The sequence below is a fragment of the Paenibacillus nasutitermitis genome (genome assembly GCF_014641075.1).
GTDB lineage: Bacteria > Bacillota > Bacilli > Paenibacillales > Paenibacillaceae > Paenibacillus_Z > Paenibacillus_Z nasutitermitis.
This window is the reverse complement of record NZ_BMHP01000003.1, coordinates 519,043-749,728: the sequence shown is the minus strand read 5'-3', so window position 1 is coordinate 749,728 and position 230,686 is coordinate 519,043. Positions and strand designations below refer to the sequence as shown.

Genomic DNA, 230,686 nt, shown 5'->3' with positions numbered 1-230,686 from the left:
TGCAGCTGCCAGTGGAAGCAGTCCGTCTGTGGTGGCCTAACGGCTATGGGGATCAGCCGCTGTACCGGGTTGAGGTGAAGCTGCATCATCCGGATACCGATGGGCATATACACGTTGCGGATATTGCGGGTGCGACGGTGGGTTTTCGGTCGTTATCCTTTCATGCGAATCCGGGAGCGCCAGCCGACGCTCTGGCATATACGGTCGCGGTCAACGGGCAGGCGATTTACATGAAAGGCTGGAACTGGGTTCCCGCCGATCAGTTATATGGCAGGGATACAGGGGATAAGCTGCGCCGGCTTATCGCCCTGGCGAAACAAGCCAATGTCAATATACTTCGTGTCTGGGGAGGCGGGCTGATTGAAACGGAGCTGTTCTACAGCCTGTGCGATCAGGCGGGCATTCTGATTTGGCAGGAGATGATGCAATCCAGCTCCGGCTTCAATAACGAACCTTCGGCCGCACCGGCGTTCCTACACACTCTATACGACACGATGCGTCATGTGGTGCGCGAGCGGAGCAATCATCCGTCGCTGGCAATCTGGTGCGGAGGCAATGAATTAACCGAAGGCGGTCATCTGGACAGCCGGATGAAGCCGCTGACAGACCGGCATCCCAATATGCAGCTGCTGCGGAATCTGGTCTCCGATCTGGACGATACCCGCTATTTTCTTCCGACTTCCCCGTCGGGTCCGACCTTCTTCCTCGGAGAGGAAGATGCCGGAAAGGGGATCATGTACGATGTGCACGGACCTTGGAAATATTCGGGAGCGGAAGGGCACTACGCGCTCTATAATGCCAGCGATGCGCTGCTGCACAGCGAATATGGCGGAGATGGTTTCGCTTCTCCGGAGAGCCTGCGCCGCTTTCTACCGCCGGAACGGTTAAGTCCGGAGCAGTCCGGCTCCATCGAATGGCTGCAGCACGGGTATGAATACTGGAACATGGATGATCAGCTGCAGTCCCTGTTCGGCGGGCCGTTTGATACCCTTGCCCAGATGTCGGAAGCGGCTCAGTGGCTTCAGGCGGAGGGGATCCGCTATGCGGTCGAAGCGAACCGGCGCCGCGCACCGTATTGCAGCGGCAGCCTGCTGTGGCAGTTCAACGAGCCTTATCCCAATGTGTCCTGCACCAGCTCCGTCGACTATTATGGCGATCCGAAGCTTGCTTACAGTTGGGTGGCAAGGGCGAACCGCAACCGGCATATTTCTCTCCGCTATGAAGCTGCTGCGTATCTCCCGGGGGAGAACTTTACAAGCTCGGTGTTTCTGACGCGCGATGGAGTGGGGACAGACGGTCCCGCACGGGTTGAATGGACCGCCCTGGATGCATCGGGAAGCCGCTTGGCATCCGGGGATTTCATTGTGGAAGAAGCGGGGCAGGCGGAAGCGGTCCTGGCTGGAGAAGCGGTTTTCAAGGTGCCGGCGGCAGATGTGTTTGTTGTGCGGCTGGAAGCCAGAGACGCTGTGACCCGTCAGCTTGTGGCGGACAATGAGTATACATTTGCCGTCAAAACGGATGGGGAAGCACCGCCACTGCAGGCTTTCTGTTCGCTGGCGGCAACGGCTTTAAGCTGGGAGACCGCGGAGGAGAATGGCGGAACCCGGGTTACCGTGACCAACACGGGCGAAACAGCTGCGCTTTTTGTCAGAGTGCGGGGAGTGGAAGAGATTGAAGCAGAGGGAGGAGCAGAAGCGGGAGCGGGAGCAGAAACAGGGGCAGGAGTAGGGGCAGAAGTAGGAGCAGGAGCAGAAACAGGGGCAGAAACAGGGGCAGAATCAGAAACAGAAGGAGCTTCGGAATCGCCACCGGCAAGGCCGTTGAACGATGGTTTTGTGGTATTGCCCGGTGAAACGGTCTCGTGCCATGTGGCTGGCGTGCTGCCGGGAGAACGCAAATGGCTCGTGACTTGCCTGAATAGCTGAAACCTGCTGCTGATACTGACAGCATTATTTTTTTACAATATGGAGCAGATCATTGCACTTGTTGACATGATTGATCATAAAGAAGCGGACGGATGGGCGGAATCGCAGCGGTGGAGTCGCTGCAGTAAGGAATTTCCTTCTTAGAGGCGGCAGGGTGAGGACGAAGCACATGCAAGCGGTTTTTTCCTTGCTGGAGCGGTCGAATGGACGGATTCGCAGCGGCGGAGTCGCTGCAGTAAGGAATTTCCTTCTTAGAGGCGGCAAAGTGGAGGCGAAGCGTATGCAAGCAGGTTTTTCCTTGCTGGAGCGGCAGGATGGGCGGAGCAGAGCTCATGGAGGCGATACAGCAAGGAATTTTTTGGATAAGGGGAGTCAAGAGGAGGAAAAAACGTATTAACGGTTGTGGTAAGCATGATTAATTTGACTGGGGAACAGGTCGGGGGTGGTTGACGAACATGCTTCTATTTCAAGAAGGAAGAACCTTGCAAGCCAGTAGATGATGGCAAGCTGTTGATTCTTTGTTCACGTTCAATCCCAAGATTATCTAAGGAGGAATGATTATATGATGAGATCGAAACTTATTCCCGGTCTGCTTGCCGCAGTGATGCTGTTCTCCGTTCAGACCTACGCGCAGGCAGACCCTGCGGTGAACGATGTGGTCCGCACGACATTTCAGACGGGGGCTGGCGGGGAAGATGAGACATCGCATGTGCTGGCGGATTCCGTTATGGTCTATGTAAGCAACCCGGCATCGCTTGAATCGAAAATTGGCGCCTGGACAGGCAAAGGTTATCAGGTGGATGTAATGATGGCCGTGAACCGGGATATGAACGATTATGTGCCGGGAAATTTCGACGGCCAGAATCATGAGGACGAAATTCAGCTGGATAAAGACGGCAACCGTTTTACGCATCCGACCGCTGTTCATGTGCCTTATATGGTGCCTACGGAAAATTGGAACAAGTATGTTTACGAGCTGTCCCGCCGCAGTATCGAGGCGGGCGCCAAACGGATCGTCTTCGAGGAGCCCGATGTATTCCTCAAATCGGGGTATTCCGAAGCGTTCAAAAGAGAATGGCAGTCCTATTACGGGCAGCCGTGGGTCGCGCCGGATTCCTCCAGGGATGCGGAGTATAAGGCACAGAAGCTCAAGGTCTTTTTGAGCTACCGGACATTCAAGGAAGTGTCGGAAAAAATCAAAGCCCATTATCCCGGAACTGAGGTGCTGATTGCTTCCCATACGGGGATCAGCTATCTGATGTACGGAATCACGACGTCCAATTACGATTATTACAATATTCCGACGATTGACGGATATATCGGGCAGGTATGGAGCGATACCGCACTGGTGCCGGTCCCATACGCGGGAAAAAGCGAACGGCGGATATTTGAATCCGCTTACATCGATTATTCTTCGTTTGCCAACTTAAAGCTCGGCAATGACGGCAAACAGCTCTATGCACTGGCTGATCCCAAAGCGGACAGCAGCTCATATGGCTGGCAGGAATATGAAGATTTCTATAAAACAACGATCGCGGCGCAGCTGATGCAGCCGCAGTTCAAGCAATTTGAAGTGGTCCCGTGGGCGGAACGCGGCTTTGCCCAGGCGCCGGGGCCTTACAAAACGGTGCAAACAAACGTCTTTCGCGCGCTGCAGGATATGTACGACAAACCGGCAAGCGTTGAAGCAGGGACTTCGGGAATCGGCGTGCTGTATTCGGATACCATTTCACAAATGGCTTCGTCTGGCAGTGTAAACTCTTTCTATGGTCCGATGGTGCCGCTCGTGGCCAAGGGGCTTCCGATACAGGTCATTCCGGTGGAGAATTTAACGAAACCGGAAGCGTTGTCCACTACAAAGGTGTTGTTCGCCAGCTACGATGTCTGGAAAGCGGTTGACGGAAACGGCAGTCCGCAAACCGGCAATAAAGTGAATGAAGCGATCCGCGATTGGGTGAATGGGGGCGGTGTACTTGTTTATACCGGCGGATCGGGCGCCAGCGACAGCCTGTCCGAATGGTGGCAGGGTCAGAATCTGCCGTCGCCGAAGCAGGACCTGTGGAATAAGCTCGGATTGGCCGTTAACAATGAGCAAACCTCCACAGGGGTCGCGGACGTGGAGCTGCAGGCGGCGTCCGGAGGAGACGGAGCTTTTGGCGGACGCGAATCGGTTGTCATTCCCCGTAATTTCACCGTCACAACGGCTGACCTTGGAGCGGGGGCGGTTCCGTTATATACAGCGGGCGGGAAAGCTGCCGCGTACGAGCAGCCTGTCGGCAGCGGAAAAGTGATTGTACTGGGCGTGACGCCTGCGTATTTCGCTGCCAGTCAGACAGCTTCCCAGCTTGTCCGCGATATAGCCAAATATGCAGTGGAGCAGGCGGGGGAAACCTATACGGAAACGAATGTAATGAAGGCCGTACGTGGCCCTTATACGGCGATCCAAACGCTGGAGCAGCCGGCGCAGATTCAGCTGCAGGGCTCTTATATCAACCTGTTCGACGATCGGCTCCCGGTTGTCGGGGGCATGACGGAAATGCTGGCGGAATCCAGCATGCTGCTGCTTGATATCTCCGGCAAAGCGGCGGTAAAACCGGAAATCCTGTTCGCCAGCGGCAGCTTGACGGATGTTGAGGAAATGCCGGACAAAACGGAATTTACGTTATCCGGGACCCCGAATTCGCGGGCCAGCACGAGAATTGGCTCACCTGCCGGCGTGTATCCGCAGGCCGTGGAGGGGACCGATAAGAACGGCAGCCCGGTAACCGTATCCTGGGAATGGGAGAATGGCTCGAATACGCTGCTTATCAGGCATGACCACCGCAAGGACGGTGTGAAAATCAGCGTGCAATGGTCCGATGCGCCGGTCGGGGATGCGATTCCGGTCGATTTCACGGACAAAATCGTCAAAACGAACCAGGACAATCTGGATGCCGCATATGTGGTGAAAAATACCGGCGGCGCGATCGCGGATTTCCGGTTTATGGATCATGACGCAGAGCTGGTCTACGGGTTCGATTTGAACCAGTACGCGAACGCGCGTGTTTCACTTGATGTCGCAAACAATTATATCATCAGCGTCTCGCCAGATAATGTGAGCTGGACGGAGTTGTACAGAGCGCCGGTCGAACGGGGGCGGGCGATAAAGACCATCGATTTGTCCGCCTATGCCGCTGAAGGCAGCAGCGTTTACGTCAAGATGGAGAATGCCGATAAAACGACAGGCAACGGGCCGGTTATCTATGGCTTCGCTCTTAGTTATGAACAGCGCATTGCGCCGTTTACGGTACGTACCAATCGCTCTCTGGAGCTTGAGCCTGGTCAGACAAGGTCGCTTCAGCTTGCGATTACGAACCGCGATCCCGAGCCGCGGAATGTGGACATGACCTTATCGGAGAACGCAGAAACGCAGCTGCTGTCCTTCAGGACGGGAACAGAAGGGGAAAACACGTATCTGTTTGCGGACAGCGGATCGGAGCTGGCCGGCGACGGGAGCAGATACGCCGATTCGGATCATTATTTTGTCTATCGGCTGCCTGTTACGCAGGAGATGATCGAGCCGGTAGCGAAGTTAACGTTGGCGAACCGCTTCGAGGTCTCCTTCTCTACGGACGGGGAGAATTGGGTGGTTGCCGATGTCGAGAGCCAGCCGGTCGTGGGGCAAAGCAACCAGGCGGAACGCAGCTATCCGCTTAGCCCTTACGTCAGTGACAGCGGATCTGTATACGTGAAAATCGGAAACAGCCAAAAGGCGGGCGGCTGGGGCGGCATGCTGCAGAAGCTTGTACTGACCGCGCAGGGCGCCGGGCAATTATCAGCTGCATTCCCGGACAATAACATCGTGCTACTCCCGCACCAGACGCGTTTGATTCGTGTCGAGGTGACGGCAGATGCCGGTATTCAGACCGCGCAGCCTGCCCAGATGATCCGCTTCTCATCCGGTGAGGCGGCTACGGAATTTATGCTGCCAGTCAACATCAGCTTTACCAAGCCGGAATATCAGGCTGCATGGGCTGCCTCCCCGGTTACGGTCGACGGCCAGGCTGACGGGAATGAATGGAGCGATGCACAGACCATCGAGATTAGCGGATCTGCGCCTGACATTCTGCGTTTCGGCAAGATTTGGGGCGATTCCGGCAGCTTGAAAGCAAAGTACCGGATGAAATGGGATGCCCAGAATCTGTACGTGCTCGAGGAGCGGGAAGACAGTGCTTTCGCTTTCACCGAGACGGGAGCTACGATGTATGTGTCGACTGCCTCGATGCTTTTCCTGGATATCGATCACAACAAGAACGGGGCGACGTATGGCTCGGGGGATTATGCCGTATTCTTTACGCCGAGCGGTCCGGATTCCCAGCCACATGTCTTTATGCGACGGGGCGGCGACTCCGGCAAGGAGGAAGAAGCGCTGACCAGCGCTGTCATCGAATCATCCGTTGATCAGGCAGCGCATAAATATACTGTGGAAATGGCAATCCCTTGGAGCGCGCTGCAAACGGTCCCATTCGTACCCGCCAATGATACAAAGGTGGGAATGACGGTTGCCGCTACCCGGAATGCCGGACCCGGGATCTGGGGCCAGGTCATGTGGGTAGGAGACGGTGACGACCAGTCCAAATGGGCCGATATGAAGTTTATCGGCAAACCTGACGGCGGAGAAGGTGGCAATGGCGGCTCCGGCGGAGAAGAAGGAACTGGTGGCAATGGCGGTTCGGGCGGAGAAGAAGGAACCGGAGGCAATGGCGGCTCTGGCGGAGAAGAAGGAACCGGGGGCAATGGCGGTTCGGGCGGAGAAGAGGGAACCGGAGGCAATGGCGCTTCTGGCGGAGATGGAGGAACCGGAGCTCCTTCAGGGAACGGCAGTCCGGTCGGTTCAGCTGCAGGGACGGATGGATCATCTTCTGTGCTGAAGATAAGCCTTGATGAAATTCGGAGCATGCTGGGGCTAAGCAGTCTTGTTCTAACAATGAACGAATCCGGAGGCAGAGTGGAGCTGACGCTGCAGGCTGGCAGTGTGCTTGAGAATCAGGTGGTGCAGGTGAATGCCGGAAGCTTCTCCGCATCCTTCCCGGCAGCTCTGCTCCGGGCATTGACCTCTCAGCATGAATCGGCAGCAGAGGGTACGCTATCTCTCTTGCTCAACCGTATCAGCGATGAACAGGCAGCTGAGAAGATGAAGCAGGCGGCTGTTCCGGGACAGGTTAATCTAAAGCTCCAGTCTCCCCTGTTTGAAGTGGGAGCGGAGGTCTCAACCGGTGGCCGGACATCGTCAGCGGAACATTTTACCGAGCCGGTGAAGCTTGCGTTCGAGCGAATGGCAGCAGACAAGGTCGGACCGGTCTATCTGTACAGGATTTCGCCCGATGGCAAACTAACCTATATCCCGGCTGATATTGAAAATAACAAGTATACGGCTGAGATTACCGAACCGGGCATGTATGCGCTTCTTGAATATGACATCCGCTATGAAGATGTGCCTTCCGAATATTGGGCTTACGAGGTGCTGCGCGATCTGAGCGCCCGTCAGATTGTCGAAGGCACGCCAAGCGGCCGCTTCGAGCCGAAGGGGGATGTGACCCGGGCGGAATTTGCCGCCATGCTGGTACGTGCGTTCGATCTGGAGGCCGGAACGAATGCGGGATTTGCCGACGTGCCGGAAGACAGCTGGTATGCCGATCCGGTAGCAGCTGCGTTTAGGGCAGGTATCATTACGGGGATAACGACTGAGGAATTTGGTCCCAATCAAGTCATAACCCGCGAACAGATGGCTGTCATGCTGGTAAGGTCTTTGCTCCATCATGCGCCTGATGAAATGGCGGGAGAAGGGCATTCCGTCTTCAAGGATATGAGGAAGATCAGCGGCTGGGCGAGCGAAGCTGTGAACGAAGCGATTCGGCTGCAGCTTATCCAGGGAAGGGCCGATGGAAGCTTCGCGCCGCTCGATTCGGCTACCCGGGCCGAAAGCGCCCAATTGATCTACAACGGGCTAAACAGATTGAAAGGATGATGACTGCATGAATGAATCAGGTCTGAAAGCCTTAAAAAAGCAATACGATGAGGAAGGTTATGCCGTATTTGAAAATGTGCTGGATGCCGGGTTAATGGCGGAAGCCAAAGAGCATATCGAATGGTTGATGCGCAAATATCCGGGCGTCCGTCCCGAGCAGCTGGGCAATATGTACATTACGGACGATCCGTTCTGGGTGAGGCTGATCGGCGATGACCGTCTGCTCGATATTGCCGAGCAGTTTATCGGACCGGATATTGCGCTGTTCGCTTCGCATTATATCAGCAAGCCGCCTTTTGACGGCAAGCCGGTTCTGTGGCACCAGGACGGGAGCTACTGGCCGCTTGAGCCGATGAATGTGATTACGCTGTGGCTTGCAGTTGACGATTCGCTGCCGGAAAATGGCTGTATGCGCGTTATTCCCGGCACACAGACGATGAATCTGCATGAAATGAAGCGGTACACGGATGTGGACAGCGTACTGGAATCGGAAGTGGATCCCGCCCTAGTTGAAGAATCCAAAGCGGTGGATCTTGTGCTGAAGTCGGGAAGCGTCTCGGTGCATCATCCCAATATCATTCATGGGTCGGAAGCCAACCACTCCCCTTTGCGCCGCTGCGGCTTGACGATTCGCTACATTCCGACCAGCACGAGGATCAAGGCGGAAACCTGGCCGAGCGCTTTTCTGCTCCGGGGAGAAGCGGTTCCCGGCATTAATGAATATCTGCCGAAGCCGCGGTATATCGAGGGAGTTCATATGCCTTTCAAAGGTCAAGAGGATTGGGTCTAGTACGGCTCTCGTATAATCGGTAACCGTATTCATGATAGTTAACCTGGTCGCAAATCAACAAATCAAGCTGCTCGGCGTTCATTTTGCCGTCTGCGTTTTAAAGGTGATCTGATATGAATGAATTATGTATTCAGACTTGTTCAAATGAAGACCTGGACTTGCTTGCGGTTTTAAACAAGCAGCTTATTGAGGACGAACAGTATGACAATCAAATGAATATGGAGCAATTGAAAGAGAGAATGCAAGGTTTTATAAATACAGACTACAATGCGTATCTATTTAAGGAAAAGAACGAAATAAAAGGTTATGCTTTAATAAACCATGCAAGGGAGCCCTTATATCTCAGGCAGTTCTTTATTTGTAGAGATAGTCGAAGACAGGGATATGGAAAAACGGCTTTCACGAAGTTGATTGATTTATTAGGAACGCATCAAATCGATATTGAAGTGATGTCCTGGAATGAAAGAGGACATCAGTTCTGGAAGTCGCTGGGCTTTAATGAAAGAAGTGTGTATATGCGATTGGAAGACTAGAGGAGCTTCTCTCGAGTTGACTGCAATCGACCTTCAGCAGGCTGCAATCAACAGTGTTGATTGCAGCCTGTTTGGTATACCCTTACAGGTACATCGTGTAGCGCTGCATATACGACAGGAGGATGCAGATTTTGCAAAAGGTAGGAATGAACCGGCACATTGACGTATACTGGGAACATTAGTCTCGTTATCCGTCTATTAGACGGATGAAGCATAGAAGGGTGATAGTCATGAGTGTGATTCGGTTGGAGAATGTGACCAAGAAATACGAAGAGTCGATGATCCTGCGCGACATTTATTTTCGATTGAACAAGGATGAACGGATCGGCCTTATTGGACGGAACGGCGCCGGCAAGTCAACGGTGTTCAAGCTGATTCTGGGCCAAGAAGAGCCCACTTCCGGAAAAGTGGACATCGATCCCCAGGTTAAAATAGGGTACTTCTCGCAATTCTCGGAAATGCGCGGCAGCTTGTCCGTTCAGCAGGAACTGGAAATGTGCTTCGAGCAAGTTGCTCTTATTGAGCGTGAGCTGCGGGAAGTGGGGGAACAGCTGGGTCTGGTTGCCGATGACGGCGAGATGGATAGACTGCTCACAAGGCAGGCCGAGCTTTTCGAACAGATGGAGCATCTGGATGGCTGGAACGTTTCCGTCGAAATTGACACGGTGCTGACAAGGCTTGGATTCAATGAGCGGTCGCGCAATCAGCCGATTGATGAATTATCCGGAGGCTGGAGAAATCGCGCGGCGCTCGCCAAGATGTTAATTCAGCTCCCCGATGTCGTCCTGCTCGACGAACCGACGAACTATCTGGACCTGGAAGGCATAGCCTGGCTGGAGCAGTGGCTTTACCGGTTCAAGGGGGCCATGATTCTGGTGTCCCATGACAGGCAGTTTATAGACAAGGTGGTCACGCGGACGATCGAGATCGAGAACTATCATTTTCAGGAATATGAAGGGAATTACACCGATTACGTCCGCAAAAAGAAGATGCGCAAAAAAGAGCTGGACCGCCAATTCGAGTGGGAGGAAGAGCTTCTGCTCATGGAATCCGAAGCGATAGACAGCCGCGCAAGCAGAAAGACGCCGAAAGATAGTCTCTCCCGCAAGCTGGCTGATAATAAGAAGCGGATCGAGCCGCATCCCGTGAACGTTCTGATCACCGATATTTATGAGCGGCTGCGTTTTCCGGACAAGCTCTGTGAAGTGAAGAGCATCGGGCAGACTTATGAAGACCGGATTATCTTTCAGGACATCAGCTTTGATCTTCAGAAAGAAGACCGCCTGGTCATTGCGGGTCCTAACGGAAGCGGGAAGTCGACGCTCATTAAGGTGCTTACGGGGCAGGAGAGCCCCTTATCCGGCGAGGTGAGCTGGGAGAAGGGCGTCAGCTATGCGTATTTCAACCGGATGTGGGAGGAGCTTAATGCCAAGGATACCGTCAGCCACACGGTGAATACGTACGGATTGGGACTGGACGCGCCGCGAAAAAAGGTCAACAAATTTCTGTCGATGCTGCAATTCTCGGAGATGGATCTCAGCAAAACGATCGGCAGCCTGTCCGGTGGGCAGAAGGCCCGGGTCGCGCTCGCCAAATGCCTGCTTTCGGGCGCAGCCGTTATTATACTGGATGAGCCGACCAACCATCTGGATCTGACAAGCATTCAGGTCATGGAGCAGGCGCTGATCCATTTTCCCGGCGCGGTTGTGACGGTCAGCCATGACCGTTTCTTTATCGATAAGATCGGGACAAAAATGCTGACCTTCGACCCGGAGTCAGGTATCAGCCTGCAGAATTTGTAGGAATTCGGCATTGAGCTCGGGCCCCTTTAACGCTTATAATCGAGAGTATTACACAAAGAAAAGGTGTTAAGTTATGAGTATATTGAATGTAGAACGACTGAGCCACGGCTTTGGAGACCGCGCTATCTTCAATGACGTATCCTTCCGCTTGCTGAAGGGTGAGCATATTGGACTTATTGGCGCCAACGGCGAGGGCAAGTCAACTTTTATGAACATCATTACAGGCAAGCTTCAGCCGGATGACGGCAAGGTAGAATGGTCCAAGCGTATGCGTGTAGGCTATCTGGATCAACATGCGGTGTTGACCAAGGGGATGACGATCCGCGATGCGCTGAGAGGGGCCTTTCAATACCTGTTCGATATGGAGCAGGAGATGAACGATATGTATGGCCGGATGGGCGATGTGACGCCGGAGGAGCTGGAACAGCTGCTTGAGGATGTGGGCACCATTCAAGATACACTGACGAACCAGGATTTTTATCTGATCGACTCGAAGGTCGATGAAACCGCACGCGGTCTGGGGCTGACAGATATCGGGCTGGACAAGGATGTTGCCGACCTCAGCGGAGGACAACGGACCAAGGTGCTGCTGGCGAAGCTCCTGCTTGAGAAACCAGAAGTTCTGCTGCTGGATGAGCCGACCAACTATTTAGACGAGCAGCATATCGACTGGTTGAGGCGGTACCTGCAGGAATACGAGAATGCGTTCATTCTGATCTCGCATGATATTCCTTTCCTTAATAGCGTTATTAACTTGATTTACCATATGGAAAATCAGGAGCTCAATCGTTACGTTGGCGATTACGAGCATTTCCAGCAGGTACATGAAATGAAGAAGCAGCAGCTGGAATCGGCATTTAAGCGGCAGCAGCAGGAAATCGCAGATTTGAAGGATTTCGTTGCCCGCAACAAAGCAAGCGTAGCGACGCGGAACATGGCGATGTCCCGCCAGAAGAAGCTGGATAAGATGGAAGTCATCGAGATCGCCAAGGAGAAACCCAAGCCGCAATTTGCCTTCAAGGTGGGAAGAACGTCCGGCAAGCTTATTTTTGAGACCAAAGATCTTGTCATCGGCTACGACAGCCCGTTGTCCCGTCCGCTTGATTTGCGTATGGAGCGTGGGCAGAAGATTGCGCTTGTCGGCGCGAACGGTATCGGAAAGACAACGCTGCTGCGCAGTATCCTGGGGGAAATTCAAGCTATCTCGGGTTCGGTGCAGCGGGGCGAGCATCAACAGGTCGGCTATTTTGAACAGGAAATTAAGGACAGCAACTACAACACCTGTATTGAGGAAATCTGGAATGAGTTTCCGTCCCTTTCGCAATTTGAGGTCCGCGCTGCTCTGGCGAAATGCGGCCTTACGACCAAGCATATCGAGAGCAAGATTGCGGTACTCAGCGGGGGCGAGAAGGCCAAGGTTCGCCTGTGCAAGCTGATTAACAGGGAAACGAATCTGCTCGTGCTCGATGAGCCGACCAATCATTTGGACGTCGATGCCAAGGATGAGCTGAAGCGTGCGCTTCAGGCGTACAAAGGCAGCATTTTGCTTATTTCTCACGAACCGGAATTTTACCGCGATGTCGTAACGGAAACATGGAATTGTGAATCCTGGACGACGAAGGTATTCTAAGCATCACCTTCCAGAAGCCTGTCCGATCGAATGCGATTGGACAGGCTTTTTGTGAACTTTTTAGCTGTGGCTTCGAGTGTCAATTCGTTCAATTGCTCTATACATTGGAGTTGTTGGAATGATATAGTTAGTTTGTAATATTTGGAATTTTTACATAGACGAATACGTCAGGAGAAACTACTCGATGGGGTGATTAAATGAAGGTGGAAATCGTAGAGACCAAGAAGATAACGACATTTGTCGGTGTTCGGGCAACGGAATATTTTTCTGATCTGGGCAATGGCATCAATCGTGCATTCACTGAATTAGTTAACCGGAAAGATGAGATTCGTCATATTAAAAATCCCGATGCGACCTATGGTATTACGCCGCCAAATTATAAAGGAAACCCGGGGCAGGTCGACTTTTATTGCTGCTATGAAGTAGAACCGATCGCGAATGTGCCCCATGGGATGGTACATCTGCATGTCTTGCCGCGACTCTATTCGCTTACCTACTATGTAGGACCCATCAGCAAGACAGGAAACGCCTATGATTTTACATCGAAGTGGATGGGCGAGAATGGTTATACCTATGATGATGTGGAGTATTATTTCGAGAAGTATGATGGCAATACCATTAGAGATCACGATGATGATCAGAATGAAATCAAGATTTATTGTCCCGTAAAGAAGATAGCTGATTAGAAGAATAGATTAATTAAACGGTGTTGGCAAAACGTTTTTTTGGTGCTGTATAACCGGATATTTAATCCTGATGCAAAATTAAAAAGCGACAAAACCCCGCTCAGAAAGCGGGTTCTCATCTTTTTTATGCAAAGGTACGCTTACATCAGAATGTGGGAAAGATGCACGAGACCCATGGAGGGTATCCGCTTTTCATCAGGAATATTCTCGTAGAGAAGCTGCTCTTTACCCGCCTCATACATTCGCTTGCGCAGAGCGGCAATCCGGCCTTTATGGGGGTCGATAAAACGAAAGTCTACCTGCCGCAGACCGCACATTTCTGTCAAGCCACCAAAAGCTTCCGCCTTTAATCCCGTATGTATGTCTTTTAGGTCCAGAACCTCCAACCGCTGTGCGGTCCACAGGTTATTAATCTCCTTCAATGATTTCATGAAATCCAGCTCAAGCTGCCGGAGATCCTTCATGCTTGAGAAATCGCACAGCCGCTCGACTTTGGGCAGCGACAGGTGAAGATAAGCCAGTTTGTGCAGGGCTCCCAGCGCATCAATATTGGTCAGACCTCGGACGGTGGACAACCTCAGCATCCTTATATTGGAATCAGCGAGCACTTCCAGCGAACCTTTTAACGTGCAGCTGTCTAGTGCCAGATACTCCATCAGCGGCAGGTCTGCAACAAAATCCAGCTGGTCAATCGCACAATTCAGGACAAGTGTATCCAGCCTCATGCAGTCTGCAATCGGCTCCAAGGCTTCGAATTTACCACTGAGCGAAAGGTACCGTAACTGTTTATAATGTCGGATGAAATCAAGATTTTGCGGTTTTTGTGAGCGTATATTCAGAAAATCCATACGATTCAGCGCGCTTAACAGAGTCAGATCCTGCTGCTGCTGGAGATCCAGCTGCAAAGCGGCGACATGCTTTAAGCCTGCGAGTGACGTCAGGAATTTTTCCGTATAGCGGCCTTTATCCTCTCTATTGCTTATATGCAAAATCAGATCCGGCCGTTTGGAAAACACCCGTTCATCCAGCTTCAGCAGATCGTCCGTTTCATCGGTCCCGACCACAAAGCTAATGGCAGCCCGGTTCCGCAGCTGTTTGACAGCGCTATTCATTTTCTCCAAGTTCCAGGGAACCCCGCTCATTGAAGCAGCCCACGGTTCACTCATACATGGTCATCCTCCATTCTTCGAAATGTTATTCGTTCATTGTAAATGAAGAGGATCAGCTTGCAAAGTAAAAGAGTTGAATGTGAAGCTGATTGCCGGCAGCTTGCCGCAAGGGCAAGAACTTCTGTTGACCTTTGACTATTTTACTTGTTATTTGCAACGAGGTTTTTTAATTTAGTATCAAAATCTTCAAGATTGTATTTCCTTATCTGCTTGTTTTCAAGGACATCGACTTGGTTATCGTTAACTTTTAGCACTCCTTGTGCTCCCCAGGAATGTCCGGATTGGTTAAGAAAAATGACAACTTCATCGCCTTCCTGAGGAAATCCGCCGTCAGGCTCAACAATGCGGTCGGAGAGCTCGCCGCCTTCCTCCCAGTAGATTATGGTCTTCTTTTTTTCTTTATCTTTAATCGTATCCATTACTTCAATCGTAACCGGAGTTTCCACGCTTTCTAGGAATTTGCCTTCATTCTCTTTTGTTACATCAATTTCTGTGGAGACGGGGATTTTGACAATTTGAGTTTTGCCCCGTTTCTTGACAATTCCATGAGCAACGACATCTGCTCGACCCACGAGATCCTCCATTTCGACATACGGATAGGATGCCATGTTTGGAATGACCGGTTTTAAGATTTTGTCCGATTGGCCGAGAAAGGGGTAGTAAATTCCTGCGGCTATACATGCCGTTAGTACGGTACCTGTGACAATGAGTTTTTTAATCATAATTCCCCCCCCCTTTTTTTTACCAATATATGTTACGAGCTGCCATTTACAGTATAGAAATCGTTGACTACATCCGTATCGGTTATGGATAGTTGCGGGAGATTTGTGGCTGTGTCCGAAGTGTTGAGGTCGGGGACATTGTTCCAAGAAGTCATAGCGGCTTGAATCGGAGTTTTCCAGGTGTCATTGAAAGGCACGTTAAATTTGATGCTCGCGGTTTTTGATGCCCACTTGTACGGTAAACTTTTGGCGTACACCGAACTAATGTAAGACGAAGTTACCTCGACCGTCTATAGTATGGATGGCTACTTTCCCTATATTGTCGAAGGACTTAAACAGGCTTCAGCAGAAGGTTTCCATCACTAATGAAGCAAGAATACGAACATGTAGCCCCGCATCCTGAAAACTGGCCCAGTCTTATCGCCAAAGGCGCAGAGATGGCTAATAACGCAGATAAAGGGGATTTTCTAGAACAGACGCAGCTGCAACAAATGACTGCGCCCGTCCTGGTCGTCATTGGAGACAATGCTATTATTCGCCCAGAATACGCCAATGAGATGGCAGAATTGCTTGACACCAAACTAGTCGTGGTAGCTGGTGATCATGCTTCATATATTGCTAGCAATCCGCAGCCTTTGCTCGGTCATCTAAATCATTTTTTTGAGCTATCAACCCGTTAACAAGTAATGCCCCCGCCCATCCATCCACCCTTCCTGGTGCCACCTACATAGGAATTAGTATTTTCCTTTTAGATAGGTGATCTCTTTATCGTTTACAATGATAGTCCCCTTATCGTCCGTATCGCTCCTTTGGTGATCGGAAGTAACGGTTGCGCTGGGCGGGATGGAAGCAACGGTGTCCAATTTCTCCTTGTTCTTTATATCATAGAGATAATAAGAAACATCCTTCACCTTTAGACCGGCATGTTCCGCTTCTTGGAGCTCTACGGTATAGGATTTCATCACGGCGACATTGGCGTCCATCCATCCCGCAACTTCCAACGCCGCTCCCTCACGCCCGCTTCCAGCCTGAATGGATCCAATAGGGAGTCCATCGGGGTTATAGAAGTTGATTTGTTGAGGAGCTATTTTCAAATAATCGATATCGATTGCAAGAATCCGGTTCTGTTCGTCCTCTGCTTGATCCATCCAGGCAATCGTGCCCGCGGGATTCCATTTTATTTTCTCAGAAGGAATGTGTTGTCCCGATGGCAGCGGTACAGAATGAAGCGGGATGCCTTTATTATTATAAAAGGTCAATTGGCCGCTCTCGTCATCATGTACAAACCTCTCCAAGGTTGGCGAGAGGAACAGAGATGGCGCCCCGGTCGTTGAATGGGGGATAACGCGATATTTCAGAGGATGGATATCGTCCTTCCCTGTCTTCAGATCAAAGATCCATACATTCCCCAGGTAACTCTGCATGAATAATTTTTGCTCATCGGCTTTCCATTGGAGCTTGTAGATGTAATCGTAGTCGTCCGTAAGCGGCCAGAAGTCTTCCCGAAGCCGTTCGATTGTTCCCGTAACCACATTATAGGAGGACAAATGATATTGCCCTCCTTCTTCTGTCAGCTCCGATTCCAAAAATAATAGATGATCTTCATCCAACGGAATCAGCATATTATAACTGCGTATGAATGCATTGTTCCAGCGATTATTGGAATTGCTCAACTGATCGCTCCATTTCACTTGTACTTCGTCCGTAGAAGGATCATGGGCCACCAAAGCGTTAATTGCGTTGTGCTCGCCATAGAAGAAATGAATGGTGTGATACGAGACCCCCTTCAACTCAATGACAGGTCCGCCGCTTAATAGATAATTATTTTCCGATAGGCCAATCGGCTTGGCAACAAGATCTCCATTAGAGTCTCGCTCCGTTTTAAATTCCAAACCCTTATAGCGTTCAGTTTGAGCATTAAGGTCGAGTTGGGGTTGAGCATTGAGATCGACTAGGGGTTGATCCTTCTTCATATCTTTATTGGCCGAATCGGCGGCGCATCCAATGAGGGTCGCTGAAAGGACAGTTAAGAGGAGGAGGAGATGTATCTTCTTCATAATCGGCACCTTCCCTATTTTTCTAACTTTATTGACGCCTGATGGAGGATAAGGTTGCACAATGGCAAGAAGGAGATACCTCCATAATAGGAACGGCCCAGTTTATTCACAAAGTGTCTACATGGCCATATCTATTATTGAGAATAGGAGCGTGATACAATTATTGTAAATCGCCTTGTGAGAAGCGAAGTCAGGCAAGGACGAAGGCGTTAGAAGAAAGGTGAGATCAATGACCACGCAACAGTCGGAATCCAAGGAAGAATTTGTTCACTCCTTATTCGAGAAGATTGCTCCGAAATACGATTTCATGAATGATCTGATCAGCTTTCGCAGACATAAGGCATGGAGAAAGTACACGATGAACAAGATGAATGTGGAGCCGGGAAGTACGGCCATCGACCTATGCTGCGGCACATGTGATTGGACCATTGATCTGGCGCGGGATAGCGGGACGGGACATATGGTGGGGTTGGATTTCAGCCAGAATATGCTCGATCATGGCGCTACTAAAATACGCGAGCAAGGATTGGAAAAGCAAATCACACTAGTTCGAGGCAATGCCATGCAGCTGCCGTATGAAGACAATACCTTCGATTATGCCACAATAGGGCTTGCGCTGCGCAACGTGCCGGATTTGGTGACCGTTATCGAGGAAATGCAAAGGGTAGTAAAACCTGGCGGCATGGTTGTTTCATTAGAGTTGTCGAAGCCAACATGGCAGCCATTTAAAGGACTCTATTATTTTTATTTCCGACATATTTTACCGCTGGTCGGTAAATTCGCAGCCAACAGCCATGAGCAGTACAAATGGTTACCCGAATCATTGACTCACTTTCCTGATCACAAGCAGCTGGCCGGTATTTTCAGACAAACTGGGCTCACGGCTGTACAAGCACATCCGCTCGCGGGAGGCATTGCGGCACTTCACATCGGATTCAAGAAGCAGGTAAATCAATAGATTTATAAGCCCCAACGATGTCACTGGAAATACCATTTAAAAGTTACACCTTATCTGCAAAAATTACTCTTTAAACAAGCTCCCGTATCGTATTACTATATAAATGAAATCGCTTACAAACGATATAGGGAGTGATAATGATGAGAAGAAGAAAAAGGTTGATTGCCGTAGTTATTTCCTTATCGGCGATGTTATCAACCGGCCTGCCCGCTGGTGCAGCGGGAACAGGAAAATTTGAGATCGGAGGATATTGGCAACCGCCAATCCGCATACCGATTGATTATAACAATAATACAAATTGGGCTAATATCGCCGCAAACGGTATTGATTTCATCAACCAAATGCGATTAAATCCCGGAGATGTCGTGAACAAAGCCGATAACGAAACCGGCCTTGCATACAGCACGGCCAATAATGTGAAACTGCTCCTTACCGATTCCAGCATAAGCGATAAAATGACCTACACGGCAGCCGATTATACGGCCTTGCAAAATGCGTTGATCCCCTATCTTGGCGATACCCGCGTGAAGGGCTGAAAGCTGCTAACGGTAAATAATCAGGCAGAATCCGTCTAACGACAAAAAAAATGCAGCCGCTATCCACGAGGATACCGGCTGCATGTTGTTATTTGCGGGCAAACAATTTCTTATCGAAAAATAAGATGATAATGAACAAGATGATTGCTATAAGCAAGATGACTGCAGGAATAATAAAAGATAACAGTGTGGCGGTGTTCTCGGATTGGTAATACACGAGCATCCCCATCGGCATTAGTCCGCCACCGATCAGACTCGTCCATGCGTGTAATTTGGCAGTTCTAATCATTTGGATCTCTTTAAATACATAATAGAAAATACCGTATGCAAATAGAGTAAGCCAACCGACAACTAAAATATGAGCATGAGCAGGAACCATGGTGTACTCTTTTCTTCCTGCCATGTCTGATCCGATTAAAGCGCCAATCAATGAATAGATGGCTGCAACGCGGATCAACCACTTACTATATGGCAACATGATCTTTTCACCCCGGAACGAGTTTATTTTTATTATTTTATCCATCCAAAATGAACGGAGTATGAACGGAAGATTACAGTTCATTCGTTGTATCTGAATGAACAACGAGATGACGATAGTAAGGTACTCAAAATGGTACAGGATAATCGCATTGGGAGCACGAAGAACCATCGACGGACGAGGGTTCTTTCTGCTGTGCGGTGACAATGGTTCCTCCGTTGCAATCCAACTGCTCTATCGGCATACTTCGGAACCAATTTTGGAACATTATTGAAATTTATGTTGCAAAAGGGAGTGCGTTTATGCATAATATGATTTATAAATGTTCATTAATGAACAATTATGTTTATATGATGCTTGAATTTTATAAAGAGAGGGGGGTGTCTGAAACGAGATTGAATTGTTTTACGGAAATGTAAGCGTATTCAAGACCTGATCCGAAAATCATTTGGAGGTGTATGACCTTGATTATGCATCAGCAAGCCAGTCGCATATGGTTATTTAAAGCCGCACTAATATGCATTATTGCTACGCTGCTTGGTTCTACTTTCATAGTGAATAACAAAGTATACGCAAGTATACCGTCAACGGATGCGTTCGATCTTACTACTCCCGCTACTATGCTGATCCGCGAGAAGGCGATTCACAATGCGACCGTGCTGCAGTCGATCGGTTTCGACAATGTGAATCAGCATATCTATGTGGCGCAGTTGACTCAGGGCGGGCTGCAGCTGCCGGGTGAGCCTGCGGCCGTATCGGCGGCAGTGAGAAAGGCTAGCGGCGACTTAACCATTACAAAGCTTGATTTTGCCGGCAATAAGCTAAGCTACATGTATGTTAAAGGGGCAGGGCATGGCGTATCGATCGGCGTGGAACCGGGTATCGGACAGAATGGGCTGCCAGTCGCTTACCTGTGGACAGAGACGGACTCTTTTGATGAAGGCGGTGGTGGCAGAGGGACGAAGCTCGCCAGATTTCCGTTTACCGATGGGGCAGTTGTAACACCGAACACGCCATGGCTGGAGAAGCATGATATTATACCTGGCGCCTATAATACAACGGCTAGTATTGATATGGAATATGGGCATCTGCTTCTCCGTTACCGGTTGAATGGCGTCTACTACTTTGATGTATTTGATCTCGAGCAGGTGAAGCAGAACAACTATGTCTCGCTGTCGCATATCCCAGTTCCGGCAGTAGCTACCTCGTTCCAAGGCTATACGAAGCATGGCAGCTATGCATATATACTGGAAGGCACTAGCTACGGCAAAGAAGGGTCGGTTTATCCGGACGGCAACGTCTATATTACCTCAGTCGACTTGAATACGGGCGTGACCTTAGAGAGAAAACTCACCAGAGCAGGATACACGCTGCCATTCAGAGAGCCGGAGGGTATAGCCATTCAGATACCGGATATGAATCATCCGGAAGAAGCCAGGCTTGCCTTCGGTTTCGCATCTACCGTATCATCGACCGACACCACCAAGTTGATCAGTATTTATTACAAGGATGTATTCAGGTAAATACATGCAGATAGGCATGGATGATTGATATTGAGGGGGCATATGAAACAGATGAAACGATCAAAAACGGCATTGATTCTTACAATTATCACTATATTCACGCTTCTGTTGGGCGCTTGCTCGAACAACGCCCAGAACACTCCGCCGGCTACTACAGGGCAGAATACGCCTGCAACGAACGATCCGAAACCGGAGGCGCCTAAGGAAGAGGATACTACACCGGTTACGATTCAATACTGGCATTCCCATAATGAAGTGCAGATGGACATTCTGAAAAAGATGATTTCGGAGTTCCAGAAGGAAAATCCTCACATTACGGTTGAAGAGGTGTTCCAGGGAGGTTACCCGGATCTTCACAAGAAGCTCCAGGCTGCCGTTGCTGCGAATGAAGTGCCGGCTGTCACGAATGTAGAAGTGGCCTCACTGCCCAATTTTGCCGACAGCGGCGTGTTCACGGATCTGACCCCTTTCATCGAACGGGATGCCGTTGATATGGAGGACTTCTCTTCGGGAATGCTGCAAGCTTATTCATATAATGGCCGTCAATACGGATTTCCGTTGATCGTTGCGGTATCAGTCATGATCTACAATAAGACGCTGCTTGATAGCCTGGGGGTTACCCCTCCGCAAACATGGGACGAAATCGATGGCTTCATCGAGAAGGTTGCGGTCAAGGAAGGCAAAGAAACCAAACGCTATGCCTTCGCGGTTCCCGGCTGGGATGCATGGTATACCGATCCGTGGATGATCAACGGAGGCGGGACGGTACTGTCAGAGGACAAGAAATCAGTAGGTTTCGATCAGCCTGACGGCTTGAGATGGCTGGAGAACCTCCGCAAGTGGACGACTGACGGTACCGTGCAAATGGGTTATGGACCAGGGGCCTCCTCTAATATGCGTCAAATGTTCCTCGATGAGCAGATCGCAATGGTGCATCATTCCTCGGCAACGCTGAAGTCAGCATACATGGGGAATGCAAAATTCGAGTTAGGCGTATCCTTCTTGCCTGGAGACAAAAAGCGGATTTCCAACATTGGCGGCGCAGGCATTGTCATGATGGATAAAGCGCCGGACGCACAGAAGGAAGCGGCTTGGAAATTCATTAAGTTCATGACCGGCAAGGAGCACAATGTGGAATGGGCCAAGGAAACCGGTTATCTGCCTACTCGCAAGTCGGTAGTGGATACTGAAGAAGGCAAGGCTTATTTTGCAGAGCTGCCGCAATACAAGGTGGTATTCGATAATTTCGACAATGTTATCGGACGTCCTCAACATCCTGCCTATACGGAGATTAACGGCATCTACATGGAGGCGGTTGGCAAGATGATATTGGAGGGTGCGGATCCGTTCCCATTGTTGAAGAGCAAGATCAAGGAAATGAACGATATTCTTCAAGAATACTAGAATTTGATAGGGCTGCATGCGAGCGATGTAACAGCGCTCGCATGCCCATATCTGTCAGATAGGAGAGGGGAGCCGCAATGAAAGTGACGGATAATCAGCTGGAACGCAAGACACATGCGGCAACAAGAAGCGTAAGCAGGTTCTCACGGGTCCGGTTTATGGAGGGGTTCAAGGATTTCAGTTTCGCTCTTCCAGCATTAATCTGCCTTATGGTGTTTATTTATTACCCATTACTCAATTCCCTGTATTTGAGCTTCACAAATTGGAATATGACCAGACCTGTCAAAAAGTTTGTTGGCTTTGACAATTACTCGTATCTGCTGCAGAACGAGATGTTCTATAAAGTATTGCGCATTACGTTTACATATACCGTTCTGGACGTGGCGCTGACGCTGGCCATCGGATTGATGCTGGCATTGTTGTTCAATCATGCCTCGCGGGCCTTTAATTTCATGCGCAGTATTCTGTTCATGCCCCATTATATCTCAATGGTTATCGTTTCTATGGTATTCATGTGGATATTCAATGGAAGGTATGGGGTGCTCAATGAGTTCCTGGGCTTGTTCGGTACTGAGCCCGTGCAATGGCTGAACAGACCGGGCTCGGCGTTGTGGGCGCTCATTATTGTATCCGTATGGAAAGGCGTCGGTTTCGTAATGATTATCTTCATTGCCGGGCTGCGCAGCATTCCGGTGGATTATTATGAAGCCTCTAATCTGGACGGGGCCTCCAGGTGGAATCAGTTCTGGCATATTACTTTGCCGCTGCTCTCGCCGACCACGCTGTTTCTGTTGATCACGAATTTTATCTCATCTATGCAAGTATTCCAATCTGTGGATATATTGACGAATGGCGGACCATTGAACGCCACAAAAGCGATGGTTTACTGGATCTATGAGATGGCATTCCAGGAATTCAGAACAGGCCGGGCGTCAGCGCTGGTCATTATGTTCTTCATTATTATCATTCTGCTGACGCTGCTGCAGATGGTGTTATCCAAGAAGAAAGTCCATTACGAAGGGTAGGTTCGTCCAAGAATGAAAACTCCGGTGTTCACAGCGACCCGTTATATGACTGCCGCGATCATAACACTTCTGATGCTGTTCCCGATTTACTGGATGGTCATCACGGCATTCAAGACTGCCGAAGAGCTGACACTCGCTGTACCGACATTCTGGCCAAGGCAGTTCATGTGGGAGAATTTCGCCCATGTGTTCAAGACGATTCCGTTTGCCCAGTATTCCATGAACACGATCATTCAGACTGCGGGCATCGTTTTTTTGCAAATTAATGTAGGTCTGATGGCTGCGTACGCCTTCGCAAAGGGCAATTTCATCGGCAGAGACAAGTTGTTCCTGTTGATTCTTGCGGCACTGATCGTACCGGATCAGGTGACCTTTGTTCCAGTGTATGTCCTGTTGTCCAAGTTAGGGTGGATTAATACGTATTACGCCCTGATCATTCCGAATGCTGCTTCGGCATATGGCATCTTCCTGCTTCGGCAGATGTTCAAATCGATTAATAATGACGTGATTGAGGCGGCGAAGATGGATGGAGCCAACCGGATGCAGGTCTTGTATGGGCTTCTGACGCCGATGGCAATGCCGACTGTGACGACAGTCGTGCTGATCAGCTTCATCGGAAGCTGGAACTCGTACTTCTGGCCGCTTATTATGACCAACTCCGACAAGATGCGTGTGCTTACGCTGGGAATTGCCAAGATGCGGGATTCCATTGCGGGGAACGAAGCGATTATGTTCCATCAGCTGATGGCGGCAAGCGTCATTGTCATTATCCCGATCGTCATCGTGTTTGCATTCGCTCAGAAGCATATCATAGCGGCGATGTCCAATTCGACCTTCAAATAATACAGCCTCTCAAACCTGAATGAATGGAGAAATGCCAGAATGAGCGAGAGAATTTTAACGATTGCCCACCGCGGCGCGGCGGGTGAAGCGCCCGAGAATACGATGGCAGCCTTTCAGCTGGCGCTGGAACAAGGGTGTGACGCGATTGAACTGGACGTACACCTCTCAAGGGATGGCCAGTTGATCGTCTGTCATGACAGTACGATTGACCGGACAAGTGATGGGACCGGTGAGATCAGCAATCTGCTTGCGGAGGAGTTGAAGCGGGTAGATGCCGGCCGCTGGTTCGGCGAGCAGTATGCCGGAGAGCGGATTCCTTTATTGACGGAGGTATTCGATCTGGTACCGCCTGGGGTGATGGTTAATGTAGAGATCAAGGACACCAGCGGTCACCGGCTGGAGCCCGTGCTGCTGGAGCTGCTGAAACGGGAGGGACGGCTGGATAATGTCGTGGTCTCTTCGTTCGATCACGAGAGTCTGGCACTGCTCAAGCAGCTGGAGGAGCGGGTGAAAGTAGGCCTGCTCTATGATTGCCGGCCGGTTCGGCATGCCTTGATGGCGACAATCACAGGCTTCGATGTGTATTCGCTGCATCCGAAGTTCAAGCGTCTGGATCAGGAGAACATCAGGGAATGCATCGGGCAGGGGCTGCAGGTGTATCCGTATACCATTAACGATGAGCTCAGTATCAGGAGGGCGATCGACTATGGCGTGTCCGGCATTATTAGTGATTACCCCGCCAGGGTCAAGCGGCTTCTCGCACAATAGAGCCTCGATGGAATCAAACACCGTAAGGAGAGCATTGCAGGGCAATGCTCTCCTTACGGTGTGCAGTTAATTGGAGAGTCAAATGATAACTAATGAGCATAAAATAAATTGAAACAAGCAATATCACACTTAAAATTACGGTTCATCCCCACAATACGCGCTAATTAGTTCGAAATCATGCTCAAAAATTCAAAAAGTGTTGACTGTCGCGGAAAGCGGAAGTAGTATGTAATTAAGCATATATAAACATAAATGAACATTTCTGAAAAAGGATAGTCATCAAGAGTGGAGGTTATGAATTTGATTCAACATGTATCCAGCAAGAAAAGTGTAATGTCCCGTGCCTACCGGTTAGTTAAGCCTTATGAGGTCGTTGATACCGTAATTGAGCATGAACTTGCCGATTGGATGGTTGTTGTGGAGCCCCTGATGGGGAGCATCTGTCATGCGGACATGAGATACTACAGCGGGAACCGCAGACCGGAGGCGCTCCAGAAGAAGCTGCCCATGGCCCTGATTCATGAAGGGATTGGAACTGTGGTACAAACTGAAACGGCTCATCTGCCTGTCGGTCAACGGGTTGTAATCGTTCCTAATATTCCGGGCAGTCTAATTCAGGGCATAGAACCAGAGGAGTGCTGCCCGGCTTGCCGGAATAAAGAAGAGAATTATTGCTACCACGGCCAATTTCTCGGCAGTGGCGTAGATGGCATTGCCCAGAGCAGGCTCGTTATTCCGGCGGGATGCGCCATCCCTGTGCCCGATGAGGTGCCCAATGAGATTGCTGTACTTCTTGAGCTGTGCACGGTTTCCTATCAGGCACTGGCTCATGTAGCAGAACAATTGCAGCATTCGAAGATCGTCGTATTCGGGGACGGACCTGTCGGATACTTGGCGGCTGCCATCCTGCACCATGTGTTTCATGTCAGCAAGGACCGGCTGCTCGTATTCGGTGTCGTACCTGACAAACTTGCGCAATTTGACTTTGCAACCTGCGAGCTCGTTCAGGAATATGACTTTACCGAAGGGAACACACATGACATTGCATTGGATTGCACGGGAGGGCGCTTCTCCGAAAATGCCATTAACCAGGCGATCGATATCCTGCGGCCGGGCGGCCATCTTATTCTGATGGGTGTAACGGAGGAGAGGGTGCCTATAAATACCCGGGATGTATTGGAGAAGGGCATTACGATGAGAGGAAGCAGCCGTAGCTCGCGGTCGGACTTTTACCCAGTGCTGTCTGCGATGAAGGATCCTTCTTTCCAGCGGACACTGGGCAAGCTGCTGCCCGAGCAATCCACCAACATAGCTTCAGCGGAGGATTTTGATAAAGCGATGGAGAACGCAGTTTCACATCTTACATGGCAGAAAACGATCTTGCATTTTCACTGGTCATAACAGCATTCCAATCCCCGGATTCTACTCACCCCAGCATCTATGAAATTAAATGAATAAATTATACAATATAACAAGTGAATATGAACATCAGGGGAGGGTGTATATGCTGGCAGTGGAAAGAAAGATGCGGATCTTGCAATATGTAAGACAGCATAGACTTGCAACCGTGGCGGCACTGGCACTGGAATTCGGAGTTCATGAGGCAACGATCAGGCGTGATCTGATGGAGATTGAACAGGAGGGCCTGCTCAAGCGGACCCATGGAGGTGTCATCGCCGAGCATTGGACCCATGAGGAGCCTTCGTTCAGTGAACGCTCCACTGCACGGCTGGAACAGAAGATGCGGATCGGGATGAAGGCTGCCAGCCTCGTAGAGGATGGAGAGCATATCATTATCGATTCGGGAACGACTACGCTTCATATTGCCAAGAATCTGGTCAACCGTAAGAATATTACTGTGGTCACCAATGATATAAACGTTGCCGCGGAGCTGCACGATTCTTCGGGTATTAAGGTCATCCTCACCGGCGGTGAGCTGTATCCGTCGAGTTATATGCTCAACGGCATGTTTACCAATCATGTATTGAGCTCCCTGCATGTGGAGAAGGCATTTATCGGTATTCCTGCGATCCATTCCCACCATGGACTGATGCACCCGGAAGCGAGTCTTGTACCTGCCAAGCAAGGCATGATCAAAGCGGCCAGGGAGATTATTGTTGTGGCGGATGATAGCAAGATTAACAAGCTGTCCCTGCATGCCGTAGCTCCGAACAGCTCGATTCATACGCTGATCACTGGAGTCGAAGCGACGGAAGAGCAGGTCATGCCTTTTCAGGACAGCGGCATGACGGTATACCAGGTATAAATCTGGCTGCAGGAACAGTCTCCTACCCTCAGACAGTAAGGATGATTAGTGATGATTGAGCATGATATGAATAAATCTGCAGTACTGGTTGCCGGGCATAGGGGCTATGCATCCGCTTATCCGGAAAACACGTTGTTGTCCTTCCAGCAGGCAATGGAGAACGGCGTGGATATGCTGGAGTTTGATCTGCGTTTATCCGCAGATCAGGTGGTCATGGTCATCCATGATGAGACAGTAGACCGCACCACTAACGGTACGGGCAAGATTGCGGATTATACAGCTGCTGAACTGCAGCGCCTGGATGCGGGCAGCTGGTTCGGCACACCATTCAAGGGATTGCAGATTCCTACACTTTCTGAGCTATGCGAGCTGATCAAGCCATATCCGAACATCCTCTTAAATGTGGAGATAAAGCCTGCTCCGGATGCGAAGGAAGTGACAGACAAGGCGATCGACATGCTGACATCGTACGGCTACCTGGAACGCTGTGTGTTTACTAGCTTTGATGCGGCGATTGTTGCCTATATATTCGATCAAAAGGGGCTGCGGACACAGGGATTCCCGGCAGAGCTCATGCAGAACTTTGTACAAGGCGAGCATGGGACGTACTCTAAAATGTGGGCTGTCGGCATCAGTATGAAGCTGCTGAAGCCCGAACTCGTGAAAGAATTTCAGGATAGGGGCATTCATGCCTGGAGCTATTGCCCCGATGTGGAACAGCAAGTGCACGATTCACTCGACTGCGGTGTAACGCTTATGACCTGCAACAATCCGCTTCCCGCCATCGGATTATGCCGCCATCGTGCCCGGCTTGATGATCAGGAAGGGCTTAATATCTAATCAGAAGGTGAAGAAGAGTGGACTCTATTCTTATATGGATGGAATCTCATGCCTTGCAGCACTACGAAACGTATATTCGCATTCTTGTAAGCGCCTTACTGGGGTTCCTGATTGGCTGGGACCGTGAATCCAAGAGCAAGCCGGCCGGCTTGAAAACCTACATGTATGTATGTGTTGCGAGTACATTAATCACTTTGATTTCCATTTACAGCGTCGAGCAATACAGCGATGGCTCCCCGGGCAGGATGATGGACCCGATGCGGTTAGCGGCCCAGATTGTATCCGGACTCGGATTTCTGGGAGCAGGCGTTATTCTGAAGGACGGATTGCAGGTTAAAGGGCTGACTTCGGCAGCGATGATTCTGTTCGTTGGTGGAGTAGGTATAGGGATCGGGGCTGGCTTCTACAGCATGGTCATCTTCGCGGTGCTCATCTCTACCTTATTGGCCAGGTTTGGCAACTTCATGGAAAAACGCAAAATGGAACGAACCAAGCAAACGTACGAAAGCAAGGATGTTGCACTGTGATAGATTGGATCAGCTGCGAGAAAAAAACGATAGTGGCAGGTTATGAGCAAGTGACCTGTTATTATCGTTTTTTTTCTACGACTGAACAATCGAAAAACAACACATTCTCCGGAGCGGACGAAGTACTCATTCCAACTCCGGAGTCCTGAACACGAGAAGGCTGCTCTTCCCGCTTGAAGTTTATCCGTTCCTTGTTGACACCGGTTCGCTGCGAGCGTTCGGCCATCCGCTGATCCCCCAATGCGAGAGACTTCGGATTTTTCGCAAGGGCGGACAGCAACTGCAAGTTAGAGGCCGCCTAGAATTAGCGGCCTCTAATGAAATGGCTTAATTCAGCCAGAAGCTATAGCTTGCGCTGGATAACGTTCCGGTGTCGGACACGATGAAGTAAGCTTTACTTCCCGGCCCAACCGTTATTTGAATAGAATCTAAACTACCGATACCGTTATCCCACGGATTAAGGGTTGTGACAGAGCCGCCCGGATTGTGAATTTCTACCCAATAGTTATAATTAACGCCTGCAGGGGATTGAAGATTTGCCGTGGTCGTTACCGATAGAGCAGTGCTATTATTGTATACGAAAATATCAGCTTCACCGCCTTGCAGAAACGTTCCGTAGCCGGACCCGGGACTGACAGGAACTGCCGTACTAACCGTATCGCCAACTCCATATTGGGCATATGCAGAAGGCACTCCAAACAACATCGCACAGATGGACAGCGAAACTATGAACTTCTTCACAAATATACACCTCTCGCATTTAGATTGAAAACTGGCCAGTTCTCTACTATATATGACAGTTCTAAACAGGGAATCGTTGCATAATCGTATAAATTTTGTAAATATTACGCGATCGGCCTGGCATCCGATTGGATGAAACCACATGTTGGATACTGGTCCATGGTGTCGGTGATTCGTATAGCCATCCAAACAACGAATCATTCGTGAGAATGTTATTGATGCTTTGCGTGTATCGCGCATGATCCGTTGGTCCGCGCGTCCGCATTACGCGCAAACTATCGATCGTGTGTATTCAAAAGCATAGCTTTTATTCCGGGCGGTTATGCAATAACGATAGCTGGATGGTATAATAGTTGATCTGGAAGAACTGACTGACTTGTATAATTGTCCGTCAGCAAGCAGGCGGAAATGGGGAAAACTAGTGTTGAACGTATCGATGAAACAGCGGGGCCGCTGGTCATATTTGCTGGCAGGGATGATCGTAATGCTGGTGGTTCTGCTGACCGGCTGTGTAAATGGGAGTGGTGATTCTTCTACAGCCGTCAGGTCTCCAGCCCCGCTCACGAGCTTTAAGGATGTAGCGGATTATATCCGGGAGCATCATAAGCTTCCGGCAAATTTCATAACGAAAAAAGAAGCCGGGCAGCTTGGCTGGGTACCTGCCAAAGGGAATCTGAATGAGGTGGCGCCTGGTAAAAGTATTGGCGGTGACCGCTTTGGAAACAGAGAGGGACTGCTGCCCAAGGCGGCTAGCAGGGTATGGCAGGAAGCGGATATTAATTATGAGAAAGGGCCGCGCGGTGCGGACCGGATTCTCTATTCCAATGACGGATTGATTTATATGACGACCGATCATTACAAGTCGTTTACGGATATTACGAAGGAAGGCAGTGTTCCCGAATGAATAACATTGTGGAGCTGAAACAGTCGGAGGCCGATCAGTATAGGAACGTCCATGAATGGCTGAGGCAGGAGCTTGATCTGCCTGAATGGTACGGAGAAAATTTGGATGCATTATGGGATTGTGTTACCGGGCATCTGCCTAAGCCAATGACGATCAGATGGATCGCAGACTCCAGGCATGAAAGTAGCTATTCCGCCATAGTGGAAGTCTTTCGGGAGGCTGCCGATCAAGATGATGAAATAAGCTTCGAGTACGTGTCTAGTCCGTAACCACGCAATAGTAAGGCCTGAACCCGGTATTGTACCGGGCTCAGGCTTTTTTGTTCCATTCAGGTCAGGCAAACGAAAAAAAACGCTGGCGTCTTTAACGGGCGCCAGCGTTTTTGCTTATGACATTAGGATTGGATACTTCCGGATTTGCGTCGCTTGCGAATCACTAATGTAGTCAAGCCTGCAAGAATCAAGGCAACGCCCATCAGTTGAAACAGCAGCGGGCTGTTTTCGCCTGTCTTCGGCAGCTGCGCCGGCAATGGGCCATCTTCACCCGGAGAATCGCCTGATACGGTTCCTAACGGGATCTCATCAACGCCAATTTCAAAGAGGATTTCTTCTTCATTTCCGTCCTTATCGGTGACGATAATGGAGAAGGTGTCCCTGCCCTTGAAGTCTGGATTTGGCGTATACGTCCATTTGCCGTCTTTCGAAACGGTAAGCTTGCCGTTTTCCGGCAGCTTGCCTGGAGCAGCAGTTCCGCCTTCAGGTACATCTACTTTTCCGCCCACTGGTACACCCTCGGTTGTTTTATCAACAATAGTCGGAGTGCCAGGGCCCGGTGTCGGCGTAGGCGTCGGCGTTGGTTCCGGGTCTGGCTCAGGCTCCGGTGTCACCGTCGGATCCGGGTCCGGTCCAGGTCCAGGATTTGTCCCCGGTCCTGGATCAGGATTGGGGGCATTTTCTTTATTGTTGGTTACGGTCACGTTTTTCGAGTCTGACATGATTGTGACGGTAAGGTCACCGCCGGTCGCGATGTAGCCGGCTGGTGCTTGCTTCTCTACCAGTACGTAGTCGCCGTATGGCAGATTGCTGAAGGAAGCCTTGCCGCTTGCATCGGTTGTTGCAACACCCAGCGATTCGTTGCTGAGACTTGCAAACAATTCAAACTGCGCGCCTGCCAGTGGTTTCTGATCAGCAGCGTCAACCTTGGATACAACCAGAGAGCCTTTCGGTACAGCTATCGCTTCTCTTTGATTGCTGACGGTCACCGACTTCGTTACCGAGTCGACCGTCACAATAAGCTCGCCGCTGCCATTGATCTGGTAGCCGGACGGAGGCGTTAATTCCTTCAGTACATATGGATTGTAAGCCAGGTTGCTGAATGTCAGCTGACCATCTTCACCAATCGTCTTTTTACCGTAGGAAATGGACTTGTCCAGGCTCAGCAGTTCAAATTCGGCGCCCTGGAGTAGAGTAGAGTCGTTTGCATCCACTTTGATTACGGTTAACTCGCCAATGCCTCTTGCATTCTCCACCGTATAGCTGTTGCTTGCTTTGTCCACGATGACGGTAATCGGCGCTTGAAGCGGCAGATAATAGGTTGGCGCCTTCACTTCATGAAGCACATAGGTGCCATAAATCATATTCCCGAATGTGATCTGGCCGTTGCTGTCCGTGGTATGGATACCGTACGATGTGGTACCGTCTACACTCTTGAGCTCAAACTCAGCGCCTGCCAGCTTCACGGCGTTGTTGTCCTTGTCTACTTTATTAATGACAAGATCGCCTTCGCTCTTCTTATTCTTCACCATAACCAGCTTCACGTTCTCATCCAGCGTTACGGCAACCGGAGCGCTTGACAGATCATAGTCGGCTGGTGCAGAAATTTCGACCAGCACATAGTTGTCATAGATCAGGTTATTGAAAGCAGCCACACCGTTGATACCTGTAGTTTGTGTATCTATTAGCAGATTGCCTTGTGCAGTACGCAGCTCGAACACCGCGCCCTGCAGCTTCTCGTTCGGATTCACGCTGTCAACTTTCTCGACCGTAATGGAACCCATTCCACGTTTGTTCTCTATGGTTGTAGATACATTGCTCTGATCCAGCTCAACTGAAATCGGAGTGTTCGGCGAATTCAGTACATAATGCGCAGGAGCGTTAATTTCTCTGAGCTCATACTTGCCTTGCTCCAGATCGTCAATCGTAAGCTTGCCGTTGACAGTCGCATACGTCGTACCGATCTGGGTGCGCGTATTGTCGCTGTTCACTTTATCCAGCTCAAACACGGCGCCATCCAGAAGCTGGCTATGATCGTCTTTGTCCAGCTTGATGACCTCGATTGAGCCTTTAGCCCGGTCGTTCTCAATCGTTTGCTTCACTTCCGGCTGGTCGAGCTTAACAGCGACTGAAGCGGTTTTGATTTCATAATATTTAGGCGATTTCGTCTCGACGATGACATAATTGTCATACTCAAGCACCTTGGACACGGCTTTGCCGGCAGCGTCCGTTATAAGCGTATCGATAATGATTGATTGCGTTGTGTCGCTCGCTTTATAAATATTGAACTCGGCGCCTTCCAGGGTGATGGAAGAGTCGAGGGCATCCACTTTGGTGATTTCAATAACGCCGCTGCCGCGCGAATTCTTCACGGTCTCTGTGATGATAACATGATTGGCCTGCGTCAGCGGATCATCAATCGTCACCGCAATCGGGTTATTCGGTGTGTTCAGGCTGTAAAATTCAGGAGCCTTCGTCTCCAGCAGGCTGTATTGTCCATAAGGCAAGTTGGTGAAAAGAATTTCACCGTTAGAATCACTGGATAATGTAACAGCCTGGAAGCCCGGATTTGTGATCCCGGTGAGCTTAAACTCGGCACCCGGCAGGTTCATTGAGCCATCGGCATTTGTTTTCAGGACCTTAAGCGAGCCGACGCCTCTGGTATTGGTCACATTTTCTGTGGCTGTTGGATTGTTAATTGTGACGGTACGGTCGGACGCAATCACATAGTAAGCAGGCGCCTTGGTTTCCGTCAGCGTATAGGGTCCGTAAGGGATGTTCGTGAACACATGCTTATAGCCCGTTACGGTTGGCGTATACATGTTTCCTGCGCTGTCCTCGAGCTGGAACGTTGCGCCCGTAAGAGGCGCATTATTCGCGGCATCTACCTTGTATACCTCAAGCGAACCTTTGAGCCTTTCGTTGGTGATCGTTTCCGTATGTGTATAATTATTGGTTGTGCTGGTCAGCGTAACTTTCACAGGCGCGGATATCAGCTTATAGTAGGTGGGAGCAGTAACTTCTTGCAGGTAATATACTCCGTACTCCAATCCGCTGAATGTGTCCGTTCCATCCGCCCCGGTGTATAAGAACTTCTTAGGATTAAAAGATTGCAAGGCGGGATCCTTTAATTCAAAGACAGCTCCGCTAAGCGGGGTTCCGCTGACGGCATCTTTTTTGACCAGTTTAATGCTGCCGACGCCTTTATTATTTTTAATGACAACAGGCTGATACTTTTTGCCGCCTACTGTTATGTCGCTGGAAGACGGTGAGACGACGATTTCATATTCATCATTCGTTCCGCCGTTCAGGACATAATTGTTCGGTGCTTTAATTTCTTTCAAAATATACGTGCCGTAACGCAGTTTATCAATAAACAGCTCTCCGCTGGCATTCGTGGTGAACGTTTTATTGTTCGGCGCACTTTCGATGTACGTATTGGTACTCTTCTGAAGAAGCGTGAACTGGGCTCCCGGCAGCTTCAGAGTGGAGTTTGCTGCATCTTCCTTGGTGATTTTCAAATTATGCTGGATCGTCGATCCCGTTCCGATATCGCCGAACAGTTTGATTTCAATTTCTTCATTAATATTACTGCCGGCTGCGCTATTGCCATCCCACTTAAAATTAACGGCGTTGGAAATCTTCTCGCCATTTTTTACATCCGCAACCGAGTTATAGACGAGGATGTAGGGTCTGGTAATGGTTTCAAGAGCGTTTTTGAACGTCAAGGTAAACTGTTTAAGGCCACTTACGGTCTCAACTTTGATTTCATAGTCGTTGGCATTAACCAGCTGATCGACACCGCCAACCTTTTTGATGGCGATCTCTCCGGTTGTACTGTTAGTGACCTCGGCTTGATACAGGATAAAGCTGTCCTCTACCAAAATTTGACCAGGGCTTGGGTTGTCCGTTAGGACGGCCTTCTTAACGGTCGATTGGCCTCGATTAATGTTGACCTGCCACTTGACCAAATATAGATTGCCTTGTACTTGCTCGCCTTTTTTGGATACATACTCACCGGCGTTTGGAACCTTTACATTTGCGTTGACGCTTTTTTGAGGGAACCCGGTTGCCGTAAAGGTTGCCGTGTTGGCAATTTCAAGGTAGTCCTTGTTGCTGCTGTCAAATTCAACATTTTCCACATCCGTTACAACTTCAATTTCATAGGCCTTCGTAACGGTGGTGTTGAAGGTCACTGTGAGCTTCGTGTCTTTGCCGACTGCAGCGGTACCAGGAGTGAAGGTCGTATAAGGCGCTCCTCTGGTAACACTTCCATCTGCATTGACCGTCAGCTCATACACGTTAACGGATTGATATTTTTGCGGCGCCTTCAGTAGATCTTCAACAACCAGATTCGCCATCTGTTTGCGATTATAGTTAACGCCGATTTTCCAGGTGATGGTCTTGTCCTGTGCGTTGTATACACCTGATTTGTAGCCGTTGTTTATAGTTGGTTTATTGGGATCGAAATCGGCAACAATCGTCGTGTCAAGAAGGTCGCCGCCTGCTCTCCAATACAATCCGCCTTCATTATGGAAGGAGGGGCCGTTCGTATAATACTTGCTGTTATCAATATCATAATTCGTGGTATAGGTGACTTCGTATTTCGTTGCACCGTTTGGAAATTTGATGCTGAATCCTTTTGAATAGTCCGCCGGATCGTTAAAGGTCAGGGTGTAGCCACTAGGAGCGGCAGGATACAGGCTCTGCCCGTTTACTTTAATTGTTTCCGGCTTCACACTGAGCTGCTCACCCGTAAAGCTGTCAGTAAACTCAACGTCCGTCAGATTATAGCCGTTCTGGTTAATTTCTACTTTCCAGTCAACGGTTTTGTTGGCGTAATTTACATTTTCATCTGTTTTGGTAAAGAACCGCTGCGTCATCTGACGCCAGCTTGTCGCCGATTTATCTCCGGAGAACACGGCATTTTCGATATTTATATCATCCGTGTCCGTATCCGGGTAGATATTGGGATTTGCTTTGGTCTTATACCGAATTTTGTAGGCGGCATTCGTACCACCGTCAAAGCTGAGCACAAATCCGTTTTTGCCGCTGACAGAAGGCTTGGTCACAAATTGCGGTATTGCACTGTCTACCTGTCCTTGGTTAGGATTCAGTGTCAGTGTATAACCTCCGGCTACCGGAACCTCCCCGGAATCGTTATTCGGGTCAGGAATTTTTACAATTTCAATGGTTCCATCCAGCGAAAGGATATTAGGGAATAAATCAACGATACTGGCCGGGTTTAAGGCTTCTTCGCCATAGTTGAATTTAATTTCCCAGCTGATGATCTGGTTGGCTGCGTCATAGCCAGTCGATTGTTTTTGTAAAAACTCGCCTTTTTTGTAGTTGATTGCGGCATCGTCCTGCTTAACCGTATTACCGCCTGAAGTAAGAGCGGCTGTGTTTTTAAACTCCTTGCCGTCAATCCGGTCGACTTGGTTAATCGATGTTTTGACAACCAGGCGATAAGCCGAATTGATGTCACCAAGGGGAACAATAATTTTACCGTTGGCATCAGGCGCAATCGCCGGTTGAGGGTTTACGGGCGTTCCGCTGCCAGTAACCTGACCGTTCGACTGAACATCAAGCTGACGAAGCTCTGCCGAGGTGAAAGTCAGCCCTGGAGGCAGCTGATCGACAATGGCTGCATCCGTTACCGTGTCGAGGCTGGTATTGACATCAATCGTCCATTCGATTTCCGTCTGATTGATCGCTTTGTCGGCCTGTCCGGTCTTGATGATGGATTGCCCATTCTCTGGCTTCACATACAGGTTGATCGTGCCAAAGCCATCAATGTTGACGGGCACCGTTGTTTGGTTGCCGACGGAAGCATGGGAGATATTGCTCCAGAAGCCCAGCATCCCTTCGACAGGCTGTCCGACAATATTATTGTTGAATGTAATGGTTACGACTTTATTGGTTACCGAATATGTACCGACTGAATCCTGGCCAGCCGGTGCAATCAGATCTTTTGGAGTAGAGGTTGTATCCGGGTATTCAAAGCCAGCAGGCAATGGGAATTCGTAGGTATCCCCATTTCCGTATCCATGTCCCTCCGGAAGCTTGTATCCATACTCCAGCTTCAAGGTTTCCCCAATCTCGATTCTGATTTCGGGGTTCACGGTATAAACGGCCTCGGTTACTGATTTGTATACGTAGGCGACGACAGAGTCCTCAGGCTCGGTTTTAAAAAGCTTAACCTCATTGATAATACTTTCCTGGATGCTGCCTGCGGCGCTTGCCCGCTGTGTCACACCCGCAGTGTTTACGAACTGAAATACCAGCAAAAATGCGATAAACATTGCGGTAGCTCTTTTGACTGTGTCAAAAGCCCCGCCTTTTCCGGCCGGTCCCGATCCTAGCGCGCGCAAATAGCGCAACAGAGCCGAATCCGCCCTTTTGCTTGCTTGAAAAGTTCTCATTCTCTCAATCCTCTCCCAAATCCTAAGGGTTTAATAGTCCTATAATAGGCATATAATATCAGTCGATTCTATACATTTTCTGAACAAAACCGGGTATACGGGGATAATATTTTTATTGATTTAGGTCTAAAGAAGTTGGAAGCCCTTTCTTTATAGCTGATTATGTAAGGTATAAAGACGAGACGTGACATTTCCCCGTACATTCCCATAACAACAAAAATTTTATTTAACGTATGATTGAAAATGTAACAGTGATTACAATTTGAGCCCGTGTTTTGTTTTATAATAGAGATCAGAACTAAAAGTAGTGACTATCGCGTAGTTCTAGTTGCTTGCGATAATATAGAAAAGGGAGGCAACAAGATAATTGATATTTACTATGAAGGGTGCTTTTACCCAAGTCATCAAATATAGTCCCGTTAAGAAATAACCATGTGCCACTGATAGACGAGCTATTGCAATGAAAATATGAGGTAGATGTGAACAAGTTGTACAAACAGCTTAAGAGTAAGTATGTCAATATGTTAGCCGTAATACTTAGCTTTGCTATTATATTTAGCTCATTTGGCTTTCCATTAGTTCCGACAGCATCGGCGGCTGACCCGTTGCCTGCTCCGCAGAATGTAAAGATTACTGGTGTTACACATAAATCAGTAACGTTGGCATGGGATGCGGTAGAAGGAGTTGACAGTAATTCTGGATATCAGGTGTGGTATTCGAACGGAGGTTGGGCTGCTTGGACTGGTAGTCCTACAGTAACCGTTTCAGGTCTGAATCCCAACACGTCCTATTCTTTCTATGTAACAGCTATTACTGCAGCGAACGATAGAAGTGTTTTAGTAACGGCAAAAACGGATGAGATAGACCCCAATGCGTATCCCGAACCCCCATTAACTCCTCCGCATAATCTTGTAATTAGTGACATTACAAAATCAGAAGTGAAATTGAGCTGGACGGGCAGTCCTGGAGCAGCTGGTTATGATATGTATGTGAATAATAGTTGGAGTGCTGGGATTTGGAACGGATCAAATACTTATACTTACCCGGTTCCACAAACGGTTACTGGTTCCGTCTATTTTGAGGTTGCAGCACAGATCACGCCGTCGGATGTATCGGCTAGAAGTAATAGAGTCACGATTGAATGGGGGAAATTATCCAAACCCAAAGATCTAAAGATCGTGAGTTCAACAAGATCGTCCGTGGCACTAGGATGGGCTCCTACACCAGGTGCAACCGAATATGATATTTATAAAGGCGATTCGGTAATCGCTTCAACGTATTCTAATCGGTATGTTGAGAGAGCACTTACGGAAGGCGAGTCCTATGACTTCAAGGTAGTCGCTAAGAACAAGCTATGGGAATCTCCCGCAAGTGATGTTGTCACAGCTGTACCAGGAAGTAATTATAATATTGTTACTTACTATACCTCGTGGGCTAGAAATCCGAGTGAGAGAAACTATTCGTTAACGGATGTTGACACAGACATTGGTGCATCGAAACTTACACACATCAATTATGCTTTTGCAGACCTGTGCTGGAAGGAATCGGGATCTAGAGGTAGAGTGTGTGAGAATCCAGATATTCCTTTGCAAGATAGATACGTATTTGATGGGGAAATGGTACTCGGGGACCCAACAGAAGATGAAATTAATATTCGTGATCTTCAAGCGCTTAAAACTGCTAATCCAAATCTGAATCTAATGATTTCTGTTGGGGGAAGGAGTTGGTCGAAGAACTTCTCTAATATGGCGAATACGGAAGTAAATAGACGTTTATTTGCTAATTCAGCCGTTGAATTTCTGCGTAAGTATAGATTCGATGGTCTTGATATCGACTGGGAGTATCCTGTAGCGGGTGGGGATATCGATAATTCGAGAAGGCCAGAAGACAAACAGAATTACACATTGTTAATGAAGACTGTGCGTGAGGCCCTTGATGCAGCAGGTTCAAAGGATGGCAAGTATTATTTACTGACGATCGCTTCTTATCAGGGTCAATCCTTTGTAGACAATGCAGACTTGGCTAATTCTTCGCAGTACATCGATTTCATTAATATTATGACTTATGATTATAGCGGTAACTGGAATACATCTGGTTATCATAACACACCATTATTTTATGATCCGGCTAGTCCTTCGGCTAGTGCGAAGCATAACAACGTCAATAGTTCAGTTGCAGGACATTTGAATGGTGGCGTTCCTAATCATAAATTAGTATTGGGAGTACCCTTCTACGGTAACGGATGGACAGGCTGTGATACGAAGGGAGAATACGTCCCATGTGAAAAGTTTGCTGAATTCGGTACTTGGGAGAATGGGAAATTCGATATTTATGATTTAGAGAATAATTATCTTACAAACACGGATTATGTTCGTTATTGGAATGAATCAGCCAAAATACCTTACTTGTATAACCAACAAACGGGCACTTTTATTTCCTATGATGATACCGAGTCTATGATGTATAAAGCATCCCTAGTGAAGACACTTGATCTTGCAGGTATGATGAGCTGGGATATTACTGGGGATCGTAATGGAACATTGTCCACACAACTTGCAAATGATCTTCCTATTCATGGAGTTGTTAATGCTAATACTCTTGCAGCTCCTCAAAAGGTAACTTCTATTAGCACAACAGATACTACGTTGAGTGTAGGATGGGATGCTGTTACAGGGGCTACTGGTTATGATGTATTTGCCAATAAGGTATGGCAGGGCTATACCACAGCAACGGAGTTTGTTATAGCGAATCTTTCTCCTAATAGCGAGTATATGGTAGAGGTTATTGCTCTTGAGAAGGATGGAGCTCTCTTGAAGAGAGTATCTGCAATGAGTAAGCCGCTAAAAGAGATTACGAATGGGAATGTTCCAAGCATCGATCTTCAGCCTGTTGATCATTCTGTTGATGTAGGAGATAGCGTCACGTTGCACGTAGGGGCATCAACTAGTGACAGTGGAACGCTGAGCTATCAATGGTACAGCAGTGAAACGGGCAGTAGCTATACAGCGATCAGCGACGCAACTAGCGCATCGTATGAAGCGCCTACGACTACGGTTGGAACGACGTACTATTACGTCGTCGTAACCAATACAAATGGGAACAAGACGTCTCAGGCAACAAGCTTTGTAGCCATGGTAGAAGTGACCGCTCTCTACTCCGTCTCATTCAAAGACTGGGATAATACAACGCTGAAAACAGATCCAGTAAATCACGGCAGTGACGCAATAGCCCCAGCAGATCCAACCCGAGTGGGCTACACGTTCACAGGCTGGGATGCAGCATTCACGAATGTTACGGGCGACATGACGATCACGGCACAATATGTAGTGAATAAATATACCCTTAGCTTCGAAAGCAATGGAGGCAGCGAGGTAGATGATATCGAGGCAAACTATGACTCGGTACTAGTCGAACCAGCAGCACCAATAAAAACCGGACATCGCTTCGAGGGTTGGTATAAGGAAGCAGCATTAACGAATAAATGGAGCTTTGCAACCGACAAGATGCCAGAGGGTGGCACGAAACTGTATGCCAATTGGACTTCAGTATATAGTGTTGCCTATGACGGTAATGGCAGTACTGCTGGTAGTGTACCGATTGATAACACGGAGTACAAGACTAATGAAGTGGTTACAGTAATGGATAATATCAATTCATTAGCAAAGTCTGGTTACAGTTTCGCTGGCTGGAGCACGCAACCATCTGGTAATGGCACGAACTATGCTGCGTCAACCACTTTTGCAATAAGTACGGATGTTATTTTATATGCCAACTGGATTGCCATTCCATATAACCCTAGTACACCGAATACAACAGATACTGGCATGAATATACTGATTAATGGTGAGTTAGTTAGAATTGGAACAGTAATCACATCAAAGGTGAACAATAAGTTAGTGACTACCATTACATTGGATCAAAAAAAGTTAGAAGAGAGACTTAAGAATGCGGGTTCAGGAGCAGTAATTACGCTTCCAGCTTCAGTTAAATCCGATGCTTATATTTTTGAGCTTAGCATGCAAATGGTCAATCTTCTGCAAGATAGTCTAGCAACTATCGTTATTCAAACAGACAATGCCAGCTATTCGTTACCTGCAATGCAAATAAACATACAGCAAGTAGCGGCGCAATTTGGTGAAGATACTAACGTTCTTGACATAAGACTGCAAATTGAAGTCGCAGAGTCAACGGTAGAAGCATTGGAAACTGTGAAATATTTAGCATCTCAAGGGAATTACACCATCCTCGTTCCACCAATTAGTTTCACAGTAAGAGCGATTTACGGCGACAAATGGATTGAACGATCTAAGTTTAATATCTATGTAGAACGGTTGATTGCTCTACCTGATGGTACAGACCCGAATAAAGTAACGACAGGAGTAGTTGTGGAGCAAGACGGAACTGTTCGTCATGTGCCTACCAAAGTCATATTACGCAATGGGAAGTATTACGCGCTAATCAATAGCATGTCGAATAGCACATATTCCGTTATATGGCATCCGCTCGAATTTGTAGATGTTAGTCAACATTGGGCTAAAGCCGCAATAAAAGATATGGGATCGAGAATGGTTATTAGTGGTATTGGTAATAACATGTTCAATCCCGATCAAGACATTACTCGCGCGGAGTTCGCTGCAGTTATCGTTCGTGGTCTAGGGCTGCCATTGGAAAGCGGAGCAACTAGCTTCAAAGACCTGAAGGAATCTGATTGGTATAGCAGTGCAGTTCAAACTGCATACTCCAATGGGTTGATCAATGGATACAGTGATGGAACGTTCCGCCCTAAGGAGAAGATTACCAGGGAACAAGCTATGTTAATTATTGCTAATGCAATGAAGCTTACTGGCTTGAAAGCTAAACTTTCAGATGCCTTGACTGATACAATTCTTAATCCATTCAAGGACGCTTCTGATGTTTCAGAATGGGCAAAGAGCAGCGTTGCTGACAATATTCAGTCGGAGATCGTATCAGGAAAAAATGATGCTCGACTAGTACCGAAGTCTAATATTACGAGAGCAGAAGTTGCTGTTATGATTCAGAGATTATTGCAGAAATCAGATTTGATCTAATCGGTTAACAAGGGAATGAGTTTGGTGAAAACCGACTCATTCCCTTTTCAATACTCCCAGCTTTGGCGCTATAAGATATTGTCCGGCCCTGTTCAGTTTTAGATTGTTATGAGCTGTTTAGCGCAGCAGGTTCAATGGCTTGGCTCTATCGCTTTATCCCCGCGTAAGCATCGAGTTTCCTTAGGAACGCAGCCCTCTGCCGTTCGTGGGATAGAATTCGCGGGAAATCAAGTTCGACCTTGCGCTTCACTTTCGCTGTTCTCTTGTCATAATTATCAATGAGCCTGCATATGCCCCGGGGGAATCGAAGGAGCAGCTTCAACATGTCGTAGTCCTCTCGCTTCAGCTTGAAGATAGTCTGATAGCCATCCAAAAAGGATTGGGCGACGGAGAAGCTCCAGTTGTGGCACTGACAAAAGTTATATATAGCACGATTTAAATCATAAGCACGCAGATCCAGTCTCAACGTCTCAAAATCGATCAAACTGTTGCCTTTTCCCGTTCTGATCACATTGGTTGGTCCGAAGTCTCCGTGGCATAAAGTTGGCCTCGTTTTTCGACATATCAAACGGTAGCTGCCCACTCGTAACTCCCGCATAGAAGTTTGCGCCATATTCAATAGTTCGCTACCATGCTTTTGGAGCAAGCGATCAAGCGGACTCTTAAATCCGTTTCTTCTTGCCTTACGGATGTTGACGAGCAGCTTCCTCTGTTCAATGCGAAGTAAGCTGGGCCATGATCCCAGCATATTTTGCTTTCCGAGAGCTGGAATGCTAATCTGAGCACCCTTCTTATGAAACTTAGCAAGCAAAATGCCGTATTCTCTCATTTGCTTCTTCGAGGCCGATGAGGACCAGTGACCTTTCAGCCAGGGGGTAAGAATAAAAGTTGTTCTTTCTTGTTTTAACTTGGCAAACAAACGTTTGCCTGATCTTTCGCGAGGGTTGCGCCAGCCGAGCTGAATCGATCCCTTACTCTGCATCCGCTGCAGCGTCTTGTCAATCCAACGGAGCTGATGGGGAGGATTCGGCATTCTCTTTAAACAATAATTTGCTCCGCCCGCAGCCGTTATTCGATAAACCCCTTTATTTATAACCTTCGTTCGTTTCGCTCGAATGCCGAATTTCAGGGAAAGCTGTTCGATTTTTGGATTAGTGCGCACGGTTGATCCAGCCTCCTTTATTGGAGGTGTTACTACCCTGAAGTTGCCGGAATAGCTGTTTGTATCGGCTGGCAGCCTTCGGCCATTGATAACGGGACGCTAGCCGGCTGCCAGCGGCAACCCGCTTGTCAGTGAGCTGTTTGTTGCTCCACATTACTTTAATGGATGCGGCAATTGCTGTACTGTTCGCTTTGGGTATCGTTTGGGCTACGCTGCTGTTCACAAAATCGGCAAGTCCTCCAGCCCGGGTCGATACCAACGGAATTCCGCTGGCCAACGCCTCAAGCGCGACCAACCCGAATGATTCCTGGGAACTGGGCATCACCACTGCACCATAAGTAGCATACATTTTCTGTACCTGTCTTTGACTGCGAAACCCGAGCCAACGCACCTCGGACGATATGCCGAGCTTTCTGGCAAGAGCCTTCAGTTGGTATACATAACGCCTAGATCCTGTTCCGACCAAATCCAGCCAAACTTTATTTCCATCTCGTTTCAATTTTGAAATAGCGTTCAGAAGAGGTTCTATTCCTTTTAATGGAACGAGCCTGCCAACGTATAAAAGGTGTCGCCGTGAGGCGCGTTTCTTTGATTTGTGCAAGATTATGCCATGGTTGACGATAGCAGTTTTTCCGGCGAAGCGGGGATACAGCTTCTTCAGCTTGTCGAGTTCCGACCGGCTTGGGATGGTGATCTTACTTGTCCTCCTAAACAGCAAGGCCTGTTGATCAATCCTCATCTGTTTCTTCTTGCTTCCAGGGCCTTTTTCTCGAGCAACCAGAGAGTGACTAGTATAAATAACCGGAATCTGATGTTTCGATTTATAATGTTTCGATAAATTGGCGAATTGCAGGCTGTGTACGTGAATTCCGTTTGGTTTCGGGTAGCCTTGATGCTTAATCCATCGCTCTATGGCCGCGGGATTAAACTGCCGTGTCTTCATTGAGTAGTAGGGTGCTCTTGTGGGGAAGCGTACGATACACAGGCGCTCGCTTTTCGTAATACTGATTGAGGAATTACTGCTCTGGCTCAGGACGGTCGTATGAACGCCGCTACGCACATATGCCTTTGTCAAATTAGTAACTGCTGTCCCTAATCCCCCAATAATATAAGGCTCGTATTCATTCGTAAGAATCCACAGTCGTCGGGGTTGTCTCAAGATGATTCCTCCGTTATTAAATTAGGTCTTCTCCGTTTTATTTCTCCGTGTGATCATAACTGCCACCATAAAATAGAATATGTTGCGTAGAGATTCTTGCTTGGGTAGAAGACCAAAGGGGGAAATTACTGTAGCAGTACAGGAAGTCGCCTCACACATTTAACATTGTATTCTCCAACAGTGATTTCAGGTCAGAAGAGTTGTCCTTAAAAATTTCGCCCCATAGATGTTACGGGGAACTCAAGCTTTTTGAACCTTAAAAAGAGAAAAATTTCTTAATATCAAAAAGGACTTGTGTATCACGTAACGTGATAAAGTAATATTAATTTAAGAGGTGATAAAAAATGAATAATATGATAAAAATGCTTTCAGCAAACAAAGACTTTAGAATGGTTATTACGGATACACATCAAATTTCAGAAAAAGCATTAAGTGAATTTACAGGGACCTATAGGATACGCAAGTTTTTGGAGCAGATCATTACAAATTGTACGCTATTATCTGCCATAAATGATTTTAATGCAAAAATAAGTTTTTCTTTTCGTCTTTCTCAAGGAGTCTCTGTTTTTTGTCAAATTACAGATTCAAAATTTAGTATTGAATATAATAATAAACTCAATGAATTTGATGGGACTGTAACTGATTTATTTGATAATAAATCTGTCGTGTCAATAACAACAGGGAATTGGGAAACAGGATTACACACAGGGACAGTTGAGGCGTATATGGATAGTGTCGTTATGCTATTTTCTCATTTCACAGTACAGAGCGAACAACTTCCAAGTCAATTTATAATGGCAGGGGATAATTCTACAAGGGGGCTTTTGATGCAACCCTTACCATTTGCTAATGAAAAGTTAATTTCTAAAAGTGCTTATGAATTGGTGTATCTATCAAAGGAGTTAGAACAAATGAATTGGGATAATGTTGAAAATATCTATAGTCATCTGGCAAATGTAATATCAGAAAACAAGATAGAATAGAGTGTATACCTATGGAACAATATATAAAAATTAAAGAGCTTTCTGAATTGACCGGTGTAAGTGTACGGACATTACAATACTATGATGAAATAAACCTACTCACCCCAGCATATATCAATGAGTATGGTCATCGATTTTATAATTCCAATTCTTTTTCAAAAATTTTCGTGATCATTTCACTTAAAAATATGGGGATGAATTTAAATAACATTAATCAGTATATAAATAATAATGATTTTGATATTCGGCTTTTTATTAAAGAAGAAAAACGTAGGACTGAGACAGCAATTACAGATTTACAATTACGTTTAATACGATTGTCCAGTCTTGATGAGCAGGTAGACGAAAAACAGGATATAACTCCTTATATTCTTCCGTTTTTTTCACAAATAACAAATGATACTAAAATTTCGAAATTACAGATTGAAAACTTGGCACAGAAAAAAGATGCGGATTTTAACTTCAATTTAAAAGGATGGAATACGTTTATAAAAGACTTGAATTTTTGTTTAGAGCATAAATTGTCTTCAAAAGACAAGAGATCAATTAAATGTATAGAATATTGGAAGGAGAACATTATTGAGGCAAATCAAGTATCCGATGATACAATAAAATTTGCAGAAGAATTGTATCAAAAAAATCCCACAAATACTTTTGGAATTACAGAGGATAATTATAAATATTTAGTCGGATTAATTAATGAATAAGGGGGTTTAACCGCATTGACTCGAGTCAATGAATTTGATATATTCATATTTGAAGCAACCAGATGGTTTACATAAGGAGGTTAACATACATGGCCCGAAAGACGAAGCCACCAGATGAGAGGCGCGCTGAAATTATTCAGACAGCCAAGGAATTGTTTGAGGAGAAGGGTTATGAAGGAACACAAATTAGTGATATTACGAATAAAATGGGTGTAGCACATGGGCTTGTGTATCACTACGTGAAATCAAAATCAGAATTGCTCGATGCCGTAGTTGAAGAGTGGGCTAAAGAGATATTGGCAGATTTAATGGTACTGATGAAAGACAACGCAATCAGCGCAGCGGATCGATTAGAAAAAATGTTCCTATTTACAAGCAATATGCTAAAAAAAGATGCTTCTTTAATTACAACCATACATCAGCACGAGAATAAGGAGATTCACAAGCGAATTGGCAGCACAGGAATAAAAATGATTCTCCCTATATTCAAAGAATTAATTGGAATTGGAAATGCGGACGGTTCTTTCAACTGCTCGTATCCTGAGGAAACGGCGAAATTCTGTTTATTCGGCTGGCAGTCGGTTGATTCAAGCATGTCCGATGAAGAAAGAGTAGAGAAGCTAAAGTATTTTTATAAACGCATGTTAGGCATCGATTAACAGCTTCCTCGAAAGCTGTATTATTTTTATATTAAATTGACTGATGTCAGTCAATATAGGGGAGTGTATATTGTGAATCATTTTAAGAATAAAGTTGCCATTATAACTGGTGGAGGCGCTGGCATCGGAAGAGAGCTTTGTTGCCAATTATCTAAATTGGGAACGACCGTTGTTGTAGCAGACATTCGTGAAGATCACGCTAAAATGACTGCTGATCAGATTATGAATAGCGGTGGAACCGCAAACTATATGCGTGTTGATGTTGCTAGCGAAACCGATATTCAACAGCTAATTGATAATACCGTATTACAATATGGCAGGATTGACTATATGTTTAATAACGCCGGTATTGCGATTGGCGGTGATGTCAGAGATTTGACCCTGGCGCAGTGGAAAAAAGTTATGGATATCAACTTGAATGGTGTCCTTTATGGGTCGACGATAGCCTATCGGGTGATGGCCAAACAAGGATTTGGACATATCATCAATACAGCCTCTGCCACAGGATTAATGCCGCAGCCTGGCAACACGCCATATTGTGCAAGTAAACACGCAGTCGTCGGTCTTTCACAATCGTTGAGGTATGAGGGAGTTGATGTTGGGGTCAAGGTTAGTACGATCTGTCCCGGACATGTTCAAACCGACATTTATAAGAATATGACGGTTGCCAATGTAGCGAATGAAAAAATAGTGGAATCACTGCCCAAAGGGGCAATGAATCCAAGCAAGGCCGTTGATATTATATTAGAGGGCATTATCAAAAATAAAGCTGTCATTATTTTCCCGGCTTCCGTTCGGTGGGCATGGCGTATTTATCGTCTCTTCCCAAGATTGTTAGATCAAGCCTGGTTACAAAAAATTAGAAGTATTCGGAAGCTTAAAGATGGGTCTTGAAACCGTTCGCGATAATGGGCGCGCTTGAAGGCAAGCGTTCGAAACGAATGGACGGCTTTTACTTTCACGCTGGCGGCGTAAAGCTGATGAGGGGGGCATTAGAAACCGTTCCAGACAATCTTCTTATCTACCGGAATTCGTGAGGTTGGACGACTGGGTCCTGCCGCCTTGCCAATCGCGATTAGCATAATAGGGATATATCGGCCAGGGACGCTGAACGCTTCCATAAAGGTATCGACGTTGAATCCACCCATCGGGCATGAATCAAGCCCTTTTGCCTTCGCAGCGAGCATGAGCTGCATCGCGGCGAGCGATGCGTTCTTAATCGCTTCTTCACGCGCATAGGCAGGTATGTCTGAGTATGCTGCGTTAATCTGGCTGATCAAGCTTGACTTGATATCTTCCGTCATTAGCCCCGCTTCTACATCCGATTCAAAGACGTCCACGGCATTCAGATTGGCCTCAAGGTCGCCAAGTATAGCTACGACGACAGAGGCCTCGACGATTTGCTGTTGTCCGTAAGCGATAGGCAGCAGCTTCTCTTTAGCATATTGATCATGGATGGAGATATACTTCCAATGTTGAAGATTCCAGGCTGACGGCGCACAGCTCGCGATCTCAAGCAGCTCTTCGATCTCTTGTTTGCTCAGTTCGTGCGAAGAGTCATATTGCTTGACCGAGTGACGTTCTCGAGCGATGGTACAAAAATAGGTTGTTGATGACATTTATATTCAGCTCCTTGAACTATTTACTTCCGTTAATTTATTGCGGCTCTCCGATGTTTTTTTTCGGCCTAGTCTATTCGTACCGATAACCCCAGCTATAATCATAATCGAGCCAATCAGGTGATAGATTGTCACTTCTTCCCCCAGAAACACCGCCCCGGCTGTCATGGAGACGATGGTAGAGAGATTGGCAAATACGCTCATTTTAGATGCTTCCATTTTGGACAGGATGTAGTTGGCCATTAATGCCGTAAATAGTGAGGATACAACCCCCAGGAAGAGAATGGATACGATAAAGATGCCGCTGGTGAATGGAGAAAATAAGTGATGAAGTGTGCCTTTGGACGCATGGCTAGTAAACGTAGTGATCAGAAAAAAGATGAACCCGATGCCCATCATCAAATAAGTAATTTCCGCTGGTCTGAACTGCTTGGATAGCGAGCGGGCCAGAACGGTATATCCGGCAAAAGTGACACAGGTCAGCAATAACAACGAGATCCCTGTCAGGTTCGATAGATCGATGCTGCTGCCTTTCATGACGAAGATAAACACGACGCCGAGTACCGACAGAAAGATCGACAGCTTCTGTAAAATGGTAGTGACCTCTTTCAGAAACAGGGAGGCGAACATCAGGGTAACGACTGGGGTGAACGCATACAGAATGCCCCCTTCCGCCGAGCTGGCATGCTGAAGCCCAAACGCTTGAAGCAGGAAGAATGCAAGTGGGTACAGTGTTGCCATCAGCAGTACTTTGTAGATCGGCTTGCCGCGGTAGGAAAGCTTAACCCAGCCGAAAGCCACCGGAACGGACATGACCAGAAACGATATGGCAAAGCGAAAGGCCAGCGTGTCGAGTGGGTCGGCATAATCGAGTACGAGCTTGGCAAACAAAAATGACAATCCGATAATGACCGCGTTAAGCACGGCAATGAAATAGGGAAGCCTTATTTCCTTTTGACTCATGTTGCATCATCCTCTCCAACTAACGGCAGCGTGTTCGCGAACGTATTAAACCGTTAATTTGAAGATATGATAAAACGATAAGTGGAACAACGTCATTTTTCTCCAACTGTATCGATACAGTTGGTCTGGAGTGAATGGGAGGGCATACCTGTCTATGGCCTCGCTCGTACGGCAGCCTCGGGCGTTGGTTTGTTTCGCTGTGTCTTGGTAGCAATCCTTATTGATCGGATGATATAGTCAGAATAATGTCATGTGGAAAGGGGCTATACAACGTGTTGAGTCATGAGGCATACCGGCGAATGGAAGCAACGGATTGTGAAGAAGCCCTGCAAGCTGGTATGCCTCTAAAACTTAAGAAATGGAGAGTGAATGCATTGCGTGATACCTGTGTTCCAAGCGGAGTACGACTAAAAGACACCGGCTTCGGATATACGTTGTCCATAGTAGGCGGCAAATATAAAATGATTATTATGTATTGGCTATCAGAAAATAAAGTTATGCGGTTTAACGAACTAAAGCGATCTATCGGTTCAATCACCTTTAAAACACTCAGTATTATGTTGAAAGAGATGGAGGCGGATGGAATTATTATACGCGAGGAGTTTCCGCAAGTACCTCCAAAGGTGGAGTACTCCTTATCTGAACGTGGTTTAACCCTCATGCCGCTTCTGAGTATGATGTGCGAGTGGGGGGAGCAAAACATGGCGCCAAAGGGCTAGTACAGCAATAGGATTGCCATCTCCCGAAGAAGGAAATACTTCTTTATTTCCAGGTGTTAAACGCAGCTTACATATTATCGATAAAATGTAAATAATCCTGAGCGCTATTTATCAATTGGCTAACAGATTGTTCGCTTTCCGATCCCGGCACGTTTTCGCCTGCTTCGTCTTCCTTCCCGTAAACAGCAAAGAGCGAACGGAAATTTGCTTTACAGTATTGAAAGGTCGTCTCGAAAGAAACCAACATTTGCTCAAGTGTATATCGATATCTCCCTTGTTCGCTATAGTTTTCTTTTTTGATTCCTGCCGAAACGCCAAGTGCAACTTTGCGGTTCTTTAATGCGTGGCCTGTGGAGCCATATGCCCAACCATATGACAATACATCGTCAAGCCATTTTTTTAGGAGCGGTGGACAATTAAACCAATGAATAGGGAACTGAAAAACAAGGTTGCCATGTGATTCTACTAATCTTTGTTCTTGTTCTACGTCAATATTTCCATCGGGGTAAACCTTATGCAATTCATGAACCGTATACTTTTCCGGATATTTTTGCAATTCCTCTACCCACCGTTTGTTTATTACAGACGTTTCCAAGTTAGGGTGTGCCACGATAACAAGAGTTTTCATATGAATTTTCCTCCTTCTTGATTATTTTGAGTATAAAAAAAACAGTACAATAATGTAAGTACGCACTTTTATTACAGGTACTGTTGTAAAAGTAAGTGTCAATACACGTATAACTGTCCGGGCTTCTTTCTGACTCATGTCAATAAATTTGATATATTTATAGTTGAAGCAACCCGATGGTTTTACATAAGGAGGTTAACATCCAAGACCCGAAAGACGAAGCCACCAGAGGAGATGTTATGAAGGAACGCAAATTAGTGATATTACGAATAGAAGGGGCGGAGCGATTCATGTTGGAGTCGGTGGGCTACCCTGTTGCCGTATCTCCGACACCGGACTTCCGTGCGGAAGCTAAGCGGCAGGGTTGGCAGATTCTTTAGGAGAAATCAATCTAGATCTATCAACAATTATCGATATCGGGAACGATCGAAGGGTGGTTTGTATTCTGTTTAATGAGCCAATATTGTTAATCGATGATGAAGAAGGCATTTTGATTATGTTGGAAAGTCTCCTGCGAAAAGAAGGTTTTAATCGGATTTCTAAAGCTAATACGGCTCCAGAGGCGTTGAAAGCTGTTCAAACGGTTTCTTACTCGTTGATCGTACTGGACGTAATGCTTCCCGAAATAGACGGTTTTACCTTGTGCATGGAATTGCGAAAAATAACGCACGCGCCGATCATGTTTCTCACCGCACGTTCCGGGGATATCGACAAATTGCAGGGATTATCCATGGGCGGAGATGATTACGTGACTAAACCGTTTCAACCCTTAGAGGTCGTCGCTCGCATCAAAGCTCATCTGAGAAGAGGGACGATCTATTCTACTTCCCTTTTACCATCAGAGAAAATATTTGCTTATGACGTGTTTTCAATAAATAAAACAACAGGTCAACTGCTCATAAATAATGAGGAAATTCCTTGTCCTGCTAAGGAATTTGAGCTTCTTCACTATTTTTGCAATCATCCGAACCGGGTATTCACCGCTCAGCAACTATACGAACAAGTATGGGGATCCATGGTGCAAGGAGATGAAAAGACGGTTGTCATCCATATATCAAGACTAAGACGAAAGCTCGAACCGAATCCGTCCGATCCCAAGATCATCGTTACAATACGAGGAATCGGTTATAAATTCATACCGCCCTCCGGAGAGTCGAAACGATGAGTTTCATGATACGAATTGCGCTTAAGCTGCTGGTGGCTTTTATATTTATGCTTGCGGGCATTTATGCGCTGCTGGCTCTGTTTTCAGCGTTTATTGCTCCGAATCTCACTGAAGGCAGTGTCGAAACGTTTGTTCTGGTATCAGGTGGATTTCTGTTTATGCTGGTGCTGCTCTTTTTTGGCTGGTATATAGGCAGACCCTTCTATTATATGATCGTATGGGTCAGATATCTGGCGAAAGGAATCTATGAGGCTCCCGTACACTGGCCAACCATCCATTCGGAGAAGAAAACGGGTAAACTTAAAGGTCCGTACGCCCTTTATCAGGAATTGTTCGATCATTTAATGACATTAACAAAAACACTAAAGCAGAACGAACAGGATAAAAGAGATGCTGAACAAGTGAAGCACGAGTGGATTAGCGGAATTTCGCATGATCTCAAAACCCCGTTAACTTATATATCCGGTTATTCCTCCATGCTGATGAACGAAGGGTATCCGTGGAGCGAAGAGGAACGCAAGGAATTTTTGTCCATCATCCATCAGAAGGCAGACCATCTTAGGGAATTGGTCCAAGATCTGAACGAGACGGTACATGATCAAATTCCTATACAGCGAGAAGATGTGGATCTGAATGAACTGGTCCGCAGAATCGCTGCAGATGTCATCAGTGCGCCAGGGGCTGCCAATTACTTCTTGACCATAGATTCAAAGCTGGAGAGGTTTCGGTTGAAATGCGATTCGAAACTGCTGACACGAGCCCTGCGCAACTTGTTAGTCAATGCGATTGCTCATAATCCAGCGGGAACAGAAATCATAATCCGTATCACCCAAAATGAATCTCAAGTGGTGGAATTAAGCATAGAGGATAACGGAATCGGCTTTAGCTTCGACGAAACAACTCAAAAACATCTTGATCAGAATTCCCCTTCATCCGAGCGTTCCGGCCTGGGGCTATCGATCGCAAGGCAGTTTATCCAGGCTCTTGGCGGGGAACTAACAATTAGGAGTCAGAAGAACCAAGGGACATCCATCACCATACAACTACCTACAGAAACGATTTAAGCTATCGTTAGTTTGCCGTTTACCTCCTGTTTACTTGAGCTCGCTATAATGTTGTTAACAGGTCGATGAATGATCGGCCGGAGCATTATAGGGGCGGTCACGAGTGTGATTCGATAGTGTCGAACAAACCCGCTGCCTATAAAGCATGCGGGTATTTTTGTGCACGTATAACAAGTTGTGGTTGGTAGAAAACGATATCAATTATATCAAATATATAGAAGGAGTTGAAACTAGTGAAAAAAGACGTGAAGAATACAAATGTAGTGAAGAGTCACAGCTCATACCTATGGCTAAGGAAATGGCCATCATGGATTGCTTATGCGGCTGCAGCCTGGTCACTTCTATACGGAATAATGGCTGTTTATTGGACGCTGACAGGAGTAGGATATCCATTCGGAGAGGGTGATCCGCATCATTATAACTCGTTTCTGGGGAACCTCCAAGCGAAACCGGGTTCTTTATCCCTTGCTGTGTGGGGCTTTTTGGGTGCTGTCATAGGAGCAATGATTGCTCGGAAGTTTAATCGAAAATGGCTGCTATGGGGGCCACTTGTGTACGCATGGGCCAATTTTGTTTTCCTGCTTATTGTCATTCCGGATTCAAGAGCTATAACCGCTTTCGCATATATACCTATCGTTATTGTTGGCGCTCCATTTGGCTGGCCGCCTGTGAATTTCATAGAGACAGCACTACCATGGCCTGTACTCAATCAGTTCCTCTGTATGGTTGGAGGATTCCTATGGCTGGGCACGGCGATTTCTTATCTGCGTCTCATTCGTGGCTCGTGCCTAAGCTGCGGATGCTCCCATACAGAAACGTCAGACCACGGCTGGAAGTCGCGAAACACGGCGGCGAGATGGGGGAAGTGGGCTACTTATACTGCATTTATATTGCCGTTTGCCTATTCGATCATGCGATGGCTTTGGGCGCTGGGCATCCCTTTCGGTATCGATCAAGAGGCTTTACGATCTTTGCATGAGACGGGATTATGGTTGGCAGGAGCTGCATTGGCATCGATTGGGGCTTGCGGTGGATTACTAACCCTGGGGTTGATTAAGAGATGGGGTGAAATTTTCCCTCGTTGGATGATTGGATTGTCAGGCAAACCAGTTCCTCTAGCTTTAGCAATCGTTCCTGCATCGATTGTTGCGGTCTTTATCACCACATGCGGGCTGACGGTCATCCACATGCATGCAAAAAACGGTTTCGGATTGTTGTTGGATCCCATGGCCTGGTGGCCAATATGGGGTATTGCGCTGGGCACGGGGACGCTGGCTTATTATTACCGAAGACGCGGTAAGTGTACGAGTTGTGAAAAATCATAACGAATCATTGAATAGGGGGATAACAGGATGAAGAATAAAATCATATCAGGTTATGGTGCATTGTTGTGGTCTTTGCTATACGGGGTGCTAGGGTTATTCTGGCTAATGGGCGGGAAGGGGTTTCCTTTTGGAGCAGGAGATCCGCTAGGTACTGATGTATCTATGCTTGCTAACGTACAGGCAGAGGGTGGTGCACTTGTCATTGCCATCGCGGGCTTGATCGGAGTTATTAATGCATTGCTCATCATTGGAACTTGGGGTGGGGGGAATATTCCTCGAATCATCCCTCAATTCATTTCATGGAGTTTTGTTATTGTAATTGTATGTGTGGTTTGTGACTATAGGGTACTTGCACTTGTCGCTTATGTACTGCTCTTAAAATTTGAATTTTTGGATTGGCCTTCGATCAACCAGTTTCTTTGTCTGGGAGGAGGTATTCTTTGGGGAAGTACTGCCATCACTTATATGAAGAAAAGAAGGAAAGAAGATAGTGGACGTGCCGAGAAAGTTTCAAAATGGCTCGAGCCGGCAGCTATTGAAAGATGGGGAAAGTGGGCAACCTACACAGCCGTGTCCCTACCGCTCATTTACTCATTGACTCGCTGGGCATGGGCATTTAATATCCCTTTAGGAGTTAGCAAAGCGTTTCTGATCGAAGAGGCACAAGACACTCCAGGCATATGGTTATTCGGAGCGGCGCTTGGAACGACTGGGGCAGTGGGAGCCGTTTTAACTTTAGGTCTGATCAGCCGATGGGGTGAGATATTTCCTCGATGGTTCCCCTTCGTTTCCGGCAAGCGGGTCCCGCCTACGATGGCGATTATACCTGCGACGTTCATTTCCATTGTTGTCTTTATAACAGGTCTGATGTATAACCGTCTTTGGATAAAAGGGGCTTTTCCGGAAGGGAATATAGCTACCTATGCCCCTGAGCTTACATGGCCTATCTGGGGGTTGGCGCTTGGCTTGGCTACTTTAGCCTACCATCTAAGGCGGAAGGGAGAAGCAGATATTGCGGGAGGGTTAAGCGCAGGTTTTGAACGTTCGGTTTGACCTGGCCACAGGGACATGACTTTCCTAGGCTCAAACCACGCTGTTCCATCAGCCCCGTCATCCACGGCTTTCTTCTTCCAATCGTATGCAAAGAATGGATGAAATTTTTTCTTGCATTACTCAAGATAATGCGGTAATTGTTCGGGACATTTTGAATAAATGTACGATGGTTGAGCGATACCGGAGCAGTATGCGGATCTTGAATACATCATCATGTGGGCCACGTGCCCCGGGTGATGTATTTTTCTATTCTCTAAGTCAACAACGTCAATCATCGCTCATGAGCGGTGGGATGCTCCTCTTAAAATGGGTGCAAAATTTGCAGGGAGGGAGCCCGAGAGGCTCGTATAGCCGATAAGCATAGGACAACCTGCCTGCGGAAGGAAAGGGGTTCTGCTTTGTTTACGTTTCTTGAGGCGGTACGTGTTCACTCCATTGGCAGGTGAAAAAGTCGATGGAGCTCGCGAACTTGCTCTGCAAGCTCGGGAACAGGACCGTCGATTGGAGTATCGCGGATAACAGCTTGAATCGGAAGACTGCGAACACGCGATGCGGCAACTCCCATTTCATGCAGCCATTGCACCAGCTGTTCGGTGGAGCTGGCATAAACGATCCTGCCTAATCCAACCCAGCCGTGGGCGGCGGCACACATCGGGCAGTGTTCGCCCGATGTATATACAGTCGCCTTGCTTCGTTCCTCAGCTGTCATGTTCCCGGCTGCCCAGCGTGCCAAAGCAAACTCAGGGTGCTGGGTATGGTCGCCGCCGGCAACATGGTTGTGGTCTTCAGCAAGCCGTTCTCCATTGGCGGAGACCAGGACGGAACCGAAGGGCTCGTCCCCAACTTCCAAAGCTGCCCTTGCCAGTTCAATACAGCGACGCAAATGGTTAAGATCTGTATCGTTTATCAAGTTATTTTGCCCCCGCCCCTATGAGAATCGTTTCAATGGCCCTGTACCCGCTTTTCTGTGCATGCTGTAGTGGCGTGACCCCGTCACGGTCAGCAATATTTACATCTGCTCCATGATCGACAAGCAGCTGTACGATTTTCTGATGCCTCTCGCCGCCATCGCCCAAAATGACCGCTTCCAATAATGCCGTCCAGTGTAAATTGTTGATGTGATTGATATCGACATCGGAATTCGTGAGCAATTCCTGAACAACCTCGACATGACCGCGATCCGATGCCGGAATGAGTGCGGTGCCTCCAAAGCGGTTCGTCAGTTTTGTATCGGCGCCGGCTTCAATCGCAAGCCGAACAATGTCGAGATACCCGGACGCGCCGGCATATAGTAGCACATTATCCAAGCTGTTGTCGCGCAAGTTAATGTCCGCTCCTTTTTGGATCAATACCTTTACCGTTTCTGTATGCTGGTTCCTGCTTGCCGCCAAGACGGCCGTTCTGCCGTTTCCATCCGTTGCGTTGATGTCCGCTCCGCCTTGAAGCAGCTTGAGAACTTGATCCGTATCACCTTTCTCCGATGACGCAATCAATTGCTGGTTCATGATTTCCACCTTCTTTTGATTAAATTGGGATCCATTCGATACACTTTGGCACGCGGAAAGCCATACAACAAATACAATCACCAAGAGGCGATACATCGATAGGCCCCCTTTTTCTTTTGTTCCTTTAATATGCTACCATGAAAGCAATCACATGAAAATTATATATAAAGTAAAATATCCATATGTTTTTCATATAGATAAGGAGTGGTTTGGATGATGGATATTCGAAAACTGCGATATTTTATCGCGATTGTGGAAGAGAAGAGCATATCCGCAGCGGCGAGGCGACTGCATATCTCTCAACCGCCATTAAGTCAGCAATTGAAGGAAATGGAAAATGAACTTGGCGCTATCCTGGTGGAGAGAGACGGGAAGTCTTTGGAAGTAACGGATGCCGGGAAGACCTTATACAGGTACGCTTTGCAGATGGATCAATTAATGGAAGAAGCAAAAATGGAAGTACGGGAAGTCGAAAACGGAGCGAACGGCAGACTGGCGATAGGTGTGAATACATTTTCGGTTGCGCGTTTGCCCGAAATTCTTCATCGATTTCAAGAACAATATCCGAGGGTGACCTATAAGATTCAGCAAAACGAGTCCGCCCATCTTTGCCAACTAGTGCGGAGCCGGGAGATTGAACTGGCATTCGTTCGATTGCCGCTTGTTTTGGATGATTTTACGGTCCTTCATCTGTATACGGAACCGTTCTATTTCATTACATCCCGGAATCAGAAACGGTTCGGACAGGAAGTTTCGCTCACGGACATTGCCCGCGAACGGCTCTTATTGCCAAGCACACAGGGGTTGGGCGTGCATTATTTAATTTTGGAAGCATTCTCCAGGTTCCATCTGCATCCCCATATAGCCGGCGAATGTTCCGACATCCTGCTTTTGATGGATTTGGTTTCGACGGAGTTTTGTTCATCGATTGTGCCGGAAACACTGCTGAACCGGCATAATGGACATGCTATCCATGCTCACAAAATTTCCCCGGCAGTTGAGTTGTCATCCCCACTTGGATTAATATGGCTGAAAAATCACCGCTTATCCAAAACGGCGCAAAACTTTATTGCGTTATATGAAGAGAGAGAAAGGCATCTACAGCCTTATACCTACAGGAAAGAGGACTAAAGGCTGGAGACGGTTAAGAAGCTTTAGCCTTCAGTCCTCTTCTCAACCGCTTAACCGATACGACGCTGCTCACGAGCAGTACAAATGCGCCAAACAGGTAAGGCAAGCCAACATGGAATTCAAATAAAATACCTGCCAGCATCGGTCCGAAGATCGTCCCCAGACTTGTATAGGCATTATTCATCCCTGCCACAAATCCTTGATCCTCCCCGGCCGCTTTGGACAGCAGGGTGTTGATCACGGGACGCAAAATATTATTGAACGTAAAAAATAGCATCATGATCCCCATGACATAATAGTAATTGCCGGAAAATAACAAGAACACGAGCGATACCGCCGATAGCAATAACATGGAAGCGATAACGCGTTGTTCCCCGAACCGTTGTGTGATCCGGTCCGTCAACACAAGTTGATTCAAGGTGCCGATAAGCGAACACACGGTAAGCAAAATAGCAATTTGACGCGTCGTGAATCCGTATACCTGTACGACAAAAAGCGGGAAAATCGCTTCAAAATGCGTTAATCCGAAGGTCATTGCGAAAACAATGAGCAGCAGGATGAAATACCGGGATCGGACCGAAAGCGCAATTTGACGAAAAATATTGTCCCTCTTCTCCTTCAGTTCCCGTCGCATCTGGCGAATGTCCGCCGACAGCGATTCAGGCAGTCCCCACAGACTGCAGATCATCGCCAGCAATCCCACACAGGCAGATGCGAAGAATGGCATCTTGATGCCCCATTCCGCCAGCAATCCACCGATCCCCGGACCGATAATAAATCCCGAGGTCATCGACGCCCCTAACCATGACATCGCCTTGCTGCGCTTATCATCTGCTGTAATATCGGCAATATACGCGATAATGGGCGGGATCAAGGCGGCCGAGCCTATTCCGCCAATCAACCGCGACACAAATAATAAAGTTAGATCGCCTGCTAATGCCGCCAGCAAATTAGAGATGGCGAACAAGATCAGGCCAGTAATAATCATCGGTTTACGGCCGTAACGATCTGACAAATTGCCCGCAAGAGGCGAGAATAGAAACTGAGTCAAACCGAAGCTGGAGACCAAATATCCCGCAGCCTGACCGCTTGCGGAAAACTCCCTGAGAAGCTCCGGCACGATCGGAATGACAAGACCCATGCTTAGATTAGCAAGAAACATATTTATTAGCAGTAATGGAAAAGCTGATTTTGGCAGCATCTATGATCTTGATCTCCTCTATGGAACAACAATGAAACCAGGGAATTGAATACCAGTCTGATTTCTGACTTGTATAGATTATCATGGGGCAGTTCCTATGGAAAATATGAATAACATATACATGATGAATTATTTTTATATACGAATCAATTTCATATAGCGATTTTCCCTAATTATGAAAATTGATTCATACATGATTATTTCATAATTGCAAAGCCTGTTTGTTGTTCATGCCCATTGAGGAGGGTGGCGGTTAAGCCACCTGCAGGAATTCCGGGGAAGAGGATTAACTCTTTTTCTGCAAGAAGGGGAACAGCGACAGCAAGCCAAGAACTGCTAATAGGGCACCAACCCACAAAGGTGACGAGAGGCCGTATCCGGCGTCGATCGTAAGTGCGCCGATTGAGGAACCGACAACAACGCCGAGACTGATAACGGAGCCATGTACCGTTGTAACTAATGTTCCGGTGCCGGCAATCCGCGTGATCCGGGTGGACATAGCTGGATTCAGGGGAACCCCCACTAAACCGATTACGATGACGGCAATGAGAGCAACGGTCTGATTGTGAGCAAAGAGCCCAAATATGAATAACGCAGCGGTTAGAGTGACGAGTCCGATGATGTGAATAGGCATCGTGTAATGATCGGAAAATCTGCCGGTAATAATATTGCCGATAACGGTAGCCGCTCCATATATACCCAAGAGAAGCGGAACCACCCCCGTGGTGAAACCGGCCAATTCAACCAAGATGGGTGAGAAATAACTGAATGCAGCAAACGTAGCGCCTATAATTAACATGCTGGTTGCATACGCTGCCCAAAGGTTTCGATTCCCAAAAGCAGTCAGTTCGCTCCTTATACCGATGGATTCCGGTCTTGAAGATAGTGGAATAACCCAGAACGCAATTAATCCGGATGCAAGAACCAATAAATCAACTGCCCAAAAACTGGAACGCCAACCAAAATGCTGGTCGAACAACATGGCCAACGGCAGCCCTACCGCGGTGGCGACCATTAAACCCCCAAGGACGATTGAAGCAGCCCGGCCGCGTGAATGAGGACTGACAAGCTCAAAGGAGATAGCTAGCGAAACGCCGAAGCAGGCCGCTGAAGAAATGCCGGTAATGATTCTGGCAGCCATCATGACCTCGTAGCTTGCGGCTAATGCGCCAAGAGTTTGCCCTGCAAGGAAGATTACAGCCAGTAACAGCAAGGCTTGTTTGCGGGAAACCTTTAATAGTCCGACCGTTAACAGGGGACCTCCAATAATCATGCCTGCGGCATAAGCGGAAATAAGATAGCCGACGGCCGCGACAGATACCCCGAATTCCTCCGAAAGCGAAGACATCATCCCGGCCACCATGAACTCGGAAGTGGTCATCGAAAATATCATGAGACCCAGTACGTAAATAGCGAAGGGCATTACGACAACTCCTATTCTTGATTAAAATCATAAAATTGTAATGATCAGTACAAAATTGCTGAAAAAATATAACGCTGCAAGCAACGTTAAAAAAAGGAGGCCAATGTTCCTTCGACAATATGGGCAGCCATCTCACGGTTTTGTACAGCAGCATTCAGCACGCGGAGTCCATAGTAGCTGCTGAGAAACATGCTGGCCAGCTCTGATGTCTGATGCTGCTGTGAAATTTCTCCAGCATTCCGACCGATCTCTATCGCTTTTCTTATCGCTTGCTCCAACAGTTCCACATGCTGCTTGAATATACGCTCGACCGCCGGATCTCGCTGGGCTCGCTCCATAGCAGCGTTGATCAGAAGGCAGCCTCTACGCCCCTCATTCGAGAAATCCTCTTGAATTGCCCAATTCAGCAGTGCGCGCAGGCGGTCTTTAAGCAGCCCTTGTTTCTCTAAAATCTCAATTTGCGCTTGAATGCCCGCTTCATGATACCGCAGCAGGGCATGTTCATACAGCTCATGTTTGCTTCCAAAAGCATTATATAAGCTCCCTCTGCCAAGACCTGTTTGCTTGCACAGATCTTCCGTCGAGCATGCTTCATACCCGTTGGTCCAAAAAACTTCCATGGCGGCTTCTATGACCGTCTTATCTTTAAATTCACGTGGTCTGCCACTTTTGCTCATCGCCGGGCTCCTTTCTTTTTAGAATCCTTAATGAAACTAGATTATCTATTCTGTACTGATCTGTCAAGTATTCTGCGGCCGGCCCCCGGTCCGGCGGGTCATTGCCCAGAAGAACAACGCGATGGCGCTGACTGCAGCGCCGAGCAGGCATACGCCGGTCCATCCGGCTTGGGCGTAAACGGCGGTGGAAGTGATAGATCCGGCGGCGCTGCCAATGGAATAAAAAATCATATAGCCGGCCGTGAGCCGGCTGCGCGCCTCCGGACGAACGCTGTAGATCATGCTCTGGTTGGTGACATGTACGGCCTGTACCGCCAGATCGAGCAGGACAACTCCGACGATTAATGCAAGCAGCGAATGTACGGCATAACCGGTCGGCAGCCACGAGAGGAGCAGAAGGAAAAGCGCGATCCCGGTTGTTCGCTGCCCCAATCCCCGGTCAGCCAGCCGCCCCGCCCTTGCTGCGGCTAATGCCCCGGCTGCCCCGGCGAGGCCGAACGCCCCGATGGCCGTATGGGAAAGCGAAAGCGGCGGCGCGCTCAGAGGAAACACAAGCGAAGTCCAAAGAATGCTGAAGGCGGTAAATATAAAGAAGGCCAATGCGGCGCGAACGCGCAGCACAGGCACCTGCAGGAATAAGGCGAATACCGAACGAAGCAGCTGCAGATAGGAGAGCGGCGCTTTCCGAGCATCGTATCGCGGCAGTGTCCGGAACAACATGCAGGCCATTATCAGCGTCAATACAGAAGAGACATAATAAACCGAACGCCATCCCGCCAGATCCATCATGATTCCGGCAAAAGTTCGGGCCAGCAGAATTCCGATGACCACCCCGCTTGTCACCCATCCAACTACCTGACCGCGTTCCTCAGGCGAAGCCAATGAAGCGGCATACGCTACCAGCACTTGAGTCACCACCGCAAGCATCCCGACCATAGCCATCCCCGTCATAAATAAAGCTCCTGAAGGCGCGGCGGCGACAACGAGCAGTGCCGCCGCCGACAGCAGCAGCTGCACGACAATCAACCGGCGGCGATTCAACAGGTCGCCGAGCGGCACAAGCAGCAGAAGACCCAGCGCATAACAAATCTGTGTGATTGTAATTACCAGGCCGACGTATTCATGCCCAATGCCGAACTCATAGGCAAGAGCGTCCAACAGCGGCTGCGCATAATAAATATTGGCTACAGCAAGCCCGCAGGATACGGCAAACATCAAAGCCATGGAACGTTTCAGCGTAGGAGCCGAAACGGCTTTGTGCTTCATGGAGTCTTTTTCTGCCGGTTGTGGACCGGGTCCGCCGTTATTTCGGGGGATGCTGTTATCTGTGTTTTGCTGCGCATCATTCATTTCATTCCCAGCTCCTTAAACAAAATAATATTCCACTTTCCGTTACGTACCAATTGGTACGTAATTATTACATGTAAATATAACGATTCCATCTGACACTGTCAATCGGAATTTAACGATCATCAACTGAATGGCGATCAAATCGGTGATCATAATAGAAAATAATAATGAACGGATTTGACAAATGGAAGGATTTCTACTACCATCATAATATACTGATCGATACGAAATGAGGTGCATTGATGGCAAGGCCGAGGGAATTTGATGAGGATAAAGCGCTGGATGCCGCTCTGCAGCTTTTTTGGGAGAAGGGGTATGAGGCTGTTTCTTTAAGCGATCTTACTTCAGCCATGAATATTCAACGCCCAAGCATATATGCTGCATTCGGAAATAAACAGGGCCTGTTTGAAGCGGCGCTCCGCAAATATACCCAAACCCATTCTTTCAATGCCCGTGCAAAGCTGCAGCACCACGAATCGGCCAAAGAAGCGTTCCGCTCCTACTTTGAGGATCTGGTGGCAGGAGAATACGGGAATGGACCCAACAGGGGATGTTTTTGCCTCAACACGATGGTGGAGCTTGCCCCGCATGATAAAAAAATGGAAATTCTCACAAGGGAACATCAGATGTATCTGGCCGCTTTATTCCAGGAAACGATCGAAAGAGGGATCCGGACAGGGGAATTCGAGAGCGGCACGAATGCGCAGGCGTTGGCTCAGACTCTGGTGGTGGCGTTGATTGGGCTGACGGTCATGATGAAATCCCGCCCGGAGCGGGCATTTGCGGATAATGCCGTCCGGACTCTGCTGGCATTGCTTAAGTAAATATAAGCAGCAAACGCAACCATTTATGAATTGGAAGGTATAACCAATGTAGACATTTTTGGGGCGATTATGATCATTCCAAGACTTGATAGCAGGAGGGGGAGTTTGATGAAAATAAGAAAACTCACCGTTTTATTCATTGCGATTCTTTTTTCTGGAGGAACGATGCTTTACGCTGCATCCAATAGTTCGGTCATCAGCGTTTATATTAACAATGTCCTTCAGGATAAAGGAGGATTATCCTCCGATGGGGAAACCTACCTTTCTTTATCTCAACTATCTGACAATTTACATAGCCTGATCGCATGGGATGAATCGAAAAAAATGGTGAAAATCTACAAGCCAAATGTGAATATTGCTTTATTGGATAGTGAAAAAAAGATATTTGGCGCGGTCAAAAACGGGAGTCGTAATACGTTTACGGTATTTGTACAGATTGATAACCTGAAAACAGAAATCTCCGATTTGAAAATTACCATCTCCAATCCAGGAAATGAAACGGATACGATCCAAACCCAACATATTGAGGAACAAAAGGAGAAATTCTGGTTCAGGTCAAGCGAATTCACCTACACGTTTAACACGAAAGGCGATTATCCCATACTCGTTTATCTAAAGGATACGGTTTCAAAAGAATGGGCGCTTGTGGGTGAAATTCAATTGTCGGTTGTTTGAAGGCAATAATTGCTGCAGATGTGGTCAACAGGGATGAAATCAACTACAATAAGATAAAAGCCATGTTCATAGTGGTTTTCCTATACCCAAGGAGTGAAGACATTCTTATGACCTCATCAAGCAGCAAAACATCCGGCAATCCTATTTTCCCCGGCTGGTATGCCGATCCGGAAGCGCGCATATTTGAAGGAAACTACTGGATTTACCCGACCTATTCGGCTCCTTACGAGCAACAGGCTTTCTTCGATGCCTTCTACTCCAAGGATCTGGTAGAGTGGACGAAGGTTGAAAACATACTCAAGATGGCCGATATTTCCTGGGCTTGGCGGGCGATGTGGGCTCCGTCCCCGATCGAGCGCGGGGGCAAATATTATTATTATTTTGCAGCGAACGATATCCAGAGCGATGACGAGTTAGGCGGAATCGGTGTTGCCGTTGCCGACAAGCCGGAGGGACCGTTCCGCGATGCCATCGGCCGTCCGCTAATCGATAAATTCCACCATGGCGCCCAGCCGATAGACCCCCATGTCTATATTGACGATGACGGCAGCGCCTATTTGTATTATGGAGGCTGGGGCCACTGCAATGTGGTCAAGCTGAATGAGGATATGATCAGCCTGGACACATTCGAGGACGGAGAAGTGTACAAGGAAGTGACGCCGGAGCTGTTTGTGGAAGGACCCTGCATGATTAAACGAGGCGGCAGCTATTATTTCATGTGGGCGGAGGGCGGCTGGGGACAGCCCGATTATTCGGTCGCTTATGCGATCTCATCGTCCCCGATCGGACCGTTTGAGCGTGTCGGCAAGATTTTGCAGCAAAATCCTGATATTGCGACTAGCGCAGGCCATCACGGGATGATTCAAATTCCCGGGGAAGATGAATGGTATATCGTGTATCACCGGAGGCCGTTGACAGAAACCGACCGCAATCACCGCGCCGTGTGCATCGACCGGATGTTTTTCAATGAGGATGGCACCATCCAGCCGGTACAAATTACTTTTGAAGGCGTTCAGGCCCGGCCTATTCAGGAATAGGGCGATAAACATAGCATGGAGAACGAAGGGCAAGAAGTCGCCTCTACAGGGTGTCTTTTTGCTCTTTTTGTCGTTTAATAAATGTGATGATCGGCAGTAGAAACCGGGGCAGCCGTCAAGTACAAATTATTATTTGCAGCCAAGAAAACCATTTGCTCCTTTGCAACGTGTTTTGAGAGAGGAAGGGGGAGGAGGCTGGTGAAGATATCTTTGTTGTTTGCGCACAGGCGCGTTGCCGATGCCAAGCCGTCTGAACCTATGGACAGCGCCATTACTGCCGTATACGACCGTCACATCAATGTCGTCTATCGGGTATGTTTTTCGCTTATGGGCAACAGGCAGGATGCAGAGGATGCGGTCCAATCGGTTTTTGTCAAACTGATGGAAAGCGGCAAATTGTTCGTCGATACCGAACATGAGAAGGCATGGCTTATTGTGACTGCCCGAAATCATTGCCGTGATTTGCTCCGCAAATGGTGGAGGAAAAAAGTTGTCGATCTCGATGCTTGCTCGCTTGAACACGCAGACGCGGATACTGTCCTGAGCCGGGATATGGAGGACCATTTGCGCAAGCTTCCTCCGACCTACCGGTTGGTTTTGTATCTATATTATTACGAGGGTTATAAGGTAGCCGAGATCGCAAACATACTGAAGCTGAATATCAATACGGTGAAAACGCAGATGCGAAATGCCAGAAAGCGATTGAAATTGGAGCTGGGAGATGATGTCCATGAATAGAGAGGAATTAACGGCGATCTTCGAAAACATGACACCTGACAAGAACCAAAAGGAGCGGATGAGGGACAGCTTACGGCATCGCCAGCAGCCTGCCGAACATGCGAAACAACCATTAAGGCCTCTGCGCGTGCAATGGGCTGCCCTGGCGATCGGTATCCTGTTGGCTTTGGTTGTTTTTCTCAGTTACCCGTTTGGAGAAAAAATATCAGCGTACGCCATTGATGTGAAAATCGGCCAGGACGGGGCCGTATTCAGATTGGCGGATAATCAGAAAAGCTCTGAAGATTTCGGTACGGCCGTCAGCAACGTCAATGCAAGACCGGGTCTGGAATTTTTTATTGACGGAGAAAATATCGCAAAAATAGAAATCTCCACAAAAAATGAATACATTTACGCAGTGGACTGGACGAAGACGCAGGACGAGAAATTTTGGAACCCTAACATTTACCAGACATTCGATGAAGAACGTCAGGTTTCCGAGGCTGATTTCAATCTTCTTTACGATAAGCATATGGCGATGACGTTCGACGACGACTTTCATGACTACGGGAAGATATGGTATCGCTGGACCGCCTGGAATATGTATAATTGGGCAGCGGCGGATAACTATTCCCATTTTCTCGGCGCAGGGTCAAATCAGGGAAATCCGGATACACAGGAGAAATCAATACTTGCGGCAGGCGACGACGGGTCAGGAATCGGGCATATGCAATTGGAAGGCTATCCCGATCAGCTGAAGGAAGACAAGATTACAATCATCATCACCGACCGGCAAGGCAATCGCACGACGAAAGTCATTAATGTCAAAGTCAGCAACAACGAGCTGCGACAAACGGTAGTCACTGCAAGCCTGGCTAATTCGTAGTTTGTCTGAAATTAATAAGGCGGGAGAGCGATGTTGGCACAGAAGGCCGGAAACCCTCTTCTTTTGAAGGTTTCCGGCCTAATCGCATTCTTACAGATTAAGGGGCAGACGTTGTAGTGCCATTTCCAAATCGGCCTGCAGCTCCAAAGTGATGGGGCTCATCGGCAGACGAAGTTTGTCAGACTTGATGAGGCCCTGCCGAGCAAGCAGCCATTTTAGAGGCGAAGGATTGGATTCCCGAAATAACAGCTGAATGAAAGGAACCAGAAGGTTAAACGTATCTTTAGCTGCACGAATATCACCTTGACGGTGAAGGTTGATAACATCGATATACAGCTGTGTATTCACATTGGCTGACGCCAATATACCTCCCGTCTCTCCTTGACTCAACATCGCGTAAAAATAAGGGTCATCCCCGCATAGAACAGGCTTGGTACCGTAACGTGTCAACTCTGAAATCAGCTCCATACCGCCAGTGCTGTCCTTTAATCCGATGACTCCATTTAAATCCATGATCGTTCTGGCCGTCTTCGTGGTTAGTCGAACCCCGGTACGGGAAGGGATCTCATATACGATGATGGGGACTCCGACTTGAGAAACCCTCCGAAAGTGCTCAATGATTCCCTCCTGTGAGGGCTTATTATAATAAGGAATGACGACAAGCACTGCTTCTGCCCCCAATTGCCCTGCCCATTCTGTCCGTTTTATTGTCGAAGCCGTGTCATTCGTTCCTGTTCCTATAATAAGGGGGACGTTCCTATTGTTCTCCAGCATGATTTCTTTGGTCCACTGAACGAGCCGCTCTACCTCTTCCCAGGATACCGTCGGCGACTCCCCGGTAGTACCGTTGATGACCAGACCTTGAATGTCGTAGGTTAAAAGCTTGCTCAAATAGTTCCGATAAGATTCCGAATCCAGCTCATCGTTGGGTAGGAAGGGGGTTACAACCGGCAGGAAAAGACCTCTTAAATCTTGCTCCATTAACATAAAATAACCTCCCGTTATGGTTTGATGCATTTAATTTATCATAGCGGAAGCCATTACTGTTAGCTATAATAAGTGATGAGCATTATCAATATTATTAATGAGGTGGGCGAATGGATCTCGTATATCTTCAAACCTTCCGGGAGGTCGCCTTGCGCCAAAGTTTCACCCGGGCTGCCGAGGAACTCGGTTACGCGCAATCAAGTGTTACCATACAGATTCAGAAATTAGAGAAAGCATATGGCGTACAATTATTTGAAAGGTACAGCAAAGGTTTGAGGCTTACTTCCGCGGGAGAGGAATTATTAAAGATCACGGTTCAAATGCTGGATCTTTATCAATTGTCCAAGGAAAAGCTTGCTTTGCAAGGCGGGGGGACTCTTTCGATTGGGGCAATTGATTCGATAGCCTCTTATTATCTACCACCCCTTATCCAACAGATTCGCAGCAAATATACTGACCTTAACATTCGATTGCAGCCTGAACGCGAAGACCGCATTCTTGAGAAAGTCAGAGAAGGCGAATTGGATATTGGACTAATTCTTGAAAGTAAACCATCCGATCCGACTCTGCAATGGTTAACAATTAGGGAAGAGCCTTTAGTGTTGATTGCTAAACCGGATCATCCCTTATCTCAGCTTAATCATGCAGAGCTGGACCAATTAAATGATTATGAATGGATTATGGCAGAAGAAAGCTGCAATTATCGTATGATGCTGGAAAAGGTTCTGCGATCCCGAAGGATTCCTTATCGGGTCGGCTTGGAAATAGGAAACCCCGAAGCAATCAAAAGATGCGTAAGAGCTGGCACAGGAATCGCTCTTCTGCCGAAAATGGTGGCGGAGGAGGAGATACGAAGAGGAGAGCTGCTCGTTCTTCCGTTTGCGCATTCCGACCTTCGATTGGATTTGCAATTGGTTATGCACCCGAAGAAATGGATCTCCCGTTCGTTAAAGGAATTTATTGAAATTGTAAAATTGAGTGCAAAGTGCTGTTGAAGTCATGTTGATCTTCTTTATAGTTGTCCGTATATTTGTTGTACATTCTGACCCCGACAGCCTGATGTTCGGGTATAATAACACAGTGGCAGCCAGCAGCGCCTGTGGCATAATACCAATCCTGCTGGTAATACCAGCCCAGAATTCGTTTCTCCGGGATTTCATCGGCTCTTAATGATTCATACAGCTTAAAAACCTCTACGGGCAACAGCTGCGAGCCGTTTATACGGCCTTGTTGGACATGCAGGTAACCCCAGTATGCCAAGTCTCTGGTACTTGTATACAGATTGCGCTCATGCCCTTCGTCTGATTCGATCCGGACAGAAGCGTAGCCGTCGCCTGCCTGAAAGTCGCAAACCAGACTTTCTTTTGGAGCCGTGGCCCATTCCGTATGCGATAATCCCAACGGGTTGAGAACTTTACCGGTTATCAGTTGGGCAATGTTTTGTCCGGTAATCTGTTTAATTAGCTTGCAAACGAGTTCTTCGCGCTCGATTTTAGGATCGCCGAAATATTTGGCGCCTGTCTTTGTCGCTAAATCGCGAAGTGTGATACCGGCTAACTCCTCTTGCGGAAGATCATCCATATAGTTATGTAACGGCTTGTCCAAGTCCAAATTGCCTTCGATCACCGCAATTGCAGTCGCCAAGCCGATGTACGTTTTTCTAGTCGAGTAGATATTAAACAGAGAGTCTGCTGAAACGCTGCGCGCCCCCGATTTGAAATGGTGCGACCCGGCATACCATTCTGTCACGATTTTACCGTTCTGAATGACGATCAGTGAAGCGGCTGAAGAGCCTGCTTCTTGTTGCATGCGCTGTACATGGTCCAGTAAGGGTTGAAATTGTTTATCGTTCATTTCTTCAGGCAGTTTCATTTGCAGCCTCCAACGTTCAACAAAATTCTTCTCTCATCATTATTCGATAGTTATGCCGGATTTACCTTCCTATATTTACCTATTCTTTGATTTGATTGGTTCGGGAGTTGATGACAATGATCAAAATTGGTGTGGATGCTGGCGGTACGCTGATCAAAGCCGCGTATATGAAGGATGCTTCAATCGAATATAAAACGTTCTCCGTTTCCCAGTTGGCCCTTGCGGCGGAATGGATCAATCAATTTCCTCATGCGAGGATTTGTGTGACCGGCGGTAAAGCCATGCTGTTAAAAGCGTTAACGGATCCTGCCGCCCCGGAAATGGTGGAATTCGAAGCCACATATCAAGGTGCGCGTTATCTTCTGGACAAGGAGGGACTTGCAGAGGAATCACATATTTTGACCAATGTCGGCACGGGAACTTCCATTCATTACTTAGGCAACGGTAAGCAGCATCGGGTTGGCGGAACGGGAGTCGGGGGCGGAACGATCATGGGGCTGTCTCAATTGCTGACGGGACTGACAGATTTTGACGAGATCGTTCGGCTGGCAGCCCTGGGTGATCGGGACCGGATAGACTTGAAGGTAAGCCACATCTATGAAGGGCGTACACCGCCCATTTCAGGGGATTTGACGGCCAGCAATTTTGGCAGACTTTCCGCGTTGGCATCGTCGGATTCCATATCCAAAGAAGAACTGCTTGCTTCCGTGATCGGGCTGGTTGGGGAAACGGTGGCGACGGCTAGCGTTCTGGCAGCGGCACAGTTCAATCTTTCGTCGATCCTATTTATCGGTTCGTCCTTCAATCATAACGATCCCCTCAAAAGATCGGTGGAAGGCTATACCCGGCTGCGTGGGGCCGAGCCTCTTTTTATCGGCAAAGGCGAGTACTGTGGAGCGATTGGCGCTCTGCTGAATCTGTAGGCCATGAAGGAGATCGTAGGGCTCCCGGTTATTTTGGCATAGGCCTCCATGCAGCGATAGGGCGATTTCTCTACATTGTAATGATAAATCCCGTTTTCTTTCCTTTCACAAATCCGGCTTTCTCATAAAATTGATGGATTTCTTCTCTATGGGAGCCAGTCATCAGCATAAGCTTGTAGCAATTTTTCTTTCTGGCGATCTCTTTGGCTTCTTCCAGAGCCATACGGCCGAATCCGTTCTGTCTGTATTTCTCATGGGTAATGACATTTTCGATCAAACCATAGGGTCTTGCATGGCGGGTCAGGTTTTTCACAATAACGAGGACGCAGGAGGAGACAATGACCTCTTTATATTTCACGACAATGATATTCATATTCCGGTCATTCAGAATATCTTGCCAATGTTTGTATAATTCATCATTTCTGGCGAGCTCCGGATCGCCGGGCTGGAGAAATTTATAAAGCAGCAAAAGGTCTTCTAATTCATCTTCCCGAATTAATCTGCTTGTTGCGTTCAATATCACACACCTGCTTTCCGCGGCATCTCATTCCAACCAAACCTGATAGCAGTCTCATCTGCAACGTTGCATTATAGTGTTGGAATTTCTTCCATTATCGTACACGATTTACCTTTATGATGACAGGTGAAATATTACACTTGCGGCAAGTTTCACCAAGGACGTACACTACTAATAAATCGTCATTCCCCGGAAGGTGACAAAACGATGAATGAACAGCTGATTACGCATTTACCACGCTGGCTGGAAGCAAGCCGCGCCCACGCCCATGAGGGCAAGGTGGCCGCTTATATACCGGAGCTGGCCAAAGCGCCAGGCAATGCTTTGGGCATTTCCATCATGGGGAAGACCGGTGAAACGGTCGCAGCTGGCGACACTTCTCTGATGTTCACGATGCAGAGTATTTCCAAAATATTCACCTTAATGCTCGCGCTTGTGGATAATGGAGAGGACGGCGTATTCGCCAAGGTCGGCATGGAGCCCACGGGCGATGACTTTAATTCCATGCTGAAGCTGGAGCTTGTCGAGCCTGGCAAGCCGTTCAACCCGCTTATTAATGCGGGGGCCATTGCGGTTACTTCGCTTATTCATGGCTCATCTCCTGCGGAAAAATCGGGGCGTGTCCTCCGTTATTTCCAAGACATCGCAGGGGGAGCCCCGCTTGCCATTAATGAAGAGGTTTACCGCTCCGAATCGGCAACGGCTCACCGCAATCGGTCGCTCGCTTATTTTCTCAAGGACAATGAGGTGCTTGGCGAGGAAATCGATGTCGAGGATGTATTGAGCGTGTATTTTCAGCATTGCTCGATAGAGATCAATGTCGAGCAGCTTTCGCGAATGGCGCTTGTTCTTGCGTTCAACGGGACTGACCCGATCACAGGCCGGGAGCATATCCCGAGGCGGTACGTACAGATCGCCAAAACCTTCATGTTGATGTGCGGCATGTACAACGCATCGGGCGAATTCGCGATTCGCGCCGGAATACCAGCCAAGAGCGGCGTCTCAGGCGGTATCCTTGCCATGGTTCCCGGCATCTACGGTATCGGAGTTGTTGGCCCGGCTTTAGGCGCCAAAGGCAACAGCACAGCCGGGGTTCACCTGCTGGAAACGTTGTCCGGACAATTGGAGTGGAGCATGATGTAGCCTGGTGTCGGCGCCTTTATCCACGGAAAACGGACTGTTGATAAGGGCGCGGGGCATAAAGAACCGCAGCCGCGGAATGATCACGCGGCTGCGGTTCTTTCATTCCCCGGTCGCGGGGGACGTTATTTCACTACTTGCCGGCAGCGGGTTTAAGGCTTGGACGGCAATTTATTCGCTTGGCGTATCAGCGAGAAATACTGATCGGCCAGAACGGATTTATACTCAGGTCCCATGGAATCGGAGATCGCGGCGACATCTGTCGGCGTCATGCTCCAGGCGAGAAGTCCCAGGGATACGAATAGGGGCGATTTGCCGTCCCATTTCGCTTTGGCTTCAGCCAGAATCCGCTGTCCGTCCTGGATCGTGCTGATGCCCTGAATGGTCGATACCGGGAGATTGCCGTTTACGATTTCCACGCCATGGCGGTCCTCCCAGCTCAGAAACAGTCCATTTGGATGATAATTTTTCTGGTACGCTTCGGCTACGGATTTGCTGAGCGGCACATTCTCGCTGTCGACCCGGTTAAGTACATATGGAGTCGTCATGCCGCTTTTCTTCAAATAAGAATACGACTGCTTCAGGAAAGCCGGCAGAGTAGACTCGGGCCACGCCGCCGGGTAGAAATATCCCGCTCCAGATGGGCCGGAAATCAGCTGGTCGTTCTTCGTTGCCGTCTTGTTGTAATAGTCCAGGATGGCAGGTGCCCCGTCGATCAGCAGGGGGCTTGACGTCCAGTTGATCGGTACCTTGCCGCGGCCCGGATCATCCCATAAAATCCGCATGCGATGCTGATTATATTGGAAATTGTCACCTTCGCTGAACGTATAGGTGACATAGATTTTGTTCTCCAGCTTCGTGTCCGGCGTCTTTCCGTCAGGGGGCGAGGACTTCGACTTGGTTCCGGAGAATACGGTCAGATTGCTGAACCAGTCCGCGGCCAGCACATAAACGCTGTGGTTGGACGTAATTTCTACCGAGCTGAATTCGCCTTCGACATCATTGCTGAACCAGCCCAGATAAGGAGTTCCGGGGCTGACATCCGACAGTATTTTCTCGAACAAGGCCTTCTGCTCCGGAATATTGGAATCCAGCCAGAATACCATCGCCTTGTTGGCTACCGCATAATCGCGGAGATAGCCGTAAGGCTCTTTCTGCTGCGAGGATGGTGGCGCTTCGCTCCCGGCATAAACCTTGAATTGATTCCACATATCTACAGAAGCTGTCAATTGGCCGGTACGAGCGGGAACGGCGAATTTATAAACAAAGTAACGGCCATTATCGGCGAAACGATGCCCTTCATTGCCCGCAGACACTTGAGAGCTCTGGGCATCGTAGAGGAATGGCTCCTCTTCCGGTTTGCCGGGAATGAACTGGGCGATGACTTGATCATCGGCTTTTACGGTCACCTGATGCACAGCCGCCCCCCACCCATCCTGCGGATAAGCATCTTCGAAACGCAGATAAACAGCATCCTCGCCGGTAAAAGAAGAAAGATCCAAATCATAGGCTTTGCGGTTGCCGGCGTCGCGTTCCTGGGTCGTATCTTCGGCCACCACCTTGAACGATGCTGGAAGACCCGGCGGCAGCGGGACCGATGTATCCGGACTTAAACCAACCAGCATACGGTGGGTTGTCTGTTTCCACAAGTTCTCATATTGCCAGTTGTAGGCATCCAGGCGGTCCTTGAATTTGCCTTTCAGATCATCCAATACCTTCAGATTGTACGGGGCAGCAGTCAATTTCGAGGCGAGCCCGGGACTGGCGACAACCGCGTTTTTCAATCCGGCAAGCGTCGTGGCGACATTAATACTGTCCGGCACGTTGGGATCATATACGATAATGCCCTGGATTTCATTTTTAAATTTGAGCATGATATCCCAGTAATTATCACGTACTTTGTAAGGAACATCGAGGTCATTGAGCCAGGTGAACTTGCCTTCTTCCTTGTTCTCCAGCAGATAAATGCGGGGCTCCGCCCGGTTTACGATGCCCTGCAGGGTAGCCATCAGAATCTTGATGTCTCCAGGAGCGCCGTATACATCGGCAACCTCCAGCTGCTTCAGCTTCGCAAAAGATGGAAGCGCTTGCGAATTCGGCCAGTTAATTGAACCGGAACCGGCGGCGGGCGGCTTGGCCGACGATTCAGCAGATACGGCAAAAGACATGGTAAATACACAGGCCAAAGCAAGGCTTGCGCTGATTAGCTTTCGAAACATGAATGAAACACCTCGACTTTCTGGATTTTGGTAAATCGTGAAATGAAAGAGAGTCAACGTATGCCGCGAATGCGGATTGAAACGGTCTTAACGGGTCGTTATTCATCTCCTTTAATTTTCTGACATAATATATATTTAATATATTGTACTTATTTTTATCAAGTCATTCGACAAAACTTGTCATGAAAAAAGCCTGATTTCCGTTCAATTAGTTCAAATGAAGGAAGGGAAAAGACAATTTATGCCAAAAACCGCCCGATATAGACCTAGTTTTCCCGACTCCCGGCAGTTGCGTAATAACATTTTAGGATATATTATATATTACAAATATCTAGAGATTGGTGATTGCGATGAACACGACGGATCGAGTGCCGCTTTATCAGAAAGTCCAGGAGTATATCCGGGAGCTTATTGATTCAGAAGGGTTGAAAACAGGGGATCGTATTCCGACGGAAAAGGTGCTGATGGAACGATTCAATGTCAGCAAGATTACGGTAGTCAATGCTTTATCGGGCCTTGCGAACGAGAAGATTATCAACCGCGTGCCTGGAAGAGGCAGCTTTGTCAGCGACAGGGAGCTGCTGATCCAGCCGGAGGCTGTTGCCGCGCCAGATATTACAGTTACGGTGCCCAAGGAACCCGGGACGGGTCTGCGGACGCGTATCATTGGTCTGGTGATGCCTTCCATTGACGATTATTTTGCCACCCGTCTGATCGAGGGCATCCAGCATGCGCTTAGCGAGCAGAACTACCGGACGATGATACTCCTCTCCGACGGCCAGCTTGAAAAAGAGAAGGAAGCGATCAAGACGCTTAAGGAAATCGGCGTCGAAGGGATGCTGATTTTTCCCGTTGACGAGGAGCATTATAACGAGGAGATTATCGGCATGAAATTCAGCGGTTTTCCTTTTGTCCTGGTAGACCGCTACCTGCCAGGCGTAGAGACCAACTATATTGCCGCCGACGGCAGAATGGGGACCAGTCTGGCCGTGGATTATCTATGGGAACTGGGTCACCGGGAAATCGCCATCTGCTCGGATTCGCCGCTTGCGACCATTACGGTTCAGGAACGAATAGAGGGCTATATGAATGCGCTGAAAAACAAGGGAGCTCTCATTAATCCGGCCCATATGATTACCGATTTCCGCGTGGGAAACCTGAAGGACGCGGAAACGCACCCGCTGTTCCGGTATATCCGCAACAAGATGGCTACAGCCTATATTTCCCTCAATGGAATACTCGGCGTGCAGATCTATCAGATGGCCCAGCAAGCCGGGCTCAGCATACCGGGAGACCTGTCGATTGTAAGCTTCGATGATCCCACGGCGATCGTCGAGGAATTCAGCACATTTACGCATATCAAACAATTTGAGAACGACATGGGCTACCGTGCTGCGGATAAGCTGCTCGAAATCATTCGCGCCGGCGAGGGCCGCATCGGAAAATACAGCAAGACGTTAATAGAACCGGAGCTGGTTATCCGGCAAACGACAGGACCGCTGGTAACTTCACATCCGGCAAAGCGGTAACCTTATAGCTTATGGTCATGTGTAAAAAGCCCCTTCCCGGGACGCGGGAAGGGGCTTTTTTGTGCGGCTTGCCGGCTGTACGGGATCAGGCCAGATCATTATTCCGGAAAACAGCGCATTTTCGCCCGCAATTCTTATATTCTTGTAAGCGGTTGAATTCTAAAATAAAATTTATTTAAGTATATATTGAATATATACAATATTTATATTATATTAAAACGGAGAAGTTCATTCCGGTTATTTTAGGAAGCCGGCAGTTCCAATAAAGAAAGTCCATCAAGATTACGCCTAAGGAGGCTCAATATGCCGTACGAAACAATAAAACCCAAATCCTTGAAAGGCATGCTGGATCAGCTGCAGGCTCATATTTATGAACCCGTTTCCAATTTGCAGGTCAGCGCCTGGGTGACGCCGGAGCCTGTCGCATATGCGGAGCGCATGTCGGGAACCAAAGTAGAACTTGCGCATGGCGACCGTTGGGGAAACCTGTGGGATTGCGCGTGGTTTCATTTTACCGGTCAAGTGCCGGATCATGCCAAGGGGGCCAAGGTGGTCCTGCTCATCGATGTGAATGGAGAGCTGTGTCTGGTCGATGAGGAAGGCTCGCCGGTACAGGGGCTCACGAACATTAATTCGGAATTTGATTTCGAACTGGGTCTTCCAGGCAAACGGGTGGTACACATCAGTCCGGACGCTGCGGGCTCGGAAACCATAGATATTTGGGCTGATGCCGGCTGCAACGATTTGTTCGGCCGTTACCGCAGCGGCACTCTGAAAGAAGCGGTTGTTGCGATTTGCCGCGAAGAAGTCCGCAAGCTTTACTACGATGCGGAAGTGCTGCTTGAAATGGCGGAGCTGCTGCCCGCAGGGTCTGCCCGCAAGGAACGTATACTGCGCGTGCTGTATGATGTTTCACTGATTCTGACCGAGCTGACGGATGAGCGTATTGCCAAAGCGAGCGGCCTGCTCGGCGAGCAGCTTGCCAAGCGGGGCGGCGATCCCGTGATGACTGTGAGCGCGGTCGGTCATGCGCATATCGATCTGGCCTGGTTGTGGCCGATCCGCGAGACCATCCGCAAGGGAGCGAGAACGTTCTCCACGGCGCTGCGGATGATGGAGCAGTATCCGGATTATATTTTCGGAGCCAGCCAGCCTCAGCTGTACGATTGGATGAAACAGCATTATCCGAAGCTGTATTCGCAAATCAAGGAGCGGGTCAAGGAAGGACGCTGGGAGCCGCAGGGCGCGATGTGGGTGGAATCCGATACGAATGTGCCAAGCGGCGAGTCGCTTGTCCGGCAGATTCTGTACGGCAAACGCTATTTCATGGAAGAGTTCGGCCAGGAAATGAAAACGCTCTGGATGCCGGATGTGTTCGGCTATACCGCTGCGCTGCCGCAGATTCTGAAGAAATCAGGCGTAGATTCGATGATGACGCAGAAGCTGTCCTGGAGCGTATACAATCGTCATCCTCATCACACCTATATGTGGGAAGGCATCGACGGTTCCCGGGTATTGACGCATATGCCGCCGGAAGATACCTACAACAGCCCGGCAGCGCCGCGCTCCATTATCAAGGCCGAAGCTGAATACCTGGACAAAAACATTTCCGACAACTGCCTGATGCTGTTCGGCATCGGCGACGGCGGCGGCGGACCTGGTGAAGAGCATCTGGAGCGATTATCGCGGGAAAGCAATCTGCTGGGATTAAGTCCTGTCGTCCAGGAAAGTTCCGCGAAATTTTTCGAGAAGCTCAGCGAAGGTTCCGAGCGGTATCAAACCTGGAGTGGCGAGCTTTATCTGGAGAAGCATCAAGGTACGCTGACCAGCCAGGGCCGCAACAAATGGTATAACCGCAAGCTGGAGAAGGCGCTGCGCGAACTGGAATTTGCTACGGTATTGACGGAGCTCGGCGGCCATCATTCCGCTCCGTCGGCTGAGCTGGAGGAAATCTGGAAAGAAGTTCTGCTTTACCAGTTCCATGATATTCTTCCGGGTTCTTCAATCAAACGGGTGTATGATGAATCGCTCGAACGCTACGCGCTGCTGCTTGAGCGTGTGGAGAAGCTGATAGCCGACGCATACGGAGCGGTTACGGCAGGCATTTCCGGAACGGAAGCATCCGGAGCTTCGGCGATATTCAACTCGCTTCCGTGGGAGCGGGATGAGTGGGTGAAGCTGGATGGCAAATGGGCGCGCGTAACGGTGCCTGCAATGGGCTATGCGCTCACGGAAGCTGGCGGGGACGCTTATACAGCCGATGCGGGCAAGCTGCGTACCTCGGCCGAGGAATATCTGGTTGAGAATGATCTGATTGCAGTAAAAATCGGTGAAGACGGTACGATTGTTTCCATCTGGGACAAAGAGCATGGACGTGAAGTGGTTGCCGAAGGGCAGCGTGCAAATGACCTGCGCATCTATCACGATGATGGCGATGCCTGGGATTTTCGCCAGGATTACCGCCAAACCGGCGGGGCGCAGCCGCAGCTTGAAGAAACGAAGGCCTTTACCGATGGGCCGACTGCAGGGTTGATCCTGACCTATCGGTACGGACAATCCACGTTGACGCAGAAGCTGGTGCTCACTGACGGCAGCCGCCGGATTGATTTTGTCACCAAGGTGGACTGGAAGGAATCCGGACGGATGCTCCGCACGTCATTCCCTGTCGCGGTCCGCTCGGATAGCGTCAGCTGCGAGATTCAGTTCGGCTATTTGAAACGTCAGACGCACCGCAACACGATGTGGGATTATGCCAAAGACGAGATATGCGCCCATCACTGGGTCGATCTTTCCGAAGCGGATTACGGCGTGGCGCTGCTCAATGACAGCAAATACGGCTATAGCGCGGCAGGGAGCATTCTGGATTTGAATCTGCTTCGCAGCCCGTCCTCTCCCGACCCGGAAGCGGACCGTGCTGTGCATGAATTCACCTACTCGCTTTATCCGCACCAGGGCAATCATGTCCAGGCGGAGGTTTACAAACGCGGGTATGAATTGAATATTCCAATGCGGACGGCGGCGTTGCCGCAAGGGCCGAGCGGACAGCCGAAGCTTGCTGCCGGATCGTCGCTGCTCCAAGTGGATCATCCCAATGTGATGATCGAAACGGTCAAGCAGGCAGAGGATGGCAAAGGCATTATCGTACGCATGTACGAAACGGCAGGCACCAGGCTGAAGGCCGGATTGTCAGCCGGCTTTGCATTCACGGAAGCCTGGTCGACGGATTTAATGGAAGAGAAAAGCGAGCAGCTTCAACCCGAGGACGGCAAGCTCACCCTTTCTTTTGTCCCGTTTGAAATTAAGACGATCCGTCTGAACTAACGATAAGCGGGTTTCATAAACCGCCAGTAAACATCCCGTTTACGGATACGGGGGGGCGGATAGACAAGGGCGATGCAGCACGTGCATGACCCGTTGTCCGTCCCCTCCCATTCCAAGAAGGAGGCTGCAACGATGAAGGAATCCCTGCTGGGGAAACGAATTTGGCGCCATAAAATATTTTATCTATTCATGCTGCCTGGCATAGTCTGGTTTTTTCTTTTCTCCTACGTTCCGCTTTTCGGTATCCAGGTCGCATTCCGCGACTTTAAGTTCTCGGGAGGATTTACGGGCAGTCCTTGGGCAGGTCTGAAATATTTCCGTCAGTTCTTTGATTATTACCAATCTTTTGAGCTTATCCGCAACACGGTCGTGATCAGCTGCCTGAAGTTGTTTGTCGGGTTTTCCATGCCGATTATACTGGCCCTGCTTCTCAATGAAGTGCGCAACGTTAAATTTCGCAAAACTGTGCAAACGCTCTCTTATCTTCCGTACTTCGTTTCCTGGATCGTTGTTGTTACGCTGATGCAGCGGATTTTCTCCGTATACGGAGGGCCGCTCAACGATTTGATCGCCTCTTGGGGATTTGAACGCATTCAGTTTCTCTATAATACATCCTGGTTTTATCAAATGATTGTAGGCTCGGATATATGGAAAAACATTGGATGGAACTCCATCATCTATATAGCCGCCATTGCCGGGATTGACCAGCAACAGTATGAAGCAGCCAAGATAGACGGAGCGAACCGTTTCCGCCAGATCTGGCATGTCACTCTGCCAGGTATCCGAAACATCGCAGTTATTCTGTTCATTCTTGCTATAGGTAGTCTGATGAGCGCAGGTTTTGAGCAGCTGTTATTACTTAACGGACCTGCAACCGCTTCCGTGGGAAGCGTACTGGATGTCCATGTCATTAACGCTGGTCTACGGGAAGGCCGATTAAGTTATGCGGCGGCTGTCGGTCTGTTCCAGAGTTTAATAGCGCTTATCCTGATCCTGACGGTCAACCGGGTTGCCAAAAAGGTCAGCGATGTATCCCTGTTCTAAAGGAGTGATCCCATGTGAAGAAACGTCAAATTTCCGTATTTAATGTGCTGAATTATATCATCCTGTCGTTGTTTGGCCTGGCGATGATATATCCATTTATTTATATTCTGGTCTATTCGCTTAATGATGGCAAAGATTCCATGCTCGGGGCCTTGTACTTCTATCCGCGCAAGTTTACCTTGCATAATTACGCGGAGGTTTTTGACAACGCCCGTATCTGGAAAGCTTATCAAATTACGATTGCGCGAACACTGCTCGGAACGTTCCTGCATGTTACTCTTTCGACGCTAATGGCTTATGCCTTATCCAAGAAAACACTGCCGGGCCGGACCTTCTTTACCTTTTATATTTTCCTGCCGACGATCTTCAGCGCAGGATTTATCCCTTACTTCATCACCTTGCAGAAGCTGCATCTGGTCAACTCCTTCTGGGTGTATGTCATACCGTTTCTGTTCAACTTTATGCACATCATTATTATCCGCACATTTCTTCAGGGTATTCCCGAAGAGCTGGAGGAGTCGGCGTATATTGACGGCTATGGGGATTTTCGAATCTTCCTCAAAATCATATTGCCGCTATCCGGGCCGGTATTGGCCACGATCTCCCTGTTTATCGGGGTTCAGCACTGGAACGACTGGTTTTCCGGAACCTATTATGTGTCGGATAAGGATTTGATTCCGGTTCAGACGCTGCTGCAGCAAATGCTGAGCGAGGCGGAGGCACTCTCGTCCTCCATGCAGCGGGCGGCACAGCAGGGCGGCCAGACGACCAATGTAAACATGTCGGGCGCTACACCGGAGTCGATGCGGATGGCCCTTCTGGTTATTACCGTATTTCCGATTTTGTGCGTGTATCCGTTCCTCCAGCGTTATTTTGTCAAAGGCGTCATGATTGGTTCTGTCAAAGGCTAGGGTAAAGGTTTCCTTTCGGCGAAAATGCCGATATAACGGAACTTTATCATATATTAATTTCATCAAATCGGGAGGTTAGTTCAATGGAGAAAAAGGGAAAGAAGGGCGTTCGCGCCTTACTTGCGGTCACATTAATTGGGGGCTTGCTGGCTGGTTGCGGCAACAATGACAACAACGGCGGCAGTGGCGGTAACGATGGAGATTCAGGTTCGAATGGCGGTGGCTCCGGGGACAAACCGGTAACGCTTAAAATTCTCCACAACTGGAACGGATCGACTGGCGGTGATGTCGATATGACGCCGGTGGCGAAGCAAATTAAAGAGAAAACAGGCGTCACGGTAGAGTTTGAATACACGGTCGGCAGTGAGGTCGAGAAGGTCAATACGATCTTCGCGACACAGAACTTGCCGGATATCTATACAGGACCGGCATGGGGGAACGAGCTGGACGGCATCATTAAAGCGGCCAAAGAAGATCAGTTGGTCGACCTGACCGACAAGCTGGACAAATATCCGAATCTGGCGAAAGCGGTTGCCAAAGAAAATGTCCCGCCTGCTCTGTATGAGAAGGCAATCGATGCTTATGACGGCAAAAAGTTCCTGATGTATCAGAACCACCCGGCAACCGACGAGGATGCAATGGACTGGTTATACGGATTTTATGTGCGTAAGGATATTGCCGAAAAAATCGGCGTAGACCCGCAATCAGTAAAAACAAAAGACGATCTTTATAACTTCCTCAAAAAAATCAAGGACGCAAACCTGAACGAGAACGGCATGCCGGTCATTCCGCTGGGCGGATTCCATGGCGGCTGGGCTGTTAACATTGCCGATACGATGTTCTACGGAACAACGTATATCGACAAGGGAGACGGCACGCTTGAGCATAATATCTTCACCAAAGCTTATGAGGAATACACGCTGTTCTACCGCAAGCTGATTTCCGAAGGCCTGCTGGATTCCGAAGCCTTCACGCAAACGGATCCGATCGCCAATGAAAAAATCAAGCAAGGGCGCATTGCCGTTCTGGCCGCTCACTATCCGGCAATTCTCGATGCTTCCAAAGATTATGTAAAAGCGAACCCGGGTACAGACTATGTGCCGGTTGGGCCGTTTGAGCGTGCGGGAGCAGATGCCAGCCGTCCGGCTGATCTGGCTATCCAAGGCAATAACGTGACTGTTATTACCAAAGCCACCAAAAATGTGGATGCAGCGTTGAAACTCTTGGATTACCTGGCTTCCGACGAAGGCTTCCTGCTTGTGCGTTATGGCGTAAAAGGCGTTCACTGGGATGAAGTGGATGGCAAGCCGGTAGCCAAGCAAGAGTGGTTCGATAAATTTACTGCAGATACAACGGGCAAGATGAAGAAGAATGAAGGAATTGGCATCGGATTTGAAGCTCTGACGGGTATGGACCGCATCAATTCTGTTGGCGGCGGCGATATCTGGGCTGACCAGGATCGCCTGGCGGCTGTGGATAATGCACGTAAAATTCTTCGTCCTAATGGCATTAGTGTAATCTCGGCCTTCAATCCAGGAGATGTTATGACGAAATCGCCACAGTATGAAGGTCTGAAACCGGCGTTTGACCAAATCAGCGATGTTTGGAAAGAAGCGATCTTCGCCAAAACCGACGATGGCGCATTGAAGAGTATTAATGCTCTGCGGGAACAACTGAAAAAATCAGGCTATGATGATGCTATTAAATATGTAAACGAGAATCTGCAAGGCAAGGAAGTTGTGAAGGTGCAAATGCCTAACTAACACTACTCTCAAGCTGAAGAACTCGGCGCTTTGCTCGCGGAGCATGGGCGCCGGGTTCTTTGTTATTATCGGATCGTAAGGACTCGCCGCTGTTGGATGAAGCTATTATTTCTTTTCGAGAAGTCGATAGAGGAGGTTTTTGTATGAGCCGAAAAATGAAAGCAAGCCCCGAATGGACCGGATTTCAGGAATCCCGTCCGTACGGGACAAAATATGACTTGCGTACAGACTTTGTCATGGTTTATGGAATATCCGATGACCTGCCCGGAAGAATCGAAGGCTGGAAGAAGGCCGGTTACACCATTCATCTGATGACGGGCGTCTCATGGGGAGAGTACCAGGATTATCTGTACGGCAAGTATGACGGGCGCAATCACTGGGATGAAGCCCAGGCGGAGCGCGGCGGCACGCATCTGCTTCACGGCAAAGATGTGCCCTATATGGTGCCGACTATTTCATTCGCCGAATATTTGGCCAGCCATATCAAGAAAGCCATTGACTGCGGCGTGGAAGCGATTCATATGGAGGAGCCCGAATTCTGGGCGGCGGGCGGCTATTCCGAGGCCTTCAAGCGGGAGTGGCTCAATGCCTACGGGGAGGAATGGATTCCGCCGCATTCCTCGCCCGATGCCCAATATCGCGCATCGAAGCTGAAAGCTGCGATGTATTACCGGGCGCTGGACCGGATTTGCAGCCAGATGAAGGAATACTCGCTCGTCACCTATGGCCGGACGGTGCGTTTCTATGTGCCGACCCATAGCCTGATTAACTATACCCAGTGGCGTATTGTCAGTCCCGAAGCGCTGCTGGTGTCCATGCCGTCCTGTGACGGTTTTATCGCCCAGATCTGGACCGGAACCGCGCGGACGCCGAATGTGTACCAGGGTGTCCGCCGTGAGCGCACCTTTGAAACGGCTTATCTGGAATATGGCATTATGCAGGAGCTGACCCGTGGCACGGGCCGGGAAATGTGGTTCCTGCATGACCCTATTGAGGATAATCCCCGCTACAGCTGGAGCGATTACCGGAAGAACTATTTTTCAACCGTCGTCGCTTCCCTGCTGCATCCGGATGTCAGCCAATATGAAGTATGCCCTTGGCCGCGCCGGGTGTTCGAAGGCAGCTATCCGACCGAAGACGGCACGGGCAAGGAAACGATACCGGGCGATTATGCGACGGTCCTGCTGACTGTAATGAGCGTGCTGCGCGATATGCACAATCACGAAGAAGCCGAGGCGGGCGATGTGTATACTTCCGGAGTCGGATTATGTCTGGCAAATTCAGCGATGTATCAGCGTGGTGAAGTTCTTGCACCTGGCGAGGACGAAACGGCCGTCTTCAAATATGACGGCACGACAACAGCCGATCTGCTGTCGCCGTCCCAGCAGGAGCTGCTGGACTGGTCATCGTTCTATGGACTTGCACTGCCGCTTGTGAAGGACGGGATTCCGCTGCGTCCGGTACAGCTGGACAACATTCTCACATTCCCCGGCTACCTGGAGGATTACCGGGTGCTGCTGCTCAGCTATGAATTCATGAAGCCCGAGCATCCCGGCATTCATCAGGCGCTCGGGCAGTGGGTAAGGGAAGGCGGGGTGCTGATCTATGTCGGAGATGGCTCCGATCCTTTCCACGGTGTTCAGGAATGGTGGAACAACGCAGTGAGCCGAAAGCGGTATGACCGTCCGGAGGAGCATCTATTTGAATCCATGGGGCTTGGACGCAATCCGCAGGAAGGGGAATATCACGTTGGAGACGGTGCGGTTCTGGTTCAGCTGACCGATCCGGCTGCTCTGTCCCGTTCCGAGGCGGGCGCGAAGCAGGTCCAGTCGAATGTGCGCCGCGCCCTGGCGATCCGCGGGGAAGAAGGACAATACAAGGAAAGAGGGCATCTGCAAATCAGACGCGGCCCTTATCTGATTGCCCACGGACTCGATGAGACGCAAACGCCGCACAATGTCCGGTTTGAAGGCCGCTTCATCGACTTGTTTGAAGCGGAGCTGCCGGTGCTGCAGCAGGTTGAGCTGAAGCCGGGCGATGACCGTCTGCTTTATGATTTAAGCTGGACCGGGCAAAGCGAAGGCGATGCGGCTATTCTGATCAGCTCGTCGCGAATCAGAGAAGAGCGGCTGGAAGCCTCGCGGTTCTCCTTCTTCTCGGAATCGCCGTCCGATATGACCGTCAGTACGCGGATGCGGCTGGCCCAAGAGCCGAAGCAGGCCACAGCCGGAGGCCAGCCGGCCGAGTGGAGCTACGACGCGGACTCCGGCACTGTGCTGCTGCGCTATGCGGGCAGCCCGGAAGGCATCGAAGTGACAGTGGAATGGTAGCTCGATTGGATAAGTAAAACACAAGCCGTATGAACGCAATGTTCATACGGCTTGTGTTTTTATTGGCGATGGCCATTCGGCTATGACTGCCGAATAGCGGGCTGAGCTCGAAGCAGGAAAAACCGTGCAGCAGCGCCGAAATAGGCGGCTTGCGTGCTGTAGCAAGGAAAAACCTTGCTACAGCATCGCCCCCGGACCTGTTGGGCCGCCAGCGCGGCTCGAAGCAGGAGAAACCGTGCAGCAGCGCCGAAATGGGCGGCTTACGCGCTATAGCAAGGAAAAACCTTGCTATAGCGCCGCCCCCGGCCTGTTAGGACGCCGGCGCGGCTCGAAGCAGGAAAAACCGTGCAGCAGCGCCGAAATGGGCGGCTTACGCGCTATAGCAAGGAAAAACCTTGCTACAGCATCGCCCCCGGGCCTGTTGGGCCGCCGGCGCGGCTCGAAGCAGGAAAAACCGTGCTGCAGCACCGAAATGGGCGGCTTACTTGCTGTAGCAAGGAAAAACCTTGCTACAGCATCGCCCCCGGGCCTAGTGGGCCCTGGCGGGACCGAAAGAAGGGAGTCAGTGGGCAATGGGAGAGTTGGTGAAGGAGAGAAGTTAGGGGTAAGCAGTGAGATTTAATTAGTGGGAGAGTAAGTCATAATCGGTATAAATGGTGGAGAAAGGAGAGGGGGAGGAGGGGCTTAAATTTCTGGCCACTCCCAGGCTGGTTCATGAAATGACAAAAGCACCTGTACAAGCGAGCAGTGGCTCCTGTTCAGGTGCTGTTTCATAAATGGGTTTACGCCCCTTCCACCTCGTCCAGCGACGGCATGCCGTCCTGCGCGCCGAATTTAGTGACGGACAAGGAGGCGGCTTTTACAGCGAAATTCAGGCTTGCCTCGAGTTCGCGGCCGCTTGCGATTGCGAAGCCGAAGGCAGCGTTGAAGCAGTCGCCGGCGCCGGTGGTGTCAACAGGCTTGACCTTTCTCGCAGGCACATGAATGAGGCCGTCCTTATTGATGCAGGAGACTCCACTTTCGCCTCTCGTTACAATGAGGGTTTTGCCGTACCGCTCCTGCCAGTTGCCCATCTGCCGGATCAGCTCCTCCTCCGACTCGCAAGAGGTACCGCTGTAGTGGGCAAATTCCGTCTCATTGGGGGTGAAGATGTCCGCCAGTCCGATCAACTCCTCCGCCAGCGGAAGGGCTGGAGCTGGATTGAGCACGATGGTCACTCCGGCGGAAGCGGCGATCCGCATGGCGCGCTCCACCGCTGGAAGCGGAATTTCCAGCTGCACGAGCAGAATGTCCGCGCTGCGGATGGCATCGGCATGAGCCTCTACCATGTCGGAGTCACAAAGTTCATTCGCACCGGGGATAATGACGATGCAGTTATCCTCCTCGGTATGCAAAATCGTGGCAGTTCCGGTAGGCGTATCCTGTTTCATCGCGATTGCTGAGGTATTGACGCCAAACTGCTCCATGCGGCTTATGATTTGCGTGCCGAACATGTCGTCACCGACAGCTCCGATCATGATGACTTCGGCCCCAAGCCGGGCGCTGCCTACCGCCTGATTGGCACCTTTGCCGCCGGATATATAATGGATTTCCTTGCCGAGCAGGGTTTCCCCGATAACCGGCAAACGTTCCAGCGAAAGGACAAGATCCATATTCAAGCTGCCGACTACGGCCATTTTCGGTTTTTTCATTCCGTTTACCCCATTCCATGTTGGTTGCACCAGCTGCGCTTCATCGCTCCATGCGGCTGTCTTGCAATATCTACTAAACTATATCACGCTGGGCAGACTGTCGTATATCACGCTGCGGCTAACCTTATATCAAGAAATGGAGCGATTATCTCTTAACGAAAAGGTCTTGCTCCAGGTACCATTGCTCCCAATCCGTTTGATCGGCATAATAAATATTCACCAAATCCAGTGGCAGCGGATCTGCCGCCTGACCGAAGGCTTGGCCGCCCAGCACAAATTTCAGGTTAGGATATTCCTTGGTGGACGCTTCCATCCATGGAGCCAGCATTCCGATGTTCACAGGATCAGTAGCTGATATGGCGATAATCGATATATTTTTCATCCTGATAACGTCCGACAGTCCTTCAAAGGGCGTATCGGGACCCAGATAGATGACGTCAAATCCTTTTTTCTTCAAAAATAGGCTGAAGAGCATCAGTCCCATATGGTGATGCTCGCCACCCGGGCAGAAAGCGAGCACTTTCGGAAAATACGGATGGACTGGAAGAATCCTGAAAAATTGAAAAAACCTGTGCATGATGAGTTGGGATGTAAAATGCTCCTGAGCCACCGTCAGTTCACCGGCTTCCCACTCGGTTCCGATCCGTTGCAGGACCGGAATGAGGATCTGATGAAACACGTCCTCGAATTCGTACAAGGAAAAAGCCATATCAATAATCTCGTTGGCCCGCAGCGTATTATAGTCGATTAATGGCTGATACAGCTCATCGATTAGATTTTCATAGGTTTTGCCGCTTTGGGTATCCTTTTTTGTCTTAAAGGATGTTTTGCTCTCCTTTTGCTGAAGAAGGTGAACGGCTTCACTGATTTTTAGGCCATGTTTTTCCATCTGCAGCTTCAAAAACCGGAGCTTTTTGATGTCATTGTCCGAGAACATCCGATGCCCGCCTTCGCTGCGGTTAGGGCTGATAATATGGTAACGATTTTCCCAGGCACGTAACGTGACTGTAGGAATACCGAGCATCTCCGAGACTTTCTTAATGCTGTACATCACTTCTCACTCCTTGTCACAATTATACATAAACGATACAAAAACACTATGATTTCATTGAAAATATGAGAATAGGATCCTTTTTACTAGAAAATTCTTGCATATATTGTATAGTATTTGTATAATCTCGTTATAAACTTATACAAGAACTATACACGAGCGATGATAAAGGGAGCCTCTGCATGAGAGATGAGATGATAGGGTTATATCCGACTAGCCAAGTGCTGGACCAGAGAGAGGTTCTCACGGCGATGGAGCAGTCGCTGGCTATGATTGAATTTGATACCCGTGGACATGTATTATGGGCAAACGATAATTTTGCACGGTCGATGGGCTACCGCTCTGACGAGATGCCGGGCATGCTGCATCGGCAATTTTGCACGCAGGAATTTGCGGACCATTCAGACTACCGCAAGCTGTGGGAAGGTTTGCGCAGCGGCAAGGCTTTTCAGGATAAAATACTGAGAGTGACCAAGGAGGGGCGTGCAATCTGGCTTGAGGCGACATATATGCCCATCCGGAATGCGGAAGGACAAGTGTATGCCATTCTGAAAGTTGCAACGGATATTAATGCCCGCGAGCAAGCGACCTCTAAAATTACTGACGAATTGTCGGACATGTCCGAGGAGCTGTTGGACCGTGCCAACAAAGGCGTGGTGCGCAGTCATGAGATCGAATCAGCTATCGGAAAGGTAGTCGAGCGGGCTAATCAAAACATGGAGGTTCTCGGACTGCTCGATCATCAAACCAGCTTGATTCGCGGCATCGTCCGGACCATCCGCGACATCGCCTCGCAGACGAAGCTTCTGTCGCTGAACGCGGCAATCGAAGCTGCACATGCGGGCGATTACGGGCGCGGCTTTAATGTGGTTGCCGCCGAAGTGAAGAAACTGGCCGGGCAGGTCGAAGAAGCAACCAAAGAAGTGAATGGTTATGTCGAGGGGATCGTTGCCCAGGTGCAGGCGGTGGTTAAGGGGACGAAATATTCGCAAATCTTTGTAACGGAAAGCCAGCAGCGGATTCAGCAGGCGGCCGATGAATTTTTGAACATAGGGGAAGCCGCCCGGCAGTTGGATACGCAGGCCAAAGAACTGCGCTTGATGCTACAGCTTCATAATTCGCTATAACTGATCCGTACAAATGGTTATTCCAGGGTAATTCATACATGAGGAATCGAAGGCATCGTCCGGTTAAGCAAGCGTAGTATGGGTAACCCGGCAGCGGGAAAATTAAAAAAAGACCTTCCCGCGAAGGAAGGCTATCCTATTCATTCCAATCCTATACTAGCGCTGGGTCATTTTGTTCAAATCAAGGGCGAGTCCGTCCAGCTGCAGGAAGCTTTCCTTGATTTGCGTAATTCGGGTATCCTGGGTGGTCATGCTGGCCGACATTTCTTCAACCGAAGCCATATTCTCTTCTGTCGTGGTTGCGATGGTTGCAATTTCTTCGGCTATTTTCGTATACTGCCGATGCACATCATCAGCCAGAAGCTGTACATGAGCAGCCTGCTCCTCAACGTTCAAGGAATCGCCCGAAAGATGATGCATCACGTCTGTGACGTGTTTGGTCGTGTGGCGGCTTTCAACAATGCTCTGTTTTCCAAGCTTGATCTGTTCGGCAGCCTGGCCGGTTTTCACACGGATATTTTCCAGAATTTCTCCGATTTCCTCCGTGGATTGTCTGGAGCTTTCCGCCAGCTTCCGGATTTCATTGGAAACGACGGCAAAACCTTTCCCATGTTCACCGGCCCGCGCGGCTTCGATAGCGGCATTAAGGGCCAACAGGTTGGTTTGGGAGGAAATATGATTGATTGTCGCTACAATCTCGCTGATCCGGCTGTTTTGTTCGCCGAGCTCTTCCATCAACAAGACGGAGTTATCAATGTTTTCATGGGCATGCTCTATTTTTTGCTCAAGCCGCTGTGCCTCTTCGCTTCCGTTCTTCGTCAATTTGACGGAGTTTTCGGATACATGCCTCATCTTTGTTGACCGGGAAACCATGGAAGCAGCCGTATCTTCAATGGAGTGAACGGATTCGCTGATATCCGATATGCTGCTCGTCTGTGTCTCAATGCTGGCTGTTACAGCCGAGAAAGCAGCGGTAACTTCTTGCGAGATCAGGCTTGTCGATGTTACATTCTGTTTGAGATTGGCATTGAATGCATGGAGAACCTCCAGGGAGGAGGAGATCCGGTCCACGATCGCTTGCGCGCGGTTTCCTTCGGTAATCGCATTTTCTCTTTGAGCCCCGGCTTCCATCTGCAGGCGTTCGCTAAATTTGGAAGATGCCAGGAGCGGCGCCGCAACTAAGGCTAAGTAGAGCATAATCGTAATCGGATCATTGTCTCCGAACATTTCCGCCTTATATGGACTCATGAATAAGTATACGCTCAGGATAATGCCTAATAGAGTTGAAAAAGCGAGCGCCCGGAAGCTGCTGTACAACGTCATAATTCCCATATTAACAAATATAAGAAAATAGGTCGTAATAACCGGACCCGTAATGATTAATAGCAGCGTTAAAACCGTAATAATGAGTGGTATGAAGTACATGACATAGTCGGAAAGCCAACGCTTGTATGTCATAATAGTGGCCATTCCGCAGGTTATGGATCCTACAATAACCAGAACAATAATGGAGCTTGAGGGCGCACCGGTAAGAAAGTCGACTGCGATGCCCAGGATAAGCATTCCCCAAATGATGTTGACGAGCAGTTTATTCCTTCTGTGCAGGGTATCGGAGTGGGACAATAGGATCAACCTTTCGTTTTTTTTGTAGGTACAATTGGTTATAACAGTAACATGATTCGACATTATTCATCAAGATAAAACAGGAATAAACAACCAGCTGCCGCAGCCGATTGTTTATTCTCGAACAAGAAGTGCAGAGTCCGATAGTCTATCCATATAAATTCGCTCAAGCCATATGGTCATTTGGCTATTTAACGTAATGTCGTCGGAGCCAGCCACTCCAATGCCGGAAGGTTTCTCAACAGCCCGAACATGAGGGTCACTGTCAGCATGACAGCCATCATCCAACGGCTTGCCCAGCGCATTTGATTCTTGTTTGCCAGCGTGTAAGCGATATACAATGGCGGAATTAGAAATGCCAGGAGGTTATATCTGATAGCCTGATAGACATCCAAATTCAACAATGAAAGAGCAGTCCTCGTCATGCCGCATCCCGGACAATACAACCCTGTCAATTCATGAAATACACAGGGAACCGGAATGTTGGTCACCGGCAGCCATATCTTCAGGTAGAACAAACCTCCCATGCCAAGCAGGCAGCCCCTGACAAGCTTTGAATTCCTCATGGGATGAAGCTCGAACTTATACCATTTTATTGACATCGATTTGCACCATGGCATACACGACAATCCCCAGGCCAAAGCAATTGAGGACCAGATAAAGAACGGAATTATCGGATACCATCAGCCCGCGTTTCCATTGTGCTTCCGCAACATGTTTGCCTACCTGATAAGCCCAAATAAAACTCCAAATTCCGCAGGTGACCAGAGTCAGCAGGAATTGTTTCCCGCCTGTGAACGAGGGGTCTCCGCTCAGCTCGCCGACTTCATCGGTTAATACGATAAACCAGTAGATGGCATAGATACCGCAAGTAACTAACGATAAACGCCATCCCAACGCTTCTTTGGTTAATCATTATAAACCTCCTATCATAGATTTGTTTACAGGCCATAAAGATTAACGCCTAAAGAATTGAAAATAATTGCTCCGATTATTTTTAAAACATAAAACAGTTTCATTGGTTAAGCGGATCTCATGACAAAAATCGCCATGATATGGCAAAAAACAACAATTTGATTATATGAAATACAATCTATAAATACAAGATAAAAATGGAATTTTTTCTTGGCTTGATCTAAGAGAATGCGAGAATAAATATGGAAAACAAAGGGAAAGGATTTAAACGTGAATTTCAAACGTGAATTCTCACAAACGTGAATGTCTGACTTGACCGAATGGCATCTATTCTTTATACTGTGGGAAATTGAATATGAGGCGATAATCAAAGACATGGTTCAACGTAACGGACTGTCCAGAGAAGGAGTCAAGGCTGAGAGCTCCCCGGTGACCGGATGTGGAATTACCCCTTTGTAGCCGTATTATTGAACCCGGCTTATGCTTTTTGCAGCGGCCGAAAGTAAATCAGACCGCGTCATCCCCGTTAACGGATGCATCAATGAGGATCCTGCTTGTCCATCAAGCTGCGCATATCGCAGCCATGGGGGCAGATCGAATGAGGGTGGAACCACGAGCTTGAACGCACTCGTCCCTTTCCAGGGATAGAGGCGTTTTTTTGCGTTCGCATATAACAGAAAATTGATGAAAAGGAGGACGAAGGAAATGGCGAATCAGCAGATTCAAGTGATGATGCAGGACGGAAAAATAAGAGAGGTGGAGCAGGGAACCACGGCACTGCAGATTGCCCAGGCGATAAGCTCAAGCTTGCGCAAAAGCGCCGTATGTGCCCGGATTGACGGGCATTTGGTTGATCTGAATACGGCGATTAACGCCGACTGCTCGCTCGACATTATTACGCAGGCCAGCGAGGAAGGTCTGGCTGTATACCGTCATAGCACGGCCCATCTGATGGCCCAGGCCATCACCCGGCTGTATGGACGGGATACGGTGAAGCTGGGAATCGGCCCGGTCATCGAAGATGGCTTCTATTACGATATGGATCTGGCGGAGCCGCTTTCTGTCGATGATCTGGGCGCGATCGAGGCGGAGATGAAGCGTATTGCGCAGGAGGACCTGCCGATTACCCGCCGGGAAGTATCGCGGGCCGAAGCGCTGCGTATTTTCGGTGAGCTTGAGGATCCGTATAAGCTGGAGCTGATTCGCGATTTGCCGGAGGATGCCGTCATCTCGATCTATGACCAGGGCGAATTTTTCGATTTGTGCCGGGGCCCGCATCTGCCCTCCACCGGCCTGATCCGTGTCTTTAAGCTGCAGAGTGTGGCTGGAGCTTATTGGCGCGGCGACTCCAACCGTAAAGTGATGCAGCGGGTATACGGAACGGCTTTCCTGAAAAAAGCGGAGCTTGATGAGCATTTGCACCGGCTTGAGGAAGCGAAGAAACGCGATCACCGGAAGCTGGGCAAGGAGCTTGAGCTGTTCATGTTCTCCGAGGAAGCGCCGGGTATGCCGTTTTATTTGCCGAACGGGATGATTATCCGGAACGAGCTGGAGGAATTCTCGCGGGGGGTCCAGCGGATGGAAGGCTATGAAGAGGTGCGTACGCCGCTGATGATGAATCAGCGGCTGTGGGAGGAATCCGGCCACTGGGACCATTACCATGAGAATATGTATTTTACTGAGGTGGATCAAACCAGGTTCGCGCTCAAGCCGATGAACTGCCCCGGCCATATGCTGATTTACAAGAATGCGCTGCGCTCCTACAGGGAGCTTCCGATCCGGCTGTCTGAATTCGGACAGGTGCACAGGCACGAGTATTCGGGCGCGTTGAACGGCATGATGCGGGTACGGACGTTCTGCCAGGACGATGCACATCTGTTCGTGCGGCCCGATCAGATTGCCGGGGAAATAAGCGCGGTTCTTTCTCTGATTGACCGGTTCTATGCGGTATTCGGATTCGATTACAGGCTGGAGCTGTCCACAAGACCGGAGGACTCCATGGGATCGGCGGAACTGTGGGAGGAAGCGGAGACGGCGCTGCGCAATGTTCTCGAAGACCTTGGCATCCCCTATAGGCTCAATGAAGGGGACGGGGCATTCTATGGGCCGAAAATCGATTTTCACATTCTGGATGCGCTGAAACGAAGCTGGCAGTGCGCCACGATCCAACTGGATTTTCAGATGCCCGAGAAATTCGATCTGGAATACGTCGACGAGCATAACCAGAAGCTCCGTCCAGTTGTCATTCACCGGGCTATTTACGGCTCCATCGACCGGTTTATCGGTATTCTCACGGAGCATTACGCCGGGGCTTTTCCGCTCTGGCTGGCACCTGTACAGGTCAAGCTGCTTCCTGTTTCCGATCCGTTCTCCGATTATGCGATGGAACTCAAGCGGCTGCTGGAGAAGGCCGGCATCCGTGCGCAGGCCGATCTGCGAAGCGAGAAGCTGGGTTACAAGATCCGGGAAGCGCAGCTGGAGAAGGTGCCGTATATGCTGGTGCTTGGGGAACAGGAGAAACAGGCCGGTACGGTGGCGGTCCGCAGGCGCGGGGAAGGCGATATGGGGTCCATGAGTGCCGGGGAGTTAACGGAGCTGCTGCTGAAGGAGATTGCAAGCCGCAGGTAGCGTTTTCGGATAATGAGTTTGGTTTGATCTTGAAGAAGGGCCGGGTCATGCGGGGAGACGGTTTCCCGCGGGCCCGGTTTTCTTTTGCGAGGGTGCTCGGATTCGCTCGTAGCGCAATCTGCCTTCGTGATATAATGTCGGCAAGATATAGCTGGCGGAGAGGGGTTCCCTATGGGTTTAATTGAGCTTTACCGTTCACGAAACTACTTTAAACGAATTTTCTATACCACGATCCTGCTTATCGTGCCCCTGCTGCTGATCTTCTGCAGCGTACTGTATATTTTCTCGCGCAATACGGCGCTCGAGCTGCAGCAGCAGTCCAACAACAAAGTGCTCAGTCAGATCAATTACAACATCGACAATCTGAATGAAATGGTCACCAACCTGACCGTTTCCACCTTTAACGACCGCGACATTATTTCCTTATTAAATAGCCCCTCGCTGGATATGTTCCAGTTCTACAACAAGCTGGAGAAAATGGACCGGGTTCTGATATCCAACCCTTATCTCAGCTCGATTGCTATTTATAACAGCTCAAACAAGTGTTATTACTCAACTGCCTTTCGATCGCCGATATCGTGCGGGGTGAAGGAGTCCAACAACATCCTGAAAGCGTTTTTATCAGAAAACCGTACCTTCCCCAAGCTGACTCTGCTGCCTATGACGGAAGAGGATGGAGCGGGCAAAGGCTCGGTGCTGTCGCTGCTGATCTATAGCTCCGCGGGCGACTATACACCCAATCAGAGTGTGCTCATGCTGAATGTAAAGTCAAGCTGGATGTTCGATAACATCCGCATGATCAACGAGTTGACCGATGCGGGGTCCGGCTATGCTTTTATTGTAGACTCCCAAGGCAAGCCGTTCAGTCCCCGCGAACAGGCGGCTCCGGATGACAGTATTATGGAAGAGCTTGATGGAAGGCTGCACAATATCGAAGCTCCCTCGGGATCCTTTATTGCCAGAACCGAACAGGGCAAACAAATCGTCAATTATCTAACCTCCAAAGTGAACGGCTGGAAGATTGTCATTGTGCAGCCGTATGATGCGGTATTTGGAAAAATCAATGCCCTGGGCACATTTTCGCTTGCTGCCTTGCTGCTGTTTGTCGTGATTTCGCTGCTTGTCGCCGCAATCGCTTCTATGAAGCTGTATAAGCCTGTCGGGCGGCTGATGAATCAGTTGAATCTTCCCCCTACCCTGGACCGTGAGCGGATGAGCGGCAGCAGGGATGAGCTGGGTTATCTGTCCTACGTCTATGAGGATATGCAGACAACAATGAGCGTGCTGCGCCATGACAGCGAAGCGAACCGGGATGTTCGGCGGCATTATTTCCTGAAGCGCTGGTTGCTGGACAGCAGGGGGATTTCGGGGGACGAATATGAAGATTACTGCCGGGAACGCGGCCTGGATGCCGGCTCCACCTTTGTGCTCTGCCTGCTGAAGATTGACGACTACGTCAAATTCCGCGATTCCCGCAATGAGCTGGAGCAGAAGCTGGTCAAATTCGCCGCAACGAACATCATGAAAGAGATTGTCGCTTCCCATGATGCCGACCCGGAAGTGGAAATGGCAACTGACCATCTGGTGCTTCTGCTCCGTCTTCCGCAAGGAGAGGAGCAGCCCGCTCCCGGCCTGATAGACCGGTTAAAGCTGATTCAGGACACGGTAAGCGGCTATTATAAGCTGACGCTTACCGTAGTAGCGGGCCAGCCCTTCAACGATTACAGGCAGCTGACCGGACAATATGAGCGGCTTCAGTTTTATTCCCTGCACCGGATGATTCTGGGCAAACAGGCGATGATTACCCCGGACCTCTATGCAGTGGAGGCGGCCGAAGCCAATGAACCGATACCGCTCGATCTGGATCGGCGGCTCGCGGAGAGCATCCGAAGCAATGATCTGGCTGCCATGAAAGCCAGGCTGGACGATTGGATAGGCTGGGTTAAAGGGCTCCATATCGAGCATATTGATTTTGCCGTGCTGCAGATTGTTGTGGTCATCCATCAGACCATACGTGAGCTCAACATTCAGCATGTGCAGACGGTGATGAGCAAGCTGAAGCGGTACACCAACCAGATTCTGGAGCAGGAAACGCTGGAGGATATCAGGTCGCAGATCGAGCTTGTGCTGGAAGAGATGGTCAATGAGCGCAATGACGTCAAAACGGACAAGCAGAGTTTTCTGGTGGATGCTGTGAAAGAGATCATACAGCTGAATTATACCGACCCGAATTTGAGTCTGCAGGGTATTGCGGCCATTATGAAAATGTCCCCGGCTTATCTGGGCAGGCATTTCCGCAGCAGCGAGTCGCTGTCGGTGGCCGATTATATGAACCAGGTCAGACTTTCGGTAGCCATGCAGCTGCTGGAGCAGGGGGAGGACAGCGTACTCGAGATCATGCACAAAGTCGGCTACAGCAGTGAAAGCAACTTCTTCAAGCTGTTCAAGAAAAATATTGGCATGACCCCGGGCGAATACCGGTTGGCAAGGAAAGGGTAGCGGTGAAGCATTCATAAATACCGATGAAGGGGGTGAGCGAAGCTCGCCCCTGATTTTATTATTCTGCAGCACCGGACCAGTTGAAAGCACATGCGGACGACAGCCGTCATGCAACACCACACCGCACGCTGGGAGCTCTGCACGGTGCGAAAACAAAGTGAATTGCTGCTGGCTCGGAGCGGCAGCAAGGTTTTACCGGCTTAGAGCAGGAAAAGGATGGCGGAGCGAGCTGCAGTGAGGTATTTCCTGCTTAGAGATACCGAAGGCGGCAGTCTGAGCGGGACATCGAGCGGCAGCAAGGTAATTCCTGCTTAGGGCAGGAAAAAGATGACGGAATGAGCTGTAGTGAGGTATTTCCTGCTTAGAGCTACTGAAGGAGGTATAGGTGCCGCATGTCGTAAATATTCCAATCCGCATGTCGGGTTGCAGGCAGAATGTTCGACCTGGCGCGGTCCAAGCAACAGGCGCAGCCGAAGCTGCAGCCAGGTTCTCTCAGTTGTTTCTCCCCTAAAAAACACATTTTGACAGCCATGTACGAAATGAACAGTCCACCCTAAAAACCCGGAAAGTACGCAAAAAATAGCCCATGTATGAATTTAGCAGTATTCAACTGGGCAGGGATAGCCGCATAATCGGGGTAACACATCAGAGAGGGGTGAGGCCATGAATTCGACCAATCGGTTTCGCGCCGGATGGAGACGATGGAACAAAAACCGGCAGCTGTTCATTCTTACACTGCCCGCTATATTGTTCAAGCTCGTTTTTAATTACCTTCCGCTTATCGGATTGGTAATCGCTTTCAAAAATTATAATTACGCAAAAGGGCTTCTGGGCAGTGACTGGGTGGGCTGGGACAACTTCAAGTTTTTCTTCACATCCGACAATGCCTTCCGCATTACCCGCAATACAATTTTGTACAATGCGGCCTTTATCGTCCTGACCATTCTGATTGCCGTTACGCTGGCCGTGCTGATGAACGAAATCAACCGGCGCTGGCTGAAGCTTCATCAGACCGTACTTATTCTTCCTTATTTCCTGTCCTGGGTTGTAATCAGTTACGTTACGCTCGGGTTTTTCGACCAGTCCAGCGGTTATTTGAACGAACTGCTCGTCCGCTTCGGCTATGATCCGGTCAAATGGTATCAGGAGTCGAAGTACTGGCCTTTCATTCTGGTGCTGGTGAAGCTGTGGAAAATGGTAGGCTTCTCCACGTTGATCTATTACGCAGGCATTATCGGAATCGACACCAGCTATTATGAAGCGGCCCGGATTGACGGAGCGAACAAATGGCAGATTATTACGCGGATCACCGTTCCGCTGCTCGTTCCGCTGATTGTCATCCTCTTCATCGTGGATGTGGGCAATATTTTCCGCGCTGATTTCGGGCTGTTCTATTTCATTCCCAATGATACCAGCTTCCTGTATGGAACGACGGATGTTATCGATACGTATGTGTACCGTTCGCTGCGCGTCGTCGGGAACATCGGAATGTCCACCGCAATCGGTCTTTATCAATCCATCGTCGGTCTTGTGCTGGTACTGACGGCCAATGCAATCATCAAAAAAGTCAATTCGGACAATGCCTTATGGTAGAACGTCAGGAGGTGGGAATCCATGCAAAACACAGCCGGCGCTAAGTCCGCGCAGTTTATGATTAATCTGTTTTTTCTGCTGCTGTCGGCGGCAATCGTTATTCCGCTGCTGCTCGTCATTTCGATATCCATATCCGAAGAGAACTCGCTGATCACGGAAGGCTACCGGCTTATTCCCAGCCATATCAATTTCAGCGCGTACGAAATGATTCTGAAAAGTCCCGGCCAGCTCCTGCATGCGTATGGCGTAACGATTCTGGTCACCGTAGTCGGTTCCATCGCGGGCCTGCTGCTGACCTCTATGGTCGCTTATTCCATATCCCGTGCGGATTACAGCTACCGGCGCGCGACCACGCTGTATGTGTTTTTTACGATGCTGTTCAGCGGCGGCCTGGTACCGTTCTATATTCTCGTAACCCAGTATCTGGGCCTTAAGGATTCCATCTGGGCCTTGATTATCCCATATTTGATCAATCCCTTCTACGTACTTATTATGAAAGGCTTCATGGAGAAGCTCCCGGGGGAAATCTATGAATCGGCAAAAATGGACGGGGCCAGCGAATACCGCATTTTCTTCAAAATCGTTCTGCCCCTGTCCACCCCGGCGCTGGCTACGGTCGGCTTGTTCATCTCCTTTGCATATTGGAACGACTGGTGGCTGGGACTGCTGTTTATCGACGACCAGAAGCTGGTACCGCTGCAGCTGCTGCTTTACCGGATTATGAACACGATCGATTATTTGTCCAACAACCTGGACCGGGTCAACGTTCAAGTCGACATGACGCAATTTCCGAAGCTGTCCGCCCGGATGGCGATGGCCGTTCTGGCTGCCGGACCGATGATGTTTGTGTTCCCGTTCTTCCAGCGGTATTTTGTAAGCGGCCTTACCGTAGGTTCGGTCAAAGGTTAATTGGTTCTTCCGCTTCTGCCGCCCCATGGAGGCAGGACAGTTACACATAAAGCTTCATTTGCTCAGATCGTCATAAACAAAATCGGGAGGTTAAAAGAAATGAGAAAAGCAAAAAGCAAGGTATTGGTGGTTATGCTTGGCTTGATGGTCCTGATCCTGGCAGCCTGCGGCTCAAACACCAACAACGGCAATGGCGGGAAAAACAGCACGAACACCCCGGACTCGGGAGCCGCAAACGGCGCCGGGGACAAAGGGGCCGACACATCCAAAGAAGTTGCGCTCACCTGGTATTTCCCGGTCTCCGCTGTTCCGGCCAATATGGATAAGGTAGCGGCGGAAGCGAACAAAATCATCAAAGAAAAAATCAACGCGACTGTCAAATTTATTCCTGTGGCATTCGGCGATTACACCCAGAAGATGAATACCGTTGTCGCCTCCGGCGAGAAAACGGATTTGATCTGGACCTCCAACTGGAATTTCGATTATGTGCAAAATCAGGGGAAGGGCGCTTTCCTCGCGCTTAATGAGCTGATCGACAAGTATGCGCCGGACGTAAAGGCAAGCATGCCGGATTTTGTCTGGAAAGCAACGGAAATTGACGGTCAAATCTATGGCATTCCCAATTACCAGACGGTGACGAACAAGGAAGGTTTCCTGATTCAAAAACGCTACGTCGACAAGCTTGGCATTGACATCAGCACGCTGAAAAAGCCTTCCGATCTGACTCCTATCCTGGAAAAAATCCATGCGGACGACAAAAGCCTAACGCCAATGGGAATGGATAACAGAGGGAAATTCGGCAACATGTATCGTACCTACAATTTAGAGAATGTCATCTCGAATATAGCGGTGATCAATCTGGATGCTCCCGACAAAATCGTCAATCAATACGAGACGCCGCAATATGAGGAATATTTGGCCCTGATGCATGACTGGTTCGAAAAAGGCTATATCAATCAGGATGCGGCCACGCTCAAGAACGCCAACACGCTGAATTTGACCGGAAATGTTATTACTTCGTACCATAATGTATTGAAGCCGGGCGGCGAAGCGGAGTCGAAAGTTCAAATGGGCGGGCAGGATATGGTTTATGTTCCCGTAACCGATGTGTACTCCGGCACCAATACGATTATTACGACCATGCAGGCGGTCAGCCGGACCTCCGAGAATCCCGAGCGGGCCATGCAGCTGATTAATCTGGTCAACACAGACAAGGAATTATACAATTTACTGATTTATGGAATTGAAGGCACCCACTATACAAAAACCGATGATGGTAAGGTGAAGCTGATCCCGGACAGCGGTTATGCGCTTAGCGATTGGGTGCTGGGAAATGTGTTCAACGGTTATGTGCTGGACGGCAAGGACCCGGAAGTAGCCAAGCAGACAAAAGAAGAGAATGAATCCGCGAAACCTTCGCCGATTATGGGCTTCAAATTCAAGTCGGATGCGGTTATGTCGCAAATTGCCAATGTCACCTCAGTAGTTGATGAATATGCCCCTGGCTTGAATACCGGCGTTATCAGCGCAGCGGATAAGCTGGCCGAATTCCGCAGCAAGCTCAAGCAGGCAGGCATCGACGATATTATTGCAGAGGCGCAAAAACAGCTTGCGGAGTGGAAGGCTTCACAGTAAGGTTACGTAAAGGAGCGAATGACACCATGTCTTTATTGGGAGAACGGGCTGAAATGCCTGTGTTGCAGGCGGATGCGCTATGGGCGCCTCCGCAGTGGGCTCTGACGCAGCGTCTGCTGATTGATACGTTGAATCAGGCGGCGCCGGAATTCATTGCCCGTTATACACGGCCGGACGGAACCTTGATCTGGCGGGATAATTGGCCCGGCATGGACGGATCGGACGATCCTTATGAAGCGTTCATGTATTTGTCCCTGCTTTATACAATCGGCGGCAGCGAGGAGGTGAAGCGTCTTTCCCTATTCATGTGGGAGGCGCTCACCTGGCAGTGGACCCAGTATGGCCAGATTCATCGCGAATTTGATGCTTATTATGATTGGATGCATCACGGTGAAGGCTACTTGTTTTTCTACTTCCTGGGGATGAGCGATCCGCAGTCGCTGAAGAACAGGCAGCGTTCAGTCAGATTTGCCAATATGTACACCGGCGACGATCCCGAAGCGCCCAATTATGACAAGGAATTGCGGCTGATTCGTTCACCCATTACGGGCAGCCGCGGTCCCCGGTTCGATATGACCGAAGAAGACTGGATGACCCATCGCGGGGTGCTGGATGATTATCCGGCGCCCTTCGAGGATCTGGAAGGCGTCGATTATGCCAGCGGCAAATGCCGCTGGTCCGACGACGTGATTTACCGGCAGATCATCCAGCGCATGAACGAGCGCAAGGCCAAAGGCGATGTGCCCCTGAACCTCAATGCAACAGGGCTTGTTACGCATGCTTTCCTGTATACCGCAGATGAGGATTACCGCAGCTGGGTGCTGGGTTATTTGGAAGCCTGGAAAGAGCGGACGGATAATAACGGGGGGCTTACCCCCGACAATATCGGGCTTAGCGGGATCATCGGGGAATACAATGACGGCAAATGGTGGGGAGGTTATTACGGCTGGCGTTGGCCGCATGGCTTCATGACGATCATCGAGCCGATGATCAATGCGTCGATGAATGCGCTGCTGCTGACGGGCGACAACTCCCAGCTCGACCTTGCGAGGAGCCAATTGGATATGAACTGGAGCCTGGGCAAGGAAGATGAGGAGGGCAACTGGGTCACGCCGAACAAACATACGGATAATGGCTGGACGGATTATCGGGTTCCGAACGCCGTATACCCGGTCCATCTGTGGACGGCTTCCATGAGCGAAGAAGATCTGCAGCGCGTCCGGCGCATTGCTATTCCGGAGCATCTGAAGCAAATCGACATTCCCTCCGTTTCGGGAAGAAACCCGGTAACAAGAAAAGAAACGAAACATTTCAACGGCAATCTGATTCCGTGGTTTCTGTTCATGCAGGGGGAATTTCCGGATTATCCCCAGCGCGCCCTGGATGCCAATTACCGTCTTATTGCGCAGCAGCTGGGCAAAATGCGCTCCGCGGCAGGCGATCCGGCGGGATGGGACTGGGAAGATATCAACGGCATCCATACCTGGCAGGAGATGTGTCCGGTCTATATGGAATCGCTGGTGCAGCTGACCTTCGGCGCGCCTACGCATATTTCGCATGGCGGTCTTCAGCAGGCACGTCTGCGTTATTACGACGGCATCGGCAGAAGGCCGGGACTGCCGGAATCGGTCAGCGCTCTAATCGACCAGTTATCCGATGATTCGGTTACCGTGACGTTAATCAATACCAGTCTCTTCGAAGAGAAGGAAATCATTCTGCAGGGAGGAAGCTTCGGGGAGCATGATTTCCTGGAGGCTGACTTGTATGACGAAACGGGCAACAGGACGGATACCGTGAAGGTCTCCGGCAAATGGCTGCTGGTCCGGCTGGGCCGGGGAGCAGGCGTCAAATTAGCGCTTAAGATGAAGCGTTATGCGAACAGGCCTTCTTACGATACGCCATGGCAGCAGTCGGAAAGCGCGCATCTTCTGCGCGGCAGAATTCAATAGTCCGGTGATGAACGCCGAAGCGGGCGGAAAACGATCCGGGGAAGCGTTAGCTGTAAGCTTTCAACAAGAAAGCTGCTTCGGCAGGATTAAATCACCGGACTTCCAAAGGGAGGTAACTTGCATGCAGTATACGACGCTGGGACAAACCGGCATACGGGTATCCAAGCTTGGACTTGGCGGTGCTCCGCTGGGCGGCGATTTCGGCGCAACAACGGAGGAGGAGATCGAGCGCGTCATTCATACCGCGCTTGATTCCGGCATTAATTTCATCGATACGGCTCCGTTATACGGCAATGGGCAAAGCGAGCTCCGTATCGGACGCGCCCTGAAGGGACGGCGTGCCGATACGGTGCTTGCGACCAAAGCGGTACGGAGGGACCAAGCCTATACGTACGAGAACACCATGAGCTGCTTCGAGGACAGCCTTCGCCGCCTGCAGACCGACTATATCGATCTTATTCAGCTTCATGAGCTGGAGCGGACGAACTTCGAGGAAGCGATGAACGGAACGGTCGCGGCTTTTCTGAAGCTGAAGGAAGAGGGCAAGGTACGGGCGATCGGCGTCAATGCGGGCAAGCCTGAAATTTTGCTTCCTTTCATTGCCAGCGGCAAAATCGATATGGTGCAGAATTACGGCCGTTATATGCTGATCGATTTCTCCGCCAGGGAGAAGCTGCACCCGTTCGCCAGAGAGCACGGGGTCGGCATCATTAACGGAAGCGTACTTGGCATGGGGATGCTTGCCGATTCACCAGCTCCTTTCCTGGCCAATCGTGAAATGCTGGAGGAAGCGGAACGGCGCAAGGCACAGCTGGATTTTCTCCGCAAGCCGGGTCCGAAGGGGCTGATCGAGCCGGCTATGCGCTTCAGCTTAACCTGTCCGGATATTGCGGTCACGTTGACCGGCACAAGCTCCGTACAGTCGCTGCTTAAAAATATCGGCTACTGCGACGGGCAAGGGCTAACGGAGGCGGAGCAGACGCTTCTGTTTGGCTTGTTTGATGGGCTTGCGCCCGTTTTCGGCTGAACCGCCACTGTATAGGGAGGGGAAAAGGACCATTATGGGGATCGATCAACTGACACTTCGCGAGCTCAAGACGGCGCTTGAAGAGGCCGAGAGGGAAGGATTTACCTTGTTTCCCGAATCCTTATCAGCCGACAACTGGAAGAAAAGTGCGGAAAATCCGCTGTTTGCGTCCCTTTGGCGGGAGGTCCGGGAGAAAGGCTCCGATTACGCTTCCCGTCCGATTGAGGTGCTGCCGTTCTCCGAATTTATCCTCTTCGGATCGACGGGAGACCGGCAGATCTTCGAGGCCAAAATATTCGAGCGGCGCAAGCGGCTATCCGTCCTTGCGCTGCTGCGGCTGACAGACGCCCCCGGCGAATGGGATGCGCCGCTTGCGGATTGCCTGTGGGCGATGTGCGAGGAATCGACATGGGTGTTCCCGGCCCATGTCGGACTGTACCGCAACGCCTACCCGGAAGATATCTGGGACCGGGAGACCGCCCCGCGCGAATCGGTGGACCTGTTCGCTGCGATTACAGGCTTCGCGCTTGCTGAACTCTCTGCTATGCTGGGCGATTCGCTGCATCCATGGATTCGGGAGCGGATCCGCAAGGAACTGGATGCCCGCATCTTCGGACCATTCTTCCGTGACCCGGCGCCCCAAAACTGGGAGATGAAGACCAACAATTGGCCTGCAGTTTGCGCGGCGGGCATCGGTGCGGCCGCCATCTATGAAGAGCGCGACAGCGAGCGGCTGTCAGGCATGCTGTGGCGGATTATTGAAGCCATGCGCAATCACCTTGCCGGCTTCGACGAGGAAGGGGCGACGGCCGAGGGCGTGGCTTATTGGCAGTTCGGTTTCGGATTCTACGTATATTTCTCGGAGCTGCTGAAGGAGCGCACGGGAGGACGGATCGATCTGCTGGAAGGCGACAAAATCGGCAAAATCGTCCGGTTTCCGAATGCTTGCCTGCTATCAGAGAGCAAAGTGGTTAACTTCTCCGACTCCGTGGAGCGGGTCGATTTTAATCTCGGTTTGTTTGCCCGGCTGCAGGCGCGGTTTGGCGATATTGCGGTGCCGCAGCAGAAGCCGGAGGTCAACCAGCTGTTCACGTATTGGGCGAACACAAGCCGGCTGATGATGTGGACGCTTCGGGAAGCGGCGGAGAAGTCCGAACCAGCGGCTTCCGGGATCGAGCGGGCCGCCTCTACAGCAGGCGGTAGTTCACCGGTTCATGAGGATTATTATTTTAAAGGCCATCAGTGGGCGATATCCAAAAGCCGGTACGGAGAGGCTTTCATTGCTTTTGCCGCCAAGGGAGGAAACAACGGGGAGCCTCATAACCATAATGATTTGGGGCATTTCCTGCTTCATATGAACGGGGATACGGTGCTGGCCGATCCGGGTGCGGGCTTTTATACGCGGCAGTACTTTCAGCCGGATTTCCGTTATGAGACGCTGACAGCGGGCTCGCATGGGCATTCCGTTCCGATTATCGGAGGCCGGAGGCAATCGGCGGGCAAAGAATATCAGGCCAAGGTCATCCATTATTCACGATCAGATGATGAGGTCGTTTTTGAATTGGATTTAGCCGGCGCCTACAACTGTCCAGGATTGAAGGAATTAACCCGCCGCTTTCGCTGGGAGCGTTACGAAGACGGCAAGCTGGAGCTGATTGTGACCGATTCGGCAGGGTTTGAAGGACAACCGCAATCGCTGGTCGAAGTGTTTATTTCAGCGGTTGAACCGGTTCAGACTGAAGCTGGCACGCTTAAGCTTGGGCCTGTGGACATGTTTTATGCCGCCGATGCATTCGAGCTTGAGATTGATCCGCAAATCGTCACAGGCATAAGCGGCGAAGGGCGTATGTTCTACCGCGTGCTGCTCTCCGCATCCAGTCCCGCTCTGCGGATGGAGAGCGAAGTGCGGTTTAAATGGCGGGTATGACGTAAAAAAGGAGGGAACGGCATGTATGCAGACAGTCATGTTCATATGTGGGAGCTGGCGCGGGGGGATTACACCTGGATTCCTCCAGGAGATCCCGTCATTGCCCGGGACTATGTACCGGCGGAGCTGCTGCCGGCTCTGGAACGGAATCACGTAACGGCGGTTATTCTTGTCCAGGCTGCGGCAACGGTTGCAGAAACGGACTATATGCTTTCTCTCGCCGGGCAGTATCCGTGGATCACAGGAGTGGTCGGAGGGATGAGCCTTCTGGCGGACGATTTCGATCAGGAATATGACCGGCTGCGGCAGAATCGCCGCTTCGCCGGTATCCGCATCAACGGCACCGATATTCCCGATGCCGGAAGCGAAGCCTGGAATCTGCTGCTCTCCAGGCTGTCCCGTCTGGAAGCGGACGGGCTGACGCTGGATGTTCTGGCGCATGCCGTGCATCTGGAATCCATCGCCCTGCTGCTGCCTGAGCTGCCGGATCTTACGGCCGTCATTAATCATCTGGGTATTCCAGGGGTCAAGGACGGTGCATGGGAGCCGTGGAATGCGGGGGTTTCCCTGCTGGCGGGGCTGCCGGGAGCCGCCTTCAAAATCTCCGGCATGCTGACCCAGGCAGGAGGATACCGTCCCGAGCTGCTTTATCGTTATGTTCATCGCCTGTGCGGGGCGGTCGGTCCGGAACGGGTACTGTTCGGCAGCGACTGGCCGGTCGCCCTGCTCGGAGGCACATATGACGAGGCGGTCGCGCTTTTTGAAGCTGTCCTGCCACCGGAATGGGGCGAGCGTGAGCGCGGCCTTGCCCGCTGCGGCAATGCCCTGCGCATCTATGGGGCGTAGGAGCCTTTTATAAAGGAAGGGGGAGCAGTGTTGAATCAGGAAGAGATGCAGCTGCAATGGGCTGAGGACAAGTGGCGGCAAATCATCGCCAAGGTCGATCTTACGAGCCGGAGAATCGGGGACTCGTTCCCCTATGCTTCGATTGATGGACAATATAATAATGAGCTGGCGGACTGGTGGACGAATGGTTTTTGGCCGGGGCTGTTATGGCTGATTTACCGGGAGACCGGGGATCAGCGGCTGGCAGGCCTGGCAGCTTCGGTCGAAAGCAAGATGGATGCTCCGCTTCAGGAGTATGAGCCTTTGCATCACGATGTCGGCTTTATGTGGAGCCTGACATCGGTGGCGCGGTACAAGCTTCTCGGCGAGCCCGATTCCAGGCGCCGGGCTTTAACAGCGGCGAGCCATCTGATGGGCCGCTATAACGCCAGGGGGAAATTTATCCGCGCCTGGAATCAGCCGGAGCGGACGGGCTGGGCGATCATCGACTGCCTGATGAATCTCGGATTATTGTATTGGGCGAGCGAAGAGACCGGTGATCCCCGCTACCGCCATGTAGCGATGGAGCATTCGGATATGGCGCTGCGGGAGCTGATCCGTCCGGACGGGTCTTCCTGTCATATCGCAAGCTTTGATCCGGAGACGGGGCAGCGGCTGGAAACGATTGCCGGTCAGGGATATGCGGCCGATTCGGCCTGGGCCCGCGGAGCTGCCTGGGCGCTGTACGGAATGGCCCTTGGCGCCCGGTATACGGGAGAGAGCCGGTATCTGGATTCCGCTAAGCGGACGGCAGAGATGTTTCTTTCCCATCTGCCGGAGGATGGACTGCCGCCTTATGATTTTCGCGCTCCCCTTGAGGAAGGAATGGGGATGGATTCAAGCTCCGCTGCCTGCGCGGCAAGCGGGATGCTGGAAATCGCTCTGCTCGTGCCTGCAGGCGAATCCGGGTTCTACCGGGATGCGGCCGCAGGCATGCTGAGCAAGCTGGACCAGCGCTGCGGGGCATGGGATGATGCTGGAGAAGAAGGTTTGCTGCGCTTTGCAACCGCCAATTATCCGAAGCGGGCGCATGTGAATGTGCCTTTGATCTATGGCGACTATTTCTTTGCGGAGGCGATCTGCAAGCTGAGAGGACATAGGGAGCTGTTCTGGTAAATCATTGGGAGGAATGCGGGGATGAGAAGACAATTAGCCTATTCTGTGCTGAGGCCCGGAGGATTTGCGCCCTTGCAGCGTATTCTGCAGGAGCAGGGACCTGCGCTGCGGGCATCGCTTGAGCGGGAGGGGGTGCAGACCTTCTCTGTGTTTGCCGCAGAAGCAGAGGTATGTCTCTACTATGAGACGGCTGGCGGTGATTATACATTCGAGTGGGGACCGGAAGCAGATGAGTGGCTGGAAGCCTGGCCGGGTAAAGACGCGGGACTCACGGCGGTTCCCATGATCGATATATTTCATGACGGGGTGCCGGAGGATCCGCAGTCCTGGCGCGGGGGACGTACGGTGGAGAAGCGCGTGGGATCGGTGGCGATGCTGAAGCCGGAGCAATTCGCTTCTTATGTGTTCTATCATTACCAGCTGCAGGAAGAGAAGCCGGAAGGTTTCAACAAAACCTATATCATCGGTTCCTTCGGTACGCTGCTGTTCTCTTATCAGGAGCTTCCTGCGGCAGTAAGCGGCACGCCAAGGAAAGGACTTCTCGATACAAGCAATACGCCGGATAACTGGCATTCAACGATGGAGCCTCATTTTGTACCCTGGGAAAATGCCGAATCCGGCCAGGAGCTGTGGCGTCCAATGGAGCTGATTTTCAGCTTCTGACCACGGTTCCTGACCGCGCAGCGTAAAGAAGTGGTATTATTGCGGCCGCTTTAAGCTAGCGTTTGCGCAGCTCAAAAAACTCGCAGCCTGTTCGGGAATGATAAGCAACATCGCTGACACTGGATTGAATCACGACGGTCTGCTCGTCGAAACGGACGATGACTCCTCCGGTATCGACAATATGGTCATCCTGAAAAACGCGGATGCGGAATTGGCGCTCCAGCGCCTCCTCGAAATCCCGGTCAGTCAGTAAACGGCGGTGCTGTGCCAACCTTCATCTTCCTTCCATTCAACCGATCCTTATAAGGATCGGTTCTTTATCATTTTATTTGCTGCCTTAAGAATAAGCGGCTGGTTGTCATCGGTGCAGGTATTCATCCCCTTGATCCCGGATTACGAGCGTGCGGTTCTCTTCCTTCACTTCAATAATAACCGGACGCTCGTCGGGATGGGAATTCGGCGTATGGATAGTAAGCAGCAGCCGGTCGCTGAAATCGCGGAACAGCATGCCATGGCCGCCATCCTTGGCAAATAACGGCTCGGCGTCCTGCGTCCAGGGCCCGGCGATGCTGCCGCTCTGCGAACGGGCAAGTCCCATCGCATATCCCTGGCTGCCCTGGCTCGACCAGAGCATGACGAGGCCGCCGTCTTCCAGTCGGTGCAAGAAAGGGCCGTCGGTCACATATTCACCCTTGGGGCTGCCGACCGACCAGGGCGCTTCCGATGCATGAAAAAGCAGCTGCGGTTCGCCAATGGTTCCATCCAGCTCCGCCGTCAAGCGGACCGCGTACATTTCGCCATCTGTCACCTGCAGCCATTCCCGGCAGAAAACCATCCAGGGACTGCCGGCGTCGTCGAGAAATAAAGTGCCGTCCAGGCATTCCCAATCCGCAGGTGTGACAGGCCCCTGTCCATGCGGACGGAAGGGGCCTTGCGGATGCTCCGCGATAAGAATCTGCGTTGCCCGCGAGATGCCTTCGGCCTTGAAGGAAGCCAGCATGTAATAATGATTGCCGTAATGATGCACTTCAGGGGCCCAATAATGGTGGTCTGACCAGAAATCGTCATCAGGCCGGAATGCAGGGGCCGGGCCGTCCCAATTCACAAGATCGCGGCTCCGGTAAACATTAAAGCCGCTGGGCTGTCCCGACCAGGCGGTTTTCCCGGTGGTCCCGTACAAATAATAGACGCCTTCGCCCTCTTCCTTCACAGGCAGAATGAACGGGTCCCGGATATGGATTTCCGACAGTGTCTTCATTCTATTGCCCTCCTTAACAAGCATGGAATAGGTGCTGTATGTATCGAAACCATCATATAGGCAATGAATAAAAAAGTCGAGTGGTTCCGGCCCATCATCATGGAATGGCGCTGATGAGGCAGCCAGGTCAAGGCTTGTATGCCGCAGGATTGTCAGCCATAATGGTTTTTAGGAGATTTGATGGGAGGAGTAGAATGTGAAAATAACGAGTCTGTCCGTTAAAGGCGTCAGCCCATGGAATGAAGATGCGCTGATCATCAATGAATCCGCCGGGGTATTCGGCGTTGTGGATGGAGCCACATCGCTTGTTCCTTATACCGGAGCGGGAGGAGAGACCGGGGGTTATCTGGCTGCGCAGCTGATTGCCCAAACCTGCGACGCCATGGCGCAAGATGCCGGCAGGCTTTCGCCGCTGGGCTTGCTTGAGGAAGGGAACCGGCTGCTGCGGGGACGAATGGTTGAAGCAGGCATACGTCCGCAGCAGAAGGAAGAGCTGTGGAGCGCCTGCGCCGTTCTGATCCATGTCGAAGAGCATGGCATCGCCTATGCCCATGCCGGAGATTGCATGCTGGCGGCTTATTATGAGGACGGCTCGATAAGGATCGTCACGCATGATCAGCTGGCACCTGTTGACGACAGGACCAAAGAGGTCTGGGCGCAAGGCGTGGCATCGGGATTAAACACAAGGGACGAGCTGTGGGCTTATGCCAAGCCGCAAATTATAGTGGGACGGGCACTCGCCAACTCGCCCGGAGGTTATGCTGTACTGAACGGCGAGCCGGATTTTGTGGAATATGCGGAATACGGGCGCATTAGCCGAACCGGTGTGGTATCGCTTCTATTGCTGTCCGATGGTTTGTACATCCCTACAAGGGCGGGCGAGTCCGATCGCGAGGGGGCGCTTGCGGTTGCCGTCCGGGTTAAGGAGATGGGCCTCCAGCCGTATATCGAATGGCTGATCGCTCTTGAGGAGTCCGATCCGGACTGTACGGCATTTCCCCGGGTTAAGAAATCGGACGATAAATCGGCCATTTATATTGATTTCGCTGAATAATCGCAGAGGGGGAAGGCCGTGCATGTTCGACTACTATGTGGGGATCGATTATTCGGGCAAAGCTTCGCCCAGGCAGAAGCATACCTCCATTCAGATATTCGAGGCGGACGAAAGAGGTGAACCCCGCCGCGCGCTAGGCAGCAGGAGCTGGTCGCGACAGGGATGTTATGCTTATCTGGCGGGCCTGCTCAGGGAGCAGCGGGAAGGCAGGCGGGGGACCATGATTGCGGGTATGGATCATGGCTTCTCTTTTCCTTTATCCTATTTCCGCGGGGAGCTTCCGCATAAGCCGGCGCTGTATTCATGGCTGGATTTTCTGCAGCATTTCGATCAGCATTGGGGTGAGGCACGGGAGAAACCGGTTTCGGCGATTTCTTCTCCCATGCTGCCGTACCCCAATCCAACCGAGCTGAGGCTGACGGAGAAATTTACCTCTTCCGCAAAGAGCGTGCTTCATTTGAATCCGACGCTGATTTCCGTGGCGTTCTCCACGCATGCGGGTCTTCCGTGGATCTATGATCTTCGCCGAGAGTTCAGCGATGTCGTGCATATATGGCCTTATGACGGGCTTTCGCCGCCCTCTCAAATGAGCGTGATTGCGGAGGTTTATCCATCGCTGCTGTACAACCGTTATTCATACCCCGGCGAGCTTGCCAAGCGGGACGAGCGGGATGCTTATGCCATATCCATGTGGCTCCAGGAGCAGGACAGAACGGGCGGGCTGCACCAGTATATGCGGCTGGCGACGCTCACGCCGCAGCAAATTTCGGAGGTTGTCCCGCTGGAAGGCTGGATCCTCGGCGTGCTGTAACAGCTGAAAGAGAGGAAAGAAACAAATGTGGGTACTATTGTTGCTGCTGGCTTTGGCCGGATTCGGAGGATTGTCCCTGCTCGTTCAAAGAGACAGCATAAGGGAGTTTGACCTCTCGATCATACATACCGTGCAGGGCTGGGAGAATGATTATTTCACCCGGATCGCCAAAACGCTGTCTTTCATTGGGTCATCCTCGGTGACGATTCCGCTAGCGCTGTCGATCGCCGTTGTGCTTGCAATCGTACTCAAGCACCGCAGGGAAATCATATTGTTCGTGGGTACCCTGCTGGGTTCGTGGCTGCTCAACGCAACTCTGAAGTCTCTGTATCAACGTGCGCGGCCGGATATTCACCGGATCGTGACGGAAGCGGGCTTCAGCTTTCCAAGCGGTCATTCCATGTCGGCGTTCAGCCTGTATGGGATTCTAACGTACCTGCTGTGGCGGCATCTGCCATCCAGAGGGTGGAGGATTGCTTTGATCCTATTCAGCCTGTGCATGGTTCTGGGCATCGGCCTTTCCCGGATCTATCTCGGGGTTCATTACCCATCCGACGTGATTGGCGGCTACTGGGTCAGCGCCTGCTGGGTCACCTTATGCATCCGGTTGTTTATGATCTGGCAGAAGCGGACCGCGGCCCGCAGAAATGGATCGTCGAGTGACGCATAAACCGCCATATTGTCTGCCAAGCCCAGAGCAGGGCCGGCTTCTCCGCCGGCTAGATGCGGCTTATGCTCAGCCGGATCTGCTCTCCCAACTCCCAGCGTTCGTATATCTCGAAAGTCCCTTCTGCGAAAAAAAGCGGCAGTCTGCGCCTGAACCAGGGCTGCATGGGATAGTCCGCGGCTTCGCTGACCGGTATCCACCGCAATTCCCCTTCCGGGGGATTGCGCAGCAGCTCGCCCTCGAAGGATGTTGCCACGTAATTAAAAACCATATACCGCAGCTGCTTCTCCATATCCACAAATTCATCCAGTCCCTTGTAAACAAGATTCCCTACCCGAAGGCCCGTCTCTTCCCAAACCTCGCGAATGGCACCTTCCGTCAGACTTTCGGGGAAGTCGACCTTGCCGCCGGGCCCGATCCACCCTGGGAATCCGCGTTTATCCGGCCTGTTGAGGAGCAGCACCTTGTCCCCGTCCTGCACCAGACACATCGTATATAAAACAATATTTACATTTATGGCGTTCTCACTCATCGCAAGCTGCTCCTGTCTGTTTGTCATTCATGAAACATTTATCAAAGGCAGTTTTATCTACTTTAATTCAGACATACAGCCTGTTTCAACATGTTTTTTTTCTCTTCATTGACCGATAACTCTACTGGCCCGGACGTTATCCACCAGAAAATGAAAATAACGAAGGCAACAAATGGATAGTCCATTTTGCCTTCGTTATTGAACAAACAGCTTTCTAAGTAAGGCCTAAGTCAGAGCAGCTCGGTCAGCTGCCAGCCAGCCAGTCCGCCAATTCTTCCGTCTGGCTGAGTATGGCTATCGGATCCCAGTACCATGAACGGTCGCTTCCCCATACATATACTCTATCCTTCTTGACCGCATCCAGTGAGCTCCAAATCGGATCAGCTTTCAGATCCTCAAGGGTATGCGAATCGGAAGTCAGGATCATGTAATCCCCCGCATATTTAGGCAATGCCTCAGCGGATATGGAGGCCCAGCCTGGATCATTCAGTTCATCCCTGACGGCAGCAGGCGGCTTGAAGCCTAATCCTCCGTAAATCGCTTGTCCGCCTTTGCCGTAGTTTGCTCCAACCGCGGAAATGTCTTTATTCATGACTTCCAGAATGGAAATCGTGCTATCGGCCGGCACGACCTTCAATACTTTTTGTTTGGCTGCGGCAATGCGGCGGTCATAATCAGCGAGCCAAAGCTCTGCCTCCCGTTCCTTTCCGAGCAGTTTGCCAAAATAGGTAAGTTCCTCGTGGACGGTCTTCAGTGATGCAAAAGGAATGATAACGGTCGGTGCGATTTTGGGCAGCTGTTCATTCATTTCAGCATAGGTGTCATCCATTATAATAAGATCAGGGTCCATCTCCAGGATTTTCTCCATGTTGCCGTTCCCTTCCCCGATATCCTCGACGCCCTTCAGAGCATCGCCGAAATAAGGATTCTTAATATGATGATTGGATGTTCCGACAGGGACAATGCCCAGCGCAATCAGACTTCCCAAGTATTCGCCTGCTACGATGCGCTTGGGATGCAGCGGAACTTCGATCTCACCGGCAACCGTTGAAATCGTTTTAGTTTGCGGTTGCTCAGTGGGAGGAGCCGCCGTCTTTGTTGACGGGTCATTCGTTTTTGTTGATGAGCCATTCGTTTTCGCTGTGCTTTCTCCCCCGCAAGCGCTCAACAATAGCATGAAAGTTAATACGAACACCGCCCCTACGGACGGTCTGAATCCTCTAGCCATGGGTAGTTCTCCCTCTCCATCATGTTGATAATGATTATCATTAACATTAGTATAGCGGAGTGATTTCCGGGAGACAATGGAGGATCTCATGCTGATGGAAGGATAATCTTCTAGCCTGCGTTTACTCGAGTGTTCCAATTTGTAGTTTGCCGGTGAAAGGCCTTTGTATTTTTTGAAAAGTCTTCCTAAGTAATAGGGATCCTGATAGCCAACGCCTGCAGCGATTTCTCTTAGAGCGGCATCGGTATCAAGCAGAAGCGCTGCTGCCTTGTCAATGCGTACTTTGATCAAATAATCAATGGGACTAAGACCCGTCCGGCTTTTGAAGTAAGAGGATAAATGCGGAATGCTGTAATTCAAGCTTTCGGATAATGACTCTAACGTAATGGCCTCCGCATACCGCTCATGAATAATGGAGATGATCTGGGCAGCTAGATCGCGCTTCTCTGGACGCACACCCTGCAACTGCATTTGTTTCAACAAATCATAAACAAATTGGTGGAGCAGCGCCCTCACGCGCAGCCGGCCCAGGGAGTCGGCAGATTGCCACTCCTTAAGCATGTCTGTCAGGCAGCGATATAGGGCAACCGGATTAGCAGGCACAAAGCTGTACTGGACGTGAAAGGGCTGGACCCGCTCCACCAGATCGGTTATTTTCTGTCGGGCAGGCAGCGGTATGCTGGCTTTATAATAAACGATATAATATTCAAATCCTTCCAGGCCGGCGCAAATATCCATTCGTGTACCTTTTCCGGCATGAAAGATCTTGAAGCTTCTGGCATTGTAGCCTGTGCCGTCCAGAAGGAGTTGCGCGCTTCCTTGAACAGACATCAGAAAAAAACTGGCAGGAGCGAGGTATGAAGCTATGGATTCATCCGCGTTCATCTTGATGCGGCGAATATCAAAAATTTTACAATGAGCATGATTCCATGACTCCAACTGATCATGCATGTCCATTCTGCTACAAACCTGCCTTCCCTATTTGGGCTTATTGGGGTCTACGTTATGATTATATCTTATAAATGAGATTTATTCTCAATAGATATGTTTTAAGATTTTCATCCAGGTTTCATATTGATTTCATAATTGCCTGCTACACTGTCATAAACAGTGAGGAGGCCGTGTGCATGAAGCCGTGGGTTAAATTTGAAGACATCATTACCCCGCATCTGAATCATTTGCGGACTTATTGTTTCTATTTAACGGGTTGCAAATGGGAAGCGGAGGATTTGCGCCAGGAAACGCTGCTTCGTGCCTTTAAGCATTACCGCAGCAAAGGAGAGTTCCGGTATCCCCGATCATTGCTGTATAAAATAGCCCGAAATGTCCATATCGACACGTATCGCCGGCGCCGGGGCATAATGGTGCCTTTGGATGAAGCGGGCGAGCAAGCATACAACGACCACAATTACGCCTCTGTACGGGGCATATTGGAATGGGTGGCGGAGCATCTATCGGAGCGTGAGGTAGAGATGCTGCTGCTTGCCGAAGTTTTTCGTTATTCGTATCAGGATATAGCAGACGAATTGGACTGTACCGTCCCAGCGGTAAAAATGGTTCTCTTCCGTTCCAAGCAGGTTCTGCGCAAGCGGGGAGCCCAGCACCGCCTTACCGGTGAACTGATTTCTCTGCAGCCGCAGCAGAAGCCTCCCATGCGTATGCCAAGACGAACCTTTGTCGTCGATCGATGGACCCGTGCGGTCCTGAAATATGAGAGCAGATAACTTCGTATGAATGATTAAATAGATTTAAATACCATTTAAGTAAATTTATATAGTATATATTGAGCCGAATCTATTACAGTCCGGAAACCGGCCAGGCGGGTTTTACGGGCTGTTTATGCTGGCTCTTCTTTCTCATTCCCGGTTTATATGTTATTTTGTTTGGATCATTTGTTCCTTTCGAGGGTGTCCTTTGCATACGGCGTCGGCCGAGTGGGACAAGGGTGCTGCCGCTTAGGATTTTGACTCATTTGGCCCAACCAATGTCCCAGATCCAGCTTGGAGTCCTATATCAGAAGAAAAAACCTTCCATAATCGCATGGAAGGTTTTCCTTTGCCTGCATATGCAAAACTTGTTTCGTGTTATTTTTGCCTCGCTAAGTTTTCAAGCGCTTGATATCTTGTCTAGGGGGAAAGCCAAACATTCGGGAGTATTCCCGACTGAATTGCGAGGGGCTTTCATAGCCTACTCGAAATGCCACATCAGTGGCATCTGAGGATTCGGTTAATAGCAGCCGCCGGGCTTCCTGGAGTCTCAGATGTTTTTGAAATTGAATCGGGCTCATGGCGGTTACTTCTTTAAAGTGCCGATGAAACGAAGAGACACTCATATTCGCGATTTCGGCAAGTTCCTCAATCCGGAAAGAACGATCATAATGATTCATGATTTGATCAATAACATCTTTAATTTGAAGGGTCGAACTTCCTTCCATTGCAATTTGCGCCAAAACAACTCCATTTTTGCCTTGAAGTACTTTGTAGATAATTTCCTTCGTAAATAATGGAGCAAGAACAGGAATATCCCTGGGACGATCCAACAAACGAGCTAACCTGGTAATTGCATCCAACAAAGACGTCTCCATTTGACTGACAAACATAGCCCTCTTTGGATTCTCTATCGGAGTAACTCGATGATCAGATTCATGTAAAACCTCTAAAATTTGACTCGTTGTAAATTCAAGTTTGAACCCCAAATAGGGAACATCCGGAGTGGCTTCAGTAACTTGGGCGATAACTGGCAAGTGAACGGATACAACAAGGTAATCGGACGGACCATATAGATAACGCTCCTGTGCAAGCCATACTTCCTTCGTCCCTTGGACCACCATACATAAGGAAGGCTTGTAAATTCCGTGCCTTGGCTCATATGCATTCGAGGCACGCATGAAGTACAAGGACGGAATACCAGTTGGGTGAACGCCATCCGTTACGGCATAGCGCTCAATGATTTTGGCGAGTTCATTCTGCTGGTTAATGATTATTTCAGACATTTGGCCTCCCCTATTTGGACCGTTCTATAGTTCGATTATAATCCATATTTATTTGCTGCATAAGTATTAGTGAGAGGATTAGGCAATGATTAGAGACGAATGAGTTAACGGTCTCTTATTCATCAGGTACATAATAAGGGAAGCGGGCTGCGACGTAAGTTAGGCAAGGATAAGATTCCACCGATACACAAATAGTTACAAACAGGAGGATTTTATATGCAAAAAGTTATTTTAAATAATGGCGTTGAGATGCCTATACTTGGTTTTGGCGTTTTTCAGATTGCAGATCATAATGAGTGTGAACAAAGCGTTTATGACGCTATTATGGCTGGTTATCGATTGATTGATACGGCTGCCTCTTATCTGAATGAAGAAGCAGTTGGCCGAGCGATTAAACGCAGTGGGGTGGCAAGAAAGGAATTATTCATCACGACGAAACTTTGGGTTCAGGATGCAGGTTACGACAGCACGATAAGAGCATTTGAAAAATCGCTGGAAAGATTGCAACTGGATTCGTTGGATTTGTATTTAATCCATCAGCCATTTGGCGATGTGTACGGTTCCTGGCGCGCTATGGAGGAATTGTATCGTAAAGGAAAGGTCCGTGCAATTGGCGTAAGCAACTTCCATACGGATCGTCTGATCGATTTAATCCTTCATAATGAAATCGTTCCCGCCATAAACCAGGTTGAAACGCATCCGTTCAACCAGCAAATCGAAAGCGCGGCATTCATGAAAGAGAACCATGTTCAGATTGAATCCTGGGCGCCTTTTGCTGAAGGGAAAAATAACTTGTTCCAGAATAAGGAATTGTTAGCCATAGCTGAAAAGCATAATAAATCCGTTGCCCAGGTGGTTTTACGTTGGCTGATCCAAAGAGATGTCGTTGTGATTCCAAAATCAGTTCGCAAAGAAAGAATTATTGAGAACTTTAACATCTTTGATTTTGAATTAAGCCAGGAGGATATGGAGTCGATTACTGCGCTAGATACGAAACAGAGCCTGTTCTTCTCCCATCGAGATCCCGAAATGGTGAAATGGATCGGCACACGCAAACTCGATATCTAACCATCTTTCGAAAAACAACCGAAAGTTTCTGATTATGTAGAACGATGAAATAAATGACAACTCACAATTGTTATTAAATATGGAGCAGATCGTTTAGACAATCTGCTCCTATTTCAATTGTAGTTGAATCCATGTATGTATGAAGCTACGATTATCGGCAGCGGACGAATCCTTGCTTTTCTCCAAGGGATGGCACCCAGACCGCATATGCGATTCTGCCAAGCAGCGGTTTATACTCTACATATAAAGCGGTTCTATCCGTTGTCATCGTCCCATCTCTGTACTTCGCATTCTACATGTCATAATGGACAGGGATCCTCTTCTTCTATTTTGTTCATGACCGTCTTAATCCGGTTTTATCTTTCTCAGTTTGATTGAAGACGGGACACGATCATTCAAGACAGCAGGTAAATCGCTGTTGGATCCTAACCAAAAGTCACCATAGCGCTCCATGGCAAGTACGTCCCCGCAACGGTAAAAGGAATGAGTTGGCCCCTCTTCTTTGGGGCTAATATAATATCCATGAAGCCACACATCTTCAATCGGCGTATCAAACAATATCTGTATATCTAATTTTCCTTCTACTAGATAAAGATGTTTGCAGCCAAAAACAACCTCCTGTAAACAAAAACTTTTCAGAAAATGATATAAAGAGTCATGTACAATGATAGGTCCCTCTGCACAGTCATCCCAAAGCAAACGCTCGTCGCAGTAGACAGGAGAATCGTTGTTGCCGGCCTCCACTTGGCAAGTCCAGTTGGCTTGATTTTCTTCAAGAAACGTAACCTTATCCTGATCCTTCTTTAGTTGTTCCGCCGAATAAAGACAATCCTGCTGTTGAAATATCTCGGGAGAGTTATCGAGGTGATCATCCGAACCATCTTTCCAGCGTCCTGCAAACGCATATAATTCATGCAACGCCTTTGGCAAATATACTGGAATCTCATCTGCCGGCATACCGCTCGAGCTGTCATATCTTCCGTACCAGTTGATTAGGAAATCCTTGAGATCGTCCAGTTGATCTGTATCTTTCAGCAGCATTGCAACTCCTCCTGTTTAACTTATAAGTGACTTCTTATCGCTTCTCAAACTCCACTCCGTATTTATTGAAGATGGTCTCGTATTTATTTTCAAATATAGCCCATCTCTGTTCGGTTCCGTACTTTTCCTGCAGAGCTTTCAAATAATGTTCAGCTTCTGCTACATCATTGGATTGTAACAGCAATTGAAAGCTTTCTTCCCCCAGATGTAAAAATGGACCTGCCGTGTAATAATCAACAATGGATCTGGCGCTGGTCATCGTGTCATAGAAATGAATAACTTCTTCTAGTCCACGTAGCAGCGCTGTTCTTAAATCCTCCATGTTCGTATCAGGAGTAATTGAAAATCGGTCTGGAACAGACGCGGCAATTTCCCCGATTCTTGCTCTGAAGTGACAATCCACTTCTGAGGGTGCCTTTAGGATTTCCCTCGATTGTATCTGTGCCAACTCCGCTGAATAAATACCGCAGTTCACATAAAACATGACATGGTCTGCTGAATTGCCGGAGGATTTTTGGAAATTGAACATGTAGATGAGGTTTTCTGCTTTCTTATTGAAATTCAAACTCTTCTTTGCAAAGCCATGCTTGGCAAAGAACGGCTTCACGTCCTGCTTAATCATATCGTTAAAGAGCTGCTGCAACATGATCCCTCCTGGAAAATTATTATAGTTTGAATAAGTAATTTGTTAAGACTATCGACATGATCAGTTGATATTTTATTGTGATATCGTTCGCCGTTAGAGAGCTTGACGTTAATTTGAAAGACCGAGTCCTCCTACTACTATTAATGCCACTTTCTTAGCAACCTCCTCTTTATTCATAGTGATGTTTCCAGAAGCCCATTGATAGGCACCTTCATGGATGATTTGTGCAAAAATAGCCACATACATATTCTTCTCAGTTTCTGTATAAATGTGGTCCAAGCTCTTGGACAAATAGGCTTTCAACTCATTTGTAATCTTTTCTTTTAATTGCGGTACAACTAAGCCTAGATAGCTGCTGCGACATTGGATGTTCGGTACTTGATAAAAATCGCAAACCGCTAGAACGAGTTGATTGATGCTGTCTTGATCGCACTTCACTACGCCGGCAGTGCGGTTTTCGATGGCAGTTGAGGCGGAGTCTCCCATAATATAGTCTAGCAGTTCGTATTTATCATTAAAGTGTGCATAGAAAGTAGCACGATTAACTTGTGCACTTGATGTGATATCCGCTATCGTTATTTTTTCAAAATCTTTATAGGCAACCAAATGAAGAAAAGAATTTATTAAGGACTGTTTTGTATGTGTCATGCGTATGTTCATTACTTTATTCGCCATAACTTCCTCCTTACCCAACACTTTATCGATCTTGTTGTTGTAGCAACATCCGTACAAGATTGTAGGTTGTTACGATAATTCGTTGGGTGTATATTTCTTTTAACGCAACACTTGTTTATTTAATATATCACTCCTGAGGAGGTTGTGAAAGAAAAATTGATTTTTGCATTTATGAATCGTCAAGGGTCTGTTATCAAATGTTTTATAACAAAACAGTGCAATTACTGAAGGGAGTTTAAGATAATGAAAACGATTGCAATAATTGGTGCTGGACCAGGTTTAGGATTGTCGCTCGCGAAGAAGTTTGGGAGTAATGGCTTCAAAGTAGCTGCTATTGCACGTAACCCTGAGAAATTGGCAAAAATCGAAAATGATCTCAAAAATTTAAACATTGAAGCGAAGTCGTATGTTACTGATGTCACGGATTTGTCTGCACTAAAGCAAGCCTTACAAGCGGCTAAACAAGACTTTGGTTCCATCGATGTGTTAGAATTCAGCCCTTATGCTGGCTGGGACAAATTCACTAACGTGTTAGAAACCACGCCTGATACTGTATTAGAACAAATAAACAGTTATTTGCTACCTGCCGTTCTCTCGGTCAATGAAGTATTACCAACTATGATCAATAACGGGTCAGGTGCAATTCTATTTACAACAGGTTTATCCGCAATGTTCCCATTACCTTTTGTCGGGAATGGAGGTATCGTGATGTCGGGTATTCGTAACTATGCTACAAATCTGCACCAGGAGTTGAAAGAGAAAGGCGTATTTGTCGGACATCTTTCGATCGGCACTATGATTCAAGCCGGAACAGCAGGCGATCCGGATGTCATCGCTGATACGTGGTATAACCTTTACGAGAAAAAGGACCGCTTTGAAGAGATATTCCCTCTAGGATTTGATCCGACTAAAATTCCTAATTAGTATTAAGGCGATAAAACAACTATTGAAATTATGGTTGTCTTATCGCTTGTCGCTGTTATTCGGTCATCAATAATCAATAACTTTCACACTATCCTGCCAGTCAGTTCAACTCTTTGGAGTGAAGATCGACGGATTATTAGTGGAAGCCTGTTTAAAAACATGAAAAACCAATCAAGCTTCAACCAAACGACGCATGGAACTTCATTTAATTCGTACTGTCTACCGCCTTTTTGTCGCCTCGTTGCGAAAAGGCGGTTTTTTTGGCGTTTTCCCTGGGAATCCATCATTTTTCGATAATATAAACAAAGTTTATTTATAAAATGACGAAAAATAGCGATTTAAATTATAATAATTGTTTATTTAACATAGATGACCGATTATGTAAAACTTCATTTCAGGGACGATAGGGCATCATCGGGGAGGAATAAGGAGGATCTGCCTGATGGGGGCGGCTCTGGCTGCGAGAGGCAAAAATAAGCAAATTTATCCCAGATTACTGGAAATGACCTCGTGGATGAAAGATGTTAGCCTTATATAAGTATTCTTAATAAATAGACGAAGGGTTGTGTAAGCTTTTGAAGAAAGGTTGGGCAATAGTCGTATTGCTGCCAATGTTATTGTTGGCCGCATGTGGTCAGAACAACAACACTCCGGATGCCGGAAACAACGGAAATGGGTCGGTACCGGCCAATAACAACGCTAATGCTTCAGGGGGGAACAGCGAAGCGACAGGTACGTTAGCGGATGCGCAAAAGAAAGGGTCTGTGACGATTGGATTTGCCAACGAGAACCCATATGCGTATAAAGATGCCGACGGGAAGCTGACCGGCGAGGCCGTTGAGATCGCCAGGGTCATTTTGGAACGACTGGGCATTAAAGAAATGAAAGGCGAGCTGACCGAGTTTACCTCGCTGATTGCGGGCCTTCAAGCCAAACGCTTCGATATGATTACAGCGGGCATGTTCATTAACCCGAAACGCTGCGAAGCCGTGCTGTTCGCCAATCCCGAATACAGTATCGGAGCAGCGATTGCGGTTAAACAGGGGAATCCGCTGAAGCTTACAAGTTACAAATCTATCGCCGATAACGCTAAAGCCAAGGTTGCCGTTATGGCAGGGGCAGTCGAGCTGGATTATTTGAAGGCATCGGGCATCCCTGATAATCAGATGATTATTGTGCCGGACCAGGATGCGGCAATCAGCGCATTGCAATCCGGACGCGTCGATGCCATGACCATGACCGGGCCTGCTTTGCAGTCCAGACTGGACAGTGCCAAAGACAGTAATCTGGAGCGGGTTATGGACTTTGAGCAGCCTCTTGTGGATGGTAAAGAGGTAACGGGTTATGGCGCTACCGCCTTCCGCCCGGACGATACCTCCTTCCAGGAGGCGTATAATGCAGAGCTTGAGAAGATGAAGGAATCCGGCGAGCTGCTGGAGATTCTTAAGCAATTCGGTTTCACCGAGCAGGAACTGCCTGGGGACATGACATCCAGTCAGCTGTGTGAGGGATAATCATGGACCCGACCTGGTCGGCGATGTTTCCGCTTCTCTACGAAGGCGCGAAGATTACGATTCAAGTAACGGTATTGGCGGGGATTGTCGCATTGATTGTTTCGGCGGCGGCGGGCCTTGGCCGGGTATCCGGTTATGCGCTGGTACGCGGGGTTTCCCGCGTCTATGTGGACTTTTTTCGGGCTTCTTCGCTTCTGGTACTGATGTTCTGGATCTACTTCGCGCTTCCGTTTGCGGGAATAGAGCTTAACAAAATGGTGACGGCGGTGCTTGCCATCGGCTTGAATTACGGGGCATACGGCTCGGAAATCGTGCGGAGCTCCATACTGGCTGTTCCTTCCGGCCAATATGAAGCTTCGGTCGCCCTTAATCTGACGCCGCTTCAGCGGATGTGGCGCATTATTATTCCCCAGGCGATTGCACGAATGCTGCCGCCTTTCGGAAATTTACTGATTGAGCTGCTGAAATCGACATCGCTGGTTTATTTTATTACGCTGAGCGATTTGACTTATGAAGCCATGATTTTGCGCAATAACTATCTATCATGGACGCCGCAGATATTTGTTCTGCTGCTGGTGATCTATTTTGCCTTTTCCGCCTGCATCACGATCACGATCCGGCTGCTGGAGCGCAAATTTGCGGCTTGGAGGTGAATGAGACATGTGGAAATGGGAGTATGTTTGGGATTTATTGCCCCAGCTACTAAGCGCACTGCGGGTAACGATGTATGCGACATTAAGCGGGTTTGTCGTGGCGGCGCTGCTGGGTCTCCTGCTTGCGATCGGACTTAGATCCAGATTCGCCGTATTGCGCTATACGATAAGGGCGATCGTGGAATTTATCCGCAGCACGCCGCTGCTTGTGCAGGTGTTTTCATTATTTTATATTCTGCCCATGCTGTTTCCTTCGGCGTCCATTTCGGCGTTCTGGACGGGGGTAATCGGGCTGGGCGTTCATTACAGTACGTACTTGTCAGAGGTATACCGCTCTGGTATCGACGGGGTGCCCCAGGGACAATGGGAAGCGGCGAATGCGCTGAATTTTACCAAAACGCAAACCTGGACCAAAATTATTCTGCCCCAGGCGATCCGTCCGGTTGTGCCGGTAATGGGCAATTACCTGATCGTAATTTTCAAGGAAACGCCGATATTAATGGCTATCACGCTGGTTGAGCTGCTGCTTACCGCGAAGAATGCCGCTTCCGAATCCTATCGGGTGTTTGAGCCGTATACGGTGGTCGGTGTGTTATTCCTGATCATAAGCCTGATTATGACCTATCTTGTACGGCTCCTGGAGAAGAAGCTTAACGGGAAATATGCAGGATAAGGAGATTTGACGATGCAACTGGAAAAACAGGAAATGCTGGAGTCCGGGGAAGCCTGGAGCGAGCGCTTCGCCGGTCTCGAGCCGATTGTAAAATACAACAATATCACCAAATCCTTTGGCGACCTGGAGGTCATCAAAGGTGTGGACCTGGAGCTTTACCCGGGCGAGAAAATCGCCATGATCGGACCCAGCGGTTCGGGCAAAACCACGCTTGGCCGTCTCCTGATGACGCTGGAGGAGCCCACCAGCGGTACCATTGAGCTGGATGGCGAGCTGCTGTGGCATACGGAAGACAAAGGCAAGCTCATCCGTGCGGGCGAGAAGCATCTGCACCGGATGCGGGGCAAGGTGGGAATGATTTTTCAGCATTTCAATCTGTTTCCGCATATGAATGTGCTGCGCAATGTCACAATGGCTCCGCGCAGCGTGCTGGGCTTGTCCAAAGAAGAAGCGCATGATCGCGCTGTTACAATGCTGCGCAAGGTCGGGCTTGAGGAGAAGCTGGATGTTTATCCTTCCCAGCTCTCCGGGGGACAGAAGCAGCGTGTTGCGATTGCCCGCGCTTTGGTGATGCAGCCCAAGGTGATGGTATTTGACGAGGTGACCTCCGCGCTTGATCCGGAGCTGGTGGGAGAAGTGCTTGAAGTCATCCGGGAAATCGCCGACGAGGGCGAGATGGCGATGCTGCTGATCACACATGAGATGGAGTTTGCCCGCGATGTGGCAGACCGGGTCATCTTTGGCGCGGAAGGCCGCATTGTGGAACAGGGAACGCCGGAACAGATTTTCGAGAATTGTCAAAGCGAACGCCTCCAGTCCTTCCTTGGACGATTTGTCGGCGCCGCTTCCAATCCATGATGCAGACTAGGGGTGAAGATGATGGCAAACCATCCGACTATAGATAAGCCGGTACTGCGGAAACCGTCGGCCTCCGATGGCACGCAGGTCTGGGAGCTTGTGAAGAGGGTGGGCACGCTGGATCTGAACTCGGTATACAGCTACATCATGCTGTGCGATATTTTTCGCGATACGTGCGTGATTGCTCTCCAGCAGGACGTGATCGTAGGATACATGTCCGCCTACCGCAGGCCCGACCTGCCGGATACACTGTTCGTCTGGCAGGCGGCCGTAGACAGCTCTCAGCGGGGCAAGGGACTGGCGAAAGAAATGCTCCGCGAGCTGTTGAACCGGGAAGAGAATAATGGGATACGCTTCGTGGAAGCTACGATCGGACCGGATAACATTGCTTCGCGCCGCCTGTTTACAGGGCTCGGCGAGGAGAGAAGCGCACACTGTCAACTATCCGAATATTATCCGGTGAGTTATTTCCCCGAGGGCTCCGGCCATGAACCTGAGCTGCTTCTTCGGGTGGGACCTTTAACGAATAAATCATAGGAGTGATTCGGTGAGTGCAATGAAGAAGGATGCAGGCGACTTGAAGGTATTCAATAAGATGGAATCAGAGGTACGCAGTTATTGCCGCAGCTTCGAGGCGGTATTCGATAAAGCCCGAAACGCCAAGATTTGGGATATTGAAGGCAGGGAATATATCGATTTTTTTGCCGGCGCGGGAGCGCTGAATTACGGACATAACAATCCGGCTATCCGCAGCAGACTGGTTGATTATTTATTGGAAGACGGTGTGACCCACAGCCTGGATATGGCGACAAAAGCAAAAGAGACGTTCCTGAAGCGGTTTACGGCATCGATCCTGCAACCGCGCGGACTTGACTATAAGATTATGTTTCCAGGCCCCACGGGCACGAACTCAGTTGAGAGTGCCATGAAGATTGCCCGCAAAGTTACCGGGCGCAGAACGATCGTCTGCTTCACCAATGCGTTTCACGGCATGAGTCTGGGATCGCTTGCCGCGACAGGCAATGCGTTCAAGCGCAAAGGGGCGGGCGTTGATCTGCCCAACACGAGTTTTATGCCTTATGACGGTTATTTCGGAGACGGGGTCAACACGGTGGAGATGCTGGATAAATACCTGGATGATCCGGGCAGCGGCTTCGATCTGCCGGCAGCGATTATTCTGGAGACGGTTCAGGGCGAAGGTGGACTGAATGTGGCCAGCACGGAATGGCTGAAGCAGATTCAAGCTCTGTGCCTGGCGAGGGATATCCTGCTGATTGTCGATGATGTGCAGATGGGCTGCGGCCGTACGGGCACGTTCTTCAGCTTTGAAGAAGCAGGGTTGAATCCCGATATTGTCTGCCTGTCCAAATCCATTGGCGGTTACGGGCTGCCGATGGCGCTGACTCTGATCAAGCCGGAATACGACCTGTGGCATCCCGGCGAGCATAACGGCACCTTCCGAGGGAATAATCTTGGTTTTGTCGCTGCTGCCGAGGCGCTTGCCTATTGGGAGTCCGGGACGTTCGAGAAAGAATTGGCCGACAAAGCCAAACGGATCGAAGACGCGCTGAACGGACTTATTATGGCTCACCCTGAGGCGAAAGCGCACAAGAAAGGCAAAGGCCTGATTCAAGGCATTTCCTTCGACGAGCCGAAGCTGGCCGGTCAACTGAGCGCCGCTGCCTTCAAGCGGGGCGTCATCATGGAGACATCTGGCCCGCATGACGAGGTTGCCAAGCTGATGCCTCCACTTACGATTGAAACCTCCGTTCTTGAGCAGGGCCTTGCCATTCTCAAGGACAGCTTTGAAGAGATCATCCAGTTGGAGTGCGTCGAAGCCCTGGTCTAAATAAGTTTTGAATTCGAGAGGAGAACGAATCCATGATTGTGAAACACTTAGAGGAAATTGTAGACTCCAAGTACGACATCGACACGGAAACCTGGAATGCCCGCAGACTGCTGCTCCGCAAGGATGGCATGGGTTTTTCCCTCAATGATACGATTATTAAAGCTGGTACGGAAACGACCATTTGGTACAAAAATCACGTGGAGGCCGTTTATTGCATCGAAGGGGAGGGCGAGATCGAAATTGTCGCGACCGGCGAGAAATTCGCTATACGTCCCGGCATGCTTTATGCCCTTGACGGTCATGAGAAACATTATTTGCGGGCAAAGACCCAGGTAAGGACCATATGTGTATTTAATCCTCCTCTTACCGGCAGCGAGGTGCATGATAAGGACGGCGTTTATCCGCTTATTGAAGAAGCTGAATTGGAGGCGAACCGCTCATGAACACAAATCTGGCAAATTCCGCAGCAGTCACAGCCGACAAATATCCTTCCCGGATATCCGATAAGCCGTCCGTTATGGACCGCGTGGATCCGGTCGTCTACAGCACCTGGAAGGCGGGCAGCCCTTTAACGAACGAGCAGTTTGAATTTTATGAGAAGAATGGGTATCTGTTTCTGGATGAATTCTTCTCCGTGGATGAAGCTGAAGAGTGGCGCGCCGAGCTGAAGAAGCTGCAGCAGCATTATGAACAGCGCGAAGCGGAGCATGTGATCCGCGAGCCTGGCGGTACGGAAGTACGCTCCATCTTCGCTGTCCATGAGCATAACGAACGCTTCAAGGAGCTGTCGGCCAATAAACGTTTGAATGCCGTCATCCAGGAGCTGCTGGGCTCGCAAACCTACATCCACCAGTCGCGGATCAACTTCAAGCCGGGGTTTACGGGCAAAGAATTTTATTGGCATTCCGACTTTGAAACCTGGCATGTGGAGGATGGCATGCCTTCCATGCGGGCGCTGAGCTGTTCCATCGCGTTGGAGGATAATTTTCATTATAACGGACCTCTGATGGTCATCCCGGGCTCGCACAAGAAGTTCGTTTCCTGCGTCGGGCAGACGCCGGACGATCATTTCAAGCAGTCGCTCCGCCGCCAGGAATACGGTGTGCCCGATCAGGAAAGCCTGGCGAAGTTCGCCCAGGAGGGCGGGATCGATACCATTGTGGGCGGAATAGGGTCCATTGTGCTGTTCGATTGCAATATTATGCATGGCTCCAACAGCAACATTACGCCGCTGCCGCGAAGCAATGTGTTTCTGGTCTACAACAGCGTGGAGAATGCCTTGAAAGAGCCGTATTCCGGGCAGAAGCCAAGACCAGACTATATTGCTGCGCGAGAGTAGGTAAATGTGAGCGGTGTTTCGCTTGTTTTGTCCATCATAGGCATCAACGTTGTTTACGTTTCCATATTTACGCTGCGCCTTATTCTCGTCATTAAAGGGAGAAGGGGCGCAGCCTCGCTTATGGCTATGGTGGAGGTATTTGTTTATCTGGCGGGGCTGAATCTCGTGCTCCAGAATTTGTCCAATCCCGTCAATATGGCGGCCTACTGCCTGGGCTTCGGCATTGGCGTGTATGCGGGGAGCCGGATCGAGGAATATCTGGCATTAGGCTATTCCGTTGTACAAGTGATCGTCGATTCTGCCGCTACCGCGCTGCCGAACAAGCTTCGGGACTTCGGTTACGGGGTTACATCCTGGATGGCGGAGGGGCGGGACGGACAGCGGCTCATCATGCAGGTGCTGGTCAAACGCAGCAACGAGAAGCAGCTGATGCGAAGCATTATGGTCGTGGCTCCCAAAGCATTCGTTATCTCTCATGAGCCGAGGCAGTTTAAAGGCGGGTTCTGGACGAGAATGATTGAGCGGTAAAGGGTAAATAAGGGTTGTCTCAAGCTTGCAGCGGTATAAACAGCTGTGCCGGGACAACCCTTTTTAATGGATTCGTAAACGGACCAGAAACAGAAGCATACATAAAGCACCGCCGGCGAGCATCCATAGGGTGTGAGCAGGCTGGAAATAATCCATGCTCCAGCCGACCAGGAGCGGCAGCACAGCACCCCCGATTCCACCGGAGGCAATCAGAATGCTTGTCGTCTGCCGGGTCGTATTGGCAAATAACCGGTTGGCGTACACGATGGCAATCGCGAAGATACCCGACAGAAAAAGTCCCAGTACAAGAACGAAGACATACGCGGTAATCTTGTCCGGGAACAAAGCTAACCCGCAGAGGGCCAGTAAAGCGCCAATGGTGCTGATCAATAAAAAGGGTGCGTAACCGGCTCTTTCGGCGATATATCCGGACAGGAGCCGCCCGGCAATCATGGAAACCCAGAAGAAGGAGACGCTGAGCGCGGCGTTGGCGTTCGTCAGGCCAAGACGCTCGGCAAACAGGGAAGGGAGAAAATTTATGACGCTGGTCTCCAGCCCGACATAGATAAAAACAAATCCCAGCAGGAACAGCAGCAGGGAGCGTTTAACGGTTCTTACGGTCGCCGCTACTTGCGGCGACTCGTCAACGAACGCCTCTTCTGGGGATGAATCGACCACATCCGCCATTTCTGAAGGAGCGGCAGCTGCGGGATCCTTGTAACCGGCCAAGCGGAACGATTGCATCCCCCAGATCAGGGCCATTATTAATGCCAGAGCAGCGATTATGGCGAAAGAACCGAACAGGAATTGATTGGAAATAAACAGGCCGGAGAGGATCGGCATGACCAGAGCGCCGATGCCGAACGATACTTCCAGGCGGCTCATAATAACGGCTTTCCGGTCGCTCATGGATTCCAGCAGCAGCGTTCCGACGGCGGTCTGTGCCGTTCCAAACCCGAATCCGTTTATAACCAGAGGGATAAACAGAATGGACCATTGCGGTTTCAAATACAGGAGTGCATGCGCCAGAAGCAGGAGCGCGAAGGACACCGTCAGTATTCCGCGGTACCCCAGAAGGCGCAGTCCGAACGGAACCAGCAGCACACCTGCCAGAAAACCGGCAAACTGGGCAAAAATCAGCTGGCCTCCATCCCCGTAGCTTCGCCCGTAAATATCAAGCAATTCCGACAGCAGAGAACCAAACACGACAGTTGCAAAACCAATCAGCAGATAAGAGAAGCAGCCCAGCCAAATCATCCTTGTTTTCATCTACTCACCATCCAGGCTTACGTCCGGGACGATCAAGAGCTCCACCTTGTGTTCGGCCAGCATATCCATAAGCGGCTGATCCGGCTGACGGTCCGTAATCAGCAGATCTATCGACTCCAGACCGGCGATCTTGTAGAACATCCCCTGGCCAAACTTCGTATGATCGGCCAGCACAATAACCTGATCAGCCCGCCGGATCATCTCCCGCTTCACATCCCCGTCCTCCTCATGGGGATAGGATAAGCCGCTTGCGGTAATGCCGCAGGCACCCAGGAATAATTTGTCCACCTGGTAATCGGCCAGCTTGGCAATCGTGGACTGTCCATATAGAAACCGGTGCTGGGGATTTAATTCGCCGCCCAGCAAATACGTTCTGACTTCTTCCTTGCGGGACAACGCATCGGCAATATCGATGGAATTGGTGACCACGACCACATCCCTGGCGGACAGATGGTCGGCTGTAACTTGTACGGTCGTTGAAGCATCCATCAGTATAAAATCCCCATCTCTGACCAGGGAAGCGGCGTGAAGCCCGATCGCGCGCTTCTTCCCGGATTGCCTGACAAGCCGGTCCTTATATTTATAGATCTCCTTGCTGGCTGGCGGCAGGACAGCTCCCCCATGGGTGCGGTGAATCATCGCGAGTTCGTCCATCTTCAGCAGGTCCCTGCGGGCTGTGTCCCGGGATATGCTGAAAATCTCGCAAATATCCTGGATGCTTACCCGCTGGTGCTGCTCCAAATATTGTTTAATGGCGCTGATACGCTCTTCCTGATACATGTTCAGCCTTCCCCTTTTGTATGGCAGAGTTTCGTCCATTATAAGGCTTTTCAAGTCATTTTTCAATAATAAATAAGTTTTTATAAGTATTTATAAGTGGTTGTGCGACAAAACAAGTGCGGATTATGCGCTTCAAGAGGCGTAGGAGAAGGATTGGGGAGCGGGCTAAATAAACAATGAACGAAAACAGAGGAATACGGCTTAGGGGCCAACGGTGATATGGGCAAAATACGGGACTATAGAAGAATTGCAGAGGAATACGAATGGGGAGAGGACGGTGTTGGCGGTAACTGATAGCCCAAATGGCAGAAAAGAACCTGCATCACGACAGTCTCCGTTACAAACTGCCGGCAGTCCGGCCCCCTTGAGACCATTGAAGAAGATCACTAAGGGAAGCCTGTTCAAAAACGATCGGAACGCCGCAAAGTTGTTTCATCAGCCGTTACGTCCACTTGGCCGCCCATAGCTTCATTTCCTTGAGAATCTGATGCAAATCCACACCCTTGGGGGTCAGCGAATATTCAACCGTGACGGGGACGGTCGGGAATACATGGCGCTCCAGAACGCCCTGTTCTTCCAGATGGCGCAAAGTGCTTGTCAATGCACGGGGGCTCACGGCCGAGATGAGGCGCTGCAGCTCGCCGAACCTTTTTTTGCCTCCAAACAGCTCGCGAAGGACAAGAAAAGCCCATTTTCCGCCGATTACGTTCAGCGTCTTCTCAATATTGCAATCAATGCAGGCGGGCACCTTCGGAATATAGTTGTTTACGGACATGTAAGTATAGCACTCCTTATATGAAAGATAGTATCTATAAGTATAGTATATATAGCTGATATAATAAAATGATTATTATTTCACTACTTTTAAAAAGGTAGAAGCATGCGTACAATAGAAGGTGGATTGGCTTTCCGGGATGATTGTCATTATAGGATAAAGCTTCAGGCTTGACCAAACCTAAAGGAGGAATTATCTACGATGAATTATCGTAAACTTGGTGGCAGCGGATTGAAAGTAAGCGAGATCAGTCTGGGCAGCTGGCTGACATATGGCGGGTACGTTGAACGTGAGAATGCCGTGAAAGCGGTTCATAAAGCATATGAGCTTGGTATCAATTCTTTTGATACGGCTAACGTGTATGAACGGGGCGCTGCGGAAACGCTGCTGGGCGAAACGATCAAATCGTTCCCCCGTGAATCTTATGTACTGGCAACGAAAGCTTTCTGGCCGATGGGCGACGGTCCCAATGACCGCGGGCTTTCCCGCAAGCATGTGATCGAGCAGTGCAATGCCAGTCTGAAACGGCTGGGCGTGGAATATGTGGATATTTTCTACTGTCACCGTCATGATCCGGACACGCCACTCTATGAGACGCTTCGTGCGATTGACGATCTGGTCCGCCAGGGCAAGGTTCAATATGTCGGCGTCAGCGAATGGACGGCGACGCAGATGGCGGAGGGACTGGGAACGGCTGACCGTTATTTGCTGGACCGCATCGTCGTGAATCAGCCGATCTACAATATGTTCGAGCGTTATATCGAGAAGGAAGTCATTCCTTTCGGTGAACGCAACGGCATTGGACAGATTGTATTCTCGCCGCTGGCGCAGGGCCTGCTTACAGGCAAATACACCTCGATGGACGATGTGCCGGCGGACAGCCGCGCAGCCAAGCTGGATTGGGTCCGCAAAGGCATTACCGAGGAGAAGCTGGCCAAAGTGCGCGCCCTCTCCGAAGTTGCCTCCGAGCTGGACATCAAGGTCGGACAGCTTGCCCTGGCCTGGATTTTACGCCAGCCGAATGTCGCGAGCGCGCTGGTCGGTGCAAGCAATCCCGATCAGGTGGTCGAGAACGTGCAGGCAGTTGGGATTGAATTGTCCGAGGATGTTATCGAACGGATCGAACAGATTCTGAAATAGGGACTAATTGATTATAAAACCGCTGACGGTGGAGCACGGATAGTATCCGGCTTCGTTATCGGCGGTTTTTTTTCGAAATAAACCAGCATTGACTTAAGTAAAGGAATACTCTTTCCAGTGAAGAATCTATAGACGTATGGAGAAAACTTCGTAAGACATTTGGAAATGCTTCATTTCAATTGAAAGTGACGGTTGAAGTTGTGACTGAGGGCTCCATTCACTGGAAATTAAAAGAACAAATCATAACAATCCGGGGTGGGGAAAAATGAAACATCATGTCTTTAATCAGGTTGTAGAGTCGGAAGAAGAACTGAGGTCTTTATATGGATATCCAGGCGAGCTCGTCAACAATAAAACAATAGCTTTTATGGATCACCATTGCCGCGAATTTATAGCGAAGTCACCGTTACTGTTTATGGCAACCAGCGATTCATCCGGAGCCTGTGATGTTTCTCCACGCGGGGATGCGGAAGGATTTGTTTATGTATTGGACGACAAACATCTCGTTATACCTGAACGCCCGGGCAATCGGCGGTTTGATTCATTGCGAAATCTTATGGAAAATCCCCAAGTAGGGTTGATATTTATTATTCCCGGACTTGAAGAGACCTTAAGAATCAATGGGCAAGCAAGTATCGTGAAAGATCAAGAAATAATGAAGCATATGGAAGCACACGGCAAGGTCCCGATGATTGGAATCGGAGTAGAGGTTGAAGAATGTTTTATCCACTGCGCAAAAGCGTTCAAGCGGTCGCATTTATGGGAAAGTGATTACTGGCCGGCAAAAGAAGCATTGCCTAAACCTGCGGCCATACTGGCAGAACATACAAAAAAACTTGGTGTTTCTGAGGATGAAATATCTTTGGCACTTAAGGAAAGTTATGAGAAACGGCTGTATTAAAGCCATCATCTTAAGCGAGCTCCTCGAGGAGGACGAAAAAATCGTGATCGGCTGCTCGCCGATCACGATTTTTTTTCTTAATCTGGTTGCCCACTGAACGGTGACGATTGACCACCAATCTATTTTTGCTTCCTTCTTATGCCCAGTATAATGAAGACGACATAGATTACGATGGCAATCGAATCGATTAACGTATCCGTAAGTGCCGAAATGTCGTGAAACGCCGTTATGCCAACAATGACCATCAGCCGGACGATCAGGAGCGAGACGATCATCCATGCGGCAATTCGAGTCTTCGATTGATCGGCTTGCAATGACATGAAAATGAAGACGATGCCGAAGACCAGATTTTCCGCTGTAATGATGTGCCAGACATACGTGAACATTATCCGGGTGTCCATGGCTATCGCACTTTCGTGGAGTGTGGGCAGTACAGCGGATTCCCCGTTCCATGCGTGCGAAACAGCAAACAGTACGGCAAGAATGCCTGCAATCAGATAATATAAATTCCTAACCTTGATGTTCATTACATCCCTCCTCGGATTTTCCCCGTCCCTTCTTTCGGATTGACTGGTAAATCTCGCTCGCATACTCTGTCAACTGCTGATCGCTTTCCGGATTAAAGTCCCTGAGCGTTTCGGCTGCCAAGTCGAGCAGCTGACTGACCTTTTCCAGATGGGCAATTTTCTTGCGCGTTTCCGCACTCTTGGCCTCAAGGAACGCTGCAACCTCCTGGCAATAAGCAGGGTCTACATTCTCCATCCTGTGGAACCCGAACTTTCCCTTAATTTCATCAAGCGAAAGGTCCGCATACTGCATGATTTGAATGTTCATCAAGTCGATGAGGTCGTTCTTCGAATACCTGCGGTACCCATTGTCCTCGCGCGACGGCGATACGATTCCAATCCGGTCATAATACCGTAGCGTATCCTTCGGGTAACCAAGTATCCGCGAAACCTCTTGAATAGAATATAGTTTATCCATGTATTCAAACTAACATTGGAGCACACTCCAAGGTCAAGTCATTTTTTGTATTTTATCTCCACGGACTGAATTACGGGGTTGCCGGCTTGGGACCGGGGTACGTCATTGAGAGTTGAAAGGTTTTTGGCTCTGGCATCGAGAATAAGGATATAGAAGTCATTCCTATAACTTGGAAATTGAGGGATAGCAAAATGATCATTGTACGCCCGTTTCAGCAGGATGATGTAAGGGATCTGACTGAACTGATGAGCGATTTAGGATATCCTACCGCAGTAGATAAGATGTTAAACCGAATGAAAACAATAAATGAAATCCAGCTGTATGCAACATTCGTTGCTGTAATGGATGGAACGGTGGCAGGGATGATTGGGGCCCGGGATGTTTATTATTATGAAGAAGACGGGTTTGCTACGCAGATCTCATTATTAGTAACAAAAAGCGAATATCAGGGGAGAGGTATAGCGACAAAACTGATTCAATATGTTGAAGAACGGGCGATTAAGAACGGAGCAAACTGCCTGCAGCTGACAAGCGGTATAAAACCGGAACGTGAAAGAGCCCATCAATTTTATAAAGCCAGGGGCTTCAAGGTAACTGGTTACCGGTTTGTGAAGAAATTAAAAACCTAGCCGGCTTTTTGTATATCCAAGCAGGCAACCCATTGAATGAATCCTAACGAATCTGATTTCACGAGAACAGAGAATCGATTGATCAAGGAGAAATACCTAACGGACGGTATTGGCGAGTATGCCAAGCGGCTGGAGCTGGACGTGAGGTTCGAGGTGCTGGAGATGCCCGACGAGAAAGCGCCCGAGACGAAGCTCAGCAGAAGCTGAGCTTCGTCTCGGGCACATGACACTGCCGTTTCAGTTAATGCGGCTGGTGCTGGCAGAACAGATTTATCGGGTGGTGAAGATTATTAGGGGGAACCGTATCACAAGTAGGGCGAAATTTGCACGAAAACACCAGGTGTAGGGACCATCCGTGGTGGATGGAGGCAACGAATTAGAGTACTTTTAAGGGCAGAACTGAAATCTTCGCGACGGTGATTTTGGCTGCGTTGAGCATGCGGTATTTTACGATTAAGTCACTTTAGACCTGTCTTGGCTTTACATTTACAAGCAATATGCTGGCAACGATAAGCACCATGCCCACGATAAGGTTCATCGTCAAATGTTCATTCAGGAACAAAATGCTGCAGATGATTGAGACGACCGGGATGAGGAATGTGTACGAGCCGACCTTCGATGCCTCGCCTGAACCAATTAGCTTGAAGTATACGAGCCAACCAAGCGCAATGACGAATACGGAGATGAACAGCGTATCGTACAAGAAGGCTGCCGTCCAGCGCACCTCTGACCAGCTCTCGACAGTCGATCCGTAAGCCGTCATGACGATGCCTCCAATCACGATCTGCATAGCGGTCATCCACAGCGAATCAACCTTGGCTGCCTGCCTTTTGATATAGACTGTGCCAAGCGCCCAGCTTAGTGCGGATCCCAAGGCGAGCAGAATGCCGATGATGGAGATGCCTCCCTCCAATCCACCGATGCTCATCGCGGCGACTCCGCCGAAGCCGAGCAGTAGGCCGACCATTTTCCGCGCGTACATCCTCTCTCCAAGCCACATCCAAGCGAACAATCCGAGCAGCACAGGCTGGAGGAACACGATCGCAGAGAACAGGCCTGCCGGCATGTATTGGAGGCCAACTGTTTGGAAGCCGTAGTAGAATACGATGCTTAAGAATGCGGACAGCACATAATACAGCCACGTTTCCCGAAACCGAAGCTGCTTCCAGCGCGGTAGCGCGATGATAATAAGCAGCACTCCTCCGATGAGGGTGCGAAGTCCGGCAAACAGAAGCGGTGGCGTAAACTCGAGAGCATACTTGGATAAAGGCCAGTTAATTCCCCACATAAGAATGAGGAAGGCCAAGTAGAATAACGTTTGCTTACGCGATAACGATGTCTCTGACATATAACAAATCTCTCCTTGTGTTAAGCTTCATCCGAATGATACACTAAATTGAGGTATGATGAAAATGAATGTTTTTCATAGGAGGCATATCATTCACGTTATGACATATACACAGATCAAGCTGTTCGTGAAGATCGCAGAGACTGGGAGCTTTACAAAAGCCGGCCTTGAACTAAATATGACGCAGCCCGCGGTCAGCCGAGCAATCTCCTCGTTAGAATCGGAGCTGGATATCCCTCTGCTGCTGCGCGATCACCGCGGTGTGCAATTGACTGAAGCCGGTAAGCGAATCGTCGTGCAGTTCCGTGAGATTCTCGGTACCTTCGCCAAGGTCGATCAAGTCATCGCTGATGAGAAAGGACTTCAAGTTGGCACAATCCGCGTCGGAGCCTTTCCTGTAGCCGCCGCTCACTTCCTGCCACGTATTATTAGTGTTATTGCCAAGCAGCATCCGGGCATCGAATTCGAGCTGCATGAAGGAAGCATCGACGAACTGAGAAACTGGCTGGAGACAAGAGTGATCGACATTGCATTGCTCATTCCGCCGGACGGTGATTGGGAGACGATTCCACTTTATCGGGAGAAAATGTTCGCCGTACTGCGAGAGGATCACCCGCTGAGCAGTCTACCCATTGTCCCCGTCAAACAGCTCTCGACGGAGCCATTCATTACGTGTAAAGCCGGCTATGAGCCGCCGATTACAGACCTCTTCGAACGAGCGAGAGCTCACCTGCAATCGAAGTACATCGTTCAGAGCGTCAGCATGGCTCTAAACATGGCAGAGGAAGGTCTCGGCTTCCCCATTCTGTCCGAGCTTGCGCTGAAGTCCCTCCCTACAGGGCTCGTGAAGCGCGAGCTTGAACCAAATGCGTATCGCGATATCCGACTTGCAGTTCCATCTATCGATGAGGCATCCCACGCGGTCAAATTGTTCATTCGGACTACGCTTGACTTGTTTCCGCCGCCGTATGACATGACTTAAAATAAATCAAGCCCCGGCCCGCGTGACAACGCGAGTCGGGGCTTTCGATTACCCAGCCACTGCTCATTTGGGTGCCTAAAGATTTTTCGCTCTATAGATGATAAGGTGAACCTTACCATAAGTGACGGCGAAAATTTTTTTTGCAGGAAAGTGCGAGAATGTTGTAGGAATTGTGCAATTGATTGATTCATGAGCAGGAGGCTATCTGGTCATCAATGAACAGTGTTATCGTGTGAAGCGTGAATAATTAGTAGCTGTTCGCCAAATGAAGGATGCGTTGATTCACGTTTTCTTTACAGATGCCTCCATGATAACAAATGACCGTTTGGATGTCGTAGGGGATGAATTTTTTCAACGATCTTTTAGCCATATCCTCATCCACGCAGTTGTCCGGTGCAACGAAATGTCCGTCCTCGATCATAAAAGCATCTCCGGCAATAAGGAGCTTGCTTTGTTTAAGATAAAGGCTGATATGTCCGGGAGTATGGCCCGGGGTATGAATAACGGTGATTCCGCCGAGGATAGGAAGTTCTTCTCCATCCGCTATAGTGCGGTCGACTCTCGCTTTGGGCGGATTTTCAAACGTTTGCAGGATCATTTGACGCCTTTCACGCGAATATTCGGTAGGTATCATAGCGCTGATTTGATGGATGAAGTCCTGAGTTACCTTCAGCAGCTTTCGGTCTCCTTGGATATATGGTTTCTCCTCATCAGTAGCAAGTACGTCGATTTTTTGCGGGAATTCGTTCAACAGCTCCGGCAGTCCGCCAATATGATCCAAATCCTGATGGGTAATGATGATTTTACTAAGCTTTGAGAACGGGATGTTCGCTCTGACCATCGCTTCTTTGAAAACGGACAATTGGTTCGGAACTCCAGTGTCCACCAGGACGGCTTCATGATCGTCCCAAATCAAAGCAGGATGATACACCTCCGGTCTACCTCTAAAATTAGCCGTGATCTCTACGGTTTCTACTCCAACAGTTGCCTTCATCTTTATCATCATCTCCTTGCTATTCAGCTTACTCTTGAACATACATAGTGTCTAATTTATCATAACAATGATTATCATGAATAATATTAATGAATGGGGGATTGAGGAAGATGGAACTGACCCAGTTGGAATATTTTTTAACAGTGGTTAGACTCCAGCATGTGACAAAAGCATCGGAGTCTTTGTCCATTACTCAGCCGGCATTAAGTCATTCCATATCCAAGCTGGAAGAGGAATTAGGCATGCCGTTATTTGAACGCAGCGGGCGGAACATCAAGGTAAGCCGATATGGACGAATGTTTGCCGATTCCGTAGAACGCGCGTTGCTCGAGTTGGAAAGGGGCAAGCAAGTGCTTGAGGAATACGCCAATCCCGAGTCGGGGGTAGTCAGCCTTGCCTATCTGAATATACTTGGCGCGGAGCTAGTACCGAAACTTATTCAAGGATTTCATGAGCTCTACCCGAAGATCCGATTCGAGCTCGTACAAGGCAACCACAGAGTCATAAGTGAGCATATGGAAAAAGGCGAATGCGACCTCATGATTTCATCCATGCAGATGGAGTCTAGCGATTACGGATGGATTCCGTTACAGACAGTTCCATTATACGCGGTGTTCCCCGCGACTCATCCTTTGGCACAGCGGGAGGAAATCCATATATCGGAATTGGCCGGTGAACCGTATGTGGAAGTAAAGCATCATTGCGGGCTGAAAACAACGCTCGAGACGTGCTTCCATCGGGCCGGGTTCACTCCAGCTTCCGCTTATGAAGCGGAAGACTTGATGACGGTAGCAGGCTTCATAACGGCTGGTCTTGGTGTATCCATACTCCCTAAAACCAATGGTTTGATGCTTGATGGCCTCGTATGGGTGCCAATCAAGGACGAAGGAAGCTGCTGCGAGATCGGCTTGATTTTGAAAAATAACGGTTATCTTACGGCGGCGACAAAGAGATTTTTAGAGTATGTAAAGGAATGTTTTCGATAATATTGAACGAACGGATACGCGGATTTTTAATAGACAAGAGTTTACGATGCCATGCTCACCATATTGATGACCTCGCTGGATTCCGCGCAAACAAGGGGCTTAGTCCATAGTCCTTATAAAGGTGGTAATGATGCTCTATCACTATCAAAGGAAAGAGGTAATTTGCGAGTTGCAAAGTTTACTAGAAAGCTCGTAGATCAAGCAAACGGGAGAAACGATAGTGGAATCACCGACAATCAGGCCGCCGATAAATTCGACGGCCTTATGGGCACGTTATGAAGGCTGATCATAGCCCTCGAATCGGCGAAAATGTTGGAAATCATGGGCCGCGGGGGATTTTTTCGCCGATAGACCCGTTAAGCTGAACCTTATCATAAGTAGGACGAAATTATCTTACGATCTCCACTTCTTCAAAAGGAGATTCCTTCAGCTCAAAAATCTCCTGTGCAATCCCTTTTAGGTGAAGCTCGAAGAATGAGGCAACATACGTTATTTGGGCTTCCAGCATTTCATCCGCGTTCGCCGTGCCAATGCTGCTTTGTATGATCCCCGGCGACAGACTCAGATTGCTGTCGATTTGCGGCATGAGAACCTGATAATTCGTAAAGGTATAGTGCATTCCCTTAGGAATGGCAATGTCATATTTCCAACCGGTGGACTGTTGCCAGGAGGACAGTCTGTCTTCGCGCGTCAAATGCGAGTCGAGCTCGTCATCAGAAGTATAGCCGGATTCCATAAGCATAAAGGGCAGATCCAATCCGTGTTCGGCAACTGGAAGAGGGTGGTCCGGCATGTAGCCTAGGGTACCGTCCATATCGATTCCGACGTCGAAGCGATCGTCCTCATACATGGCTTGAGCAGCGGCAGCACCGCCCGCCGAATGGCCAAAAATGCCTACATGCGTAAGATCGAGCGCCGATGAGAGACCGTCCGGCAAATCATCCTGCGTGTAATTGGGATGTCTTGGGGCATTGTCGCCCAAAGCCAACTTCCAGCGGCTGCGATGAGCAGTATAAACAGCAGAGCAACCCATTTGGACGAATGAGACGCTTCACTGGTTACCGTTCTGTACATAGAATTTGCAGTAAATACATAGTAAAGTGCGTAGATCAGTATGAATGCGATCACGCAAAGACCGATTGGCAAAGTGATATCCACGGAAGCCAAATCGCTAAACATTCTTCTCAACAAATGAGAAAACAAAGGAATTGATCGTACGTACAGCCATCGAACTGTTCAAAGAGAAAGGTTATGACAACGTAACGGTCGAAGAGATTACGCAGCTATGCGGCATCGCGAAAGGGACGTTCTTTAATTATTTTCCTAAGAAAGAGCATCTGTTGCTACACGTTGGCAGTTCCTATAACGATCTGTTGAATGAAATTGTTCGGAAACAACGCGAGGGAAATCTGAAAGACCGGCTCATGGATCTATTTCGTGATTTCCTACGCCTATATTTGAAGCATTTCGAACTGCTGCGTCTTGTCTTGATTGAATCCTTCCAATCGACACCTGATTCGACCCACGATGCTTCCAACTTAGCCTTATTTCAAGAATCCATTCGAGAGTTGCTTGAGGAAGCGAAAGTTAATGGTTCTCTTCGAAGTCGCCATGACGCTAAGGATTGCACCACGGTACTGGTCGCGGTTTTTTACCAAACGCTACTCGGCGTTACTGCAGGTGCCAATGAAGACGAATTGATGGCTGCCCTGCAGAAGAAGTTCGATGTGATCTGGGAGGGAATTGCCGATGCGTAGGTTGAAAAGAATGGGAAAGAGCAAAGTCTTTTTGTTTCTTGTGGCTCTGATTGCCTTTATCTATCTGAATAACAGCTCTCTGTTTGCGAAACAGCGCAACGGAGACCCTTTGCTCTTAGCACATCGAGGGCTTGCTCAGACCTTCTCGTTAGAAGGCATCGAGAACGATACTTGCACGGCCGAACGAATCTATGAGCCGGAGCATCCTTATCTCGAGAATACGATTCCTTCCATCGAAGCGGCTTTTCAAGCAGGGGCGGATATCGTCGAATTCGACGTTCATATTACGAAGGATGATCAATTTTCCATTTTCCATGATTGGACGCTTGACTGCCGTACGAACGTGGAAGGCGTAACGAGAGACTACACAATGGACGAATTGAGAAACGTTGATATCGGATACGGCTACACGGCCGATGGCGGCGCTACTTTCCCTTTTCGCGGTAAAGGGGTCGGCATGATGCCGTCATTGACGGAGGTGCTGGATCGATTTCCGGACAAGCCATTTCTAATAGACGTTAAAAGCAATGATCCTGAAGAGGGGAAATTGCTCGCTCAATATTTATCGAAGCTTCCGAAGAAGCAGCAAGACCTGCTAGCAGTATATGGAGGAGATGAGCCGATCGCCGCTGTCCAAGAAGCGATGCCCGATATGCGCGTCATGTCGAAAGCGACGATGAAGGACTGTTTGATCCCGTATCTGGCCGCCGGCTGGACGGGTTACATGCCTGAAGCGTGCAATAATACCGAACTGCATATCCCGGAGGAAATGGCGAAGTGGCTATGGGGTTGGCCGAATAAATTCTTGAATCGGATGGACCGGGCGGATACCCGTGTCATTGTCGTCGGCGGCAACGGCAGCGAATTCTCGAGCGGGTTCGATACGCCGGAGGATATCGAGCGCTTGCCTTCTACCTATTCGGGAGGCATATGGACGAACCGAATCGATCGAATCGCGACGTTATACAATGATCGTTCATAGTAACTCGTTCTAGGAGGAGCTTTTTCTTGAATTGATACGCTGAACCGTACCATAAGTGACGGCGAAAATTTTTGCGTTTTAGGACATCAGGTTTGAAGGCGAGGCCGGGGGAGTAGTCCCCCGGCATGCCTACTATTTTTTAACCACAGGAACCCAAAATTCGCCGTAGAAAGTGCCGTTACCGTTTTCTTTGCGATAAGTTGCATTTGGTCCGCCGATGTAAGCATAGTCAGTGATTTGTGCCAAGACTTCGCCAAAAGCACGGTAAGTCAACTGATCAAACAAAGTTTCTTTGTCGCCGGTTCCTGCGACTACAATGTACTCGCTCTCTGGAAACTCGATGGTGCGTGTTGCGTCAGCCACCGATTTGCTAGCTTCTACCGCGAAATAATTCCACGGCCTGCCTTGATAAACCTCGTTGACTGACCATTCGCGATCATCCCTTGCAGCTGCTTTGAGCTTATCAAAACGCCCGTCCGCCTTGAGTCCTCCCCAAAACTCTGCTTTTTCCTTTTGCAAAGCGGGCACGTCTTGGAAATTTGATTGAATTGAAAAACCATAAGCGGTCAATGTAAATGATTTCTTGTGTTCAACTGTGTAAGTTGCCATGGGAGTGCTCCTTTGATTGAGATTAGCCTTCTGCTTTTTTTACACGAAGCCACATTTCGCCGTAGTATTTAGCGTCTTCAGCTGCTTTAACGAATGTTGAGTTACCAGGTCCAACGTATTTGTAGTCTGTGATTTCTTGTAGCAGACCACCGAAAACTGTGCCTGTTATTTCGTCAGCAAGGCGGTCTTTGTCAGCGCCTGTGCCAGGCACCACGAGGTAGTCCCCCGCGAGGAAGTCGAGGACGACCGCGCCTTCCACGTCGTATGCGCCCATTACGCCGAAGCCGCGCCAAGCTTTGCCGTCGAGGACGTAGTTGATTTGATATTCTTGCCCGTCAGCGAGCGCGAGAAGTTCGGCAAGTGTGCCATTTTCAGTGATTTCAGCCTTTTTCGCAGCAGTTTTAGCTGCATTACCTGCCCAGTCGTTGAAGTCCTCAAATGAAACACCGAAAGCAGTCATTTTGTAGTTTTCTGAGATTGTTTTGATGGAGTGGTTAGACATTTTGTTCTCTCCCTTTGCGGATTATTATTTACAAGATTGATATTATTCTCTAAATGTATCAAAAAGCGATACTTTTTATTGAATATCAAAAAAGTTGAAAAACAGGATCAAATTTAGTACTGATGCTACATTTCTGATACAATAAAATCATGAAAAAGACAGAACGAGTGAACCTGATCATGCGCTTCATCAATAACCGGGCGCATTTTACGATTGCAGAGATTCAGCGGGAGTTCAAGATTTCTCGCGCGACGGCGATCCGCGACATTAACGAGATTCAGGCGATGGGGTTTCCGCTGACGACCGAGCTTGGGCGCGGCGGCGGCTACAATGTCCTGCAAAATCAGTATCTGTCCGCCGTCCGTTTCACGCCGGAAGAGCTCAAAGCGATATTTATCAGCTTTATCGCCTCGAAAAATTCGCAGCTGCCTTATTTGCAAAATCGCCGCTCCATCACTGAAAAACTCATCGGAATCGCTTCGCAGACCCAGCACGACGAGCTGATTGAGCTGAATAATATCTTGCTTTTTGAAAATACAAATCCCGCAAATCCGAATCTTCTGGAACTCGATGATGCGGCACCTGCGGAGTTGAACCAGTTGATTTCGCTTACTGTGAGGGATAAGCACTTGCGCTTGACTTATGAGCCGAGTCCTGGCTGGCCGCAGTTGATGGACGTTTTTTTGATTCATATTTTTAACTCAAACGCTCAATGGCTGGTCGAGGTTTATGATCTTGATACGGATGAGTTTCGGTATTTGCCTGTTGAGATGCTGCGGGATTCGGCCATTTCTAAGCAGGAGATGAAGCGGTCTGAGCAAGAGATCTTAAGCAAAAAACGGATTGGCGCACGTGAATCCAATCTGGTTGTAAAGCTTGATACGACTGGGATTCAGCGCTTTAAGCGCATGCATCCACCGGGGATTATTTTGTCTTTTACTGGGATGTTCCAGTCGAGTGGGATTTTCAATGTTCAACTGGATGTGACCGATGTTCAGACGCTAGACTATTATGCGGATTGGCTTTTGTTTTTGGGGAAAGGGGTAAAGCTTGAACGGATACCTGATGAGCTGCGCTTGATTCTGGAAGAGCGGTTAAGGGGAGGCGCCGACACTTTAACAAAATGCACGCGAGGCCAATAAGTACATCGGGGTTAGGCTATCCTTGGAGGAATTAATTCAATAATAGGTATGTGATGCTTTATTTGGAGGGCTCAGCTTTCAGTAGACAATTGAGCCCAGTCTGAGATAGAGCGTTTTTGGATTGTACCCTTATTTTGAAGGCTGCAATGAGTCGATCAGTTCATTCAACTCGGACTGCAATTGCAGTTGGAGTTCATCTACAATCGAAAAATTTGTGGCCGCAACATAGTAGGCCTTAATTTGAGAATCGATGGCCTCGGCTTCGGCCAAAAGGGAGGTGGCCTCTTTCATTTTTGCCGAATAGCGTTCTTTAATAATGGCGATTTCGGCTGAACAGGCCTTATCTGTGCCAGGAGCGATAGTAAGCGAATACATATCCAAGACTTCATCCCCATCCCGATCGGGAAAGTATTCATGTGGGGCGGTACTATCGAAGATAGCTGTTCGGAGCCTCGGGAAAATCAACATATCCAGGCTGTTTGGATCAAAGCCGCAATGAAACACTTGAATTTCGATTCCTTTACTTTCAGCAGCGGCGGCAAGTTTTTTTAGCAGTGTCGATTTTCCGGATCCTGGCCTTCCTTTGATGAAAATCCGCCGTTCCAGCTGAGTGGTCAAGCTTTGAATAAAATCGAATGCCCCCTTCGGAGTCGCAGCTCCGAAAAACAGGTGACGCCCAACGGTTGGGGTATCACTTTCTTGACCAGCAAATAGTTCTTGAATCAAATCCTGCGCAATCTGGTCGGCTTTCATGAAATCCATGCTTTCGATATAATATTTCTCCCATTCGTCATGAATCCGCAATGCGGTTAAGAACGTTTCATATGCTTTTGAATAAGTGCTATCAAGCTTGCCTCTAAGATCTTCAATCGTCCTGGAATGCCCCGGTGAAATAAGACTATTATCAAGCGCTTCCCCGACATGGATAGAGACGATTCCACCAGTCTCGTTTTCCGAAATCCCCTCGCAGGCTCGCCCATCGACAATACCAACCTTCAAATCCGTTAGAATGATGCCATCCAGTTCGTCGGGACGGAGAGGGGAGTGGAAGCATTGCACGTGCTGGCCTTTATCCAGCAAGCTATCCGCCAAGCTGCGAATGACCGTCGATTTCCCCGTACCCTGGGGACCCGTAAGGACGAATATCTTGCTCAGCCCATCGAAGGCCGATTTATACAAGAAATGGGCTCCGCGCGCAGTGTTGCCGCGGGCAAAGTAGTGAGATGATTTTTCCATCAACCTGAAACACTCCTTTTTTTGCTTATTCCGATTCGCAAAGTTTACAGGATCAGGGGAATCGAATAAGCATGCGTGGGATAAGTGCCTATGCATTTGTTTATTCCGCTTTGTAAAAAGTGGTGTTTGTACATCTCGACCGATGGTATGTGACAATAAAACTCATATCATCTGATGCTCAGGCTGACATAGTCGGCCAGCATTATTTTCTGAATCTTCTCCGCCGCGGAGCCGCAGCTTTAAGGCTTCTTCGGCGGAGTTTTCTTTTGACGGTTATGCGTTTTGGTTTGTGAGTGATGGGCTTTCTTGCCCTTGGTTTCCTTTTTTTCCTCTGTGTGGAGCGCAGCGGGAGATGAGAGCGGGGAAGAACCGATACAATCAGCTCTTCCGGCTGTGCGGGAGAAGCCCCTGCCGGGGATGCCGGCAGGGGCAGCTTTTTCGGAAGATGTCCAAAATGGATCAGCGCGATGTCTTGTTCATGAAGGGCATCCTTAATCTGCCGGTCAGTCAACGCCCGCAGTTCGGCACCGCGAGTGTCCTGCGGGACAAAGCCTGACCCCGCCTCCGGCTCCAAATAACGAGGGTGGCACATGAGCTCCGTCGTCCCCTCTTGAAGCGCATGAAGATGAGCAAGCAGGCGGGCAGCGCCCTGGTCGCTGTCGTAGGTGTCCATAATCAAGAAGTCCGTTTGCAGCGGCAGCTCCTCAATGCCGTTGGGATACGGATGCAGGCGTATTGGCAAATGTTCCTGCCTGGCCAGCTTCATCATGGCGGAATAAACGGCGGGAACCTCCAAATGAATATGGTGATGGGTATCCAGATGGGTAGGTCTGATTCCGGCTGAGATCAGTTTGTTATACTGCTCGCGAAGCTCCCGTTCGATGTCCCCTGCCTGCCAGAGGGGCGTGACGCAGGAGAAGCAGCCATTGGCCGGGGATGCCAGCGAAGGTATGGTTTCGACAGGGGAGAGCGGACATCCTGCGGTCAGGTTGAAATGCAGGCCTATGCCCATAGAGGGCGTCCGATGCGCCAGGAGAACCGCATGCTGGAATCCGGGCATATTGACCATCATGGAAGTGCTGGACACCGTTCCGAATGCATGGGCTTCCACGATTCCCAGATTAACGGGTACGGACATTCCAAAGTCATCGGCATTAATGATGAGATATTTATTCAAGGGAATCTCTCCTAAACCGATTTTTAATAATATATGTCGGATTTTTTGAATCCGATTGGTACAGATGTCGGCAATCGGAGGCCGCGTGGCAGCCTCTCTATAGATCCCAATGTTTCAATAAATAGATAAACTTCTACCAGGCGGCTCGCTTGCGATCTCGAAAGAATCCGCCGCTCGGACCCTCTTCATCGAGAGTGGCCAACCAGACAGCCGTATCTGCTCCTTCTGCAACCGTCACTGGCGAAGGGACTCCTTCCGGCACTTTATGCGAAGCGGTCGCTTTTCCCATATCCGTCTGTACTCTGCCAGGACAAGCCGCATTTACTTTGATGCCCATTTCAGCAACGTCTTGCGCGACTAAGCAAGTCAAGGCATTAAGCATGGTTTTAGAGATGCGGTAAGCCGATGATGACCCTTTAAGACCTAACAGTCCCTGCAGAATCTCAAAAGAACCCAATCCTGACGAGAGATTGACGATGCGTCCGTATTGATGCTTTTTCATCAAGGGAACCGCGGCCTGAATCATTCGCAATGCCCCAAAATAATTAGTCTCAAATGTCTCTCGCATCACAGACTCTTCCACATCCAGTACAGAAACTCCATGATCGAGTATAATCCCGGCATTGTTAACCAACACATCCAGACGGCCATAGTGCTGTTTTACTTTTTCAGCCATCTGTCTGACACTTTCTGCCTCGCTCACATCGACGACTTGAGCCTCAACGGCGAGTCCTTCTTGACGCATTTCCTCAATCGCACGTCGTCCTTTATCCTCATCCCGGCACCCGACCAAAACATGCAGCCCTTTCAAAGCCAATTGGCGGGCGATCTCCTTTCCTATGCCGCGATTGCCTCCTGTAACGAAAGCAATTCGGGGATTGGTTTGTTCCATTTTACCGTTCATTTGGTCCGTCTCCTTTATGCAGCATTTTCCTCCAGCTTTCCAGATAATCCTCCAGATGAGATTTGGCTTTTCGCAGAGTATCGATTTGTTTTTTGATTTCGTTCAGCTTTCTTTCACCGACATCAATGGCATTGGGCAAACACTGACGTTTAATTTCCTCGCTGCGCGTACAGTGAAAAAAATCGTTTATTTCTTTTACAGTAAGACCAAGGCTGAAATAAAGTTGAATAACTCTGACTTGTTCCACATCGGCTTCATCATATTCCCGATAACCATTTTCTGATCGGACAGGGTTCAACAGCTCTTTTTCTTCGTAATATCGCAGAGAACGCAGGCTTACTCCCGTCTTACGGGACAATTCGCTAATATGTATAAAACCTCGCCTCCTTCCCGTCTAATAACTGATATTCTAATCCATCACATCATGTGAAGGTCAATTGCAATCATAAAATAACTGAATCAGGTTATTGGGATAATACGGCTCTATTTTGCCGCAGCCGTATCGCTCATTGGGGGCGCAGTTTTCCTTGCGGCCGAATATGCGGCGAGGATAAAACCTGCCCGCCCGAAAGAGCGGCCGCTGACGCAGACTCGATGATGCCCTAAAACAGGAGCATCTTTTGACAAGGCTGCAACAAGTTCCGTATGAGGCGTTTAACAAAGAGCATCGTCGTTGGGTGAAGCGATTGGATGAAACAACGAAACGCAGACGGTTTCGTCGAAATCCTTTGGCCTACCTCAAACAGATTGAAAACAAGCTGCGTTAGTTAATTGGTCAACCGTAGTTTTTTTTCGCCGTTAGAGGCGTTAAGCTGAACCGTATCACAAGTAGGGCGGAATGATAACGGCGGCATTATTAAGATAAATGTTTCCATTAACGCGTAGGAAATTGCATATTAGTGTCGAATTTACATTTAATTACTCAATTTCTGTCATTATTTCGCGGGGAGGGGAGATCAATGATTGCTGCAACCAGGATGCATATTCCTCATGAACGGCATACTTTGGTCACTCGCTCGGATTTGATTCATCTGCTGGATGAGGGCATGAATGCGAAGCTGACGCTCGTATTCGCTCCATCCGGCTATGGGAAAACGACGGCGTTAAGCGGATGGGCCAGACAAAGAGAGAATTTGGTTGCTTGGGTATCACTCAGCAAGCAGGATGACGATTGGATTACATTCTGGAACGCGGTCATCGCTTCGATCCAGAATCGAATCGAAGGATTTGGCCAGACTGTTTGGCCACTTCTGGCTCAGGGGCCGACTGCGTCTTCCTTATCGATGGAGCCGGCAATGACTGCGCTGCTGAATGAGTTAAATCGACTGCCAAGTGAGCTCGTCATCATGTTTGACGATTATCATCTGGTGACGATGCCTGCCATCCAGAAGTCGATGAGTTACTTGCTCGAATACCTTCCCGTCCATATTCATTTATATATCGCAAGCCGCAATGATCTTGCCTTCCCGACTACAAGATTGTTGGCGAAAGGTGAGATGCGACGGATTACGATCGAACAATTGCGGTTCCGACCGGAGGAAGTATTTGATTTCTTCCTAGAGACGACGGAGTTGAGACTGTCGGCAGAGCAACTCCATATATTGTACAACCAAACCGAGGGCTGGATTAGCGGCTTGCGCCTTGCGGCCATCTCTCTGAAACAGAGCGGCAATGTGGCTGAAATGATCCGTCAGTTCAGCGGTCGGCAGCAGCTCATATCTGATTACTTGCTGGAGGAAGTCATTCGCGATCTGCCGGAGGCGATGCGCGATTTTTTGCTGCAAACTTCCGTGCTAAGCCAGATGAATTACGCCTTGTGCGAGTCGGTGACCGGTCAGGCGGGAGGCCAGCAACAGCTGGAACAATTAGAACAGCTTCAGCTATTCATCATTCCGCTGGACGAAGAGCGCAATTGGTATCGCTATCACCATCTGCTGTCTGATTTCCTCCAGTCGATGCTGTCTCGAACAGAGCCCAAGCTGTGGATTCAGGCCAATATGCGTGCTGCGCAATGGCTTGAAAATAACGGCTTTGCCGAGGAAGCGGCAGAGCACTATTTGGCAGGGCGGCAGTATGAAGACGCCGCTCGCCTGATCGAGGGTCATCTGCATGAATTTCTGATTGGCGGTAAAAATGTCATCGTTGCTCGCTGGGTGATGCAAGTGCCTGAGCAATACTTATCGAATAGGCCGTTCCTTGAGCTTTTTTATCTGTATGCGATGGTCGGTGCTCGGCATTTTGGCGGCATTCCGGAGCGAGCAGAACGGCTTCGAGTCCGTTTCGAAGCACTGAAGGATCTTATTGATGCTGGCGTATGGCGCGCGACGATGGGAGAAATCTATTACATCTGCGCTTCAGCCGCCTACGTTACCAAAGACCTTGCCAGTACAGCTGAATATTTCATCCTCGGTGATGAGTTTGCACCGGAGCAAAGCCTGTTTATTCAAGGTGGCAACAATAAGCATTATGCGGTGGAAGAATTCGATGACCATCTGAGCTATATTAACGACTATCATGGGGCGGCACAATTTTTCACCAGGATGACTGTACATTGGCGGGATCACATGAACCATCCGTATGCGACGCCAATGTATGCTTCATACGCTAAGCTATTGTGCGAATGGAATCGAATAGAGGAAGCGGAAGATTGGATCAACCGCATGAAGCGTGCTGACGGACTCGCGCCAGTTCCTCGCAATTTGTATCAATTGGATGTGGCGGCTTCGAGAATTCAGCAAGCGAAAGGGAACCCTCTAGAAGCCGCGGCGCTGCTAGAACAACTTAAGCTGAGGATCGATTCGCCTGACTATGACATTTTCATGTGCAAAATTGAAGCGGAGCAGGCGAGCTTGGCTGTGCGTCAAGGCGACATAGAATCGGCTCGTAGGTGGTTGAGACATTGCGGGATGTCGTACTCGGACGAAGCAACGCTGGACCAAGTGCCCGAACAGTTGGCGCTAGTTCGTGTGCTTGCCGCATGCGGACAATACGAACAAGCGCTTTCTCTCGCAGAGAGGCTGTATCATCTGTTGACGAAGGAAGACCGTCTGCGTGACCGCATTCACATTCTGATTTTGCAAAGTATGGCGCTATATCATGACGGTAGGATTGAGTTGGCGATGGCGAAGCTGGATATCGCACTACGTATCGCGAAGCCGCAAGGGTTCATCCGTAGCTTCGTGGACGAAGGCGCGGCGATGGCGGAGCTGTTGTCTATTTATGTGCGGGCGTATCGAGACAAAGGTGCAGGATCGACGGAAGTGTCCATTTATGCGGGTCTCGTACTAAATATGTTTCACGTGAATCACACAGTTCCACGAATGAAGATTCGATGTTTTGGTCGATTGCGAGTAGAGACAGAGAACGGCGCTGTGATCAAGTGGCGAACATCCAAAACCGAAGAGTTGATGGCCTTTCTTCTTCACCATCGCGGTGAGGCGGTGAGCAGGGACCGGATTCTCGATCAATTGTGGGGAGAAGTAAATGTTGACCGGGCAGGCGCTCAGTTTAATACGACGTCTCACTATTTGCGAAAAGCTTTAAGCCAAGTTGGGTTTGACGGCATCGTTCAGCATGTGGAAGGCGGTTATCGTATCGATATGAGTCGGTTGGACTGTGATCTCGATGAATGGAATCGCTTGCTGGCCGCTCAGACACAGATCGATGACATTGCATTGCGTGACTATGCCGCTGAGTTTGTTCAATTATACGGAGAGGGCTATATGGCGGGTACTTCGTACGATTGGGTAGAGCAGGCGCGTGTTCGTTTAGAAAGCGAGTACGTTGCGCTGCTGCTTCGTCTCCATGAACGTGAGGAAATGAGGGGGCAATATCATGTTGCTGCGGAACTGCTGCGGCAAGCGCTCCTACATGATCCGCTGAACGAGTACATCCATGAGCTACTCATTCGTATGCTATTGCTGGCGAAAGAACGCTTTATGGCGATCAAGCAATATGAGGCGCTCCGAGTGATGCTGCAGACCGAGCTTGGGATGGAGCCGAAGGAAGCGGTCAGGAGATTGTTGAATGCTGACGTTGTGAGCAATACGAATACAACAATGAATTAATACGTTTATTGCCAAAAAGGGAGTATCCCAAAGTCACCAAGGGTGACAGAGGGATACTCCCTTTTTGCATTTTATTATCGCTTGCAGCTCCTTAGCCGGCGGAAGCGAGTTGTTTAGGGTTTGTTGAGAGGGACTGTGATACCGTGAAGCAGAATCCTGTCGGTATTTGTAGAACATTATAGAAAAGTATAGGTCAGTTGCTAGATTTAAAAAAATGATTAGGGAGGATGTTGGACTTGTTTAAGCGGTATAAACGCACTCTTAGTTTATTACTACTGTTAAGCCTGTTGGTATCGCTAATACCAACGGAGGTACTTGCTGCTTCACCAAATACGGGCGCATCTGCAGGAACCGATTCTTCTTCGCCAATACAATGGCATGATGTATCTCAGAACGCAGGGACAGCGCAAAATGCATTTCAAGATGTTAAACCAACGGACTGGTTCTATGATGCTGTAATCTATGTACAACAAAATGGAATATTTAGTGGTACGGGGAGTGGCAGCTTCTCACCCAGGGGAACAATGACACGTGCCATGTATGTAACCGTGCTTGGACGAATAGCAGGCGTTGATGTAAGTAAATATACAACTTCTGAATTTACGGATGTGCAGCCATCCGTTTGGTATGCGCCCTATGTGCAATGGGCAGTTGAAAAAGGCATAACAGGCGGAACGGGCGTCAATAAATTTTCACCGGACGCTAATGTATCAAGAGAACAGATGGCTACGCTGACGTTGAGGTATTTTGAAAGTGAGAATATATCTTATCAAACGAGCGGCAGCGTAACAACGAAACCAAACGACATAGCCGGCATTTCTCCCTGGGCGGTCGATGCTGTCGTAAAGCTATGGCAGGCAGGCTTGCTTATTGGGGATGCAAACGGCAATTTCAATCCTAAATCAAGTGCATCTCGTGCTGAAGCAGCTGCTTTTTGTATGCGTAGCAATGAAGTTGTAAAGGCGTGGGCGAGCCAGAATCAAGTAGATCCAACGCCAACGCCAACGCCAGAAAACGGCAATACTAGCAGCGGAGGTGGCAGCAACTCAGGAGGCCCCCAAGCTGCTACTTATTCCATTACTTTTGAAACCAATGGCGGCTCGGCTATTGCTAGCCTTAAGCTTCACAAAGGCGATACGCTGAGTAATCTGCCGGTTCCAATGAAGCAAGGGTTTATTTTTCAAGGTTGGTATAAGGACAGTGATCTTACAAAAGTACTCATCGAAGGCAGTCCAGTCACCGGCAATATGACACTGTATGCCAAATATATGACAAGCGTCAATAGGGCAGTGGAGAGTATTCCAAGTGTAACGGTGCTGGATCAAGCGCCAACCTTCACGATCGATGTGACCGATGCGACGGGCAAGATGACGGCTGCTCAAGTGAAAGCGGGTATGACGTTCGAATCCTCGGCGAATCCCGCGTTTGCGGGTATTGTCGTTACAGGTGCGAATGGTCACTTCACAGTAGCTTCCGCGGCTCAAGACGGCAAATTCGAGGAAGGCAACACGTATCAACTCACGCTGTCGGACACCAATCTGTCTTTCCAGGGACAAGACTCTACGACCACCATCTATGCGTTTAGCATCGCCAAACAAGCGGTCATGAATGTGCCGCTGAATCCGGACATGATCTATCTATCGTTCGCGGACGTATCGAATATGATGCTAGATGGCGCGGATGTGGACTCCCCCTCGATTCCGGTAATCACGACAGGGGTAGGCGATAGCGCTACAGACCTGAACGAGGCGAATTCGAGTAGCGGCACTTTCGATTATGCCGGGAGTACGGGGATTCAAGTCGGCGATATCGTCGCGATCTATGAAGGGGTTCGCCCCGATCTGCGTACCGCGGAGACAAGCGGTACCGATAACGGCGATGTCGCTTATGTTCATATCACAGCGATCAACGGCAACACCTACACCTATACCCATGCCGATTCCAAGAAAGTGCTGACCAAACCGGATGTGCTGCCCGTGAATACGGCAGCGGACACGGATGGAGACTTGGCGAACCTCTCCATCACGGTAGAGCATGCCGCGATGAACTATAGCGACAGTCAGTATGTACCATTGGGTCTGAATGAACTCACTGTTGTTAATGTAGGCGACTTTATCGCCTTCTACAATGGTGAATTCAATAGCAATGCCATATCGGCGGGTTATGGTATCATCACGTCGATCACACATGACGCAGAGATGGATATCATTACGTATGACGATGTCACACTGGATCAAGTCACAAGCGCTCTGGATGTCTACCAGCAACAAGCGCTTGATGGTGATCAGTTATTGTCCGATGCGGATGTCGCAACGTTAGAAGGGCAAGTCAAGCAGCAAGCGGTAGCCAGTGGATTCGTCGAACAAGCTGCTGACTATCTGTCCGAGCTGGCGCTGCACACCGACAGTTTCAAGCAGCAGTATGATGCGCTTGCGCCAATGGCTGCAGAAAGCGTTGGTTCCAAAGTAGATGTGGAAAATCTGACTGTCGTACCTTCAATAAGCAGTACGCTGAGAAATCTCTCTGGATCCGGTGTAAGTGTCTCCCTCCAAGTGGGTGCCGATATTGTCATTCATATCAACGATGAGAGTGACATTGTCATCCATCTGACCGGTACATTCGTCGAAGAGATGCGCTTGGATCTCAGTATCAATGGGGATACCCAATGGCATTGGTATTGGTTTATCCCGATCCTTGATGATTATTTGATCACGGCTAACTTGGATGCCTATACGTTTACCGGGATCAACATAACGGCTGAGATCACTACCGTCGCACCTGATCAGTTGGAGGATGCGTTAACGGACTGGCTAGGAGCCAAGAATGCCGGGAGAATAGGGAAAGTGCAGGACATCGCGACAGAGCTCCAAGCGTTGATTGAGGGTGCGCAAGATACCGGAGTAGACGCGAAGACACTGAAGGATAGGTACCAAAGCATACTGGAGGAAGAGACGGAATGGGTTCCGTTAATTAACAAAGAACTCGTTAATAAAAGTCAAAGAGTGGTCGCTGGAATCGTTGAGGTTAAATTTTCAGTAGACTTCGTTGTCAGTGCCAATGTGAATCTGACGGTGGGTGTTGATTTCAATTATAGGAGTGCCAAACGGTACTCGGCTACCGTGCGAATTTTCAGTTTCACAGGCAGCAGCAGCACCGTAAGCTTGCCTGGCGACGGGGATTACCAGTTTAAGTTTTATGTCCTAGGTACGCTCGGATTGCGAGCGGGTGTACAGGTGACACTTAAAGCAGGCATTGGAAGCGTCAAGTTGAACAGCATTGGCATCTCCGTTGAGCCTGGCGTTTACTTGAACTTGTGGGGATACTTCTACTACGAGTTGAAGAAATCAGGCGCTGAGAAGACAACTAAGTCTCTCGGCGCACTCTATGTGGAGCTTGGCATTTACTTGGAGTCCGCAGTCGGCGCACAGTTGGGCGATGGTTTACTCTCGGCCAGTGTGCCGCTGTACGACAACACATGGCCACTTTTCTCGGTGGGGTCACAAGAAGATGTCGATGACTTCGAATACCCGCAGGATGATACGTTGGCGATCAAACTTTCGGGAACTACGGTCAAAAGTATCACATTACCGTCCAGTATCTTCACGATGAGTGTGATGGATATGAAAACCGGGGAGACGTACTCCAAGGCTTTCGACAAATCGAACTTTACCATCACGGTAGATAATACGGACTTCACGTATGATTCTAAGACGAATACGCTCAAGCCGACTGATCCCAACCAGAGTGCTGCTAGCGGAACCATGACGGTTAGATGGAATAATGCGCCTCTAGCCTTCACTAGCGCGCCCATTCAGCGCACGTATGACTTGACGTGGACGAAATATCCGGGCAACAATGCGTTGGTATTTAACACAATGACCGGAGGGCTATTAACCTACATTTTTGCAGCGTATAAAGACAAAATTACAGCTCCATCCGATCCTAAACTTCCGGGATATACTTTCGAGGGCTGGTATACAGCACCTGAAAGCGGCACGAAGTATACCATTCCTGCTACCATGCCGGGGGAGAGCGTCTGGCTCTACGCACATTGGGCGGTGAGAACAGATATGCCGTACGCTATGGAGCATTATCTCGTCGATCCGAACAGTGGGGCTGCGTCGCTGGCGGCGACTGAGAACTTTACGGGCACAGCCTTTACGGAGATTACGCTTAAGAATACCGACCGATTCAAGGCCCAAGGTTATGTTTATTCCCACTTTACGGGCGGATCTGGCGTAGGTTCAAATTACAAATCGTACATTAATGGGTACGGTACGACAGTGGTTAAGGTTTATTACGTACGCGATACGCGAGTGATGACTTTTGATGCCGGTTATGCTGGCGGTCAAACCGTTACGAGTTCGTTGCAAATAGGGAAAGACTTCACATGGAGGCCTGCGATATCCAGACCGGGTTATACACTTGTTGGATGGTTCAAGTCCAACAGCAAAACAGCCATTCCGAGTACGGTGCCGGAGCAAGATACCACGTACACCGCGAAGTGGCAGGCTAGAAACGATACCTCTTACAAAGTCGTCTATCTGCAACAGAACATGGTTGTGAACAATCAGCTCAAGCCGGTTCTAAGCGATACCTACACCATCGTTGATCAGAAGGATTATGTCGGCACGACGGATACGGCAACGATTACGGCGGAGATTAAGGGCTATGAAGGCTTCACCTTTGACAGCAGCAATCCGGCTACTCTTATATCAAGTACAATATCAGGTGATGGAACGACTGTCCTAAGGCTGTACTACTCACGAAACACGTATAAAGTCACCTATGACCTGGGCGGCAGGGTTTTCGTTGGGGATACAGACGACCCCTATGTATTCACTTATCCATACGGTGCTACCGTAGGTACCATAGCCACCATCAATAAAGCTACGGCCCAAGGATCAGGGGAGATACTCACCGGATGGACACCTTCTCTCCCAACAACGATGCCGGCGCATGATATGACTGTCGTCGCACAGTGGAGTTTGAAGACGGCTTCGTATACGGTGATCCATTATAGGCCGGATACAATGGGGCAATACACCATAACAGAGAAGGAGACGTTAAGCGCTCCAGTAGGTGCAACGGTCACAGCAACAGCGAAGAGTTATGAGGGCTTCACGGTTGACTCCGCCGTGACAGCTACGGTTGCATCGGGTACAGTCATCGATTCGACGAGCAGCCCCCTTCAATTGAAGCTGTACTACAAACGCAACACCTACAAGGTGACGCTCGATCCCAATGGAGGAAGTGTCAATGGCGGGACAGGCAATTACACCTTAAACACTCTATATGGGAATTCTCTATCCTTTATAAACGTGCTGCCTATTACAAGAGTAGGCTATGTATTCGCGGGTTGGTCCCCTGCTCTACCGGAGACAATGCCTCTTGGAGATGTCACTTATGCCGCACAGTGGACGCCTGATTACACGATTTCTAAGGTAAGTATCGATAATGTAATACCCGCAATAGGGGACACTCTGAATGCCAATGTAACGATGGGTGATGGTAATGCCGCCGGCAGCCGCGTGACGTATCAATGGAAGGTCGAAACGGCAGCAGGGAGCGGAACTTATTCGAATGCCGCAGGTATGGGCAATGCAACCGTGAGTTACACGGTTGCAACCGTGGACATGGGCAAGAAACTGCAAGTGGTGGTGACGGGGATAAGCCCGATTACCGGTACACAAACCGCAACAACCGGCGCAGTGTCCGTTCCGATCACTTCTGTCACGATCGGCAATATGTCTCCAGCCTTTGGCGATATCCTTACCGCCAGTGTGACCATGGGTGATGGCAGTGCGGCGGGTAGTCAAGTGACGTATCAATGGCAGGTCGAAACGGCAGCAGGCAGCGAAACGTACACGAACGCTACCGGTTCGGGAAGTACAACGGCGAGTTACACGGTTGCGGCAGCAGATGAAGGCAAGCAACTGCGAGTTGTGGTGTCGTATAGGGGTCGAGCGGTTGGAGCCGTAACAAGCGAATCCACAAGTGCGATAGGCGTGAAAATCAAGAGTGTCGCCATCGACAATCCATCTTCCCCTCGAGTTGGCGATATCCTTACAGCAACTGTGACGATGGATGATGGTAAGCTGGCAGGCGACCGCGTGACTTATGAATGGATGGTACAAAATATAGTCGGAAACGACCAGTACGTGCCTGCTACAGGTACGGGAAAAACTACAGCGAGTTACACGGTTGCGACAGGGGACTTAGGGAAGAAGCTGCAAGTTTGGGTGTACGGTGCCAATGAAGGCCTCGGAATGGTGATGAGCACAGCAACGAATGCTGTGCAGGAGGCCGGGTCAACTCCCGGGTCGCTTCCTGAATGGATCTCCAGCGCCGAAGCATTAGATTTGGCGTCAGCGACTGTCACTGTCGTATCTTCAACAGAAGTATCCATAAGCGGTGCTGCGCTGACGGATGATTGGACCCTCCCGGAAGGCGTAACGCTAAACATGAGTGATACGACGCTGAGCGGCCACACATTGACCCTTGCGGAAGGAGCGACGCTGAATGTGAGCAATTCTACGGTGGATGGCAATATTGAGGTTACGGCAGATGCGACGCTGAATGTGAGTGATACGACGTTGGACGAAGGCTATTATTGGAACATTGTGGCAGACGCAACGTTGAATGTGCGGGGTACCGTTACGCTGGCTTCGGCCGCAACGCTGATCATTGATGGCACATTCAATATTCTAAGCTCGGCGACTGTGATCAATAACGGCACCATCACAGGCTATGACGGCACCGGAGTCATCACGAACAATGGCACGATCACGAACAACAGTTCCATCACGAACTCCGGCATAATCATGAACGAAGGCACGGTCACGAACGGCAGCTCCATCACGAACTTCGGAACGTTCACGAACAACGGTACAATTGCCAATACAGCCGACGGGATATTCAATGATTACGGTACGTTCACTGGAGACGCTCCTATCACAATATAACTAGATTACTTGGATGACATGCTGAAGGGGCTTATCCGATAACGGAGAAGCCCCTTTCCCTATAACCAACGCTGGAGGTCTATCATGAAGCAGATTGGCACAATAAGCTTGGTCCTTACGTTGCTGTTTGGGAGTCTAACCACATCATTTATAGCGGCGACGTCGTCCGCATCGGCAGCATCATCCACATCGGCAACACAACTCGTCTTGTCCGACGACAGCGGCACGAACTTCGCGACGCAGATTTTGGATGATCTCAACGCGGTCCGGACCGCTATGGGGTTGCCCACAGTCAAGCTTAACCCGTACCTCACCGAAGCAGCCCAGAACCACGCTGTTTACATGATCGCCAACGTCTACTACAACCACGACGAGAACCCACTCGGTCAAGGATTCACAGGGGTGACTCACGCCGATCGAATCCACGCCGTCGGGGGCGATACATCAATCCCCACTTGGGAGATTATGACCGTGGATGAAAGCGATCCGCACGCCATCATTGAGGAGTTTCTGAACACGGCGTACCACCGCGAGCCATTGATTTCACCAGATGCCACAGAGATCGGTGTCGGTATGTATGGCATTGCCGTTGTCATCGAGACCGCTTGCGCGGCCAATACAATGGGATACGCCATGTACCCTTACGATGGTCAGACCAACGTGGTCACGACTTTCTCTGGGCATGAAATCCCGAGCCCCATCGAGCCATTCGGGGTAGCGCAGTCAGGGCAGATTATTACGATCAAGACCCCTTACCTGCTGGAAGGCATAGATGTAACCCTCACCAACAGTGCAGGTGATACCATACCGTTCTTTAAGCCTTTTACTTCATCGAATTACTGGCATATCATTCCGAAGTCTCCTTTGGCGTACAACGAGACCTACACCGTCTCGGTAACGTTCAAGCCTTGGGCGGGCTCTGACGCAGGGAAGACCTTCAACAAGCCATGGTCCTTCACCACGGAGAGCGCCGTCATGCCATACAGCCAGAATAACATCGGTATCCAGTTGGACGGCATCTATATAACGGTGAACCCGAAGCCTCGAATGATGAACTCCAGCATATTCATCCCACTTCGCGGGATATTCGAGAAGTTGGGTGCAATTTTATCCTACAACGCGAAGGACAAGTCTATCTACATCACCAAGGACAGTACCACCATCCACCTACAGATCGGCAACAAGACCGCCACACTCGACGGCAAGTCAATCAGCCTTACCACAGCTCCATTCACCGACAAGAGCGGGACTACATTCGTGCCACTCCGTTTCGCAAGTGAAGCACTAGACGCTGCGGTAACGTGGAACGCCGCCAACTGGACTGCCGTAATCCATACAAAATAACAGATTCGCACCTATGAAGGGCAACCAAACAGGTGATTTTCGATTTCGCTCTACAGATGATACGCTGAACCGTATCATAAGTAAGGTGAAATTTCTACAAGTGTGAGAAACCAATTTTGAAGCGGTATTATTTTTTTTTTAACCTATTGACTATATAGGCTCACGTGAGAAAGTAACGAGGCATCTATTTTAAAATAATGAAACCTTCAATTATTTCGTGGCTGGGGCTTGCTAATTGGCCTGCTATCGTCCGAGTATTAGATTAGCCCATCGGCAACCGCCAATACCCATTCTTTCAAGTATGGCAATTTACTTTGTATGGCTTTCATCAAATTCTTCCAAAACCTTGGATCTGTCGCCATAAACCTTTTCCAGGTGATCCTCTCCCCAATAGCATAAAAGATCTAGCGCGGGCTTTAATCCCCACCCGTAGGGAGTTAACGTATACTCCACTCTAGGCGGGATCTCTTTATAAATCTTTCGTGCAACAATCTCATCCTTTTCCAGGCCTCTTAGTTGAGTGGTCAGCATTTTTTGCGTAATGCCGGGGATTAACCGGCGAAGCTCAGAAGTCCGTTTCGGTCCTGCCATCAAATGATAGATGATTAAAGGCTTCCATTTCCCACCCATTACATCTAATGCCGCCTCCACGCCAACTTTATACTTTTTTCGAACGCTATTTTCCCTCTTTTCAGTCATCTTTCATTCCTCCGCTAAAAGGATATATGTTTGCTAAGGACATAACTTCCAAGGCATCTATCCAGGGCACTTCCATGTTCCTATGACACTTGTATCATCCTATAGAACTTGTAAGTGCGTACTTCCAGATCATTCGGGTACTGTTTATAATAGCATCAACCAGGCTACAAGTCAGCTCTTGAGAAAGGTAGTGAGGATACAAACATGAGAGTGTTATGCGTTGTTTCGCACCCGAGAAAAGATTCCCTTACTTTTAAGGTTGCCGATCGTTTCGTACAAGGTCTTGCCGAGGCTGGCCACGAATATGAGATACTGGATTTACACGAGATGAACTTTGACCCTGTTTTAAAGGGAGTAGATGAACCTGATTGGTCAGCTGCAGAACAGCCCTTTTCCCCTGAGGTGGAAATGGAAATAAGGCGAATGAAGGAGCATGATGCCCTTGCATTTATTTTTCCGATTTGGTGGTGGTATTTGCCAGCCATGCTAAAAGGTTATATTGACCGTGTATGGAACAATGGGTTTGCGTACGGTTCGAACCAGCTTCATCATCAGCATGTCTTGTGGATTGGTTTGGCGGGCGTCTCCAAAGAACAGATGAAGAAGCGTAACTATGATGAAATGATGACTCATCTGCTCAATGTGGGAATTGCAGATTATTGCGGTGTTGCCAATTCCAAGGTTGAATTTCTGTACGAGACTTTGGATTCCGATACCAGTCATTATGAGCTGCTGCTTAACCAAGCTCATCAATTAGGATTGAATTATGCGAAGAAATAGTGAGTAGAGGATTTTCAAATTATTTTTACACACAGGCCCGAGAATCGGCGTGGGCGCAGCGAAGAGGGCTTGAGCCATCCTGCATCCGCACAAGCAGGCAGCCCGCCCCTGGCGTACAATGAACGATAACCTGTGATGCGAGGTGAATTTCCATGGCACAATCCAAAGAGGTGTTCGCACGGGCCAAGCAGCTGCGGGGTCGACCGGTATGCATTACTCTGCACAGCGGAGAGACCTACGTTGGCTACATTACCGATGTCACCAGCAGCGTCTTGACGCTGGCCAACGCTGGAGCTCAGCGGAGCACCTCATCCGGGAAGCAAGGCCCCCGGCGGTCTATGCAGGACAGAGCCGGCTCCCATGCCTCGGGCAGCCGCCGAAGCGGCTCGCGCAAGTCATCCGTCCGTTCCCGATCGCGCAAGTCTCCGGTCCGTTCCCGCTCCCGTAAGCCGGGCGCCCAGGTATCGGCCTTTCTACCGATGGTAGGCTCGCTGTTCGGGGGATTAGGTGGCGGGCTTGGTGGCGCTGCAACGGGATCGCTCGGAGGTGCGTTGGGCGGCGGCATACGGCTGTTCGGCATGATCCAACGATTTGTCCCTGTCATGAAGATGGGGTACGGCATCATCAAGTCTATCCGCCCGTTTTTCGGCGCCGTTCAAGGCTTGATGACGCCATCCGAAGCAGCGGCCGCGACAGGCGAATCACCGTAACCGCAAGAGTTGCTTGCAGAAATAAAGGCCCCGTCCGTTTTTTTTGGTCGGATGGGGCCAATTCTATGATTGTTGAAGGTGGGTCGGACTCAAATATCCGCTACCGGGTCTATTTATGGGATCGAATCCTGTAGCAATCTAGTAGCTCGGTTTAAGGATGTGACGGTACTAAGGGAACCGTTCTAATCATATTTTTAAAAAAGGAAACAAGAGGAGGGAGTGTTAAAGTTAGTTGAGAAAAGTTAAGGTTCGTTTACACCCCATTGTAAGTAAGTTAAATATGCCCACTGTTATGAAAACAGCTATACTTCCGGGTGATTCAATTGAACGATTATTTATTGCGACCCAGGTAGGAGAGATCTTTTACATACGGGACGGAGTTATAAGGACTTTTTTAGATATTCGCCCGCGAATCCTAAAACTAGGTACTTCTAGCGGAGGATATGATGAACGGGGATTGCTAGGGTTAGCGTTTCATCCCGAATTTTATTATAACGGTTTGTTTTATCTCCATTATTCAGTAGCTGGAACCCAAGGCTCAGGTGCCCTTCCAGGTGCTTTTGAATCTTTTAAGCCTAATCCGTGTGATCCCAGTACTTTGAACCTGAGGTGGATAAATAGAGAAACGCATTATGATCATGTCGATACAGTTGAAGAATGGATGTTACAACCGAATGGTCAAACTCAAAAACGACGGACATTACTTAACGTAAGAAGACCATTTTTAAATCATAATGGTGTCAATAGCTTAAATTTTTCACCTGAAACAGGAAAACTTATTCTAACAACCGGAGATGGTGGATCAGGCTATGATCCATTTAATTTAAGTCAGAATGACATGGAAATCGCCGGCAAAATTATTGAAATGGATGTCGTTAAGTATACATTTATTTATAATCCACCCGTGGTCACACGTTTTGATGAACTTCCCAAGCCGATTCAGGAAACGCTTACGCTAATTGCCAAAGGGGTTCGCAATATTCCAGGCATTTCATTTCAATGGTTCAATAATGACTATATCAAATATGTGGGGATTGTTGGACAGGATTTGGTAGAGTCGATTTTTTCTTTCGTTCATCATAAACCAATACCGGTTACCCAGCTTGTTCAAGCTTCTTTAATGAATTCTGAACCTGACCACGAAGGATTGATTAACTTTGGCTGGCGAGGATGGGAAGGTGCTTTTCCTACTTCGTTGATTAGGGGCTGCGCTGCAAATTCAACTTTAGACGAGGAGACAATTGCGTATTACAACGAAGCCGTACAAACTTCAGTAAGGCGCCTTTTGCCTTTAACGAGTTATTTCCATAAAGATGCGAGGGCTGATAAATTTGGAGGAACTGCACTTACAGGAGTTCAGCCCTATATGGGAAATGGAATCCCCGGTTTAACGGGAAGCGTTGTGTTTACCGATCTTGCTCGGCAAGGATCTCACCCTCCGGTTAGAGGGGTTTTAGCTTATACCAAGCTACAAACAGACTGCAAACTAAATGATTTTAGTGTTATTGAAACGGATTATGATTTTGGATCTCGATCAGCTTATTATGTTAGTTTGGGAACGAATTTGGATCAAACCAGACTATATTTAGGGGTTTATGGCTCTATGAAAGTAACTGATTTTAACCAAGGCACCGTTTTAGAAATTGTCCCATAATTCATAACTCTAAAATTCGACTTGATCATCCGCAGTGGGCGAGAATAATTATGATAATAGCGTCCTGAGTGAGAGAATAAACGCTCAATGTGTCAAAAAACGCGAAAAATTTGGTTGTAGGGAAGCTCGGGTGTTGATGGAGGGAAGGAACGGGTTCAGTTTCCGGTCGGTTTCGATATATGTAGCATGGACATTGAGAACACCCAAAAAAGCGATCAAGGCAACAGGGCTCTACCTGAGGCTAAGATCACTTTTTTGTTCTTTCCGCGAGCTTCGTAATCGACTCAATGTCTTGATCGGTTAATTGATCCAGAAAATGCTTGCGTATTGCCTTTGAAACGATGGGAAGGGCATCATCCAAAGCTGATTTTCCGACAGATGTAATGACGACCTGAACACCGCGATCTGCGGCTAATGGTTTTCTCAGAATAAGACCACGTTTTTCCATTCGTGTTAAATGATGGGATAACCTGCTCTTATCCCAGTCCATCGAGTCAGCTAGTTCCTGTTGCCGAAGCTTACCGTCCCCGAATTGGACTAACCGGTCTAATACTCCAAAATCCCCCTCAGATAGTCCTGTATGCTCAGACATCTCTTTCACAACGCGACCGAAGATTCGTTTAAAGGAGCCTTTCCACATATTCCATATTCGCATTTCATCTTCGTTCACTTCGTTTATATCCATACAAGTATAATATCATGGTTGACATATCAACCGCAAGGTGTTAAAATGCATTCAGGTTGACGTATCAACCTAAAAAGGGATCCGACAAATTAGTGGTTGACACGTCAACTTCGTGGATGCCTTCCAATTATACTTAAGGAGTGTGTTAGCAAGTGGAATATGTAAAACTTGGACGTAGCGGATTAGAGGTTTCAAAGTTAAGCCTTGGAACCATGAGCTTCGGAGTACCTGAACGCGGCAATACCCCATGGTCGTTGAATGAAGAGCAAAGCAGACCGATTATTAAAAAGGCACTCGAATTGGGCTTCAACTTTTTTAGTAGTGCTAATATGTATTCTGACGGAACAAGTGAAGAATTTCTCGGGCGTGCTTTAAATGATTTCGCTCGTCGTGACGAAGTCGTCATCAGTACAAAGGTATTTGTTCCAATGCGCAAAGGCCCGAATGCAATGGGTCTTTCCCGCAAAGTCATCATGACCGAAATTGATAATAGTCTAAGACGGCTTGGGACAGATTACGTTGATTTGTACCAGATCCATCGTTGGGATCCTAATACGCCAATTGAGGAGACAATGGAGGCTCTTCATGATTTAGTTAAAGCGGGCAAGGTTAGATACATCGGAGCATCCTCCATGTTGGCATGGCAGTTTGCGAAAGCTCAGCATGTCGCAGAACGCAATGGCTGGACACGGTTCATTTCCATGGAAAATAGACTTAACTTGCTCTATCGGGAAGAAGAAAGAGAAATGCTCCCCCTTTGCAAAGATGAAGGCGTTGGCGTCACTCCTTACCTGCCTTTGGCTGCAGGTCGGTTAACCCGTGATTGGAATGAGCAGACCTCGCGATCCGAGAATGACCAGGTAGCAAAGGCGTTGTTTATTAAAACGGAAGAGGCTGATCGTAAAGTCGCGGAAAGAGTTGCGGAAGTTGCCGCTAACCGAGGAATTCCACGCGCACAGGTTGCTCTTGCATGGTTGCTGCAAAAAGAAGAGGTCACGGCCCCGATTATCGGATCGACCAAAATCAGCCATCTTGAAGATTCGGTTTCGGCATTGTCGGTTAAATTGTCATCTGAAGAAATCACGAGTTTAGAAGAACTGTATACACCACATCCATGGGTATAATTGGATGCAAATAGGGCGTTCATCAGCTAATTGTGCAACGTATGATTTGTATAAATAGTTCTCCTTCGGCCTGGTAGTGAAGACATCGATATCATTATGAATCGACATCCTAAAAATTTGATTTTGATCGAACGATCGATTATAATCAATTCATGAAAAATAAATCGGAAAACAAAATGGAACTTATCTATCAGACAACCATTGAACTTCTCAATGAAATAGGGCTATCCGACATATCCATGTCCAAAATCGCGAAGAGGGCAAGTATCTCTTCATCATCGATTTACTTTTATTTTGAAAGTAAAGAAGACTTGCTGATTAAATTATATTTTAACCTCAAGGATCAAATGCATGAGATGATGTTTAGAGGTGTAACTGTTGCTGATATGTCAGTCAAGGATGGTTTTGAGAAGATCCTGCGTAATTATTCCAATTATATTGTGAATAATAAGGCTAACTTTCAGTTAATGGAACAGTTTCTTGAATCGCCGTTTATACGTAAAAGCTGTAAAGATCATAACGGTGGTGTGTTCAAGCCGATGTATGCTCTATTCGAGAGAGGGATCAAAGAAGGACTATTCAAGGATTTGGAGACTAATCTTTTGGTTACCTACTCCTGTCTGCCATTTGTCCAAATGGGGAAAGAGTACATCAATGGTGAATATGAATTCAGTTCTGCTAATATCGATAAAATGATTCAAATGAGCTGGGATGCTATTAAAACATAAGCAGCCCATTTTTTTAAAGAAAATTGATCGAACGATCGATAATTTTTTTAAAGTAAATTGATCGAACGTTCGATTAAAAGGAGGTGAACGTCGTATGCTTTCTAACAAAGGGCAAGGGCATCCTGGTACGTAGGAAAGCCTGTTGAAGAATTGTTTTTATTCATTTCGATTCAATATCAATTTTATTTTAGAAAAACGGGGGATCAGAAGCATTTATGAAGGACTACAACATGAAGAGCTACAAATTGATTATTTATTTTCTTGCACTAGGTGCGACCGTGGTTGGTACAGCCGAATCGATTATTACCGGAATTCTTGACATGCTTGCCTCGGATATAAATGTATCAATAGGTCTTGCCGGACAATTAGTTACTGTGTATTCCATTGCCTACGCAGTGGGTACGCCGATTCTAATCGCGATCACATCAAAAGTAGATCGAAAAAAGCTATTACTGGCGGCATTATGTATTTTCGTTATCGGCAATATCATTGCTGTTCTAAGCCCTAATTATGCATTACTTATGATTTCCCGGGCTGTCTTGGGAGTAAGCGCAGGCGTTTTTGCCGTAGTTGCCTTGGGTGTAGCTGCACAAATAGCTCCGCCGGAGAAAAGAGGAAGTGCAATCGGTACTGTCTTAATGGGAACAAGTCTTTCACTCGTCATCGGACTGCCTTTAGGCACTTTGATCGGGGAGTATATGGGATGGCGCTGGATCTTCGCTATACTTGGCGTAATTACCATAATAATGACTGTTCCCATCGCAAAAGCCGTTCCTAAGTTATCCGGTCAAGTAGCGATTCCGCTATCTAAACAACTGGCCGTACTCAAAGAATTCAAAGTAATAAGTGGCTTGTTAACTTCTTTGTTCTTTATTACAGGTTATTCTGTTGTTTCTACGTATCTAGCTCCATTGCTGCGCGAAAACGCAGGTCTTAACACCAATACAATCAGCCTTGTCTTGCTTGGCATGGGATTAATGGCTGTTGTAGGATCGCGTGTAGGAGGTTATGGAGCCGATAAATGGGGAATCGCTCGTACACTGATTGCAAGTTTGCTCCTTCATGTGATTGCCCTGTTCTTTCTCCCGATTGCTGCTGTCACCTTTGCAGGCGCCTTGTTCATACTAGCTCTTTGGATGCTTGGAGCTTGGACAACGGCCCCAGTACAGCAGTTTAGTCTGGTTACTATGGCTCCTCAATCGACCGATATTATTTTGAGTTTGAATTCCTCTGCATTCCATATTGGTGTCGCCTTGGGAGCAGTTCTAGGTGGTGTGGTTGTCGAACAACTCTCCCTATCATCGATTGGTTGGGTCGGAGGACTAATCGTATTGCTTGCAACCGTATTTGCAGTGATTTCGATTGCTTTGAAAAATAAACAGCATGTAGCCGAATAACTCAAGAGCGTATATGAAAAAGATATCGAATATGCAAAGCATACCGAATTGTGATACCAACTTGAACTGAGGAGTGATTTTTTTATGGAGAAAAGAGCACTTGGATCAAGCGGGCTGGAAGTATCAGCTCTTGGACTAGGCTGCATGACCATGTCCGACTTTTACAGCAGCGACCGGGATGAACAGGAATCCATACGGACGATTCATCGTTCATTAGAACTTGGTGTGGGCTTCTTGGACACCTCGGATATGTACGGTGTTGGCGAAAATGAAAAACTGGTGGGAAAAGCGATCAAAGATCGGCGTCATGAGGTCACTTTGGCTACCAAGTTTGGGGTGGTACGCGACAAAGGGGCGATGTGGGAATATAACGGAAGTGCGGAATATGTTAAGGCTGCCTGTGAAGCAAGCTTGCGCAGATTAGGCGTTGACCACATCGACCTGTATTATCAGCATCGTATTGATCCCTATACTCCAATCGAGGAGTCTGTAGGGGCGATGGCTGATCTGGTGAAGGAAGGCAAAGTCCGTTATATCGGCCTTTCAGAAGCCTCGCCAGCTATGATACGCAGAGCACATGCGGTTCATCCAATATCGGCCGTGCAAACGGAATATTCCTTGTGGTCCCGAGACATTGAAGACGAAGTTCTACCTACCTGCAGAGAGCTTGGCATCGGATTTGTAGCCTATAGTCCGCTTGGACGCGGTTTCTTAACAGGTACGATTCAACGATATGAGGATTTGGGGAACGACGACATAAGGCGGAACTTCCCTAGATTTCAAGGACAAAACTTACAGAAAAACCTTGAATTTGTCGCCCGGATTCAAGAGATGGCTGCTGAAAAGGGATGCACCGCACCTCAATTGGCGCTGAAATGGATATTGATGCAAGGTAGCGATATCGTACCTATTCCAGGAACGAAAAGAAGAAAGTATTTGGAGGAGAATATTGGATCCTTGCAGGTTGAGCTTACGGATTCCGATCTTAAACGTATCCATGAAGTAGCGCCAAAAAACGTTGCCGCAGGACATCGATAATATTTTTGCCAGCAGAAAATTAAGGAGGATCAACTATGGCTGAATTCGCAGACAACTTTGAAACAGGCATTAATACTTTTCTAGAGAACTCACCGGATCCCGCAACGGGCAAGAGGATTGGCCATCCCGAACGGATTCGGAACGATTATCGAAGAGATCGTTATTGCCGATCAAGCCGGCCTTGATGTGTTTGGAATCGGAGAGTATCAGCGGACTGATTATGCCTCTGGAGGAGACGGGAGTTGACGGGTTCAACCTCCGAGCGCTACGTGCTCCCCGGCGGCCATCGCGACTTCGTCGAGCTCGTCGTGCCCGTCCTGCAGAAGCGAGGCATCTTCCGCGAGCGCTACGAGGAGACGACCCTCCGCGAGCGCCTGTTCGGCAAGGGTTCCGCACGACTGGCTGTCACGCACCCGGGGGCGGCTTGGAAGCGGGCTAGGGGGTAATAAATATAGAATTCGGCGAGGACTCGATTACTCGGGTCCTCTTTTTGTGTTGCACGGCATGGCTAAATACTATATGGAAAAGTATTTCACCTACACACGGTATGCTATCCGCGAGCTACCGGTTGAGAAAACGCCGGACTCCATAAGCCTGGCGGAAAAAGATCAAGTACACGCCCGCGAAGGTGAGCGCATCCTCGCTACATGCGTGACGGGTCGAATATGGTGGCCCTCGCCATTGACGTTGAACCGTGGTCGAGTGAGCAAATCGCCGCCCATTTTGAGAAGCAGGCCGACTTCGGCGGAGACTCCGTCAGTTTCGTCATCGACGGCTCGTGTCCTCTCCTTCGATCGCATGACCAACCCCACCAGCTCATGCTCGTCATCACGATAGGGAATTATTGTAAAAATGCCATTGACCCGAGAGAAACAGAGGAACATAAGGAAGAGCAGCCTTATGCTCAAGCAAGCATAAAGCAAAAAAGGCTGCCGCGGCAGCCTTTTTCGTATTCAACTAACGATCATCGTTAGCTCAACTCCATGGTGTTTCCCCTTATCTAGATTTGCTAGAATCTATTTGACGCTCACTATTTTATAATATTTTGTTGTGGAAAGTCGGAGAGTGTTGTAGGGATGTGGAATAGTTCGACAGAGGGTGTCCCAAAAGTCATAAAATGACTTGAGGGACAACTGAACGGACAAGGCTATATCTCTACCCCTGCAAAGGTCATTTCCAAAATTCAGGTGAAAAGTAGGTAGACTCAGGACAAGCGATTAGATTAGTATAATGGAAATAAGAGACATGTATAGAACCAATCTATAGGATATATACAAAAATCAGGCTGAGTAAGAAAGCGATTAGAGGAGGCCATTTCGTGGGAAGATCATTCGCAAATTTGCATATCAAGTCGAAAAGCCTTGAGAAGACTGTCGAAGCATTAAGAGAGCTAAGCGAAGGGAATGCCGAAGTATTAGGCATGCCAAGTAATGAGGATCAAGAGAAAGTTGTCATGTATGTAAGCAAAAGCAACGAGAACTGGATCAGCGTGCTCCACGATTATTTTGTATGGGGTACGGTGAAGGAGATTGGCAAAACGTTATCCCGACTTATCGAGGAGCCAGTGATGACCGGCGGATATATAAATGAGGAAATATTCGAGTTGTCGTTTTTCGAGAATGGAGACATTCAGGCCGAAAGAATCTTTTGCGAACAGTGGACGAGGGATGAATATGAAGAGCTCAAAGAAGAGCGCCTTAATGATGACTACCTGCGCAAAGCGTTGGATATCCGTCATGAGGATTTTGACGACTTCATTCGCATGACGAGTCCACAACAAGCCGTAGATAAACTGTCGGAATTTGTAAGCATGTCTTTATGGAGTGATTGGGAGTGGATACCGCACGAAGAAACGCTCCGAACACGATTTGGGAAATATGAATTTTGAAAATCTATGAGCTGTATATGCACCCTTCCTTGCTTTAGATAGAGATGATGAAGAGTGGTGGCGAACCGGAAATGGACAAATTAAAGTACAGCGGATTTTATAAGCTTAAATTCTTCATAAGGCCGGAAGAGTTTAAAAGCGTTTTGAAGCTTTTTGAACATAAGCAAGCGCAATTTCACCTTACCAATTATGCCCAGACAGAACATGATCAGAATCAGGTGTATGAGGCATATCAGACATTTTATCAGTATTTTGCGGCAGAGGAAAAAAGGAATGATGTTCACCCCTTCTTTGTTTATTCCATTTCTGTTGTGTCTGATCATGAAAGCTCCGGATTTTTTGCGAGAAATGAAGGTGTCCATTTTCCATATTGCGGACAATGGGCAGAGGATGAACTGCCGTGTATCTTGCTTTCATTTCCTAAAGGCTTTCAAATTAATTTGGAAGATGAAAAAGGGAAGTATTTTATCTATGAGGATATCCGGAATTATAAGCCGTTAACGTATTCGTTTTTCGATGAAATAACGGGCTCTATTAAAAAAATGACGAAACCGCTTCGCTTCTCGGCGCATGACGCAGATGCTATGAAGGAGCAAAAGCCCTCAGTGCGTATAAGCCATGATGCGATTCACGACTTGAGCAAATCGTGGATTTTCAGTAAATATGGACTTGTGATCAATGGCAAATAGGAGGGTTAACGACCTCTACCCCTCCGCCTCGTGGTTACATTTATAGATCGTTATTCACACAACCAGGCCGCCGATTACTTCGACGGCCTTCAGGCATAATACGAAATTTGATTAGCCGTCAATAAAATCGGACTATCGTGCGGCAGAAGACCTGTTGACTTGAACTTATGTATAATGAAGGAAAATGGAGGAATACCGAAGAAAGCATTTCCATGAAGTACATCCGACTGCCGACAGCGGCAGTCGTACGGGAGAGGGAGGTATGCATGAAACTAGCTTTTACTCTGGATACACATGGAACATGTGTGGGTCAATTGAGAGATGAACTGCTGCCGTTAGAGGAATTAGCAGCTACATGGAAGTTTCCCTATGATATCTTTTTTGTATGGCGTGTTTTACCTGAAAGTTATGGTCGAAAAACTTTTAGACGTTTTGATAGCAGGGATCATACCCTCGAATTAGATATCAGCCTAAGTTATGAGCAGTACCAACGGATGTCCAAGCATGAGCAACGTGAGGTATTAGGTATTCACCTTTATAACTATCTGTCAGAGTCAGTTGCTAAATATAATAAGCATGCAGATAAGGAAGCCCAAAATCAACTACTGAACCTGGTGAAAAAATGGATGCTTGAAAACAATTGGCTAGATGGAAAAATAAATCAAGCACGGAAACTTCTTTCGCAAGACATGGATCTTTATGAAGTCAGCCAAAAATTGCAAATGCCGTTAGAAGAAATTGAGTATATCCTTCTCCGCATGAATGACTATGAGCCAACTGACGTTCATCCTGACAACATTGCAGCAGGAAAAGCGCCGCCATATCATTTGTAGAAGGCAGAAGAGACATCCAAAACTTACAATAAACCCATGTATAGGGGAGAGATCAAACTCATGTATGAGCGTTTGGCAGAAAAACTGAAAACCACTACCGCTTTAAAATGGTTTCCTGGTCATGGTGCGGAAGAGAGCTGGATAGCGGAGGCCGAAGAGGAATTAGGATTCCGCCTGCCGCCATCTTATCGCTGGTGGCTGGTTCATTACGGTAATGCCCAGTTGAGTGGCGGGAATATTCTCAAGATCGATGCTCCGGAACACAGAGAGTATTATGACGGCGACCTTCTTTACATACACAGACTGAATATAGCCGAGGAATGGTGGGTAGACCGGTTTCCCCACAGATTGGACTTGTTCGTGCCGGATAGCGACGAGCTTTATTTTTTTGATACGTCTACTAGAGATAAACAGGGAGAATTTCCGATCATGTGTTATGATCTCATGAATGATTTGATCGACACGTATGCTTCAACGTTTGCGGAGTTTCTAGAACGTCTGATTGACGAGCGTTCTTAGATAAGAATAAATGTGTACGTAAGCCAAAGCAACGAGAACTGGATCAGCGTGCTTCATGACCCAGGCCTTATCAAACAAGCGATTTCAGACGGGGAACTAAGCCATAACGAAACATCCATGGGAGGCTAAAAGGCACCATAAAAGCAGCAGGAGAAAAACGATTTTTTCTCCTGCTGCTTAATAGGACAGCCTTTTTTGGTGATGTTATTCAATGCTTCAGAAACAAAATGTTAAGTGTCAGAGGACACCTTGGAGAGCGAATTGCAACACATGTTGCTAATGGGCAGAATCAAAAGGTATTTGGCGATTCGCCAAAATGTGGGCATTGATCGCCGCATAGCCGAAATCAAAGATCGGACGTTCGTACACGTCCACGAACGACCCATCGGGCCGCTCGGCAATTGCGATGCGTTCCTTCCGTCGGTTTGCTTGTCGGCCGAATGCACAAGTCGGTTTCTTTCGGCCCTGTTCCTACCACGGCGATTTGCGCGGCGGCAGCGGATCGACGGTCATCGCCATGCGGTTGCAGAGGCGCTGCATCAGCTCGAGCTTCACGGAAGCGTACGCGCGATCCTCCCAGGCGTTGTGATTTTCGCCGGGGTCCGTTTGCAGATCGTACAGTTCGCCGGAGTTGTCGTTGTGGTACAGAACCAGCTTGTGCCGCTCCGTCCGTACCATCGTCGCCCATGCGCGAAGATCGCCGTGCGGGAAGTTGGCGTCATAGGATTCGCAGTACACATCCTCGCGATGCTTCGTCGTCTCCTTTTCCCGCCCGCTCAGAAGCGGCCATAAAGACTTGCCCTGCATCCCCTCATAGACCGGAGATTCCGACGCCTCCAGCAGAGTCGGCGCCAGATCGGCCAGCTCGACCAAAGAAGAGAGGCGACGGCCACCCTTGATCCCCGGCCCGCGGACAATCAGCGGCACGCGCACGCTGCAATCGTAGAAATGCGGTCCCTTCAGATACATGCCGTGATCGCCGAGCAGCTCGCCATGATCGGACATGAAGATGACAATCGTACTGTCGAGCTGTCCGCTGCGCTCAAGCGAATCGAGCATGCGTCCCACCTGGTCGTCGATCAGGTCGCACATCGCCCAGTAGGCAGCGCGAATCAGTCGATGATCGCGCTCGCTCATACTTGATGCGGCCAGATTTCCTTTCATGCCGTACGCACCGTCCCGATCGATGCGCTGATATACCGGCTTGTTCTCGAGCTCCCTTTCCTGATAGTTCGGCAGCGGAATCTCATCCAATCGCTCCAAATACCGCTCCAGGTATTCCTTCGGCGGATCGAACGGATGATGGGGATCGAACAGGTTGACAAGGAAAAACCATGGCCGATCATAGTCCGCATTCGTTTCGATGAACTGCACGGCTTTCTCCGCGCACCAGGTCGTTTGATGATCCTCGGCATCCGGACCGTAGCTCACATGCGGAGACGCTTCGACCGGCCGCGGCGAGAACGTCTTTCCCTTCGCTTTCAGCCACTGCGTATATTCGTTCGTCGGCCACTCCGAGTTCGGATGATGCGACCAGAAAAATTGATCGAAGCCGTCGTCGATCCGCCGCTCCGTTCCCTTGGTAACGGAGGGATGGCAAGCGGACAAATGCAGCTTGCCGGCAAGACCGCAAATATATCCTTCCTCGGAAAGCAGCCGCGAGATCAGTTTCTCGTCGGCGGGAATGTCCTGGCCGTTGGCCCGGCATCTTGTCGTTCTCGGATAACGTCCCGTCAGAAAGCTGGCGCGGCTCGGCGTACACACCGGGCTCTGGCAGAACGCTTGCTCGAATAATGCACCTTGGGCGGCCAGGCGGTCGATATGCGGCGTGTTCACCCATTCGTTACCGTATACGCCCAGCGTATCCTGCCGCTGTTGGTCGGTGCAAATCCATAAAATATTCGGCTTCTTCAAGCTTATTCCTCCCAGATTCCACTTATTTCGATCGGTTATAGGCAATTCGTCCCGGCCTGAAAAGATTGCTACTGCTCCTTACCAAGGAGCGGTCTTCAGCAGCCCCGGGTCCGCCGTATCCGCCAGCCGGCGGCACAGACGCTCCATCAGCTGCAGCTTCACGCCGGCCGAGGCCGCATCGTTCCACAGATTGAAGCGCTCCTGCGGGTCCTCGCGCAGATCGTACAGCTCTCCTTCCGGATCCGGGCCGTGCACAATCAGCTTATGCGTTTCGGTGCGAAGCATGGTGCCGCTGGCCCTGGCTTCTCCGTTGGGCCGTACTTCGTCAACCTCGCACAAGATATCTTGCCGAAGGCTCTTCGCAGCTCCCGTCAGCAGCGGCAGAAGCGAATTTCCCTGCATGCCGGGGGATACTGGCAATCCGGCGGCCTCCAGCAGCGTCGGCGCCAGATCGAGCAGCTCCGTCAAGGCGGAGATCCGCTTTCCGGCCTGAATGACGCCCGGATACGAGACAATCAGCGGCACATGCACGGATTCCTCGTAGAAATGTGACCCCTTCAAATAAATGCCGTGATCGCCGAGCAGCTCCCCATGGTCGGACATGAAGATGACAATCGTGTTGTCCAGCTGTCCGGTTCGCTCAAGCACCTGCAGCATCCTGCCGACCTGCTCGTCGATCAAATCGCACATCGCCCAGTAAGCGGCGCGCAAATACTTGTGATCCCGCTTACTCATCCGGGCGAACGGATACAGCTTGGAATTGGCGTAAGCCCCGTTATGATCGCGTCTTTGTACGCCCGGCTTGCTTTCCAGCTCTCCCTCTTCGTAGTTTGGAAGCGGAATTTCGTCCAGCCGCTCCAAATACCGCTTCAAATGGCTCTCCGGCGGGTCGAAAGGATGATGAGGCGCAAAGATATTGACGGAGAACAGCCAAGGCTGTTCGAACCGCGCATTCGCTTCGATGAATTCAATCGCCTTCTCCGCGCACCAGGCCGCTTGGTGATCCTCGGCGTCCGGCCCGCAGACGACATGCTCGCATTCGGGCAAGAGACGGGCTTCGTAGGACTTCCCTTTTTTTCGCAGCCAGTGGGAATATTCGTTGACCGGCCAATCCTCCTGTGGGTGATGCGACCAATAAAAGACGTCGTAGCCGTCCTTGATGCGAGGCTCCATTCCCTTGCTGACGGACGGATGGCAGGCCGACAGATGCAGTTTGCCGGACAAGCCGCAGGTGTAACCCGCCTCCTGAAGTAAACGCGTCACAAGCACTTCCGTATCCGGAATGCTCTGTCCGTTCTTCATGAAGCCCGTCGTTCTCGGATAACGTCCCGTCAGAAAGCTGGCACGGCTGGGAGAGCAGATCGTCGATTGGCAGTAGGCCTTCTCGAAGAGCGCCCCCTGCCGCGCCAAGGCGTCGAGATGCGGCGTTTGAACCCATGGGTTTCCATAACAGCCCAGCGTATCAAATCGCTGCTGATCCGTACAGATCCATAAAATATTTGGCTTCATTCGGCTTCGTCCCCCATTTAGCTTGATGATCGTTTTTACTTCTTGTACTGGGCGGTATATGCTTCGTTGTAAATCTCCAGATACCGCTTCAAATTCATGCCGCCAAGCGTCGAGATGTAGGTGTTCCAATCTTTGTCCAGCGACAAGTCGCCGATGATAAAGCGGGTCGTGCTCTCATCCACATAGTCCATGATCGTCTTCTGAAGCATGGTCAGCTCCGCCGCCTGCGCTTCGTTGAAGAAGATCGGGGGAACCTCCTGTTCCTTGGAGCTCTTGTAAGGCTCATAGTTGTTCACAGTCGCGTCATAGAGCTTGCGCGGCACCGAAACCTCATCCGCGGCAAGGCCCTCGAACATTTCCTTCGAGAAGTGATACGGCGCCGTCTGCATCCAGGAGTTGTTCTGCAGCGTGCCGAAGCCGATCAAGCGAACCCAGGTGGCCGGCCCGCCGTTCAAGCCGCTGGCGCCTTCCTCCGGCTTCTTCCAGCCGACGCCTTCCGTGCCGATATTCGCTCTCAGCGAGATATCCTCGCTGAACAGGGCGTCGCCCCAACGGAAGGCCAGTTCCGGATTTTTGGCACCGCTCGTGATCAGGAGATTCCCGCCGTTGTTGCTATAATACAAATACGGTGTCTGCTGCAGCCCCGACGGCCCCTTCAGCGGCGGAACCGCGACAAAGTCCTTCCAGCGGTCCTTGCTCACATCGGTGAACTGTGCAAACGAAGAGGAGGAGACGACGCCGATCGTCGGGTCTCCGTTCTCGACCTGCGCTTTGAGCTGGCTGTTGTTTTGCGTGAACGCTTCGTTGTCGATCAGGCCTTCCGCGTACAGCTTGTGCAGGTAGGCCAGTCCTTCCTTGTAGCCGTCTTTGGTGAAGTCGGCGTCGATCTTGCCGTTCTCGTCGAACAGAAGCTCGTTGGAAGTCAATTTATGCAAGATAAACGAGTTCATCAGGAAGCTGTCGACATTCGTCATGTTGTCCTGCACCCCGCCGGACATCGGAATTTCATCCTTTTTGCCGTTGCCGTTCGGGTCCATCGTCTTAAATGCTTTCAGCACGTTTTCGAATTCATCGGTCGTCGTCGGCATCTCAAGATTCAGCTTCTTCAGCCACGGCTCATAAATCCACATTTTCTGCGGCGCCATCGTATGCGGATTGCGGTCGATGCCGCTGAGAGAGTATATATTGCCGTCCGGCGCCGTAATGGTCTGCTTGACCTCGGGGTACTTTTCGAACAGCTTTTTTGTCTCCACGCCATATTTGTCAATCAAATCGTTCAGCGGCAGGAAGATGCCCTGCTGGCCGTACACCATCTGCTGGGCTGAGTTGACGCCGAAGCCGACGATCACATCCGGCAGGTCCCCGCTGGACAGCGCCAAATTCAGCTTTTCCTGGGCTTCCTGCGGCGGAGCGAACTTCCATTCCACGTGAACATCGGTCAAATCCTCGTAATATTTCGTGAATTCGTTTGTCTCGTAATCCTGCACATAAGGACTTTGTACGGCCAGCACCTTGAGCGTTGTCTTTTCTTTCGACAACGGAAAAGTGCCTGCTGCTTCAGTTTCCGTATTGGCGCTCTCGGAATTCACCGAAGCCGTCCCGGAGTCTCCGTTCGAGCAAGCCGTAATCATGGCCGCCACAGCGACCGCAAGCGAAAGAGCGAGCGTATTTTTCATCTTTTTCCTCCCATGGAATAAGTTTGACAAACTAGCCTTTCAGAGCGCCGATCATGACGCCCTTAACAAAGAAGCGCTGCACAAACGGATAGACAATCATCATCGGCAAGGTCGATACGACGATCAGACAGTATTTGAGCAGCTCCGCAAGACCGAGCATCTTTGCCGAGTCTGCCGTTTCGCCCATAAAATCTGCGCTCATCTGACTGCGCACCAGAATTTCCCTCAGCACCAGCTGCAGCGGATACAGATTCGGTTTGTTCAAGTACAGCAGCGCACTGAAATATTGGTTCCAGTGCTCGACGGCATAAAACAGTGAGATGACGGCAATGATCGGTACCGACAGCGGGAGCACGATTTTCCACAGGAAGGTGTAGTCGTTGCAGCCGTCCATCTGCGCCGCCTCCAGCAGATCATGCGGAATCGTGGTCTGAAAGTAAGTTCGGGTGATAATCATGTTCCAGATGCTCAACGCCGCCGGCAGCCAAAGCGCCCAGGGCGAATTGAGCAGGCCGGCCCCCTTGACCACCAGATAGGTCGGGATCAAGCCGCCGTTAAAAAACATCGTGAAGGCGAACACCAGCATAAGCAGTCCTCGTCCCTTCAGATCCTTTCGCGCCAGCGGATAAGCGGCCAGAACCGTAATGACAACATTGATGAGAGTGCCGACGACTGTGTAACCGACAGATCTCAAATACGCATGCAGAAACTGGGGCTCGTCAAGGACGGCCTTATAACCCTCCAGACTGAAACCGACCGGAAACAGGATCACCTCACCCGCCGTTACCGCATCCTTCGCGCTGAAGGACGAGCTGAGGATAAAAATAATCGGATACAACACGATGACCAATATGATGGACAAATACAGGTAAACAATGAAGCTGAACGCGCGGTCTCCCTTAGCGTTTTTCATCTTTGCGAATTCCATCGTCTTCCCTCCCCCTTGCTACCACAGGCTTGTTTGCCCCGCCTTTTTCGAGATTCGGTTGACAGTCATAATCAGAATGAAAGCGAGTACATTTTTGAACAGCCCGATGGCGGAAGCATAGGAAAAGTTCGGAATCATGGATTTCAGACCCATGTTGTATACGTAGGTATCAATAATTTCCGACGTTCTCATGTTCAGCGGATTCTGCATCAGCAGCACTTTTTCGAAGCCCAGATCGAACACCCGTCCCGTCTCCAAAATCAGCAGAATCATTGCCATCGGCAATATACCGGGCAAATCGATATGCCACATTCGCTTCAGCTTGCTCGCTCCGTCCATGACCGCCGCCTCGTGCAGGGCCGGATCGATTGCCGACAGGGCAGCCAGATAGATGATGCAGGAGAATCCCGTATGCTGCCAAATATCCGACCAGACGTAAATGCTTTTAAAGGCCGACGGCTCTCCCATCAAATTCGGCAGCTGCGCGTCCACTCCCAGCAGACCCAGCAGAGCGCCGATCGGGCCGGTCTTCGGGGAGAGAAACTGCAGGATGATGCCGACCATGACGACAACGGAGATGAAGTGGGGCGCATAGGTTACCATTTGAACCAGATTTTTAAAGCGGGCGTTGGCGACGTAATTCAGGCTGAGCGCCAGAATGATTGGAAACGGAAAGCTGACAATAAGATGGTAGAGACTGAGGCCCAGCGTGTTCTTCATGATTCGCCAAAACTCGTACGAATGAAAAAACTGATTGAAATACTTCAAGCCAACCCATTCACTGCCTGAGATGCCTTTGATAAGGTTGTAGTTTTTGAAGGCGATCTGGGCGCCGTACAGTGGAAAATACCGAAAAACAATTAGGTACGCCAGAGGCAGCAACAGCAGTGTATACAGTTGCCAGCCTCGTAGTACGCTTTTGATGGACGTGATGCTCACCCCTCTGTCGTTCGCTTTCTTGCCTGGCCAGGACTTGGGCCAACTATAGCCGGCAAGAGCGGCTGCGGTAAAGAGGATGTTTCGGCAAAGCCTGCAATTCTTGATCACGGGGGTGGAATGCAAGAATTGCAAGCGCTTTAAATATTGCATCAGACCATGCATCAAGCGCCATTTTGCTCGCGGTAGGCATTGGGCGTAAGGCCGGTGACACGCTTGAAAGCCCTGCCGAACGTGTTGGCGGAATGATAACCGACGGATACGGCGATCTCCCCGACGGTCAGCTTCTTCTCCGTGAGCAGAAGCTTGGAGCCTTTGATTCGTTTCCTCTCCAGATACTCGAAGAAATTGATTCCCGCGTATTCCTTGAACCTTCGGGACATATAGGTTTCGGTCACATTGAAGCGCTCCGCCAAATACGTCAGGGACATTTGCGGATCGGTATAATGCTCATCGACACAGCGCAGGTATTGTTCGAAATCCTGCTGCTGCCGTTGCTGCTTGCGCTCTCGGGTCAGACGGCAGCTGCGAAGAAGCAGCCGGCACAGCGCTCGGAATTGCTGTTTCGGATTGCTGCTCCATTCCTCGCGGGCCAGGTCTGTGCTCAGTCCTTCCAGACCGATCACCTCGGCCGACTCCGTAAGCTTGATCAAGCTGCCCGCGAAATCCATCACAAACACCTGCAGCAAATACCTCGGCAATTCGCGGCTTTCAAAGTTTTCCCGATCCAGCTCGTCGAGCAACAGCTCCAGTTCTTCCTCGTTGCTCGATTTGACCAGATGGAACAACCTTGCCTCGGCATTATCGGGATAATAATACACATGGTTCGGAAGGGGCGTTTCCTGATGCCACAGGACGCCGCTGTCCCTGCCGATGGCCGCAGCCCGTTGCGCCTCCCGAAAGGACCGGGCAAGCTCCTTGCGCTGCCGGCAGAAGCTTCCTGCCGAAAGGAGCGTGCGGATGTTGAATTCCTCCTTCAGCTCCTGCTGCACCCGGCGCAGCAGCCGATCCGCCCGTTCGGCGAGCATTCGCTCATCCTCCTCGTCGAAATGAAACAGCAGCGCCAGCTGGGCGTCGTCTGTCTCGTGCGCGTAGCAGAACGGCTCTGATTCGTGCTGCAAGTACTCGCGCACGATCGCTTTCTTTTCATTCAGCCTGCCGACATCCGTCGGGTCGTTCTCTTCGTATTCCGTAGACAGCGTCAGCAGCGCCGACAGGCTGAAGCCCCCTTCTCCCCAGTCCAGCTTCAGCTCGTCCAGGAGCGCCTTGATCTCGGCTTCGGAGGCAAATTGCCCGCGCAGCAACCGATCGAAGAACGATGACCTCAGCAGCGGCAGCTGTTGTCTCATCCGCACCTCCATTTCCTGATGGGTATCGATCAGGCTGGAGACGGCCCGCTGAATGGCTCCCAGCGCATTGCCTTTCATGCGAAGCGAGTCCGGGGCATGCTTTGCGACGGCATTCATCAGCCCTTGAACCGGCTTGCTGCTGCGGTAGGCAAACTGCAGCGCAATGAGCGCCGCCGCGATCATGAACAGAACCAGAATCGTGATGCTGACTTCTTTGATGTAGACAATCTTGTTCAGCACGATCGCCTTCGGCTGGGCCGCGACATATACCCAGCCATTATAGGAAGAAGTCACGTAAGTGATCATCATCTCCTCTCCGCCGATCTTCTCCTTTCGCACCCCGTCGGAAGAAGGCAGTGACAGAGGGTGGACGGCAGACTTCGCCCCGTCTCCCTGCAGGCTCATCAGCAACCGTCCGTCGGGATCGGCAATATACGCCCAGCCGTTCCCGATATTAAGCCCGCGCAGGAGCTGCTGGATCTTGTCCTCCCGCAGCAGGATAAGTGCCGTTCCGCTGGAATAATCCCGATAACCGAACGATTCCAGGTAGGTCAACGCCGAGTATGCTCTGTTCTCCAGAACAACCTTAGAGGCTGGAATCGTTTGACGGAAATAGTAGTTCTCCAAAAGCTTGTCTAAAAATGCCTTGTCCTCAGGATAAGAAAAGATCTGCGGGAACTTGGACATGATCCCAATGATATTGTTGTTCAGAACAAGCCCGTTGCCAGGAAAAAAAAGAAAAAAATCGAGCACGTAGTCATTCGTTGTCCAATAATCCTGCAACTGTTTCTTCGCTCTGAGCACCTTGAGCAGATTCTCGCTTTGGAACGGATCGTTTAGCCGGTTCAAATTTTGAATGCCCGGCTCCTCGGCGATTTTCTGCAAAATGCCGTCCAGCGAACGGAGCTGGCTGTCGACCGCTTTCATGCTTTGGCTAAGCAGCACCTGATTCGATTGCTTGGTTTCATTTTCCAGAACGGAGGAAGTTTTCTGATAGATGATATAGCCGACCCCGGACGACAACACAATAATAATCAAAAACGGCAGCAGGTTATCGAGCAGAATCTTTATATGCGGCTTCAACAACGTGCGCACCATTATAGACCCTCCTTGTCTGCTTGCAGCTCCTGGCTTGGAAAGCGGCAGGATTGGCGAACCGTCAATTCCGCTGGTACGACGACCGTCTCGAAGGTGGATGGGATGCCTTCGCGAATGCGTTTCAGCAGCAGCTCCATAGCGAATGAGCCCATCCGCGCCGAATCCTGGGACATCACCGTCAGCAGCGGCTGAATCCGGGCCAGCAGCGGAAAGTCGTCAAAGCAGGCGAGCGCCAAATGGTCGGGAACCTGCATACCGCGGCGGCGGAGCTCTTCGATGGCTTCGATCGCAACGAATTGATGCGTCAGTAGCATCGCCGTTGGATAGGGCCTTCCTCGCTCCAAAATCTCCTCTATCAGCTTTTGTCCGTTCTGCTCCCGTATTCGCAGGGTTTCGTCAAAGCAACCAACGCGGAGCAGTTCCTCCACAAAGCCGTCCGTCCGCTGCGAGGTGACGGAGTTGTCCCGGTTTTCGGCAACGACGATGTGCCGGTGGCCTTGCCGAAACATATGAGCTGCTAGCTCGGCCGCCTTTTGCCGATTGTCCGTGGCGACATGGTCTCCCGGAAAACTGTCCGGATCGGGACGGTGGCCGATGGTCACATAGGGAATACCCAGCTTACGCAGCAAATGCAGATGCCGATTGTCCGCCTCCTGTGCCGGGGTCATCACAATTCCGTCGACCTTGGATGAAATAGCTGTGCGGACATATTCCGCCTCCCGTTCCAGCCGGTCGCTCGACTGACACAGGTAGACGCGGTAGCCTGCCCTCCAGGCAACCTCCTCAACCGCTTCCGCCATCAAGGCAAAATGGGGGTTGCTCAGATGACGCACGATAAAGGCGATGGTCTTCGTCTCTCGCCTGCGCAGGCCGCGTGCCACTTCGTTCGGCAAGTAATGAAGCTCGTCGGCGATTTCACGGATCAAACGGCGGGTATCAGCCGACATGCGGCCCGTTCCGCGCAGGGCATGCGTCACCGTCATCATGGAAACGCCAGCCCGTTCCGCAATATCCTTAAGTTTAACCATAGACCCTCCCGTACAGTAAGATATGACCGGCTTCAAACCGGCTTTCGGAATCGATAACGCTCGATGTCTTTAGTTTAACGTTATACCCATCATTATCTTTGTTTAATTTTACCATCGAGCTGGGCACTTTCCTAGGGGAAAAGAGGACGGACGCAGCGGACGGACTAGCGGCAGCACTATGGAATGATTGAATAGAGGAGGAGAAGGGGCATATGAATCAATTAATTTGAATGGATTCCCCGTATGAGGAGCCTATTCATTCTGAAGTGGATGTAGAAACGAATGTATTGTCTGTGAATGAATGTGTTGAACGGATCAATGAGGATGGTCTAGCGAATAATGTCTTGATGAAGAGATGCGTTACATGATGAGTGTGTTGCTGGAGATTCTATCCTTCCTGATTTGCTTTACCTCGAGAGGAGCGGGCAAAAAATCGCTGGACTCTGGCCGCCCCTCCTACTTGATTCTGGTCACAGAGCATCATTTCGGTGTCGCAGTAACTTGTATATCACTGTAATACAATGTGGATAAGCCTTCAAACCCGGAGTCGGTACCAATTAACAGATAAATCTTGCCATGTGCATTGGACGTTACTGTTGCGCTATATTCAAAGTCCACTCGCTGGAATCCCTCTTTATCGGGATCCGGCTTCGCAATATTACCAATTACCTTTGCGTCCTCTCCGCTGTTCGATTGTTCTCCGATGTCTACGTTCATCCGATAATACGGGTTTCCTGCTGTATTCACTTTTACCGCTTTCGGTTCTTTATTCACAATGCCTGCCTTCACATAGACAGATTCAGCCGGCGCTCCACCAACCCCGCCTAACCCAGCTTTCTGTTCTGTATACATGGCAAAATTCATCTTTACGTCGTAGGTGGTATTTGGTATGAGACCGCCTACATCTCGGGATAGGAACATAAATAAATCGTCACTTCGGTTGACACCTGACAGTTTCAAACCGTATTTTGGTTCGTGTTGATCTGTGAGAGGAATGAGCTCTCTCGTATGTTCCAGTTCGTAGATATCCGGATTGTAGTCAACCGGCAAATCTGAGAAGCCGCCATTCCAACCCTGCTTATCTTTATTAAAATCATAATTTACATGAATACGATCGGCAGAATCTGAATGCTGCGAAACCGTAACCGTGCGAGAAGAAGGCTCCCACTTAAGTTGAGCCTTCATAAGAACAGCCACACTTCTAAGAGGTACAAACACACTGCCTTTCTCCAGTTTTACACGTTCCGGAAGCTGTATTTGTTCTCCTTGGGCATTAAGGGCTATGTTTGAGTCTATGGTAAGTTTAATTTCTCCAAACGCTGGCCCTGATAAAGTTGTCGTTGGATTCGTTTGATCCCACGTTACATTTGATCCGAGCGAGAGAGCCATTTCACGCAAGGGTACCATGACATGACCGTGCAGCTCGAAGGGGGCTGTAGCCAACAAGTGTTTAACCGATTCATTGGAATATGTTAATTGATCCATTTGAAATTGTACGGCTTGCTCTGTTGATGCGGCATCAGACGAAGGAGCGAACATCAAAGAAGCAGCAGTAGCGGTAATGAGACTAGATAAAGCCACTTTTTTCTTCATAAACTTATGCACCATCCCTTGTTGTATGATGTTCATGACAGGAGCTTGTTTGAAGTTGCAGTATTTATCTTCATGCCTAACAGAAGGGATATTCTAATTCTATCCATTAACCTGATTGACCAGGTCTAACACAGATTATTTTGAATTTGGTGTATTTTTATTATAATCTGCATTTCTGCAGCAGCCTCTATCTTCTGCAAAAACAAAGGCTATGGAGATCGTAAAAGGATTCATTTCCGAGGCCATAGGCAGATACACCGATCGAATATTAACCGGAAAATATAGACCTAGACTACCGCTTTATTTTATGTAAGGGGATGATACAATAATAATAAGAATTGTAACATCTCATTGAAAGGGGCGATCCCATGAAAATAAGTCAGCTTTCCAAAGCGACGGGTGTCAGCGCCAGATCGATCAGATATTACGAAAAGAAAAAGCTGCTGACTGCAAGACGTTTAGATAATGATTATCGGGAATTCGACGACGCCGACGTTAAGCGGATCAAAACGATCCAGATTTATTTGGAGCTCGGGATGTCGACGAAGGAAATTGTTGAAATTTTGAATTGCCATGACGATTACGACGCTTCTACCGACAGCGATGGTTTCTGTGAGGAAATGCTTGAGGCCTACGTGGAAAAACGCGTAGAAATCTTCCAACAAATTCAATCGCTGACTGCCGTACAGCAGCGGTTGGATCAACGCATTGAACAAATGAGAGTCCAGCGGGCGCTAATGAGTACGGCGGGCGGCTCTGCCGAACATACAAGCAAAACTTCATTAGTGGCAAAAGGTTAAAGGAAAAGCCCGGTCCACAAGATGGACTGGGCTTTTCCTTTAGGTTCGGACTGATGCCGATGTTGCCTTTTAGACTTAACCGTGTTTCTTTCGAAGCACTTCGGTCAGAAGGGCAAATCCGTCCGTGCCGTGGCCGGCGTCAATCGCATGCTTGGCGATATCGTTAGCTGCAATCAGTACTCTAGTATCGATGCCATGGGCATGTGCGGTATCAATAATATGCTCCATACTCGTAGCTGCCGATAAGAGGTTGGAGCCGTTTCCCGGGTATTGCCCGTTATCGACTTGCTCGGCAAGTGCGGCCATGATATCCGGCAGAATGCTGCTAATGCCCTGAGCGAATGGAAGAAGTTCTTTCGCGCTTATGTTCTCCGCCTTCGCCAAGGTGAGGGCATGAATATAACCGCTCATGGACGTCCAGAAAATATCCAGAAGCGACACATCGTATGCCGCAGCCCGTCCCGGGTCCTCTCCAAGGTGCACGGAAGTACCGCCGATGCTTGCAAAGGTCTGCCGATGGGCTTGATAGACGGCCTCCGATCCGCTGTACAGGACGACGGCCGAACTCTGGCCGATCGAAGTTGTCGGAGTCATGATCGCCCCGTCGAGGTATTCAATCCCGTGCCCTGCTGCCCATTCGGCCGATTGGCGTGCGCGAATTGGCGAGTCGGCTGTCAGATTCACCAAGGTGCGTCCCCTCAGAGCGTCACCAAGCGGACCGACGATAGCATGTACGGCGTCATAATCCAGCACGCAAACGATCGTCAGCGGGCTTGCCGCGACGGCTTCAGTGACGGTTTCCGCGAGGATCGCTCCTTGTGCAGTAAGCGCATCGGCTTTGCCGGCCGACCGGTTCCAGACGGTTGTTGGATGTCCGGCCTTCAGTAAAGCTCCGGCCAGCGCGTGTCCCATCGGACCAAGGCCGAGCACGGTCACCGGTGCACGGTTCAAGGTCTGAGCTTCCCTGTTATTGTTAGTTTGTTGAAATTGACCGTTTATTGTCATTTGAAATTGCCTCCTCATGTGCAACCAGTTAAGCCGAGACCGGCTTCCGAATCAGCTCAACTAACCTTGAAAGGCCATCGGAGCCGTAGCCTTCCGCGACTCCGCGGTTGATCAGTCCTTGAATCGGCGTCATAAGCTCGGGGCTGACGCCAAGCTCCAGGCAAGTGTCGATGATGTTTGCGAATCCCGTCTGGTTGATAATAAGACTGGATACGTCCGTTCGATGTTGGTCTGCATCAACCGCCTGTGCCAACCCGGGCAAAGAAGCCGTCATTGCCTGAAGCCACGGAATCACAAGCGACGTGAACGCTTCCGCTTGGAACTGTTCCGAACGGACCATGGCAACAGCGTGGAAGAAGCCGCCAAACATTCCGTACATGGCGCTCAGCAGCGCCAAATCGTATAGAGGCGCCAAGCCGGGGTCATCGCCAAGATACGTCACGGCCCCGAGTCCCTCCAACGTCGGTCGGTAAGTTTGGAATGCCTTTTGTGAACCGCTGTACAGCAAAAGCGCTCCGGGGCTGCCGATCATCTGTGGAACAGCCATGATCCCGCCGTCCAGATATTCGGCGCCCCACCCGGCTGCGAACGCGGCCGTTTGGCGGGCCTGTGCCTGCGTTCCGTTGGTGAGGTTTACGACCACCCTGTCGGCCAGTATCTCGCCCGCCTGCTCGAGGATGGCGTGCACAGCTCCGTAATCCAGCACGCAGATCACCACCAGCGGACTTGCCGCAATCGCTTCGGCCACCGTACTGGCGACCTTTGCCCCTTGCTCCATAAGCGCATCAGCTTTACCGGCTGACCGATTCCAGACTGTCGTCTGATGTCCTTCCTTTAGGAATGTTTGGGCAAGAGCTGACCCCATCATACCTAAGCCGATGACGGTCACCGGTGGGCGGTTAACGTTCATTGTGTTCCATTCGTGGCTTACCGTAATCTCACTTTGCTCATTTTCCTTCATTTGAATATTTCATCTCCTTTCCCCCTTAGCTTAAAAGGTTGACACTGTGTCAAAGTCAAGCCATATTTTTTATGTTAATTCTGTGGAAGGATATCGTTTCGCTAAATTGCTTGTTAACTTAATACCGTCGTCAGTCAATAACTTTATTTTCGTCGGAAACCTAGCCGAAGCCGAATTGGCGGTGTCTTTTCTAACGCAAGTCTGCTTTTCAACTGTACCCTAAAACACCGACCCTCTCCTGCAAACCCTCCAAAACCTCTTTCGGCATCTCCCTAACCTTGATGTCTCCACCTAGGAAAAGCAGCCAATTTGTCATTTCAGCCAATTTCTCAGCATGATGAACATTAATGAACGTTTTTAGAACAGCTGTAGTTTGATAAGGATTCGTGTATGAAAGGGAAATATGTAATGGACGGTATTTTTTGAACTGGGCAATCGCCTTTGGACCGAGTTCAAGGACCAGGTTGATGGCTTCTTCCTGCTTGCTTAGTTGTTCGACAATCTTCTTCTTGCTTATTCTTTTTTTCTCAGGGTATGGTTTGACATCGGTGAGATTGTCGACAGGAATGATCCGCCTCTTTTCTTCCACTAAGTCAAAGCCTTCAATTTGCCATGAGCTTTTTTCACGATAAAGATGCATGAGGTAAATGGGATAAGACTTTATTTCCCTTCCTTCTTCGACGGAAGCCACTAAATAGCTGTCCATAAGAAGGATTTGAATGAGTTGTTCTAACATAGGATGGGGCAGATCTGACAGATCAAGCAGGTCGGGATTATGGGGGTTGGTTCCTTCGAACAGCAAAATTTGATTTAACAGAACAAGATCATCCTGCTGGTTTTCCGAGAGGAGGCCGAGTAATTTTTCCGCTAAAGATTGGCGGCTCTTGAGATAGGGGAGTTGCTGATTTCTTGTGGCCATAAAGGCAATAAAAAGAGCTTTAATCTCATTATCGGTAAAGCGGACAGTGGGTAGGACGGAGTTGTTCATGACAAAATAACCCCCGTCCCTCCCGACTTCGGCGACAAGCGGCATTCCCATCCCTTCAATTTCTCTGATATCTCTAATCGCCGTCGAACGAGAGATGTTGAATTCTCGCATGATTTCAGAAATGGTAAAGTGAGCGCGGTTATTGATGTATCGCATAATGATGTTAATCCGTTCAACTTTTTTCATAGGGTCCTCTAAACAGTATCATATTTTGACATGATTCATAGTTATTATAAACGCATCAAGTGAAAAAACAAATCATTTGATCCATTCAAAAAAAGGAGTGTTGATCATGGCAGCGTATACCCTTGAGGAAAAAGACAGCTTTATCGTTCTAGGTATTGGGACGGAGCTAAAGAGCGATTACACGGATTATGGCGGCATGAACAAGGAGAAGGAAAACTTCTGGCGGGCAGTGGAGCAGGATGGAAGGCTTGGCGCTTTAAAGGCCATTGCTGCGAATGACTACATTTTTGCCGTGAACGAAGCGGTAAATCACAAGAGGATGTATTATGCCGGCGTCATGACAGAAGCATCGGTACCGGAAGAACACAGAGTGATTCAATTCCCGAAGGGACAATACCTCGTCGTTAAAGGCGAAGGGAAGACGGCTGATGAGTTGAGCAGTATGCTTACTGGCATTGCCTTTGGTCAAGTCTTGCTGGAAGCCAAAAATTTCGCCTATGTTGGCGGACCCAATGCAACGGTTGAGATGGGACAGCGAGACGGCTTCGTATATGGGGAAATGTGGATACCTGTTGTTAAGAAGTAAACGAGATCATGGAGGAATGAAAATGAGTGCGATCATCGGCAATGAAAAAATCGCGAAAGTAGAATACCGTACGATTGGAAGGAGGGGCGCTTATTGGACGGTCACAATAATACTCGCATTCTCAATTGCATTAAGCGGTATCGGGCAACTGATGCGATATGGGGGGAATGTTGATCTAGTGACCGATATTGGTTTCCCGTTATATGTCACGAACATTCTCGGAGTTTGGAAATTGCTTGGAGTCATTGCGATCGTAATGCCAGGTTTCCCCCGGCTTAAGGAATGGGCTTATAGCGGTATCTTTTTTCTAATGACGGGTGCGGCCCTATCTCATGCGTTCGCTAACGATTACGGCGATTACGGATTCCATATTATTCTTCCGCTTTTCTATGCTGCGCTTGGCATCGCCTCCTGGGCGCTGCGTCCGAAAAACCGCAAACTTTAATGGGTAGTGAAAATCCGTTCTACTTTTTTCATCGGAATCTCTAAACAGTGTCATAATTTGATATGATTTATGGTTATTATAAACATATCAAGTGAAAAACAAATCATTTAATCCATTCAAAAAAAGGAGAGTTAATCATGGCAGCGTATACCCTTGAGGAAAAAGACAGCTTTATCGTTCTAGGTATTGGGACGGAGCTAAAGAGTGATTACACCGATTATGGCGGCATGAACAAGGAGAAGGAAAACTTTTGGCGGGCAGTGGAGCAGGATGGAAGGCTTGACGCTTTAAAGGCCATTGCCACGAATGACTACATTTTTGCCGTGAACGAAGCGGTAAATCACAAGATGATGTATTATGCCGGTGTCATGACAGAAGCGTCGGTACCGGAAGAACACAGAGTGATTCAATTCCCGAAGGGGCAATACCTCATCGTAAAAGGCGAAGGGAATACGGCCGAAGAGATGAGCAATAAGCTTACCGGCATTGCTTTTGGCCAAGTCTTGCCGGAAGCCCAGAATTTTGCCTATGTTGGCGGACCCAATACAACGGTTGAGATGGGGCAGCGAGACGGCCTCGTCTATGGTGAAATATGGATTCCTGTTGTTAGGAAATAACGAGATCATTGGATTGGAGTGATGAGTATGTCCTATATCGTTGATTTTAAAACGGTATCAACGGTTGGTTTAGAGTCTTCACCTGCAGCAGAAGCGCTTGCTGGTTTACGTGCGAATGAAGCCCGATACTTTATGAACAAATACAAACATGAATTTACGGTGGTACCCGCTAGTGAAAGCCAGGAAACCCTTGATTATGTGAACCGAATTTTGAAAGAAGAACGTGATCTTGCGTTTGCGGCCAAGCCTTTGGAAACGTCGCGTTTTCAAGTGGAAAATATCCAATTCACCTACGTCTTTTATGAGGATGGTCTTGGGATCAATGTCATGTATACGGTTGATGACCCTAAGAAGCGGGCCGTTGGTTTTAAGCTTTCTGAGGGGATGGAGGTACCAAGGGAGTTGGAAGGGAAGTTTAAGTTTGCCAGGCAGAAGTCTAAACTTGCTGGAACCATCCGGGGCTCGTTTTTTGTAATTAAAGGACAATATTAAGCAAAAGCGTTTATTAAAAAGAAGAGTATCAAGACGCCAATGGCTAAAAAACACCTTCAAGGATATCCCCATATCTTGCGATATGGACACATTCTCTTGAAGGTGTTTTAATTTGTCTCACACTATGGGGTCAGACCCCTAAGCACCATTGAGAAGGCTTTTTATTAACCTCAGGCCTTAGGGACGTTCGACCGTGATGCTGCCCGGACCGATTTGATAACCAAACGAGGAAGCATTTTTGCCGGTCACCGTGAATTTGATCTGGTGAGCACCCGATGCCACAGTGGATGTGCCTAAGCCAACGGCGTCAACGGTTCTTAAGGAAGTGTGATACCCATCCTGCACGCTTCCGATATTGGTCCCGTCGAGAGACGCCTGCCAATTGCCGAAGTTGCTGGATTGGGCATACCAAGTTTTCAGGTTGCAGGTGGTGCACGACTGGGGAAGCTTGAACGTGAAGCCGATGTTATCGCTGATCGCATCCGACTTGTAGCTAACCGTGCCTTGGGAGAGGACGGAGAACGGATCGCCGCTCGAGCTCGAAGGAGGCAGCAGGCTGCGGAAGTTATAGACGTAACGTTTCGCGCTGGTGCTCCCCCATGTACCGTCGCCTGGATACGACTGCGGTGTGCCGGCAAACGTACTGACGTTCATTTGAGAAGCCGTCTCCGTGGCGAACGGGAACAGGATTTGGGCCGGGAACGATAAGAAATTCGTGCTGTTCACTCGTGTAGCGACATCCGTAATCTGGGTTTGCGTGCCGACCCCGTGATATTCCCGCTCACCGGTTGCATTCGTAACGAATAATCCGAAGCTGCCTTGGGGCAATGGATTCGTCGCAGGATTGTAAGTGGAGGATGTAGTTACGGCATATTCGATGCGGAACACATCTCCTGCATTCATCGTCCAAGGGATAACCAACCCGTTGGCTAATTGGGTAGGATTGATCGTGTAGGTGACATCCTGGGAGCTATTAATCGTCCAGTTGTTATTGACCGTAGTTGGAGCATTGACCTTGGAGATGCGCACACTCAATGGATTGGAGGCGGTGTAACCCGTTCCGATCGTGTCGAACCATTTTACCTCGCTAAGGGCTTGTGTTGTAGCTTGTACGTAGGTGACGATCTTAAGATTCTCATTAGGCGCAAGCGTCCCTTCCAACACTTTGTCGGCGCGAAGGTATTTACGGTCCCCATACTCGACCAGATTGCCGTAGTAGTAGTTGATAATCCGATCCATACCCTCCAATTCCTCGGAGACGTCGACGCCCGCCTTCATCAAATAAGGCAAAGCCTGCATCGCTTGCCAGATCGTTACGGCTTCGTGAGTCTCTACCGTGCGGCTGTTCTTCTCATTCTCGGCGCCATCGTAGTAGAGCTTGCCGTCCGTATCGAATTCTCGGATGAGATACCAGATCGCGCCCCTGGCGTATTCCAGCATTTTGGCGTCGTTTTTGTAGTAGCCTACCTGTGCCGCGGCTCTGGCCGTCATGCCCATTACATTGTCCGTTGCATCCCAGATCGGCCTCGAGCCGTCATCGGGAGTGCCGTTCAGATCCGGGTTATATCCCGTCCAATAGTAACGTCGCCCGTCATACATCCCCGTATGGTAGCCGTAACTAGGAAAATGGTTATAGACGAAATCGTAAGCGGAGTTAAGATCATCGGCATTATTCGTGTTGTTATAGAGATAGACGAGACCGGATGCCATCATCGAGCTTACATGGTGATCAGGGGAATGCAGATCAAACGTATAGCCGTAAGAATCGGTCCAGACCCAGTCGAATTGGTAATCCCATCCGCCCTTCCAAGCGGTATTGTTGCCTTTGGCCACCAAATCGGACCATTCGCTTGGGTAATGAACGCGGGCAAAATCGTTATCCCCGTCTAACGTATATTGGCTGTACCGCATGTAGTTAGCCAGCTCTTTGGCCCGGTCCAGATACTTGGTATCATGGGTGATTACATAGGCGGGTACGTAAGTGGAGTACAGCTGCCCCCCGTTACCTCTAGCATAATATTGATCAGAATACGGGGACTTGGTACTCACTAGCGGTGAGTAAGGAATGTCGCCGGCGATGACTTGGGTAGGACCACCTGAGCTAATGGTCACGCCAACCGTAGGATTAAGCGTAGTCAGAACGTCATCAGCGGCATCTACTGCTTTGGGTTTGTCGAGCGAGCTGTAACCATCATTGTCCAAACCAAAATAATAATGGCGAAGTACGTCGTTTGCCCATAATGTTGTAGAGGTAGGAGTCAACGACGCTGAAGGGAACAGAGCCCAAAAATCCGCGGGAGCCATCTCCATCGGAAGATCGTCCGTGAGGGTAACGGGAAGCGGTGAGCCATCAGCATCGGTTAAACCGCTCATTTCCTCCAACCGGGCATGATCCCAATAAACTTCGCTTGCTCCTTGGTCGACCTGCAGTTGGAAGGTGACATAGGCGGCATTGGGCGGAGCCATCGTAATCCGCTTCAGCTCGCGCCAAGTAGAGGAGGCTTGACCGAATGTGCTCGTCGTTGGAGTAATGGCGGTATGGCTGGAATCGTAGAATGTAGCCCTCATATATAAACGGCCGTTCAGAGATGTGGTCTTGTAGACCGCCGTCATCTTGTATCGCTTACCGGCAGTTACTGGAAGATAAGTTTGACTGAGAACAGCCCGGTCTGTAGCATTCGTGGTCCGCAGCTTCACGGAGCTAGGCTGATCGTATCCGCCAGTGGATTGAGGAGTGACGCTGCCGCTTGTGCTGACATTCGTGAATGTCCATGTCTGCAGGCTGCCGCTTGTCAGCAGTTCGAAGCTGCCATTGCCCAGCTTATTCGTGACGCTCTCCATCTGCAGATCGTCGAACTGGATCGTAGCGCCGTATCGCGCTTCAATCTGAATGGTGGCGTAAGCTCCTCCGACTGGGGCTGTAAGATCGCGGGTCAGCAGCATCCAATTGGAGTTTTCCGAGATCGGGTTGGCGGAGTAAGTAGGGGTAATAGCCGTTTTCGAGGAATCATACCAGGTTACTTTCAAAAAGGCGCTTCCCGTTATACTCCCGACAGTCTTATATTTGGCCTTGAATCGATAAAGCTGATTCGAGGTTACGGGGATATACCACTGCGTGTATAGGGCACGATCGGTGGTTCCGGCAGCGGTAAGTTTTACGCTCTTCGACCCTGCAGCAGCGGCGCCCGTGATTACCGTGGTGCTTCCAGCTGTGCTGTAATTACTGAAGGACCAATCCGTAGGTGCTCCTCCGCTTAGTGTCTCGAAGCTGCCGTTCGAGAGGAGATTGGCGGCTGAAACGCTGGAAGGGACTGCTGGAACGATAACGAGCGAGAGTAGAAAGAAGAACGATAGGAAAAGCAGGGTCCGGTTTCTGAAACGAATCATGATTATGCCTCCTTCAAATTTTATACTTGTTACGTACTTGTATTATTTTTGACAAAAAAATTTCCTCCAACTGTCCTCCTTTCATGCAACTCCATCTATTCAAGGCTTCATCATCGTTTTACCTATGGTGAAGCCGATGAACCAAATCAACCGGTTGTTCCATGCCAGACCAATACTTCTTCATTTGCGCTTCTAGCTCGCTTATCCGCGTGCCTGGCGTGAATAACCCGCCAACGACCTTGGAGTAAACGATCTGCTCGGGCAATACGCCAAGCGAAAGCAGATCCTGCTTTCTCCAGTTCGTCTGATTGACAGAATCATAGACGGAGAGGAATCGGGATCCTTGTATCATTTGCGCTTGTACCTCTGACGTCATACATACCTCGACGAATAATTGAGCAAGCGCCGGATGAGAGGCATTCCTAGCGATCATGAGTCCATTGGCGATCAGCATGCCACCTTGATCGAATTCGCTTGGGAAAGGGGCGATTTCGTAGGGTGTCAGGCCTGTTATACGGGCCGGCGCTAACAGCGATGTTAGCATCATGGCTATTCGTTCTTCATCGAAGAGCTGCTGGATGAGGAACATATCGTGGATCGGAAAAATAGGGACGGTTTTGTGCAGGTAGATCAGGTCTCGCATAAAGGTTAACGCTTGCACCCAATTATGAAAGGAGCTTTCCTCGGCATCGCTTGTGATAACATCTGCACCTTTTTTCAAAGCGAATAAAGGCCAGCGTGTAGTAGCGGAGGATAAGGCGATCCCAAACAGATCGATAATTCCGTCTTGGTTCGTATCAAGCGTTAATTGCTTGGCAGTTTCAATGAATTGCTCGGTCGTCCAGCCAGGGTGAGGGAGGGCAACATGGTGTCTGTGGAATAAATGCTTCTGATAGGCAAGGAAGACTGGGGAGTAGGTTACAGGTGCGGCGAGCAGAGTGTCGTGACTCAGAAAGGCTTTATAAACGGGTTCAGGTATGTTGGTTTGCTGGACAATCGATGGCGGGATCGCAAGGAAATCATCGGGGTGCATCATGCTGAATTGCTGATCGGAGACCACGACAAGATCGGGTTTAACCCCAAGATGGCTTAATTCCTCGAGCAGTGAATCCCGGTAAGAGATCGAGAATACTCGGATCTTCACATGAGGGCAACGTTCCTCGAAGATCGGGATGAGCACAGGCAGCATCTGTGTACAGAACAGAGAAGGGGAGGGGCACACGATCAACAGCTCATTGTGATCGTTGGGCGATGTGTCTGAGGAGTAAGTGACCATCGTGCCCTTGCCGGGATGCTTGATGATGAGTTGTTCGTTTTGCAGCTCCAGCAAAGCCCGTCTTACCGAAGATCGGCTAATGCCGTATTTGGAGCTTAGATCGTTCTCCGGCAGTAAGTAATCGCCCGGTCGGATAAAGCCGGACTTGATCTGAGCACGCAGCACATCGGCTAGTTCGGTATAACAGTAACCGGCGTTTCGTTTCATCCGATCCCTCATTTTTATGTTAGACATGTATCGAACATGTATTTAATTATAAGATTTTATATGGCGCCCGTCAATCCAAGTTATTAAGATGCAATTCACAAATAGACTATGGCTGTGGCTCAAGGCAGGTGAATGGAGATTCCTAACTGCCTTTTTCGAGTAATCAAAACGGGTGGTTACACACTGATCAGATTGAGATATAATGGTGGTATCCAATAAATAACATTTTCCAAAAATATCAAGAAACTCAGAACGTGAGTAATTCTTTGATGTTTTTTATTGTTTTTATGGATAATCACATGGGAGTCAACCATTCAAGGGAGTGAAATGCAAGATGGAAAAAGCAAAGCTGGCGGGACCAACCATGGTATTGCTTGTCAGAAACCTTGAAAACTCCGTAGCCTTTTATAAAAATATCGGCTTCCATTATGAGCTGGTCGGCGGCCCGGACGTTCAACACGTCCATATGACAAGGGATCAGGTCACGTTCATTCTTCACCCGGCACGCAACGAAGCGGATGTAAGGCCATTCTCCTCGGTAGAAGGTGGCTTGTATTTTGATGCTTTTTGTTATACCGACGTGCGTCTGTTAATAGAAGAGTTTAGAGCAACAGGAATACGGATTGCAAGGGGGCCGGATCTGAACGAAATTTTTAGCGAGTTTACGATTGAAGATGTTGACGGGTACCGCATCGCGTTCGGAGGGTAGGATGAACGGTTCTGTACGGGCTTTAATAACTCAGGGGAGTGTTGAATGGTGGGCAAAGAAATGGCTTTTACACAGATTGGTTATGTCTATGTACCGACGTCAAACATTGACGAGTCCATCGAGTGGTACACCCGCAATCTGAATTTTCAATTGAAAAACAAGTTTAAGGATCGCGGTTCGTTTCTGGCGGTGCTGCATCATCCTCACAAACATTCAATCGCTTTATTGCTCATTGAAACGGAAGACGACAGCCGGCTGGAAATTACCCGAAATGGAAAAGCATTTCCAATCATGGCCATCAACTGCCCCGATATTGAATATACGCATCGATTCTTGAAGGACAACGGAAATAAAGTTGAAGAATTGCATACGCTTGGAACAGGAGAGGCCAAGTATTTTTATTTCCGGGATAACCAGGGAAATCTGCTGGAAGCCGCGTGGTCCATTTGGGATCCAAAGGATGAGGTGAAAGAAGAATTTAACAGACAGCCAAATGAAGTAGAATAAGGGGGATGAGCATGAAAAACAATCAGGTAGAGATGATCGCATTGGAAGCGAAACATTATGTCGGTGTCCCCGTAACGGTAGCCTTTCAAAAACATGATCCGGATCGAATCAAGGAAGCCAATCGGATATTTATAGAAAAGAAGCATGATATCCAGGGCATCGTCAATGAACGGGAATATGTGTGTCCCCATTTTGCAAACGATGTATTATTTACTTATATTTATTGTATGGAGGTATCCGAAATCAGTCATATCCCGGAGGGAATGATAGGGTTCAGCTTGTCTGCCCAACGATATGCAAAGGTACGGTCCGCGGATGAAGACCCTTACGCACTCATCATGAATTATTTAGAGACAAATGGGCTGGAGAATAACACGAGGTCGCTGGCGCTTGAAGTATTTAAGTTTGGAGAAGAGCAAAACTTCCATAATGCTGATATTTTGGTGCCGGTCAAAGATCCCCGTTCCTAAAGAGATCCTGCAAATCCTTCTAAGAGAGGCGGAAGTCATGAATAACAAAACCATCATCTACCTGGTCAGGCATGGACAGACGCAATGGAATGTCGAGCATAAATTGCAAGGCCATCAAGATTCGCCATTAACAGAGTTAGGTCTGAGGCAAGCCGAGTGGTTAAGTGAATCCATCGCGAATGAGCAAATCGATGTCATCTATTCAAGTTCTAGTCTAAGAGCCCGAAGAACGGCTGAATTAATCCGAGCTGCAAGGGAAATCGATATGATTGAAAGCAATGATTTGAAAGAAATCAATTTGGGAATCTGGGAAGGCAAAACGCAGGCAGAAGTGAAAGAGACGAATCCGGAACAATTTGATTACTTTTGGAATGATCCGGAGAAGTTTCATGTCCAAAGCAGCGAAACCTATCAGGAGGTTTCCAAACGTTCAATCAATCTATTACATAAAATCATTCATGAGAACCAGGGCAAATCCATATTAATCGTAACGCATACGGTTGTAGTTAAGCTGATAATGGCATATTTTGAAGCCCGCCCCCTTAAAGAGATCTGGATGCCACCCTATATCTATCCTGCGTGCTTATGTCAGATCGAACTGGACGGGGAGGAAACAAACATCATTTTACACGGGGATATCCAACATTATAGAGAAGAACCTACTGCAGGTTAAAAGGGGCAGCGGGGAGGGAGCTATATGAACATTAAGGATCAAGCCGTTATTTTTGATTTGGATAACACATTGCTGGATAGAAAGAAATCTTTACAAACATTTTCTGAAAAACTGCATAAACGCTATATTCAACCTGAATATTCAGAACAACAAGTATTTAATCGATTATCCAAGGCTGATGGTGACGGATATCGAAGTAAACAGGACCTCTACAACGATTTGATAAAGAGCTTACCGTGGAAGACCCCCCTTTCTTTTTTAGAATTTAGATCCTTTTGGGATTCGGAGTTTCCAAATAGTTCTGAATTAATGGAGGGCGCTGTTCATTTACTGGACTACTTAAAAGGTGAAGGCTATAAACTGGCATTAATAACAAATGGAAACCAAAAGATACAGTACAGTAAAATAAGTTCAGCCAAGATAGGGGATTTCTTTGACATTATTCATATCTCTGAAGAAATTGGGCTTAAGAAACCGGACAAAGCCATTTTTGAATTAACGTTAAAGGTACTGAAGATAGATCCATGCAACGCTTATTATGTTGGAGATCATCCAAGAAATGATGTATATGGGGCGATAAATGCAGGCCTGCATGCAATATGGTTAGAAGGATACGTCGTATGGGATGAGACTCTAGCTGTGGGGCAGTTTAAGACAATAAGAAAATTAGACGAAATAATAGAAATATTAAAAGAAGCCTAAATCATCAACAGGGGAATATCAACGCTTGCGGCGGGCAAACCCGATATGCAAGAAAGGTTTAACATTTCGGGTGGTGAGCAGGATCGTAGCGATTGCACCCGCGGTTATGGTCATGGCGGACAAAATGAAGGAGGTAGCGGTGATGAGCCAGCCTCCAAGGCCGATAACGACAACGTCCACGGCAAAGATCAGGAGGCCGACATTAATCGAGGAATCCTTGGCAATCATATGCGCCAGCAGATCCGTCCCCCCCGTACTGACCTTGTGCCGTAGCATAATGCCTAGCCCTGATCCGACGAATCCACCTCCAATAAGGGAGCTGGCGATAGGGGGCAGCAGTATTTGATGAGGATGAGTATCGAGCATATCCGTCAGAAAAGAAGACAAAAACAGTCCCAACAGACTGCCGAGAGGAAATTCCCGCTCATTATACCAGGAGATCAGAAACACCGGGATACTGCATAGAATAATGACATACCCTATTTTAAATCCGAACAGATAGTGGAAGATGAGTCCGACCCCGATAAAGCCCCCATCCATAATATGATAAGGAACCAAATAAAAATCGATTCCAGCTGCAATCAGCAGACTTCCAACAACAATGGCCAAATATTGGGCAAGCGACGGCATTTCACCAACTCCCGGGGATAGGCATGTCTAATATATATGCGTAATCCCGGGATAGTTTGCGATAATTCTAATATAATTTACTGGCCCTCGATCGAAACCGCATGGGCTATGCATGGGATGCTCTCACCTTGCTGGAACGATAAAGGCGAAAGAAGGGCACCGGTAGCGACGACCAGCAGCCTTTTCAACTCCCCGGCACGGATCCGCTTGAGCAGATGTCCGTATGTTACGGTCGCTGAACATCCGCACCCGCTTGCGCCAGACTGCACGGATTGGGTTTCGTAGTTGTAAATCATCATGCCACAGTCGCTGAAAAGGGTTTGCTGGATGGGAAAGTTATGCTTCTCAAATAATTTGGTCGCGATACTATGGCCAAGCTTCGCCAGATCCCCAGTTACGATCAGATCATAATACCCCGGTTCAATCTGCAAATCCCGGAAATGGGCCTCGATGGTATCGACGGCAGCGGGAGCCATGGCCGCACCCATATTGAAAGGATCGGTGATGCCCATATCGACGACACGCCCGATTGTGGCTGTTGTGACCGCCGGGCCACTGCCGTACCTGGAGACCACGGCCGCGCCTGCGCCTGTTACTGTATATTGGGCGGTTGGCGGTTTCTGCGAGCCGTATTCCGTCGGGTAGCGGAACTGCTTCTCGACGCTGGCATTATGACTGCCCGTGGCGGCCAGCACATGGTGCGCCGAGCCGCTATTAACTAGCGAAGCGGCAAGCGCGAGACTTTCCATAGAGGTCGAGCAAGCGCCGAATACACCTAGGTACGGGATGCTCATTGTGCGCGCGGCGAAGCTGCTGCTAATAATTTGGTTCATTAAATCGCCGCCGATATAGAATTGGACCTCTTCCTTGGTAAGCCCCGCATTCTCGATTGCCAGCTTGGCTGATTCTTCAATCAGCACCTTTTCGGCTTTCTCCCAGCTTTTCTCCTCCAGCATCAGATCGCCATGGATAATATCAAAGTCATTGGCAAGCGGTCCTTGTCCTTCGAAGGGGCCAACCACGGTAGCTGCTCCGCGGATCACCGGTTTATTCTCAAACACCCAGCTTTGATGTCCTTTTAACATATCAGGATCCTCCTCCGACTCCTTCGATTATCCAAGTCAGCACGCCCACCACAAAAGCGGCAAAGGTGCCGAACACAATAACGGCTCCCGCGACTTTAAACATATTCCCGCCTACGCCCAGTACCAATCCTTCGCTCCGGTGTTCAATCGCCGCAGATGCCATGGCATTGGCAAATCCGGTTACAGGCACAGCTGAACCCGCCCCTGCCCATTGGGCGATTTTGTCATATACGCCGAGACTCGTGAGTATCACAGAAATCAGAATCAGAACAGCGACGGTTGGATTAGATGCCTGCTGCTTGTCGAAACCGGCCCAGCGGACAAACATATCCTGTATCGCCTGTCCCAGAATACAGATGCACCCTCCCACTAGGAAAGCGCGTAAACAGTTGATGAATGCAGGACGCTTGGGTTCAAGCTGGGAGGCAAGCTGCTGATAGTCCCGTTGAACCGGCATTGTTTTCTTTTCTTTTTTGGATACCATGATGCTCGTTCCTCCTTGCCTAGTTCTTCAGATAAGGCTTGATTTCAAGCAGGGTACGTTCCAAAGATTGCGAACAGCGCTCATACATATGTTTCGCCTCTTCTTCCTCGGTAGAGAGACTGAACATTTCCAGATCCGCTTCGCATTTCTTCAGCAAGGCGTACAAGGCCGCTTTAATATTCGGTTTGGGAACGACCAGTTGATCGTCGAACAGATCGACAAACAACTGTTGATTGGCATCGACCTGGCCAAGAAAAACATTTTCGGGCGTGACCCCAATCGTTTCCAGCTCCGTATTCAGCCATTCCCGGCTTAATCCCATGGTTGCCAGCGGCTCATCCATAATCCGACCATCCATAATAACGGCCTGCGGTTCCTGCTCGGGATTGACTTTTATTCCGGTGTGTTTGGCTGTGAGCGGCTGGTTCTCGCGTGTTAGTAAGACATTAACGGAGCCGCTGGGCTCCATAATCGCAAATTCGACATCGGAAGCGAGAAAAACTTGCTTGCTTCGCAGCTGCTCCATCAGCTCGTCTGTAGTGAGCCTTTCTTTTTTCAGATTCTCCTCGAGGATTTTGCCGTCTTTTATTAAGACGGTCCCTTTGGTGTCAATGAAATCACGCACTCTCTTGCTTTTGATCTGAAGATATTCGATTCCAAGCGATACCCCCACCCAGACACATAAGGAGACGATACCCAGATACCATTTCATATCAATATCCAGCGAAATATAAGCCGCCAGACTGCCGATGGTAATGCCCGTTATGTATTCAAATAATGAAAGCTGGGAAACCTGCCGTTTTCCAAGCAATTTGGTCATGATAAACAGCACTGCAACCGCCAATAAGGTCCTCACTGCAACTGACAGCCAATCCGGCATCAAAATTACCTCCTTCATTAAAAAATGCGTGTAGCTTCCATGAGAATGGTTACTTGGTAAAGAATCCCCCGCAATCCCTTTCTTGATTCATTAATGGTATTAAATAAAAGGCGGATGACTAAAGGGAGAATAAAATCTCTTATCAGGGGTACAATACGCATGGTAAAAAATGAATAATGCGGAGGTGATAATCATGACGGTATCATCCGATGTAAAAACCTGCGTCGCTTCATTAAAAAGCGCACAGGCCAGCCTGGAGCAGTTCGCCTTGGCCACTGAAAACCAAGATGCCAAAAACATCTACACCAATGCGGCAGAATCAACGCAGCAGGTCCTTCAACAACTGGAAGGCCGCGTTCAGCAGCTGGAAAATGAGGAACCCCAATATAAAGGGTTCTAGTCCGAAAAGGCACATTTTTCATTGACCTTCAATAGAGGATCACGTTATGCTAGCCGAGTAGCAGGCAAGAAGTCTTCTTTCGGCTAGCTTAACGATTCCTATTAGAGGTGAAGGTTTTGATTCGAACCTGGCAACAGCAATGGACAACAAATGTTAAAGGCAACATACTCGCGGGAATGACTGCGACACTGGCTCTAGTACCCGATTCGCTGGCCTTTTCCCTTATGGCGGGGGTACCGCCTACGGTTGGGATTTATGCATCCATTTGTATTCTGCTCGTAACGACCTTCCTCGGTGGAAGACCGGGGATGATCTCAGCGGCTGCCGGCTCCATGGCGGTATTGATGCTGACGCTTGTGAAGGAACACGGCATTTCCTATTTATTCGCAGCGACCATTCTTACCGGCATCCTTCAATATTTAATGGGTGTTTTCAAATTGGGCAAGCTGATGAATTTTGTCCCCAGTGGCGTGCTGACGGGTTTTGTCAACGCCTTGGCGATTCTCATCTTCATGTCGCAGCTGCGTTATTTCAAGGGTGCGCCCTGGACGATGTACGCGTTAGTTGCGGCAACGCTGGTCATTATTTATGTGCTCCCCCGTTTCTTCAAGGCGATCCCGTCGCCGCTGATAGCCGTCGCCGTGCTTACGCTGGCTGTATGGGCATTCGGCATGGGCGGCGTTTCGCGTATCGGCGATATCGCCGTGATTGATGCTTCATTGCCATCGTTTCTGATTCCTGATATCCCGTTTAACTGGGAAACGCTGATGATTATACTGCCCTATTCCCTGTCTCTGGCTGTCGTCGGGTTTACGGAGACGCTGCTGACCCATAATTTGCTGGATGAAATGACGGGGGAACGAACGGACAAGAACAAGGAAATGCGCGGACAAGGCCTTGCCAATTTTGCCGCCGGCTTCTTCGGCGGGATGGCGGGCTGTGCGCTGGTGGCGGAATCTGTGCTGAATGTGAGGATGGGCGGCCGCAACCGGCTGTCTACTCTGGTCGCCGCTCTGTTTCTTTTTCTATTAGTGGTCCTTGCAGGGGATTTGCTCGCGCTGGTTCCCATGGCTGCGCTGGTCGGCATCATGCTGATGGTATGCGCGGCAATCTTCGATTGGCGTTCCGTATTCAAGCCGCGCGCAGTACCCGTCAGCGAAACGGTGGTTATGCTCGCAACGGTCGGTTCGGTTATCCTCACGCATGATCTGGCGATTGGAGTGCTTGTCGGGGTGTTGATCAGCTTCATCTGGTTTGCGGTGAAGGCGTCGCGCCTTCATATCCATAGCGAATGGGAAGGAAGCACGCGCATATACCGGATTGAGGGACAGCTGTTCTTTGCTTCCGCAGCCGTACTGGACGAGCGGATTGAACAAGGCTGCGCCGCCGACGAGGTGCATATCGATCTGAGCGCCAGCAAAGTTTGGGATCACACGGCGCGATTGTCGCTGCAGAAGGTGGTTGAGCGCCTTGCAAAGGACGGCAAACAGGTGACCGTGCTCACCGGCGAGAAGAGATCCTAATAGCAGAGGCGGTTCTATCGGGGCTTAAGGGCACTGTCGGAACCGCCTTTTTTGAAGGGAGGCGAATGCAATTGAAACGGCATACAGCCTGTTTAATCCCAAATGGGTGCAGGATGAATACCGGCCGCAAATTCTGGCCTATTATTACAAACAATGGATCAACTTTCATATGGGCTTTCATGCCCACCAGACGAACGAAATCATGTACGTAATCAGCGGTACTTGCACAGTTTCGACAACAGATCAGATGATTCCTATGCGCAAGGGCGATCTCATTATGCTGGACAGCGGTGTGAAACACAATCTCATTGTGGACGGGAATCCCTGCCGCATGCTCAATGTGGAATTTGTTTTTGCCGCATGCGAAGGCATTTATCCAGCTCTGCGGCAGCTTGTGGACGGAAGCTCCGCACTGCGGCAGCTGCTTGCGCGCCGTGAGCCTTATATTGTTCTGCGCGATCCGAGCGATGTCTATCATACGCTCAAAAATCTCGTAACGGAGCTGGATACGCCAAGCGAGGAGCAGATGGTTACGGTTAATCTGCTGATCTCGCAGCTGTTGATCCGGGTTGCCCGTCTTGCGGCGGAGGAGCAGAAGGACAGCGCCGTCCGCCAGATTGACCGTTATGTGCGCAAGGCTGTCCATTACATTCACCAATATTATGACCGCGATATCCAAATCAAGGATATTGCAGCAGCGGTGAATCTTCATCCGGTTTATTTGCAGCGTATTTTCAAAGCGAGCATGAAGCAGACGATGACCGAATATTTGTCCGAGCTGCGGATTGAGAAGGCCAAAATGCTGCTCGCGAGAACGGATGTGCCCATCATCGATATTGCGGATTATATTGGTCTTAACAGCAGGCAGTATTTCAGCGCCATGTTCAAAAAATATACCGGACTGTCCCCGGCTGCCTATCGCAAGTCGAGGGAGACGATGCAAGGATTTCAAAATCAGGTTGCGATAGTTGACATTACGTAGCCGATCCGGTTGTGAAATTGAAAACGTCTTCCGTAGGGTCCTGCTACAATGGGGTCAAGAGCGAATAACCCTTTAGCGATAGGAGCAGTCAACAAGTGATGCTTTCTATTTGGGCCACCCCGGCAAAGCCGGATATGAGAAGGAGGCGTTTTTTTCATGTCTTTTAAAGTTGCGTTTATCGGTGCAGGGAGTATCGGATTTACGAGGGGCTTGTTGCGGGATCTGCTTTCCGTGCCCGAATTCAAGGAAATGGAAGTTGCTTTTACGGACATCAACTCTCACAACCTGGATATGGTTACGAGGCTGTGCCAGCGGGATATTGACGAGAATGGACTGGCAATCAGGATTCAGCCGACAACCGACCGCAGGGAAGCGCTCAAAGAGGCGCGTTACATTTTCACAGTCGTCCGGATCGGCGGCCTTGAAGCGTTCCAGCATGATGTGGATATCCCGCTCAAATACGGCGTTGATCAATGTGTCGGGGATACGCTGTGCGCCGGAGGAATTATGTATGGCCAGCGCGGCATCGCGGAGATGATGAATATTTGCAAGGATATCCGCGAGGTGGCGGCTCCGGACGCGTTGCTGCTTAACTATGCCAACCCGATGGCCATGATGACCTGGGCTTGCAATATGTATGGCGGCGTACGGACGATTGGCTTATGCCATGGCGTACAGGGCGGACACCGGCAGATTGCCCAGGCACTGGGGCTGGAGAAGAAGGATATCGATATCATCTGCGCCGGGATCAACCATCAAACCTGGTATATCAACGTGAAGCATAATGGCGAGGATATGACGGGCAAGCTGCTGGAGGCGTTCGAGAATCATCCTGAATTCTCCACCACCGAGAAGGTGCGGATCGATATGATGCGCCGTTTCGGTTATTATTCCACGGAATCCAACGGCCATCTCAGCGAATATGTCCCCTGGTACCGCAAACGTTCGGATGAAATTATGGACTGGATCGATCTGGGTACGTGGATTAATGGAGAAACCGGCGGGTATCTGAGGGTATGTAAGGAAGGGCGCAACTGGTTTGAGACGGAATTTCCGAACTGGATGAAAGAAGACCCGCTCATCTATGCCGCCGACAAACGCAGCGAGGAGCACGGCTCCTACATTATCGAAGGACTGGAAACCGGACGTGTATACCGCGGCCACTTCAATGTCGTGAACAATGGCGTTATCGCCAATCTTCCCGATGATGCCATTATCGAAGCGCCAGGTTATGTGGACCGCAACGGCATCAGCTTGCCGCATGTGGGCGAGCTCCCGCTGGGCTGCGCGGCAGTATGCAATGTGAGTATTTCCGTACAGCGTCTGGCGGTGGAAGCGGCTATTCATGGCGATGACAAGCTGCTGCGCCAGGCAATGATGATGGATCCGCTCGTCGGTGCTGTCTGTAATCCCAAGGAAATCTGGCAGATGGTCGACGAATTGCTGGTTGCGCAGGCACCGTGGCTGCCCCAGTACGAAGCGGCAATTGAAGAGGCCAGGGAACGCTTGGCTTCCGGAAATCTTGTTCCTACCCGCGAGGGCTACGAGGGCGCTGCGCGCCTGAAGACCAAAACGGTCGAAGAGATGATGGAGAACCGGGAAGCGGCGAACCGCAATGCCGGCGAAGCCGACAAAGCGCAAGAGCGTCCGGCAGCAGCGCATTAGAAGTACCCAGCAGCAAACAGTCTGCTGCAACCCTTGAACGGGTCCGCCCGTTCAAGGTTTTTTTGTCTTCTATGCCAACAGTCAAATGAAAAAAACAAGCGGGCCAGTGACAAATCGGCATGAGGCTAGAAATAAGCGGCAAGCTTCCCGCAGGCCTCTTCATAGCTTGGACCCAGCAGGGGCAGAATCATGGCCGCTTCCTTGATCCGCTGCTCTTTGGCCAACTGCTCGATTTGGCCAAACCGTGAACCAAGCTGCCGGAGGCCTATGCTTAAGCTGCTTGATTTCAGATCGTGGGCCAGCTGTCTGACGGTTTCTGTATCCTGACCGGCGACGGCGGACTTCAGGCGTTCTATTTTGCCCGGGGTATCCGCCATGTACATATCCAGAAGCGTCGCAAGCACCAGGGAGTCCCCGCTGCCGCCCAGCTCCAGCAGGTCCTGGACGATCATCTCGTCAATTCCGGACGGGGCCCGGGAGTCTGGCTGAAGCCAGCGGCCCAGCACTTCTCTGAGCTTGTCGAGGTTGACGGGCTTGGTGATATAATCGTCCATTCCCGCAAGCATACAATTCTCGCGGTCTCCCTTCATGGCGTTAGCAGTCATCGCAATAATGGGAGTTCGCGGGAGGCCGTCCGCCTGCTCCCGCTCGCGGATCATTTCCGTCGCTTTCAAACCATCCAGCACGGGCATCTGGTTATCCATTAAGATCAGGGAATAGGGCTGATTCAGGAAGGCGTTGAATGCCTCCTGGCCGTTCATGACCGTAACAATGTTTGTCATGCCGAGTTTTTTGAGCTGCAGCTACGCAACCTGCATGTTAATCGGGTTATCCTCTGCCAGCAGAATAGCAGCCGACTGATCCAGATCGTTAAGCCCGTCTTTAGCCTGAGTCTGGAGGGCTCCTGGCTGAGGCGGGGCGGGGCTGCGTATTGCTTTGTCCAACGACAGTTCAAACCAGAAGGTGGACCCTTCGCCTTCTCGGCTCTGGATACCGATCTTCCCGCCCATCAGCTCCACCAATCGCCTGGATATGGACAGGCCAAGCCCGGGGCCGCTGTATTTCTTTCTTGTAGATGCATGTACCTGGGAGAAAGGCTTGAAGAGCAGTGCCTGATTAGTATCCGAAATGCCGATACCCGTATCCGTGACGCTGATGCGCAGCGCCTGAATGTCTGGCTTCTCGTACAACAGCTCCGCACAAGCTTCGACACTTCCGTTGTTGGTGAATTTAACGGCATTGTCGATGAAATGCAGCATGATTTGTCGGATCCGGGCAGCATCGCCCCGATGCGTTCGGCCAATGCCCGCATCCACCACGGTGCGGATATTATTTCCATTAGCAGCCGCCATAGGCTGGATCAGCTCGGTCACATGCTCCAGTATGAAACGCAGGTCCAACTCGCCGTGTTCAAGCTGCATAGTGCCGGCTTCTAAACGGGAGAGGTCGAGTATATTGTTAATCATCGTCAGCAGCAGACTGGCCGAGTCCTGAATCATGAGCAAGGATTTGTTTTGCTCCGGCTTTAGCTCGGTGTGGGCCAGCAGCTCAGCCAATCCGACTATACCGTTCATAGGCGTGCGAATTTCATGGCTCAGGACAGCAAGGAAATCGCTTTTGGCCTGATTGGCCCGGTCGGCATCATCGCGGGCACCCTGCAAATCCGAATTGCTCTTGGCAAGCAAGCGCTGTAACGACATGAGCTCATCATTCATCGATGAGAATTCATGGCGTGTTCTGGCTTCCTTTTCCCGGCTATGCTCGATTTGACTGGACAACTTCTCAATCGTTTCGCGAAGCTTGTTGATTTCTTTCTCCGATTCTGTATATGGTTTCATGGTATTTCCTTCCTCCTGTTGGGATTCACGTGCGTTCCGATAAGGAGATAGACGCAGGTTATGCCAGAGCTGATCATCGTCCAGTGGTATTGTAATGGCCCCTTCATTCGTCAATGCTTCCGGTTTCATCCGGCTAAAACGTGTTTGCTACGGATTATCTGTCTATTCTCTTCCTTTATTAAACGACTCCCGCCATCACTGAACCCTTATCTGACGATGGAAGCCATTATTGGATCCTGTACGGTGACACAAGAAGCAACGGCTGCGCTGTTCTCTGGCGGGAAATTTATAAGAGTGAAACTTGCATTCTATAAGGTGAAAAAAAAGACCCGCCGTCCGTCCCTTTAAAAGGTCGGTACCGGCCGGTCTATGATGGTTGGGGTGCGGAAGGAGGTACTAATGGATGCCCGGCGATGAGAATTCGGTGCCGCAGGGTCCACCGCCCACATTGCTTTCGATTGCATGCTCGCTGCCGTCAAACCGAATTAACGGTTTGTAGCCTGCACTGATTTTTGTGTCCTGGACGCAGGCATAATGGCAGATGAAGGCCCGGCGGAAGCGGTCCTGCGACGTATTCGGATAGGAGCCGTGAATCAGGCTGCCGTTGAAGAACAGGACATCGCCGGCTTTCATATTCATCGGTACAGGGCTGTAGCCCTGAGGAACATCCACCTCATCCCGCGTGAAGGATACGGCAGGATCGGCTTGATGCGGGCACTGAACCTCAAGTGCGTTGGACTTGGGCACGACAAGCATCCCGCCATTGTCCTGATCCGCATCATCCAGCGCAACCCAGGCCGCAATACAGGTGCCCGGTTCGACCAGCAGATAGAAATTGTCCTGATGCAGGGCCTGACCTTTAGCTCCCGGGGGCTTGAAGTAAAGCATCGATTGGGCCGCAAGCGGCTCGGCACCAAACAGATCGGCCAGTACATTCATAAGAGCCGGATGCAGCATATACGATTTGGACAGCTCGTCAAACCGGTGGGGGTGCATGATCCGCGGGTATTGCTTCAGGATGTCCCCGCCAGACTCTTCAGCACTGAGCGCTTTATAGAATTGGGACGGCGCTTCCGTTCGCAGCTTCATATAATGCTCCCTCAGAAGTCCGGCTTCCTCGGCGAACAACCCCTCAAGAAGCAGATAACCGTCTTGATCAAACTGCTTTTTTTGTTCGTCCTTCAATACGTCTCCAAGCTTCGCTGTTGTCATCAGTGTTGCCTCCCATTTTACGAAATTGTTGACTTGCGTTATCCTTATTATAAATAGATAACGTTCTTGGGAGGAATATATAGAATGGCTGAAAATCTGGAGGATTCTGCTGACAACGCCTATCTGCTCCATCCTCACAGCATCCTGGCCGGCGACTTTGAGCAGCTTGACGATTACAAGGTGAGGCGGCCGCAGGGGACGCGCGATTGGCTGCTGACTTTAACTTATGGGGGCAGAGGCAGTTTCGGATTTGGTCAGGAACGTCATGCTTGCGAGGATGGCGATCTGGTGCTGATCAGACCCGGTGTCCCGCATGATTACGAAACAACTGCAGGAGAGAAGTGGCAGTTTGTCTGGGCACATTTCCTTCCGGATCCGGAATGGATGGATCTGCTGCAGCTGCCTGACAAGAAAGGCGACCTGCTCATGCTGTCGATCGAACAGCCCGTCATCCGCGAGCGGCTGCTTACTGCGTTCCGGAGGATGGTGAGAGACAGCATACAGGGGGACCTGCAGCAGCAGCGGCTCGCAAAAAATGCGCTTGAAGAGGTTGTTCTGTTGATTGGACGGTATGCCAGGCAGTTTGAAGGCGGGGCGATGGATGCACGCATCAGGCAGACTCTGGATTATTTGGGAGAGCATTTCCGCGAGCCGCACACAATAGCTTCACTTGCCGGGCGGGTGGCACTTTCCTCTTCCCGGTTCGCTCATCTGTTCAAACAGGAAACCGGCGATTCGGTAATCGAAACGCTGCTTAAGATGAGACTCAGCTACGCGGCTCGGCTGCTGGAGAGAACTTCGTTGTCCATCGCGCAGGTAGCGGAGGATGTGGGGTTTTCCGATTCCTTTTATTTTACAAAGCAGTTCACCGCCCTGTACGGACAAAACCCCTCCGCCTACCGCAAATCCATCGATTATGGCCCTTCGCCGGAACGGAGCATATTATTGAATGAATAGACGATTTTTTGATTGAAACGGCTTGGGAGTGGTTAGTTCATAGTGAACCCCTACGAAGCGAACCCCATTCATGAGGAGGTATCAAAAATGAAGAAATGGCGCAATCCAACCCGAGCAGCAGCCATTCTGTCATGCTTTCTAATCCTTGCGGCTTGCTCCGGCCAAAATGGTGGTAATGCAGAGTCGGAAAATCCGGCTGCATCCCCGTCCGATTCTACCGTGAACACCCCGGATACGGCCAATCCGCCCGCATCCTCTTCACCAGATGAATCTGACGCGCCCAGTCCGGAAGGTTCGAAGCGGCCGGACACCCGCTCATTCGACCTGTTTACCAAAGACGGATATCAACCAAACGAAGCCAAGCTGCAGCAGGGAACAGGCTATTCGCTCTATATATTTGACGGGTTTACGTTCGATGCGGCTGCAGGGCGGCTGTCGCTGGTATCGGATTCCAATTACAACGTGATTATCGAGCCGCTGCCCTCCGAGTACTCGCTGGAGTCGCTCCGCAAGCAGGGGGACGAAGAACTGGCTAAATTCGGAGAAGTCCAAGATTACAGCGGAGAGCTAGTGGAGCATCCGCTGGGTTACGCGGAGCTTTATCTGCAAGCATCCGGCGCCGAAGGCATCAAGGACTATATGATATGGAAATCGCAGTCCGGGAAAAGCTATCTGTTCCGACTCAGCAACCCGAAGGGGGAAGCGGCGGCGCAATTTGCGGAGCCTGTCCAAATTTCGCTGTCGACGGTCGAGGCCGACCCCAGTTAGAAACCTGCTATGTCCAAAAGCCACAGCCATGTGTGTACCAACCCGCTATAAACCGGGCTAATCTTCGAGTATACCCTGACATTTAGGGGAATCTCGTGTGAAAGCCTGAACGTCAAACAAAACCAAAGCAGGCGGATTCCCCCGTATCAACGGGTGATCCGCCTGCTTTCCTGTCTGGCGTCTTGCGGCTATTGCCCGTTCCGGCTTCAGATCAGCCCGGCATAGCGCAGACCGTTCACGACACCGCCTTCGCCGACATGCGAAGTGACATAGTCCGCGAAAGGCTTCAGCTCGTCGTGGGAGTTGCCCATGGCGATGCCCAGTCCGACGAAGGACAGCATCTCCTTGTCGTTGAGACCGTCGCCGAATGCGACCGCCTCTTCCGGCGCAATGCCCATGTGAGCAAGCAGCTCCTTGATGCCGATTGCCTTGGAGCCGCCGCTCGGCAGAACATCTAGGGCAGACTTATGCCAGCGGATGAGCCGCAGCTCATTCAGAAGCTGCTCATACCGGTGCTCATCCTCTGCTTCGCAGTGAAGGAATACCTGGAAAATATCATCCGTCTCCCAGAAAGCGGGGTTGAATCCCGGCAGCTCAACCTTGAGCGAATTAACCGAATCCAGAACAGCCGGATGATCGGCGGTATTGCAGAAATAACCTTGACAGCCCTGAAATACGAGCGGGTGGCCATGCTCCGCTGCCCGGTTCACAAGCGCGGCAAGCGTGGCCCGGGGAATCGCATGTTTAAAGACCGGCGTGCCTTCGCTGACGACATAAGCGCCGTTCAGGCTGACATAAGACTGAATGTCGAGCGCTTCGGCGATCGGTTGAAAGAAATAAGGCGCTCTTCCTGTTGCGATGACGGTGATGATGTCCTTATCTTTCAATTCACGGATGGCCTTGGCGGCATCCGGAGGGACTTGTTTATCCTCGTCCACCAATGTCCCGTCTATATCAAAGAATACGATTTTATATGCCATTGTTTGTCCATTCTCCCATCGAGGTTCATCGTATTCCATCATATAGCGAACCGTTCCGCAATGGCAACCCTTCTGCAAGAAACACGGGAAAAAGAGGTCCCGCGGGACCTCTTTTTCGTATTGCAGCAGCCTGAATGTCAGTAAATGAGGATTTGGCTGCCTGTTTCTATGGAAACGTCGGGGATGGAGGGCAGCGGCGGGACATCCCTAATGGAAGAAACCTGCTTCGCCGCAAAGGCGTTAGCCGTTGCTTCTAGTCAAACTGCGCACGCTCTCGCGTTTAACAAGCTCTGTGTTAAGTACGATGTGATGGTTCACATTCCGTCCTTCGAGCATATCCACCAGCAGTTGGGCTGCCTGGTAGCCGGTTTCGTATTTATGCTGATTCACGGTCGTAATGGCGGGCGAATGATAAGCGGTCAAGTCGATGTTGTCAAAACCAACGACGGAAATATCCTCAGGGACAAGACGCCCCAGACCCTGGACTGCCTGTATCGCTCCGAGTGCCATCAGGTCGCTGGCGCAAAATACAGCCGTCAGTTCCGGGAAACGGGAATACAGGCGGTACATGGCTTCTCTGGCGCCGGACTCCGAGAAAGCGCCGTCCACCACATAGGCTTCATTGTAAGGAATGCCGCAGCTTTCCAGCGCATCGGCATAGCCTTTAAGCCGGTGTATGCTGACATCCGCCTGGGAATGACCGTTGATCAAGCCGATATGGCGATGTCCATTATCAAGCAAATGCCGGACGGCTGTATAGGCCCCTTTGACATTATCAGAAGTAACGTATCCGACATTGGGGCCTTGAAGAGGAATATCGATCAGAACGCAGGGGATATCCGACGATACAATTTCTTCCAGGTAAGGATCGTCGAGACGAATTCCGCTAATGATGACGCCGTCAACTCCTCTTTCGTTGCAAAGCTTCTTGTAGGACTTGATCTTCTGTTTCTGCGGGGTTGTGCTGAAGAGCACCAAATCATAATCCAGCTCCCCGGCACGGTCATTCATGCCGCAAAGCACCTCAAACACAATGTTGTCCTTGGAGCTGGCTCTTGTAACATTGGAAAGAAGAAGTCCAATCGTTTTTGTTTTCTTGGAGATGAGTGAACGCGCCGCTATGTTGGGACTATAACCCAACTGCTCTGCAACTCCGATTATCTTTTTGCGTGTTTCCTTATTCACGTCGTCGTATCCATTAAGGGCACGGGATACCGTAGTAACGGATACCTGGGCCTTTTTGGCAATATCCTTGATGGTTACCAATATACGAACCTCCTTCCGGAACTTGATATAATAGTGGTGCTTCAAACAGCAGAAATAAATAGAGAGCCTGAGAAAGAGGAAGGTTATGGAAATAATAACCTTAAAGAAAAAGGTTGTAAATGCTTTCAATGCAATTTATAATACAATTATAGTTCATCCGAAACGTTTCGGAAAGAGTCTCCCTAAAATGGAGCCTATTTTTTTACGGGTATCCGAAACGTTTCGGAAAATTTATACAGCTTCTATCATCAAGAGAAATGAGGTTATATCTTGGATTACCGCGTTATAAAAGAAAACAATTTGTTTCTGATTACCGATAAGCTCGGCGATATCACGCCCGGGAGCGGAAATGGCTTATATACTTCAGATACGCGTTTTCTGAGCAGTCTTGATGTTCATATCAACGGGCAGAAGCCGATCCTTCTTTCGTCTTCCGCCGATGAAAACTTTGTCGCAGTGATCCGTCTGACCAATCCGCATATGGAAGAGGATGGAGAACTGATTTTATGGCGGGAATCCGTTGAAATCGAGAGGAAACGTTTTATATACGGAGGAATATTATACGAAACGTTTCGGTTAACCAGTTACTATCCGAAACCCATCGAATTTGATTTTTCGGTTCGCATGGACGCCGACTTCGCGGACATGTTTGTTATCCGGGGATTTCAATATGGAGAAATCGGAGCCATTACCGGGCGTCAGGCCAGTCCCGGCGAGCGTACCATTTCGTACAAGGGTGCGGATGACGTTGTCCGGGAAACCAGAATTCGCTGGAATGCAGCAGAAAGTGCTATCGATGAAGATGGGACGATTCATTTCCTGGTCGGTTTATCCCATGCGCAGACAGCCGAAATTCCCTTTATCATCATCCCTGTTATTGACGGCATGGAACCGGCGCTGCACGAGCCTTCCGAAGCACTTGCCAGGCTGTATGCTTCTTATGAGGACTGGAAGGAGCATTCTACTGCTATCCGCAGCGATCTTCCGGCGTTTGACGAGTTGTTCAACCGGAGCCTGCAGGATTTACGGGTGCTGTTAACCGATCTTGGACATGGTTCCTTCCCGGTCGCCGGACTTCCGCTGTACGCGGTGCCCTTCGGACGCGACAGCCTGATTGCCGCACTGCAGATGCTTCCCTTGAACCCTGAAATCGCCAAAGGAACGCTGTTGACGATGGCTTCTTACCAGGGAACGAAAGTGGATGAGTGGCGGGACGAACAGCCGGGGAAAATCATGCATGAAATCCGCTACGGCGAATTGGCGGGAACGAACCAGGTTCCGTTTACGCCATATTACGGCACGATTGACGCAACCCCGCTGTTCCTGCTGCTGGCGGCAGAATATTTCCACTGGACCGCAGATGCCGGCCTGATCCGGCAGTTGATGCCTCATGTGGATGCTGCTCTGGATTGGATTGACCAATATGGCGATGAGGATGGCGACCTCTTCGTGGAGTATGTTCAGAAATCATCCAAAGGCATCGCCAACCAGGGCTGGAAAGACTCTGCGGATTCCATCGTTCATCGGGATGGCGAATATGCGAAAGCGCCAATTGCGCTGGTTGAGGTCCAGGGTTACGTCTATCAGGCCAAAACAAGATTGGCGCCGCTATTCCGCAGCTTCGGTGACGATGCACGGGCAGACAGGCTTGAAAGCGAAGCGGCTCAGCTGAAGGAAAAGTTCGAGCAGCAGTTCTGGATGGAAGACGAACAGTTCTACGCTATTGCTCTGGATGGGACCAAACGCCAGGTGCATTCTGTCACTTCCAATGCCGGCCATATTCTGATGAGCGGCATTGCATCGTCTGAACGGGCACAGGCTGTCGCCAAGCGGCTTGTCGCTCCGGATATGTTCAGCGGTTACGGCATTAGGACAATGAGCACGGACGCTGCGGGCTACAATCCGATGAGTTATCATGACGGCAGTATCTGGCCGCATGACAACTCGCTCACGGTCATCGGCATGAGCCAAAACGGGTTCCAGGAAGAAGCGCTCACCGTCATGGAAGGACTGCTCAAAGCTTCCGGAGCATTCGAGTATGCCCGCCTTCCCGAACTTTTCTGCGGATACGACGAGTCGCTCGGCCAGCCAGTGCCTTACCCGGTCGCATGTTCGCCTCAAGCCTGGGCCGCCGGTACTTCGCTGACTTTTGTCCAGGCGATGCTGGGGATTGTGCCCAATGCGCTTACGAAACGGATCACGCTGAAGCCTGCCTTGTTGACCTTCATGAACGGACTTGAAGTGGAGCGCCTCCATATCGGTGAAGGCCATCTTCACCTTCGGCTTGAACGCGAAGCGGGAAGCGGGACCACGCGGGTTCAGGTAGTCGCTAATGAAACGGGCTACGAGCTGGATATCCGATGACGAAGTTAAAATCTGAATGGTGAGTTTGCGGTATTGCCGGAAAGACTCAGCCGCCCCAGGTATATAGAGGTGGCCGACTTTCCGAAACTATATAAACAAACGGATAAGGGGATGTATCATCATGAAGAAGACAGGATTATTTAGTTTGGCAGCCGTGTTAATTTTGACGCTGCTGGTTTCCGCTTGCTCGTCAAACGGGGGAAATTCCAATGGAGACAACTCCGGATCCAAAGGAAACAAAGAGAAAGTGAAGCTGACCTTCACGCTTTGGGGAGATGTGAACAGCGGAGCGAGTGAGCAGCAGCTCGCTGATGAATTCAATGCCGCTCATCCTGATATTGAAGTGAAATTCGAGCCGGTTCCCGGTGATGGATATGGTACAAAGCTGACCGCTTCGCTTGCCGGCGGAACGGCACCTGACGTGTTTCTGATCGGGGAAGGGGATTTCCGTTCTTACGTGGATAAAGGGGTTGTTGAGCCTCTGGATGAATACATTTCCAAAGACAGCGGCTTCGACATCGATATTTTCCAAAAAAGCCTGATCCAGATGGGAAATTTCAATGACAAGCAGTACTATCTACCGAAAGACTTCAACCCGCTGGCTATGTGGTACAACAAAAAGCTGTTCGACGAAGCAAAAGTCGAATACCCGAATGCGGACTGGACCTGGGATGACTTGACTCAAGCTGCCCAGAAGATGACCAAGCAGGAGAAGGGCAAATATACACAGTTCGGATTTAATGCAGGCACATGGGAATATCCGATCTATACGTACCTGTGGGCAAACGGTACGGACATCGGCAATGAAGATGGAACAAAAGCCGAAGGATTTATGAATAGCGACAAGACGATTGCTGCTATGGAGAAATACGTTGCGCTTTCCAAAGGCGAGAACCGCGTATCGCCGACGCCTCAGGATACGGAAACAATGGGCGGAGATTCCTCGATGTTCATGACCGGCAAGCTGGCGATGATGGTTACCGGCCGCTGGGTTAAATCCGATCTCGACAAATCGGATGTCGAATACGGATCCGCGATGATTCCAAAAGGCGCTGACGGCGAGCGTGCGGGTATTATAGCTGCTGCAGGCTGGGCGGTTAACTCCAAAGGTAAACACAAGCAAGAAGCTTATGAGCTGGCTAAATGGCTGTCCGGTACGGAAGCCCAGAAGCTGCGCTCCGCAGATGGCCAGATTCTGCCGGCGACGGTTAAGGAGCTGGATGAGGTTAAGGCGGCCGAACAAAACGATAAAGCGATCATTGAAATGATGGATTATGCCCGATTGCCTGTGACCATGCGTTCAAGCAACGGCAGCCTGTTCCGGGAACAATTCACGCAGGCGCTGGAGAAAGTTCTGCTTGGCCGTCAGGACATGAAGGCAGCATTGGATGAAGCGGCCAAAAACGTAGATGCCAAGCTTAAATAATGCCAGGATTGCATAATAAAATAGTCGATAGGTGAAGTGCTTCCAGCGCTTCACCTTCTTTTATCAGGAGGTCATTATGAATAACGCCAAATCAGAACGCGCGGGATATCTGTTTATTCTCCCCTGGCTGCTGGGACTTGTCATCTTTACACTCGGTCCGATGATTTTTTCGCTGGTGCTGTCGTTCAGCAAATGGGATGTCATTACAGGCGTGGAATCGATTGAGTTTGTCGGGTGGGATAACTTTCGCGCTATCTTTAACGATGAGCTGTTCTACCAATCGTTGAAGGTCACCTTTATATTTGCCCTGGTTTCCGTTCCCCTTTATCAGGTTGCATCCATTCTGGTTGCAGTGCTGCTTAATATGCGTTCCAGGGGAATGAAGATATTCCGGCTCGTGTTTTTCATGCCCTCCGTCATTCCCGCTGTTGCCACATCCATGATGTGGGTGATGATTTTCAATCCGGAATACGGAATATTGAATCAGGCGCTGGGATGGTTCGGGATACAAGGTCCCGCATGGCTGCAGGATCCCAGCTACGCGCTGGGCGCCCTGGTCGTTATGGGGCTGTGGGGCATCGGCAACACAGTGATTATCTATTTGTCAGGTCTGCAGGGCGTTCCCGAGGATTTGTACGAAGCGGCTGAGCTCGACGGGGCCGGTCCTTTCCGCCGGTTCTTTGGCATTACGCTGCCGCTTATTTCACCGACGGTATTCTTTAATGTGATTATGGGGATCATCGGCGGATTTCAGTATTTCACCCAGGCGTTCGTTATGACTAACGGCGGCCCTCTCAACTCCACGCTGTTCTACAATCTTTATTTGTACAACAAGGCGTTCATGGAGTTTGACATGGGATACGCATCGGCGCTTTCCTGGATTCTGTTCGTGATTATACTCGTATTCACTATGCTGGTCATTCGCAGCTCTTCGCTTTGGGTCCACTACCAGGGCGATGATCAGCGAGACTAGGAAGAAGGAGACCTTAACTATGCAAATGTCACAACCTAAGTTCAATCTGACACGTTTACTGGCGCTGCTTCTGCTTCTCGCGGGGACCGCCATTGTGCTGGTACCGATGCTGTGGACGCTATCCACTTCGCTCAAAACACCGGCAGAAGTATTCGGAGGCGGATTTTTCCCGAAAAAATGGCTGTGGAGCAACTATTCGGATGCCATCAATGCGATCCCGTTCTTCCGGTTTCTGGGCAATACGCTGATCATCCTCGTGCCGGTTATGATCGGTACCGTGGCATCGGCGGCAGTCTGCGCTTACGGCTTCGCCCGCTTTAATTTCAAGGGGAAACGCACCTTGTTCCTGATTCTGCTTGCAACGATGATGCTGCCAAGCCAGGTCACCATGATTCCGACCTTTCTGATGTTTAAGGAAGCCGGCTTCTCCAATTCCTTTCTCCCGCTTATCCTGCCGGCTTTTTTCGGGGGCGGCGCGTTCAACATTTTCCTGATCCGTCAGTTTATGCGCGGAATCCCGCGTGAGCTGGATGAGTCGGCTTTCGTGGATGGAGCCAAAAGATGGCAGATTTTCACGAGAATTATGCTTCCGCTGTCCAAGCCGCCGTTGATCGCGGTATCGATTTTTACGTTTATGGGCGTGTGGAATGATTTCCAGGGTCCGCTCATCTACCTGAATTCCAATGATAAATATACGCTGGCATTGGGATTGTCCATGTTCAAAGGAATGTATAACATCGAGTGGAATATGTTGATGGCTGCTACCATTCTCATTATGCTGCCGGCTCTGATTGTATTTTTTGTGGCCCAAAAATATTTCATCGAAGGGATTTCCATTTCTTCAGCTGTGAAGGGATAGAGAAACCAGGGAAGCTGCTTAGGAGGCATTTGGCATGATAAACAAGACAACCAAACATCCATTTAATTTATATTACAACGCTGGTGAATTTGTGAAAATATGTGGCACGCAGGATGGATATTTTCCTGATTTCGGCCATCATATCGCCAATGAGATGGGAGGGGTGTGGCTTCATCCTATCAAGCTGCTGGACGGATTCTGGCTGAAAATAACGGATCTGGACAGAGGCATTTCCCTATGGTCCAGAGCGGATGCTTTTACGAATGAATCCTGGGGGAGCGCGTTTGATTACGGCCATGGCCTGAGTCATATTCCGCTGACGATGAAACGGACCCAGTTTGCGCCGGAATTGGAGAAAGGCATGATGGCCGGCTACAAGCTTCATCATAAAGGGCAAGGCGAGCTGCGGCTGAAGCTGGAACTTCTTGCCCGTACCGATCTGCGCCCGGTCTGGTTCTCCGACGAAATCGGCATTCATGACGGCGTACAGGATGAAGCTGTACAGATTAACAGCCGGGACGTGCTGGTTAAGGACAGCGGCAACGATTGGTATGTGATGATCGGCACGGATCTGCCTGGCGAAGAAGTGGAATGCCGGCCGGACCTTTACGGACCGGAGTTCACAGCCGGCAATGGCTGCGGCGTCAAATTCAGCGCAGAAATTCGCATTCCCGCAGAAGGTGATTTCGAATTTCATCTGTTTGTTGCCGGTTCCTACGCCTCTGCCGAAGGCTGCCGGGAGACTTACCGCAGCCTGGAACAGGATTATGAACGTATGCTCCGGGAGAAGCAAAGCGCTTATGACGCGGTAGCTAAGCGTGCGCAGCTTGTCATAGATGGTGAAGACAAGTTCAATGAAGTATTCAATTGGGTCAAGTGGAACAACCAATGGCTCATTCAGCAGGTTGATGGTGTCGGCCGCGGGCTCACCGCCGGGGGACCGACTTATCCATGGTGGTTTGGCTGCGATAATACGTATTCTCTGCAGGGGGTGCTGGCGATTGGCGATCATCAGTTGGCCAAGGATACGCTGGATTTGCTGCTGCGGAAATCGGAGGAAGCAAACGGCAACGGGCGTTTTATTCACGAGGTGACTACCATGGGTGCCGTATCCAACCCCGGGAATACGCAGGAGACCGCCCATTATATCGCGTTTGTCTGGGAAATGTTCAGGTGGACCGGTGACGAGGTACTGCTGCGCAGACATTATGCGTATTGTGTAAAGGGAATCGACTGGCTGCTCGGGGAAATGGATCCGGACGGGGATTTATTCCCTTCCGGTTATGGCATCATTGAAATTGCCGGACTCAATATGGAACTGGTTGACACGGCCGTCTATACGGCAAAAGCTTTGCAGGCCATGACGGAAATGAGCCGCTATCTGCAGGACGAGGGTAATCATGAACGTTATCGTCTTCTGGCTGACCGATGCGCAGCCGCCATCAACGAGCGTTTCTGGATCGAATCGGAAGAGCTGTTTGCCGATGCGGTGGCGCCGAAGAAGGATATCGTGCCGAAGGCCGATTATATGACTTCCCTCGCTCATGACCAGGGCATTGCCGGATATCGGGAATACCTTTCCGGCCTGCTTGCGGAAGCAGGGAATGAGGAGGAGGACCGGGGCTGGCTGCTGAACAAGAACTGGGTGATCGTTACGCCCATGGAGACAGGGATAGCAGAGCCGGACAAGGCCCGGAGGGCGCTCGACAAGATGCGCAGCGACGTCTTTATCGGTGAATACGGAACTTATTTGTCGGGTATTTATCAGCAGGGCACGATGACGATTTCAACCGGCGTTCACGCCGTGGCGGAGGCTGCGAACGGGAATCCGGATGAAGCTCTGGATTTGCTCGGCAGAATGATCCGCAGCTTCTCGTATGTGCTGCCGGGCTCCATGGCTGAAATGTCGCCGGATTATGGCTGCATGGTTCAGGCATGGACGGTTTATGCGGTAGCGGTTCCGGTGGTGCGCCACTTCTTCGGGATAACCCCGTTTGCCGCACGCAAGGAGCTTGTGATCAAGCCTCAGCTTCCTTCGGCCTGGAAAGGCAAACGCTGTTCAATGGAACGGCTGGTGGTCGGGGATGCCGAATTCGATATTCAGCTGGAGGAAACCGCCGGCTCACAAAGCATATCCATCCGCAACGAAGCTTGCTGGAATGTGACGGTGGAGTGGAACGGCAGACAGGTGCAAAGCTCCGAGGCGAATATCGAGCTGAAACTGTAAACAATAACAGCATCATCCTATACTTATCCGCCCTTCTTCCCGGACGGCGGAAGGAGCGTTCAAGGAGCCCTACCGGCAATCGCCGGAGGGCTCCTGTTTGCATTTTATAAGCCAAATCACCTTTGCCCAACCTGCAAGGCACACGCTTTTTTTTAGGACGGCGCAGCCGGTCCTTCTTGTCAGGGCATGATTTTTTGCCGTCTTGCTTCTTTAATCAGTTCAATAATGACCGATGTTTTGACGGGCTTGCTCATATAGGCATCCATGCCTGCGGCCAGACACTTTTCCTGGTCGCCTTTCAGCGCGTTTGCCGTTACCGCGATAATGAAGGGACGTTGCTCCGAGGGCAGCGTTTTTCTGATGAGTTTCGTTGCTTCAAGTCCATTCATGACAGGCATTTGAACATCCATAAAGATGATATCGTAGTGTTCGTCGGCAGCCATTTGAATGACCTCGCGGCCATTTTCAGCGATCCATGTTTGGTGCCCTTGCGATTCCAGCATTTTTTGCAAAACAAACTGGTTGACTTTATTATCCTCGGCAATGAGGATTTTCAGCGCTTCTTGCGCCGTTTCCGGCCGATTTGCTTCTGCTTCTGGTTCGTATTTCTGTATGGAAGACGGCTGCGCGACCTCAGGGAAATGAACGGTAAAAGCAAACAAAGATCCTTGCCCATCCGTGGGTTCTACCCGGATATCCCCGCCGAGCAGTGTCACAAGCTTCTTGCTGATCGCAAGCCCCAGCCCCGTTCCTTCGGTTTTTCGCGTCATGAAATCGTCCACCCGGTAGAAGGGTTCGAACAGATGGCTGATATTCTCTTTGGCAATGCCGATCCCGGTATCCTTAACCTTAAATTGAAGCACGGCATGGCGGTCATGGTCAGGCAGCCTTTCGATCGAGACATCAATGCTGCCTTGCTCGGTAAATTTGATCGCATTCCCGACAAGATTCATCAATATCTGCTTTAACCGGTCCGAATCTCCAATAACCAGTTCCGGCAAAGAATTTCTGACTAAGGTATGGATAGTCAGATTTTTCTCCTGCGCTTTGGGATGGAGGATGCCGAGCGTTTCATTCAGGCACTCCAAAATGTTAAAAGGCTCTTCCTGCAGCTCCGCCCGGCCTGACTCGATTTTGGAGAAGTCCAGGATATCATTGATAATGCTGAGCAGAGTGCTTCCGCTTTTACTGATGATTTGAATATATTCCCGCTGCACCGCGTCCAGGCTGGTGGATTCCAGAAGAAGATCGGTCATGCCGATCACGCCATTCATCGGGGTGCGGATTTCATGACTCATCATGGCAAGAAATTCACTTTTTGCTTTGTTAGTGTTTTCGGCGGCTTCTTTGGCAATCATCAGTCTTTTCTGGTCCGTAATGTCTTTGGCGATGATATAGTAGCCCCGGTTCTGCTGATTGATAATAATGGGCGCGATCGTGGTTAATACCTCGACGCTGTGGCCCGCTTTATGGATAAAGGCATTGATATGCTGCTCGGCTGTGGTATCGTCAATGGAGCTCGATAGGATATGACCCAATTTATCGGCGCCAATAAAGGCGGCAATATTCCTCCCGACCATCTGCTGAATACTGTACCCGGTCAGCTTCTCTGCCATTACGTTGGTATTGATAATGTTCCCTTCCAAATTGAGCGAAAGAACGGCATCATGATTGTATTTCTTCAAGGATGTATAACGTTCAATGCTTTCCTGAAGCTTCATTTCAACAATTTTGCTCTCGGACACATCCTGGGTGACCCCGTTCATCCATATGGCGTTGCCGCTCTCGTCGAAGGAAACGGATACGCGCATGCTCAAGTATTTGATCGATCCATCCGGCTGCAGGTTGCGGAAGTCCGTCCTGAAATATTCCTTTTTCTTCCCCTCCATCATCTGATTGGTGAAATGCTCGCGGTCATCGGGATGAATCAGAGCTAACCTGTCGTCCGGGAATTTTCCTGGTTCCAAATTCAATATTCTCCAGACCTGGTCGGTCATGGTCACCTCATTGTTGACGACATCCCAATCCCAGCTGCCAAGCGCGGCGATCCGCTGAGCCTCTGCCAGCTTGTCCTCGTTCTTCTTCCGCTCCGTGATGTCGCGCCCTATCCCCAGGATTTTAAGGATCTGTCCCTGCTCATCGCGGATGATTTTCGTCGTCGTTTCCAACCAGATATAATGACCGTCCTTATGCAGAACGCGATAGGTAAAAAGAGCGTTGTCCGCAGATGAGTTCGTCATAATCTTCTCAAGATCCTGCGGATGATAGAGATCTAAATTATTTTTCCCGACAATGTCCTCCGGCTCATAGCCCAGCAACTCGCGTACCGAAGGCGAGCAGTATCGGATAATGCCATCTGGCGCGCTGTATGAAATAATATCGAGTGCATGCTCGGATATCAAAGTATATACTTCTTCGATTTCCTCTAATCTTCGCTCGGCGGCTTCTCTTCTGGAAATATCCTGAACATGGCACAATATATATGAAGGCGAATGATCGTTGTGACCAGCAACCAGAGTGAGATGGAGGGAAACAAAGACCGTGCTGCCGTCCCGACGATAATAGGGTTTGTCCAGTTCATATACAGGAAAATCCCCGTTGAGCAGAGACCGGATGCCTTCCTTTTCCGCTTGATGATAAGCGGACGGGGTCATATCTTGCGACGAAAGAGCCGTTAAATCATGTTCCGTGTAATCCAGCATCCTGCAGAAGGCGGGATTGACCTTAAGCCAAACTCCATCGACAGACATTATAGCCATTCCAATCGGAGCATATGTATAGATCTGTTCGAACGACGCATAATGGTCGACTTGCCTGTTTTGCATTCCAAGACCTCCTGATTGATTTGGTTTATATCATAATACTTATTGGACAAATTAACATGGTGTCAATCGATTCTATTTTTCTTATTCGAGTCCGGATGTCATATTCCTTGCTGCCGCTAGACTGCTTTTTAATGATTTTATGCAAAAAAAAACCGGAACTATCTCGGATTGCGGATAGTCCCGGTTTTTGAACGATAGGAAAGGTACGCCTTCGGTTTTAAGTCCCCTTTAGCGTTTAGGATACAGCGGATAATCAACGGTCGTGGGCACATCGATTAATATAAGACGCAAGGGGGCGGCGGTTTCGCTTGCCGTAATATTCACGTTCAGCCCGGCGTCGGCGCGGACTACAACAAAATCCTTATGACTGAATGCCGTATTATTGGCAGGGTCTTCCTCATAGGACCAGCTTCCCCCTCCCCGAATGGCCAGGGCCGACAGGGTCCGCCCGGCTTCAATCCGGTGCCGATAGGATTGTCCAGCCTCGACCGTTACATCATACATCCGGGCATCGGCAACGATGGAGATAGGAGAACCTTCACCAATAACCGTTTTCCTGATTACCCCGCCGGTCTCGGCAATAGGGAAGGCCTCATGCTCATATTGATTATAAGTTGGAGCTGTCCGGATTGCTTTCTCCATATGTGGCTCGAACCAGATCTGGAAACCTTCCATATCCGGACCTTCAAAGCGTTCCTCATGGCTGACTCCTGAACCGGTCTGCATCATCTGCACGCCGCCGGCACCGACGGTGCTCCTTGTACCGAGCGTATCGCCGTGATGGGCGCGGCCCTTGACGACATACGTCATAATTTCAAAAGCCTGATGAGGATGCAAGGGGATGTAACCCTCCGCTTCCGATTTGGCCCATGCCCAGTAGAAGAGGGGGCCAATCCGTTTGACAACCGCCCCTTCGCCGCCGAAGCCGATGGGTTTCTGCTCTGTAATTTTACCGCCGTCAAATGCGCCTGTACCTTGTAAGGATGGACCATATACCATAGTTTGCATAAATAATGACCTCCAATGTTGGTTAGTTTGGAATTCTCAAATCATGTAGGGGAATTGGCTGTTGGCGTGCTGATAAGAACTAGGTAAAGCTCGCCTGGGCCGCGATGCCCAATTTCTTGAGCAGATGAATCGCTTGTTTCTGTTCCTCCTCCGTCAGACCGGAGACCGCCTTCTGAACCGCTTCAGTATGCTGAGGGAAAATCTGCTCCAGCAGCTGGCTTCCCTGCTCCGTAATTTCAGCGAAAATAACTCTTCTGTCAGTTGGGCAAGCTTTGCGCCTGGCCAGTCCTTTGCCGGAGAGCTTGTCGATCACATACGTGATATTGCCGCTGGTCATCAGAATCTTCTCGCCAATCTGTTGCAAAGGCTGCTCGCCTTTATGGTAAAGCAGCTCCAGTACGCCGAATTCCGTGGGATTAAGTCCATACTTGCGTATGTCCTGCTGGACATGCGCGCTTACCCATTGATTCGCCCGCGACAATGTGATCAGGAGCTGCAGGGAAGAATCGGGAGCTTGAGATTGACTCACGGGATTCACCTCACTATCTTTTTGTTAAATATCTTAATTTAAAGATAAATGATTTCTCCCCCGATGTCAAGCGCCATATTCTATATATATTAAAGGCAGGACAGCTACGGGAAAACGGGGCAGCGGCCTTCAGGAGCGACGTATGGGGCAAACGAGCGCTGGGAGGCACCGCACGCGGCTCGCAGCGCGCGTTGTGGCGTTGGAGGACGGCGGTCGGCGGTGCATCTGCATTTTTTCCTGTTTCTTGCTGGTATTTTCTGTTATAATGGCAGCATCAGAACCAGCAAATGTCGCATGCGACTGGCGTAGCGTGGAAGAAACCACGAGGAAGCTAGCGACTGAAGTGTGAGCAATGCGTTGGAATCCCTATTGGAATGGGGTTATCACGACAGCAGCTCCAGCATAGCCGTACGCCTGGGCAAAGTGTTTGAAGGTAATGTGCCGCGATGCACATTTCCATTCAGATGCTTTTTTTGTTTATCGTCCAGCAGGGTTTCCCTTATTCCGGATAAGGGTCCGCTGTCTGTTCCTGTTTGATAAGAAGGAGGCGTTCATTGATGGCCAGGTTATTGAAAGCGAAACCGCTTGCCGATGAGGCGGGCGAGCGTATCAAGTCGGCGGTTAACCGGTGGAAAAAGGCGGGCATTGCGCCGGCGGTTGCCGTGCTGCTGGCAGAGGGGGATCCGGCTTCTGCCGCTTATGCAGCGGCAAAAGGCCGGTTGGCGGCGAAGCTTGGAATCGGGTATGAGCTCATAACGTTTGCATCCGACGTGACAAAAAACCGTTTGCTTAAGGAAATCCGGCGTCTGAATGAAGATAACGGCGTACATGGCATTCTGCTCGAGCTCCCGCTGCCCGCAGGTCTGGATTCAAGCAGACTGGCGGCTGCGCTTGATCCGCTCAAAGATATCGACGGCATTACGCCGGCCAGCAAGCTTGCCTGCATGATGAATGAAACCGGTCTGCGCCCGGCTACGCCGCAGTCTTGTATCCAATTGATCAAATCTGCAGGCGTCACGCTTAAGGGCAGTCACATTGTGGTTGTCGGCAGGGGAGAGACCGTTGGCCGCCCTCTGATGCAGATGCTGCTGCATGAGAATGCGACCGTGACGGTATGCCATTCCCATACGAAGGATCTGGCACGCATGATTCAAGGTGCAGACGTTCTGGTGACTGCTGCCGGAAAGGTCAATCTGATTATGCCGGAGATGGTGCATCCGGGTCTGGTCCTGATCGATGCAGGCATCAATATGCTGGGGGATGAGAGCGGAATTACCGGCGATGCTGCTCCGCAAACCGCCGATTATGTGGACGCAATGTCTCCGGTTCCAGGCGGAGTAGGCACACTCACAACGGCTTTGCTGTTCGAAAATGCGCTGCATGCGCTGACGCTGCAGCAAGCTGCGGGGAGGTTGCAGGTATGATTGAAATATGGAATCAGCCGATCCGCTCCTTTCTGGAGAAAGCAGGCTCGGCCTCTCCGACGCCGGGAGGAGGAAGTGCCGCTGCATTGGCCGCCGCACTGGGCGCATCCATGGGCTCGATGGTAACCCGTCTGACAACGGGAAGCAAATTTGAATCTGTTCAATCCGATATGGATGCCATAACCAAACAGATGGCGGATGCCGTGCCGAGATGCGAGGCGATTATGCTGCAGGATATGGAAAGCTTCGAGGCGTATATGCGCGCGCTCGCTTTGCCTCGGCAAACTGACAGTGAGAAGGCTTTCCGCAAGCAGGCCATCGGCAGCGCTGCTGTCCGCGCCGCCGAAGTCCCGTTAAGTTTGATGATGCTTTGCAAGGAACTGATGCAGCTTCTGAACGATTCGGTGATGAAGGTGAACCGCAATGTAATATCCGATTGGGGCATCGCCGCCCTGATGCTTGAAGCGGCGATGCAATCGGCCTGGCTGACGGTGGAGATCAATCTGGTTTCCATTCCGGATGCCGCTGCCGTTTCCCGTATGCGTGAGCAGGGAGTAGCGCTCGAGCGTGACGGAAACCGTCTCAAGGACATGACCATTGGCGCTGTCCGGTCAAGACTTTAAGCCGGCCGAATTCTCGGATCTTAGTATGGCCGGCATGAAGAAGCTTAATAGACCCGGTGAACGATTTCTTCAAAATCCGGCTCTTCCATATGAACGTCCTCGATTTCGCCCAATTGTTCCAGCAGCCTCAGCGCCTCCATGGCGCTGAGCTGATCGCGGTTGCATTCCACAGTAAGCGTCTGCCCGTCGCTGGCGGTTAGGCGCAGGGGCCACTGCCGTTCCTGCGCTTCTGCGGCAGTTTGGCCAGGCCAGCCGTCAGGATTGAACTGCCCGTCAATTAAGGGGGAGACCAGGCTGCGGTAGGTGACGTGAATGATCGTCGGCAGGCCGATCCGCCTGCGTAGTCCGTCCGTGGTGCCATCGAAGCCCAGGCGGCCGTCGTTGATGACGATCACGCGGCTGCAGAGCTTTTCAATATCATCCATATCATGCGTGGTAAGCAGAATTGTTTTGCCCAGATCGCGGTTAATGCTATGCAGAAATTCGCGGATGCTCCGCTTGGCAATTACATCGAGTCCGATTGTGGGCTCATCGAGAAACAGAATATCCGGATCATGAAGCAGCGCGGCGGCGATATCGGCACGCATCCGCTGTCCGAGAGACAGCTTCCGGACAGGCGTTGCCATGAACGGCTTGAGCGCAAGCAGTTCACTAAGCTCCGCCAGCCGCCGCAATTTCTTCTCCTCATCCACGCCGTACATCGCGGCCAGAATATCGAAGGAGTCCCGAACCGGCAAATCCCACCATAGCTGTGTCCGCTGCCCGAACAAAACGCCCAGCATCCGGGCAACGCTGCGCCGCTCGCGGTGAGGACTCATACCGGCAATCCGCACCTCGCCCGCCGTGGGATGCAGAATACCGGAGAGCATTTTGATGGTGGTGGATTTACCTGCCCCGTTGGGCCCGATATAACCGACGAATTCCCCTCTTTCAATCGTAAAGCTGACATCGCGGACGGCTTCCTTCACCTTGTAGTCTCTGGAGAACAAGGTCCGCAGCCCGGCCAGCCGTCCTTCCTTGGGGACGGCTGCTTTGAATTCCTTGGATAAATGCTCCACCGTAATCATTTAATCGCAGCCTTTCATTATTATTAATTCCATCGCAATGCGCAATGATTAGTCCATCGTGATTTTACATTTGCAAATCCGATCCCGGTAGTGTCTAGCTGCCCGTGCTCTGGTAACGGGATATTCCGACACGCCACATAAAAAGACCTGCGCCAAACACGACCATAGCCGCCGCAAAAGCGGAGAGCAGCAGCCATAGACCGCCTTCTCCCCTCAATATATATAGCGAAGGCACATAGTTGGCGAATGCAACGGGAATGACCGTGAGCAGCAAACCCTGCATCCATTTCGGATAAATGGAAAGGGGATACTGCACGGCTGTCCGGGCAGCGTCCTCCGTAATGTTCTGCAGCTCCTCGATTCTCGTGAGCCAGAAGCCCGCCGTAGCGGTAAGCAGACCGATTCCGAACAACAGCAGCGATCCGGAGAGAATGACCATTCCGGTTAGCGGAATTGAGGTCCAGTTGAGCTGGCCGGCTGCGAATAAAGCCTGCATACTGACGGCGAGCACGGCGATGCCCTGAATGGTCTCGCCGATCCGGAAGGATACATTGAAGGACATCAGTCCCAGCAGAACCGGAACAGGCCGCAGAAGAAGGCTGTCGAGATCGCCGCTGACCAGATATTTCTCCAGATGATGAACATCGGAAGCCACTGTACGGTAAATGGCTTTGGACAAGGTCAGGATGGCGTACAAATAGCCGGCTTCCGCCAACGACCAGCCTTTGATATGGCCGAACTTCAGCAGGATAATGGCCAGCATGGCGAATTCCACGAGATTGATAAGGGCGGCCATGAAGGAAGAGAACCAGAAATTGAATTTGTACTGCATCCGGCTGCGCAGACTTGCGAGTACAAGCAGGCGATACATACGAAGCCATTTCATCCGCCCTGCACCTCCACTTTGCGCCTCATGGTCCGGGCAATCACCAGGCATACGCTGGTTAACCCCATACACCAGGCAAGGGAACCGAGCAGCTGCGTTAATCCGTCCATTCCCAGATAAATCCGGGTCGGCACATAATGCAGGAATGGGTAGAAGGAAGCCCGGCTGATCAGCTCAAGCCAGCCCGGAAGCCATTCAATCGGAATGAGAAATCCGGACAAGAGCATGCTGAAGGCATAATTGACCCAGTACAGCCAGCGTGATTCGGTAGTCCAGAGCGCCATGGCTCCAATTATGAAATTGATGCAGATGGAGATATAAGCGGCGAGCATCAAAGCGACAGCGGTCCAAATGAAAGTAAACAGGGATGAAGGGACGTGAAGCGGCAGAACGAAGAGATAAAGCGTGTAGATCGGGAGAAACTTGTAAACGAACTGGTAGGCAATCTGCCCCCATTCCTTGCACATCAGCTGGTAAAACAGATGAACCGGACGCATAAGCTCGATCGCAATCTGACCGGTCCGGACGGATTGCTCCAGACCCAGGCCGTTATTCAGAAAAGCGGCGACCCATAAGCTGACCTGGTTGAAGGCGACATAGCTGATCATGCCGCTCATTCCGTAAGCGCCAAGCGACTGGCTTACGCCAATGCCCGTCCAAATGGAAATGTAGATAAAGCCGAAGATAGCGCTGGCGATATTATGTACCATATGAGCGCCACGATACTGCAAATTTCGTAAATAAGTCTTGCGGGCCAACACGAGGAAAAGCAAAATAGCACCTCCATCATAATAAGCTGCGGCGTTGCAAGCCGGAATGCCTGGATGTAAAGGTGAAATGCCCGTAGAGAGAGCGAGAAACCATCATATCCCAAATGGAGTAGGGGATGCAATGTTTTTTTTCTGACCGG

General features: G+C 49.6%; 201 protein-coding genes, 2 pseudogenes and 1 riboswitch (1 of these 204 cut by a window edge). Of the genes and pseudogenes, 124 read left to right on the top strand and 79 right to left on the bottom strand.

Annotation, left to right across the window (positions count from 1 at the left end; genetic code table 11):
* The 8 genes from IEY46_RS22315 to IEY46_RS22280 form a co-directional block, all read left to right on the top strand.
* Positions 1-1,925: the 3' portion of a glycoside hydrolase family 2 protein gene (locus tag IEY46_RS22315; protein WP_188995159.1), read on the top strand. Its footprint begins 793 nt before the window's first position; only the last 1,925 of its 2,718 coding nucleotides appear in the window; its start codon lies off the left edge, out of view; the stop codon is at positions 1,923-1,925.
* Positions 1,926-2,094: 169 nt separating this feature from the next.
* The gene (locus IEY46_RS22310) at positions 2,095-2,322 is read left to right on the top strand and encodes a hypothetical protein (protein WP_188995157.1); all 228 of its coding nucleotides are present in this window, start codon (positions 2,095-2,097) and stop codon (positions 2,320-2,322) included.
* Between the two features lie 165 nt (positions 2,323-2,487).
* Positions 2,488-7,932 carry an S-layer homology domain-containing protein gene (locus IEY46_RS22305; RefSeq protein WP_188995155.1) on the top strand — a complete coding sequence of 1,815 codons (5,445 nt, stop codon included), beginning with the start codon at positions 2,488-2,490 and terminating at the stop codon, positions 7,930-7,932.
* Positions 7,933-7,939: 7 nt separating this feature from the next.
* Complete coding sequence (locus IEY46_RS22300) at positions 7,940-8,722, top strand: phytanoyl-CoA dioxygenase family protein (RefSeq protein WP_188995153.1); 783 nt, start codon at positions 7,940-7,942, stop codon at positions 8,720-8,722.
* A 113-nt stretch (positions 8,723-8,835) separates the two neighbouring features.
* A complete protein-coding gene (locus tag IEY46_RS22295; RefSeq protein ID WP_188995151.1) occupies positions 8,836-9,255 on the top strand; it encodes a GNAT family N-acetyltransferase in 420 nt (139 codons plus the stop codon).
* A gap of 230 nt (positions 9,256-9,485) precedes the next feature.
* A complete protein-coding gene (locus tag IEY46_RS22290) occupies positions 9,486-11,057 on the top strand; it encodes an ABC-F family ATP-binding cassette domain-containing protein (protein ID WP_188995149.1) in 1,572 nt (523 codons plus the stop codon).
* 73 nt (positions 11,058-11,130) lie between these two features.
* Complete coding sequence (locus IEY46_RS22285; protein ID WP_188995146.1) at positions 11,131-12,687, top strand: ABC-F family ATP-binding cassette domain-containing protein; 1,557 nt, start codon at positions 11,131-11,133, stop codon at positions 12,685-12,687.
* A 197-nt stretch (positions 12,688-12,884) separates the two neighbouring features.
* The gene (locus IEY46_RS22280; RefSeq protein WP_188995144.1) at positions 12,885-13,373 is read left to right on the top strand and encodes a GyrI-like domain-containing protein; all 489 of its coding nucleotides are present in this window, start codon (positions 12,885-12,887) and stop codon (positions 13,371-13,373) included.
* Positions 13,374-13,513: 140 nt separating this feature from the next.
* On the opposite strand, the gene IEY46_RS22275 is transcribed toward IEY46_RS22280, so the two are convergent.
* A complete protein-coding gene (locus IEY46_RS22275) occupies positions 13,514-14,539 on the bottom strand; it encodes a leucine-rich repeat domain-containing protein (protein WP_188995142.1) in 1,026 nt (341 codons plus the stop codon).
* 143 nt (positions 14,540-14,682) lie between these two features.
* A complete protein-coding gene (locus tag IEY46_RS22270) occupies positions 14,683-15,264 on the bottom strand; it encodes a hypothetical protein (RefSeq protein WP_188995140.1) in 582 nt (193 codons plus the stop codon).
* A gap of 365 nt (positions 15,265-15,629) precedes the next feature.
* Between IEY46_RS22270 and IEY46_RS22265 the strand changes: the two genes are divergently transcribed.
* Entirely contained in the window at positions 15,630-15,944 is a 315-nt protein-coding gene (locus tag IEY46_RS22265; protein WP_188995138.1) for an alpha/beta fold hydrolase, read from the top strand.
* A gap of 54 nt (positions 15,945-15,998) precedes the next feature.
* Here the strand turns inward: IEY46_RS22265 and IEY46_RS22260 are convergent, their stop codons facing one another.
* A complete protein-coding gene (locus IEY46_RS22260; RefSeq protein ID WP_229750465.1) occupies positions 15,999-17,321 on the bottom strand; it encodes a hypothetical protein in 1,323 nt (440 codons plus the stop codon).
* A gap of 229 nt (positions 17,322-17,550) precedes the next feature.
* On the opposite strand from IEY46_RS22260, the gene IEY46_RS22255 reads away from it, so the two are divergent.
* Complete coding sequence (locus tag IEY46_RS22255) at positions 17,551-18,279, top strand: demethylmenaquinone methyltransferase (RefSeq protein WP_188995134.1); 729 nt, start codon at positions 17,551-17,553, stop codon at positions 18,277-18,279.
* Positions 18,280-18,419: 140 nt separating this feature from the next.
* Positions 18,420-18,815: a hypothetical protein gene (locus IEY46_RS22250; protein WP_188995132.1), complete on the top strand. Its 396-nt coding sequence runs from the start codon at positions 18,420-18,422 to the stop codon at positions 18,813-18,815.
* 88 nt (positions 18,816-18,903) lie between these two features.
* On the opposite strand, the gene IEY46_RS22245 is transcribed toward IEY46_RS22250, so the two are convergent.
* The gene (locus IEY46_RS22245; protein WP_188995130.1) at positions 18,904-19,293 is read right to left on the bottom strand and encodes a hypothetical protein; all 390 of its coding nucleotides are present in this window, start codon (positions 19,291-19,293) and stop codon (positions 18,904-18,906) included.
* Between the two features lie 470 nt (positions 19,294-19,763).
* Here IEY46_RS22245 and IEY46_RS22240 point away from each other — a divergent pair, with 470 nt between their 5' ends.
* The 9 genes from IEY46_RS22240 (at position 19,764) to IEY46_RS22200 (ending at position 28,489) form a co-directional block, all read left to right on the top strand.
* Entirely contained in the window at positions 19,764-20,816 is a 1,053-nt protein-coding gene (locus IEY46_RS22240) for a phage baseplate protein (RefSeq protein ID WP_373288877.1), read from the top strand.
* Between the two features lie 51 nt (positions 20,817-20,867).
* Positions 20,868-22,220, top strand: coding sequence for an ABC transporter substrate-binding protein (locus IEY46_RS22235; RefSeq protein ID WP_188995126.1), 1,353 nt, complete (start codon positions 20,868-20,870; stop codon positions 22,218-22,220).
* Positions 22,221-22,297: 77 nt separating this feature from the next.
* Positions 22,298-23,245: a carbohydrate ABC transporter permease gene (locus IEY46_RS22230; protein ID WP_373288858.1), complete on the top strand. Its 948-nt coding sequence runs from the start codon at positions 22,298-22,300 to the stop codon at positions 23,243-23,245.
* Positions 23,246-23,257: 12 nt separating this feature from the next.
* Positions 23,258-24,088, top strand: a complete 831-nt coding sequence (locus IEY46_RS22225; RefSeq protein ID WP_188995124.1) for a carbohydrate ABC transporter permease — start codon at positions 23,258-23,260, stop codon at positions 24,086-24,088.
* Between the two features lie 39 nt (positions 24,089-24,127).
* On the top strand, positions 24,128-24,856 hold the full coding sequence (locus tag IEY46_RS22220; protein WP_188995122.1) for a glycerophosphodiester phosphodiesterase: 729 nt from the start codon (positions 24,128-24,130) through the stop codon (positions 24,854-24,856).
* A 300-nt stretch (positions 24,857-25,156) separates the two neighbouring features.
* On the top strand, positions 25,157-26,257 hold the full coding sequence (locus IEY46_RS22215) for an alcohol dehydrogenase catalytic domain-containing protein (protein ID WP_229750463.1): 1,101 nt from the start codon (positions 25,157-25,159) through the stop codon (positions 26,255-26,257).
* 103 nt (positions 26,258-26,360) lie between these two features.
* Positions 26,361-27,122, top strand: a complete 762-nt coding sequence (locus IEY46_RS22210) for a DeoR/GlpR family DNA-binding transcription regulator (protein ID WP_188995118.1) — start codon at positions 26,361-26,363, stop codon at positions 27,120-27,122.
* Between the two features lie 51 nt (positions 27,123-27,173).
* Positions 27,174-27,962, top strand: a complete 789-nt coding sequence (locus IEY46_RS22205) for a glycerophosphodiester phosphodiesterase family protein (protein ID WP_188995115.1) — start codon at positions 27,174-27,176, stop codon at positions 27,960-27,962.
* A 38-nt stretch (positions 27,963-28,000) separates the two neighbouring features.
* On the top strand, positions 28,001-28,489 hold the full coding sequence (locus IEY46_RS22200) for an MgtC/SapB family protein (RefSeq protein WP_188995113.1): 489 nt from the start codon (positions 28,001-28,003) through the stop codon (positions 28,487-28,489).
* Positions 28,490-28,550: 61 nt separating this feature from the next.
* Here the strand turns inward: IEY46_RS22200 and IEY46_RS22195 are convergent, their stop codons facing one another.
* The gene (locus IEY46_RS22195) at positions 28,551-28,775 is read right to left on the bottom strand and encodes a hypothetical protein (protein ID WP_188995111.1); all 225 of its coding nucleotides are present in this window, start codon (positions 28,773-28,775) and stop codon (positions 28,551-28,553) included.
* 41 nt (positions 28,776-28,816) lie between these two features.
* The gene (locus IEY46_RS22190; RefSeq protein ID WP_188995109.1) at positions 28,817-29,230 is read right to left on the bottom strand and encodes a hypothetical protein; all 414 of its coding nucleotides are present in this window, start codon (positions 29,228-29,230) and stop codon (positions 28,817-28,819) included.
* A gap of 436 nt (positions 29,231-29,666) precedes the next feature.
* On the opposite strand from IEY46_RS22190, the gene IEY46_RS22185 reads away from it, so the two are divergent.
* Both IEY46_RS22185 and IEY46_RS22180 read left to right on the top strand, forming a co-directional pair.
* Entirely contained in the window at positions 29,667-30,134 is a 468-nt protein-coding gene (locus tag IEY46_RS22185) for a ribonuclease domain-containing protein (RefSeq protein WP_188996119.1), read from the top strand.
* Complete coding sequence (locus IEY46_RS22180) at positions 30,131-30,403, top strand: barstar family protein (RefSeq protein WP_188995107.1); 273 nt, start codon at positions 30,131-30,133, stop codon at positions 30,401-30,403. The genes IEY46_RS22185 and IEY46_RS22180 overlap by 4 nt, the downstream gene beginning before the upstream one ends.
* Positions 30,404-30,528: 125 nt before the next feature.
* On the opposite strand, the gene IEY46_RS22175 is transcribed toward IEY46_RS22180, so the two are convergent.
* Complete coding sequence (locus tag IEY46_RS22175; protein ID WP_188995105.1) at positions 30,529-36,831, bottom strand: SpaA isopeptide-forming pilin-related protein; 6,303 nt, start codon at positions 36,829-36,831, stop codon at positions 30,529-30,531.
* A 479-nt stretch (positions 36,832-37,310) separates the two neighbouring features.
* Here IEY46_RS22175 and IEY46_RS22170 point away from each other — a divergent pair, with 479 nt between their 5' ends.
* A complete protein-coding gene (locus IEY46_RS22170) occupies positions 37,311-41,900 on the top strand; it encodes a glycosyl hydrolase family 18 protein (protein WP_229750462.1) in 4,590 nt (1,529 codons plus the stop codon).
* A 145-nt stretch (positions 41,901-42,045) separates the two neighbouring features.
* Here the strand turns inward: IEY46_RS22170 and IEY46_RS22165 are convergent, their stop codons facing one another.
* Both IEY46_RS22165 and IEY46_RS22160 read right to left on the bottom strand, forming a co-directional pair.
* The gene (locus IEY46_RS22165) at positions 42,046-43,062 is read right to left on the bottom strand and encodes a YutH/CotS family kinase-like spore coat protein (protein ID WP_188995100.1); all 1,017 of its coding nucleotides are present in this window, start codon (positions 43,060-43,062) and stop codon (positions 42,046-42,048) included.
* Positions 43,052-44,221 (bottom strand): glycosyltransferase family 4 protein, encoded by a 1,170-nt coding sequence (locus IEY46_RS22160; RefSeq protein ID WP_188995098.1) that lies wholly within the window; start codon positions 44,219-44,221, stop codon positions 43,052-43,054. Before IEY46_RS22160 ends, IEY46_RS22165 begins: the two co-directional genes overlap by 11 nt.
* 344 nt (positions 44,222-44,565) lie before the next feature.
* On the opposite strand from IEY46_RS22160, the gene IEY46_RS22155 reads away from it, so the two are divergent.
* The 4 genes from IEY46_RS22155 to IEY46_RS22140 all read left to right on the top strand — a co-directional run bounded on the left by IEY46_RS22155 (position 44,566) and on the right by IEY46_RS22140 (position 47,464).
* Complete coding sequence (locus IEY46_RS22155; protein ID WP_188995096.1) at positions 44,566-45,204, top strand: Hsp33 family molecular chaperone HslO; 639 nt, start codon at positions 44,566-44,568, stop codon at positions 45,202-45,204.
* An 11-nt stretch (positions 45,205-45,215) separates the two neighbouring features.
* On the top strand, positions 45,216-45,911 hold the full coding sequence (locus IEY46_RS22150) for a MerR family transcriptional regulator (RefSeq protein WP_188995094.1): 696 nt from the start codon (positions 45,216-45,218) through the stop codon (positions 45,909-45,911).
* An 89-nt stretch (positions 45,912-46,000) separates the two neighbouring features.
* Positions 46,001-46,570, top strand: coding sequence for a TetR/AcrR family transcriptional regulator (locus tag IEY46_RS22145; RefSeq protein WP_188995092.1), 570 nt, complete (start codon positions 46,001-46,003; stop codon positions 46,568-46,570).
* Positions 46,571-46,642: 72 nt separating this feature from the next.
* Positions 46,643-47,464 carry an SDR family NAD(P)-dependent oxidoreductase gene (locus tag IEY46_RS22140; RefSeq protein WP_188995090.1) on the top strand — a complete coding sequence of 274 codons (822 nt, stop codon included), beginning with the start codon at positions 46,643-46,645 and terminating at the stop codon, positions 47,462-47,464.
* A gap of 98 nt (positions 47,465-47,562) precedes the next feature.
* On the opposite strand, the gene IEY46_RS22135 is transcribed toward IEY46_RS22140, so the two are convergent.
* Positions 47,563-48,189, bottom strand: coding sequence for a nitroreductase family protein (locus IEY46_RS22135; RefSeq protein ID WP_188995088.1), 627 nt, complete (start codon positions 48,187-48,189; stop codon positions 47,563-47,565).
* Positions 48,190-48,195: 6 nt separating this feature from the next.
* Positions 48,196-49,152, bottom strand: a complete 957-nt coding sequence (locus tag IEY46_RS22130) for a DMT family transporter (protein ID WP_188995086.1) — start codon at positions 49,150-49,152, stop codon at positions 48,196-48,198.
* A 374-nt stretch (positions 49,153-49,526) separates the two neighbouring features.
* On the opposite strand from IEY46_RS22130, the gene IEY46_RS22125 reads away from it, so the two are divergent.
* The gene (locus IEY46_RS22125) at positions 49,527-49,871 is read left to right on the top strand and encodes a winged helix-turn-helix transcriptional regulator (protein WP_229750511.1); all 345 of its coding nucleotides are present in this window, start codon (positions 49,527-49,529) and stop codon (positions 49,869-49,871) included.
* A 67-nt stretch (positions 49,872-49,938) separates the two neighbouring features.
* On the opposite strand, the gene IEY46_RS22120 is transcribed toward IEY46_RS22125, so the two are convergent.
* Positions 49,939-50,499: an NAD(P)H-dependent oxidoreductase gene (locus tag IEY46_RS22120; RefSeq protein WP_188995084.1), complete on the bottom strand. Its 561-nt coding sequence runs from the start codon at positions 50,497-50,499 to the stop codon at positions 49,939-49,941.
* 364 nt (positions 50,500-50,863) lie between these two features.
* Here IEY46_RS22120 and IEY46_RS22115 point away from each other — a divergent pair, with 364 nt between their 5' ends.
* The 4 genes from IEY46_RS22115 to IEY46_RS22100 all read left to right on the top strand — a co-directional run bounded on the left by IEY46_RS22115 (position 50,864) and on the right by IEY46_RS22100 (position 55,106).
* Positions 50,864-51,664: a response regulator transcription factor gene (locus tag IEY46_RS22115; protein ID WP_308422826.1), complete on the top strand. Its 801-nt coding sequence runs from the start codon at positions 50,864-50,866 to the stop codon at positions 51,662-51,664.
* Positions 51,661-52,728, top strand: coding sequence for a sensor histidine kinase (locus IEY46_RS22110; protein WP_188995082.1), 1,068 nt, complete (start codon positions 51,661-51,663; stop codon positions 52,726-52,728). Before IEY46_RS22115 ends, IEY46_RS22110 begins: the two co-directional genes overlap by 4 nt.
* 233 nt (positions 52,729-52,961) lie before the next feature.
* A complete protein-coding gene (locus IEY46_RS22105) occupies positions 52,962-54,053 on the top strand; it encodes an MFS transporter (RefSeq protein ID WP_229750461.1) in 1,092 nt (363 codons plus the stop codon).
* A 27-nt stretch (positions 54,054-54,080) separates the two neighbouring features.
* Positions 54,081-55,106, top strand: coding sequence for a hypothetical protein (locus tag IEY46_RS22100; protein ID WP_188995080.1), 1,026 nt, complete (start codon positions 54,081-54,083; stop codon positions 55,104-55,106).
* A gap of 427 nt (positions 55,107-55,533) precedes the next feature.
* Here IEY46_RS22100 and IEY46_RS22095 read toward each other — a convergent pair whose 3' ends face one another.
* Positions 55,534-56,016, bottom strand: coding sequence for a nucleoside deaminase (locus IEY46_RS22095; RefSeq protein WP_188995078.1), 483 nt, complete (start codon positions 56,014-56,016; stop codon positions 55,534-55,536).
* Between the two features lies 1 nt (position 56,017).
* Entirely contained in the window at positions 56,018-56,611 is a 594-nt protein-coding gene (locus IEY46_RS22090) for an ankyrin repeat domain-containing protein (protein ID WP_188995076.1), read from the bottom strand.
* A 216-nt stretch (positions 56,612-56,827) separates the two neighbouring features.
* Between IEY46_RS22090 and IEY46_RS22085 the strand changes: the two genes are divergently transcribed.
* On the top strand, positions 56,828-57,742 hold the full coding sequence (locus IEY46_RS22085; protein WP_188996111.1) for a LysR family transcriptional regulator: 915 nt from the start codon (positions 56,828-56,830) through the stop codon (positions 57,740-57,742).
* Between the two features lie 13 nt (positions 57,743-57,755).
* On the opposite strand, the gene IEY46_RS22080 is transcribed toward IEY46_RS22085, so the two are convergent.
* From IEY46_RS22080 to IEY46_RS22065, 4 genes are all read right to left on the bottom strand, one after another.
* Positions 57,756-58,943 (bottom strand): MFS transporter, encoded by a 1,188-nt coding sequence (locus tag IEY46_RS22080; protein WP_188995074.1) that lies wholly within the window; start codon positions 58,941-58,943, stop codon positions 57,756-57,758.
* Between the two features lie 286 nt (positions 58,944-59,229).
* Positions 59,230-60,366, bottom strand: coding sequence for an MFS transporter (locus tag IEY46_RS22075; RefSeq protein ID WP_188995072.1), 1,137 nt, complete (start codon positions 60,364-60,366; stop codon positions 59,230-59,232).
* Positions 60,367-60,452: 86 nt separating this feature from the next.
* Positions 60,453-61,043, bottom strand: a complete 591-nt coding sequence (locus tag IEY46_RS22070) for a TetR/AcrR family transcriptional regulator (protein ID WP_188995070.1) — start codon at positions 61,041-61,043, stop codon at positions 60,453-60,455.
* Positions 61,044-61,106: 63 nt separating this feature from the next.
* On the bottom strand, positions 61,107-62,309 hold the full coding sequence (locus IEY46_RS22065) for an MFS transporter (RefSeq protein WP_188996109.1): 1,203 nt from the start codon (positions 62,307-62,309) through the stop codon (positions 61,107-61,109).
* A 326-nt stretch (positions 62,310-62,635) separates the two neighbouring features.
* Here IEY46_RS22065 and IEY46_RS22060 point away from each other — a divergent pair, with 326 nt between their 5' ends.
* From IEY46_RS22060 to IEY46_RS22040, 5 genes are all read left to right on the top strand, one after another.
* Positions 62,636-63,217: a TetR/AcrR family transcriptional regulator gene (locus IEY46_RS22060; RefSeq protein WP_188995068.1), complete on the top strand. Its 582-nt coding sequence runs from the start codon at positions 62,636-62,638 to the stop codon at positions 63,215-63,217.
* 108 nt (positions 63,218-63,325) lie between these two features.
* The gene (locus IEY46_RS22055) at positions 63,326-63,892 is read left to right on the top strand and encodes a copper amine oxidase (protein ID WP_229750460.1); all 567 of its coding nucleotides are present in this window, start codon (positions 63,326-63,328) and stop codon (positions 63,890-63,892) included.
* A gap of 107 nt (positions 63,893-63,999) precedes the next feature.
* On the top strand, positions 64,000-64,929 hold the full coding sequence (locus IEY46_RS22050; RefSeq protein WP_188995063.1) for a glycoside hydrolase family 43 protein: 930 nt from the start codon (positions 64,000-64,002) through the stop codon (positions 64,927-64,929).
* 198 nt (positions 64,930-65,127) lie between these two features.
* Positions 65,128-65,667, top strand: a complete 540-nt coding sequence (locus tag IEY46_RS22045; protein WP_188995061.1) for an RNA polymerase sigma factor — start codon at positions 65,128-65,130, stop codon at positions 65,665-65,667.
* Positions 65,660-66,532 carry a hypothetical protein gene (locus tag IEY46_RS22040; RefSeq protein WP_188995059.1) on the top strand — a complete coding sequence of 291 codons (873 nt, stop codon included), beginning with the start codon at positions 65,660-65,662 and terminating at the stop codon, positions 66,530-66,532. The genes IEY46_RS22045 and IEY46_RS22040 overlap by 8 nt, the downstream gene beginning before the upstream one ends.
* 90 nt (positions 66,533-66,622) lie before the next feature.
* Here IEY46_RS22040 and dapA read toward each other — a convergent pair whose 3' ends face one another.
* Positions 66,623-67,519 carry a 4-hydroxy-tetrahydrodipicolinate synthase gene (gene dapA / locus IEY46_RS22035; protein WP_188995057.1) on the bottom strand — a complete coding sequence of 299 codons (897 nt, stop codon included), beginning with the start codon at positions 67,517-67,519 and terminating at the stop codon, positions 66,623-66,625.
* Positions 67,520-67,629: 110 nt separating this feature from the next.
* Here dapA and IEY46_RS22030 point away from each other — a divergent pair, with 110 nt between their 5' ends.
* Positions 67,630-68,514, top strand: a complete 885-nt coding sequence (locus IEY46_RS22030) for a LysR family transcriptional regulator (RefSeq protein ID WP_188995055.1) — start codon at positions 67,630-67,632, stop codon at positions 68,512-68,514.
* Here the strand turns inward: IEY46_RS22030 and IEY46_RS22025 are convergent.
* Complete coding sequence (locus IEY46_RS22025) at positions 68,477-69,391, bottom strand: serine hydrolase domain-containing protein (protein ID WP_188995053.1); 915 nt, start codon at positions 69,389-69,391, stop codon at positions 68,477-68,479. The two genes, IEY46_RS22030 and IEY46_RS22025, sit on opposite strands and share 38 nt — an antisense overlap.
* A gap of 116 nt (positions 69,392-69,507) precedes the next feature.
* Between IEY46_RS22025 and coaW the strand changes: the two genes are divergently transcribed.
* Positions 69,508-70,314, top strand: a complete 807-nt coding sequence (gene coaW, locus IEY46_RS22020) for a type II pantothenate kinase (protein ID WP_229750459.1) — start codon at positions 69,508-69,510, stop codon at positions 70,312-70,314.
* Between the two features lie 70 nt (positions 70,315-70,384).
* On the opposite strand, the gene IEY46_RS22015 is transcribed toward coaW, so the two are convergent.
* Complete coding sequence (locus IEY46_RS22015) at positions 70,385-70,837, bottom strand: GNAT family N-acetyltransferase (RefSeq protein WP_373288855.1); 453 nt, start codon at positions 70,835-70,837, stop codon at positions 70,385-70,387.
* Between the two features lie 201 nt (positions 70,838-71,038).
* On the opposite strand from IEY46_RS22015, the gene glsA reads away from it, so the two are divergent.
* A complete protein-coding gene (gene glsA / locus IEY46_RS22010) occupies positions 71,039-71,974 on the top strand; it encodes a glutaminase A (RefSeq protein WP_188995049.1) in 936 nt (311 codons plus the stop codon).
* A 149-nt stretch (positions 71,975-72,123) separates the two neighbouring features.
* Here glsA and IEY46_RS22005 read toward each other — a convergent pair whose 3' ends face one another.
* Positions 72,124-74,190 carry a GxGYxYP domain-containing protein gene (locus IEY46_RS22005; protein ID WP_188995048.1) on the bottom strand — a complete coding sequence of 689 codons (2,067 nt, stop codon included), beginning with the start codon at positions 74,188-74,190 and terminating at the stop codon, positions 72,124-72,126.
* A gap of 350 nt (positions 74,191-74,540) precedes the next feature.
* Between IEY46_RS22005 and IEY46_RS22000 the strand changes: the two genes are divergently transcribed.
* From IEY46_RS22000 to IEY46_RS21975, 6 genes are all read left to right on the top strand, one after another.
* The gene (locus IEY46_RS22000; RefSeq protein WP_188995046.1) at positions 74,541-75,719 is read left to right on the top strand and encodes a GntR family transcriptional regulator; all 1,179 of its coding nucleotides are present in this window, start codon (positions 74,541-74,543) and stop codon (positions 75,717-75,719) included.
* A gap of 303 nt (positions 75,720-76,022) precedes the next feature.
* Entirely contained in the window at positions 76,023-79,040 is a 3,018-nt protein-coding gene (locus IEY46_RS21995; protein ID WP_188995044.1) for an alpha-mannosidase, read from the top strand.
* Between the two features lie 132 nt (positions 79,041-79,172).
* On the top strand, positions 79,173-80,084 hold the full coding sequence (locus tag IEY46_RS21990) for an ABC transporter permease (protein WP_188996105.1): 912 nt from the start codon (positions 79,173-79,175) through the stop codon (positions 80,082-80,084).
* Positions 80,085-80,098: 14 nt separating this feature from the next.
* The gene (locus IEY46_RS21985) at positions 80,099-80,995 is read left to right on the top strand and encodes a carbohydrate ABC transporter permease (protein WP_188995043.1); all 897 of its coding nucleotides are present in this window, start codon (positions 80,099-80,101) and stop codon (positions 80,993-80,995) included.
* A gap of 83 nt (positions 80,996-81,078) precedes the next feature.
* Positions 81,079-82,758, top strand: a complete 1,680-nt coding sequence (locus IEY46_RS21980) for an extracellular solute-binding protein (protein ID WP_188995041.1) — start codon at positions 81,079-81,081, stop codon at positions 82,756-82,758.
* 143 nt (positions 82,759-82,901) lie between these two features.
* A complete protein-coding gene (locus IEY46_RS21975; protein WP_188995039.1) occupies positions 82,902-85,088 on the top strand; it encodes a hypothetical protein in 2,187 nt (728 codons plus the stop codon).
* 782 nt (positions 85,089-85,870) lie between these two features.
* Here IEY46_RS21975 and rbsK read toward each other — a convergent pair.
* Complete coding sequence (gene rbsK / locus IEY46_RS21970; RefSeq protein WP_188995037.1) at positions 85,871-86,779, bottom strand: ribokinase; 909 nt, start codon at positions 86,777-86,779, stop codon at positions 85,871-85,873.
* A gap of 145 nt (positions 86,780-86,924) precedes the next feature.
* On the bottom strand, positions 86,925-87,830 hold the full coding sequence (locus IEY46_RS21965; protein ID WP_188995035.1) for a MerR family transcriptional regulator: 906 nt from the start codon (positions 87,828-87,830) through the stop codon (positions 86,925-86,927).
* 182 nt (positions 87,831-88,012) lie between these two features.
* Here IEY46_RS21965 and IEY46_RS21960 point away from each other — a divergent pair, with 182 nt between their 5' ends.
* Positions 88,013-88,957 (top strand): methyl-accepting chemotaxis protein, encoded by a 945-nt coding sequence (locus IEY46_RS21960; protein WP_188995033.1) that lies wholly within the window; start codon positions 88,013-88,015, stop codon positions 88,955-88,957.
* A 156-nt stretch (positions 88,958-89,113) separates the two neighbouring features.
* On the opposite strand, the gene IEY46_RS21955 is transcribed toward IEY46_RS21960, so the two are convergent.
* From IEY46_RS21955 to IEY46_RS21945, 3 genes are all read right to left on the bottom strand, one after another.
* Complete coding sequence (locus IEY46_RS21955) at positions 89,114-90,580, bottom strand: methyl-accepting chemotaxis protein (protein WP_188996103.1); 1,467 nt, start codon at positions 90,578-90,580, stop codon at positions 89,114-89,116.
* A 191-nt stretch (positions 90,581-90,771) separates the two neighbouring features.
* Positions 90,772-91,182: a DUF2752 domain-containing protein gene (locus tag IEY46_RS21950; protein ID WP_229750458.1), complete on the bottom strand. Its 411-nt coding sequence runs from the start codon at positions 91,180-91,182 to the stop codon at positions 90,772-90,774.
* Positions 91,163-91,477 carry a DUF4234 domain-containing protein gene (locus tag IEY46_RS21945; protein WP_188995029.1) on the bottom strand — a complete coding sequence of 105 codons (315 nt, stop codon included), beginning with the start codon at positions 91,475-91,477 and terminating at the stop codon, positions 91,163-91,165. Before IEY46_RS21945 ends, IEY46_RS21950 begins: the two co-directional genes overlap by 20 nt.
* Positions 91,478-92,200: 723 nt before the next feature.
* Here IEY46_RS21945 and thrS point away from each other — a divergent pair.
* The 11 genes from thrS (at position 92,201) to IEY46_RS21890 (ending at position 108,326) form a co-directional block, all read left to right on the top strand.
* Complete coding sequence (gene thrS / locus IEY46_RS21940) at positions 92,201-94,123, top strand: threonine--tRNA ligase (protein WP_188995027.1); 1,923 nt, start codon at positions 92,201-92,203, stop codon at positions 94,121-94,123.
* Between the two features lie 171 nt (positions 94,124-94,294).
* Positions 94,295-96,622 carry an AraC family transcriptional regulator gene (locus IEY46_RS21935; RefSeq protein WP_188995025.1) on the top strand — a complete coding sequence of 776 codons (2,328 nt, stop codon included), beginning with the start codon at positions 94,295-94,297 and terminating at the stop codon, positions 96,620-96,622.
* Between the two features lie 663 nt (positions 96,623-97,285).
* Positions 97,286-98,215 carry an ABC transporter permease gene (locus IEY46_RS21930; protein WP_188995023.1) on the top strand — a complete coding sequence of 310 codons (930 nt, stop codon included), beginning with the start codon at positions 97,286-97,288 and terminating at the stop codon, positions 98,213-98,215.
* 21 nt (positions 98,216-98,236) lie between these two features.
* Positions 98,237-99,124 carry a carbohydrate ABC transporter permease gene (locus IEY46_RS21925; protein ID WP_188995021.1) on the top strand — a complete coding sequence of 296 codons (888 nt, stop codon included), beginning with the start codon at positions 98,237-98,239 and terminating at the stop codon, positions 99,122-99,124.
* Positions 99,125-99,223: 99 nt separating this feature from the next.
* Positions 99,224-100,759 carry an ABC transporter substrate-binding protein gene (locus IEY46_RS21920; RefSeq protein ID WP_188995019.1) on the top strand — a complete coding sequence of 512 codons (1,536 nt, stop codon included), beginning with the start codon at positions 99,224-99,226 and terminating at the stop codon, positions 100,757-100,759.
* 26 nt (positions 100,760-100,785) lie between these two features.
* Positions 100,786-102,708, top strand: a complete 1,923-nt coding sequence (locus IEY46_RS21915) for a DUF8034 domain-containing protein (RefSeq protein WP_188995017.1) — start codon at positions 100,786-100,788, stop codon at positions 102,706-102,708.
* 121 nt (positions 102,709-102,829) lie between these two features.
* Positions 102,830-103,735 (top strand): aldo/keto reductase, encoded by a 906-nt coding sequence (locus tag IEY46_RS21910; protein WP_188995015.1) that lies wholly within the window; start codon positions 102,830-102,832, stop codon positions 103,733-103,735.
* Between the two features lie 34 nt (positions 103,736-103,769).
* Entirely contained in the window at positions 103,770-105,662 is a 1,893-nt protein-coding gene (locus tag IEY46_RS21905) for a heparinase II/III domain-containing protein (RefSeq protein WP_188995013.1), read from the top strand.
* A gap of 21 nt (positions 105,663-105,683) precedes the next feature.
* Positions 105,684-106,508, top strand: coding sequence for an amidohydrolase family protein (locus IEY46_RS21900; RefSeq protein ID WP_188995011.1), 825 nt, complete (start codon positions 105,684-105,686; stop codon positions 106,506-106,508).
* A gap of 27 nt (positions 106,509-106,535) precedes the next feature.
* A complete protein-coding gene (locus IEY46_RS21895; RefSeq protein WP_229750457.1) occupies positions 106,536-107,663 on the top strand; it encodes a glycoside hydrolase family 88 protein in 1,128 nt (375 codons plus the stop codon).
* 21 nt (positions 107,664-107,684) lie between these two features.
* A complete protein-coding gene (locus IEY46_RS21890) occupies positions 107,685-108,326 on the top strand; it encodes a hypothetical protein (protein WP_188995009.1) in 642 nt (213 codons plus the stop codon).
* A 55-nt stretch (positions 108,327-108,381) separates the two neighbouring features.
* Here IEY46_RS21890 and IEY46_RS21885 read toward each other — a convergent pair whose 3' ends face one another.
* Positions 108,382-108,597 (bottom strand): hypothetical protein, encoded by a 216-nt coding sequence (locus tag IEY46_RS21885; protein ID WP_188995007.1) that lies wholly within the window; start codon positions 108,595-108,597, stop codon positions 108,382-108,384.
* Positions 108,598-108,684: 87 nt separating this feature from the next.
* Positions 108,685-109,584 (bottom strand): glycoside hydrolase family 43 protein, encoded by a 900-nt coding sequence (locus IEY46_RS21880; RefSeq protein WP_188995005.1) that lies wholly within the window; start codon positions 109,582-109,584, stop codon positions 108,685-108,687.
* Positions 109,585-109,780: 196 nt separating this feature from the next.
* Between IEY46_RS21880 and IEY46_RS21875 the strand changes: the two genes are divergently transcribed.
* Genes IEY46_RS21875 through IEY46_RS21865 form a run of 3 tightly spaced genes read left to right on the top strand, consistent with a single transcriptional unit; the run spans position 109,781 to position 112,119 of the window.
* A complete protein-coding gene (locus tag IEY46_RS21875; protein WP_188995003.1) occupies positions 109,781-110,638 on the top strand; it encodes a protein phosphatase 2C domain-containing protein in 858 nt (285 codons plus the stop codon).
* A 22-nt stretch (positions 110,639-110,660) separates the two neighbouring features.
* Positions 110,661-111,449, top strand: a complete 789-nt coding sequence (locus IEY46_RS21870; RefSeq protein ID WP_188995001.1) for a hypothetical protein — start codon at positions 110,661-110,663, stop codon at positions 111,447-111,449.
* 25 nt (positions 111,450-111,474) lie between these two features.
* Positions 111,475-112,119 (top strand): phosphatase PAP2 family protein, encoded by a 645-nt coding sequence (locus tag IEY46_RS21865; protein WP_188994999.1) that lies wholly within the window; start codon positions 111,475-111,477, stop codon positions 112,117-112,119.
* A gap of 49 nt (positions 112,120-112,168) precedes the next feature.
* Here IEY46_RS21865 and IEY46_RS21860 read toward each other — a convergent pair whose 3' ends face one another.
* Together IEY46_RS21860 and IEY46_RS21855 are read right to left on the bottom strand one after the other, a co-directional pair.
* The gene (locus tag IEY46_RS21860) at positions 112,169-112,648 is read right to left on the bottom strand and encodes an 8-oxo-dGTP diphosphatase (RefSeq protein ID WP_188996099.1); all 480 of its coding nucleotides are present in this window, start codon (positions 112,646-112,648) and stop codon (positions 112,169-112,171) included.
* Positions 112,649-112,892: 244 nt separating this feature from the next.
* On the bottom strand, positions 112,893-114,833 hold the full coding sequence (locus IEY46_RS21855) for an AraC family transcriptional regulator (RefSeq protein ID WP_188994997.1): 1,941 nt from the start codon (positions 114,831-114,833) through the stop codon (positions 112,893-112,895).
* A gap of 170 nt (positions 114,834-115,003) precedes the next feature.
* Here IEY46_RS21855 and IEY46_RS21850 point away from each other — a divergent pair, with 170 nt between their 5' ends.
* Positions 115,004-115,600 carry an RNA polymerase sigma factor gene (locus IEY46_RS21850; protein WP_188994995.1) on the top strand — a complete coding sequence of 199 codons (597 nt, stop codon included), beginning with the start codon at positions 115,004-115,006 and terminating at the stop codon, positions 115,598-115,600.
* 374 nt (positions 115,601-115,974) lie between these two features.
* Here IEY46_RS21850 and IEY46_RS21845 read toward each other — a convergent pair whose 3' ends face one another.
* Positions 115,975-116,868 carry an AraC family transcriptional regulator gene (locus IEY46_RS21845; RefSeq protein ID WP_188994993.1) on the bottom strand — a complete coding sequence of 298 codons (894 nt, stop codon included), beginning with the start codon at positions 116,866-116,868 and terminating at the stop codon, positions 115,975-115,977.
* A 216-nt stretch (positions 116,869-117,084) separates the two neighbouring features.
* Here IEY46_RS21845 and IEY46_RS21840 point away from each other — a divergent pair, with 216 nt between their 5' ends.
* The gene (locus IEY46_RS21840; RefSeq protein WP_188994991.1) at positions 117,085-117,936 is read left to right on the top strand and encodes an aldo/keto reductase; all 852 of its coding nucleotides are present in this window, start codon (positions 117,085-117,087) and stop codon (positions 117,934-117,936) included.
* 345 nt (positions 117,937-118,281) lie between these two features.
* Here IEY46_RS21840 and IEY46_RS21835 read toward each other — a convergent pair whose 3' ends face one another.
* The 3 genes from IEY46_RS21835 to IEY46_RS21825 form a co-directional block, all read right to left on the bottom strand.
* Complete coding sequence (locus tag IEY46_RS21835) at positions 118,282-118,977, bottom strand: hypothetical protein (RefSeq protein ID WP_188994989.1); 696 nt, start codon at positions 118,975-118,977, stop codon at positions 118,282-118,284.
* Between the two features lie 34 nt (positions 118,978-119,011).
* Positions 119,012-119,623, bottom strand: a complete 612-nt coding sequence (locus tag IEY46_RS21830; RefSeq protein WP_188994987.1) for a DUF4304 domain-containing protein — start codon at positions 119,621-119,623, stop codon at positions 119,012-119,014.
* A 108-nt stretch (positions 119,624-119,731) separates the two neighbouring features.
* Positions 119,732-120,298 (bottom strand): TetR family transcriptional regulator, encoded by a 567-nt coding sequence (locus tag IEY46_RS21825; RefSeq protein WP_188994985.1) that lies wholly within the window; start codon positions 120,296-120,298, stop codon positions 119,732-119,734.
* Between the two features lie 243 nt (positions 120,299-120,541).
* On the opposite strand from IEY46_RS21825, the gene IEY46_RS21820 reads away from it, so the two are divergent.
* From IEY46_RS21820 to IEY46_RS21775, 10 genes are all read left to right on the top strand, one after another.
* Complete coding sequence (locus IEY46_RS21820) at positions 120,542-121,222, top strand: SDR family NAD(P)-dependent oxidoreductase (RefSeq protein WP_188994983.1); 681 nt, start codon at positions 120,542-120,544, stop codon at positions 121,220-121,222.
* Positions 121,223-121,833: 611 nt separating this feature from the next.
* Entirely contained in the window at positions 121,834-122,736 is a 903-nt protein-coding gene (gene ehuB, locus IEY46_RS21815; RefSeq protein ID WP_188996096.1) for an ectoine/hydroxyectoine ABC transporter substrate-binding protein EhuB, read from the top strand.
* Between the two features lie 2 nt (positions 122,737-122,738).
* Positions 122,739-123,389 (top strand): ectoine/hydroxyectoine ABC transporter permease subunit EhuC, encoded by a 651-nt coding sequence (ehuC, locus tag IEY46_RS21810; protein ID WP_188994981.1) that lies wholly within the window; start codon positions 122,739-122,741, stop codon positions 123,387-123,389.
* 7 nt (positions 123,390-123,396) lie between these two features.
* Complete coding sequence (ehuD, locus tag IEY46_RS21805) at positions 123,397-124,062, top strand: ectoine/hydroxyectoine ABC transporter permease subunit EhuD (RefSeq protein ID WP_188994979.1); 666 nt, start codon at positions 123,397-123,399, stop codon at positions 124,060-124,062.
* Between the two features lie 33 nt (positions 124,063-124,095).
* Positions 124,096-124,920, top strand: a complete 825-nt coding sequence (gene ehuA / locus IEY46_RS21800; RefSeq protein WP_188996094.1) for an ectoine/hydroxyectoine ABC transporter ATP-binding protein EhuA — start codon at positions 124,096-124,098, stop codon at positions 124,918-124,920.
* Positions 124,921-124,941: 21 nt separating this feature from the next.
* On the top strand, positions 124,942-125,457 hold the full coding sequence (ectA, locus tag IEY46_RS21795; protein WP_188994977.1) for a diaminobutyrate acetyltransferase: 516 nt from the start codon (positions 124,942-124,944) through the stop codon (positions 125,455-125,457).
* A 19-nt stretch (positions 125,458-125,476) separates the two neighbouring features.
* Complete coding sequence (ectB, locus tag IEY46_RS21790; protein WP_188996092.1) at positions 125,477-126,769, top strand: diaminobutyrate--2-oxoglutarate transaminase; 1,293 nt, start codon at positions 125,477-125,479, stop codon at positions 126,767-126,769.
* A gap of 32 nt (positions 126,770-126,801) precedes the next feature.
* Complete coding sequence (locus IEY46_RS21785) at positions 126,802-127,212, top strand: ectoine synthase (protein WP_188994975.1); 411 nt, start codon at positions 126,802-126,804, stop codon at positions 127,210-127,212.
* Complete coding sequence (thpD, locus tag IEY46_RS21780; protein WP_188994973.1) at positions 127,209-128,108, top strand: ectoine hydroxylase; 900 nt, start codon at positions 127,209-127,211, stop codon at positions 128,106-128,108. The genes IEY46_RS21785 and thpD overlap by 4 nt, the downstream gene beginning before the upstream one ends.
* A 6-nt stretch (positions 128,109-128,114) precedes the next feature.
* Positions 128,115-128,636, top strand: coding sequence for a DUF2179 domain-containing protein (locus IEY46_RS21775; protein WP_188994971.1), 522 nt, complete (start codon positions 128,115-128,117; stop codon positions 128,634-128,636).
* Between the two features lie 63 nt (positions 128,637-128,699).
* Here the strand turns inward: IEY46_RS21775 and IEY46_RS21770 are convergent, their stop codons facing one another.
* From IEY46_RS21770 to IEY46_RS21760, 3 genes are all read right to left on the bottom strand, one after another.
* A complete protein-coding gene (locus tag IEY46_RS21770; RefSeq protein ID WP_188994969.1) occupies positions 128,700-129,905 on the bottom strand; it encodes an MFS transporter in 1,206 nt (401 codons plus the stop codon).
* On the bottom strand, positions 129,906-130,685 hold the full coding sequence (locus IEY46_RS21765; protein WP_188994967.1) for a DeoR/GlpR family DNA-binding transcription regulator: 780 nt from the start codon (positions 130,683-130,685) through the stop codon (positions 129,906-129,908). It lies immediately after the preceding gene.
* 442 nt (positions 130,686-131,127) lie between these two features.
* Positions 131,128-131,460, bottom strand: coding sequence for a winged helix-turn-helix transcriptional regulator (locus IEY46_RS21760; RefSeq protein WP_188994965.1), 333 nt, complete (start codon positions 131,458-131,460; stop codon positions 131,128-131,130).
* A gap of 201 nt (positions 131,461-131,661) precedes the next feature.
* Between IEY46_RS21760 and IEY46_RS21755 the strand changes: the two genes are divergently transcribed.
* Both IEY46_RS21755 and IEY46_RS21750 read left to right on the top strand, forming a co-directional pair.
* Complete coding sequence (locus IEY46_RS21755) at positions 131,662-132,600, top strand: aldo/keto reductase family protein (protein ID WP_188994963.1); 939 nt, start codon at positions 131,662-131,664, stop codon at positions 132,598-132,600.
* 265 nt (positions 132,601-132,865) lie between these two features.
* Positions 132,866-133,501 carry a pyridoxamine 5'-phosphate oxidase family protein gene (locus IEY46_RS21750; RefSeq protein WP_188994961.1) on the top strand — a complete coding sequence of 212 codons (636 nt, stop codon included), beginning with the start codon at positions 132,866-132,868 and terminating at the stop codon, positions 133,499-133,501.
* A 119-nt stretch (positions 133,502-133,620) separates the two neighbouring features.
* On the opposite strand, the gene IEY46_RS21745 is transcribed toward IEY46_RS21750, so the two are convergent.
* Positions 133,621-134,028, bottom strand: coding sequence for a hypothetical protein (locus IEY46_RS21745; RefSeq protein WP_188994959.1), 408 nt, complete (start codon positions 134,026-134,028; stop codon positions 133,621-133,623).
* Complete coding sequence (locus IEY46_RS21740) at positions 134,012-134,485, bottom strand: MerR family transcriptional regulator (RefSeq protein ID WP_188994957.1); 474 nt, start codon at positions 134,483-134,485, stop codon at positions 134,012-134,014. Before IEY46_RS21740 ends, IEY46_RS21745 begins: the two co-directional genes overlap by 17 nt.
* 191 nt (positions 134,486-134,676) lie before the next feature.
* Here IEY46_RS21740 and IEY46_RS21735 point away from each other — a divergent pair, with 191 nt between their 5' ends.
* Positions 134,677-135,114, top strand: coding sequence for a GNAT family N-acetyltransferase (locus tag IEY46_RS21735; protein WP_188994955.1), 438 nt, complete (start codon positions 134,677-134,679; stop codon positions 135,112-135,114).
* A gap of 36 nt (positions 135,115-135,150) precedes the next feature.
* A pseudogene (locus tag IEY46_RS21730) lies at positions 135,151-135,429 on the top strand (23S rRNA (pseudouridine(1915)-N(3))-methyltransferase RlmH).
* Positions 135,430-135,577: 148 nt separating this feature from the next.
* Here the strand turns inward: IEY46_RS21730 and IEY46_RS21725 are convergent.
* Complete coding sequence (locus tag IEY46_RS21725; protein WP_188994954.1) at positions 135,578-136,462, bottom strand: DMT family transporter; 885 nt, start codon at positions 136,460-136,462, stop codon at positions 135,578-135,580.
* A gap of 64 nt (positions 136,463-136,526) precedes the next feature.
* On the opposite strand from IEY46_RS21725, the gene IEY46_RS21720 reads away from it, so the two are divergent.
* On the top strand, positions 136,527-137,444 hold the full coding sequence (locus IEY46_RS21720) for a LysR family transcriptional regulator (protein ID WP_308422824.1): 918 nt from the start codon (positions 136,527-136,529) through the stop codon (positions 137,442-137,444).
* Between the two features lie 247 nt (positions 137,445-137,691).
* Here IEY46_RS21720 and IEY46_RS21715 read toward each other — a convergent pair whose 3' ends face one another.
* The gene (locus IEY46_RS21715) at positions 137,692-138,438 is read right to left on the bottom strand and encodes an MBL fold metallo-hydrolase (RefSeq protein WP_188994950.1); all 747 of its coding nucleotides are present in this window, start codon (positions 138,436-138,438) and stop codon (positions 137,692-137,694) included.
* A gap of 110 nt (positions 138,439-138,548) precedes the next feature.
* On the opposite strand from IEY46_RS21715, the gene IEY46_RS21710 reads away from it, so the two are divergent.
* Positions 138,549-139,424, top strand: coding sequence for a LysR family transcriptional regulator (locus IEY46_RS21710; protein WP_188994948.1), 876 nt, complete (start codon positions 138,549-138,551; stop codon positions 139,422-139,424).
* Positions 139,425-139,812: 388 nt separating this feature from the next.
* On the opposite strand, the gene IEY46_RS21705 is transcribed toward IEY46_RS21710, so the two are convergent.
* The gene (locus IEY46_RS21705) at positions 139,813-140,406 is read right to left on the bottom strand and encodes an alpha/beta hydrolase (RefSeq protein ID WP_188994946.1); all 594 of its coding nucleotides are present in this window, start codon (positions 140,404-140,406) and stop codon (positions 139,813-139,815) included.
* Positions 140,407-140,632: 226 nt separating this feature from the next.
* On the opposite strand from IEY46_RS21705, the gene IEY46_RS21700 reads away from it, so the two are divergent.
* Together IEY46_RS21700 and IEY46_RS21695 are read left to right on the top strand one after the other, a co-directional pair.
* On the top strand, positions 140,633-141,181 hold the full coding sequence (locus tag IEY46_RS21700; protein WP_188994944.1) for a TetR/AcrR family transcriptional regulator: 549 nt from the start codon (positions 140,633-140,635) through the stop codon (positions 141,179-141,181).
* Positions 141,174-142,163 (top strand): glycerophosphodiester phosphodiesterase family protein, encoded by a 990-nt coding sequence (locus IEY46_RS21695; RefSeq protein ID WP_188994942.1) that lies wholly within the window; start codon positions 141,174-141,176, stop codon positions 142,161-142,163. Before IEY46_RS21700 ends, IEY46_RS21695 begins: the two co-directional genes overlap by 8 nt.
* Positions 142,164-142,295: 132 nt before the next feature.
* Here the strand turns inward: IEY46_RS21695 and IEY46_RS21690 are convergent, their stop codons facing one another.
* Both IEY46_RS21690 and IEY46_RS21685 read right to left on the bottom strand, forming a co-directional pair.
* Complete coding sequence (locus tag IEY46_RS21690; protein WP_188994940.1) at positions 142,296-142,772, bottom strand: GyrI-like domain-containing protein; 477 nt, start codon at positions 142,770-142,772, stop codon at positions 142,296-142,298.
* Positions 142,773-142,794: 22 nt separating this feature from the next.
* Positions 142,795-143,274: a hypothetical protein gene (locus IEY46_RS21685; protein ID WP_188994938.1), complete on the bottom strand. Its 480-nt coding sequence runs from the start codon at positions 143,272-143,274 to the stop codon at positions 142,795-142,797.
* A gap of 149 nt (positions 143,275-143,423) precedes the next feature.
* Here IEY46_RS21685 and IEY46_RS21680 point away from each other — a divergent pair, with 149 nt between their 5' ends.
* Positions 143,424-144,416, top strand: a complete 993-nt coding sequence (locus tag IEY46_RS21680) for a helix-turn-helix transcriptional regulator (RefSeq protein WP_229750455.1) — start codon at positions 143,424-143,426, stop codon at positions 144,414-144,416.
* Positions 144,417-144,545: 129 nt separating this feature from the next.
* On the opposite strand, the gene IEY46_RS21675 is transcribed toward IEY46_RS21680, so the two are convergent.
* From IEY46_RS21675 to IEY46_RS21660, 4 genes are all read right to left on the bottom strand, one after another.
* On the bottom strand, positions 144,546-145,652 hold the full coding sequence (locus IEY46_RS21675) for a PRK06851 family protein (RefSeq protein ID WP_229750454.1): 1,107 nt from the start codon (positions 145,650-145,652) through the stop codon (positions 144,546-144,548).
* 202 nt (positions 145,653-145,854) lie between these two features.
* Positions 145,855-146,829, bottom strand: coding sequence for a carbohydrate deacetylase (locus IEY46_RS21670; RefSeq protein ID WP_188994934.1), 975 nt, complete (start codon positions 146,827-146,829; stop codon positions 145,855-145,857).
* 133 nt (positions 146,830-146,962) lie between these two features.
* On the bottom strand, positions 146,963-147,733 hold the full coding sequence (locus IEY46_RS21665) for an SDR family oxidoreductase (protein WP_229750453.1): 771 nt from the start codon (positions 147,731-147,733) through the stop codon (positions 146,963-146,965).
* Complete coding sequence (locus IEY46_RS21660) at positions 147,723-148,091, bottom strand: MerR family transcriptional regulator (RefSeq protein ID WP_229750452.1); 369 nt, start codon at positions 148,089-148,091, stop codon at positions 147,723-147,725. Before IEY46_RS21660 ends, IEY46_RS21665 begins: the two co-directional genes overlap by 11 nt.
* 601 nt (positions 148,092-148,692) lie before the next feature.
* Here IEY46_RS21660 and IEY46_RS21655 point away from each other — a divergent pair.
* The 3 genes from IEY46_RS21655 (at position 148,693) to IEY46_RS21645 (ending at position 160,109) form a co-directional block, all read left to right on the top strand.
* A complete protein-coding gene (locus IEY46_RS21655; RefSeq protein ID WP_188994932.1) occupies positions 148,693-151,800 on the top strand; it encodes an AfsR/SARP family transcriptional regulator in 3,108 nt (1,035 codons plus the stop codon).
* A gap of 236 nt (positions 151,801-152,036) precedes the next feature.
* Positions 152,037-158,765, top strand: coding sequence for an S-layer homology domain-containing protein (locus IEY46_RS21650; RefSeq protein WP_188994930.1), 6,729 nt, complete (start codon positions 152,037-152,039; stop codon positions 158,763-158,765).
* Between the two features lie 84 nt (positions 158,766-158,849).
* Positions 158,850-160,109, top strand: a complete 1,260-nt coding sequence (locus IEY46_RS21645) for a stalk domain-containing protein (RefSeq protein WP_188994929.1) — start codon at positions 158,850-158,852, stop codon at positions 160,107-160,109.
* 309 nt (positions 160,110-160,418) lie between these two features.
* Here the strand turns inward: IEY46_RS21645 and IEY46_RS21640 are convergent, their stop codons facing one another.
* Positions 160,419-160,808, bottom strand: a complete 390-nt coding sequence (locus tag IEY46_RS21640; protein WP_188994927.1) for a winged helix-turn-helix transcriptional regulator — start codon at positions 160,806-160,808, stop codon at positions 160,419-160,421.
* Positions 160,809-161,012: 204 nt separating this feature from the next.
* Between IEY46_RS21640 and IEY46_RS21635 the strand changes: the two genes are divergently transcribed.
* The 3 genes from IEY46_RS21635 (at position 161,013) to IEY46_RS21625 (ending at position 163,952) form a co-directional block, all read left to right on the top strand.
* A complete protein-coding gene (locus tag IEY46_RS21635) occupies positions 161,013-161,588 on the top strand; it encodes an NAD(P)H oxidoreductase (RefSeq protein ID WP_188994924.1) in 576 nt (191 codons plus the stop codon).
* Positions 161,589-161,740: 152 nt separating this feature from the next.
* Positions 161,741-162,298: a hypothetical protein gene (locus IEY46_RS21630; protein WP_188994922.1), complete on the top strand. Its 558-nt coding sequence runs from the start codon at positions 161,741-161,743 to the stop codon at positions 162,296-162,298.
* Positions 162,299-162,530: 232 nt separating this feature from the next.
* Positions 162,531-163,952: a PQQ-dependent sugar dehydrogenase gene (locus tag IEY46_RS21625; protein WP_188994920.1), complete on the top strand. Its 1,422-nt coding sequence runs from the start codon at positions 162,531-162,533 to the stop codon at positions 163,950-163,952.
* Positions 163,953-164,199: 247 nt separating this feature from the next.
* On the opposite strand, the gene IEY46_RS21620 is transcribed toward IEY46_RS21625, so the two are convergent.
* Complete coding sequence (locus IEY46_RS21620; RefSeq protein WP_229750451.1) at positions 164,200-164,622, bottom strand: MarR family winged helix-turn-helix transcriptional regulator; 423 nt, start codon at positions 164,620-164,622, stop codon at positions 164,200-164,202.
* Positions 164,623-164,789: 167 nt separating this feature from the next.
* Here IEY46_RS21620 and IEY46_RS21615 point away from each other — a divergent pair, with 167 nt between their 5' ends.
* The 11 genes and pseudogenes from IEY46_RS21615 (at position 164,790) to IEY46_RS21570 (ending at position 172,853) form a co-directional block, all read left to right on the top strand.
* On the top strand, positions 164,790-165,761 hold the full coding sequence (locus tag IEY46_RS21615; RefSeq protein WP_188994916.1) for an aldo/keto reductase: 972 nt from the start codon (positions 164,790-164,792) through the stop codon (positions 165,759-165,761).
* Positions 165,762-165,937: 176 nt separating this feature from the next.
* Positions 165,938-166,489, top strand: coding sequence for a TetR family transcriptional regulator (locus IEY46_RS21610; protein WP_229750450.1), 552 nt, complete (start codon positions 165,938-165,940; stop codon positions 166,487-166,489).
* Between the two features lie 215 nt (positions 166,490-166,704).
* Positions 166,705-167,886, top strand: a complete 1,182-nt coding sequence (locus IEY46_RS21605; protein ID WP_188994912.1) for an MFS transporter — start codon at positions 166,705-166,707, stop codon at positions 167,884-167,886.
* Positions 167,887-167,970: 84 nt separating this feature from the next.
* Positions 167,971-168,924 (top strand): aldo/keto reductase, encoded by a 954-nt coding sequence (locus IEY46_RS21600; RefSeq protein WP_188994910.1) that lies wholly within the window; start codon positions 167,971-167,973, stop codon positions 168,922-168,924.
* A 35-nt stretch (positions 168,925-168,959) separates the two neighbouring features.
* Positions 168,960-169,152 (top strand): annotated as a pseudogene (locus IEY46_RS36475) (LLM class flavin-dependent oxidoreductase); the annotation flags it as partial.
* Between the two features lie 14 nt (positions 169,153-169,166).
* Positions 169,167-169,370 (top strand): hypothetical protein, encoded by a 204-nt coding sequence (locus IEY46_RS21595; protein WP_188994908.1) that lies wholly within the window; start codon positions 169,167-169,169, stop codon positions 169,368-169,370.
* 201 nt (positions 169,371-169,571) lie between these two features.
* Positions 169,572-169,898, top strand: a complete 327-nt coding sequence (locus tag IEY46_RS21590; RefSeq protein ID WP_188994906.1) for an RNA methyltransferase — start codon at positions 169,572-169,574, stop codon at positions 169,896-169,898.
* 344 nt (positions 169,899-170,242) lie between these two features.
* Positions 170,243-170,812, top strand: coding sequence for a hypothetical protein (locus IEY46_RS21585; RefSeq protein WP_188994904.1), 570 nt, complete (start codon positions 170,243-170,245; stop codon positions 170,810-170,812).
* Between the two features lie 71 nt (positions 170,813-170,883).
* Positions 170,884-171,501, top strand: a complete 618-nt coding sequence (locus IEY46_RS21580; protein ID WP_188996084.1) for a hypothetical protein — start codon at positions 170,884-170,886, stop codon at positions 171,499-171,501.
* Positions 171,502-171,767: 266 nt separating this feature from the next.
* Entirely contained in the window at positions 171,768-172,334 is a 567-nt protein-coding gene (locus IEY46_RS21575) for an Imm44 family immunity protein (protein WP_188994902.1), read from the top strand.
* Positions 172,335-172,394: 60 nt separating this feature from the next.
* On the top strand, positions 172,395-172,853 hold the full coding sequence (locus IEY46_RS21570) for an SMI1/KNR4 family protein (RefSeq protein ID WP_188994900.1): 459 nt from the start codon (positions 172,395-172,397) through the stop codon (positions 172,851-172,853).
* 471 nt (positions 172,854-173,324) lie between these two features.
* Here the strand turns inward: IEY46_RS21570 and IEY46_RS21565 are convergent, their stop codons facing one another.
* From IEY46_RS21565 to IEY46_RS21530, 8 genes are all read right to left on the bottom strand, one after another.
* Positions 173,325-174,812, bottom strand: a complete 1,488-nt coding sequence (locus IEY46_RS21565; RefSeq protein WP_229750449.1) for a sulfatase family protein — start codon at positions 174,810-174,812, stop codon at positions 173,325-173,327.
* Between the two features lie 33 nt (positions 174,813-174,845).
* Positions 174,846-176,276, bottom strand: a complete 1,431-nt coding sequence (locus IEY46_RS21560; protein WP_188994898.1) for a sulfatase family protein — start codon at positions 176,274-176,276, stop codon at positions 174,846-174,848.
* A gap of 35 nt (positions 176,277-176,311) precedes the next feature.
* Positions 176,312-177,952 (bottom strand): ABC transporter substrate-binding protein, encoded by a 1,641-nt coding sequence (locus IEY46_RS21555; RefSeq protein WP_188994896.1) that lies wholly within the window; start codon positions 177,950-177,952, stop codon positions 176,312-176,314.
* A 31-nt stretch (positions 177,953-177,983) separates the two neighbouring features.
* Positions 177,984-178,880, bottom strand: a complete 897-nt coding sequence (locus IEY46_RS21550) for a carbohydrate ABC transporter permease (RefSeq protein WP_188994894.1) — start codon at positions 178,878-178,880, stop codon at positions 177,984-177,986.
* Between the two features lie 18 nt (positions 178,881-178,898).
* The gene (locus IEY46_RS21545; RefSeq protein ID WP_229750448.1) at positions 178,899-179,969 is read right to left on the bottom strand and encodes an ABC transporter permease; all 1,071 of its coding nucleotides are present in this window, start codon (positions 179,967-179,969) and stop codon (positions 178,899-178,901) included.
* Between the two features lie 11 nt (positions 179,970-179,980).
* Positions 179,981-182,263, bottom strand: coding sequence for a helix-turn-helix domain-containing protein (locus tag IEY46_RS21540; protein WP_188994892.1), 2,283 nt, complete (start codon positions 182,261-182,263; stop codon positions 179,981-179,983).
* Positions 182,263-183,291 carry a LacI family DNA-binding transcriptional regulator gene (locus IEY46_RS21535; protein ID WP_188994891.1) on the bottom strand — a complete coding sequence of 343 codons (1,029 nt, stop codon included), beginning with the start codon at positions 183,289-183,291 and terminating at the stop codon, positions 182,263-182,265. The genes IEY46_RS21540 and IEY46_RS21535 overlap by 1 nt, the downstream gene beginning before the upstream one ends.
* A gap of 480 nt (positions 183,292-183,771) precedes the next feature.
* Complete coding sequence (locus IEY46_RS21530) at positions 183,772-184,884, bottom strand: copper amine oxidase N-terminal domain-containing protein (RefSeq protein ID WP_229750447.1); 1,113 nt, start codon at positions 184,882-184,884, stop codon at positions 183,772-183,774.
* Between the two features lie 368 nt (positions 184,885-185,252).
* Between IEY46_RS21530 and IEY46_RS21525 the strand changes: the two genes are divergently transcribed.
* Positions 185,253-185,684 carry a MerR family transcriptional regulator gene (locus IEY46_RS21525; RefSeq protein ID WP_188994887.1) on the top strand — a complete coding sequence of 144 codons (432 nt, stop codon included), beginning with the start codon at positions 185,253-185,255 and terminating at the stop codon, positions 185,682-185,684.
* A 75-nt stretch (positions 185,685-185,759) separates the two neighbouring features.
* On the opposite strand, the gene IEY46_RS21520 is transcribed toward IEY46_RS21525, so the two are convergent.
* The 3 genes from IEY46_RS21520 to IEY46_RS21510 form a co-directional block, all read right to left on the bottom strand.
* The gene (locus IEY46_RS21520; protein WP_188994885.1) at positions 185,760-186,689 is read right to left on the bottom strand and encodes an NAD(P)-dependent oxidoreductase; all 930 of its coding nucleotides are present in this window, start codon (positions 186,687-186,689) and stop codon (positions 185,760-185,762) included.
* Positions 186,690-186,717: 28 nt separating this feature from the next.
* Positions 186,718-187,650, bottom strand: a complete 933-nt coding sequence (locus tag IEY46_RS21515; RefSeq protein WP_188994883.1) for an NAD(P)-dependent oxidoreductase — start codon at positions 187,648-187,650, stop codon at positions 186,718-186,720.
* Between the two features lie 208 nt (positions 187,651-187,858).
* Entirely contained in the window at positions 187,859-188,824 is a 966-nt protein-coding gene (locus IEY46_RS21510) for a helix-turn-helix transcriptional regulator (RefSeq protein ID WP_188994881.1), read from the bottom strand.
* A gap of 106 nt (positions 188,825-188,930) precedes the next feature.
* Here IEY46_RS21510 and IEY46_RS21505 point away from each other — a divergent pair, with 106 nt between their 5' ends.
* The 4 genes from IEY46_RS21505 (at position 188,931) to IEY46_RS21490 (ending at position 190,964) form a co-directional block, all read left to right on the top strand.
* On the top strand, positions 188,931-189,410 hold the full coding sequence (locus IEY46_RS21505) for a GyrI-like domain-containing protein (protein ID WP_188994879.1): 480 nt from the start codon (positions 188,931-188,933) through the stop codon (positions 189,408-189,410).
* A 22-nt stretch (positions 189,411-189,432) separates the two neighbouring features.
* Positions 189,433-189,855, top strand: a complete 423-nt coding sequence (locus IEY46_RS21500) for a DoxX family protein (protein ID WP_188994877.1) — start codon at positions 189,433-189,435, stop codon at positions 189,853-189,855.
* Positions 189,856-189,992: 137 nt separating this feature from the next.
* A complete protein-coding gene (locus tag IEY46_RS21495; protein ID WP_188994875.1) occupies positions 189,993-190,472 on the top strand; it encodes a GyrI-like domain-containing protein in 480 nt (159 codons plus the stop codon).
* Between the two features lie 27 nt (positions 190,473-190,499).
* Positions 190,500-190,964: a DUF8821 family protein gene (locus IEY46_RS21490; protein ID WP_188994873.1), complete on the top strand. Its 465-nt coding sequence runs from the start codon at positions 190,500-190,502 to the stop codon at positions 190,962-190,964.
* A gap of 177 nt (positions 190,965-191,141) precedes the next feature.
* On the opposite strand, the gene IEY46_RS21485 is transcribed toward IEY46_RS21490, so the two are convergent.
* Both IEY46_RS21485 and IEY46_RS21480 read right to left on the bottom strand, forming a co-directional pair.
* Positions 191,142-194,351, bottom strand: a complete 3,210-nt coding sequence (locus IEY46_RS21485; protein ID WP_188994871.1) for a hypothetical protein — start codon at positions 194,349-194,351, stop codon at positions 191,142-191,144.
* Positions 194,352-194,469: 118 nt separating this feature from the next.
* Positions 194,470-195,834, bottom strand: a complete 1,365-nt coding sequence (locus IEY46_RS21480) for an extracellular solute-binding protein (RefSeq protein WP_188994869.1) — start codon at positions 195,832-195,834, stop codon at positions 194,470-194,472.
* Between the two features lie 334 nt (positions 195,835-196,168).
* Here IEY46_RS21480 and IEY46_RS21475 point away from each other — a divergent pair, with 334 nt between their 5' ends.
* From IEY46_RS21475 to IEY46_RS21455, 5 genes are read left to right on the top strand one after another with little or no spacing between them, the layout of a single operon-like run.
* Positions 196,169-196,543, top strand: coding sequence for a VOC family protein (locus IEY46_RS21475; RefSeq protein WP_188994867.1), 375 nt, complete (start codon positions 196,169-196,171; stop codon positions 196,541-196,543).
* Between the two features lie 45 nt (positions 196,544-196,588).
* A complete protein-coding gene (locus tag IEY46_RS21470) occupies positions 196,589-197,050 on the top strand; it encodes a VOC family protein (protein WP_188994865.1) in 462 nt (153 codons plus the stop codon).
* Between the two features lie 11 nt (positions 197,051-197,061).
* Entirely contained in the window at positions 197,062-197,520 is a 459-nt protein-coding gene (locus IEY46_RS21465) for a GyrI-like domain-containing protein (RefSeq protein ID WP_188994863.1), read from the top strand.
* Between the two features lie 37 nt (positions 197,521-197,557).
* On the top strand, positions 197,558-198,193 hold the full coding sequence (locus IEY46_RS21460; RefSeq protein ID WP_188994861.1) for a histidine phosphatase family protein: 636 nt from the start codon (positions 197,558-197,560) through the stop codon (positions 198,191-198,193).
* 24 nt (positions 198,194-198,217) lie between these two features.
* Positions 198,218-198,895: an HAD family hydrolase gene (locus IEY46_RS21455; RefSeq protein WP_188994859.1), complete on the top strand. Its 678-nt coding sequence runs from the start codon at positions 198,218-198,220 to the stop codon at positions 198,893-198,895.
* An 18-nt stretch (positions 198,896-198,913) separates the two neighbouring features.
* On the opposite strand, the gene IEY46_RS21450 is transcribed toward IEY46_RS21455, so the two are convergent.
* The 4 genes from IEY46_RS21450 to IEY46_RS21435 form a co-directional block, all read right to left on the bottom strand.
* The gene (locus IEY46_RS21450; RefSeq protein ID WP_188994857.1) at positions 198,914-199,525 is read right to left on the bottom strand and encodes a YitT family protein; all 612 of its coding nucleotides are present in this window, start codon (positions 199,523-199,525) and stop codon (positions 198,914-198,916) included.
* A gap of 77 nt (positions 199,526-199,602) precedes the next feature.
* Positions 199,603-200,610, bottom strand: a complete 1,008-nt coding sequence (gene spoVAD, locus IEY46_RS21445; RefSeq protein WP_188994855.1) for a stage V sporulation protein AD — start codon at positions 200,608-200,610, stop codon at positions 199,603-199,605.
* A gap of 1 nt (position 200,611) precedes the next feature.
* A complete protein-coding gene (gene spoVAC, locus IEY46_RS21440) occupies positions 200,612-201,094 on the bottom strand; it encodes a stage V sporulation protein AC (protein ID WP_188994853.1) in 483 nt (160 codons plus the stop codon).
* 19 nt (positions 201,095-201,113) lie between these two features.
* On the bottom strand, positions 201,114-201,974 hold the full coding sequence (locus IEY46_RS21435) for a DUF421 domain-containing protein (RefSeq protein WP_188994851.1): 861 nt from the start codon (positions 201,972-201,974) through the stop codon (positions 201,114-201,116).
* Positions 201,975-202,167: 193 nt separating this feature from the next.
* On the opposite strand from IEY46_RS21435, the gene IEY46_RS21430 reads away from it, so the two are divergent.
* The 4 genes from IEY46_RS21430 (at position 202,168) to IEY46_RS21415 (ending at position 206,544) form a co-directional block, all read left to right on the top strand.
* Positions 202,168-202,374: a DUF1657 domain-containing protein gene (locus tag IEY46_RS21430; RefSeq protein WP_188994849.1), complete on the top strand. Its 207-nt coding sequence runs from the start codon at positions 202,168-202,170 to the stop codon at positions 202,372-202,374.
* 116 nt (positions 202,375-202,490) lie between these two features.
* On the top strand, positions 202,491-203,897 hold the full coding sequence (locus tag IEY46_RS21425; RefSeq protein ID WP_229750446.1) for a SulP family inorganic anion transporter: 1,407 nt from the start codon (positions 202,491-202,493) through the stop codon (positions 203,895-203,897).
* A gap of 169 nt (positions 203,898-204,066) precedes the next feature.
* Positions 204,067-204,879 (top strand): AraC family transcriptional regulator, encoded by an 813-nt coding sequence (locus tag IEY46_RS21420; protein WP_188996077.1) that lies wholly within the window; start codon positions 204,067-204,069, stop codon positions 204,877-204,879.
* Positions 204,880-205,035: 156 nt separating this feature from the next.
* On the top strand, positions 205,036-206,544 hold the full coding sequence (locus IEY46_RS21415; RefSeq protein ID WP_188994847.1) for an alpha-glucosidase/alpha-galactosidase: 1,509 nt from the start codon (positions 205,036-205,038) through the stop codon (positions 206,542-206,544).
* A 125-nt stretch (positions 206,545-206,669) separates the two neighbouring features.
* On the opposite strand, the gene IEY46_RS21410 is transcribed toward IEY46_RS21415, so the two are convergent.
* Together IEY46_RS21410 and IEY46_RS21405 are read right to left on the bottom strand one after the other, a co-directional pair.
* The gene (locus IEY46_RS21410; RefSeq protein WP_268239540.1) at positions 206,670-207,347 is read right to left on the bottom strand and encodes a response regulator; all 678 of its coding nucleotides are present in this window, start codon (positions 207,345-207,347) and stop codon (positions 206,670-206,672) included.
* The gene (locus tag IEY46_RS21405) at positions 207,348-208,382 is read right to left on the bottom strand and encodes an ATP-binding protein (protein ID WP_188994843.1); all 1,035 of its coding nucleotides are present in this window, start codon (positions 208,380-208,382) and stop codon (positions 207,348-207,350) included. It abuts the gene before it with no gap.
* A 60-nt stretch (positions 208,383-208,442) separates the two neighbouring features.
* On the opposite strand from IEY46_RS21405, the gene IEY46_RS21400 reads away from it, so the two are divergent.
* Complete coding sequence (locus tag IEY46_RS21400; RefSeq protein ID WP_188994841.1) at positions 208,443-208,730, top strand: hypothetical protein; 288 nt, start codon at positions 208,443-208,445, stop codon at positions 208,728-208,730.
* Positions 208,731-208,778: 48 nt separating this feature from the next.
* On the opposite strand, the gene IEY46_RS21395 is transcribed toward IEY46_RS21400, so the two are convergent.
* Positions 208,779-209,594 (bottom strand): phytanoyl-CoA dioxygenase family protein, encoded by an 816-nt coding sequence (locus IEY46_RS21395; protein WP_188994839.1) that lies wholly within the window; start codon positions 209,592-209,594, stop codon positions 208,779-208,781.
* An 84-nt stretch (positions 209,595-209,678) separates the two neighbouring features.
* On the opposite strand from IEY46_RS21395, the gene IEY46_RS21390 reads away from it, so the two are divergent.
* Entirely contained in the window at positions 209,679-210,551 is an 873-nt protein-coding gene (locus IEY46_RS21390; RefSeq protein WP_188994837.1) for a helix-turn-helix domain-containing protein, read from the top strand.
* An 87-nt stretch (positions 210,552-210,638) separates the two neighbouring features.
* Positions 210,639-211,319: a DUF8580 domain-containing lipoprotein gene (locus tag IEY46_RS21385; RefSeq protein ID WP_188994835.1), complete on the top strand. Its 681-nt coding sequence runs from the start codon at positions 210,639-210,641 to the stop codon at positions 211,317-211,319.
* A gap of 206 nt (positions 211,320-211,525) precedes the next feature.
* On the opposite strand, the gene IEY46_RS21380 is transcribed toward IEY46_RS21385, so the two are convergent.
* Together IEY46_RS21380 and IEY46_RS21375 are read right to left on the bottom strand one after the other, a co-directional pair.
* Positions 211,526-212,299 (bottom strand): Cof-type HAD-IIB family hydrolase, encoded by a 774-nt coding sequence (locus IEY46_RS21380; RefSeq protein ID WP_188994833.1) that lies wholly within the window; start codon positions 212,297-212,299, stop codon positions 211,526-211,528.
* Between the two features lie 240 nt (positions 212,300-212,539).
* Complete coding sequence (locus IEY46_RS21375; protein WP_188994831.1) at positions 212,540-213,565, bottom strand: LacI family DNA-binding transcriptional regulator; 1,026 nt, start codon at positions 213,563-213,565, stop codon at positions 212,540-212,542.
* A 270-nt stretch (positions 213,566-213,835) separates the two neighbouring features.
* Between IEY46_RS21375 and IEY46_RS21370 the strand changes: the two genes are divergently transcribed.
* From IEY46_RS21370 to IEY46_RS21350, 5 genes are all read left to right on the top strand, one after another.
* Complete coding sequence (locus IEY46_RS21370) at positions 213,836-215,929, top strand: amylo-alpha-1,6-glucosidase (protein ID WP_188994829.1); 2,094 nt, start codon at positions 213,836-213,838, stop codon at positions 215,927-215,929.
* A gap of 121 nt (positions 215,930-216,050) precedes the next feature.
* A complete protein-coding gene (locus IEY46_RS21365) occupies positions 216,051-217,355 on the top strand; it encodes an ABC transporter substrate-binding protein (RefSeq protein WP_188994827.1) in 1,305 nt (434 codons plus the stop codon).
* A gap of 76 nt (positions 217,356-217,431) precedes the next feature.
* Complete coding sequence (locus IEY46_RS21360) at positions 217,432-218,328, top strand: carbohydrate ABC transporter permease (RefSeq protein WP_188994825.1); 897 nt, start codon at positions 217,432-217,434, stop codon at positions 218,326-218,328.
* A 19-nt stretch (positions 218,329-218,347) separates the two neighbouring features.
* Positions 218,348-219,187: a carbohydrate ABC transporter permease gene (locus tag IEY46_RS21355; protein WP_188994823.1), complete on the top strand. Its 840-nt coding sequence runs from the start codon at positions 218,348-218,350 to the stop codon at positions 219,185-219,187.
* A gap of 34 nt (positions 219,188-219,221) precedes the next feature.
* Positions 219,222-221,414, top strand: coding sequence for an alpha-L-rhamnosidase-related protein (locus tag IEY46_RS21350; protein ID WP_188994821.1), 2,193 nt, complete (start codon positions 219,222-219,224; stop codon positions 221,412-221,414).
* Positions 221,415-221,593: 179 nt separating this feature from the next.
* Here the strand turns inward: IEY46_RS21350 and IEY46_RS21345 are convergent, their stop codons facing one another.
* The 3 genes from IEY46_RS21345 to IEY46_RS21335 form a co-directional block, all read right to left on the bottom strand.
* Complete coding sequence (locus IEY46_RS21345; protein WP_188994819.1) at positions 221,594-224,239, bottom strand: PAS domain S-box protein; 2,646 nt, start codon at positions 224,237-224,239, stop codon at positions 221,594-221,596.
* Positions 224,240-224,467: 228 nt separating this feature from the next.
* A complete protein-coding gene (locus IEY46_RS21340) occupies positions 224,468-225,247 on the bottom strand; it encodes a pirin family protein (RefSeq protein WP_188994817.1) in 780 nt (259 codons plus the stop codon).
* Between the two features lie 79 nt (positions 225,248-225,326).
* Entirely contained in the window at positions 225,327-225,776 is a 450-nt protein-coding gene (locus tag IEY46_RS21335) for a MarR family winged helix-turn-helix transcriptional regulator (protein ID WP_188994815.1), read from the bottom strand.
* Between the two features lie 286 nt (positions 225,777-226,062).
* Positions 226,063-226,203: riboswitch (ZMP/ZTP riboswitch) on the top strand.
* A 130-nt stretch (positions 226,204-226,333) separates the two neighbouring features.
* On the opposite strand from IEY46_RS21335, the gene IEY46_RS21330 reads away from it, so the two are divergent.
* Positions 226,334-227,200, top strand: a complete 867-nt coding sequence (locus tag IEY46_RS21330; RefSeq protein WP_188994813.1) for a bifunctional 5,10-methylenetetrahydrofolate dehydrogenase/5,10-methenyltetrahydrofolate cyclohydrolase — start codon at positions 226,334-226,336, stop codon at positions 227,198-227,200.
* Positions 227,197-227,823, top strand: a complete 627-nt coding sequence (locus IEY46_RS21325) for a cyclodeaminase/cyclohydrolase family protein (protein ID WP_229750445.1) — start codon at positions 227,197-227,199, stop codon at positions 227,821-227,823. Before IEY46_RS21330 ends, IEY46_RS21325 begins: the two co-directional genes overlap by 4 nt.
* A gap of 44 nt (positions 227,824-227,867) precedes the next feature.
* Here IEY46_RS21325 and IEY46_RS21320 read toward each other — a convergent pair whose 3' ends face one another.
* From IEY46_RS21320 to IEY46_RS21310, 3 genes are all read right to left on the bottom strand, one after another.
* Positions 227,868-228,890 carry an ABC transporter ATP-binding protein gene (locus IEY46_RS21320; protein WP_188994812.1) on the bottom strand — a complete coding sequence of 341 codons (1,023 nt, stop codon included), beginning with the start codon at positions 228,888-228,890 and terminating at the stop codon, positions 227,868-227,870.
* Between the two features lie 94 nt (positions 228,891-228,984).
* Entirely contained in the window at positions 228,985-229,776 is a 792-nt protein-coding gene (locus tag IEY46_RS21315) for an ABC transporter permease (RefSeq protein ID WP_188994810.1), read from the bottom strand.
* On the bottom strand, positions 229,773-230,549 hold the full coding sequence (locus IEY46_RS21310) for an ABC transporter permease (protein ID WP_188994808.1): 777 nt from the start codon (positions 230,547-230,549) through the stop codon (positions 229,773-229,775). The genes IEY46_RS21315 and IEY46_RS21310 overlap by 4 nt, the downstream gene beginning before the upstream one ends.
* Positions 230,550-230,686 lie beyond the last annotated feature (137 nt).

Coding starts and splice junctions, on each gene's coding strand:
- IEY46_RS21385 (WP_188994835.1), top strand. CDS start 210,639: ATGAAGAAATGGCGCAATCCAACCCGAGCAGCAGCCATTCTGTCATGC.
- IEY46_RS21645 (WP_188994929.1), top strand. CDS start 158,850: ATGAAGCAGATTGGCACAATAAGCTTGGTCCTTACGTTGCTGTTTGGG.
- IEY46_RS22110 (WP_188995082.1), top strand. CDS start 51,661: ATGAGTTTCATGATACGAATTGCGCTTAAGCTGCTGGTGGCTTTTATA.
- IEY46_RS21390 (WP_188994837.1), top strand. CDS start 209,679: ATGGCTGAAAATCTGGAGGATTCTGCTGACAACGCCTATCTGCTCCAT.
- IEY46_RS22225 (WP_188995124.1), top strand. CDS start 23,258: ATGAAAACTCCGGTGTTCACAGCGACCCGTTATATGACTGCCGCGATC.
- IEY46_RS21550 (WP_188994894.1), bottom strand. CDS start 178,880: ATGGAATTCGCAAAGATGAAAAACGCTAAGGGAGACCGCGCGTTCAGC.
- IEY46_RS21400 (WP_188994841.1), top strand. CDS start 208,443: ATGCCAGAGCTGATCATCGTCCAGTGGTATTGTAATGGCCCCTTCATT.
- IEY46_RS21570 (WP_188994900.1), top strand. CDS start 172,395: ATGTATGAGCGTTTGGCAGAAAAACTGAAAACCACTACCGCTTTAAAA.
- IEY46_RS21915 (WP_188995017.1), top strand. CDS start 100,786: ATGTCTTTATTGGGAGAACGGGCTGAAATGCCTGTGTTGCAGGCGGAT.
- IEY46_RS21905 (WP_188995013.1), top strand. CDS start 103,770: ATGGGGATCGATCAACTGACACTTCGCGAGCTCAAGACGGCGCTTGAA.
- IEY46_RS22145 (WP_188995092.1), top strand. CDS start 46,001: ATGGCCCGAAAGACGAAGCCACCAGATGAGAGGCGCGCTGAAATTATT.
- IEY46_RS21980 (WP_188995041.1), top strand. CDS start 81,079: ATGGAGAAAAAGGGAAAGAAGGGCGTTCGCGCCTTACTTGCGGTCACA.
- IEY46_RS21740 (WP_188994957.1), bottom strand. CDS start 134,485: ATGGATAAACTATATTCTATTCAAGAGGTTTCGCGGATACTTGGTTAC.
- IEY46_RS21680 (WP_229750455.1), top strand. CDS start 143,424: ATGAAAAAGACAGAACGAGTGAACCTGATCATGCGCTTCATCAATAAC.
- IEY46_RS21555 (WP_188994896.1), bottom strand. CDS start 177,952: ATGAAAAATACGCTCGCTCTTTCGCTTGCGGTCGCTGTGGCGGCCATG.
- IEY46_RS21345 (WP_188994819.1), bottom strand. CDS start 224,239: ATGCAAAACAGGCAAGTCGACCATTATGCGTCGTTCGAACAGATCTAT.
- IEY46_RS22275 (WP_188995142.1), bottom strand. CDS start 14,539: ATGAGTGAACCGTGGGCTGCTTCAATGAGCGGGGTTCCCTGGAACTTG.
- IEY46_RS21760 (WP_188994965.1), bottom strand. CDS start 131,460: ATGTCCGTAAACAACTATATTCCGAAGGTGCCCGCCTGCATTGATTGC.
- IEY46_RS21975 (WP_188995039.1), top strand. CDS start 82,902: ATGAGCCGAAAAATGAAAGCAAGCCCCGAATGGACCGGATTTCAGGAA.
- IEY46_RS21890 (WP_188995009.1), top strand. CDS start 107,685: ATGAGAAGACAATTAGCCTATTCTGTGCTGAGGCCCGGAGGATTTGCG.
- IEY46_RS21770 (WP_188994969.1), bottom strand. CDS start 129,905: ATGAAAACAAGGATGATTTGGCTGGGCTGCTTCTCTTATCTGCTGATT.
- IEY46_RS21835 (WP_188994989.1), bottom strand. CDS start 118,977: ATGCTGCTGAAAGATACAGATCAACTGGACGATCTCAAGGATTTCCTA.
- IEY46_RS22065 (WP_188996109.1), bottom strand. CDS start 62,309: ATGAAGCACAAAGCCGTTTCGGCTCCTACGCTGAAACGTTCCATGGCT.
- IEY46_RS22100 (WP_188995080.1), top strand. CDS start 54,081: ATGAAGAATAAAATCATATCAGGTTATGGTGCATTGTTGTGGTCTTTG.
- IEY46_RS22130 (WP_188995086.1), bottom strand. CDS start 49,152: ATGAGTCAAAAGGAAATAAGGCTTCCCTATTTCATTGCCGTGCTTAAC.
- IEY46_RS21665 (WP_229750453.1), bottom strand. CDS start 147,733: ATGAACGGTAAAATGGAACAAACCAATCCCCGAATTGCTTTCGTTACA.
- coaW (WP_229750459.1), top strand. CDS start 69,508: ATGATCAAAATTGGTGTGGATGCTGGCGGTACGCTGATCAAAGCCGCG.
- IEY46_RS21860 (WP_188996099.1), bottom strand. CDS start 112,648: ATGAGTGAGAACGCCATAAATGTAAATATTGTTTTATATACGATGTGT.
- ehuB (WP_188996096.1), top strand. CDS start 121,834: ATGTTATTGTTGGCCGCATGTGGTCAGAACAACAACACTCCGGATGCC.
- IEY46_RS21785 (WP_188994975.1), top strand. CDS start 126,802: ATGATTGTGAAACACTTAGAGGAAATTGTAGACTCCAAGTACGACATC.
- IEY46_RS22005 (WP_188995048.1), bottom strand. CDS start 74,190: ATGTTTCGAAAGCTAATCAGCGCAAGCCTTGCTTTGGCCTGTGTATTT.
- IEY46_RS22155 (WP_188995096.1), top strand. CDS start 44,566: ATGAATAATATGATAAAAATGCTTTCAGCAAACAAAGACTTTAGAATG.
- IEY46_RS21605 (WP_188994912.1), top strand. CDS start 166,705: ATGAAGGACTACAACATGAAGAGCTACAAATTGATTATTTATTTTCTT.
- glsA (WP_188995049.1), top strand. CDS start 71,039: ATGAATGAACAGCTGATTACGCATTTACCACGCTGGCTGGAAGCAAGC.
- IEY46_RS21360 (WP_188994825.1), top strand. CDS start 217,432: ATGAATAACGCCAAATCAGAACGCGCGGGATATCTGTTTATTCTCCCC.
- IEY46_RS21365 (WP_188994827.1), top strand. CDS start 216,051: ATGAAGAAGACAGGATTATTTAGTTTGGCAGCCGTGTTAATTTTGACG.
- IEY46_RS21900 (WP_188995011.1), top strand. CDS start 105,684: ATGTATGCAGACAGTCATGTTCATATGTGGGAGCTGGCGCGGGGGGAT.
- IEY46_RS22175 (WP_188995105.1), bottom strand. CDS start 36,831: ATGAGAACTTTTCAAGCAAGCAAAAGGGCGGATTCGGCTCTGTTGCGC.
- IEY46_RS21315 (WP_188994810.1), bottom strand. CDS start 229,776: ATGAAATGGCTTCGTATGTATCGCCTGCTTGTACTCGCAAGTCTGCGC.
- IEY46_RS21935 (WP_188995025.1), top strand. CDS start 94,295: ATGGGTTTAATTGAGCTTTACCGTTCACGAAACTACTTTAAACGAATT.
- IEY46_RS22260 (WP_229750465.1), bottom strand. CDS start 17,321: ATGAAGAAGATACATCTCCTCCTCCTCTTAACTGTCCTTTCAGCGACC.
- IEY46_RS21685 (WP_188994938.1), bottom strand. CDS start 143,274: ATGTCTAACCACTCCATCAAAACAATCTCAGAAAACTACAAAATGACT.
- IEY46_RS21435 (WP_188994851.1), bottom strand. CDS start 201,974: ATGCCGGATTGGCTGTCAGTTGCAGTGAGGACCTTATTGGCGGTTGCA.
- IEY46_RS22150 (WP_188995094.1), top strand. CDS start 45,216: ATGGAACAATATATAAAAATTAAAGAGCTTTCTGAATTGACCGGTGTA.
- IEY46_RS21960 (WP_188995033.1), top strand. CDS start 88,013: ATGAGAGATGAGATGATAGGGTTATATCCGACTAGCCAAGTGCTGGAC.
- IEY46_RS22280 (WP_188995144.1), top strand. CDS start 12,885: ATGAAGGTGGAAATCGTAGAGACCAAGAAGATAACGACATTTGTCGGT.
- IEY46_RS21725 (WP_188994954.1), bottom strand. CDS start 136,462: ATGTCAGAGACATCGTTATCGCGTAAGCAAACGTTATTCTACTTGGCC.
- IEY46_RS21395 (WP_188994839.1), bottom strand. CDS start 209,594: ATGACAACAGCGAAGCTTGGAGACGTATTGAAGGACGAACAAAAAAAG.
- IEY46_RS21845 (WP_188994993.1), bottom strand. CDS start 116,868: ATGTCTGAAATAATCATTAACCAGCAGAATGAACTCGCCAAAATCATT.
- IEY46_RS21995 (WP_188995044.1), top strand. CDS start 76,023: ATGCCGTACGAAACAATAAAACCCAAATCCTTGAAAGGCATGCTGGAT.
- IEY46_RS21630 (WP_188994922.1), top strand. CDS start 161,741: ATGGCACAATCCAAAGAGGTGTTCGCACGGGCCAAGCAGCTGCGGGGT.
- IEY46_RS22085 (WP_188996111.1), top strand. CDS start 56,828: ATGGATATTCGAAAACTGCGATATTTTATCGCGATTGTGGAAGAGAAG.
- IEY46_RS21610 (WP_229750450.1), top strand. CDS start 165,938: ATGGAACTTATCTATCAGACAACCATTGAACTTCTCAATGAAATAGGG.
- IEY46_RS21635 (WP_188994924.1), top strand. CDS start 161,013: ATGAGAGTGTTATGCGTTGTTTCGCACCCGAGAAAAGATTCCCTTACT.
- IEY46_RS22050 (WP_188995063.1), top strand. CDS start 64,000: ATGACCTCATCAAGCAGCAAAACATCCGGCAATCCTATTTTCCCCGGC.
- IEY46_RS21510 (WP_188994881.1), bottom strand. CDS start 188,824: ATGAAAAAAGTTGAACGGATTAACATCATTATGCGATACATCAATAAC.
- IEY46_RS22000 (WP_188995046.1), top strand. CDS start 74,541: ATGAACACGACGGATCGAGTGCCGCTTTATCAGAAAGTCCAGGAGTAT.
- IEY46_RS22180 (WP_188995107.1), top strand. CDS start 30,131: ATGAATAACATTGTGGAGCTGAAACAGTCGGAGGCCGATCAGTATAGG.
- IEY46_RS21420 (WP_188996077.1), top strand. CDS start 204,067: ATGGGCTTTCATGCCCACCAGACGAACGAAATCATGTACGTAATCAGC.
- IEY46_RS21990 (WP_188996105.1), top strand. CDS start 79,173: ATGAAGGAATCCCTGCTGGGGAAACGAATTTGGCGCCATAAAATATTT.
- thrS (WP_188995027.1), top strand. CDS start 92,201: ATGGCGAATCAGCAGATTCAAGTGATGATGCAGGACGGAAAAATAAGA.
- IEY46_RS21495 (WP_188994875.1), top strand. CDS start 189,993: ATGGCAGCGTATACCCTTGAGGAAAAAGACAGCTTTATCGTTCTAGGT.
- IEY46_RS21750 (WP_188994961.1), top strand. CDS start 132,866: ATGAAACATCATGTCTTTAATCAGGTTGTAGAGTCGGAAGAAGAACTG.
- IEY46_RS22255 (WP_188995134.1), top strand. CDS start 17,551: ATGACCACGCAACAGTCGGAATCCAAGGAAGAATTTGTTCACTCCTTA.
- IEY46_RS21950 (WP_229750458.1), bottom strand. CDS start 91,182: ATGTCAATAAAATGGTATAAGTTCGAGCTTCATCCCATGAGGAATTCA.
- thpD (WP_188994973.1), top strand. CDS start 127,209: ATGAACACAAATCTGGCAAATTCCGCAGCAGTCACAGCCGACAAATAT.
- IEY46_RS21720 (WP_308422824.1), top strand. CDS start 136,527: ATGAATGTTTTTCATAGGAGGCATATCATTCACGTTATGACATATACA.
- IEY46_RS22070 (WP_188995070.1), bottom strand. CDS start 61,043: ATGAGCAAAAGTGGCAGACCACGTGAATTTAAAGATAAGACGGTCATA.
- IEY46_RS21640 (WP_188994927.1), bottom strand. CDS start 160,808: ATGACTGAAAAGAGGGAAAATAGCGTTCGAAAAAAGTATAAAGTTGGC.
- IEY46_RS21545 (WP_229750448.1), bottom strand. CDS start 179,969: ATGCAATATTTAAAGCGCTTGCAATTCTTGCATTCCACCCCCGTGATC.
- IEY46_RS22205 (WP_188995115.1), top strand. CDS start 27,174: ATGATTGAGCATGATATGAATAAATCTGCAGTACTGGTTGCCGGGCAT.
- IEY46_RS22230 (WP_373288858.1), top strand. CDS start 22,298: ATGAAAGTGACGGATAATCAGCTGGAACGCAAGACACATGCGGCAACA.
- ehuA (WP_188996094.1), top strand. CDS start 124,096: ATGCTGGAGTCCGGGGAAGCCTGGAGCGAGCGCTTCGCCGGTCTCGAG.
- IEY46_RS21530 (WP_229750447.1), bottom strand. CDS start 184,884: ATGAAGAAAAAAGTGGCTTTATCTAGTCTCATTACCGCTACTGCTGCT.
- IEY46_RS22135 (WP_188995088.1), bottom strand. CDS start 48,189: ATGTCATCAACAACCTATTTTTGTACCATCGCTCGAGAACGTCACTCG.
- IEY46_RS21745 (WP_188994959.1), bottom strand. CDS start 134,028: ATGAACATCAAGGTTAGGAATTTATATTATCTGATTGCAGGCATTCTT.
- IEY46_RS22075 (WP_188995072.1), bottom strand. CDS start 60,366: ATGCCCTTCGCTATTTACGTACTGGGTCTCATGATATTTTCGATGACC.
- IEY46_RS21765 (WP_188994967.1), bottom strand. CDS start 130,685: ATGTATCAGGAAGAGCGTATCAGCGCCATTAAACAATATTTGGAGCAG.
- IEY46_RS21430 (WP_188994849.1), top strand. CDS start 202,168: ATGACGGTATCATCCGATGTAAAAACCTGCGTCGCTTCATTAAAAAGC.
- IEY46_RS21575 (WP_188994902.1), top strand. CDS start 171,768: ATGAAACTAGCTTTTACTCTGGATACACATGGAACATGTGTGGGTCAA.
- IEY46_RS21470 (WP_188994865.1), top strand. CDS start 196,589: ATGGTGGGCAAAGAAATGGCTTTTACACAGATTGGTTATGTCTATGTA.
- IEY46_RS21830 (WP_188994987.1), bottom strand. CDS start 119,623: ATGTTGCAGCAGCTCTTTAACGATATGATTAAGCAGGACGTGAAGCCG.
- ectA (WP_188994977.1), top strand. CDS start 124,942: ATGGCAAACCATCCGACTATAGATAAGCCGGTACTGCGGAAACCGTCG.
- IEY46_RS21715 (WP_188994950.1), bottom strand. CDS start 138,438: ATGAAGGCAACTGTTGGAGTAGAAACCGTAGAGATCACGGCTAATTTT.
- IEY46_RS21755 (WP_188994963.1), top strand. CDS start 131,662: ATGAATTATCGTAAACTTGGTGGCAGCGGATTGAAAGTAAGCGAGATC.
- IEY46_RS21590 (WP_188994906.1), top strand. CDS start 169,572: ATGCGTGACGGGTCGAATATGGTGGCCCTCGCCATTGACGTTGAACCG.
- IEY46_RS22295 (WP_188995151.1), top strand. CDS start 8,836: ATGAATGAATTATGTATTCAGACTTGTTCAAATGAAGACCTGGACTTG.
- IEY46_RS21735 (WP_188994955.1), top strand. CDS start 134,677: ATGATCATTGTACGCCCGTTTCAGCAGGATGATGTAAGGGATCTGACT.
- IEY46_RS21355 (WP_188994823.1), top strand. CDS start 218,348: ATGCAAATGTCACAACCTAAGTTCAATCTGACACGTTTACTGGCGCTG.
- IEY46_RS22310 (WP_188995157.1), top strand. CDS start 2,095: ATGCAAGCGGTTTTTTCCTTGCTGGAGCGGTCGAATGGACGGATTCGC.
- IEY46_RS22030 (WP_188995055.1), top strand. CDS start 67,630: ATGGATCTCGTATATCTTCAAACCTTCCGGGAGGTCGCCTTGCGCCAA.
- IEY46_RS22300 (WP_188995153.1), top strand. CDS start 7,940: ATGAATGAATCAGGTCTGAAAGCCTTAAAAAAGCAATACGATGAGGAA.
- IEY46_RS21675 (WP_229750454.1), bottom strand. CDS start 145,652: ATGGAAAAATCATCTCACTACTTTGCCCGCGGCAACACTGCGCGCGGA.
- IEY46_RS22120 (WP_188995084.1), bottom strand. CDS start 50,499: ATGAAAACTCTTGTTATCGTGGCACACCCTAACTTGGAAACGTCTGTA.
- IEY46_RS21465 (WP_188994863.1), top strand. CDS start 197,062: ATGAAAAACAATCAGGTAGAGATGATCGCATTGGAAGCGAAACATTAT.
- IEY46_RS21325 (WP_229750445.1), top strand. CDS start 227,197: ATGATTGAAATATGGAATCAGCCGATCCGCTCCTTTCTGGAGAAAGCA.
- IEY46_RS21485 (WP_188994871.1), bottom strand. CDS start 194,351: ATGATTCGTTTCAGAAACCGGACCCTGCTTTTCCTATCGTTCTTCTTT.
- IEY46_RS21840 (WP_188994991.1), top strand. CDS start 117,085: ATGCAAAAAGTTATTTTAAATAATGGCGTTGAGATGCCTATACTTGGT.
- IEY46_RS21535 (WP_188994891.1), bottom strand. CDS start 183,291: ATGGTTAAACTTAAGGATATTGCGGAACGGGCTGGCGTTTCCATGATG.
- IEY46_RS21695 (WP_188994942.1), top strand. CDS start 141,174: ATGCGTAGGTTGAAAAGAATGGGAAAGAGCAAAGTCTTTTTGTTTCTT.
- IEY46_RS21865 (WP_188994999.1), top strand. CDS start 111,475: ATGTGGGTACTATTGTTGCTGCTGGCTTTGGCCGGATTCGGAGGATTG.
- IEY46_RS21520 (WP_188994885.1), bottom strand. CDS start 186,689: ATGACAATAAACGGTCAATTTCAACAAACTAACAATAACAGGGAAGCT.
- IEY46_RS22265 (WP_188995138.1), top strand. CDS start 15,630: ATGAAGCAAGAATACGAACATGTAGCCCCGCATCCTGAAAACTGGCCC.
- IEY46_RS22060 (WP_188995068.1), top strand. CDS start 62,636: ATGGCAAGGCCGAGGGAATTTGATGAGGATAAAGCGCTGGATGCCGCT.
- ehuD (WP_188994979.1), top strand. CDS start 123,397: ATGTGGAAATGGGAGTATGTTTGGGATTTATTGCCCCAGCTACTAAGC.
- IEY46_RS22090 (WP_188995076.1), bottom strand. CDS start 56,611: ATGAACCAGCAATTGATTGCGTCATCGGAGAAAGGTGATACGGATCAA.
- IEY46_RS21505 (WP_188994879.1), top strand. CDS start 188,931: ATGGCAGCGTATACCCTTGAGGAAAAAGACAGCTTTATCGTTCTAGGT.
- IEY46_RS21415 (WP_188994847.1), top strand. CDS start 205,036: ATGTCTTTTAAAGTTGCGTTTATCGGTGCAGGGAGTATCGGATTTACG.
- IEY46_RS21460 (WP_188994861.1), top strand. CDS start 197,558: ATGAATAACAAAACCATCATCTACCTGGTCAGGCATGGACAGACGCAA.
- IEY46_RS21870 (WP_188995001.1), top strand. CDS start 110,661: ATGTTCGACTACTATGTGGGGATCGATTATTCGGGCAAAGCTTCGCCC.
- IEY46_RS21655 (WP_188994932.1), top strand. CDS start 148,693: ATGATTGCTGCAACCAGGATGCATATTCCTCATGAACGGCATACTTTG.
- IEY46_RS21855 (WP_188994997.1), bottom strand. CDS start 114,833: ATGGACATGCATGATCAGTTGGAGTCATGGAATCATGCTCATTGTAAA.
- IEY46_RS22290 (WP_188995149.1), top strand. CDS start 9,486: ATGAGTGTGATTCGGTTGGAGAATGTGACCAAGAAATACGAAGAGTCG.
- IEY46_RS21930 (WP_188995023.1), top strand. CDS start 97,286: ATGAATTCGACCAATCGGTTTCGCGCCGGATGGAGACGATGGAACAAA.
- IEY46_RS21475 (WP_188994867.1), top strand. CDS start 196,169: ATGGAAAAAGCAAAGCTGGCGGGACCAACCATGGTATTGCTTGTCAGA.
- IEY46_RS22080 (WP_188995074.1), bottom strand. CDS start 58,943: ATGCTGCCAAAATCAGCTTTTCCATTACTGCTAATAAATATGTTTCTT.
- ectB (WP_188996092.1), top strand. CDS start 125,477: ATGAAGAAGGATGCAGGCGACTTGAAGGTATTCAATAAGATGGAATCA.
- dapA (WP_188995057.1), bottom strand. CDS start 67,519: ATGTTAATGGAGCAAGATTTAAGAGGTCTTTTCCTGCCGGTTGTAACC.
- IEY46_RS21825 (WP_188994985.1), bottom strand. CDS start 120,298: ATGGCGAATAAAGTAATGAACATACGCATGACACATACAAAACAGTCC.
- IEY46_RS22245 (WP_188995130.1), bottom strand. CDS start 19,293: ATGTTGCCATATAGTAAGTGGTTGATCCGCGTTGCAGCCATCTATTCA.
- IEY46_RS21850 (WP_188994995.1), top strand. CDS start 115,004: ATGAAGCCGTGGGTTAAATTTGAAGACATCATTACCCCGCATCTGAAT.
- IEY46_RS21515 (WP_188994883.1), bottom strand. CDS start 187,650: ATGAAGGAAAATGAGCAAAGTGAGATTACGGTAAGCCACGAATGGAAC.
- IEY46_RS21500 (WP_188994877.1), top strand. CDS start 189,433: ATGAGTGCGATCATCGGCAATGAAAAAATCGCGAAAGTAGAATACCGT.
- IEY46_RS22240 (WP_373288877.1), top strand. CDS start 19,764: ATGCATCAGCAAGCCAGTCGCATATGGTTATTTAAAGCCGCACTAATA.
- IEY46_RS21405 (WP_188994843.1), bottom strand. CDS start 208,382: ATGAAACCATATACAGAATCGGAGAAAGAAATCAACAAGCTTCGCGAA.
- IEY46_RS22200 (WP_188995113.1), top strand. CDS start 28,001: ATGGAATCTCATGCCTTGCAGCACTACGAAACGTATATTCGCATTCTT.
- IEY46_RS22235 (WP_188995126.1), top strand. CDS start 20,868: ATGAAACGATCAAAAACGGCATTGATTCTTACAATTATCACTATATTC.
- IEY46_RS22305 (WP_188995155.1), top strand. CDS start 2,488: ATGATGAGATCGAAACTTATTCCCGGTCTGCTTGCCGCAGTGATGCTG.
- IEY46_RS21330 (WP_188994813.1), top strand. CDS start 226,334: ATGGCCAGGTTATTGAAAGCGAAACCGCTTGCCGATGAGGCGGGCGAG.
- spoVAC (WP_188994853.1), bottom strand. CDS start 201,094: ATGGTATCCAAAAAAGAAAAGAAAACAATGCCGGTTCAACGGGACTAT.
- IEY46_RS21600 (WP_188994910.1), top strand. CDS start 167,971: ATGGAGAAAAGAGCACTTGGATCAAGCGGGCTGGAAGTATCAGCTCTT.
- rbsK (WP_188995037.1), bottom strand. CDS start 86,779: ATGAAAAAACCGAAAATGGCCGTAGTCGGCAGCTTGAATATGGATCTT.
- IEY46_RS21925 (WP_188995021.1), top strand. CDS start 98,237: ATGCAAAACACAGCCGGCGCTAAGTCCGCGCAGTTTATGATTAATCTG.
- IEY46_RS22185 (WP_188996119.1), top strand. CDS start 29,667: ATGAAACAGCGGGGCCGCTGGTCATATTTGCTGGCAGGGATGATCGTA.
- IEY46_RS22250 (WP_188995132.1), top strand. CDS start 18,420: ATGAGAAGAAGAAAAAGGTTGATTGCCGTAGTTATTTCCTTATCGGCG.
- IEY46_RS21820 (WP_188994983.1), top strand. CDS start 120,542: ATGAAAACGATTGCAATAATTGGTGCTGGACCAGGTTTAGGATTGTCG.
- IEY46_RS21540 (WP_188994892.1), bottom strand. CDS start 182,263: ATGGTGCGCACGTTGTTGAAGCCGCATATAAAGATTCTGCTCGATAAC.
- IEY46_RS21450 (WP_188994857.1), bottom strand. CDS start 199,525: ATGCCGTCGCTTGCCCAATATTTGGCCATTGTTGTTGGAAGTCTGCTG.
- IEY46_RS21690 (WP_188994940.1), bottom strand. CDS start 142,772: ATGGCAACTTACACAGTTGAACACAAGAAATCATTTACATTGACCGCT.
- IEY46_RS21525 (WP_188994887.1), top strand. CDS start 185,253: ATGAAAATAAGTCAGCTTTCCAAAGCGACGGGTGTCAGCGCCAGATCG.
- IEY46_RS22285 (WP_188995146.1), top strand. CDS start 11,131: ATGAGTATATTGAATGTAGAACGACTGAGCCACGGCTTTGGAGACCGC.
- IEY46_RS21320 (WP_188994812.1), bottom strand. CDS start 228,890: ATGATTACGGTGGAGCATTTATCCAAGGAATTCAAAGCAGCCGTCCCC.
- IEY46_RS21965 (WP_188995035.1), bottom strand. CDS start 87,830: ATGTACAGCATTAAGAAAGTCTCGGAGATGCTCGGTATTCCTACAGTC.
- IEY46_RS21880 (WP_188995005.1), bottom strand. CDS start 109,584: ATGAAGACACTGTCGGAAATCCATATCCGGGACCCGTTCATTCTGCCT.
- IEY46_RS22220 (WP_188995122.1), top strand. CDS start 24,128: ATGAGCGAGAGAATTTTAACGATTGCCCACCGCGGCGCGGCGGGTGAA.
- IEY46_RS22025 (WP_188995053.1), bottom strand. CDS start 69,391: ATGAAACTGCCTGAAGAAATGAACGATAAACAATTTCAACCCTTACTG.
- IEY46_RS21380 (WP_188994833.1), bottom strand. CDS start 212,299: ATGGCATATAAAATCGTATTCTTTGATATAGACGGGACATTGGTGGAC.
- IEY46_RS21920 (WP_188995019.1), top strand. CDS start 99,224: ATGAGAAAAGCAAAAAGCAAGGTATTGGTGGTTATGCTTGGCTTGATG.
- IEY46_RS21455 (WP_188994859.1), top strand. CDS start 198,218: ATGAACATTAAGGATCAAGCCGTTATTTTTGATTTGGATAACACATTG.
- IEY46_RS21560 (WP_188994898.1), bottom strand. CDS start 176,276: ATGAAGCCAAATATTTTATGGATCTGTACGGATCAGCAGCGATTTGAT.
- IEY46_RS22055 (WP_229750460.1), top strand. CDS start 63,326: ATGAAAATAAGAAAACTCACCGTTTTATTCATTGCGATTCTTTTTTCT.
- IEY46_RS21910 (WP_188995015.1), top strand. CDS start 102,830: ATGCAGTATACGACGCTGGGACAAACCGGCATACGGGTATCCAAGCTT.
- IEY46_RS22270 (WP_188995140.1), bottom strand. CDS start 15,264: ATGATTAAAAAACTCATTGTCACAGGTACCGTACTAACGGCATGTATA.
- spoVAD (WP_188994855.1), bottom strand. CDS start 200,610: ATGTTAAAAGGACATCAAAGCTGGGTGTTTGAGAATAAACCGGTGATC.
- ehuC (WP_188994981.1), top strand. CDS start 122,739: ATGGACCCGACCTGGTCGGCGATGTTTCCGCTTCTCTACGAAGGCGCG.
- IEY46_RS21490 (WP_188994873.1), top strand. CDS start 190,500: ATGTCCTATATCGTTGATTTTAAAACGGTATCAACGGTTGGTTTAGAG.
- IEY46_RS21710 (WP_188994948.1), top strand. CDS start 138,549: ATGGAACTGACCCAGTTGGAATATTTTTTAACAGTGGTTAGACTCCAG.
- IEY46_RS22040 (WP_188995059.1), top strand. CDS start 65,660: ATGAATAGAGAGGAATTAACGGCGATCTTCGAAAACATGACACCTGAC.
- IEY46_RS21480 (WP_188994869.1), bottom strand. CDS start 195,834: ATGAAACGAAACGCCGGTTACTGTTATACCGAACTAGCCGATGTGCTG.
- IEY46_RS21340 (WP_188994817.1), bottom strand. CDS start 225,247: ATGCAAACTATGGTATATGGTCCATCCTTACAAGGTACAGGCGCATTT.
- IEY46_RS22210 (WP_188995118.1), top strand. CDS start 26,361: ATGCTGGCAGTGGAAAGAAAGATGCGGATCTTGCAATATGTAAGACAG.
- IEY46_RS21350 (WP_188994821.1), top strand. CDS start 219,222: ATGATAAACAAGACAACCAAACATCCATTTAATTTATATTACAACGCT.
- IEY46_RS21580 (WP_188996084.1), top strand. CDS start 170,884: ATGGACAAATTAAAGTACAGCGGATTTTATAAGCTTAAATTCTTCATA.